Source organism: Streptomyces sp. A 4/2, assembly GCF_940670765.1.
Classification (GTDB): domain Bacteria; phylum Actinomycetota; class Actinomycetes; order Streptomycetales; family Streptomycetaceae; genus Streptomyces.
Genome location: NZ_CALNVW010000017.1, coordinates 114,386 through 332,769, shown reverse-complemented (window position 1 = coordinate 332,769; position 218,384 = coordinate 114,386). Strand labels below are relative to the sequence as shown.

201 protein-coding genes, 4 pseudogenes and 2 riboswitches (1 of these 207 cut by a window edge) are annotated in these 218,384 nt (G+C 70.0%); of the genes and pseudogenes, 120 read left to right on the top strand and 85 right to left on the bottom strand.

Translation table 11 applies throughout. The features are described from left to right. Window positions 1-98 precede the first annotated feature (98 nt). The 10 genes from NBY69_RS12405 (at window position 99) to NBY69_RS12360 (ending at window position 10,094) form a co-directional block, all read left to right on the top strand. Entirely contained in the window at window positions 99-707 is a 609-nt protein-coding gene (locus NBY69_RS12405; protein WP_250300858.1) for a CDP-alcohol phosphatidyltransferase family protein, read from the top strand. A 112-nt stretch (window positions 708-819) separates the two neighbouring features. Beyond that, window positions 820-3,315: a mannose-1-phosphate guanyltransferase gene (locus tag NBY69_RS12400; RefSeq protein ID WP_250300857.1), complete on the top strand. Its 2,496-nt coding sequence runs from the start codon at window positions 820-822 to the stop codon at window positions 3,313-3,315. Window positions 3,316-3,413: 98 nt separating this feature from the next. After that, window positions 3,414-4,337 (top strand): DUF881 domain-containing protein, encoded by a 924-nt coding sequence (locus NBY69_RS12395; protein WP_374211260.1) that lies wholly within the window; start codon window positions 3,414-3,416, stop codon window positions 4,335-4,337. After that, complete coding sequence (locus NBY69_RS12390) at window positions 4,334-4,666, top strand: small basic family protein (protein ID WP_164266945.1); 333 nt, start codon at window positions 4,334-4,336, stop codon at window positions 4,664-4,666. Before NBY69_RS12395 ends, NBY69_RS12390 begins: the two co-directional genes overlap by 4 nt. A gap of 5 nt (window positions 4,667-4,671) precedes the next feature. Further along, on the top strand, window positions 4,672-5,496 hold the full coding sequence (locus NBY69_RS12385) for a DUF881 domain-containing protein (protein WP_250300855.1): 825 nt from the start codon (window positions 4,672-4,674) through the stop codon (window positions 5,494-5,496). Between the two features lie 151 nt (window positions 5,497-5,647). Then, entirely contained in the window at window positions 5,648-6,514 is an 867-nt protein-coding gene (locus NBY69_RS12380) for an FHA domain-containing protein (protein WP_250300878.1), read from the top strand. Between the two features lie 17 nt (window positions 6,515-6,531). After that, on the top strand, window positions 6,532-7,275 hold the full coding sequence (locus tag NBY69_RS12375; RefSeq protein ID WP_250300854.1) for a MerR family transcriptional regulator: 744 nt from the start codon (window positions 6,532-6,534) through the stop codon (window positions 7,273-7,275). A 53-nt stretch (window positions 7,276-7,328) separates the two neighbouring features. After that, on the top strand, window positions 7,329-7,802 hold the full coding sequence (locus NBY69_RS12370; RefSeq protein ID WP_164266948.1) for a bifunctional nuclease family protein: 474 nt from the start codon (window positions 7,329-7,331) through the stop codon (window positions 7,800-7,802). Window positions 7,803-7,966: 164 nt separating this feature from the next. Further along, window positions 7,967-8,533: a MerR family transcriptional regulator gene (locus NBY69_RS12365; protein ID WP_250300853.1), complete on the top strand. Its 567-nt coding sequence runs from the start codon at window positions 7,967-7,969 to the stop codon at window positions 8,531-8,533. 76 nt (window positions 8,534-8,609) lie between these two features. After that, complete coding sequence (locus NBY69_RS12360; protein WP_250300852.1) at window positions 8,610-10,094, top strand: DNA polymerase IV; 1,485 nt, start codon at window positions 8,610-8,612, stop codon at window positions 10,092-10,094. Here the strand turns inward: NBY69_RS12360 and NBY69_RS12355 are convergent. Further along, a complete protein-coding gene (locus NBY69_RS12355; protein WP_250300851.1) occupies window positions 10,016-10,387 on the bottom strand; it encodes a PRC-barrel domain-containing protein in 372 nt (123 codons plus the stop codon). The two genes, NBY69_RS12360 and NBY69_RS12355, sit on opposite strands and share 79 nt — an antisense overlap. 132 nt (window positions 10,388-10,519) lie before the next feature. Next, window positions 10,520-10,619, top strand: a riboswitch (glycine riboswitch). A 186-nt stretch (window positions 10,620-10,805) separates the two neighbouring features. Between NBY69_RS12355 and gcvP the strand changes: the two genes are divergently transcribed. Then, window positions 10,806-13,691: an aminomethyl-transferring glycine dehydrogenase gene (gcvP, locus tag NBY69_RS12350; RefSeq protein ID WP_250300850.1), complete on the top strand. Its 2,886-nt coding sequence runs from the start codon at window positions 10,806-10,808 to the stop codon at window positions 13,689-13,691. A 130-nt stretch (window positions 13,692-13,821) separates the two neighbouring features. Here the strand turns inward: gcvP and NBY69_RS12345 are convergent, their stop codons facing one another. Together NBY69_RS12345 and NBY69_RS12340 are read right to left on the bottom strand one after the other, a co-directional pair. Further along, window positions 13,822-14,025, bottom strand: a complete 204-nt coding sequence (locus NBY69_RS12345) for a DUF5999 family protein (protein WP_284347922.1) — start codon at window positions 14,023-14,025, stop codon at window positions 13,822-13,824. A gap of 301 nt (window positions 14,026-14,326) precedes the next feature. Next, window positions 14,327-14,917 (bottom strand): hypothetical protein, encoded by a 591-nt coding sequence (locus NBY69_RS12340; RefSeq protein WP_250300848.1) that lies wholly within the window; start codon window positions 14,915-14,917, stop codon window positions 14,327-14,329. A gap of 505 nt (window positions 14,918-15,422) precedes the next feature. On the opposite strand from NBY69_RS12340, the gene NBY69_RS12335 reads away from it, so the two are divergent. Further along, window positions 15,423-16,946: a glutamate-cysteine ligase family protein gene (locus NBY69_RS12335; RefSeq protein WP_250300847.1), complete on the top strand. Its 1,524-nt coding sequence runs from the start codon at window positions 15,423-15,425 to the stop codon at window positions 16,944-16,946. A gap of 304 nt (window positions 16,947-17,250) precedes the next feature. Continuing rightward, a complete protein-coding gene (locus NBY69_RS12330; RefSeq protein ID WP_250300846.1) occupies window positions 17,251-18,030 on the top strand; it encodes a CPBP family intramembrane glutamic endopeptidase in 780 nt (259 codons plus the stop codon). Window positions 18,031-18,103: 73 nt separating this feature from the next. Here the strand turns inward: NBY69_RS12330 and NBY69_RS12325 are convergent, their stop codons facing one another. Continuing rightward, the gene (locus NBY69_RS12325) at window positions 18,104-18,931 is read right to left on the bottom strand and encodes a PhzF family phenazine biosynthesis protein (protein ID WP_250300845.1); all 828 of its coding nucleotides are present in this window, start codon (window positions 18,929-18,931) and stop codon (window positions 18,104-18,106) included. A gap of 104 nt (window positions 18,932-19,035) precedes the next feature. Further along, window positions 19,036-20,295 carry an MFS transporter gene (locus tag NBY69_RS12320; protein WP_250300844.1) on the bottom strand — a complete coding sequence of 420 codons (1,260 nt, stop codon included), beginning with the start codon at window positions 20,293-20,295 and terminating at the stop codon, window positions 19,036-19,038. 47 nt (window positions 20,296-20,342) lie between these two features. On the opposite strand from NBY69_RS12320, the gene NBY69_RS12315 reads away from it, so the two are divergent. Beyond that, a complete protein-coding gene (locus NBY69_RS12315; RefSeq protein WP_250300843.1) occupies window positions 20,343-20,738 on the top strand; it encodes a MerR family transcriptional regulator in 396 nt (131 codons plus the stop codon). Window positions 20,739-21,070: 332 nt separating this feature from the next. On the opposite strand, the gene NBY69_RS12310 is transcribed toward NBY69_RS12315, so the two are convergent. From NBY69_RS12310 to NBY69_RS12295, 4 genes and pseudogenes are all read right to left on the bottom strand, one after another. Next, on the bottom strand, window positions 21,071-21,634 hold the full coding sequence (locus NBY69_RS12310) for a DinB family protein (protein WP_250300842.1): 564 nt from the start codon (window positions 21,632-21,634) through the stop codon (window positions 21,071-21,073). A gap of 229 nt (window positions 21,635-21,863) precedes the next feature. Further along, window positions 21,864-22,679, bottom strand: coding sequence for a class I SAM-dependent methyltransferase (locus NBY69_RS12305; protein ID WP_250300877.1), 816 nt, complete (start codon window positions 22,677-22,679; stop codon window positions 21,864-21,866). An 865-nt stretch (window positions 22,680-23,544) separates the two neighbouring features. Further along, window positions 23,545-24,564 (bottom strand): ATP-binding protein, encoded by a 1,020-nt coding sequence (locus NBY69_RS12300; RefSeq protein WP_250300841.1) that lies wholly within the window; start codon window positions 24,562-24,564, stop codon window positions 23,545-23,547. Then, window positions 24,561-25,256, bottom strand: a pseudogene (locus NBY69_RS12295) (Mu transposase C-terminal domain-containing protein); the annotation flags it as partial. The pseudogene NBY69_RS12295 and the gene NBY69_RS12300, both read right to left, overlap by 4 nt. 122 nt (window positions 25,257-25,378) lie before the next feature. On the opposite strand from NBY69_RS12295, the gene NBY69_RS12290 reads away from it, so the two are divergent. The 6 genes from NBY69_RS12290 (at window position 25,379) to NBY69_RS12265 (ending at window position 31,551) form a co-directional block, all read left to right on the top strand. Beyond that, window positions 25,379-26,563, top strand: a complete 1,185-nt coding sequence (locus NBY69_RS12290) for a tyrosine-type recombinase/integrase (RefSeq protein ID WP_250300840.1) — start codon at window positions 25,379-25,381, stop codon at window positions 26,561-26,563. Further along, the gene (locus tag NBY69_RS12285; RefSeq protein WP_250300839.1) at window positions 26,560-29,157 is read left to right on the top strand and encodes a site-specific integrase; all 2,598 of its coding nucleotides are present in this window, start codon (window positions 26,560-26,562) and stop codon (window positions 29,155-29,157) included. The genes NBY69_RS12290 and NBY69_RS12285 overlap by 4 nt, the downstream gene beginning before the upstream one ends. Beyond that, window positions 29,154-29,735 carry a DUF6262 family protein gene (locus NBY69_RS12280; RefSeq protein WP_250300838.1) on the top strand — a complete coding sequence of 194 codons (582 nt, stop codon included), beginning with the start codon at window positions 29,154-29,156 and terminating at the stop codon, window positions 29,733-29,735. The genes NBY69_RS12285 and NBY69_RS12280 overlap by 4 nt, the downstream gene beginning before the upstream one ends. Window positions 29,736-29,802: 67 nt before the next feature. Further along, window positions 29,803-30,279 carry a hypothetical protein gene (locus NBY69_RS12275; RefSeq protein WP_250300837.1) on the top strand — a complete coding sequence of 159 codons (477 nt, stop codon included), beginning with the start codon at window positions 29,803-29,805 and terminating at the stop codon, window positions 30,277-30,279. Between the two features lie 72 nt (window positions 30,280-30,351). Further along, window positions 30,352-30,774, top strand: a complete 423-nt coding sequence (locus NBY69_RS12270) for a hypothetical protein (RefSeq protein ID WP_250300836.1) — start codon at window positions 30,352-30,354, stop codon at window positions 30,772-30,774. Window positions 30,775-31,050: 276 nt separating this feature from the next. Beyond that, a complete protein-coding gene (locus NBY69_RS12265; RefSeq protein WP_250300835.1) occupies window positions 31,051-31,551 on the top strand; it encodes a hypothetical protein in 501 nt (166 codons plus the stop codon). A gap of 81 nt (window positions 31,552-31,632) precedes the next feature. Here the strand turns inward: NBY69_RS12265 and NBY69_RS12260 are convergent, their stop codons facing one another. Continuing rightward, complete coding sequence (locus tag NBY69_RS12260; RefSeq protein ID WP_250300834.1) at window positions 31,633-33,048, bottom strand: hypothetical protein; 1,416 nt, start codon at window positions 33,046-33,048, stop codon at window positions 31,633-31,635. Then, window positions 33,036-33,746: a TnsA-like heteromeric transposase endonuclease subunit gene (locus tag NBY69_RS12255; protein WP_250300875.1), complete on the bottom strand. Its 711-nt coding sequence runs from the start codon at window positions 33,744-33,746 to the stop codon at window positions 33,036-33,038. Before NBY69_RS12255 ends, NBY69_RS12260 begins: the two co-directional genes overlap by 13 nt. 237 nt (window positions 33,747-33,983) lie before the next feature. Between NBY69_RS12255 and NBY69_RS12250 the strand changes: the two genes are divergently transcribed. After that, entirely contained in the window at window positions 33,984-34,571 is a 588-nt protein-coding gene (locus NBY69_RS12250; RefSeq protein ID WP_250300833.1) for a PadR family transcriptional regulator, read from the top strand. Between the two features lie 130 nt (window positions 34,572-34,701). On the opposite strand, the gene NBY69_RS12245 is transcribed toward NBY69_RS12250, so the two are convergent. Both NBY69_RS12245 and NBY69_RS12240 read right to left on the bottom strand, forming a co-directional pair. After that, the gene (locus NBY69_RS12245; RefSeq protein WP_250300832.1) at window positions 34,702-35,130 is read right to left on the bottom strand and encodes an SRPBCC family protein; all 429 of its coding nucleotides are present in this window, start codon (window positions 35,128-35,130) and stop codon (window positions 34,702-34,704) included. 78 nt (window positions 35,131-35,208) lie between these two features. Then, window positions 35,209-35,388, bottom strand: coding sequence for a hypothetical protein (locus NBY69_RS12240; protein WP_250300880.1), 180 nt, complete (start codon window positions 35,386-35,388; stop codon window positions 35,209-35,211). A 193-nt stretch (window positions 35,389-35,581) separates the two neighbouring features. Between NBY69_RS12240 and NBY69_RS12235 the strand changes: the two genes are divergently transcribed. The 3 genes from NBY69_RS12235 to NBY69_RS12225 all read left to right on the top strand — a co-directional run bounded on the left by NBY69_RS12235 (window position 35,582) and on the right by NBY69_RS12225 (window position 38,395). Then, a complete protein-coding gene (locus NBY69_RS12235) occupies window positions 35,582-36,139 on the top strand; it encodes a Clp protease N-terminal domain-containing protein (protein WP_374211263.1) in 558 nt (185 codons plus the stop codon). Window positions 36,140-36,238: 99 nt separating this feature from the next. Then, the gene (locus NBY69_RS12230; protein ID WP_250300830.1) at window positions 36,239-37,234 is read left to right on the top strand and encodes a DMT family transporter; all 996 of its coding nucleotides are present in this window, start codon (window positions 36,239-36,241) and stop codon (window positions 37,232-37,234) included. Between the two features lie 198 nt (window positions 37,235-37,432). Then, entirely contained in the window at window positions 37,433-38,395 is a 963-nt protein-coding gene (locus tag NBY69_RS12225) for a DMT family transporter (protein ID WP_250300829.1), read from the top strand. Between the two features lie 45 nt (window positions 38,396-38,440). Here the strand turns inward: NBY69_RS12225 and NBY69_RS12220 are convergent, their stop codons facing one another. After that, complete coding sequence (locus NBY69_RS12220) at window positions 38,441-39,097, bottom strand: pyridoxamine 5'-phosphate oxidase family protein (RefSeq protein WP_250300828.1); 657 nt, start codon at window positions 39,095-39,097, stop codon at window positions 38,441-38,443. Window positions 39,098-39,144: 47 nt separating this feature from the next. Here NBY69_RS12220 and NBY69_RS12215 point away from each other — a divergent pair, with 47 nt between their 5' ends. Beyond that, on the top strand, window positions 39,145-40,476 hold the full coding sequence (locus NBY69_RS12215; RefSeq protein WP_250300827.1) for an aminotransferase class I/II-fold pyridoxal phosphate-dependent enzyme: 1,332 nt from the start codon (window positions 39,145-39,147) through the stop codon (window positions 40,474-40,476). Here the strand turns inward: NBY69_RS12215 and NBY69_RS12210 are convergent. Next, window positions 40,467-41,441: a DMT family transporter gene (locus NBY69_RS12210; protein ID WP_250300826.1), complete on the bottom strand. Its 975-nt coding sequence runs from the start codon at window positions 41,439-41,441 to the stop codon at window positions 40,467-40,469. The two genes, NBY69_RS12215 and NBY69_RS12210, sit on opposite strands and share 10 nt — an antisense overlap. 74 nt (window positions 41,442-41,515) lie before the next feature. On the opposite strand from NBY69_RS12210, the gene NBY69_RS12205 reads away from it, so the two are divergent. Beyond that, window positions 41,516-42,430: a LysR family transcriptional regulator gene (locus NBY69_RS12205; protein WP_250300825.1), complete on the top strand. Its 915-nt coding sequence runs from the start codon at window positions 41,516-41,518 to the stop codon at window positions 42,428-42,430. Here NBY69_RS12205 and NBY69_RS12200 read toward each other — a convergent pair. Next, on the bottom strand, window positions 42,418-42,888 hold the full coding sequence (locus NBY69_RS12200; protein ID WP_250300824.1) for a pyridoxamine 5'-phosphate oxidase family protein: 471 nt from the start codon (window positions 42,886-42,888) through the stop codon (window positions 42,418-42,420). The two genes, NBY69_RS12205 and NBY69_RS12200, sit on opposite strands and share 13 nt — an antisense overlap. A 179-nt stretch (window positions 42,889-43,067) precedes the next feature. Here NBY69_RS12200 and NBY69_RS12195 point away from each other — a divergent pair, with 179 nt between their 5' ends. After that, entirely contained in the window at window positions 43,068-43,718 is a 651-nt protein-coding gene (locus NBY69_RS12195; protein WP_250300823.1) for a cysteine hydrolase, read from the top strand. 106 nt (window positions 43,719-43,824) lie between these two features. Here NBY69_RS12195 and NBY69_RS12190 read toward each other — a convergent pair whose 3' ends face one another. Further along, window positions 43,825-45,867, bottom strand: a complete 2,043-nt coding sequence (locus NBY69_RS12190; RefSeq protein WP_250300822.1) for a prolyl oligopeptidase family serine peptidase — start codon at window positions 45,865-45,867, stop codon at window positions 43,825-43,827. On the opposite strand from NBY69_RS12190, the gene NBY69_RS12185 reads away from it, so the two are divergent. Beyond that, window positions 45,866-46,171, top strand: a complete 306-nt coding sequence (locus tag NBY69_RS12185) for a hypothetical protein (RefSeq protein WP_250300821.1) — start codon at window positions 45,866-45,868, stop codon at window positions 46,169-46,171. The two genes, NBY69_RS12190 and NBY69_RS12185, sit on opposite strands and share 2 nt — an antisense overlap. A gap of 99 nt (window positions 46,172-46,270) precedes the next feature. Then, window positions 46,271-47,068: a hypothetical protein gene (locus NBY69_RS12180; RefSeq protein WP_250300820.1), complete on the top strand. Its 798-nt coding sequence runs from the start codon at window positions 46,271-46,273 to the stop codon at window positions 47,066-47,068. 6 nt (window positions 47,069-47,074) lie between these two features. Here the strand turns inward: NBY69_RS12180 and NBY69_RS12175 are convergent. Further along, a protein-coding gene (locus NBY69_RS12175) for an IS5 family transposase (RefSeq protein WP_374211262.1) occupies window positions 47,075-47,892 on the bottom strand; the annotation gives its coding sequence in 2 pieces (ribosomal slippage) (window positions 47,075-47,560 and window positions 47,563-47,892; 816 coding nt in all). A 172-nt stretch (window positions 47,893-48,064) separates the two neighbouring features. Here NBY69_RS12175 and NBY69_RS12170 point away from each other — a divergent pair. After that, window positions 48,065-48,721: a M15 family metallopeptidase gene (locus NBY69_RS12170; protein WP_250300819.1), complete on the top strand. Its 657-nt coding sequence runs from the start codon at window positions 48,065-48,067 to the stop codon at window positions 48,719-48,721. Window positions 48,722-48,850: 129 nt separating this feature from the next. Here NBY69_RS12170 and NBY69_RS12165 read toward each other — a convergent pair whose 3' ends face one another. Continuing rightward, window positions 48,851-49,810, bottom strand: coding sequence for a nitronate monooxygenase family protein (locus NBY69_RS12165; protein WP_250300818.1), 960 nt, complete (start codon window positions 49,808-49,810; stop codon window positions 48,851-48,853). 42 nt (window positions 49,811-49,852) lie between these two features. Next, window positions 49,853-50,713 carry a hypothetical protein gene (locus NBY69_RS12160; RefSeq protein ID WP_250300815.1) on the bottom strand — a complete coding sequence of 287 codons (861 nt, stop codon included), beginning with the start codon at window positions 50,711-50,713 and terminating at the stop codon, window positions 49,853-49,855. Window positions 50,714-51,008: 295 nt separating this feature from the next. Here NBY69_RS12160 and NBY69_RS12155 point away from each other — a divergent pair, with 295 nt between their 5' ends. The 4 genes from NBY69_RS12155 to NBY69_RS12140 all read left to right on the top strand — a co-directional run bounded on the left by NBY69_RS12155 (window position 51,009) and on the right by NBY69_RS12140 (window position 57,521). Continuing rightward, window positions 51,009-53,408: a histidine kinase gene (locus NBY69_RS12155; RefSeq protein WP_250300814.1), complete on the top strand. Its 2,400-nt coding sequence runs from the start codon at window positions 51,009-51,011 to the stop codon at window positions 53,406-53,408. Next, window positions 53,408-54,094 carry a response regulator transcription factor gene (locus tag NBY69_RS12150; RefSeq protein ID WP_250300812.1) on the top strand — a complete coding sequence of 229 codons (687 nt, stop codon included), beginning with the start codon at window positions 53,408-53,410 and terminating at the stop codon, window positions 54,092-54,094. Before NBY69_RS12155 ends, NBY69_RS12150 begins: the two co-directional genes overlap by 1 nt. 32 nt (window positions 54,095-54,126) lie before the next feature. Beyond that, on the top strand, window positions 54,127-54,414 hold the full coding sequence (locus NBY69_RS12145) for an SCO4225 family membrane protein (RefSeq protein ID WP_250300810.1): 288 nt from the start codon (window positions 54,127-54,129) through the stop codon (window positions 54,412-54,414). A gap of 272 nt (window positions 54,415-54,686) precedes the next feature. After that, window positions 54,687-57,521: a glycoside hydrolase family 3 C-terminal domain-containing protein gene (locus NBY69_RS12140; RefSeq protein ID WP_250300809.1), complete on the top strand. Its 2,835-nt coding sequence runs from the start codon at window positions 54,687-54,689 to the stop codon at window positions 57,519-57,521. Between the two features lie 180 nt (window positions 57,522-57,701). Here the strand turns inward: NBY69_RS12140 and NBY69_RS12135 are convergent, their stop codons facing one another. Together NBY69_RS12135 and NBY69_RS12130 are read right to left on the bottom strand one after the other, a co-directional pair. Then, entirely contained in the window at window positions 57,702-59,144 is a 1,443-nt protein-coding gene (locus tag NBY69_RS12135; RefSeq protein WP_374211259.1) for an aminopeptidase P family protein, read from the bottom strand. Between the two features lie 249 nt (window positions 59,145-59,393). Continuing rightward, window positions 59,394-60,443, bottom strand: coding sequence for a proline racemase family protein (locus NBY69_RS12130; RefSeq protein ID WP_250300808.1), 1,050 nt, complete (start codon window positions 60,441-60,443; stop codon window positions 59,394-59,396). Between the two features lie 315 nt (window positions 60,444-60,758). Between NBY69_RS12130 and NBY69_RS12125 the strand changes: the two genes are divergently transcribed. Then, entirely contained in the window at window positions 60,759-62,930 is a 2,172-nt protein-coding gene (locus NBY69_RS12125; RefSeq protein WP_250300807.1) for a M9 family metallopeptidase, read from the top strand. A 132-nt stretch (window positions 62,931-63,062) separates the two neighbouring features. Here the strand turns inward: NBY69_RS12125 and NBY69_RS12120 are convergent, their stop codons facing one another. Beyond that, window positions 63,063-64,022 (bottom strand): LysR family transcriptional regulator, encoded by a 960-nt coding sequence (locus tag NBY69_RS12120; protein ID WP_250300806.1) that lies wholly within the window; start codon window positions 64,020-64,022, stop codon window positions 63,063-63,065. A gap of 335 nt (window positions 64,023-64,357) precedes the next feature. Here NBY69_RS12120 and NBY69_RS12115 point away from each other — a divergent pair, with 335 nt between their 5' ends. From NBY69_RS12115 to NBY69_RS12055, 13 genes and pseudogenes are all read left to right on the top strand, one after another. Continuing rightward, window positions 64,358-64,534 carry a hypothetical protein gene (locus NBY69_RS12115; protein ID WP_250300805.1) on the top strand — a complete coding sequence of 59 codons (177 nt, stop codon included), beginning with the start codon at window positions 64,358-64,360 and terminating at the stop codon, window positions 64,532-64,534. Window positions 64,535-64,579: 45 nt separating this feature from the next. Next, a complete protein-coding gene (locus NBY69_RS12110; RefSeq protein ID WP_250300804.1) occupies window positions 64,580-65,485 on the top strand; it encodes a dihydrodipicolinate synthase family protein in 906 nt (301 codons plus the stop codon). Continuing rightward, a complete protein-coding gene (locus NBY69_RS12105; protein WP_250300802.1) occupies window positions 65,482-66,483 on the top strand; it encodes a proline racemase family protein in 1,002 nt (333 codons plus the stop codon). Before NBY69_RS12110 ends, NBY69_RS12105 begins: the two co-directional genes overlap by 4 nt. Further along, entirely contained in the window at window positions 66,480-67,160 is a 681-nt protein-coding gene (locus tag NBY69_RS12100; RefSeq protein WP_250300800.1) for a GntR family transcriptional regulator, read from the top strand. The genes NBY69_RS12105 and NBY69_RS12100 overlap by 4 nt, the downstream gene beginning before the upstream one ends. Continuing rightward, window positions 67,157-68,374 carry an FAD-binding oxidoreductase gene (locus tag NBY69_RS12095; RefSeq protein WP_250300799.1) on the top strand — a complete coding sequence of 406 codons (1,218 nt, stop codon included), beginning with the start codon at window positions 67,157-67,159 and terminating at the stop codon, window positions 68,372-68,374. The genes NBY69_RS12100 and NBY69_RS12095 overlap by 4 nt, the downstream gene beginning before the upstream one ends. Continuing rightward, window positions 68,371-68,595, top strand: a pseudogene (locus tag NBY69_RS12090) ((2Fe-2S)-binding protein); the annotation flags it as partial. The gene NBY69_RS12095 and the pseudogene NBY69_RS12090, both read left to right, overlap by 4 nt. A 139-nt stretch (window positions 68,596-68,734) precedes the next feature. Next, window positions 68,735-70,312 (top strand): NAD(P)/FAD-dependent oxidoreductase, encoded by a 1,578-nt coding sequence (locus tag NBY69_RS12085; RefSeq protein ID WP_250300797.1) that lies wholly within the window; start codon window positions 68,735-68,737, stop codon window positions 70,310-70,312. Between the two features lie 9 nt (window positions 70,313-70,321). Further along, window positions 70,322-71,170 (top strand): HipA family kinase, encoded by an 849-nt coding sequence (locus tag NBY69_RS12080; RefSeq protein ID WP_250300796.1) that lies wholly within the window; start codon window positions 70,322-70,324, stop codon window positions 71,168-71,170. Next, entirely contained in the window at window positions 71,167-71,550 is a 384-nt protein-coding gene (locus NBY69_RS12075) for a DUF3037 domain-containing protein (RefSeq protein ID WP_250300794.1), read from the top strand. The genes NBY69_RS12080 and NBY69_RS12075 overlap by 4 nt, the downstream gene beginning before the upstream one ends. 144 nt (window positions 71,551-71,694) lie before the next feature. Next, entirely contained in the window at window positions 71,695-72,456 is a 762-nt protein-coding gene (fabG, locus tag NBY69_RS12070) for a 3-oxoacyl-ACP reductase FabG (protein ID WP_250300792.1), read from the top strand. A gap of 17 nt (window positions 72,457-72,473) precedes the next feature. Next, a complete protein-coding gene (locus NBY69_RS12065) occupies window positions 72,474-73,229 on the top strand; it encodes an SDR family oxidoreductase (RefSeq protein ID WP_250300791.1) in 756 nt (251 codons plus the stop codon). Between the two features lie 150 nt (window positions 73,230-73,379). Then, window positions 73,380-74,063 carry a uracil-DNA glycosylase gene (locus NBY69_RS12060; RefSeq protein ID WP_250300790.1) on the top strand — a complete coding sequence of 228 codons (684 nt, stop codon included), beginning with the start codon at window positions 73,380-73,382 and terminating at the stop codon, window positions 74,061-74,063. A 166-nt stretch (window positions 74,064-74,229) separates the two neighbouring features. Then, window positions 74,230-74,667, top strand: coding sequence for a hypothetical protein (locus NBY69_RS12055; protein WP_250300872.1), 438 nt, complete (start codon window positions 74,230-74,232; stop codon window positions 74,665-74,667). A 26-nt stretch (window positions 74,668-74,693) separates the two neighbouring features. On the opposite strand, the gene NBY69_RS12050 is transcribed toward NBY69_RS12055, so the two are convergent. Both NBY69_RS12050 and NBY69_RS12045 read right to left on the bottom strand, forming a co-directional pair. Then, a complete protein-coding gene (locus NBY69_RS12050; RefSeq protein ID WP_250300788.1) occupies window positions 74,694-75,134 on the bottom strand; it encodes a hypothetical protein in 441 nt (146 codons plus the stop codon). Between the two features lie 92 nt (window positions 75,135-75,226). After that, on the bottom strand, window positions 75,227-75,739 hold the full coding sequence (locus tag NBY69_RS12045) for a DinB family protein (protein WP_250300786.1): 513 nt from the start codon (window positions 75,737-75,739) through the stop codon (window positions 75,227-75,229). Between the two features lie 165 nt (window positions 75,740-75,904). Here NBY69_RS12045 and NBY69_RS12040 point away from each other — a divergent pair, with 165 nt between their 5' ends. Then, on the top strand, window positions 75,905-76,810 hold the full coding sequence (locus NBY69_RS12040; protein WP_250300785.1) for a Gfo/Idh/MocA family protein: 906 nt from the start codon (window positions 75,905-75,907) through the stop codon (window positions 76,808-76,810). On the opposite strand, the gene lnt is transcribed toward NBY69_RS12040, so the two are convergent. Next, entirely contained in the window at window positions 76,734-78,305 is a 1,572-nt protein-coding gene (gene lnt, locus NBY69_RS12035; RefSeq protein ID WP_250300783.1) for an apolipoprotein N-acyltransferase, read from the bottom strand. The two genes, NBY69_RS12040 and lnt, sit on opposite strands and share 77 nt — an antisense overlap. A 96-nt stretch (window positions 78,306-78,401) precedes the next feature. Continuing rightward, the gene (locus NBY69_RS12030) at window positions 78,402-78,902 is read right to left on the bottom strand and encodes a nuclear transport factor 2 family protein (RefSeq protein ID WP_250300782.1); all 501 of its coding nucleotides are present in this window, start codon (window positions 78,900-78,902) and stop codon (window positions 78,402-78,404) included. Window positions 78,903-79,103: 201 nt separating this feature from the next. On the opposite strand from NBY69_RS12030, the gene NBY69_RS12025 reads away from it, so the two are divergent. The 5 genes from NBY69_RS12025 (at window position 79,104) to NBY69_RS12005 (ending at window position 89,338) form a co-directional block, all read left to right on the top strand. Beyond that, complete coding sequence (locus NBY69_RS12025; protein ID WP_250300780.1) at window positions 79,104-82,808, top strand: S8 family serine peptidase; 3,705 nt, start codon at window positions 79,104-79,106, stop codon at window positions 82,806-82,808. Between the two features lie 142 nt (window positions 82,809-82,950). After that, entirely contained in the window at window positions 82,951-84,831 is a 1,881-nt protein-coding gene (locus NBY69_RS12020) for a methylmalonyl-CoA mutase subunit beta (RefSeq protein ID WP_250300778.1), read from the top strand. After that, window positions 84,831-87,032: a methylmalonyl-CoA mutase gene (scpA, locus tag NBY69_RS12015; protein ID WP_250300777.1), complete on the top strand. Its 2,202-nt coding sequence runs from the start codon at window positions 84,831-84,833 to the stop codon at window positions 87,030-87,032. The genes NBY69_RS12020 and scpA overlap by 1 nt, the downstream gene beginning before the upstream one ends. Before the next feature lie 4 nt (window positions 87,033-87,036). After that, on the top strand, window positions 87,037-88,032 hold the full coding sequence (gene meaB, locus NBY69_RS12010; RefSeq protein ID WP_250300776.1) for a methylmalonyl Co-A mutase-associated GTPase MeaB: 996 nt from the start codon (window positions 87,037-87,039) through the stop codon (window positions 88,030-88,032). Between the two features lie 352 nt (window positions 88,033-88,384). Next, the gene (locus NBY69_RS12005; protein WP_250300774.1) at window positions 88,385-89,338 is read left to right on the top strand and encodes a slipin family protein; all 954 of its coding nucleotides are present in this window, start codon (window positions 88,385-88,387) and stop codon (window positions 89,336-89,338) included. Window positions 89,339-89,353: 15 nt separating this feature from the next. Here the strand turns inward: NBY69_RS12005 and NBY69_RS12000 are convergent, their stop codons facing one another. Both NBY69_RS12000 and NBY69_RS11995 read right to left on the bottom strand, forming a co-directional pair. Next, window positions 89,354-90,229 carry an undecaprenyl-diphosphate phosphatase gene (locus tag NBY69_RS12000; protein WP_250300772.1) on the bottom strand — a complete coding sequence of 292 codons (876 nt, stop codon included), beginning with the start codon at window positions 90,227-90,229 and terminating at the stop codon, window positions 89,354-89,356. Between the two features lie 172 nt (window positions 90,230-90,401). Further along, window positions 90,402-91,106, bottom strand: a complete 705-nt coding sequence (locus tag NBY69_RS11995) for a TVP38/TMEM64 family protein (RefSeq protein WP_250300771.1) — start codon at window positions 91,104-91,106, stop codon at window positions 90,402-90,404. 197 nt (window positions 91,107-91,303) lie between these two features. Between NBY69_RS11995 and NBY69_RS11990 the strand changes: the two genes are divergently transcribed. From NBY69_RS11990 to NBY69_RS11980, 3 genes are all read left to right on the top strand, one after another. Further along, window positions 91,304-91,474 (top strand): hypothetical protein, encoded by a 171-nt coding sequence (locus NBY69_RS11990; RefSeq protein ID WP_250300770.1) that lies wholly within the window; start codon window positions 91,304-91,306, stop codon window positions 91,472-91,474. Window positions 91,475-91,566: 92 nt separating this feature from the next. Next, window positions 91,567-92,751, top strand: a complete 1,185-nt coding sequence (tuf, locus tag NBY69_RS11985) for an elongation factor Tu (protein WP_250300768.1) — start codon at window positions 91,567-91,569, stop codon at window positions 92,749-92,751. Between the two features lie 74 nt (window positions 92,752-92,825). Next, entirely contained in the window at window positions 92,826-93,671 is an 846-nt protein-coding gene (locus NBY69_RS11980; RefSeq protein ID WP_250300767.1) for a spermidine synthase, read from the top strand. On the opposite strand, the gene NBY69_RS11975 is transcribed toward NBY69_RS11980, so the two are convergent. Then, window positions 93,633-94,964, bottom strand: a complete 1,332-nt coding sequence (locus NBY69_RS11975; RefSeq protein WP_250300765.1) for an MFS transporter — start codon at window positions 94,962-94,964, stop codon at window positions 93,633-93,635. The two genes, NBY69_RS11980 and NBY69_RS11975, sit on opposite strands and share 39 nt — an antisense overlap. Before the next feature lie 60 nt (window positions 94,965-95,024). Further along, window positions 95,025-96,068 (bottom strand): hypothetical protein, encoded by a 1,044-nt coding sequence (locus tag NBY69_RS11970; protein WP_250300764.1) that lies wholly within the window; start codon window positions 96,066-96,068, stop codon window positions 95,025-95,027. Between the two features lie 110 nt (window positions 96,069-96,178). On the opposite strand from NBY69_RS11970, the gene NBY69_RS11965 reads away from it, so the two are divergent. Then, window positions 96,179-96,616: a DUF4442 domain-containing protein gene (locus tag NBY69_RS11965; protein WP_250300871.1), complete on the top strand. Its 438-nt coding sequence runs from the start codon at window positions 96,179-96,181 to the stop codon at window positions 96,614-96,616. Between the two features lie 165 nt (window positions 96,617-96,781). Beyond that, complete coding sequence (locus NBY69_RS11960) at window positions 96,782-97,435, top strand: DedA family protein (RefSeq protein ID WP_250300762.1); 654 nt, start codon at window positions 96,782-96,784, stop codon at window positions 97,433-97,435. A gap of 6 nt (window positions 97,436-97,441) precedes the next feature. Here NBY69_RS11960 and crcB (NBY69_RS11955) read toward each other — a convergent pair whose 3' ends face one another. The 4 genes from crcB (NBY69_RS11955) to NBY69_RS11940 all read right to left on the bottom strand — a co-directional run bounded on the left by crcB (NBY69_RS11955) (window position 97,442) and on the right by NBY69_RS11940 (window position 99,421). Further along, window positions 97,442-97,816, bottom strand: a complete 375-nt coding sequence (crcB, locus tag NBY69_RS11955) for a fluoride efflux transporter CrcB (RefSeq protein ID WP_250300760.1) — start codon at window positions 97,814-97,816, stop codon at window positions 97,442-97,444. Then, entirely contained in the window at window positions 97,813-98,160 is a 348-nt protein-coding gene (locus tag NBY69_RS11950) for a DUF190 domain-containing protein (protein WP_250300759.1), read from the bottom strand. The genes crcB (NBY69_RS11955) and NBY69_RS11950 overlap by 4 nt, the downstream gene beginning before the upstream one ends. After that, on the bottom strand, window positions 98,157-98,648 hold the full coding sequence (gene crcB / locus NBY69_RS11945) for a fluoride efflux transporter CrcB (RefSeq protein WP_250300758.1): 492 nt from the start codon (window positions 98,646-98,648) through the stop codon (window positions 98,157-98,159). Before crcB (NBY69_RS11945) ends, NBY69_RS11950 begins: the two co-directional genes overlap by 4 nt. 242 nt (window positions 98,649-98,890) lie before the next feature. Beyond that, a complete protein-coding gene (locus tag NBY69_RS11940) occupies window positions 98,891-99,421 on the bottom strand; it encodes a gamma carbonic anhydrase family protein (RefSeq protein WP_250300756.1) in 531 nt (176 codons plus the stop codon). A gap of 122 nt (window positions 99,422-99,543) precedes the next feature. Between NBY69_RS11940 and NBY69_RS11935 the strand changes: the two genes are divergently transcribed. Both NBY69_RS11935 and NBY69_RS11930 read left to right on the top strand, forming a co-directional pair. Continuing rightward, the gene (locus NBY69_RS11935; protein ID WP_308409476.1) at window positions 99,544-100,266 is read left to right on the top strand and encodes an acyltransferase; all 723 of its coding nucleotides are present in this window, start codon (window positions 99,544-99,546) and stop codon (window positions 100,264-100,266) included. Window positions 100,267-100,362: 96 nt separating this feature from the next. Beyond that, window positions 100,363-100,917, top strand: a complete 555-nt coding sequence (locus tag NBY69_RS11930) for a YbaK/EbsC family protein (protein ID WP_250300752.1) — start codon at window positions 100,363-100,365, stop codon at window positions 100,915-100,917. Window positions 100,918-100,993: 76 nt separating this feature from the next. On the opposite strand, the gene NBY69_RS11925 is transcribed toward NBY69_RS11930, so the two are convergent. Beyond that, the gene (locus NBY69_RS11925) at window positions 100,994-101,410 is read right to left on the bottom strand and encodes a CoA-binding protein (RefSeq protein WP_250300751.1); all 417 of its coding nucleotides are present in this window, start codon (window positions 101,408-101,410) and stop codon (window positions 100,994-100,996) included. Window positions 101,411-101,468: 58 nt separating this feature from the next. Between NBY69_RS11925 and NBY69_RS11920 the strand changes: the two genes are divergently transcribed. The 4 genes from NBY69_RS11920 to NBY69_RS11905 all read left to right on the top strand — a co-directional run bounded on the left by NBY69_RS11920 (window position 101,469) and on the right by NBY69_RS11905 (window position 107,082). Continuing rightward, a complete protein-coding gene (locus NBY69_RS11920) occupies window positions 101,469-102,095 on the top strand; it encodes a YigZ family protein (RefSeq protein WP_250300750.1) in 627 nt (208 codons plus the stop codon). A gap of 139 nt (window positions 102,096-102,234) precedes the next feature. Then, on the top strand, window positions 102,235-103,401 hold the full coding sequence (locus tag NBY69_RS11915; RefSeq protein WP_250300749.1) for an exonuclease SbcCD subunit D: 1,167 nt from the start codon (window positions 102,235-102,237) through the stop codon (window positions 103,399-103,401). Next, on the top strand, window positions 103,398-106,409 hold the full coding sequence (locus NBY69_RS11910; RefSeq protein WP_250300748.1) for an AAA family ATPase: 3,012 nt from the start codon (window positions 103,398-103,400) through the stop codon (window positions 106,407-106,409). Before NBY69_RS11915 ends, NBY69_RS11910 begins: the two co-directional genes overlap by 4 nt. A gap of 115 nt (window positions 106,410-106,524) precedes the next feature. Further along, window positions 106,525-107,082: a GNAT family N-acetyltransferase gene (locus tag NBY69_RS11905; protein ID WP_250300747.1), complete on the top strand. Its 558-nt coding sequence runs from the start codon at window positions 106,525-106,527 to the stop codon at window positions 107,080-107,082. A 149-nt stretch (window positions 107,083-107,231) separates the two neighbouring features. Here the strand turns inward: NBY69_RS11905 and NBY69_RS11900 are convergent, their stop codons facing one another. Next, window positions 107,232-108,923, bottom strand: coding sequence for a DUF885 domain-containing protein (locus NBY69_RS11900; RefSeq protein WP_250300745.1), 1,692 nt, complete (start codon window positions 108,921-108,923; stop codon window positions 107,232-107,234). A 101-nt stretch (window positions 108,924-109,024) separates the two neighbouring features. Continuing rightward, the gene (locus NBY69_RS11895; RefSeq protein WP_250300743.1) at window positions 109,025-109,513 is read right to left on the bottom strand and encodes an Lrp/AsnC family transcriptional regulator; all 489 of its coding nucleotides are present in this window, start codon (window positions 109,511-109,513) and stop codon (window positions 109,025-109,027) included. A gap of 59 nt (window positions 109,514-109,572) precedes the next feature. Here NBY69_RS11895 and NBY69_RS11890 point away from each other — a divergent pair, with 59 nt between their 5' ends. Further along, window positions 109,573-110,787: a PLP-dependent aspartate aminotransferase family protein gene (locus NBY69_RS11890; RefSeq protein ID WP_250300742.1), complete on the top strand. Its 1,215-nt coding sequence runs from the start codon at window positions 109,573-109,575 to the stop codon at window positions 110,785-110,787. Here the strand turns inward: NBY69_RS11890 and NBY69_RS11885 are convergent. Continuing rightward, on the bottom strand, window positions 110,702-112,087 hold the full coding sequence (locus NBY69_RS11885; protein WP_250300741.1) for a GNAT family N-acetyltransferase: 1,386 nt from the start codon (window positions 112,085-112,087) through the stop codon (window positions 110,702-110,704). The genes NBY69_RS11890 and NBY69_RS11885 overlap by 86 nt on opposite strands. A gap of 369 nt (window positions 112,088-112,456) precedes the next feature. Further along, complete coding sequence (locus NBY69_RS11880) at window positions 112,457-113,287, bottom strand: alpha/beta fold hydrolase (RefSeq protein WP_250300740.1); 831 nt, start codon at window positions 113,285-113,287, stop codon at window positions 112,457-112,459. A 157-nt stretch (window positions 113,288-113,444) separates the two neighbouring features. Between NBY69_RS11880 and NBY69_RS11875 the strand changes: the two genes are divergently transcribed. Continuing rightward, complete coding sequence (locus NBY69_RS11875; protein ID WP_250300870.1) at window positions 113,445-114,329, top strand: RNA polymerase sigma-70 factor; 885 nt, start codon at window positions 113,445-113,447, stop codon at window positions 114,327-114,329. Window positions 114,330-114,636: 307 nt separating this feature from the next. Further along, complete coding sequence (locus NBY69_RS11870; RefSeq protein WP_250300738.1) at window positions 114,637-115,398, top strand: GntR family transcriptional regulator; 762 nt, start codon at window positions 114,637-114,639, stop codon at window positions 115,396-115,398. A gap of 37 nt (window positions 115,399-115,435) precedes the next feature. On the opposite strand, the gene NBY69_RS11865 is transcribed toward NBY69_RS11870, so the two are convergent. The 3 genes from NBY69_RS11865 to NBY69_RS11855 form a co-directional block, all read right to left on the bottom strand. Next, entirely contained in the window at window positions 115,436-116,593 is a 1,158-nt protein-coding gene (locus NBY69_RS11865) for an ROK family protein (protein WP_250300736.1), read from the bottom strand. 105 nt (window positions 116,594-116,698) lie between these two features. Continuing rightward, complete coding sequence (locus NBY69_RS11860) at window positions 116,699-117,349, bottom strand: response regulator transcription factor (protein WP_250300735.1); 651 nt, start codon at window positions 117,347-117,349, stop codon at window positions 116,699-116,701. A gap of 4 nt (window positions 117,350-117,353) precedes the next feature. Further along, window positions 117,354-118,478: a sensor histidine kinase gene (locus tag NBY69_RS11855; protein ID WP_250300734.1), complete on the bottom strand. Its 1,125-nt coding sequence runs from the start codon at window positions 118,476-118,478 to the stop codon at window positions 117,354-117,356. 108 nt (window positions 118,479-118,586) lie between these two features. On the opposite strand from NBY69_RS11855, the gene NBY69_RS11850 reads away from it, so the two are divergent. From NBY69_RS11850 to NBY69_RS11840, 3 genes are all read left to right on the top strand, one after another. Then, window positions 118,587-119,534: an ABC transporter ATP-binding protein gene (locus NBY69_RS11850; RefSeq protein ID WP_250300732.1), complete on the top strand. Its 948-nt coding sequence runs from the start codon at window positions 118,587-118,589 to the stop codon at window positions 119,532-119,534. A 75-nt stretch (window positions 119,535-119,609) separates the two neighbouring features. Further along, window positions 119,610-120,353 carry an ABC transporter permease gene (locus NBY69_RS11845; protein ID WP_250300731.1) on the top strand — a complete coding sequence of 248 codons (744 nt, stop codon included), beginning with the start codon at window positions 119,610-119,612 and terminating at the stop codon, window positions 120,351-120,353. 67 nt (window positions 120,354-120,420) lie between these two features. Continuing rightward, window positions 120,421-120,858, top strand: a complete 438-nt coding sequence (locus tag NBY69_RS11840; RefSeq protein ID WP_250300729.1) for a hypothetical protein — start codon at window positions 120,421-120,423, stop codon at window positions 120,856-120,858. Window positions 120,859-120,993: 135 nt separating this feature from the next. Here NBY69_RS11840 and mug read toward each other — a convergent pair whose 3' ends face one another. After that, complete coding sequence (mug, locus tag NBY69_RS11835) at window positions 120,994-121,542, bottom strand: G/U mismatch-specific DNA glycosylase (protein ID WP_250300728.1); 549 nt, start codon at window positions 121,540-121,542, stop codon at window positions 120,994-120,996. Between the two features lie 8 nt (window positions 121,543-121,550). Continuing rightward, the gene (gene purB / locus NBY69_RS11830) at window positions 121,551-122,984 is read right to left on the bottom strand and encodes an adenylosuccinate lyase (protein ID WP_250300727.1); all 1,434 of its coding nucleotides are present in this window, start codon (window positions 122,982-122,984) and stop codon (window positions 121,551-121,553) included. Between the two features lie 116 nt (window positions 122,985-123,100). Between purB and NBY69_RS11825 the strand changes: the two genes are divergently transcribed. Continuing rightward, window positions 123,101-123,733, top strand: a complete 633-nt coding sequence (locus NBY69_RS11825; RefSeq protein WP_250300726.1) for an alpha-ketoglutarate-dependent dioxygenase AlkB — start codon at window positions 123,101-123,103, stop codon at window positions 123,731-123,733. A 170-nt stretch (window positions 123,734-123,903) separates the two neighbouring features. Then, a complete protein-coding gene (locus tag NBY69_RS11820) occupies window positions 123,904-125,439 on the top strand; it encodes an ATP-dependent DNA ligase (protein ID WP_250300725.1) in 1,536 nt (511 codons plus the stop codon). 141 nt (window positions 125,440-125,580) lie between these two features. On the opposite strand, the gene NBY69_RS11815 is transcribed toward NBY69_RS11820, so the two are convergent. The 4 genes and pseudogenes from NBY69_RS11815 to NBY69_RS11800 form a co-directional block, all read right to left on the bottom strand. Next, a complete protein-coding gene (locus tag NBY69_RS11815) occupies window positions 125,581-126,423 on the bottom strand; it encodes an SGNH/GDSL hydrolase family protein (protein WP_250300724.1) in 843 nt (280 codons plus the stop codon). A 58-nt stretch (window positions 126,424-126,481) separates the two neighbouring features. Next, window positions 126,482-127,516: a hemolysin family protein gene (locus NBY69_RS11810; protein WP_250300722.1), complete on the bottom strand. Its 1,035-nt coding sequence runs from the start codon at window positions 127,514-127,516 to the stop codon at window positions 126,482-126,484. Then, window positions 127,513-128,847, bottom strand: coding sequence for a hemolysin family protein (locus NBY69_RS11805; protein WP_250300720.1), 1,335 nt, complete (start codon window positions 128,845-128,847; stop codon window positions 127,513-127,515). Before NBY69_RS11805 ends, NBY69_RS11810 begins: the two co-directional genes overlap by 4 nt. Window positions 128,848-129,024: 177 nt before the next feature. Further along, window positions 129,025-129,219: pseudogene (locus NBY69_RS11800) on the bottom strand (GNAT family N-acetyltransferase); the annotation flags it as partial. Between NBY69_RS11800 and NBY69_RS11795 the strand changes: the two are divergent. Then, window positions 129,220-129,837: an MBL fold metallo-hydrolase gene (locus tag NBY69_RS11795; protein ID WP_250300719.1), complete on the top strand. Its 618-nt coding sequence runs from the start codon at window positions 129,220-129,222 to the stop codon at window positions 129,835-129,837. Between the two features lie 78 nt (window positions 129,838-129,915). Here the strand turns inward: NBY69_RS11795 and NBY69_RS11790 are convergent, their stop codons facing one another. Continuing rightward, window positions 129,916-130,806, bottom strand: coding sequence for a TIGR03621 family F420-dependent LLM class oxidoreductase (locus NBY69_RS11790; protein WP_250300717.1), 891 nt, complete (start codon window positions 130,804-130,806; stop codon window positions 129,916-129,918). A gap of 154 nt (window positions 130,807-130,960) precedes the next feature. On the opposite strand from NBY69_RS11790, the gene NBY69_RS11785 reads away from it, so the two are divergent. After that, window positions 130,961-131,170, top strand: a complete 210-nt coding sequence (locus NBY69_RS11785) for an antitoxin (protein WP_250300715.1) — start codon at window positions 130,961-130,963, stop codon at window positions 131,168-131,170. Window positions 131,171-131,210: 40 nt separating this feature from the next. Continuing rightward, window positions 131,211-131,585, top strand: coding sequence for a fic family toxin-antitoxin system, toxin component (locus NBY69_RS11780; protein WP_250300713.1), 375 nt, complete (start codon window positions 131,211-131,213; stop codon window positions 131,583-131,585). 7 nt (window positions 131,586-131,592) lie between these two features. Here NBY69_RS11780 and NBY69_RS11775 read toward each other — a convergent pair whose 3' ends face one another. The 4 genes from NBY69_RS11775 to bioB all read right to left on the bottom strand — a co-directional run bounded on the left by NBY69_RS11775 (window position 131,593) and on the right by bioB (window position 135,435). Then, a complete protein-coding gene (locus NBY69_RS11775; RefSeq protein WP_250300712.1) occupies window positions 131,593-132,288 on the bottom strand; it encodes a class I SAM-dependent methyltransferase in 696 nt (231 codons plus the stop codon). A 112-nt stretch (window positions 132,289-132,400) separates the two neighbouring features. Continuing rightward, window positions 132,401-133,108, bottom strand: coding sequence for a dethiobiotin synthase (gene bioD / locus NBY69_RS11770; protein ID WP_250300711.1), 708 nt, complete (start codon window positions 133,106-133,108; stop codon window positions 132,401-132,403). 1 nt (window position 133,109) lies between these two features. Then, a complete protein-coding gene (locus NBY69_RS11765) occupies window positions 133,110-134,381 on the bottom strand; it encodes an adenosylmethionine--8-amino-7-oxononanoate transaminase (protein WP_250300710.1) in 1,272 nt (423 codons plus the stop codon). Continuing rightward, window positions 134,374-135,435: a biotin synthase BioB gene (gene bioB / locus NBY69_RS11760; RefSeq protein WP_250300709.1), complete on the bottom strand. Its 1,062-nt coding sequence runs from the start codon at window positions 135,433-135,435 to the stop codon at window positions 134,374-134,376. Before bioB ends, NBY69_RS11765 begins: the two co-directional genes overlap by 8 nt. 143 nt (window positions 135,436-135,578) lie before the next feature. Between bioB and NBY69_RS11755 the strand changes: the two genes are divergently transcribed. Beyond that, window positions 135,579-136,736, top strand: a complete 1,158-nt coding sequence (locus tag NBY69_RS11755) for an 8-amino-7-oxononanoate synthase (RefSeq protein ID WP_250300708.1) — start codon at window positions 135,579-135,581, stop codon at window positions 136,734-136,736. Window positions 136,737-137,003: 267 nt separating this feature from the next. Beyond that, window positions 137,004-137,435, top strand: coding sequence for an ATP-binding protein (locus NBY69_RS11750; RefSeq protein WP_250300707.1), 432 nt, complete (start codon window positions 137,004-137,006; stop codon window positions 137,433-137,435). Window positions 137,436-137,539: 104 nt separating this feature from the next. On the opposite strand, the gene NBY69_RS11745 is transcribed toward NBY69_RS11750, so the two are convergent. The 3 genes from NBY69_RS11745 to NBY69_RS11735 all read right to left on the bottom strand — a co-directional run bounded on the left by NBY69_RS11745 (window position 137,540) and on the right by NBY69_RS11735 (window position 139,499). Then, the gene (locus NBY69_RS11745) at window positions 137,540-138,013 is read right to left on the bottom strand and encodes a C40 family peptidase (RefSeq protein WP_250300705.1); all 474 of its coding nucleotides are present in this window, start codon (window positions 138,011-138,013) and stop codon (window positions 137,540-137,542) included. 3 nt (window positions 138,014-138,016) lie between these two features. Continuing rightward, window positions 138,017-138,235, bottom strand: a riboswitch (cyclic di-AMP (ydaO/yuaA leader). Window positions 138,236-138,550: 315 nt separating this feature from the next. Beyond that, window positions 138,551-138,859 carry a hypothetical protein gene (locus NBY69_RS11740; protein ID WP_250300703.1) on the bottom strand — a complete coding sequence of 103 codons (309 nt, stop codon included), beginning with the start codon at window positions 138,857-138,859 and terminating at the stop codon, window positions 138,551-138,553. Window positions 138,860-138,866: 7 nt separating this feature from the next. After that, on the bottom strand, window positions 138,867-139,499 hold the full coding sequence (locus NBY69_RS11735) for an ATP-dependent Clp protease proteolytic subunit (protein ID WP_250300702.1): 633 nt from the start codon (window positions 139,497-139,499) through the stop codon (window positions 138,867-138,869). Window positions 139,500-139,569: 70 nt separating this feature from the next. Here NBY69_RS11735 and NBY69_RS11730 point away from each other — a divergent pair, with 70 nt between their 5' ends. After that, window positions 139,570-139,839 (top strand): type II toxin-antitoxin system Phd/YefM family antitoxin, encoded by a 270-nt coding sequence (locus NBY69_RS11730; protein ID WP_250300700.1) that lies wholly within the window; start codon window positions 139,570-139,572, stop codon window positions 139,837-139,839. Window positions 139,840-140,114: 275 nt separating this feature from the next. After that, window positions 140,115-141,647, top strand: coding sequence for an alpha/beta hydrolase (locus NBY69_RS11725; RefSeq protein WP_250300869.1), 1,533 nt, complete (start codon window positions 140,115-140,117; stop codon window positions 141,645-141,647). An 85-nt stretch (window positions 141,648-141,732) separates the two neighbouring features. On the opposite strand, the gene NBY69_RS11720 is transcribed toward NBY69_RS11725, so the two are convergent. The 7 genes from NBY69_RS11720 to NBY69_RS11690 all read right to left on the bottom strand — a co-directional run bounded on the left by NBY69_RS11720 (window position 141,733) and on the right by NBY69_RS11690 (window position 148,083). Beyond that, window positions 141,733-142,767 carry an NAD(P)-dependent oxidoreductase gene (locus NBY69_RS11720; protein ID WP_250300698.1) on the bottom strand — a complete coding sequence of 345 codons (1,035 nt, stop codon included), beginning with the start codon at window positions 142,765-142,767 and terminating at the stop codon, window positions 141,733-141,735. A 79-nt stretch (window positions 142,768-142,846) separates the two neighbouring features. Beyond that, window positions 142,847-143,548, bottom strand: a complete 702-nt coding sequence (locus tag NBY69_RS11715) for a 1-acyl-sn-glycerol-3-phosphate acyltransferase (RefSeq protein WP_250300696.1) — start codon at window positions 143,546-143,548, stop codon at window positions 142,847-142,849. Between the two features lie 89 nt (window positions 143,549-143,637). Further along, on the bottom strand, window positions 143,638-143,799 hold the full coding sequence (locus NBY69_RS11710; RefSeq protein WP_250300694.1) for a hypothetical protein: 162 nt from the start codon (window positions 143,797-143,799) through the stop codon (window positions 143,638-143,640). Between the two features lie 55 nt (window positions 143,800-143,854). Continuing rightward, on the bottom strand, window positions 143,855-144,808 hold the full coding sequence (locus NBY69_RS11705; RefSeq protein WP_250300693.1) for a cytochrome c oxidase assembly protein: 954 nt from the start codon (window positions 144,806-144,808) through the stop codon (window positions 143,855-143,857). A gap of 123 nt (window positions 144,809-144,931) precedes the next feature. Next, on the bottom strand, window positions 144,932-145,957 hold the full coding sequence (locus NBY69_RS11700) for a 6-phosphofructokinase (RefSeq protein WP_250300692.1): 1,026 nt from the start codon (window positions 145,955-145,957) through the stop codon (window positions 144,932-144,934). 141 nt (window positions 145,958-146,098) lie between these two features. Next, window positions 146,099-146,827: a type 1 glutamine amidotransferase gene (locus NBY69_RS11695; RefSeq protein ID WP_250300691.1), complete on the bottom strand. Its 729-nt coding sequence runs from the start codon at window positions 146,825-146,827 to the stop codon at window positions 146,099-146,101. 17 nt (window positions 146,828-146,844) lie between these two features. Beyond that, on the bottom strand, window positions 146,845-148,083 hold the full coding sequence (locus NBY69_RS11690) for a MurT ligase domain-containing protein (RefSeq protein WP_250300690.1): 1,239 nt from the start codon (window positions 148,081-148,083) through the stop codon (window positions 146,845-146,847). Window positions 148,084-148,198: 115 nt separating this feature from the next. On the opposite strand from NBY69_RS11690, the gene def reads away from it, so the two are divergent. Then, window positions 148,199-148,729 carry a peptide deformylase gene (gene def, locus NBY69_RS11685; protein WP_250300688.1) on the top strand — a complete coding sequence of 177 codons (531 nt, stop codon included), beginning with the start codon at window positions 148,199-148,201 and terminating at the stop codon, window positions 148,727-148,729. Between the two features lie 32 nt (window positions 148,730-148,761). On the opposite strand, the gene NBY69_RS11680 is transcribed toward def, so the two are convergent. Next, window positions 148,762-149,412 (bottom strand): TetR family transcriptional regulator, encoded by a 651-nt coding sequence (locus NBY69_RS11680; protein WP_250300686.1) that lies wholly within the window; start codon window positions 149,410-149,412, stop codon window positions 148,762-148,764. A 164-nt stretch (window positions 149,413-149,576) separates the two neighbouring features. Here NBY69_RS11680 and NBY69_RS11675 point away from each other — a divergent pair, with 164 nt between their 5' ends. Further along, window positions 149,577-150,806, top strand: a complete 1,230-nt coding sequence (locus NBY69_RS11675) for an acyl-CoA dehydrogenase family protein (RefSeq protein WP_250300684.1) — start codon at window positions 149,577-149,579, stop codon at window positions 150,804-150,806. 53 nt (window positions 150,807-150,859) lie between these two features. On the opposite strand, the gene NBY69_RS11670 is transcribed toward NBY69_RS11675, so the two are convergent. Continuing rightward, window positions 150,860-151,348 carry a glutathione peroxidase gene (locus tag NBY69_RS11670; RefSeq protein WP_250300682.1) on the bottom strand — a complete coding sequence of 163 codons (489 nt, stop codon included), beginning with the start codon at window positions 151,346-151,348 and terminating at the stop codon, window positions 150,860-150,862. 331 nt (window positions 151,349-151,679) lie between these two features. Between NBY69_RS11670 and NBY69_RS11665 the strand changes: the two genes are divergently transcribed. Continuing rightward, the gene (locus NBY69_RS11665) at window positions 151,680-151,868 is read left to right on the top strand and encodes a hydrophobic protein (protein WP_250300680.1); all 189 of its coding nucleotides are present in this window, start codon (window positions 151,680-151,682) and stop codon (window positions 151,866-151,868) included. A gap of 43 nt (window positions 151,869-151,911) precedes the next feature. Here NBY69_RS11665 and NBY69_RS11660 read toward each other — a convergent pair whose 3' ends face one another. After that, window positions 151,912-152,784 (bottom strand): acyl-CoA thioesterase II, encoded by an 873-nt coding sequence (locus tag NBY69_RS11660; RefSeq protein WP_250300679.1) that lies wholly within the window; start codon window positions 152,782-152,784, stop codon window positions 151,912-151,914. Window positions 152,785-152,818: 34 nt separating this feature from the next. Beyond that, window positions 152,819-155,401, bottom strand: a complete 2,583-nt coding sequence (locus NBY69_RS11655; protein ID WP_250300678.1) for an RNA helicase — start codon at window positions 155,399-155,401, stop codon at window positions 152,819-152,821. 82 nt (window positions 155,402-155,483) lie between these two features. Between NBY69_RS11655 and NBY69_RS11650 the strand changes: the two genes are divergently transcribed. Further along, window positions 155,484-156,278 carry a metal-dependent hydrolase gene (locus tag NBY69_RS11650; RefSeq protein ID WP_250300677.1) on the top strand — a complete coding sequence of 265 codons (795 nt, stop codon included), beginning with the start codon at window positions 155,484-155,486 and terminating at the stop codon, window positions 156,276-156,278. 93 nt (window positions 156,279-156,371) lie between these two features. On the opposite strand, the gene NBY69_RS11645 is transcribed toward NBY69_RS11650, so the two are convergent. The 4 genes from NBY69_RS11645 to NBY69_RS11630 form a co-directional block, all read right to left on the bottom strand. Then, window positions 156,372-158,153 carry an ABC transporter ATP-binding protein gene (locus NBY69_RS11645; RefSeq protein WP_250300676.1) on the bottom strand — a complete coding sequence of 594 codons (1,782 nt, stop codon included), beginning with the start codon at window positions 158,151-158,153 and terminating at the stop codon, window positions 156,372-156,374. After that, window positions 158,150-160,000, bottom strand: a complete 1,851-nt coding sequence (locus tag NBY69_RS11640) for an ABC transporter ATP-binding protein (RefSeq protein WP_250300675.1) — start codon at window positions 159,998-160,000, stop codon at window positions 158,150-158,152. The genes NBY69_RS11645 and NBY69_RS11640 overlap by 4 nt, the downstream gene beginning before the upstream one ends. Window positions 160,001-160,114: 114 nt before the next feature. Next, window positions 160,115-163,063: an FAD-binding and (Fe-S)-binding domain-containing protein gene (locus NBY69_RS11635; protein ID WP_250300674.1), complete on the bottom strand. Its 2,949-nt coding sequence runs from the start codon at window positions 163,061-163,063 to the stop codon at window positions 160,115-160,117. Window positions 163,064-163,135: 72 nt separating this feature from the next. Then, a complete protein-coding gene (locus tag NBY69_RS11630; RefSeq protein ID WP_250300673.1) occupies window positions 163,136-163,591 on the bottom strand; it encodes a MarR family winged helix-turn-helix transcriptional regulator in 456 nt (151 codons plus the stop codon). Between the two features lie 175 nt (window positions 163,592-163,766). Between NBY69_RS11630 and NBY69_RS11625 the strand changes: the two genes are divergently transcribed. Further along, entirely contained in the window at window positions 163,767-165,569 is a 1,803-nt protein-coding gene (locus NBY69_RS11625) for an ABC transporter ATP-binding protein (protein ID WP_250300671.1), read from the top strand. Between the two features lie 327 nt (window positions 165,570-165,896). On the opposite strand, the gene NBY69_RS11620 is transcribed toward NBY69_RS11625, so the two are convergent. Then, window positions 165,897-166,979: an FAD-dependent oxidoreductase gene (locus tag NBY69_RS11620; protein WP_250300670.1), complete on the bottom strand. Its 1,083-nt coding sequence runs from the start codon at window positions 166,977-166,979 to the stop codon at window positions 165,897-165,899. Window positions 166,980-167,208: 229 nt separating this feature from the next. Here NBY69_RS11620 and NBY69_RS11615 point away from each other — a divergent pair, with 229 nt between their 5' ends. Continuing rightward, window positions 167,209-167,631 (top strand): secondary thiamine-phosphate synthase enzyme YjbQ, encoded by a 423-nt coding sequence (locus tag NBY69_RS11615; protein WP_250300668.1) that lies wholly within the window; start codon window positions 167,209-167,211, stop codon window positions 167,629-167,631. Window positions 167,632-168,018: 387 nt separating this feature from the next. On the opposite strand, the gene NBY69_RS11610 is transcribed toward NBY69_RS11615, so the two are convergent. Both NBY69_RS11610 and NBY69_RS11605 read right to left on the bottom strand, forming a co-directional pair. Beyond that, window positions 168,019-168,282 (bottom strand): RICIN domain-containing protein, encoded by a 264-nt coding sequence (locus NBY69_RS11610; RefSeq protein ID WP_250300879.1) that lies wholly within the window; start codon window positions 168,280-168,282, stop codon window positions 168,019-168,021. Between the two features lie 94 nt (window positions 168,283-168,376). Further along, window positions 168,377-168,490, bottom strand: a pseudogene (locus tag NBY69_RS11605) (IS5/IS1182 family transposase); the annotation flags it as partial. A gap of 174 nt (window positions 168,491-168,664) precedes the next feature. Between NBY69_RS11605 and NBY69_RS11600 the strand changes: the two are divergent. From NBY69_RS11600 to NBY69_RS11575, 6 genes are all read left to right on the top strand, one after another. After that, the gene (locus NBY69_RS11600) at window positions 168,665-169,270 is read left to right on the top strand and encodes a bifunctional 2-polyprenyl-6-hydroxyphenol methylase/3-demethylubiquinol 3-O-methyltransferase UbiG (protein ID WP_250300667.1); all 606 of its coding nucleotides are present in this window, start codon (window positions 168,665-168,667) and stop codon (window positions 169,268-169,270) included. A 584-nt stretch (window positions 169,271-169,854) separates the two neighbouring features. After that, a complete protein-coding gene (locus NBY69_RS11595) occupies window positions 169,855-170,658 on the top strand; it encodes a serine/threonine protein kinase (protein ID WP_250300665.1) in 804 nt (267 codons plus the stop codon). Window positions 170,659-170,752: 94 nt separating this feature from the next. Next, window positions 170,753-172,237 carry a serine/threonine-protein kinase gene (locus tag NBY69_RS11590; RefSeq protein WP_250300868.1) on the top strand — a complete coding sequence of 495 codons (1,485 nt, stop codon included), beginning with the start codon at window positions 170,753-170,755 and terminating at the stop codon, window positions 172,235-172,237. A gap of 386 nt (window positions 172,238-172,623) precedes the next feature. Further along, window positions 172,624-173,844 (top strand): DUF4185 domain-containing protein, encoded by a 1,221-nt coding sequence (locus NBY69_RS11585; protein WP_250300663.1) that lies wholly within the window; start codon window positions 172,624-172,626, stop codon window positions 173,842-173,844. Window positions 173,845-173,903: 59 nt separating this feature from the next. Beyond that, a complete protein-coding gene (locus NBY69_RS11580; protein ID WP_250300661.1) occupies window positions 173,904-174,896 on the top strand; it encodes an LGFP repeat-containing protein in 993 nt (330 codons plus the stop codon). A 70-nt stretch (window positions 174,897-174,966) separates the two neighbouring features. Beyond that, window positions 174,967-175,959, top strand: coding sequence for an alpha/beta hydrolase family protein (locus NBY69_RS11575; RefSeq protein ID WP_250300660.1), 993 nt, complete (start codon window positions 174,967-174,969; stop codon window positions 175,957-175,959). Between the two features lie 152 nt (window positions 175,960-176,111). On the opposite strand, the gene NBY69_RS11570 is transcribed toward NBY69_RS11575, so the two are convergent. After that, entirely contained in the window at window positions 176,112-177,638 is a 1,527-nt protein-coding gene (locus NBY69_RS11570) for a long-chain fatty acid--CoA ligase (protein WP_250300659.1), read from the bottom strand. 225 nt (window positions 177,639-177,863) lie between these two features. Here NBY69_RS11570 and NBY69_RS11565 point away from each other — a divergent pair, with 225 nt between their 5' ends. The 7 genes from NBY69_RS11565 (at window position 177,864) to NBY69_RS11535 (ending at window position 186,328) form a co-directional block, all read left to right on the top strand. Further along, window positions 177,864-178,895, top strand: a complete 1,032-nt coding sequence (locus tag NBY69_RS11565) for an AraC family transcriptional regulator (RefSeq protein ID WP_250300658.1) — start codon at window positions 177,864-177,866, stop codon at window positions 178,893-178,895. Window positions 178,896-179,216: 321 nt separating this feature from the next. Further along, window positions 179,217-180,275, top strand: coding sequence for a 3-keto-5-aminohexanoate cleavage protein (locus tag NBY69_RS11560; protein ID WP_250300656.1), 1,059 nt, complete (start codon window positions 179,217-179,219; stop codon window positions 180,273-180,275). 95 nt (window positions 180,276-180,370) lie between these two features. Beyond that, complete coding sequence (locus tag NBY69_RS11555; protein ID WP_250300653.1) at window positions 180,371-181,345, top strand: quinone oxidoreductase; 975 nt, start codon at window positions 180,371-180,373, stop codon at window positions 181,343-181,345. Between the two features lie 96 nt (window positions 181,346-181,441). Next, window positions 181,442-182,356, top strand: a complete 915-nt coding sequence (locus tag NBY69_RS11550) for a TauD/TfdA family dioxygenase (protein ID WP_250300651.1) — start codon at window positions 181,442-181,444, stop codon at window positions 182,354-182,356. Window positions 182,357-182,389: 33 nt separating this feature from the next. Then, complete coding sequence (locus NBY69_RS11545; RefSeq protein WP_250300650.1) at window positions 182,390-183,730, top strand: MFS transporter; 1,341 nt, start codon at window positions 182,390-182,392, stop codon at window positions 183,728-183,730. Then, window positions 183,727-184,305, top strand: a complete 579-nt coding sequence (locus NBY69_RS11540; protein ID WP_250300648.1) for an alpha/beta hydrolase — start codon at window positions 183,727-183,729, stop codon at window positions 184,303-184,305. Before NBY69_RS11545 ends, NBY69_RS11540 begins: the two co-directional genes overlap by 4 nt. A gap of 46 nt (window positions 184,306-184,351) precedes the next feature. Continuing rightward, window positions 184,352-186,328, top strand: coding sequence for an acetoacetate--CoA ligase (locus tag NBY69_RS11535; RefSeq protein WP_250300646.1), 1,977 nt, complete (start codon window positions 184,352-184,354; stop codon window positions 186,326-186,328). A gap of 98 nt (window positions 186,329-186,426) precedes the next feature. Here the strand turns inward: NBY69_RS11535 and NBY69_RS11530 are convergent, their stop codons facing one another. The 3 genes from NBY69_RS11530 to NBY69_RS11520 all read right to left on the bottom strand — a co-directional run bounded on the left by NBY69_RS11530 (window position 186,427) and on the right by NBY69_RS11520 (window position 188,570). Beyond that, complete coding sequence (locus tag NBY69_RS11530; protein ID WP_250300645.1) at window positions 186,427-187,185, bottom strand: class I SAM-dependent methyltransferase; 759 nt, start codon at window positions 187,183-187,185, stop codon at window positions 186,427-186,429. Between the two features lie 266 nt (window positions 187,186-187,451). Further along, window positions 187,452-188,027, bottom strand: a complete 576-nt coding sequence (locus NBY69_RS11525) for a hypothetical protein (protein WP_250300644.1) — start codon at window positions 188,025-188,027, stop codon at window positions 187,452-187,454. A 159-nt stretch (window positions 188,028-188,186) separates the two neighbouring features. Beyond that, window positions 188,187-188,570 (bottom strand): hypothetical protein, encoded by a 384-nt coding sequence (locus tag NBY69_RS11520; protein WP_250300642.1) that lies wholly within the window; start codon window positions 188,568-188,570, stop codon window positions 188,187-188,189. Between the two features lie 224 nt (window positions 188,571-188,794). On the opposite strand from NBY69_RS11520, the gene NBY69_RS11515 reads away from it, so the two are divergent. The 4 genes from NBY69_RS11515 (at window position 188,795) to NBY69_RS11500 (ending at window position 194,101) form a co-directional block, all read left to right on the top strand. After that, window positions 188,795-190,645 carry a WD40 repeat domain-containing protein gene (locus NBY69_RS11515; RefSeq protein WP_250300640.1) on the top strand — a complete coding sequence of 617 codons (1,851 nt, stop codon included), beginning with the start codon at window positions 188,795-188,797 and terminating at the stop codon, window positions 190,643-190,645. A gap of 161 nt (window positions 190,646-190,806) precedes the next feature. Further along, a complete protein-coding gene (locus tag NBY69_RS11510) occupies window positions 190,807-191,925 on the top strand; it encodes a hypothetical protein (RefSeq protein ID WP_250300867.1) in 1,119 nt (372 codons plus the stop codon). A 228-nt stretch (window positions 191,926-192,153) separates the two neighbouring features. Next, window positions 192,154-192,825: a GntR family transcriptional regulator gene (locus tag NBY69_RS11505; RefSeq protein ID WP_250300638.1), complete on the top strand. Its 672-nt coding sequence runs from the start codon at window positions 192,154-192,156 to the stop codon at window positions 192,823-192,825. 67 nt (window positions 192,826-192,892) lie between these two features. Continuing rightward, on the top strand, window positions 192,893-194,101 hold the full coding sequence (locus NBY69_RS11500; protein ID WP_250300636.1) for an amidohydrolase family protein: 1,209 nt from the start codon (window positions 192,893-192,895) through the stop codon (window positions 194,099-194,101). A 142-nt stretch (window positions 194,102-194,243) separates the two neighbouring features. Here NBY69_RS11500 and NBY69_RS11495 read toward each other — a convergent pair whose 3' ends face one another. Then, window positions 194,244-194,645: a DUF5997 family protein gene (locus NBY69_RS11495; protein WP_250300634.1), complete on the bottom strand. Its 402-nt coding sequence runs from the start codon at window positions 194,643-194,645 to the stop codon at window positions 194,244-194,246. 106 nt (window positions 194,646-194,751) lie between these two features. Here NBY69_RS11495 and NBY69_RS11490 point away from each other — a divergent pair, with 106 nt between their 5' ends. Together NBY69_RS11490 and NBY69_RS11485 are read left to right on the top strand one after the other, a co-directional pair. Next, window positions 194,752-195,519 carry a LysR family substrate-binding domain-containing protein gene (locus NBY69_RS11490; protein ID WP_250300633.1) on the top strand — a complete coding sequence of 256 codons (768 nt, stop codon included), beginning with the start codon at window positions 194,752-194,754 and terminating at the stop codon, window positions 195,517-195,519. 203 nt (window positions 195,520-195,722) lie between these two features. Next, on the top strand, window positions 195,723-196,634 hold the full coding sequence (locus NBY69_RS11485) for a DUF4157 domain-containing protein (RefSeq protein WP_250300631.1): 912 nt from the start codon (window positions 195,723-195,725) through the stop codon (window positions 196,632-196,634). A gap of 33 nt (window positions 196,635-196,667) precedes the next feature. Here NBY69_RS11485 and NBY69_RS11480 read toward each other — a convergent pair whose 3' ends face one another. After that, window positions 196,668-198,014: a hypothetical protein gene (locus NBY69_RS11480; RefSeq protein ID WP_250300629.1), complete on the bottom strand. Its 1,347-nt coding sequence runs from the start codon at window positions 198,012-198,014 to the stop codon at window positions 196,668-196,670. A gap of 211 nt (window positions 198,015-198,225) precedes the next feature. On the opposite strand from NBY69_RS11480, the gene NBY69_RS11475 reads away from it, so the two are divergent. The 6 genes from NBY69_RS11475 (at window position 198,226) to NBY69_RS11450 (ending at window position 206,306) form a co-directional block, all read left to right on the top strand. After that, window positions 198,226-198,852, top strand: coding sequence for a response regulator transcription factor (locus NBY69_RS11475; protein ID WP_250300628.1), 627 nt, complete (start codon window positions 198,226-198,228; stop codon window positions 198,850-198,852). Window positions 198,853-199,081: 229 nt separating this feature from the next. Beyond that, complete coding sequence (locus tag NBY69_RS11470) at window positions 199,082-201,187, top strand: VWA domain-containing protein (protein WP_308409475.1); 2,106 nt, start codon at window positions 199,082-199,084, stop codon at window positions 201,185-201,187. A gap of 59 nt (window positions 201,188-201,246) precedes the next feature. Further along, the gene (locus tag NBY69_RS11465; protein WP_250300627.1) at window positions 201,247-202,041 is read left to right on the top strand and encodes a DUF4255 domain-containing protein; all 795 of its coding nucleotides are present in this window, start codon (window positions 201,247-201,249) and stop codon (window positions 202,039-202,041) included. Beyond that, a complete protein-coding gene (locus NBY69_RS11460; RefSeq protein ID WP_250300626.1) occupies window positions 202,038-204,119 on the top strand; it encodes an ATP-binding protein in 2,082 nt (693 codons plus the stop codon). Before NBY69_RS11465 ends, NBY69_RS11460 begins: the two co-directional genes overlap by 4 nt. Window positions 204,120-204,228: 109 nt before the next feature. Continuing rightward, entirely contained in the window at window positions 204,229-205,044 is an 816-nt protein-coding gene (locus tag NBY69_RS11455; protein WP_250300625.1) for an alpha/beta fold hydrolase, read from the top strand. After that, window positions 205,041-206,306, top strand: coding sequence for a cytochrome P450 (locus NBY69_RS11450; RefSeq protein ID WP_250300624.1), 1,266 nt, complete (start codon window positions 205,041-205,043; stop codon window positions 206,304-206,306). Before NBY69_RS11455 ends, NBY69_RS11450 begins: the two co-directional genes overlap by 4 nt. Window positions 206,307-206,333: 27 nt before the next feature. Here the strand turns inward: NBY69_RS11450 and NBY69_RS11445 are convergent, their stop codons facing one another. Next, window positions 206,334-206,666: a hypothetical protein gene (locus NBY69_RS11445; protein WP_250300622.1), complete on the bottom strand. Its 333-nt coding sequence runs from the start codon at window positions 206,664-206,666 to the stop codon at window positions 206,334-206,336. A 179-nt stretch (window positions 206,667-206,845) separates the two neighbouring features. Between NBY69_RS11445 and NBY69_RS11440 the strand changes: the two genes are divergently transcribed. The 3 genes from NBY69_RS11440 (at window position 206,846) to NBY69_RS11430 (ending at window position 208,695) form a co-directional block, all read left to right on the top strand. Further along, window positions 206,846-207,715, top strand: coding sequence for a helix-turn-helix transcriptional regulator (locus tag NBY69_RS11440; RefSeq protein WP_250300620.1), 870 nt, complete (start codon window positions 206,846-206,848; stop codon window positions 207,713-207,715). Next, complete coding sequence (locus NBY69_RS11435; RefSeq protein WP_250300618.1) at window positions 207,712-207,951, top strand: DUF397 domain-containing protein; 240 nt, start codon at window positions 207,712-207,714, stop codon at window positions 207,949-207,951. The genes NBY69_RS11440 and NBY69_RS11435 overlap by 4 nt, the downstream gene beginning before the upstream one ends. Window positions 207,952-208,377: 426 nt before the next feature. After that, window positions 208,378-208,695 (top strand): transposase, encoded by a 318-nt coding sequence (locus tag NBY69_RS11430; protein ID WP_250300616.1) that lies wholly within the window; start codon window positions 208,378-208,380, stop codon window positions 208,693-208,695. A gap of 137 nt (window positions 208,696-208,832) precedes the next feature. On the opposite strand, the gene NBY69_RS11425 is transcribed toward NBY69_RS11430, so the two are convergent. Both NBY69_RS11425 and NBY69_RS11420 read right to left on the bottom strand, forming a co-directional pair. Beyond that, complete coding sequence (locus NBY69_RS11425) at window positions 208,833-209,525, bottom strand: hypothetical protein (RefSeq protein ID WP_250300615.1); 693 nt, start codon at window positions 209,523-209,525, stop codon at window positions 208,833-208,835. Window positions 209,526-209,556: 31 nt separating this feature from the next. After that, window positions 209,557-213,351 carry a hypothetical protein gene (locus NBY69_RS11420; protein WP_250300613.1) on the bottom strand — a complete coding sequence of 1,265 codons (3,795 nt, stop codon included), beginning with the start codon at window positions 213,349-213,351 and terminating at the stop codon, window positions 209,557-209,559. Window positions 213,352-213,582: 231 nt separating this feature from the next. Here NBY69_RS11420 and NBY69_RS11415 point away from each other — a divergent pair, with 231 nt between their 5' ends. The 4 genes from NBY69_RS11415 to NBY69_RS11400 all read left to right on the top strand — a co-directional run bounded on the left by NBY69_RS11415 (window position 213,583) and on the right by NBY69_RS11400 (window position 216,327). Beyond that, entirely contained in the window at window positions 213,583-215,139 is a 1,557-nt protein-coding gene (locus NBY69_RS11415) for a phage tail sheath subtilisin-like domain-containing protein (protein ID WP_250300611.1), read from the top strand. Window positions 215,140-215,285: 146 nt separating this feature from the next. Then, window positions 215,286-215,729 (top strand): phage tail protein, encoded by a 444-nt coding sequence (locus tag NBY69_RS11410; RefSeq protein WP_250300609.1) that lies wholly within the window; start codon window positions 215,286-215,288, stop codon window positions 215,727-215,729. Then, complete coding sequence (locus tag NBY69_RS11405) at window positions 215,729-216,187, top strand: hypothetical protein (protein WP_250300607.1); 459 nt, start codon at window positions 215,729-215,731, stop codon at window positions 216,185-216,187. The genes NBY69_RS11410 and NBY69_RS11405 overlap by 1 nt, the downstream gene beginning before the upstream one ends. Then, window positions 216,184-216,327 carry a DUF6760 family protein gene (locus NBY69_RS11400; RefSeq protein ID WP_250300606.1) on the top strand — a complete coding sequence of 48 codons (144 nt, stop codon included), beginning with the start codon at window positions 216,184-216,186 and terminating at the stop codon, window positions 216,325-216,327. The genes NBY69_RS11405 and NBY69_RS11400 overlap by 4 nt, the downstream gene beginning before the upstream one ends. A gap of 387 nt (window positions 216,328-216,714) precedes the next feature. Here NBY69_RS11400 and NBY69_RS11395 read toward each other — a convergent pair whose 3' ends face one another. Beyond that, the gene (locus NBY69_RS11395) at window positions 216,715-216,918 is read right to left on the bottom strand and encodes a hypothetical protein (RefSeq protein WP_266644256.1); all 204 of its coding nucleotides are present in this window, start codon (window positions 216,916-216,918) and stop codon (window positions 216,715-216,717) included. Window positions 216,919-217,552: 634 nt separating this feature from the next. Here NBY69_RS11395 and NBY69_RS11390 point away from each other — a divergent pair. Next, a complete protein-coding gene (locus tag NBY69_RS11390) occupies window positions 217,553-218,215 on the top strand; it encodes a hypothetical protein (protein ID WP_250300605.1) in 663 nt (220 codons plus the stop codon). Between the two features lie 133 nt (window positions 218,216-218,348). Continuing rightward, window positions 218,349-218,384, top strand: the 5' portion of a protein-coding gene (locus tag NBY69_RS11385; protein WP_250300604.1) for a phage tail protein. 405 nt of this gene lie beyond the right edge of the window; the window shows 36 of its 441 coding nt (coding positions 1-36); its start codon is at window positions 218,349-218,351; the stop codon falls past the right edge of the window.

The window sequence follows — 218,384 nt, the reverse complement described above, 5'->3', positions numbered from 1 at the left end:
CGCTGTTCCTTCAGCAGCCGACCCCTGTGCCCGGCCGGCCACGGCTGAGGGTAAGGTCAGGGGGCATCGTTCGTACGTTCCTCACAGGAGGCCCCCGGGTGGAGGTCCAGGAGACCCGTGTTCAGACGGACCGGGTACTCACCATCCCCAATATTCTCAGCATGGCTCGCCTGGTTGGCGTCCCCATCTTCCTGTGGCTGATTCTCCGTCCCGAGTTCGGTGGGCCCAAGAGCGATGGCTGGGCATTGTTGGTGCTCATGCTCAGTGGTGTGAGCGACTATCTCGACGGCAAGCTTGCCCGCCGGTGGAACCAGATCAGCAACCTGGGACGGCTGCTCGATCCAGCTGCGGACCGTCTCTTCATTCTCTCCACTCTGGTCGGCCTGACCTGGCGGGAGATCCTGCCGATTTGGTTGACGGCGGCACTATTGGCCCGTGAACTCATGCTGCTGGTCATGGTGGGAATCCTGCGCAGACACGGCTATCCGCCGCCCCAGGTGAACTTTCTGGGCAAGGCGGCTACGTTCAACTTGATGTATGCGTTCCCGTTGCTCTTGCTCAGCGACGGAAGCGGTTGGCTCAACACTCTTGCGTCTGTTTTCGGATGGGCGTTCGCAGGATGGGGTACAACACTCTATTGGTGGGCAGGAATCCTGTATGTGGTACAGGTCCGCCGGATCGTGAAGGCGGACGTAGCAGCCGATTGAACTCGTCGATGCGCGCCGTGCAGCGTGGCCGGACTGCGTATGACGCCCGAGTGTCCTCACCGGACGGGTGAAGTCGGCTGGACTGTCGTCTCTTCAAGGAGGGCGCCCCGACATGAAGGCCGTCGTGATGGCTGGCGGCGAAGGCACTCGCCTTCGCCCAATGACCTCAAGCATGCCCAAGCCGCTCCTGCCCGTGGTCAACCGACCGATCATGGAGCATGTGCTGCGTCTACTGAAGCGGCATGGGCTCAGCGAGACCGTCGTCACCGTGCAGTTCCTCGCCTCGCTCGTGAAGAACTACTTCGGCGACGGCGAGGAGCTCGGCATGGAGCTCACGTACGCCAACGAGGAGAAGCCCCTCGGCACCGCCGGAAGCGTCAAGAACGCCGAAGAGGCGCTGAAGGACGATACTTTTCTGGTCATCTCCGGTGACGCGCTGACCGACTTCGACCTGACGGATCTCATCAATTTCCACAAGGAGAAGGGCGCACTCGTCACGGTGTGCCTGACCCGCGTACCGAATCCGCTGGAATTCGGTATCACGATCGTCGACGAAGAGGGAAAGGTCGAGCGCTTCCTGGAGAAGCCGACCTGGGGGCAGGTCTTCTCGGACACGGTGAATACCGGCATCTATGTCATGGAGCCCGAGGTCTTCGACTATGTCGAGGCCGATGTGCCGGTCGACTGGTCGGGCGATGTCTTCCCTCAGCTGATGAAGGAGGGGAAGCGGGTCTACGGCTACATCGCCGAGGGCTACTGGGAGGACGTGGGCACGCACGAGAGCTACGTCAAGGCCCAGGCGGACGTGCTTGAGGGCAAGGTCGACGTGGACATCGACGGCTTCGAGATCTCTCCCGGGGTGTGGGTGGCCGAAGGGGCAGAGGTGCACCCCGACGCCGTGCTCAGAGGGCCGCTGTACATCGGCGACTACGCCAAGGTGGAAGCCGATGTGGAGATCCGGGAACACACCGTTGTGGGTTCCAACGTCGTCGTGAAGTCCGGCGCCTTTCTGCACAAAGCTGTTGTTCACGGGAACGTGTACATCGGGCAGCAGTGCAATCTTCGGGGCTGCGTGATCGGCAAGAACACCGACATCATGCGAGCGGCCCGCATCGAGGACGGCGCCGTGATCGGTGACGAGTGCCTCGTCGGCGAGGAATCCATCATCCAGGGGAATGTGCGGGTCTACCCGTTCAAGACCATCGAGGCGGGTGCGTTCGTCAACACCTCGGTCATCTGGGAATCCCGTGGCCAGGCGCACCTCTTCGGCGCCAGGGGAGTCTCGGGGATCCTCAACGTCGAGATCACGCCGGAACTCGCTGTGCGGCTCGCAGGCGCCTATGCCACCACGCTGAAGAAGGGCTCCACGGTCACCACGGCACGTGACCACTCGCGTGGTGCGCGCGCACTCAAGCGAGCGGTGATCTCCGCCCTTCAGGCTAGCGCGATCGAAGTGCGGGACCTGGAGAACGTGCCCCTGCCGGTGGCGAGGCAGCAGACCGCGCGCGGAAGTGCCGGCGGCATCATGATCCGTACGTCGCCCGGCGTCCCGGACTCCGTCGACATCATGTTCTTCGACGAGCGGGGCGCCGACCTCTCGCAGGGCGGACAGCGCAAGCTGGACCGGGTGTACGCCCGGCAGGAGTACCGCCGGGCGTTCCCCGGCGAGATCGGGGACCTGCACTTCCCGGCGAGCGTCTTCGATTCGTACACCGGCTCTCTGCTCCGTAACGTCGACACCACGGGGATCACCGAAGCGGGTCTCAAGGTCGTGGTCGACGCGTCCAACGGCAGCGCCGGGCTCGTGCTGCCCAGTCTGCTCGGTCGCCTAGGGGTGGACGCCCTTGTCATCAACCCCGGGCTCGACGAGTCCAGGCCCACCGAGACCGCGGACACCCGTAGATCGGGTCTTGTCCGGCTCGGCGAGATCGTGGCCTCGGCACGGGCCGCGTTCGGGGTGCGTTTCGACCCGGTGGGCGAAAGGCTGTCGCTCGTCGACGAGCGCGGGCGGATCGTCGAGGACGACCGTGCGCTCCTGGTCATGCTCGACCTCATCGCTGCCGAGCGGCGCAGCGGGCGGGTGGCCCTTCCCGTGACCACCACCCGGATTGCGGAACAGGTGGCCGCCTATCACGGGACCCAGGTGGAGTGGACCACCACTTCCCCCGACGACCTGACGCGGGTGGGCCGCGAGGAATCGACCATCTTCGGCGGCGACGGCCGCGGGGGTTTCATCATTCCCGAGTCCAGCAGCGTCTTCGACGGGGCGGCGGCATTCGTCCGGCTGATCGGGCTGGTCGCACGTACGCAGCTGACTCTGAGCCAGATCGACGCCCGGATCCCCCGCGCCCACGTGCTGCGGCGCGACCTGGCGACCCCGTGGGCCGTGAAGGGGCTGGTGATGCGTCGCGTGGTGGAGGCGGCGGCGGACCGTTCCGTGGACACGACCGATGGCGTACGGGTGGTCGAGCCCGACGGCCGCTGGGTCATGGTGCTGCCGGCCCCGGCCGAGGCTGTCACCCATCTGTGGGCCGAGGGGCCGGACGACGCGTCCGCTCAGGCATTGCTGGACGAGTGGTCGACGATCGTGGACGGCGGAGGCCAGTGAGGCTGTAGCGGGTGTGCCGGACGGCCTGACCCCGGGCTGTCCGGCACACTGACGGGCCCGTTGGGAACCACCTGCTGCGGCGTGCGACGATGTGCGGCATGCCGCAGCAGCCCCCCGTTCGGAGTGCGACCTCTCCGTCCCCGCGCCCCGACGCGTCGATGTCGCTGCTGACCAACGTGATGGACCACAGCCTCGACGACGGCTATGCGGAGGCGACCGCCCGCCGCAGGGCCGAGGGCGGTGCGGGGATGCCCCGTTCGCTGCGGGCCAAGCTGGGTCTCGCCGGCGGGCTGGTGCTTGCGGCGGTTGTCGTGACGGTCGGTGCGGCGCAGGCCCGGGTGACGGCGCCGGTGGTGGCGAAAGAACGCCAGGAGCTCATCGACCGTATCGAGTCCGAGACTTCGTCCGCGGACGCGGAGCAGAAGAAGGTGGACGGGCTCCGTGACGAGGTCGGCGCGCGGCAGCGCAAGGCGCTGCAGAAGCACGGCGGTGACCAGGGCGAACTGGTGGCGTTGCTCTCCGGCGCGACAGCGGTTCACGGGCCGGGCGTGAAGCTCGTGATCGACGATGCGAAAGGCACCGACCAGGGTGGCGGTGGCGGGCCGCGGGAGAGCACCGGCTTCTCCGACACGGGCCGGGTCCGCGACCGGGACATGCAGCAATTCATCAACGGGCTCTGGCAGTCCGGCGCCGAAGCGATCGCGATCAACGGGCAGCGGCTGACCGCCCTGTCGGCGATCCGTGCGGCAGGTGACGCCATACTGGTGGACAACAGACCGCTGGTGCCTCCGTACACGGTGCTGGCGGTGGGGGACAGGAAGCACTTGATCAGCAAATTCCAGGACAGCGCCGACGGACAGTACCTGAAGGTGCTGAAGGACAGCTACGGCATCCGCACCAGCATTTCCGGCCAGGACGACGTGCGCCTTCCTGCCGCCGCGAGCCTGATCGTACGCACAGCACAGCCGAAGGCCGCCGGCAAGGACCAGAGCGCGGCCGACACAGGGAAGGGCACATCGTGATCGCCGTACTTGGCCTCGTCGTCGGAGTCGTGGTCGGACTGTTGGTCAGGCCCGAAGTGCCGGCGATGGTCGAGCCCTATCTGCCGATTGCCGTCGTGGCGGCCCTCGATGCGGTCTTCGGTGGCCTGCGAGCCATGCTCGACGGGATCTTCGTCGACAAGGTCTTCGTGGTCTCCTTCCTGTCGAACGTCGTGGTCGCCGCGCTGATCGTCTTCCTCGGCGACAAGCTCGGCGTCGGGGCGCAACTGTCCACCGGTGTGGTGGTCGTGTTCGGCATCCGCATCTTCTCGAACGCGGCGGCCATTCGCCGGCACGTGTTCCGGGCGTGAGGCCGATGAGCAACGAACCGAACGAGGAGAACCCCGGGAAATCTCCTGAGGAGTTCCCCGAGCAGCCTGCCGGTGAGCAGGGGGCGGAGGAGACTCCGGGACCGCCCGAGGGCATGACCGGTCGTCGGCGAATGATGGCGGCGCTGTGGCCGCCACGCGTCACACGGGCTCAACTCATCGTCGCTGTACTGCTGTTCGTGCTCGGACTGGGTCTTGCCATCCAGGTCCGCTCGAACAGCGACAACAGCCCGCTCCGCGGCGCACGTCAGGAGGACCTGGTGCGCATCCTCGACGAGCTCGACAACCGCACTCAGCGTCTTGAGGACGAGAAGCAGCGTCTGCAGAGCCAGCGCTCCGAGTTGGAGAGCAGTTCGGACCAGGCCGAGGAGGCGCGCAAGCAGACGAGCGAGAAAGCACGTCAACTCGGCATCCTGGCAGGCACGGTGGCAGCACAGGGCCCGGGCATCACCCTCGTCATCAACGACCCGCACCGCACGGTCCAGGCGGACATGCTGCTCGACACGATCCAGGAGCTGCGTGCGGCCGGTGCCGAGGCGATCCAGATCAATGACGTCCGGGTCGTGGGGGATACATACTTCTCCGACGCGGGCGGCGCTGTCAGGGTGGACGGGAAGAAGGTCGTCGCCCCGTACAGCTTCAAGGTGATCGGTAAACCCGCGGATCTTGAGCCCGCGCTGAATATTCCGGGCGGCGTGGTGCAGACTCTGGAGAAGGAGCAGGCCACAGCCACTGTGACACCTGCTGAGAAGATCGTCGTGGACGCCTTGCGACCGGCGAAGCAGCCTGACTACGCTCGGTCCTCCTCGTAGTGGCACGGGGGAGCCTGAGGGCTGCGGGACAAGGGGATGAGGTTGCGGGGGGTCGGCGCACCAGAAGCGGGGTGCGTGGTGGAAACTGTCTGGGGGATACGGACGTTGTAAGGATGTCCGGTTCGGCAGGTGTGTTCATTGAGAGTTCGTCCTGCCCCACGGGCGGGTCTGTTTCAGTCAAGGGGAATCGCCCGTGAAGTTGTTTGGGAAGCTGTTCGGCAAGAGTGCACGTGAGGAAAACGCACGTCACCGCGCCCCACGCCATGTGGAGGGCGAGGACCAGGGCGTGGACCGCCCGCTGTTCCGTGACGAGGTGGGTCAGCCCGGCCGGGACAATTCGGGTGATCAGGGTGCGTCGTCTGTTGACCCTGCCGGTCAGGGGCGCATAGGTTTTGGTGAAGCGTCAACCTCAAGTGCGGGTCGAGGGTTTCCCTCGGATCCGTACGCAACCAATGCCCACGCGGGGCAGTCGCGGCAGGAGGATGCGTCCATGCCGGTGTGTACGAGGTGCGGCCACCAGAATGCCCAGGCCAGTCGGTTCTGCTCCAACTGCGGGGCGCCGCTGCGGGCCGGAGTGCCCGAGCGGCCCTCGGAGACCACTTCGACGATCTCCATCTCCGGACTTGAGGCGTACGAGGCGGAGGTGACGGGGCAGACCGCTTCGCCTTCGCTCTCGCCCGAGGCCCAGGCGGCCGTCGACGCTCTGCCGCCGGGTTCTGCGCTGCTGGTGGTGCGTCGCGGTCCGAATTCCGGTAGCCGCTTCCTGCTGGACGGTGAGCTGACCACAGCGGGCCGTCATCCGCAGAGCGACATCTTCCTCGACGACGTCACCGTCTCAAGGCGCCATGTGGAGTTCCGCAGGGGTGCCGACGGCGGTTTCACCGTCTCGGACGTCGGCAGCCTCAACGGCACGTACGTCAACCGTGAGCGCATCGACGCTGTCGCGCTGGCCAACGGTGACGAGGTGCAGATCGGCAAGTACCGGCTGGTCTTCTACGCGAGCCAGCGGGGCGTGTGACCCCTCAGGGAAGGTCCATGCTGCATTCATCGACAGGCGGTGCCGATCGGGGCACCGCCACCGAGAGCGACCGGCTGGTGAGTATCGGCACGGTACTCAATCTGCTCAGGGACGAGTTTCCCGAGGTCACGATCTCCAAGATTCGCTTCCTGGAGGCCGAGGGACTGGTCGAGCCGCAGCGCACGTCCTCCGGGTACCGGAAATTCGGTCCGGCGGACGTCGAGCGGCTCGCTCAGGTCCTGAGGATGCAGCGGGACCACTATCTGCCGCTGAGGGTCATCCGTGACCATCTCGACGCGCTGGGCCGTGGGGAGCAGATCCAGCTTCCCGCGCCCGGTGCCGCTCTGGCGCGCGCCGACGGGGCGCCGGACGACGGGTCCGGGGGTCCCACGGCCACCCGGGTGGGCCGCGACGAGCTGCTCGCTGCCGCCGGGATCGGGGCGGAGGACCTTGCCGAGTGGGAGTCGTACGGTTTGATCGCGCCGGTGCCCGAGGGCGGTTACGACGCCGAGGCCGTGAATGTGGCCAGGCTTGTGGCCGAACTGGGCCGTTTTGGTTTGGAGCCCCGTCATCTCCGGGCCATGAAGGCCGCGGCCGATCGTGAGTCCGGGCTGATCGAACAGGTCGTGGCCCCGCTCCGGCTGAACCGTAATCCGCAGACCAGAGTGCATGCGGAGACGACCACGAGAGAGCTCGCGGCGCTGACGGTACGGCTGCACGCGGCGCTGGTACAGACCTCTCTCGGGGTCCGGTTGTACTGATCATGGGGGAGCCCGACTACCCAAACCTGCCGGGCACGTCCTAGGGTTGCTGTGTGAACGAGCTCGACGTTGTGGGTGTCCGGGTGGAAATGCCCTCCAACCAACCGATCGTGCTCCTGCGTGAAGTGGGAGGCGACCGGTATCTCCCTATCTGGATCGGCCCTGGGGAAGCGACCGCGATCGCTTTCGCCCAGCAGGGCATGGCTCCAGCCAGGCCGCTGACTCATGACCTCTTCAAGGATGTCCTGGAGGCGGTCGGCCAGGAGCTCACCGAAGTGCGCATCACCGACCTGCGCGACGGGGTCTTCTTCGCGGAGCTGGTCTTCGCGAGCGGGGTCGAGGTGAGTGCCAGGCCGTCCGACGCCATAGCGCTCGCCCTGCGCACCGGGACTCCGATCTACGGCAGCGACGGGGTCCTCGACGATGCGGGAATCGCGATCCCCGACGAGCAGGAGGACGAGGTGGAGAAGTTCCGCGAATTCCTCGACCAGATCTCGCCGGAAGATTTCGGGACCAACAGCCAGTGAGGCTCGGCGGGGGTGCCCGCGCATTCGGCAAGCCTTTCCCCGAAGCGGGGCACGCGAAACCACTCTTAGGGTGATTATCACTCGGCGTGCCGAGTGTGGCGATCGTTGACGCACCTCAAGTGACTGCCTACCGTCGAGAGGGCAGGTCAAGGACGGAGGTCGGCGTGAGAAGCAGCGGCGACGGTACGGCGGCGGGCGGGACGTATCCGCTTCACGGCTCAGCAGCCGAACCCACGACCGACACCGTCGGCTACCGGGGGCCGACCGCATGCGCGGCGGCAGGTATCACCTACCGGCAACTCGACTACTGGGCGCGTACAGGGCTGGTCGAGCCGAGTGTGCGGCCGGCGCACGGGTCCGGCACCCAGCGGCTGTACAGCTTCCGGGATGTCGTCGTTCTCAAGATCGTGAAGCGGTTCCTGGACACAGGCGTCGCCCTTCAGAACATCCGCGCCGCAGTCCACCATCTCCGGGACCGCGGAGCCCTGGATCTCGACCGGGTGACGCTGATGAGCGACGGCGCGACGGTGTACGAGTGCACCTCGCCCGACGAGGTGGTGGGGCTGCTCCAGGGGGGCCAGGGGATCTTCGGTATCGCCGTCGGGGTCGTGTGGCGTGATGTGGAGAGCGCGCTCTCACAGCTGCACGGCGAGCGCGTCGACACCGGCGAGACCCTGATCGGGCACAACCCGGCCGACGAGCTGGCCAGACGGCGCAACCGGGCCGTCTGACCCCGCCCGGCGCCGCACGGACCGCTGTCAGCGGCGCACCGCCCGATTGTCAGTGCCGTGAGGCAGCATCGGTGGTGTGAGAGCCGCGCCCACCATCCTGCATCTGGACATGGATGCCTTCTTCGCCGCCGCGGAACAGGCGGCGAAGCCGAGCCTGCGCGGGAAACCGGTGGTGGTCGGCGGGCTGGGGCCCCGGGGCGTCGTCTCCACTGCTTCGTACGAGGCCAGGCGGTTCGGGGTGCACTCGGCGATGCCGATGGCGCAGGCGCGGCGGCTCTGCCCGAACGCCGCGTACCTCGTGCCTCGCTTCGCCCTGTACCGCGAGGTGAGCAACCAGGTCATGGAGCTGCTGGGGCAGCTCTCCCCGCTGGTGGAGCCGCTGAGCCTGGACGAGGCCTTCGTGGACCTGGAGGCGGGCGGGGTGGCCGATGACAGCAGGTCGGCGCTGCGTACCGGCGAGCAGCTGCGGAGAGACATCCTGGCGGGTACCGGGCTGAGTGGGTCGGTGGGCCTCGCCGGGTCCAAGATGCTGGCCAAGATCGGCTCCGAGCGGGCCAAACCGGACGGCCTGGTCCTGATCGAACCGGGCACGGAGCGGGAGCTGCTCGCACCGCTGACCGTGCGGACGCTGCCGGGCGTCGGTCCTGCCACCGGTGAGCATCTGCGGCGGGCCGGGATGACCACGGTGTCCCATCTGGCCGAGGCCGGTGAGGACGAGCTCGTACGTCTGCTGGGCAAGGCCCACGGCGGTTCCCTCTACCGCATGGCGATCGGGCACGACGACCGGCCGGTGGTCGCCGAGCGGGACACCAAGTCGGTCTCCGTGGAGGACACCTTCGATGTGGATCTGCACGACCGGGTGCGAGTGCGGCTGGAGGTGGTACGGCTGGCCGACCGGTGTGTGGAGCGGCTGCGGGCCGCCGGGCGGTCGGGCAGGACGGTCGTGCTGAAGGTCCGGCGGTACGACTTCTCCACCCTGACGCGTTCCGAGACCCTCCGGGGGCCCACGGACGACCCGGAGGTCGTGCGAGAGGCGGCGGGGCGGCTGCTGGAGTCGGTGGACACCACCGGCGGCGTCAGGCTGCTCGGTGTGGGCGTCACCGGTCTTGCGGACTTCACCCAGGAGGATCTCTTCGCGCAGGCCGCCACCGAGCGGGCTGCCGTGCTGGAGACGTCGGCGACCGACGAGAAGCAAGCGGCGGCGGGCGCGGACACCGTGGAGGTGCCCGGCGCCGGCCCGCAGCCGCCCCCCGAACGCCACTGGCTCGCCGGGCACGACGTCCACCACGGTGTGTACGGGGCCGGGTGGGTGCAGGGGAGCGGGGTGGGACGGGTGACGGTCCGGTTCGAGGAACCTGGTTCGACCGCGCCCGGCCGGGTGCGGACCTTCCGGATCGACGACCCCGAGTTGGAGCCGTCGGACCCGTTGCCGCTGGTGCCGGTCGTCCCGGACGGGGCGTCGGAGCCGACCGGCCAGGACCGTCAGTCGTCGCTCGCGAGCCGCCCGAAGTCCCGGTCCGGGGGAGGGGGCGCGGCGGGGGCCGAGACGTCCAGGCCGTAGTGGTGGTAGAGCTGGAGTTCCTGCTCCGGGGAGAGATGGCGGCCCACGCCGAAGTCCGGGGCGTCCTTGATCAGGGCGCGGTCGAAGGGCACCCGAAGGGTCTCCTGCACCATTTCGCTCGGCTCCAGCGGGACGAAGGCGTCACGGCTGAAGAGGCCGGTGCGTACGGCGGCCCACTCCGGTACCCCGGTGGCGTCGTCGAGGTAGACCTCGTCCACCGTGCCGATCTTGTTGCCATTGCGGTCGAACGCCTTGCGGCCGATCAGGCTGCGCGGATCGATGTCGGTCTGCACGGTCCCTCCAACTGATCGCAACGTCTCTCTGGTCACCGGGGAGGTGCTCACCCCTACAGAAGTGCAGATCCGGGGCTTCGGCCACTCGAACGCAGCGCGATCTATCTCGCTGGTAGGCTGGCCATTGGCTACTGACCCCGCGCGGGAGAGTCCTTCGGAGAAGTTCTTCCGAAGGCGCCGAAGGAGCAAATCCTCCCCGGAATCTCTCAGGCACACGTACCGCACGGACGAGGTCACTCTGGAAAGCAGGGCGGGCGCCGGGCGGGCACGTCCGGATCCCTTCCTCACCGACGGTGAAAGTCGGCACGTCGATCGACTGCCGGCGAAACTCTCAGGTTGAGATGACAGAGGGGGAGGCCGTCCGGGTACCCGTGCCGTGGTACCCCTCGCAGGTCGTATCGACCAGGAGGCCTCCGCCATGACCGCCCACCGCATTCCGCTCTCCCAGCTGGAGCGTGGCACCCCCTTCGAGCAGCGCCACATCGGGCCCGACGCCGGCGCCCAGGCCAAGATGCTCGCCCATGTCGGTTACGGCTCTCTGGACGAGCTCACGTCGGCCGCAGTGCCGGACGTGATCAAGAGTGCCGAGTCGCTGAACCTTCCGGAGGCACGTACCGAGGCCGAGGTGCTCGCCGAGCTGCGCTCGCTCGCCGACCGCAACCAGGTGCTCGCCCCGATGATCGGGCTCGGTTACTACGGCACCTTCACGCCCCCGGTGATCCTGCGCAACGTCATGGAGAACCCCGCCTGGTACACGGCGTACACGCCCTACCAGCCGGAGATCTCGCAGGGCCGTCTCGAAGCGCTCCTCAACTTCCAGACCGTCGTCGCCGACCTCACGGGTCTGCCGACCTCGGGCGCCTCGCTGCTCGACGAGGGCACCGCGGCAGCCGAGGCGATGTCGCTCGCGCGCCGCGTCGGCAAGGTCAAGCACGGTGTCTTCCTCGTCGACGCCGACGCGCTGCCACAGACCGTCGCGGTGATCAGGACACGCGCCGAACCGGCCGGTGTCGAGGTCGTCGTCGCCGATCTGAGTGACGGCATCCCGGCCGAGGTGGCCGAGCGCGGCGTCTTCGGCGTGCTCCTCCAGTACCCGGGCGCCTCCGGCCGGGTACAGAACATCGGGCCCGTCATCGAGCAGGCCCACGAGCTCGGCGCGATCGTCACCGTCGCCGCCGATCTGCTGGCGCTGACCCTGCTCACCTCGCCCGGTGAACTCGGCGCCGACATCGCGGTGGGCACCACCCAGCGTTTCGGTGTCCCGATGGGCTTCGGCGGTCCGCACGCCGGGTTCATGGCCGTACAGGACAAGTTCGCGCGCAGCCTGCCGGGGCGGCTGGTCGGTGTCTCGGTGGACGCCGACGGCAATAAGGCCTACCGCCTGGCACTCCAGACCCGTGAGCAGCACATCCGCCGCGAGAAGGCCACCAGCAACATCTGCACCGCACAGGTGCTCCTCGCGGTGATGGCCGGGATGTACGCGGTCTACCACGGCCCGGACGGCCTTCGCGAGATCGCCCGGCGCACCCACCGCTACGCGGCGATCCTCGCCGAGGGGCTTCGTGCCGCGGGCGTCGACGTCGTGCACGGCGCGTACTTCGACACCCTGACCGTACGGACCGGTGGGAAGTCCGACGAGGTCGTCGCCGCCGCCCGCGCGGCCGGCGTCAACCTGTACCGGGTCGACGCGGATCTGGTGTCCGTCTCCTGCGACGAGACCACGACCCGTACCCAACTGGCCGCCGTCTGGTCCGCCTTCGGCGTCGAGGGCGACATAGCGGCGCTCGACGAGCGGACCGCCGACGCGCTGCCGGACACCCTGCTGCGGCAGGACGCCGTCCTCACCCACCCGGTCTTCCACCAGCACCGTTCCGAGACCGCGATGCTGCGCTACCTGCGCAAGCTCGCGGACCGCGACTACGCGCTGGACCGGGGCATGATCCCGCTGGGCTCCTGCACCATGAAGCTGAACGCCACCACCGAGATGGAACCGGTGACCTGGCCCGAGTTCGGTGCGATCCACCCCTTCGCCCCGGTGGAGCAGGCGCAGGGCTACCTGACGCTCATCCACGAGCTGGAGGACCGGCTCGCCGAGGTCACCGGCTACGACAAGGTCTCGCTGCAGCCCAACGCCGGTTCGCAGGGTGAACTCGCCGGTCTGCTGGCCGTTCGCGCGTACCACCGGGCCAACGGCGACACCGGCCGTACCGTCTGCCTCATCCCGTCCTCCGCGCACGGCACCAACGCCGCCAGCGCCGTCATGGCCGGTATGAAGGTCGTGGTCGTCAAGACCCGCGAGGACGGCGACGTCGACGTCGACGACCTGCACGCCAAGATCGAGAAGTACGGCGACGAACTGTCCGTCCTGATGGTCACCTACCCGTCGACGCACGGCGTCTTCGAGGAGCACATCACCGACATCTGCGCGGCCGTGCACGACGCGGGCGGCCAGGTGTACGTGGACGGCGCCAACCTCAACGCGCTGGTCGGACTCGCCAAGCCCGGCAAATTCGGCTCGGACGTCTCGCACCTCAACCTGCACAAGACCTTCTGCATCCCGCACGGCGGCGGCGGCCCCGGCGTCGGCCCGGTCGGCGTACGGGCCCACCTGGCGCCGTACCTCCCCAACCACCCGCTCCAGGCGACCGCGGGCCCGGAGACGGGCGTGGGCCCGGTCTCGGCCGCACCGTGGGGCTCGGCCGGCATCCTGCCGATCTCGTGGGCGTACGTGCGCCTCATGGGCGGCGAGGGGCTGAAGCGCGCGACGCAGGTCGCCGTGCTGGCCGCCAACTACATCGCCAAGCGGCTGGAGCCGCACTACCCGGTGCTCTACACCGGCCCCGACGGGCTGGTGGCGCACGAGTGCATCGTCGATCTGCGCCCGCTGTCGAAGGCGACCGGGGTGAGCGTCGACGACATCGCCAAGCGCCTCATCGACTACGGCTTCCACGCGCCGACGATGTCGTTCCCGGTGGCGGGGACGCTGATGATCGAGCCGACCGAGAGCGAGGACCTCGCGGAACTCGACCGGTTCTGCGACACGATGATCGCGATCCGTGCCGAGATCGAGAAGGTGGCGTCCGGGGAGTGGGCGGCGGACGACAACCCGCTGTGCAACGCTCCGCACACGGCCGCCGCGCTCGGTGGTGAGTGGAACCACGCGTACAGCAGGGACGAGGCCGTGTTCCCGGCCGGGGTGTCGCCCGCCGACAAGTACTGGCCGCCGGTGCGCCGTATCGACGGAGCCTTCGGCGACCGTAACCTCGTGTGCTCGTGCCCGCCGCTGGACGAGTACGACAGCTGACGGACATGCATGAGGGCCGGTTCGGGGATGTCTCCCGGGCCGGCCCTTCGTCGTCTCCGGTGTGGCTTCGTCGCTTCTGACAGTCGTGCCTGCTCGGTCTCCCCGCGCGGACCGTGCCGCGCCCCGGAGCTCAGGCGGCCGTCGCCAGCCCCGCACCCAGTGGGCGGTGCGGGGCGATGATCTGCCCGTCCGGCAGCAGTTCGCCGGTGTCCTCGAAGACGAGGACGCCGTTGCACAACAGACTCCAGCCCTGCTCCGGGTGGTGCGCCACGAGGATCGCGGCCTCACGGTCGGCGGAGGTGGCTGACGGGCAGGATGGCTGGTGCTGGCACATGGATGCGTTCTTTCGCTGCGTTGTGGTGAGTGTCCTGCGGCTCGATGCGGATTTCATGGCCGCCCCCCGTATCAGTCGATCGGTCCCAGTGTTGCCCTACGGGCGTCGATCCGCAGGGATTTCGCGGCAGCACTTGCTACAGCTTGAGGACGCATCACCCGTGCGGACGGTTCAGGCCAACTCCGCTGACTTCTCGGGTGGTTCGGGGTGGCCGCACCGGGCTAGTCCGGATGGGGGAGGAACCAAGTCGCCCCGTGACCCGACGGGCGGTCACGGGGCGGGCCGACTGGCTCGGGCGGCGTCAGGCGGGAGAGCCCAGCAGCGGCGGAGACAGCCGCAGTGTCATCACCGGAAGCAGGTCGCTCGCCCGGTGCGGGCGGTGCGCGGCGATCCCGGGCGGTGCGGGTGCGAGGGGTACCAGCAGATCCGAAGGGGCGGGCATGGTGCCGGAGACCGAGGCGTCGGCGCCGGTGTCACTGTGCAGCCACAGGGTCAGCATGTAGAGCTCGGGCACGGACAGCAGCCTGGGCTGGAACGGGGTGTTCATCGCCTCGGCCTGACGCAGCGCGTTGCCGGTGGCGGAGATGTACGGACCCTCGAAGAAGTGCGAGAAGGTCCAGCCGTCCGCCGTCAGTTTGGTCTCCGCCGCGGCGACGGCACGATCACCGCTGTGGATCAGGAAGCGCCAGCCGGTGAGCCGGGTGCGTGGGGCTCCACCGTTCGGCATGATCTGGTCCAGTACGTGGACGGGCAGGGCCAGTTCGGGGGTCAGTGGACCCTGAGCGGTGCGAAGGGCCGGCATACGGGCCTCGCGGACGGCAGTGGGGGAACCGAGTGCCGCGAGGACGCTGCGCAGGGCCGGCGCGGGAGCCGGGGGGACATACAGCGGCATAAGTGATTGCCTCTCGCTTCGGAGACACGGTGGTGCGTGGGCGGTGCGGACGGCACTGTCAGCAATGCGGGGGTCAGAGGGGGGCCGTGGGGCTTGGAGGGTGTTGCACTCTCCGGGGGCCGGGGCGCCAACTCTCTGCCTCGTTCGCGGAGTTTATACGACACGTGTTCACAACATGTTTCGGCTAGCTGACACGAATATTGCGAACAAGTCGATATTCGGTCTTTCTCCTGCGGAGATTATCCCGATTTGCTGTGCGTGTAAGTCTCCGGCCTCGAAGCTCTCTGTGCGCGTGGTCGGCCGAAACGCGTCGGCGTCTTTCACCACTTCCACGGAGCCGGTAACTGCTTCAGGCGTCATGCCGAGCGAATGTGCCACGCGACACTTCTGGCCACCCTACTCGTCCTGGGCGCCGAGCGGGGAGTTACCGATCATTGAGTCTGGGCATTATCGACCGTGACGCCGCGGCTGCCGCCGTGACCGGCCACCCGGGAGGGGCACTTCGATGGGGGAAAAGGTCGAGGCAGACGGAGTGGATCCGTCCGGCCGCCAGCAGTACCGGAGGAAGCTCCAGCGGTGTCTGGAGGGACTGGGGAGGCTGTTGGAGGAGAAGAGGTTCGATCGCCCGAAAAATCTCATGGGACTGGAGATCGAACTCAATCTCGCGGGCGCCGACGGCATGCCGCGGATGATGAATGCGGAAGTTCTCGACCGAATCGCGAGCGGGGATTTCCAGACGGAACTCGGCATGTTCAATCTGGAAGTGAACATTGTCCCGCACCGGCTTGGCGGGCGGGTCTTCGACCGGCTGGCCGAGGAGCTCCGCACCGGTCTCGGGTACGCCCACAGAAAAGCCGCGGAAGTCGACGCGGGCATCGTGATGATCGGCATCCTGCCGACGCTCGCCCGACGGGATCTCGTCCCGGCGAACTTTTCGTCCGCCGACCGGTACATGCTCCTCAACGATCAGATGTGCGCCGCCCGCGGTGAGGATTTCGCCCTCGACATCGAGGGCGTGGAGCGGCTGACCTGCACCTCCGGGTCCATCGCCCCGGAAGCCGCCTGTACGTCGGTGCAGTTGCACCTCCAGGTCACCCCCGCGCGCTTCGCGGATGTGTGGAACGCGGCGCAGGCCATCACCCCGGTGCAGGTCGCGCTGGGCGCCAACTCGCCCTTCCTGTTCGGCAAGGAGCTCTGGCGGGAGTCGAGACCTCCGCTCTTCCTGCAGGCCACCGATGTCCGCCCCCCGGAGTTCCGGACCCAGGGCGTGCGGCCCCGTACCTGGTTCGGTGAGCGCTGGGTCGACTCGGCGTACGACCTCTTCGAGGAGAACCTCAGATACTTCCCGCCGCTGCTTCCGCTGTGCGACGAGGAGGACCCGCTCCAGGTGCTCGACGACGGCGGGGTGCCGCGGCTGCGGGAACTCGCACTGCACAACGGCACCGTCTACCGCTGGAACCGGCCGGTCTACGACGTGACCGACGGCGTACCCCATCTGCGGGTGGAGAACAGGGTGCTGCCCGCCGGGCCGACCGTCACCGATGTCATCGCCAACACGGCTTTCTACTACGGCCTGGTGCGGGCGCTCGCCGACGCACCGCGACCGGTGTGGAAGCGGTTGCCCTTCGAAGCCGCCGCGCGCAATTTCGATGCCGCGTGCCGGTACGGCATCGAGGCCGAGCTGGAATGGCCCCGGCAGGGGCGGGCGGGCGGCGTGGCGCGGCTGTCGGCCGTGCAACTCGTCAGGGACGAGCTGCTGCCGCTGGCCGCCGCGGGCCTCGATGCGTGGGGGATCGAGCCCGCCGACCGCGACCACTACCTCGGCGTCATCGAGGGGCGGTGCAGACGGCGGACGAACGGCGCCTCCTGGCAGGTCGACACCTACCACCGGGCGCGGGAGGCCGGACTGGAACGCGAGGCGGCCCTGGCAGCCACCACCCGGCGCTACATCGAGCTGATGGCCCTGGGCGACCCCGTGCATTCCTGGCCGGTCGGGATACCGGCGCACGCCTCCGCGCGCTTGAGGTGACGGGGCGGCGCACGGGGGGCTCCGATGCCGGTCACCGCAGCTACGGGGCCGGCGGCGATGCGGTGTGCCGGGACGGGGGCCGGGTTCCAGGTGTCACAGGTACATCGGGCAAGCTGTGACGTCCCATGCGGTGGTGCGCCTCTCATGAAGAGTGAACAGAAGACGGGCGCGCCATCGAATTGGCGCCCGCCCCCGGCCTGTCGCACACGATCTTCGTATCTGCTTTCGAGACCCTAGCGGCAGGGTGCCGGGGACAGGCGCGATTGGCCAACTGGAGGCAGGTGTGCAGGCGGAGGGCGTGCAGGTGGCTGATTCTCTTCCCACAGGAGGAGTGCCACAGCGGTTCTTGCGGTCCGAAACGGTGCTCGTGCTCGCACTCTCGCTCGGTGCGAGTGGCGTGTCGGCGCTGATCAGTTTTGTCGGAGCACTCACGAAACCGGGAGGACTCAAGCACCAGGCCGCCAACCTCAACGGCTCCTACGCGCCGGGGCGACCATGGCTCGATCTCGCCTGGCAGCTGTTCGGCATCGCGACGGCCCTGGTGCCGGTCGCCCTGGTGGTGCATCTGCTGCTGCGGGAGGGTTCGGGCCTGCGGGCCATCGGTTTCGACCGGAGCAGACCCTGGCCGGACCTCGGCCGTGGAGCGCTGGTCGCGGCGGGCATCGGGAGCCTGGGGCTGGCGTTCTACCTGGGGGCGCGGGCGACCGGGTTCAATCTGACGGTGGTGCCCGAATCGCTGCCCGATGTGTGGTGGAAGATTCCGGTGCTGATCCTCTCGGCGGTGCAGAACGCCGTACTGGAGGAAGTCATCGTCGTCGGGTACTTGCTGCGCAGACTGGGGCAGTTCGGGTGGAGTCCGATGGGCGCCCTGGTGGCGAGTGCGGTGCTGCGCGGCTCCTACCACCTCTATCAAGGGGTCGGTGGTTTCCTCGGGAACATGGCGATGGGCGTGGTGTTCGTCCTGCTGTACCGGCGATGGGGGCGGGTGGGGCCGCTGGTCGTGGCGCACTCGTTGCTCGACATCGGGGCCTTCGTCGGGTACGCGCTGCTCGCGGGCAAGGTCGGGTGGCTGCCCACCGGGTGAGCGCAGGGGGCTACGGGGGGCGTACGGCACCGCCGTGCGCCCCCTCCTTGTCGATGGGCCCGTCGGCTGCCGGTCAGGCGAGCAGCTCGCCGTCGATGACGGTCACCGCACCGCCGGTGAGCAGGGTGCGGTCGCCGCGTACCGAGGTGCGTACCAGGCCGGAGCGGGCCGAAGCCTGCAGTCCGGTGAGATCGTTCCGCCCGAGCCTGGCAGACCAGAACGGGGCCAGCGCGGTGTGGGCGCTTCCGGTCACCGGATCCTCGTCGATGCCGACGCCGGGGAAGAAGCAGCGCGAGACGTAGTCGTATCCGCGGGTGGGGTCCTCGGCCGCGGCGGTCGTGATGATGCCCCGCTCGGAGTGGGACACGAGCGCGGCGAGGTCCGGCGAGAGGGAGCGGACCGTCTGTTCGTCGGCGACCTCGACGAGCAGATCCCCGAGGTGCGGTCCGGTGTCCCGGACCGAGACCACCGGGGCACCCAGCGCCTCGGCCAGGCCGTCCGGTACCACTTCAGGGGTGAGCGGCGAGGTGGGGAAGTCCAGCGTGATGGCGCCGTCCTCCCGCGCCGTCGCCGAGAGCAGACCACAGCGCGCCGCGAAGCGCACCGTGCCCGGCACGGCGCCCGTGCCGCTCAGGACACCTGTGGTGTGCAGGACATGCGCGGTGGCCAGGGTGGCATGACCGCACATGTCGACCTCGGTGACCGGGGTGAACCAGCGCAGCGCCCAGTCGGCTTCGCCACCGGCGGGCAGGGGGTGGGCGAAGGCGGTCTCGGAGAGGTTCACCTCCGCCGCCACGTGTCGGAGCCAGCTGTCGTCCGGGAAGGAGCCGAGGAGCAGGACCCCGGCCGGGTTGCCGGTGAAGGGGTGATCGGTGAAGGCGTCGACGATTCGAATCCGCATGCCCCGACCGTAGGTGCGGGGAAACGCTTCGGACCAAGGCCAATTGCCGGGAAGTTGACTGATTTCGGCCCGCTGACGGCGTGAACCGCCTGAACCACCACCCGTCAGACCGGCCGCGGAGCTGGCCGCCGTCTTCCCCGCACGCGCGCTGCGGCGCCGGCGACGGCCAGCACCATGGTGGCGATTCCCGAAACGGCCAGCACCGTCCGGGGGCCCATGGCGGCGGTGAGAGGGCCGCCCAACGCGGTGCCCACCGGCGCGGCGGTGAGAAGGGCGGCGCTTCGGACAGCCAGGACCGTGGTCAGCAGAGCTGCCGGGGTGCGGTCCTGGAACAGGGTGAAGGACAGTGCGGTGAAGGGTCCGTAGACCACACCGCCCAGAGCGAAGCAGACGAGTGAGACACCCGCCGGAACACCCAGGCCGAACGGCACCAGCGTCAGGCCCCAACCGGCGACGATGCCCAGGGTGACCGGCCGGAGCGGGAATCTGCGCAGGGCGCCGGCAGACAGGGCACCGAGAACGGCACCCACTCCGAAGAGCGTCCAGTACAGCCCGAGGAGGCTCGCGCCGGAGTGAAGGTCTTCGGTGACGTGCAACGGGAGTGCGACCTCCACCGGTCCGTAGAGGAAGTTGAAGAACCACGTCAGGGCGAGAATCCCCAGAAGTTCCGGCTGCCCGCGCAGCAGGTTCAGCCCGGCCGCCGATCGGCCGGACCCGGTGGGCGCAGCCGTCGCTGTCGTCCCGGCCACGTTGCCCAGCCGGCCGACCTGCACGGCGAGGACGGTGAAGGACACGGCGTCGAGGCCGAGGATCCAGGCCGGGCTGACGGCTGTCGCCAGGAATCCGGCGAGCGCGGGTCCGATGATGACGGACGCGGAGGTGCACGAGCTGACCAGCGCGTTCGCGGGCAGCCGCTGATCCGGGGGAAGTATCCGGGCGATCAGGGAGTACTTTCCCGCGCTTCCCCAGGCATGCAGCACCGACGAACCGGCGAGGAGCACGAGGTACACCACCGGGTGCAGGACCCCCGTGGCCCAGGCCACGGGCACACAGCCGAGAAGTACCGCGCGAAGCCACGCGTCCGCGGCCAGCAGCCGCTGGGCGGGGAGTCGACGTAGCCAACGGCCGAAGAGCAGCGCTCCAGCGGCCCCGGGAAGGGCGTACGCGGCGACCGCAGCGCCGACGACCAGGCCGGACCGGCCAGGAGGCGCGATCAGAACGGCCAGCCACGCCACGGCGACCACGCTCATCCCGTCACCGAGGTCGGAGGCCGCCAGGGCCGGGAGGAGCCGACGGAACGGAGGATGAGTGAACAGCGGCCGATATGTCCGTGGCAGCAGCCGCGTTGCCGATGAGAGAGTCACCGCGTCAGACTGGTGGTTCAAGCGCGCTTGAAGTCAAGGGGGCACCAGTGCGGAAGCTGGGCATCGGGGACCTCGCACGGCGGGTCAGGATGCAGCCCTCGGCTTTGCGCTACTACGAGAGCGTCGGCCTGCTGACGCCCGCCGAGCGGGTCGGGGGCCGACGCGTCTATCCGGTCGGCACCGTGCGCCGGATCGCGCTGATCAAAATGGCGCAGCGAGCCGGTTTCACCCTGTCCGAGATCCGCCGGCTGCTGGACAGCGCCGCGGACCGTGGTGCCACCCGGCAATGGCGTGCTCTCGCCGAACGCAAGATCCCCGAGCTGGACCAGTTCATCGAGGACACCCAGGCTCTGCGGAACGCGGTCGCCGACTGCCTGGCCTGCGGGTGCATGAACTTCGACAACTGCGGACTCCTCTCCTCCGGTACGGCCGAGGACGACTGAGACCGACCTGGCCGCCCACCGTTCCGCGGCGGTCACACCAAGGTGGCCTCGGGCTTTCAGCGATCCGAACGCACCCAAGTCGGCCAAGAACCGTTGACCTGTGCCAGTGATCGCTGATCGATTGCCACTGAAGGATGATCAACGCTAGTCAGCGCTGTCGCCAGAAGGCATATCGGCGACGGCAGATGACGCTGTCCTGTCCCGAAGGAGAACGTAGGGAAGGCAGAACGGCGGTTGAAGATCGTGAGGCCTATCGGCGGCAGCAGCCATGGAGCGTCACGGACTCCACGTAAGTCTCCAGTCTCCGAAGCTCGATCGCCGGTTGCCGAAAGTCATATTCGGTGCGGTCCGGCTCCGTCCTGCCAGCGGTAGAGGTCGCGCAGCAGGGAGATCTCGGCGCCGTGATGGATCAGCTCCCTGTTGACGTGCAGGACCCTGTTCTCCATGGGAAACCGCTCGGGACCCACCGTGGGCGGATTGTCCAGGTCGGCGTCCGAGAGCTCGCGGACCCCCGCGTTCCATCTCCCGTACATCTCATCGAGCTGTTCCAGCGCCTCGTCAGCGGTCCCCGCGTAGGCGAATGTCCGGGAGTCGACGTCCTGGCCGCCGAAGTGCCATCCGACCCGATAGCCCAGGCACGAGACGATGATGTGCGCCAGCCGCCAGGCAATCGTGGTCACCGGTGCCGGCACCGGGGCAGGGGACGCGGAGTCCATCGTCCATTCCTCCGAGCCTTCCAGCATCGGTGCGGCCGACGTGCCACGTGGGCGGATGCTCAAGCAGCCGCGCACCGGCTCCCAGAAGTACTCCTCGTCAGTAAGACCGTCCAGCCGTGGCCGCAGGTTCTTGCGCCAGTACCAATCCAACTGCTCCGCGAGCCGCTCGCTTCTTGTCATTGCCGCACACTACAGACCCGTCGAGCAGAGTGATCGTCGCCGCCTGCGGTCATCCTCCACTGTCACGAACCCCGCAGACAGTCATCCCTGAATGGCACAGAAGTCAATCGATCGGCCTTCGCCGGCAATCGATGAACACCCATTGACACAGGTCACCGACCGTATGCGGTTGTCCTGTGACAGTGAACCTTGACCGATTGCCACTGAAGTTTGACCGCCTGGAGGCGCTTTACCAGCGGACCGCCGAGATCAGTCCGCCGGGCCGCTCCTCGCGCTGCGGCGGGGTGCTGATCGGGCGGCCGTAGGCGGCAGCGCGTTCGCGCAGGGTGTGGCTGCTGGCCTCCCAGCCGTGCCCGGCCAGCCAGCCCACCGGGTCGTCGGGCATCTCCGAGATCCACATGGACGCCGCCGATCCCGGCACGGCGTCCGCGCCGAAGCGCTCGATCACGCCGCGCGAGCCCAACGTCAGCCCCATCCGGCTGCCTGCTGCCGACTGCGCGCTGATCCGGGCCAGCAGCAGCTCCACCGCGTCCTCGGGCAGATAGATCAGCAGTCCTTCGGCGATCCACGCGGTCGGCGCGGCCGGGTCGTGCCCTGCGGCGGCCAGCGCGGCTGGCCAGTCCTCACGCAGATCCACCGCGACGGTGATCCGCCCGCAGCGTGCGACGGCCCGCTCCTGGCGCAGCACCGAAGCCTTGAAGTCCAGTGGCGCGGCGGTGTCGACCTCGAACAGCCGGGTGTCCTCGGGCCAGTCGATCCGGAAGGCCCGGCTGTCCATGCCAGCGCCGAGCAGCACGACCTGCCGGACCCCGGACGCGGAGGCCTGCTGCAACAGGTCGTCGAGGAACTTCGTCCTGATGACGATGGAGAACGCCACGGCCAGTCGACGGCGGCGCGCGGCCTCGTCATCGGGCAGCGGCGGCGAGGAGGGCCATAGGCCGCCGGCGGTGGCGAAGGCCTGTGCCAGTGGGTCGCGGAACAGCGCGTTCTCCCGCTCGGTCTCCAGCGCCCGCACCCGGGCCACCCCCACCGCCGTGGCCCACACTCCCGACGGCTGCACCCGTTTCTGCTCATCAGTCACCGCGCCAGCCTAGGCGGGGCCAGTTGGGCCTTCCGCTGCCGGTATGCCTTCTGGCGGCAGCGCTGTGAGCACGTCCGGCGTTGTTGCTGGCAGGGCCCTGCTGGTAGTGGTTCTCCGCAGGTCTCGCAGGGCCTCGTTGATGCCGTGGGGGCTGGTTCGGGTGGCTGGGGTGGTGGTGCGGGCTGTGGTGTCGGCGATGACACCGGCGGTGGAGAAGGTGGGTTCGCGGGAGGCTGCCTGAGCTGTTGGCGACGTGCTCGCTGGCGGCATCGGTCTGAGCATGTCCGGCGTGCTGCCGAGAACATCGGGCCGTCGCAGACGGGGCAGATGCGCGGTCCGGATGGATCAGCCGGGTCTGCTTCGGCCAACCACTTTTCTTCATGTTTGAGGTAGTTGGCCCGTCGGCAGGCGGATGAACACAGGCGATAACGCTGTCCGGGCTGGATCTTCATGCTCTTGCCGCACTCTCTGCAGGGGGCCTTCTGTACTGGAGCCCGAGGATGCCGTTTCCGGTATGCCTTTTCGCGGCAGGCCTGGGAACAGCGCAGGGCCTGGCGGCCGATGACGTCGGAGGGCGGTATCTCCGCGTCGCACTCCAGGCAGCGCCTCGTTTCCAGGGTGGCCACCAGCGTCTCCGGGGCGCGGCCGGTCGCGGCGGCCAGCCGTGTCCAGCTGGGAAGACCGAGATGTTCGGGCGGTTCGCAGAGGTAGGTCCGCAGGTAGCGGGGCGGAAGATGGTTGGCGTGTGCCAGGCGGACGATGAAGGACCGGATGCCTTCGCCGGACCGGGGCCGGACCTGGAAGGGCAGGACGCGGACGTTCTCGTGGGTCATCGGGAGGACCTGGGCCCGCGGAAGTGAGGCGATTCGGCGGCGACGTCCAGTGGGACGGCCTTCAGCCCGGCTTTGGTGATCTTCTCGGTGTCATTGAAAATCGCGTCGATCGCGGCTCCGCGGATCTGGTGGGAGAGGGCGCCGATCATGCCGCCGGTGCGGTCGTGCAGGTAGCGGTCCAGTCTCGCCAGGGTGCCGGGCCGGTGCCGCCGCAGGGCGAGGGTCTTCTCCATGGTGGCGACCAGGCCCCGCCACTCACTGTTGTAAGGGAAGGGGTGGGTGGGGATCAGGGTGAAACGGCCGGCGATCTGGGCCCCGCGGGTGCCGGTCAGCAGGCTGCCGTGCTCGATGTCGATGCCCGCGTAGATGAACGTCGCGGGGATCCGCTCGGAGAAGTACTTGAGGGTGTCGGCGACTTCGGCGCCGTGCTGGGTGGTGAGCGAGATGTTGTGGAGTTCGTCGACCAGGATCATGCCGGTGCGGGCGTCGGTGCAGACACCGACGACGGACTCGATGAGGTCGGTGATGTTCATGCGGGCCATCACCGGCAGCCCGAGGAAACGGGCGAACTCGGCCGCGATCATGCGAGGGGTCGCGGCGGGCGGGACGGTGATGTAGATGACCGGCTTGCGGTCGGTGGCGGTGGGGTGCCGGGCCCGGTCCAGCAGTTCGTGGGACAGACCGAGCTGGGTGATCGCGATGGTCTTCCCGGTGCCGGCGGGGCCGGAGACGATCAGGCCCCGGCGGGCACTGATCGCGTGCCGGTTCAGCACGACCAGGCGGCGTCCGGTGGCGACGGTGTGCCGGACGACGGAGGTGGCGACCACCAGAAGACGGCCGTGATGGTCAAGACGGGCCTCGTCGAAGGCCGCCTGGCCGGCCTCGCCCAGCGCGTCGTACTGAGCGTCGGTCAGCCGGGGCGGCGGACCCGGTGGCCCTTCGACGAAGCGGCGCCAGCCGTCGATCGTGGTCAAGTGCCGCTGGGAGTCCTGGGGCAGCGCGGACGATGCCGTCATGAGCGCTTCCAGGGGTCTTCCAGCGGGTCGAACAGTCCGAGCGGGATCACCTCGGCCACCGACTCCTCGCTCTCGTCCGCTTCGTCCTCTGGCTCCGCCTGAGCACCGGTAACGGATGCCGGGGTGAGCGGGCCTGCGGCTTTCGTGCGGGCCGCCACCCGCCGGTCGCGTTTGCCGGGCCCCGGTCCCTGCTCGGTCTGCGGGCCGCCGTGGGCTCGGGTGAGCAGGGCGGCGACCGCGTCGGCGATCTCCGCCTCGGTGGCGCGGGGTAGCTGGTGGCTGACGTGGTCCCAGGCCAGGTCGCCGAAGGGAATCGGTGCCCGGTTGAGGAACTTCCAGGTGGCCGGGACCCACTCGTTGTCACCGCGGTGGTTGCGTACCCAGATCCGGGAGACGTCGTAGGGGTCGCGGTGGACCTCCCAGAGGCCGCGTTTCGCCCGGACCCCGGAGTTCTGGCGGCGCATCGGCCCCAACGCCCGGCTGTCGTAGGTGCGGTTCTTGATCCGGATGCCGTAGTCGTTGACCACCCGCCATTCCGCGGGCAGGAGTTCGACGTAGTCGTCGCCGCTGAGTGCGACTGGGACGTAGCCGCAGGCCTCCACCAAGGCGGCGTACTTCTCGTTCGGCGTGAACAGCCGGCCCGGGTGGACCGGATCGCGCAGACCGTCGTGCTTGCGGTTCTGCCACTTCGCTTTACCGACCGTGAGTTGTGCTGCCCTTGATGTCCGTCTGGGCCTGTGACGTGGGCGTCATGGGCTCGTTTACCGACCGGGACCGGGACGTCTGTCATGTTCCGGAGTCGTACGGAGGACGAGTGGCACGACACGTCATCATCGGGGACTTGAGGGTCCAGCAGATCGAGCGGAAGGGCGGGCGGAGGTCCTGGACGATCCTCTGGCCCGAGGGCACGGTCCACGTTGAAGCAGACCGGTTCCTACGCCAGCACGACGGCTCCGGCACACAGCGGACCTACGCCTATCTGCTGGTGGACCATCTGCGCTGGCTGGAGCGCGAGTGCCTGGCGTTCAGCACGGTCCAACTGCGCGACCTGGAGCGGTACATGGGCATGGTCGGGGCCGAGGTCCGCATGCCGCTCGGGGAGCCGTGGCGAGTGGGCAAGTGCCCCTACGGCCGGTCCGCCCTGTCGGCGGCGGCCTCCTGCGTGAAGGGCTTCTACCTGCGCCAAGCCTCCCTCGGCGTCAACGTCGAGCTCGGGGAGAAGCTCGACGGCACTCGGCTGCCGTCGCGGGTGGACCGTCACCGCTCGCTCCTGGGGCACGTGAAGACGGCCATGCCCGCGAACCCGCTCGCGCCGAAGGGATCGCACCGCCGGCATCCGAAGATGCTGCCGGACGGGGCCCGCGAGCGACTGCTGGAGACCGTGAACTCGGCCCGGGACCGGCTGCTGGTGACCTGGCTGGCCGACGGCGGCCTGCGGATCGGCGAGCTCTGCGGGCTGCACCTGGTGGACCTGCACCTGCGCGAGAACGCGGCCTGCGGCGAGTGCCGCAGCCCTCACCTGCACGTCTGCCACCGGCCGGACAACCCGAACCGGGCCGAGGCGAAGACCAAGCACCCCTGGCGGATCGAGCACGGCACGGTGACCGGCGGGCTGATCAAGCGGGTCAGCCCGGCGATGGTGCACACCTACTTCGAGTACCTCACCGGCGGTGAGTATCCGCGCGGTGACGCCGGGCACGGGATGCTCCTGGTCCAGCTCCACGGCCCCGGCACCGGCCAGCCGTGGGCACCCGTCGGAGCCCGCCGGATGCTGGGCCGCGCCGGAAAGCGGGCTGGCCTGGGCCTGGTGAAACCCCATGCCTTCCGCCACAACTTCACCAGCGCGGTTCTCGACGCATCGGACGGCAACCTGCTGATCGCCCGCGACGCCGGCGGCTGGTCCTCGGCCGCCACGGTTGACGAGGTCTACGGTCACGTCGACATCCACGATCCCGCTTTCGACGCGGCCCTGCGCACGGTCTGGGGTGAGCCGAAGTGACCGTGACGACCCTGTTGCCGCAGCAGGGCACCCGCACCGGCCGGGACCGGCTGGAAGTCCTCACGGCGCTGATCAGCACCCCGTCGTTCGACCAGCTGTTCCGCCCCGACATCGTCAAGGTCCCGCCGAACCACCCGGTCTACCGGTGGAACTGCCTGACGGCGGAGTGCGAGAGGTCCACGATGGGGCACGGCGACCTGTGCTCAACCCACGAGATGCTCTGGCGCGAGCACCGCGACCGGGGAGGAACGCGAGCCGAGTTCCTCCGCACCGCGGCGCCCGTCGGCCTCGGGGATGGGGTCGAGCAACGCTCCTGCCAGATCTGCCCGGGACGGCCCTCCCGTCACCTCGCTCTGGAGCTCTGCCACTACCACGAGTTCCGTTGGTACAACCATCGCGGCCGCCGCGACGGCGACGCCGACTTCGACGACTGGCTCGTCGATGAGCACGCGCTGCCCGGCTTCGGCAGTTGCCGGGTCCAGGTCTGCCCGGAACTGGCGGACTCCCCGCTCGGGCTGTGTTTCCGGCACGAGCGCCGCTACGGCAGGGACGGCAGACCTGGTGGAGCGGCCCTGCCGTCGCAGTGGGGCAACCGCTACGGGCGCCGAGGGCTGGTCGCGCCGGTCAGCTACCAGGACGAGCACGCCTTCCAGCGCTGGTGCGCGACCGCCCCGGCCGTGCTCCGCCCCGCGCAGGTCAACCTCCGGGGCCTGCACCCGCTGCTGCGGGCCGAGATCAAGTGGGGCATGTTCGCCTACACCCAGAAGGCCCACGGCCGCTGGGAACTGGTCACCTGGCAGGGCCTGGCGAACTTCGCCCGCGAGCACGGCCTGCGTTCGCTGACAGACACGGGTCCCGAGGAGGAACGGCTTCTGCAGAAGGCGGTCAGCCGCGAGGCAGTCCACATTATCCGGGCCGTGACCGACTGGTTGCACCCCCTCTACGTGACGCCGATCGAGACGCGCGAACTCGGATACATCCTCACCGAGCACTTCGGACGGAAACTCACCGGCCGCTCGACCCACATGGACCTCACCGGCGTCTCCCAGCGATGGCTGCGCGACCTGATCTGGGACCACCTGGTCGCGATCCTGCGTTCTCCCAGCTGCCCGCGCAGTGGAGGCACCTTCGACGACATGCGCCGAGCCGGCCTGGAGCTGAGCACCTTCCTGGAACTCCAGGCTCCCGCCGGCGGCCACGACCCGCGGGCTCTGACGGCCGACCACATGCACCAGTTCGTCGCCGACCAGCGGCAACGCGAGCGGGACGGCCTCGTCTCGCTCGCGGCCAGAGGCGTCCACGGCAAGCCGTCGATCGTGACCGCCAACACCCGACAGCGCGTCTTCCATCGCACCAGGCGGCTCCTGCGCGGGGCACTGGAGTCGGGGGAGGCCGAACGCCTCGGCCTGGACCGGGCGTTCATCGCGGCCATGCCTGCCCCCGGGCGGATGATCAGCCGCTCTCGGCAGCCGTTCTCCGACGATGTCGCCCGCGCGCTCGCCGACGAGACCAACCTGAGCCGGCTCGCCGAGACCCACGATACGTTCGACCGCGGCCTGCGGGACGCCTGGGAGACCATCCTCGTCACCGGCCGCCGCTGCGGCGAGGTCCTCCAGCTCCGCCTGGACTGCCTCGGCCGCTACGGCGGACTGCCGATGCTCTGGCACGACCAGACCAAGGTGGGCAACTACGACCAGGCCCTGCGGATCCCCGAGCGCGTCCACCAGCTCCTGGGAGTCCGCCAGCAAAAGACCCTGACCCTGTTCGAGGCCCGGAACAACCGGCCGCCCACCGCCGAGGAACGCGCCCATATGGCGCTGTTCCCCACCAACATCCGCAACCGCGACGGACGCCGGCCGCTCAGCTATAAATGGTTCCATAAGGGCTTCAAGCCCTGGATCGACGACCTCGACATCGGCCGAGGGGTTCCCCACCAGGCCCGCCACTCGCTGGCGACCAGCCTGCTGCGGGCCGGCGCGACTTTGACCCACGTCCGCCGCTACCTCGGCCACGTCTCGGAGCGGATGGCCGAGCACTACATCCACCTGACCCAGTCCGACCTGGAGGATGTCCTGCAGCACCTCTGGGTCGCCGGCCCCGGCACCGCCAAGCCCGGCGAACTCCTCACCGAACCGGCGACCCCGCTCACCCGCGAGCAGGCCCAGGCCATCGCCGTCGACCTGTCCCGCCGCAGCACCCCGGCCGAGGGTGGCTTCTGCACCTTCCAGCCCGTCGTCGACGGCGACGCCTGCCCGTGGAACCTGGACTGCCACAACTGCGACAAGTTCGTGCTCTCCGGCGCCGACCTGCTCTACTGGCGACGCAAGCGCGAGCAGTGGCGGCTGCTGGCCGAAGGCGCCCCGGACGACACCACCGCCGACTACCTCCACCGCTACTTCGAGCCCACCGCCCGCGCCATCGACGGCCTGGAGAAAGCCCTCGCAGGACTGGGCCTCCTCGACGACGCCCTCGCCCTGGACCTGCGCAAACCCCAGGACTACTTCGAGCGGATCTGGTCCACCGCGTTCCGCGCGGCCGACCTCGCCGACGCCGGCTCGGAGGGCGCGGACGACATGGCAGGGCAGGTCGCATGAACACCAACACCGTCCCCCCGGACCGCACCGCCGCGGCTCTCGCCGCCCGGCACCGCAAGACACAGACCGCGCTCGGACGCGTCCATGAGGCCATCACCCGCCTCCGCCGGGAGAAGGCCCAGATCAGCGTCGCCGCTGTCGCCCGCCGCGCGGACGTCTCCCGCACCTTCCTCTACGACAACCGCGAGGCCAGAGCCGCTGTCGCCGCAGCACTGACCGAGGCCGGCGACCACCGCCACCGAAGCCTCGCCGAGCAGGAGGACCAGCGCGAGGCGACCTGGCGTGAACGCGCGCTGAACGCCGAGGAGGCCCTCAAGACCGCCCACGCCGAGATCCAGTCCCAGCGCACCCGAATCGGTGAACTCCTCGGCCAGGTCCGCGACTTGCAAGCCGAGTGGACAGAAGAGACCCTCCAGCGGATCACCACCGAGAACACCACCCTCAAGCAGCGCGTCCGCCAGCTCACCGCCGACAACCGCACTCTCGACGAACGCCTCAAGGCAGCCCGCTCCAACCTCCGCTTCCAGGACCGCCGCGTCGCCGACCTTGAAGCCCAGATCGCGGCTCCGGCGGGCTGATCCGACATGACCGGTGGCCGCCGCGCCCGTGGCGGGGCGGCCACCGCGGGTAGTGCAGACTGGGCCGATGCTGTTGACGTTCATCGCAGAGGTCGCGGACGAGCCCTTGGTCCTGGACCCGGGCAACCAGGCGACCGAGTCGCAGACCAACACCTGGCATCTCGGCACCGACGCCGAGGAGCGGGCGACGCTGTCCGTGGAGGAGGTGGCTGCCGCCTTCGAGAGCACAGCGAGGGCGTTGCGTGACCGCATTCGGGCCCTCGGTCTGCACGGGTCCGCCACCTTCTACGTCTGGCACGACGACCAAGCCGGACAACTGCGCTGTTCGACTTCCTCCCAACCCCCGGAATCGCTCCCGTTCGCTGGCAACTACGTGCTGACCGAGATGCTCGAACCGATCATCACCAGCTTCCTCGACGACAGTGACCCCGGCTCGGTACCGTGGACCGAACTCACGTCATTCGAGTCCGACGGCCAGGACCGGGCGGAAGCCGTGCCGCCGCCGTTCCCGGTCTGGACGCGTCCAATCGGACGCGATACATGAACAGCCCCCTCGGTCTCGAAGCCGGGGAAAGCCAGTAGCCGCACCAGCCGGGGTCATGCGAACATCCCCAGCATGGAGCCCCAGGACGACCCAGCGGCAGGCGAGGTACTGCACGGGCGCGGCTGGCGCAAGGCGTTCACCGTCACAGAGATGGTCGACCAGTGGGCCTCGCTCGTCGGGACCGTTGAGAACGGCTACGAGGATTTCATCGACGAGTACACCAACGACCTCTACAGCCGGAACTGGCTCCACGAGGCGTGGGTTCTCCTGCCCGGGCACGTGCTCGTGGCCTGGAACCAGCGGATCCAGGAACTCGACAACCGCTTCCGGGCCGCGACCGCCTTCGACGACGGCCAGGCACTGTCCCAGTTCCACTGGATCAGCCGTTTCGATCCCGACGACATGTGGTGGCGCCGCCACCCGCGGATTCTCGTCGGAGACCTCGGCCGCGCGCTCCGCTCAGCCGGAGCAATCGACGCGCCCTCAGACCCTTGACCAGCCTCGGAAGCTGGCACGCGCGGAGCCAGGCCAGCCCTTGTCGCAGGCGCGACTTATCGTGGCCGAGTGACGAAGTGGCTCCGCTGTTACTGGGATGAAGAAGGCATTTGGTTCTACTTCGAACTCGACGGCTGGGCTCTGTTCGACAACGCCCACCGCCACCGCGGGATGGCTCAGCCCGACTGATCAACGACACGCCTCCATGCTTTCCTCGCCCCACCTCACCCAAAGCCGTTGGACAGCCCATCGCCGCAGATGACAGGCTCCTGCCCCATGGAGCTACTCGACGTCCTAACGGAACTCGCCCAGTCGGGACGGCTGGGTCCGGTCTCGAACGGCGCCGCCTGGGACGAGGTCACTGCGGCCCTCGGTGAGCCCTTTGAAGTGGTCATCGGGAAGCGTCGATCGTGGCCGCGTCTGTTCGCCTACGGCGACCTTGAGCTGAGTGTCTGCCGCTGCCAGAAGATCATCCTGATCTGTCTCCAGACCTGGCGTGATGTCATCGATCTCCCCATCGGCCTGGTCGGCAGGGAGACATTCCCCGGCAAGATCAAGTACGCCGACGTGATCGAATCTCTCGACCGCACCGGTTGCGCCTGGCAGCCCTACACACCGCTGACCTTCGACAACCAGTGCTCGGTCCAGGCCACGGCCTCCGGCGTCGTCTTCGTCTTCGAAATCCCCGAAGGAGAAGACCCCGTCCTCAACATCGCAGGACCCCAGCCCCACCAGCACGACTGCCCCGCGAATACCGGAAACCCTGCGACACCGTGAGCATGCAGCCGACACACGAGACCACCCAGATGAGCTACGGAAACGGCCTCACCTGACCGTCGCGGACATGTAGTCTATGAATCACCGCAGGTCAGAGCCGGAACATGAGCTCCCGCGGTCGGTAAAGTGGTCGACGATCCACTCGTCCAGCAGCTCCTGCAACTCCAGCAGCGACCACACCCGTTCGCGTTCCAGGTGCCGGCCGCGGTGTTCGACGCTGCGGCCGGTGTAGGTGGGCAGGAACTGTGCGAACAGCGTGGCCACCGAGCCCAGCATCTTCTCGATATGCCCCTTCTCGAAGGGCGAGCACTGATGGGCCGGCTGCACTTCGATCTCCAAGAACCGGCAGGAGGAGATGAAGTTGCGGGAGAGGAAGGCCTTGCCGTGATCACAGACGATGACCTCCGGGACGATCACCGGCCGGGCCGCCGCATGGGCCAGACGCTCGTCCAGGGCCAGGAGCCTGCGGTGCGGCAACACCGAGCGGGACATCCTGAGCGCGTCCGCCCAGCCCGGCCGCATCAGTTCGGGAGTGACGGTGCGGGCCAGCAGCACGCTGGCATCCACGGCTTTCGTGGTCGGCCGCAGCACCGCCGCTGTCAGCGTCCTAGTGGCGACATCGATCATGGCGGTGAGCTCGACTCTGCCCGTGACGCCGTTGTCGAGCAGGACCAGCACATCCAGCGAGGTGGAGTCGATCTGCATGACCTCGCCCGGTGCGAACACGGGCAGTTCACCGTGCGGCGTCGTGGCCCCGTGGGCCCTGGACCTGCGGGTCACCGCCGAGCCGGACGTGTGAGTGCCCGAAGTCAGCTTCGCCAGCAGCCGGTAGAGCGTCCGCTGCGAGGGAAGCCCAACTCCCTGCCCACCAGGTGCTTCCTTGAGGATCTCGCCGGTCCGCCACAAAATGAACGTCCCCGTGCGGGTTGAGGCGTCCACCGCTTCCTTGATCGCCTGCCGCATCGCGGCCACCACCGCATCGTCGACCTCCCCGAACTCGGCCGTCCTGCGGACCGGCCGGTGATCGGCCAGGCCCAGCACCCCGCGTTCCTGGTAGCGACGCCGACGGTGGGCGACCGTACTGGCAGAGACCTTGTGACCAGCGGCAGTCAGCTCAGCGGCCTTTGCCCGCTGCCGGGCGGTCAAGGACCGCTCCGGCCCGTACTCAGGCCGGACCGCCGTACCGGGCTCCGCTCCGGGCGGCAGCCCGTGCAGCACCTCCAGGATGTGGCCCTCCCACCACAGAGCCCTCTCCACCTCCCGGGCGGGAAATGCCTCCAGCAGCGAGGCCGCCGGCAACGGCATCCGAACCGGGCTGTCCACGACCTTGAAATCGGCTGCCGCGAACAACTCGAGCAACGGCACGACCCGATACGGCTCTTCGCCCTCCGCCAGCGTCACCGCCTGGGCGGCAACGGCGAGCACTCCGCGGATCTGGCCCTCGAACCGCACCCGGTCACCGACCGCGACCCGACCCGGCCGCTTCATCCTGCCCATGCCGCCCGCCCTTCTGTCCAGACGAGGCTGTCCGCCCCCAGCACCGCGGACTCCAGGTCCGTGCCCAGCCGTCCGGACCACAGCAGATGAAACAGGACCGGCAGGACCTGCAGCCGATCGCCCACCCTGCCGGCTCCCGACCACAACGGCAGCGGCTCCTCGAAGACCTCCACCAGCGAGGCCGCCACCCCCTCCGGGCGTCCCGAGCGGGTCCGCCGGTAGCGGGCCAGCCAGCGCAAGTTCGCCATGAACACCGGCTCGGGCGTGCCCATCCACGCAAACTCCCAGCCCACCGCCTCACAGTCCCGACGCGTCGCCGCGAACGCCTCTCCGGTTCGTTCGTCCAGCCGGTCCGCGGACCGGACATCGACCACCCTGGCCCGCCCGTCAGCAAGGCGTACGAAGTGGTCAGGCGCATGGCGACGCAGTGCAGGACCGTCCTGCCAGTGCAACCAGAACGGCTGCGAGGCGATCCCGACAACCCTCGGATCACGGTCCAGCAAGATCAAACAGTCCCGCTCCAGCCACGACTCGTAGCCCACGTGACCGCTGGTCGTCGCCGCGAAGTACCAGCCCGGGAAGCTCTCCCCACCCTTCGCCCACCGGAACTCACGTACCGGCTGAACGCCCTCAAACCGCGTACTCCACAACTGGCCCAACGGCCCGCGACGACGCCCACCAGACTCAAGAAAGTCCAGCTCAAAGGCAGATAACGCCGGATCCCCGTACGCCTGAGCCGATGCCCCCACCACGCCTCCAACCTCAACGGTCAAAGTTCGGTGGCAGGAACGTACCGGTGGTCAAAGTTCAGTGGCAATCGAACGAGATTCGCTGTCACAGGACACGTATGCGGTTTCGAGTGCATTGCTAAAAGAACAGTTCCGATATATCGTTGACGCATCGCGACAGATCAACGATGGAAGGAAGTGAGCGCGATGCGTTCCCATGGACATGGAAACGGCGGCCCCGGCCATCAGGGTCGGGGTGACTTCGAAGGGCGTCGGGGGGCCTTCGGTCCGTTCGGCCCTCCGTTCGGCGGCCCTTTCGGCGGGCGCGGCGGCAGGGGCGGACCCAGGGGCAGGGCGCGCCGCGGTGACGTGCGTGCGTCGATCCTGGCTCTGCTCAAGGACCGGGCCATGCACGGCTACGAAATGATTCAGGAGATCGGCGAGCGCAGTGGCGGGGCCTGGCGCCCCAGTCCCGGTTCCGTCTATCCGACGCTTCAGCTGCTCGAGGACGAGGGGCTGATCACCAGCGAGAGCGAGGGCGGCAAGAAGCTGTTCACGCTCACCGGGTCCGGGCGCACGGCGGCCGACGAGGGGCCCGACGCCCCCTGGGAGGACGCGGCGGGGCGCGGTGGCGACTGGGAGACGATGAACGAGGTCCGGCAGGCCGGATTCGGTCTGATGGAGGCGTTCGGTCAGGTCTGGAGGACCGGTACGCCCGAGCAGCGCAAGAAGGCGATGGCCGTCATCGGGGAGTCCCGGAAGAAGCTCTATCTGATCCTGGCCGACGAGGACTGAATCGGCCGGCCCGGCCCTACCCGGCGGATGCCCGTACGGGGCCGGCTCGGCCCTACCCGGCAGATGCCGGTATGCAGGTGGCGCCCCACGGAGATCCGTGGGGCGCCACCTGCTGTGCGGGGTCGCGCGGTCAGGTGACCAGTCCGGCGAGCTTGCGCAGCGACTCGTGGAGCGCGGCGGTCGCCGAATCCTTGAGCTTGCCCGCCATCAGCGACACGGCCGCGCCGGTGAACTCTCCGTCGATGCGGACCAGGGTCGCGTCGCCGTCCGCCGTGAGCGAGTAGCGCATCGCGAGGTTGACGCCCATCGGTCCCTTGCCACGGGTGACCAGCAGCGCCGTGGTTTCCAGCTGGTCGACCGTCCAGTTCACCTCCGCGGGGAAGCCCATCAGTTTCATGTTCTCCTCGTAGGTGGCCCCGACCGCGAGCTCGGCCGGGCCGCCCTTGGGGAAGCTGGTGTGTGTGGCGTTCCACTCGCCGTACGAGCTGAAGTCGGTCAGCTGGGTCCACACCTTCTCGGCCGGTGCTTCGATCCGAGCCTCGGCGCTGACTTCGGCCATGCGACCACCCCTTCTCGTCGGGTTGCGATGTCGCGGAACGTAGCCGCTGGGCCGAGAACATTCAATACTGATGAAGCGTCAGATCTGCCAGATCTCGGCGGAATCGAACCAGTCGGAGGCCCGGGGGCGTGCGCTCTCGTCATGGCAGTGGAAAGCTGCCCAGAAGAGATCGCCGGGCAGCGCGTCGTGCGGGGCGTAGACCCGGTACACGTACTGCATTCCGTCCCTGGCGAGCAGCGCGACCATCCACAGGGGCAAGTTTCCTCCGTCTCGTGGTGGGCCTGGGGTCCTGTCGAAGTGAGACGGATTCGGGCGGGTCGTGGTTGCGAGGGGGAGCGTGGCAAGGCGGCGCGCACCTCTTTGGCGTGAAATCGCCATCTCATCCGTAAGGAGGATGGCTCGGGAGCCCGTGCCCAACTTCTGTCGGATGCCCAAATGCTTCCCGCCGGGGATGTTCCGCGCGGAGGAGTCTGGTGAGCTGGAAGATGTGCATAGCCCTACCCGGCCGGATGACCAGCCCGCCCCGTCCCGTGCCGACATCGAAGCCGGACTCACCGTGGAGCTGGCGACGGTCGTGGCAGGTGCACGTCGACGTGCGCTGCGGGACGGCGACCACCAGATCGATACGGCCCACCTGCTGCACTCGGTGATCGAAACGGATCCCGAGGTGCGGGCAGCCTTCGACGGCGGCCCGCAGGTTGCCAAGGTGCTGGGCTATCTCGTCCAGCGCAGCATTGGTTACGGGCTGCGCTGGCAGGGTTCGGTGGAGGACTCGGGTGCGGTTCCCGTGGTGGCCGAATCCGGTGTGGCGGGGTGGTCGCCCGCAGCGGTCGTGGCGATGGAGGGCGCACTGGAGCGCGCCGGGACGCGTGGGGACCGGCAGGTGAGCGGCCTTGATCTGCTGGCCGCGCTCGCGAGCGACCGGGACTGCCGTGCCGTCGAGGTGCTGGGCCGGGCAGGGGTGGACGCGGAGGTGCTGGCGGGGCGGCTCGGCAAGGGCGAAACCTGACGCCCACATCAAGGGCGAAACCTGACGTCCACATCAAGGGCGGAACCTGACAGGCGCATCGGTGGTGACGCTCCTGACCCCACCTGTCATGATGTGCCGATGCACGCGTCTCAGGGGAAGAGCGTCGGCCTGGGACTCGCCCTGGTGTCGGCCTTCGCATTCGGTGGGTCAGGTGTCGCGGCCAAGCCGCTGATCGAAGCGGGGCTCGACCCGCTGCACGTCGTGTGGCTGCGGGTGGCCGGGGCCGCCCTGGTGATGCTGCCTGTCGCCTGGCGCCGCCGGGATCTCGTACGGCGCAGGCCCGCGTTGCTCCTCGGGTTCGGGCTGTTCGCGGTCGCGGGTGTGCAGGCCTGCTACTTCGCCGCGCTCTCCCGCATCCCGGTGGGTGTCGCCCTGCTCATCGAATACCTTGCGCCCGCCCTCGTGCTGGGCTGGGTCAGGTTCGTCCAGCGCAGGCCGGTGACGCGTGCCGCGGCCGTCGGTGTGGTGCTCGCCGTCGGCGGTCTCGCCTGCGTCGTGGAGGTCTGGTCGGGGCTGAGTTTCGATGCCGTCGGGCTGTTGCTCGCCCTGGGGGCGGCCTGCTGCCAGGTCGGCTACTTCGTGCTGTCCGACCACGGCGGCGACGGCGAGAACCGGGTCGACCCGCTGGGTGTCATCGCCTACGGACTGCTCGTCGGCACCGCCCTGTTGACGGCGGTCGCCCGGCCGTGGCAGATGGACTGGTCGCTGCTCGCGGGCCGTGCGGACATGAACGGCACGGCGGTTCCCGCCTGGCTGCTGCTCGGCTGGATCGTGCTGATCGCCACCGTCGTCGCGTACGTCTTCGGGGTGGTCTCGGTGCGCAGGCTCTCCCCGCAGGTGGCGGGGGTGGTGGCCTGCCTGGAGGCGGTCATCGCGACCGTCCTCGCCTGGGTGCTGCTCGGCGAGCATCTCTCCGCGCCGCAGATCATCGGCGGGGCAGTGGTGCTGTTCGGCGCGTTCATCGCGCAGTCGTCCGCGCCGAAGGCGCCTTCGGGGCCGGTGGCCGGTGGATCTCCTGCGGGGACGACCGAGTTGCCCGTCGGACCGACGGCGTCCCGGACCGACCGGACGTAGAACTACCGGCCGGATCCAGTGGGTCGAAGAGCACTACACTGCCCGCATGCATCTCACCGTCCTTCCGCCCCCCGCCGCTTAGCGCGGGCGGCTGCACTCTCTGACGTAGACCGGGCTCGGGGTGTTCCCGAGCGGTTCGTCGCTGCCCGCGTGCGGAGTTCAGCGACCACCACCCCTGTCTTTCACGTGGAGAAGTACGTGACATCTCGGTCGAATGCTGCTCCCTGCCTGTCCGTCGGGCGGAGCCTCACCTATCTGACCATCGCCGGAGCGGCCTGGGGGACAGCCGGGGCGGCTGCCTCGCTGCTCTACCGGGCCAGCGATCTCGGACCCGTCTCCCTGACCTTCTGGCGCTGCGCGGGCGGGCTCGTGGTGCTGCTCGCCGTGCAGGCGCTGCGCCGCCCGCGCACGGTGACCGGGCCCGCCGAACCACGCGCACGCCTGGTCCTGCGCATCGCGGCCACCGGGACCGCGTTCACGCTCTTCCAGGCCGCCTACTTCGCGGCCGTCCAGGACACCGGACTCGCGGTGGCCACCGTCGTCACACTCGGCGCCGGGCCCGTGCTCATCGCCGTCGGCGCGCGGCTGACGATGGGGGAGCGGCTGGGGGCCGGCGGGATCATCGCCGTCGCGGGCGCGCTGGGCGGCCTCGTGGTGCTGGTCCTGGGCAGCGGAGGCGGGGCCGTGCGCCCGGCCGGTGTCGGCTGGGCCCTGCTCTCGGCCGCCGGATACGCGGTCATGACCCTGCTGACGCGCCGCCTCGGCCGGGACGGCGGCGGTGACCCGCTGTCGACGACCACCTGGTCACTCGCGGTCGGCACGCTCTGCCTGCTGCCGCTCGCCGTGGTCGAGGGGCTGCTGCCGCACACCGTCGAACTGGGCACGGTGGCCGGGCTGCTGGCGTACGTGGCGGTCGTCCCCACGGCTCTCGCCTACGCCCTCTACTTCGCGGGGGCCGCCGTGGTCCGGTCGGCCACCGTCTCGGTGATCATGCTCATCGAGCCGGTGAGCGCGGCGGTGATCGCCGTCTCGCTGCTGGGTGAGCCGCTCACGGCGGCCACCGTGTCCGGCACCCTGCTGCTGCTCGCCGCGGTCGCCGGACTCGCGTACGGGGAGATGCGGGCGGCGTCCCTGGCCCGCCGTCAGTCGTTCCCGGTCTGACGGCATTCCCGAGGAGCGCCCGCGGCTGCGGGAGCGCCCGCGTTCCTACCTGAGGTACCCGGGCAGTGCGACGGCCGGGTCGAGGTCTCCGGACGGGACGGGCGCGCCGTAGCCGCGGGCCAGCGGCACCACGCCCGCCCAGTGCGGCAGCGAGAGGTCCGCGGGCTCGTCGTTGGGGTCGCCGGTGCGGATCTTGACCGAGACCTCGTCGAGGTCGAGGCGGACCACGGCGGTCGCGGCGAGTTCCTTCGCGTCGGCCGGGCGTGAGTCGGCGGAGCGGCCGGGGACGACGTGGTCGACGATCGTGTCGAGCGCGGTGCGCTGCTCCTCCGGGTCGGTGACCTGGTAGGCCGTGCCGTGGACCACCACGGAGCGGTAGTTGATCGAGTGGTGGAAGGCGGAGCGCGCCAGTACCAGACCGTCGACATGGGTGACGGTCAGACAGACGGCGAGGCCCGGGTCGGGCGCCCCGGCCGCCCGCAGCGGGCGCGACCCGGTCGAACCGTGGATGTACAGGCGCTCGTCCCGCCGCGCGTACAGCGTGGGCAGTACGACGGGAGCGCCGTCGCGGATGAAGCCGAGGTGGCAGACGTAGCCCTCGTCGAGTACGGAGTGCACCAGTTCGCGGTCGTACGAGGCGCGCTCCCGCGAACGGGTGGGGACGGTGCGCTCGGTGGACCGGTAGGAGGAAAGCTCCGGCATGACGTTCTCCCTTGCGTTCTTTATTGCACTAGTGCATAGTTGGCTTTGTGCTAGGAGAATATGGGATCGAAGGTCACCGTGCAATGGACATTGCCGCGAGCGTGGAGCGCGCGATCGGTGCCGGTGTGCTCGCTCCGGGCCAACCACTGCCCCCGCTCCGGGAGTTGGCGACCGATCTCGGGGTGAACCCGAACACCGTCGCCTCGGCGTACCGGCTGCTGCGCGACCGCGGGGTGATCGAGACGGCAGGGCGCCGGGGCAGCCGGGTGCGCCCCCGGCCCGCCAGTACGGCGCGTGAATCGATCCGGATCGAGATCCCCGCCGGGGTGCGGGACGTCGCGGCGGGCAATCCCGACCGGGCTCTGCTCCCCCCGCTCGCCCCGGCCCTGGCGGCAGCGGCGGCGCGCAGCGACCAGGAGCCCGTGCTGTACGGACAGGAGGCCGTCGAGCCGGAGCTGGCACGGCTCGCCCGTGCCGCGTTCGTCGCCGACGGGGTGCCGGACGGCCCGGTCGCCGTACTCTCCGGGTCGCTCGACGCGATCGAGCGCGTCCTGGCCACCCGTCTCAAGCCGGGTGACGCCGTCGCCATCGAGGACCCGGGCTGGGGCGCCCTGCTGGATCTGGTCCCGGCGCTGGGGCTGCGCGCCGTTCCGATGGCCCTCGACGACGACGGCCCACTGCCCGAGGAGGCGGAACGCGCGCTGCGGGAGGGTGCCCGCGCGATCGTGGTCACCGCCCGCGCGCAGAATCCGACGGGTGCCGCAGTCGGCGCCGCCCGTGCGCGGCAGCTCCGCGCCGTCCTCCGGGACCACCCGGAAGTGCTGCTCATCGAGGACGACCACGGCCACGGCATCGTGGACCTGCCGCTGCATCCGCTGGCGGGCTGCACGGACAACTGGGCGTTCGTGCGGTCGACTTCCAAGGCCTACGGTCCCGACCTGCGGCTCGCCGTACTGACCGCGGACCCCGTCACCGTGGACCGGGTGCGGGGCCGCCAGCGGCTCGGCCCGGGGTGGGTCAGCAGGCTGTTGCAGTACGCGGTCGTGCAGCTGTGGACGTCGGGGGCGGTCGATGTCGCCGAGGTCTCCCGGGCGTACGGGCTGCGCAGGGACGCGCTCGTACGGGCGCTGCGCGAGCGGGGCGTCGCGGCGCACGGCCGCAGCGGGATGAATGTGTGGGTGCCGGTACCCGACGAGACCGGGGCGGTGGCCCGGCTGCTGCACGCGGGCTGGGCCGTCGCCCCCGGGGCGCGCTTCCGGATGGCCGCGCCTCCCGGAGTGCGTCTCACGGTTTCCACGCTGACTCCGGACGACATCGGCCCGGCCGCCGACGCCGTCGCGTCAGCGGCCGGGACCGCACCCGGCAGGCGTTACGACTGATCCGTGGTGGCGGCTCGGCCGGGCCTGCGCGGGCGGCTCTGGGTGAGTGCCGCTCCCGCGACGACGACTAGGGCGCCGACCGGCGTGTTCCAGCTGAGGCTCTCGCCGAGCAGTGCCGCGCCGGCCGCCGTGGCGATCACCGGGATGAAGTAGGTGACCATCTGGGCGGTCGTCGGGCCGACTTCGGCCACCAGGCCGTACTGCAGCAGCAGGGCGACACCCGTGCCGAGCGCCCCGAGCGCCGCCACCGCGAGCAGGGGAGCCACCGGGAACGATCTCGGCACCGACGTGAACAGCGGGGTGACCACGGCCAGTTGGGCGGTCGCGACGAAGAGCTGGGAGCCGGTGACCGCGAGGTTGGAGCTTCCCGTACCGGCCAGCGTGCGCCGTACGTAGATCCAGCCGATCGGGTAGCAGAGCGAGGCCAGCAGGGCCATCGCGGTGCCCCGGAGATCCAGTCCGGAGAAGCCCTGCCAGACGCCCAGCACGGTCAGCACGCCGAGGAACCCGAGGCCGAGCCCGGCGACCCGGCGCCGGGTGGGACGGTCCTCGGAGAGCGCGACCAGGGACAGTGCCATCCCCCAGAGCGGCGAGGTGGCGTTGCAGATCCCGGCGAGCGTCGAGGGGGCGGTCTGCTCCGCGTAGGCGAAGAGCGAGAACGGTGCGGCGTTGAGCAGGAACGCGGCCACACCGAGATGCGCCCAGGTGCGCGCGCCGCGGGGCAGCCGTTCGCGCTTGACGACGATGGCCGCGGCGAGCACGGCCGTGCCGAAGAACAGCCGGCCGAAGGTGACCTGGAACGGGGCGTAGCCGTGGGTGCCCACCTTGATCAGCAGGAAGCTGAATCCCCAGATGAGCGAGAGCGCGGCGAAGCGGACGCGCCAGTCGACGGCGGGGCGGCGCGTGCCGGAGGGCGGTGCGATGACCGGCGCTGACACGGTCCTGGGCGGAGTCGCGATGCTCATGCGCACCACTCTGGCGCGATCAATTTCTTAGCACAAGCGAGACTGTGTGGAGTGATTCGATTAGCATTGCTTACATGTTGAATCTGGAGCGTTTGCGTACTCTCGATGCCGTGGCCCGGCACGGCTCGGTGAGCGGGGCGGCCGACGGGCTGCACGTGACCACGTCTGCGGTCTCCCAGCAACTGGCCAAGCTGGAGCGGGAGGCCGGGCAGCCGCTGCTCGCCAAGAACGGCCGGGGGGTGCGGCTCACCGACGCGGGGCGGCTCCTGGCCGACCACGCCGCGCGGATCCTGTCCCAGGTGGAGCTCGCCCAGTCCGATCTGGAGGCACAGCGCGGCCGGGTCGTGGGGGAGCTGCGGATCTCCGCCTTCCCCACGGCCGCCCGGGGCCTCCTCCCCGCCGTGCTCACCGCGCTCCGCGACCGGCACCCGCAACTGACCGTCTGCTCGCAGGAGCTGGAGGGTGAGGACGGGGTGCGCGGTGTGGTGCGCGGGGATCTCGACGTGGCCGTGGTCCTCGACTGGTACAACAAACCGACGCCGATGCCCGAGGGGATGGCGAAGCGCGACCTCTTCGACGACATCGCCGACCTCGCGGTCCCCGCCCGCCATCCGCTGGCCGGCTCGGCGGTGGTGGACCTGGAGGAGTTCGCGCAGGACGAGTGGATCACCTGGCCGGAGGGTGAGTTCTGCCGTGAATGGCTGATGCTCACCCTGGGCGGCAAGGGGTTCGAGCCGAAGATCTCCCATGTCGCGGGTGAGCACCCCACCCAGCTGGCGCTGATCGAGGCGGGCCTCGGCGTCGGCGTGGCGCCGAGGCTCGGGCGCGGCCCGTTGCCCGAGGGGGTGCGCGCCGTTCCCGTACGGGACGCGCTGCGGCGGCACGTGTACGCGGTCTGGCGCGCCGACGCCGACCGCAGGCCGTCCATCAGGGCGGCGGTGGACGCGCTGTACGAGGCCGGACAGGCGCTGGGCGGTCAGCCGAGCTGAGTGAGCTTGCGGAAGTCCCAGGAGACGACGGCGTCCGGGGTCAGCCGCAGCCAGGCGTGCCTTCCGTCGTACGGCATGACGTCCATGCCGAAGTTCTTCCGCGCGAACAGGGGCTCCGGGGCTTCGAGTTCGGAGCACTGCTCGCCCGTGCGGGGTGCCTCGCCGACGAAGACGGCGGTGCCCGAGAGCTCCACGCCGCGCAGTTCGCCGTACTCCTCGCCGTCGTCGACGACGACGGCCAGACGCGGATCGGCCGACAGCTGTGACCAGCGGCGGCTGCGGGTCAGGGAGTACAGCCAGAGCGACGTGCCGTCCCAGAGGAACCAGAGCGCGCCGATGTGCGGCCGTCCGTCGGCCGAGACGGTGGCCACCCGGCAGGTGCGCTGCTCGGCGAGGAAGGTGTCGCGCTCCGCGTCCGTCATCATGATCCGGCGGCCTCTGCGCTGTGCGACGGTCATGGGCGTCTCCTCCGCGTGCCCGGTGCCTGTCCGGCGTCCGAGTCCGGCGCCGGCGTGCCCGGGGTGCTTGTGTCTGACGGTGTGTCAGGAATCATGGAGTCTCTTCCCTCATGACGCAATGGGGGTTAGCCTCACGCGCCCCGGCCCGGTGGGCGGCCGTCACGAGAGACGAGGGACCCATGCCGTCGTTGGAACAGCTCGCGCAGCAGCTCGATCCCGACACGGCGGTACTGCTCACCGTCGAGTGCCAGGAGGGCGTCGTCGGCCGGGACAGCGCGCTGCCCGAACTGGCCGAGGAGGCAAGGGCGTCGGGAGCCCTGGCGAACGTCGCCCGGCTGGTCGCCCGCGCACACGAGACCGGTGTGCAGGTGATGCACGCGGTGGCGGAGCGGCGTCCCGACGGGCGCGGCGCCAACCGCAACGCCCGCCTCTTCAAGGCGGCCGGACGCCTGCCCGTCCAGCAGCACACGGGCACGAAGGCGGTCCGCGTCGCCGAGCCCGTGGCGGTGGCGGACGAGGACCTCGTCGTACGACGGCTGCACGGCCTGTCGCCGCTCGCCGGTACGGACGTCGACGCGCTGCTGCGGAATCTGGGCTGCCGCACGCTGATCGTCACCGGCGTCTCGGCGAATGTGGCCATCCCCAACGCGGTGTTCGACGCGGTCAATCTCGGTTACACGGTGGTCGTGCCCGCGGACGCCATCGCGGGGGTGCCCGCCGACTACACCCCCGCGATGATCCGCAATACGCTCGCGCTCGTCGCCACGGTCACCTCGACCGAGGACGTACTGGCGAGCTGGAAACAGGCCGGGCCCGCGCCGCGAACCTGACCGCGACCTTGGCGTCCGTCCGCACGGCGCCCGCGACCTTGGCGTTCGTCCGCACGGCGCCCGCGACCTTGGCGTTCGTCCGCGCGGCACCCGCCACCTCTGGTGCTCAGATCTTCAACGACCGCTTGAAGAAGTCGAGTTCCAGCAGCAGGAGCTTGTCCGCCACCCCTTCCCCGGTCACCAGGTGCCCCGTGGGCAGCGGGAGCACGGTGTGCGGCCGGCCGGCGGCGAGCAGCGCGGCGGACAGCCGGAGGGTGTGGGCCGGGGCCACGTTGTCGTCGGCCAGCCCGTGCACCAGCATCAGGGGCCGGGTCAGCCGGTGGGCGTGGGGGAGCAGGGAGGAGCGCTCGTACCCTTCGGGCCGGACGTCCGGATGGCCGAGGTACCGCTCCTCCCAGTACGTGTCGTACAGCCGTCGGTCGACGGGCGGTGCTCCCGCGACCGCCGCGTGGAACACATCGGGCCGGTGCAGCACGGCGCCCGCGGCCAGGTACCCGCTGAACGACCAGCCCCGGATGGCCACTCGCCCCAGGTCCAGCGCGTCGTACCGCTCCGCAGCCGCGTGCAGCGCGTCGATCTGGTCCTCCAGCACGGGCCCCAGCCGGTCCCCGACGATGCCCCGCTCCCACGCGACACCGCGCCCGGGGGTGCCGCGCCCGTCCGTGGCCAGTACGGCGAAGCCCTGCTCCGCGAACCACTGGCCCACGGCGGTGTACCAGGCGCGCGCCCTGGTCACGACCTGCATGCCGGGTCCGGCGTACGGGAAGAGCAGGACCGGCAGCCTGCCGCCCGGCGCGTACCAGGACGGCAGGTGCAGACGGCTGCGCAACTCGCGCTTGCCGAGGGCGAGATGGAAGGGCTGCGGGGTGACCAGTGGCTCCTCGGTGAGGACGCCGATCCGTCCGGACGGCTGCCCGCCGTGCAACACGGTCACGGTCTGGCCGTCCTCCGTCCTGCTGTCGAGGACGACGGTGTCCCCGCCGACGGCGGCCGTGTGCACGCCCGGTCCCTCACTCAGCCTCACGAAGCCCGGCTCGCGGGAGGGGTCGTAGCACCAGACATGGACCTCCGTAGGGTCCTCGCTCGCTGTGAACCAGACCTGTGCCCCCACCGTGCCCAGCACCTCGCGGACCTGCAGCCCCGCCGGGCTGACGACGCTCCCGATCCGGATCGCCCGGGTATCACCGCACACCTGGGGCAGTACCGGCACCCCGGCGGCGGTGTGCCGGGGCGCGCCCGGCGGGCACGTCACCCAGGCCTCGTCGGTCTGCCGGGCCAGCACGTCGAGGTCGCCGGTCGCGGGTGCGACGGCGACGATCCACAGGGTGCGCTGGTCGCGGGTCTGCAGGCTGACGACCGGGCCGGCGCTCTCCCAGTCCGCGGTGACGACGTACTCGAAGGCGGGAGCGTTCCACGCGCCGGGCACGTCGGCCTCGGGCGCCGCACGCGGCAGCCGGACGGGAGTGTGTTCTCCCGCCACCGTGGTCAGCAGCAGCGTGGTCTCGGCGTTGGGGGTGCCGGCCGCCGGGTAGCGGATGCAGCGGGGCGGCTCCTGCGGGTTCGCGGCATCGGCGATGTACCGGCGCTGCACCATCGAGGCGTCGACGCGGGCGACGAGCAGCGCATCGCTGTCCGGTGACCACCAGTACCCGCGCGACCGGCCGATGGAAGCCACGGCGGCGTAGTCGGGAAGTCCGTACGTCACATCGGGGCACTCGGGGGCGGCGAGGAGCCGGTCGCCGGTCCCGTCGGTCCCCACGACCCGCAGGGCGCCGCCGGTGACGTAGGCGATCAGGGTTCCGTCCGGGGAGGGCCGGGGAGCGGTCGCCGGGCCCGCGGTGGGGATGCGGCGGGGTGCGCCGCCGCCGGTGTGCACCGTCCACAACTCACCGCCGAGTACGTAGGCCACGACCCGGACCTCCAGGTCCGCCGCGTACGAGGTCACGCCCGGGGACGGCGCGGCCGGTTCGGCGAGCGGGCGTTCCTGTCCGTTCTCGTACAGCCAGAGCAGGTTGCGCGGGTCGGAGCCGGAGGCGGAACGCACGAACAGCACGCGCTCGCCGTCCGGGGAGACGGTGAAGTCCCTGGGAACACCCAGGGTGAAGCGGCGGGTTCTGGCGAACTGACGGGGAAATCCGTTGCGGTCCATGGGCTCCGTGTTTCTGTTGTCGTGGTTCCTGCCGCTGATCGCCGTCGAGTGCGGGCGGCGCTGCTGCGGGCATGGGAAGACGGTCGTCGGCGTACTGGTTCCAGGCGTCGACGACCTGTTGCGGGATCTGTTGCGGGTGGAACTGCGCGCGGCGAAGGCCCGTTACGGGAGACTGTCCGGATCGCCGGATCGCCGGATCGCCGGATCGCCGGATCGGCGGATCGCCGGATCGGCCGACAGGGCCGCGCGTGACCGCGTCACGAGGCGGTCCGTGCCGCGCACCGGGCCAGGAAAGGTGGGGTGATGCGGCGTTTCGAGCCCCGACATCTTAGCCTCGATCCACCGATCCGTGCCTTGTGGATAACGTCTCGGAAAACGAAGAAGTGCCTTGTGACCTGCGATGATGGGAGTTCTTCAGGCTTCCAGCACGCACAATCAGCAAGGCACTTCCGAGATGCAAGTTTCCCACACGCGGGCGGCGGTCTCCGCTGCCTTCGATGACGCGAACCTGATCGCGCATGCCGGGCTGGTTCCGGTGATGCGGCTGGCCGAGCGGTGCGGTCTGCCCCGGCTGGTGAGGGAGAAGGTGAGGCTGACCGGGACGAAGAACGGCGCGGGTGCCTCGGCGGACGCCAAGGTCACCAGCATCGTGGGCGGCATGGCCGCAGGGGTCGAGGCATCATGCCCGCGATCGCCAGACGCGGAGCCCGGCATGGCACAGGACCGTGGGCCTACCGCTGGGCTGTGGAACGGAACGGTCGTATCGCACCGCAAACGCCCTCGTCAGCCTTTGTCGGCGGGCGAGGAGGCCGACAACACCGCATACCGCAAGGGGCGTGCCCGTGTGGAGCATGCAACCGGCCGGATGAAGGGTTTGAGCGTCGGCTTGCGGAACCCTTCCGTGGTGGGCCACGTCTTCTCTGCTGAAGATCATGGTCGTAGGAGAGGATGCAAGGTGAGTGACCGCGAGCGGGGCCAGGACACCGAACCCGCGCCCACCGGAGACGCTCCCTGGTGGGCAGGGCTCGGGCCGACCGGAGGAGTGGTCCTCATCGTGAGTGGGATAGGGCTGCTGCTGTGGCTGATCCTGGGCGGAGGCACGGCTGACGACGACTGGTCCCACTACTACGGGGCCAGCAAAATCCTGGCCATCGGATGCGTCATTGCCGGCACGACACTCCTGGCTCGCCGCCGCGGCTAAGAGGTCCTAACAAAGGCGTTGGACGTGGCGGTGGGTGATGAGGCAGGTGGCGAGGCCGAGGAAGGCTTCGTGGATATCGTCGCGTCGTTCCCAGCGGATGCGGAGGCCTCTGAAGCCGTGGAACCAGGCAATGGTGCGCTCGACGACCCAGCGGTGAACGCCCAGGCCGGAGCCGTGTGGGACTCCACGGCGGGCGATCACCGGTTTGATGCCCAGGGCCCGGACCAGGCGGCGGTACTTGTCGTGGTCGTAGCCGCGGTCGCCGAGCAGGGTGTCAGGCCGTCGGCGGGGTCGTCCGACGAGTCCCGGGACCGATGGGATCTTCGCGAGCAGGGGTATCAGCTGGGTGACGTCGTTGCGGTTCCCGCCGGTCAGGGACACCGCGAGTGGGATGCCCTGACCATCGACGAGGATGTGATGCTTGCTGCCCGGCCGTGCGCGATCGACCGGGCTGGGACCGCTTTTGGGCCCCGCCGCGCGGCCCTCACATGGAAGGAGTCGATCACCGCCCGGGACCAGTCGAGCTGTTTCGCCGCTCGGAGCCTGGCCAGCAACACGACGTGGAGCCGGTCCCAGACTCCGGCCTCGTTCCATGCGGCAAGCCGCCGCCAGCACGTCATGCCCGAACCGAAGCCCAGCTCCTGAGGTAGGTACTCCCACTGGATCCCGGTATGCAGCACGAACAGGATCCCGCACAGCGCCTGCCGGTCCGGCACCCTCGGCCGCCCGGCCACCAGCTTCGGTCCCGACTCCGGTAACAACGGCTCGACCAGCGACCACAGTTCATCCGAAACGATCCACGGACGCGACTCCCTCTTCCCCACGAACAGACCAACGAGCAACCAGGCCGACAGTCACACCATCGAAGACTTCTGTTAGGACCTCTTAGCGGGAGAACGGGGGCTGGGTCCATGGTTCGCAAGGACGCACGGGCCCTGGTCACCACGGCGTACGGATTCCGGTCACCAGGGCCTGCGCCCGCGAGATGATCGCGTCATGACCGAGATCGTTCTGATGTCCGACCCGAAGGTCGCGGCCGTGCCCGTTCAGGAGTGCGGCGAACGGCTCATGGATGTGCGCCGGGGCAGCCAACTGCTGGTCGACGAGCGGAAGTGGCAGGACTCCGCGGGTGCCTTCGCCCACCTTCGGGAAGGGGTACTCGACCGGCTCCTCGCAGCACAGGCACAACTGCCCGGGGGACTACGACTGCTGTACGTCGAGGGGTATCGCCCGCCGGCCCTCCAACGCCGCTACTTCGACGAGTACGCGGCCGGACTCCGTGCCGACCACCCGGAATGGGCCGCCGAACAGGTCCACTCGATGGCCAGCCGGTACGTGTCCCCTCCCGGTGTCGCACCGCACAGCGCGGGCGCGGCCGTCGACCTGACGCTCGCCGATGCCGACGGCCGTGAACTCGACCTGGGCACCCGCATGAACGCGACCCCCGAGGAGAGCGCGGGCGCCTGCTACACCCGGGCCGAGAACATCAGCGACGGGGCCCGCTCCCACCGGGCAGTCCTGAGTACCGCGCTCACCGCTGCCGGCCTGGTCAACTACCCCACGGAGTGGTGGCACTGGTCGTACGGAGACCGCTACTGGGCTCTCGGTACCGGAGCGGCAGCCGCGCACTACGGGCCGGTGGAACTCACGTGACCGCTGGGTTGATTAGGCACCCGCACGGATGCCGTTGCCACCGGGACGGCGTGACGACATGGCCGGAACCTGTGATCAGTACGGCAGTCGGTCGCTCAGGTCTGCCGTACCGGCAGTAGGCCGCTCCGGTCAGGACCGACCGGCACGGGCAAGCGCGTCGGCGGCCTGAGCAGCCAGCGCGGCGACAAGTTCGGCTGCGGGTGGCAGATCGGTGACGAGGTCGACCGCCTCGCCCGCCCATACCGGCAACCGGGGCACATCGCCCCGTGCCACATCAGCGCGATAGTCCCGCTGGGCGTCGGCGGACGCCGCGAGTTCCGCCTCGCGTCCCCGCCACCGGTCGAGGTAGGGATGACCGAGGGTGCGGGACGTGTACGCCGACGGCCATGCGGAGCTCCGGGCGATGTCGAGGACGCTGCTGCGCTCGGTGTCCTGCCCGCGCCCCTGGACGATCGCCTCGGCGGTCGACGGGGCGACCAGGGCCTCGGCCGTGGCCTGGAAGCGGGTGCCGATGAGCGCCCCGGCCGCGCCGAGAGCCAGCGCGGCGGCCACGCCGCGGCCGTCGGCGATCCCCCCGGCCGCAAGCACCGGCACCGGCCCCGCCAGATCCACCACGACGGGGACGAACGGCAGCGTGGACCGCCCGTGCCGGGCGCCGTGCCCACCGCTCTCGGTGCCCTGCGCCACGACGACATCGGCGCCCAGGTCCAGCGCCTGCCGGGCCTCCTCCAGATCGGTGACCTGAACGATCACCGCCGCACCGGCCGCACGGATACGTTCGGCGAACGGGCCGGGATCGCCGAAGGACAGCATCACCGCCCCGGGGCCGTACTCCAGCGCCTGCTCGACCCCACGGACATCGGCCGCCCAGCTCAGGAACCCGACACCCCACGGCCTCCCGGCGCGCGCCACGATCGGCAACTCGCGGGCCAGCCAGTCCCGTTCGCCGCCTCCGGCGCCCAGCAGCCCGAACCCGCCGCCGAGGGAGACAGCCGCCGCCAGTGCGCCCCCGGCCGATCCGCCCATCGGCGCCGACGCGATCGGGTGCCGCACACCGAACAACCTCGTGAATGCTGTCGACAGTGTCATGCCCTCACCCATCCTCCGTACCGGAACGCGTACACCTCGTCGTCACCGTCCGCCTGCCGTCGTCGCGGTGGAGCCCGCACCGGGGGTCGCGGAGGCGGACGACGGCGAGTAGCTCGGATGGAGCGAGGAGGACAGCGGAGCCAGCGAGCCACACATCGGGGTCGGGAAGGCGGGCTCGCGGCGCTGGACGTCCTGGCAGCCTCCGGCGGCGCCTTCGGCGATCGGCACCCAGCCGGAGCTCTCGGCCCTGAAGAACCAGCGGTCGCCCAGCCGGGACGAGCAGCCGGATCCTTCGGCCTCGCCGCAGACCGGTCCGGTGCGCCAGGAGAACGTGAGCACCAGCCACCTCCCGCGGCAGTCCTCCGCGTCCCGGTACGTGTGTGCGGGCGCGTCGACCGCGATCAGCGCCTGGTCGTAGGAGGCGGCGGTGCAGCCGGTGGCAGGCGGCGTGCACCCCAACTGGCCGCACAGCCGCAGCGCAGGAGGCGTGGCACCGTCCGCGGTGAAGGTCACGTCGTTGTCGACGATCAGCTTGCGGTCGCCCAGCGGGCCGGGCAGCGTGACCCGCGTCGTGGCGGCGCGTTCCTTCGTACAGCCGGAGCGTCTGTCCGACGCAGGCGAGGAGAAGGTGATCTGCACCCACACCGTGTTCGGCACGGAGTCGGTGACCACCGCCTTGAGGTCCCGCTCGCACGCGGGAGCGCCGCTGGGCACCGTGGTGTCGAGGATCAAGGTGCGCCGGTCGTCGGTGAGGCGGGCCCCGGTGACCGCGGACGGCTGCGCGGTGGTCCACGGGAACCCGGACGCCGCGTTCGACGGTGACGCCGCTCCCGCCCGGCCGGCCACTTCCGTCCCGCACGCGCCGAGGACCAGCACAGCCACGGCGCACAGCACAGCGGCCACTGCCGCTCTGTGCGTTCTGCCTGATGTCACGAGCGCTCAATCCCCCTGTACCGCACCGACGTCGACCGGGCCAATATAGATCCGGCCCCTCGGTGGGGAGGCCGGAACCAGCTGCCCCTGTCCGGGATCCGGGGAGGCGTGGCGCAGGCGTTCCCACCGGGTCCGCGGCCCCAGGGCCCTGCCGGTCCTCGTCCCACCGGACGACCACTGTCTCGAACCGGAGATAGAGACCGGTGCGACCGGTTCCGCCCTGAGCAGCTGCCGCTGGGTTCGTCCGCGCCCATAGCCTTGATCTGTGAAGCGAGACGACGACCGGCTCCTGCCGGTCCTGCTGCTGTGCGCCCAGGCCGCCGTGTGGCCCGGCGCGGCCCTGGTGCGTGGGGCGACCCCGCCCCCGTCGGCCCTTCTGATGGCGCTGCTGGTCGGCGGGACGGTCACGGCCGCGCTCGCCGTCCGCCGGGCCCGGCCGGTGGTGACCCTCGTGCTGGTTGCCGCCGCCTGCGCGCTGGGCGCGGGACCGCTGCCTGTAGGCGCGATGGCGGTACTGGGAACAGCCGGGGTCGGGCTCGCCCTGTTCGCCGTGGCGACCGGGCGCGACACGTTCACCGCCCTGCTGTGCGTCACGGCTCTCGCCCTGTGGCAGCTCGTGCACGGCCTGAGCCTGCACGGTCTCAGCGACCGCGACGGGCTCGACCTCGTCCTCACCGCCCTTCTGTACACGGTCGCGTGCGGCACCGGCCTCCTGGTGCGACGGTCCCGGCACACCCGGCGGACGGCGGAGCTTCGCCTGAAGCGGGCCGAGACCGAGCGCCACCGCCTGCCGGTGGCCGAACGGCGCCGGATGGAGCGCGAACTGCACGACGTCAGTGCCCACCACCTCACCGCCGTGATCGTCTCCGCGGGAGCCGCGCTCGAGCTGCGTGACCGGCGTCCCGAACTCACCGACGAGGCCCTGGCGTTCGCCGTCGGGACGGGACGTACGGTCACCAGCGCGCTCGGTGCGGTACGTGCGCCGGCGCCCTCGCAGGACGAATCCGCCTCGCCGCAGGAGCGGTTGCGGGAGCTGGTCGACGGCTTCGGCCGACTGGTCCGGCTGGCCGACTGCGCGATCGGTCCACTGCCGGACAGCGCCGTCGCGGAAGCGGCGTACGGCATCGTGCGTGAGGCGCTGACCAACGTGGCCCGCCACGCCCCGGGCGCCCGTACGAAGGTGGTGTGCCGGTACGGCGACACCCGCACGGACATCACGGTCACCAACGCGCCCCCGCCCGCGGGTTCGACGGCGCACGGCGCGGGTCTCGGCAGCGGACGGGGACAGGGGTTCCTGCGGTCCCGGGCCCGGGAGGCGGGCGGCACGCTGAGCAGCGGACCCACGGCGGACGGCGGCTGGGAGGTACGCGCCGTTCTCCCCGGGCGGACCGCGGCCCCGGTGGAGAGGGCCGCGTCGTCCACGTACCGCCTGGCCCAGGTCGTCGCCGCCGTCGGCCTGTGCGCGCAGCCCCTGCTGCCGACTCTGGTCGTCCACTCCCAGGAACCGTCGAGCGGATGGCAGGTACCGGCGGGCGTGCTGTTCGCGCTGCTCGCCGCCGCCCAGGCGGTCACCCTGCTGTGGCTGCGCCGGGCGCCGCGCGCCGCTCGAGGAGCCCTGCTCGTCCTGGCCCTGCTCTGGCCGGTCGCGATGAGTGCGTGCCACTACGGTGGCCCGGTCCTGCTGCCGCCCGCCCTGGGCGCCCTCGCCACCTGCGCGGCCCTCGCCGCGGACGCGTCCCGAGCGCGCCCGTCCCGGGCGCTTCCCCTCCTGGCCGTGGTCGTACATGCGACCGCCGCCACCGCTGCCGTACTGGACCGCGGCACGACGGTTCCGTTCTGGGAAGTCGTCGCGGGTACGACCGCCGGGGCCGTTCTGGCCGTCGGCGCGGCTCACCTGGGTGGGATCGTGCGCGGGCGCCGGGAGCGGGCAGCCCGGGGCGCGTACGAGCAGCGCACCGCCGCCTGGACCGAGGCGGCCGTCCGGGACGCGTGGGCCGAACGGCGCCGTATCGCCGCGGGTCTGGAGACCACCGTGCTGTCCCGCACCGCCGAGATGGTCGCGGAGGCCGAGGCGGGCCGCCTCGAAGCGACCGCCGACCGCGCCCGCGCGGCCCTGACCGCGATGCGCGCCCTGCTCGACACCGCCCGCGACGGGGGAGAAGGCGGCACAGCGACCGAGCTGCGTCCCACGCCCACCCTCCAGGCGCTCGACCTGCTCGTACACCAGACCCGCGCGACCGGCCGCGACGTCGAGATCCGGCTCACCTCCCGGGTGCCGGACCGCCTGCCCGCCGCCGTCGACCTGACTGCCTACTACGCCGCCGAGACGCTGCTCGCGGTCGGTGGTGACGCCCCTGCGGTGATCGAGATCGACACGGAGGACGCTGCGTTGAAGCTCACGGCCACCGGTGTGCCACCGGCCGCGCACCCCGCTGTACGGGAACGGCTGGCGGCACGGGTCGCCGCACTCGGCGGCACGCTCATCACCGAATCCACCGAATCCACCGAATCCACCGAATCCACCGAATCCACCGAATCCACCGAATCCACCGCATCCACGGCATCTACCGAATCCACCGGACCACCCGGAACGGCCCGCCTCCTGCTGCCACTCGGCGCCGACGTCGCGTCGGCCCGGGAGCAGGAAGACAAGGAGCGGGACTGATGGGCCTGAGGGTTCTGGTCGTCGACGACCAGGGCATCGTGCGCGCGGGGTTCGCCGCCGTGATCGACGCCGAGGACGACATGACGGTGGTCGGCGAGGCCGCCGACGGCGCCGACGCGGTGCGCCTCGCCGAGGAGTTGGCACCCGACGTCGTCGTGATGGACGTCCGCATGCCCGAACTCGACGGGATCGCCGCCACCCGGATCATCACCGGCAAGGAGAACGCACCGCGCGTCCTCGTACTGACCACCTTCGACCTTGACGCCTACGTCTTCGACGCGCTGAGCGCCGGCGCCTCCGGCTTCCTGCTCAAGGACGTGCACGCAGCCGAACTCCTGCACGGCATCCGGGTGGTGGCGGACGGCGAGAGCGTGCTCGCCCCGTCCGCGACCCGCCGCCTCATCGGCCACTACGCGTCCGGCGCGCCCACCGGCCACCGCCCGGTGAGCGGCCCGCGGGAACTGGAGACCCTGACCGCCCGCGAACGCTACGTACTCGGCCTGATCGCCGCCGGACTCAACAACGCGGAGATCGGCGAGGAACTCGGCATCACCGTCGGCACCGTCAAGTCCCACGTCAACGCGCTGCTGCGCAAACTCGGCCTCCGCGACCGGGTACAGGCCACGATCCTCGCCTACGACCTGGGCCTCGCCCACCCCAACCACCCCGGCACGCACACCGCGTGACGCGCCCTCCCGCAACCGAAGGACCCGCTTCCGTGACCACCTTCCCGCGCCGCCTGCGCCACCTCCTCGGTGCCCCCGCCGCCCTCGCCTACCTCGCGCTCTGCGCCGCACTGCTGGTGTGGGCGCTCGTGGTGACCGGCATCGACGATTCCGGCGAGTCCATGGCCGGTGTCGTCCCGATCCTCGCCACCGCGCCCTTCAGCCTTGTCTTCCTCGGACTGCCGGACCACGCGGCGTCGTTCGTCGTCGCTGTCGCCCTCGGAGCGCTGCTCAACGGCGGTGTCATCGGCTGGTGCGCGCGCGCCCTGCGCAGGCGGTGACGGGCTCGACGGAGAAGCGGGCCACCCGCATGCGGCACTCCAGCCGACTCCTTGACCACCGATGAGCGCGCCCGTATTTTGTCATGGCAGTGTACAAATCCGCCCTTGGTCCACCTGTACCGGCGTTGTGCGCATACCGCGGAGTTCCAGATCCCACGCCCCTGTTCGTGCACGGGAGTTGATCCACCGTGGTGGCGGGCCTGATCCGCGAAGCCAGGACGACAGCGCCCTCGGCGCCCGGTGCCTCATCAGCCCCGTGACGAAGGAGTCAGATGAAACAGCGCAGCGCCCCGCGACGGCGAGTCCTCCTCGCCGTGCTGTCGTCGATGGTGTGCGTGACCAGCCTGGCCGGTTTCTCAAGACCGGCAGCAACTGCCCCCAGGCCGGTCTACCTGGACACCCACTACTCCTTCGAGGCCCGCGCGGCCGACCTCGTGTCGCGGATGAACTTCGGGGAGAAGGCGGATCAGTTGAATACCAACACCGCGCCGGCGATCCCGCGTCTGGGGGTGCAGGACTACACCTACTGGAGCGAGGGCGCGCACGGGATCAACTACATGGGCGCCGGGTTCAACAACCCCGCGGGCTCGGACCATCCCCCCGCGACGGCCTTCCCCGCGGGCATCGCGGCGACGATGACCTGGGACAAGGACCTGATGTACCAGGAGACCACCGCGATCTCCGACGAGGTCCGCGGGTATCTCGACAAGAGCCTCTTCGGCGTCGCCCCCAACAATATCGGCGGGTCGAAGACCGACTACGGTTCGCTGACGTTCTGGGCGCCGACGGTCAACATGGACCGGGACCCGCGCTGGGGCCGCAACGACGAGGGCTTCGGCGAGGACCCCTACCTGGTGGCGCAGATGGCTGGGGCATTCGTCAACGGGTATCAGGGCAACACGGAGACCGGGCAGTCCGCGAACGGCTATCTGAAGGTCGCCGCCACCGCGAAGCACTTCGCGCTCAACAACGTCGAGGACATGCGCAAGGCCGCCAACTCGGCGGCCACCGATGCCGACATCCGCGACTACTACACCGCGCAGTTCAAGAGCCTGATCGGGAACTCCCACGTCGCGGGTCTGATGACCTCCTACAACGCGGTCAACGGCACTCCGGCGGTGGCGAACACCTACACGGCCAACCAGATCGCGCAGCGCACCTACGGATTCTCCGGCTACACCACCGGAGACTGCGGCGCGGTGGCCACCGTCTACGACCTGCCCACCGCCGACTCCGCTGTCGCCGGACACAACTGGGCGCCGCCGGGCTGGACGACCGACGGCCTGGGGGACAACTCCACCTGGACGAACACCAGTACCGGGGCCAAGATCTCGGCGCAGGCCGGAGCCGAGGCGTACGCGCTGCGTGCGGGCTCCTACCTGAACTGCTACGGCTTCGAGAACTCGGCGGCCAACCTGCGAGCGGCCATCGACGCCGGGATCCTCAGCGAAGGCGTCATCGACACCGCACTGACCCGGACCTTCACCATGCGCATGTCGACCGGTGAATTCGACCCGGCGAGCAGTGTCCCCTACACCTCGGCCACCAAGGCGAACATCGAGAGCCCGGAGCACCAGGCGCTCGCGGAGAAGGTGGCGGCCAACGACCTGGTGCTGCTGAAGAACGACCATGTCGCCGGATCCTCGAAGCCGCTGCTGCCGGCCGATCCGGCAAAGTTGAACAACGTCGTGATCCTGGGCGACATGGCCGACAAGATGACCTACGGCGACTACTGGAATGTTCCGACCCATCAGACCAATGCGGTACAGGGTCTGACCAAGGCGATCAAGGCGGCGAATCCGCACGCGAACATTCTGTTCGACGCGGCCGGCACCTCCAGCACCGCCACCTCGCCGGCCACGCTGAGCGCCTCGACGCGGGCCGCGATCAGGAACGCCGACCTGGTGGTGCCGTTCGTCGGCATGAACACGGACAACGCGGGCGAGAACCATGACCTCACGTCCCTGGCCATGCCGGGTAACTACACCTCGCTGATCAACCAGGTGTCGGCGTTGGGCAATCCGCGGACGGCGCTGGCGATCCAGTCCGCCGGTCCGGTGAAGATCGACGATGTGCAGGGGAAGTTCCCGGCGATCCTGTTCAGCGGCTACAACGGCCAGGCCCAGGGCACGGCCCTGGCCGACGTGATGTTCGGCAAGCAGAACCCGTCGGGCCACCTGGACTTCACCTGGTACAAGGACGAGTCCCAACTGCCCGCCATGGACAACTACGGGCTGGACCCGGCGGCGACCGGCGGGCTCGGGCGCACCTACCAGTACTTCACCGGCACCCCGACCTACCCGTTCGGCTACGGCCTCAGCTACACCGACTTCGCCTACTCGCCGGCCACGGTCGACAAGAGGTCCGTCACGGCCGACGGCACGGTCGATGTGCGTTTCACGGTGCGCAACAAGGGCTCCGTGCCCGGCGCGGCCGTGGCGCAGCTGTACGCGGCGACTCCGCATGTCACCGCCCCCGCCGGAGCGACCGCCGTGCCGCTGCCGGCCAAGCGCCTGGCCGGGTTCCGGAAGACGCGGGTGCTGGCCCCCGGCGAAAGGCAGCAGATCACGCTGCCCGTGAAGATCGCGGACCTGGCGTTCTGGGACTCCACGGCGATGAAGTCGGTGGTCTACGACGGGACTTACCAGTTCCAGGTCGGGACCAGCGCGTCGCACATCACCTCATCGGCCGACGTCTCCGTCACCGGGGCTCTCACCCCCGAGGTGCAGCACGTCACGGTGCAGCCCGAGGCGGTGAACTTCACGGCGGGTGACACGATCGATCTGGCCGGAAAGAATCAGTGGATCAAGGACGACACCGACCCGGCGCAGCAGCTGGACCGGAACATGTCCGTGACGGCGGACGGTGTGGTGGAGGCGGCGAACAGCGATGGGTCGTTCGTGGACCGGTCGAAGGCGAAGGTGCGTTACTCCACCAGTGATGCGTCGGTGGCGACGGTGAACCACAACGGTCTGGTGACCACGGTCGGTTCAGGCGTCGCGACGATCCGGGTCACGGTGAACGGGGTGACGGGGTCAGCGGCGATCACGGTCCACCATCCGCCGGCGGCTACCGGTTCGACAGCCGGAGCCGGTTCTCCGAGGTGACGACGGCCTGCACGGTGACCGTCCCGGCGGACGTGGAGCCCGGCACCTACGCACGCTCCGGAAGGCCGGCACAACTCGACGAACTCGGCTGCCGGGAAGCGCCCGGATGACGGAACTCGGCGCTCTCGCAGGCGCGCTGAGTGCCCGTCATGGGGGCTCGACCGGAATCCCCGAAGGGCATCAGCGGGCGGCGGTCACCCACGCCTCGACGTCGTCGGCGGCACGCGGCAGCCCCGACGACAGGCAGACGGCGCCGTCCGCGGTGATGAGGAAGTCGTCCTCGATCCGCACGCCGATGCCGCGCAGGTGGGCGGGGATCGTCAGGTCGTCGGGCTGGAAGTACAGGCCGGGCTCGACGGTCAGGACGTGGCCCGGCTCCAGGACACCCTGCAGGTAGGCGCTGTTGCGGGCGTCGGCGCAGTCGTGGCAGTCCAGGCCCAGCATGTGCCCGGTGCCGCAGACGGTGTAGCGGCCGTACAGGGACCGGTCGTGGGGGCCGGCGCCGCCCGGGCGCAGGCCCCAGGCGTCCAGGCCCTCGGCGATGACGCGCGCCGCGGCGTCGTGGAAGTCGCCGAACCGTGCGCCGGGCCGCAGCGCGGCGATGCCCGCCGACTGGGCCGCGTACACCAGGTCGTACACCTGCCGCTGCGTATCGGTGAAGCGCCCGCCGACCGGCAGGGTACGGGTCACGTCACCGGTGTAGCAGGTGTCGGTCTCCACGCCGGCGTCCAGCAGGAGGAGTTCGCCGTCGCGGACAGGACCGTCGTTGCGCATCCAGTGCAGGACGCACGCGTGCGCGCCGGCCGCCGCGATCGTCTCGAAGCCGAGGCCGTAACCCTCCAGCCGGGCCCGCCGGTTGAACGTGCCCTCGATCCAGCGCTCGCCGCGCGCGAGCCGCATCGCGGTGGGCAGTTCGCCCGCCACGTCGTGGAAGGCGGCCACGGTGTGATCCACGGCCGCGCGCATCTGCTCGACCTCCCACTCGTCCTTGACCAGCCGCAACTCCGAGAGGTATGCGAGGAGTTCGGACTCGGCCCCGGCGGCCGGCGGCGCCGCCGCGTCGACCACCGGGTCCTGGCCGCGCACCACCCGGGTCGGCACGTCCGGGGCGAGGGCGCGTGCGAGGTCGTCGCGGGGGAGAGCCGTGAGGCCCAGGGCGTCGGAGGTCTCCGCCAGGGTGCGGCGCCGGCCGGTCCAGAACTCGCCGTAGCGGCGGTCGCGGTAGAACTCGGTGCCGTTCGGCCCGCCGTCGCGCGGGGAGCGCGGCCGGGTGAACACCATGGCGTCGTGGCCGGTGCCCGTCGGCTCCAGGACGAGGACGCTGTCCGGGGCGACGCCGGCGCCCTCGTCCGCGGTGAGGTGGAGGTACGCGGAGTGCGGACGGAAGGTGTAGTCGAAGTCGTTGCTCCGGACCTTGAGGCCGCCGGCCGGGACCACGATTCGCTCCCCAGGGAAGCGTGCGGACAACAGCGTGCGACGTCTGGCCGCGTACGCCGCTCCGGGCAGTACCGGCACCGCGGGAGCCGCCTCGGCCCACCCTCGTGTGAAGCACTCCGCCAGCGTTGGCGGCGCCGCGCGGTCGTGGCTCGCGCCCTCACGCGGCTGTATGTCGTCTCGCGCCACCGTGTGCTCCGTCCGTCGGGAACCCTGTGCGGCGACAGTACTATTTCACATGGTACGGAAACAGGGGTGTCGCACAGGGGATGTCACTCCGCCCGCGCCGCCTGCCGGTACGCCTCTCCCCGCCGGTACATCTCTCCCCGCTGGTACGCCACGACGGCGACCACCAGGTCTGCCCTAGCCCGTCCCGGCCGGTCCGGGCGGCGGCGACCGGCCCCAGGGCGAAGACCCGCTCCACATCGAGGAGTTCGGTCATCGCAGCACGAATCCGGGCAGGAGCGCGTCGCGCGGATCGACGGTGAAGCGGCATGTGCCGACCGCGTGTGCGGTGCCCGTCACCGCCGTGACGACCGCCGGGATCCCGTGGACCGCGGTCTGCTCGGTGATCCGGGCGTGGAACACCGAGCCCACCACGGACTCGTGCCGCAACTCGTCGCCCCGGCGCAGCTGTCCGGCGTCGGCCAGGACCGCGATCCTGGCCGACGTGCCGGAACCGCACGGGGACCGGTCGACCTGGCCGTCCGCGAACACCGTGATGTTGCGCTGCTGCACCAGCCGACTGCCGTCGGCCCGCAGTTCGGTGGGCCCGGTCTCCTCGGTGAAGATGGTCCCGTAGATCCCGGACAGCCGCGGGTCGAGAGGGTGCTCGGCGGCGCGGGCGGCGTTCAGCGTGTCGCGGATCTCCCGCCCGGCGGCGGTGAGTTGGGCGACGTCCTGCGGCCGGACGCGCAGCCCGACGGACGCGGCCGGTACCACCGCGTACATCGCGCCGCCGAACGCGATGTCGACGGTGACCTTCCCGCGGGAGGTCGGCACGTCGACGCCGTGCGCGTGGACGTAGGCGGGCACGTTGGTGAACGTGACGTCCTGGACCTGCCCCTTTCTGGTCCGGACGCGCGCCGTGACGCGCCCGGACGGGACGTCGATCACGACGTCGGTCAGGCCGTCGGCAGGTGCCGGGACCCGGCCCGAGGCGACGGCCCATGCGCCCAGGGCGATCGTTCCGTGCCCGCACGCCGTGGAGAACCCGTCGTTGTGCCAGAAGAGGACACCGAGGTGGGCGCCGGCGTCGTCGGGCGGAACCAGGAATCCGCCGTACATGCCCGCGTGGCCGCGCGGTTCGCCGCACAGCAGCGCCCGGACCCACTGCACGTCCTCACTTCGCGTCGCGACGACCCTGCGCTCGGCAACGGTCGGTCCCTCACCCGTCACCTCGGCCGGGCCGTCCACGACGATCCGGAACGGTTCGCCGCCGGTGTGCCAGTCGATCGTCTCGATCGGCTGAGTCCTCGTCATCCGCATCTCACTTCCAGGTAGACGTCGACACCCTGCGCGTCGGTGTTATGGGGCAACTGGAAACAGTGCTGGGTCCCGGAGTATTGCCCACGACGTCACCCAGTGCAATGTTACATACCGCCGCCCGCTTCCTCGGGTGGCTTCCCCTTCATTCCCCCCACTGGAGATGCGATGCACTGTCGACCAATCCTGCCCAGGGTTCTGGCCGCCGCTCTGGCGGCCGGAGGGCTCGTTGCCGGCCTGATGAGCACTCAGGCAGCCGCGGTGACCAGCAGCACGGGGCATGCCTCGCCACCGGCCGTGTCGGTACCCTCGGCGGCCGTGCGGGCTGCCCAACAGCACGGGAAAGTCACGCCGACCGGAGCCGAGACCGGTCAGTCGCAAGCCGTCGCCACCAGCGCCAAGCCGTTACCCGCGAAACTGCGCGGGGCGCCGGCCGGCCTGGGTTCGGCCAAGCCGTCCAAGCCGCACCTGTCCGCACACGCGGCACGCAACGCGGCGGGTGCCGCCCGGTCTTCCGCCGTCACGTCGTGCACCACGTCGGACTTCTCGGGCCGGTCCGGCAGCGACCTGGTGTCGTACATCAAGACGGTGGACTGGAGCTCCTGCATCAACCCGCTGTTCAACCTGACGGGTTCGGACGCGCACGCCGTGTTCAACCAGTCCCAGATGCTCGCGGTGGCGAACGGCGTCGCCGACGCGGCAGGCTCCTACACCGGTGACGACTCCGGCGGTCTGTACGAGCTGATGTACTTCATGCGGGCCGGCTACTACGTGCAGTACGGCGACCCCCAGGACGTCGGCACGTACGACTCCACGCTCCGCAGCGCCATCGAGAACGGGTTCAACGCGCTGTTCGCCAGCAGTCACGCGAACGACGTCAGCGCGGGCAACGGCAGTGTGCTGGAGCAGGCGTTCGTCCTCACCGACAGCGCCCAGGTGCAGGGGGACTACCTGGACGTCTACGGCCGCTACCTCAACGCCTACACCAGCAGTTCGTGGGACGCCGTCCCGGAGATGGACCGGGCGCTGAACGCGATCTACACCCCGCTGTGGCGCGGCCCGTCGCTGTCGGACTTCGTCACCGCGATCACCGCGAAACCTGCTATTGCCGACACGCTCTACAACTTCACCCTCAACCACCGCGACCTGCTCGGCGGGGACAACGACGTCCTCGACTCGAACGCAGGCAACGACCTGGGCAACCTGATCCAGATACCCGCCCTGCAGAGCAAGATCCGCCCGCTCATCAAGGGTCTGCTGGACGGCTCGTCCATCACCGGTGCCACGGACAACCTGTGGGTGCACGTCGCCTACCGGGCCACCGTCGGGGACCCCGACCAGTGCTCCTACTACGGCGTCTGCGACCTGACGAAGCAGCTCACCTCGGCCGCGCTGCCGATCAACAACGCCTGCAGCAACTTCACCATCATGGCGCAGGCGCTGACGGCGAAGGAGCAGACCGACGTCTGCACGAGCCTGTCGAACGAGGTTGCGTTCTACCAGAATCAAGTCAAGACCACCACGCCCATCCCCGGTGAGTACTTCAACCTGAAGATGGTCATCTTCGGGAGCAGGACCGACTACACGACCTACTCGTGGGCGATCTTCGGCAACGACACCAACAACGGTGGCGAGACGCTGACCGGCACGCCGACCGACCCCGGCAACATCGCCTACTCCATCCTCTACCAGTGGCCGACCGACAACGGGTTCACGGCCAACGCGTGGAACCTCAACCATGAGTTCGCGCACGTCCAGCAGTCCATCTACGACATGAAGGGCGACTTCGGCACCCAGATCACCGTCCCGGACGTCTGGTGGATCGAGGGTCAGGCGGAGTACGTCTCCTACTCCTACCGCAACCTCACCGACGACGGCGCGCTGACCGAGGCCGCCAAGCACACCTACAAGCTCAGCCAGCTCTTCCAGAACACCTACGCCATCGACGACGAGACCCGCACCTACCCGTGGGGTTACCTGGCCGTCCGGTACATGACCGAGAAGCACCCGGACCAGATCCAGGCCATGCTGGCCAAGATGCGGACCGGGGACTACCAGGGTGCCTACGCCGTCTACAACAACATCGGCACCAGCTACGACGCCGATTTCGACGCCTGGCTCGACACCCTGGGCGGTGGCAGCGGCGGCGGCGGCTCGGCCACGGCCTGCACCGACACCAACACGCAGGTGATGGGTCAGAACTGCTTCCGGTCGAACCAGTCCCGGGTCGCCGGTGACACCGACTACCTGTGGGTGTGGCTGCCGGCAGGCACCACCACGCTGAAGGTCACCACCAGCGGCGGCAGCGGCAATGCCGACCTCTACTACGACCCGACGACATGGGCCGGCCCGTCCACCTTCACCGAGAAGTCCACCAACTCCGACAACACCGAGAGCATCACCGTCAACAACACCGAGGCGGGTTACCGGTACATCAGCCTGTACGCGGTGACCGACTTCAGCGGAGTGACCGTCACCACGTCGTTCTGATCCCCACCTGAACGACACCGCTGAAATGACCCGAGGCCGTGGCCCGGTCGACTCCGGTCGGCCTGGCCACGGCCTCGGCGCGTGCCGATGGCGTACGGCCCCGCGAGCCCGGCGTGCTCCACACGAGAAGCCCTAGCTCCGCCGGGCCCCGTAATGCCGGGCGGCCCACGCCCGGAAGTGCGGTGCCCGGGCGATGAGTTCCTCGTAGGCGGCCAGGGCCGCGCCGAAGAGCGTCTCCGTGACCTCGTCGGACACCCGCTCCCGGTGCCACACCAGTACATAGCGGCACCACAGCGGTGTGCCGGTCAGCGGCTTGACGACCACACCCGGGTTCGGCTTGCACGTCGCCTGGACGAGGGAGATCCCCAGCCCGTCGGCGATCATCCGCTGCAACTGGTCCCGGTCACCGAGGTACTCGTGCACGGTGGCGGGTCTGAAGCCGGCCGCCTGGAAGGCGTCGTAGCAGACACCGGGCCAGCCCGCACCGTCGTCGGGTGTCATGAACCATGCGTCCCCGGCCAGATCGAGCAGCGGCACGTCCAGTTGGCCGCTCGCCGGGTGGGCGGCGGGCAGGGCCACGAAGCTGGGCTCGGTGACGATGCAGCGGTGCGCCACGGCTTCCGAATGCCCCAGATCCCGTCCGGGATAGTCGACCGCGACGGCGACGTCCAGCTTGTCGTCCTCGAGCAGCCCGATGATCTCGGCCGAGGAGTACACGCTGCTCACCTGCGTGGTCAGCGCCGGCAGGACGGTGCGCGCCCGCTGCAGGAGCCCCGGCAGGATGGGCGTGTTCGTCGCGGCTACCCGCAGCACCCGACCGGTCTCGCGGCGTTCCGCGGTGGACCGGCGCCCGATCGCGTTCGCCAGCGCCACCACCTCGCGGGCCTGCACCACCACCTCGACCCCGAAGCGCGTCGGTGTCACCCCCGCACTGCCCCGGACGAAGAGGTCCTCGCCCATGAGCCGCTCGATGCGCTTCAGCTGGCTGCTGACCGAGGGCTGTGAGCACCCCAGGACGGTGGCCGTCCGGCCGAGGCTCATCGTGTCGGCGATCGTGCACAGAATCCGCAGGTGTCGGAGTTCGAGTTCCATCAGTACCCGTCCCAGTTCTCTCAGGGTCTCTCAGGAGTGTGCCAACTTTACTTCTGATCTTTGCTTTTTGGGCTCTGGTGCAGGCCGGAGATCTTGGCAGCGGACTCGGGCCCGCACCGCGCGGTGAAGTAGTCCCGGACCAGCGGGACAAGGGTCGGCTTCGCGGACTGGTCGGCCTTCGCCGAACCCGCCTTCGCCTACCCGCCTTCGCCGAACCAGGCTTCGTAGTCCCGGACTTCGCGGGCGCGGTCGGCATCAAGATCTGCGAAGGGACGGCGGCCCCCGATGAGTTGGCGTCCCGCTTCACGTTCACCCGGCAGAAATCCAGGCTCGGGATGGGCGTGGAGGCCGTCGGCCGCGCCGCCATGGAGGTGATCGCGCACGGGCCGGACCTCCGGAGCCTGCTGCCGGTCCCGGTGCACGAGGTGGTGCCCGACTCCGGTCAGCAGCACGGCCGTTACCCGATTCTGCGGCATCGTCCATCACTTCGGTTCCAGGTCTATGCCGTGTGACATTGCATTGGTACCTTCGTTCCACCACCAGTTAAGGAGCTGAGCATGACCAACTCCGCGAGGCCCTGGCACGGAGTCCACGTCGCCACGCCCCTCCCGTTCCGCGATGATCTGTCGGTCGACTACGACGCCTTCGCCGAGCACGTCCGCTTCCTGGCCGCCGGCGGCTGTGACGGCGTGACGCCCAACGGCTCGTTGGGCGAGTACCAGACGCTGACCGTCGAGGAGCGTGCCCGCGTCGTCGAGACCGCAGTCCAGGCCGCCCCCGACGGCTTCGGCGTGATGCCCGGCGTGGCCGCGTACGGTGCCTTCGAGGCCCGCCGCTGGGCCGAGCAGGCCGCCGAGGCCGGCGCCACCTCGCTGCTGCTGCTGCCGCCCAACGCCTACCGGGCGGAGCGGGCGGCGGTCGTGGAGCACTACCGCGAGGTCGCCAAGGTCGGGCTGCCGGTCGTGGCCTACAACAACCCGATCGACACCAAGGTCGACCTCACCCCCGAACTGCTCGCCGAGCTCTTCCAGGAGGGCACGATCGTCGGCGTCAAGGAGTTCACCGGAGACGTCCGCCGGGCCTACCAGATCGGTGAGCTGGCGCCGGGCCTCGACCTCCTCGTCGGCGCCGACGACGTACTGCTCGAACTCGGCATGGCGGGTGCCGTCGGCTGGATCGCCGGCTACCCGAACATGATCCCGCGCAGCACCGTCGAGCTGTACCGGCTGGCCACCTCCGGCGACCCGGCCGACCTGGCCCGCGCGCTGCCCGTCTACCGCGACCTGCACCCGCTGCTGCGCTGGGACTCCAAGACCGAGTTCGTGCAGTCCATCAAGCTGTCGATGGACATCGCCGGGCTCAAGGGCGGCGCCTGCCGGCCGCCGCGGCTGCCGCTGTCGCCCGAGTGGACCGCCCGGATCACCGCCGACACCGAGGCAGTCCTCGCCAAGGGATACAAGTGAGGTCCCGCCGCACCTTCCACGCCGTCGACTCGCACACCGAGGGCATGCCCACCCGGGTCGTCGTCGGCGGTGTGGGAACCATGCCCGGCGCCACGATGGCCGAGCGCAGGCGCTGGTTCATGGAGAACAGCGACGACGTCCGCACACTGCTGATGTACGAGCCGCGCGGACACGGTGCGATGAGCGGCGCGATCCTGCAGCCGCCGACGCACCCGGACGCCGACTTCGGCGTGCTGTTCATCGAGGTGTCCGGTCTGCTGCCGATGTGCGGCCACGGTGCGATCGGCGTGGCCACCGTCCTGGTCGAGACCGGGATGGTGCAGGTCACCGAGCCGGTCACCACCATCCGGCTGGACACCCCCGCCGGACTCGTCGTCGCCTCGGTGGCGGTCGAGGACGGCGCGGCCACCTCCGTCACCCTCGCCAACGTGCCGTCCTACGCCCACGCACTGGACGCCGGCGTCGAGGTGCCCGGGTACGGTGAGGTGCGTTACGACCTCGCCTTCGGCGGCAACTTCTACGCGATCGTCGAACTCGCCGATCTCGGGCTGCCGTTCGACCGGTCCCGGGCCGGCGACCTGCTGTCCGCGGGACTGGCGGTGATGGACGCCGTGAACGCCGCGGATCCGCCCGTCCACCCCGAGCGCGACGACATCGTCGGCTGCCACCACGTCTACCTCAAGGCACCCGGGTCGACCGCCCAGCTGTCGCGGCACGCCATGGCCATCCACCCGGGGTGGTTCGACCGCTCGCCGTGCGGCACCGGCACCAGTGCGCGGATGGCGCAGCTCCACGCCCGCGGTGAACTCGCCGTCGGGCAGGAGTTCGTGAACGAGTCCTTCATCGGCACCCGGTTCACCGGACGCCTTCTCGGCGAGACCACCGTGGGGCCGCACGCCGCGGTGCTGCCCTCCATCACCGGCCGCGCCTGGGTCACCGGGACCTCGCAGTTCCAGCTCGACCCGAGCGACCCCTTCCCTGCGGGGTTCCTGCTGTGAACGTGCCCTCCACCTCCCACCTGCAGAGCCTGGGCCAGCGGCAGACGCTGCGCGAGCGGGTCCGGGACGCGCTGCGGGCCGCGATCATCTCCGGCGAGCTGGAACCGGGCGTGGTCTACTCCGCGCCCACCCTCGGCGCGAGGTTCGGCGTCTCGCCCACGCCGGTCAGGGAGGCCATGCTCGACCTGGCCAAGGAGGGCCTGGTCGTCGCCCAGCCCAACAAGGGCTTCCGGATCACCGAGGTCTCGGATCAGGACCTGGACAACCTCGCCGCGGTGCGCCTGCTCATCGAGCCGCCGACGGTGCGCGCCTGCGTGCCCGTCATCCCGGAGGAGGACTTCCCGACCCTGCGGGCACTGGCGCAGGCCATCGTGGACGCGGTCGAACGCGGTGACCTGGTCGGCTACGTAGGGGCGGACCACGTCTTCCACCTGACCCTGCTCGGCTACAGCGGCAACCGGCAGCTGGTGGACGTCGTGTCCGAACTGCGCACCCAGACCCGGCTGCTGGGCCTGGCCCCACTGCTGCACAGCGGCCGACTGGGCCACTCGGCAGCCGAGCACCACGAGCTGATGGACCTCATCGAGCGCCGTGACGCGCAGGCCGCCGAGAAACTGATGCATCGTCATATCGGCCATGTCCGCGGCCTGTGGGCGAGCGGCCCGGAGGAGTCGTGAGCACGGCGCTGCGCGGCGTCGGCCCGGGGCCCGCGGGCGGCGGGAGCGCGGACCTGGTGATCATCGGCGCGGGCGTCGTCGGTGCGGCAGCCGCGTACTTCGCGGCGCTCGCCGGCCGGCGGGTGGTCGTCGTCGAGCGCGGCGCCATCGCCGGCGGCACGTCCAGCGCGGGGGAGGGCAACCTGCTGGTGTCCGACAAGGAGCCCGGTCCCGAACTCGACCTCGCGCTGTACTCGCAGGCCGTCTGGCGGGAGGACCTCGCCGAGCACGCCGGCCGCTGGGAGTTCGAGTCCAAGGGCGGCCTCGTCGTCGCCGCGACCGCGCAAAGTTTCGCCGCACTGCGGGAGTTGAGCGTCCACCAGCGCGCGAGCGGGGTCGAGGTCCAGGACGTCGGCCAGGACCGGCTGCACGACTACGAGCCGCACCTGGCGAAGGACCTGGCCGGGGCCGCGTTCTACCCGCAGGACGCGCAGGTGCAGCCGATGCTGGTGGTCGCCCACCTGCTGCGCCTCGCCCGGGACAGCGGCGCGCACGTGCACACCGGCACCGAGGTGACCGGCTTCCTGCGCAGCGGGGACCGGGTCACCGGGGTCCGCACCAGCGCGGGCGACATCCCCGCCGCCGCCGTGCTCAACGCGGCGGGCACCTGGGCCGGCGAGGTCGCGGCCCTGGCCCGGGTGTCCGTCCCGGTCCACCCCCGGCGGGGCTTCGTGCTCGTCACCGAACCCATGCCGCCGCGCACCGTCCGGCACAAGGTGTACGCCGCCGAGTACGTCGGCGACGTCGCCAGCTCCGACGCGGCCCTGCAGACCTCGCCGGTGGTGGAGGGCACCGACAGCGGAACGATCCTCATCGGCGCCTCCCGCGAGCGGGTCGGCTTCGACCGCACGGTGTCCGTGCAGGCGATCAGCATGCTCGCGGCCAAGGCCGTCGCGTTGTTCCCGATGCTGCGGCAGGTGCGGCTGATGCGCACCTACCACGGCTTCCGCCCGTACTGCCCCGACCACCTGCCCGTCATCGGCCCCGATCCGCGGGCCCCCGGCCTCTGGCACGCCTGCGGTCACGAGGGCGCCGGCATCGGACTGGCCGCCGGCACCGGCAAGTTGATCGCCCAGGCCATGACCGGCGAGCAGCCGGGCCTCGACCTGGCGCCGTTCGCCCCCGACCGCTTCCCCGACCGGCACGAGGATCTTGCCGAGGGAGTCTCCCCATGACCTACCGGATGACCTTCCGCGGCACCGGAGTCCCCGCCGAGCCCGGCCAGAGCGTCGCCGCGGCCCTGGTCGCCGCCGGGATCACCGAGTGGCGCACCACCCGCAGACAGGGCCTGCCGCGCGGACTGTTCTGCGGCATCGGCGTCTGCTTCGACTGCCTGATCACCATCGACGGCGCGCGCGCCGAGCGCGCCTGCCTGGTCCCCGCGGCCGACGGCATGCGGCTGGGGGACGCGTGGGAGAGCGGCGGCGCGGCGGAGCCAGGGGACGTGCCGGAGGGCGACGGCGATCCGGAGTCCGGCGGCGCGCAGGACACCCGCGACGACGGCCGTGCCGCCCAGCACACCGAGGAGGACAGCGATGGCACACACGCATGACGTGATCGTGGTCGGGGCCGGGCCGGCCGGACTCGCGGCAGCCGTCGAGGCGGCGGAGGCGGGGCTCGACGCGGTCCTGGTGGACGCTGCCGGGCAGCCCGGCGGCCAGTTCTGGCGGCACTTCGACGAGGACCACGCTCGCCCGGAGGACCACCGCAGCCACCACGGCCTGCCCACCTTCACCGGCCTGCGCGACCGGCTGTACGCCCTGAGCGCCGCCGGGCGCGTCCGCTACCTGCCCGGCCACCAGGTGTGGCTCGCCACCCGGGGCAGCGACGGGACGTTCGCCCTACGCGTCACGCCCACCGTGCCGGACCGGAACGCAGACCCCGACGGCCCCGCCGCCGATCCCGTCGAGGCCCGCGCGCTGATCCTGTGCCCCGGCGGATACGACCGCCAACTGCCCGTGCCCGGCTGGGAGCTGCCCGGCGCCATGGCCGTCGGCGGCGTCCAGGCACTGCTCAAGGGCCACCGCACGCTCGCCGGCCGGCGCATCGTGGTCGGCGGCACCGGCCCCTTCCTGCTGCCGGTGGCCGCCGGGCTCGCGCGCGCCGGCGCGCAGGTCGCCGCGGTCGTCGAGGCCAACGCCACGCTCGGCTGGCTGCGCGACCCGGTCGGCACGGTCTCCGCCCCCGGCAAGGGAGTCGAGGCCGCGCAGTACGCCGCGGTGCTCGCCCGGCACCGCATCCCGTACCGGACCAGGACCGTCGTCCGCGCGATCCTCGGCGACGGCAAGGTCGAGGCCGCGCGGATCGCGAAGGTGGACCGCCAGGGCCGGCCGGCCGGACCCGAACGGGAGATCGCCGCCGACATGGTGGCCCTCGGCTGGGGGTTCACCCCCTCGCTCGAACTCCCGCTCATGCTCGGCGCGGCGACCCGGCAGGACCTCGACGGCTCGCTCGTCGTGACGGTCGACGCGCTGCAGCGCAGCAGCGTCGACGGCGTGTACGTGGCCGGCGAGGCCACCGGCGTGGGCGGCGCCGCCCTGTCCGTCAGCGAGGGGCGGCTGAGCGCCCTCGCGCTGGCCGCCTCGCTCGGCCGCGGGCGGTCCGGTACGACGGCAGGTTCGGGTACGGCCCCGGGCTCCGGCAAGGCAGCAGGTCCCGTGGCCGGTATCCGCCGCCTCCAGGGCCGCATCCGGCGGGCGCGGCGGTTCGCCGCCGCCATGCACCGCACCTACCCCGTGCCGGCCGCCTGGCCGCGGTGGCTGTCGGACTCGACCGTGGTGTGCCGCTGCGAGGAGGCCACCTACGGCGACCTGCGCCATGCCCACGACGACCTGGGCGCGACCGACGCGCGCACCCTGAAGATGCTGGCGCGGCCGGGTATGGGCTGGTGCCAGGGCAGGATCTGCGGATACGCGACCGCGGGCATCGCGGCCTGCCTCGGTGGCCGCACGGTCACCGCGGACGACCTGCGCCCGCTCTCCGGCCGTACCCCCGCGGTCCCGGTGCGCCTCGGCGAACTCGCGGCCCTCGCCGAGGCCGTGACGGCCGGACAGGCCGACGGGGAACCCCGGCCGGACGACGGTCCGTGGATCGCTGGGGAGCAACCTGTATAGCCTGGGAAAATGCTTAAAGAAGTCATTGCGACCCGCTATGTCACGCCTCTCCGGGAGGGTGGGTCGCTGCCCGGGATCGTCGAGGCGGACGACCTGGGCACGTACGTCATGAAGTTCACCGGCGCGGGACAGGGCCGCAAGACCCTCGTCGCCGAGGTCATCTGCGGTCAGCTGGGCCGCAGGCTCGGCCTGCGCGTCCCCGAACTGGTGCAGATGCAGCTCGATCCCGTCATCGGGCTCTCCGAGCCGGACCAGGAGGTCCAGGAACTGCTGAAGGCGAGCGGCGGACTGAACCTCGGAATGGACTACCTGCCCGGATCGCTCGGCTTCGACCCGCTCGCCTACCAGGTGGGCCCGCGGGAAGCCGGGCGGATCGTCTGGTTCGACGCTGTGATCAACAACGTCGACCGTTCCTGGCGCAATCCGAACATGCTGGTCTGGCACGGTGATCTCTGGCTCATCGACCACGGTGCCACCATGATCTGGCACCACAACTGGCCGTCCGCGAAGAACTACGGTTCCAAGGCGTACGACGCGTCCGACCACGTCCTGGCGTCCTTCGCTCCCGATGTCGCCACCGCAGCCGCCGACCTCGCGCCCCTGGTCACCGAGGAACTCCTCACCGAGGTCGCAGCCGACGTCCCCGACGCCTGGCTGGCCGACGAGGCCGGGTTCGACACCACCGACGCGCTGCGCCGGGCCTATGTGGAGGTACTGCTGGAGCGGGCCGCGACCGTCCACACCCGGATCACCCTCGGGCCGCCGACCGCGACCGCACCGTCCCGCGCGCCCGGCTGGCTGAGCGAGCGCCTCGCCCCGCAGCCCCGGTCGGCGCGGCAGGAGGGCGACGCCCGATGAGCGAACGTGATGTCTTCGAGTACGCACTGGTGCGGGTCATGCCGCGGGTCGACCGCGGTGAGGTGTTCAACGCGGGAGTGCTCGTCTACTGCCGTGCCAAGTCCTACGTGGCGGCCCGAACACACCTGGACGAGGCGAAACTGAGGATGCTCGACCCGCGGGCGGACGTCGTCGGAGTCCGGGCGGCGCTGCGCGCGGTCGAGGGTGTCTGTGACGGCGGGGACGCCGCAGGGCAGGCGGCGCCGGACGATGCGGGACGGCGTTTCCGCTGGCTGATCGCCCCGCGCTCGACGGTCGTACAGCCCGGCCCCGTACACACCGGGCTGACCGCGGATCCGGCTGCGGAGGTGGAGCGGCTCCTCGACCTGCTGGTGCGCTGAGAGGGTGGCACCCGGTGTGACGTTCACCGGTGATCCCGTGTGCCGTTGACACCGGGTGCCAGGCCTTCTAGCGTCTCGTGCGGTGAGGTACTAAGCGGTTGCTCAGCGATCGAGGACCGCGATCCGAGGGCGAGGAGAGCCACCATGTCCACCACCGAGCAGCGTGTTGCCATCGTGACCGGGGCGGCGCGCGGCATTGGCGCGGCCACCGCCGTACGTCTGGCGGCCGAGGGCCGCGCCGTCGCCGTACTCGACCTCGACGAGGCGGCCTGCAAGGACACCGTCGAGAAGATCACCTCCGCCGGCGGCAAGGCCATCGCCGTGAGCTGCGACGTCTCCGACAGCGCGCAGGTCGAAACCGCGGTGGCGCGGGTCGTCGCCGAGCTCGGCGCCCCGACGATCCTCGTCAACAACGCCGGTGTACTGCGCGACAACCTGCTCTTCAAGATGAGCGAGTCCGACTGGGACCTGGTCATGAACGTGCACCTCAAGGGTGCCTTCCTGATGGCCAAGGCGGTCCAGAAGCACATGGTGGACGCCAAGTTCGGCCGGATCGTCAGCCTGTCCTCCAGCTCCGCGCTGGGCAACCGCGGCCAGGCGAACTACTCCGCGGTCAAGGCCGGTCTCCAGGGCTTCACCAAGACGCTCGCCAAGGAGCTCGGCAAGTTCGGCGTCACCGCCAACGCCGTGGCGCCGGGCTTCATCGTCACCGAGATGACCGCACAGACCGCCGCGCGGGTCGGCATGGGCTTCGAGGAGTTCCAGGCAGCCGCGGCCACCCAGATCCCGGTTCAGCGCGTCGGCCGGCCCGAGGACATCGCCAACGCCATCGCCTTCTTCACGGGTGACGACGCGGGCTTCGTCTCCGGCCAGGTCATGTACGTCGCCGGCGGACCGCTCAACTGAACAGGGAATCAACAGACATGACTGCACAGGACAGCGGGAAGGTCGCGCTGGTCACCGGCGCGAGCCGCGGGATCGGATACGGAATCGCCGAGGCGTTCGTCGCGCGCGGCGACCGTGTCTGCATCACCGGGCGCAACGAGGACGCGCTCAACGCGGCGGTGGAGAAGCTCGGCGCCGACCGGGTGATCGGCGTCCCCGGCAAGGCGCACGACGAGGCACACCAGGCGGTGGCCGTCGAGCGCGTGATGGCGGCGTTCGGGCGGGTCGACTTCCTGGTCAACAACGCCGGTACGAACCCGGTGTTCGGCCCGATGGCCGAGCTCGACCTGAACGTCGCCCGCAAGGTGTACGAGACCAACGTCATCTCGGCGCTGGGCTTCGCACAGCAGACCTGGAAGGCCTGGCAGAAGGAGAACGGCGGCGCGATCGTGAACATCGCGTCGGTCGCCGGTGTCTCCGCGTCGCCGTTCATCGGCGCGTACGGCATGAGCAAGGCGGCCATGGTCAATCTGACCCTCCAGCTGGCCCACGAGTTCGCTCCGACGGTACGGGTCAATGCCATCGCACCCGCCGTGGTGAAGACCAAATTCGCCGAGGCGCTGTACGAGGGCCGCGAGGCGGAGGCGGCTGCCGCCTATCCGATGGGCAGGCTGGGGGTGCCCGCGGACATCGGGGGCGCCGCCGCGTTCCTGACGTCCGACCAGGCGGGCTGGGTCACCGGCCAGACGCTGGTCGTCGACGGCGGCATCTTCCTGAACGCGGGCGTCGGCTGAGCCACCCGCTGTCCAGTGACGACGGCAACTGGCAACGGCCCACTCACAACGACCCACTGACAGCGGCCCCGGGCAACCGCCCGGGGCCGCTGTCAGTGGTCACCGGTAGGTTCTGTGACGAGAACGGATCGCACACCGGAGGTTGTTGAAGTGACCGGAACCGACATGCTGCCCGAGTCCTGGAGCGGCGTCCTCGGCGATGAGCTGCAGAAGCCCTATTTCAAGGAGCTCACCGAATTCGTCGAGGAGGAGCGGGCAAAGGGGCCGGTCTACCCGCCGCGCGAGGAAGTCTTCGCGGCCCTGGACGCCACACCGTACGACCGGGTGAAGGTCCTCGTTCTCGGGCAGGACCCGTACCACGGCGAGGGCCAGGGCCACGGCCTCTGCTTCTCCGTGCGTCCCGGCGTCCGGACCCCGCCCTCCCTGCGGAACATCTACAAGGAGATGAAGGAGGAGCTCGGCCACCCGGTCCCGGACAACGGCTATCTGATGCCGTGGGCCGAACAGGGCGTGCTGCTGCTCAACGCGGTGCTCACGGTGCGCGCCTCGGAGGCCAACTCGCACAAGGGCAAGGGCTGGGAGAAGTTCACCGATGCGGTGATCCGCGCGGTGGCCGCACGTCCGGACCCCGCGGTCTTCGTCCTCTGGGGAAACTACGCACAGAAGAAGCTGCCGCTGATCGACGAGGAGCGGCACGTGGTGGTGAAGGGCGCACACCCCTCACCGCTCTCCGCGAAGAAGTTCTTCGGTTCGAGGCCGTTCACCCAGATCAACGAGGCTGTCGCCGCACAGGGACACCAGCCCATCGACTGGCGCATCCCCGACCTGGGCTGACCGGGATCGCCGGTGGCTGCGGCGAGGCGCCGTGCCGGGCGTCCCGGGCCCGGCAAAGATCAACCGGACAGGTCCGGACGCCTCGGCGCAGGGGGCGAACCGGACACGAGGGCTACGGGAGGCAGCGGTGACGGAGTCGCAGCAGGAGACGTCGGGGGACGCCGTCATGTCCAGGATCGGCCAGGTGATCATGCTGCTCCACGGTGGTGACCGGGAGGAGGCCCGTAACCGGTTCGCCGGCCTGTGGACGGAGATCGGCGAGTCCGGGGACGCACTGCACCGCTGCACTCTCGCGCACTACATGGCGGACACCCAGGACGACCCGGAGGACGAACTGTTCTGGGACCTGCGGGCGCTGGCCGCGGCCGACGCTCTGGACGACGAACGGGTCGGCCGCCACGACTCCGCTGTCGCCGTCCGTGGTTTCTATCCCTCGCTGCACCTCAACATCGCGGCCGACTACCTGAAACTGGGCCGCAAGGAAGCGGCGCGCACCCACCTGCGCCGCGCGCGGTCCGCGACCGGGGCACTGGCCGACGACGGATACGGGAACGGTGTCCGCGCGGCGGTCGACCGGCTGGAATGGCGGCTGGGGGAGGAGTGAGCGGGCGGGTGTCGCTGCCTGCAGGGTCAATGTCCGTACGTCTGACGGCAGATGCGGGCCTGCGGGCTGTCGGACGGCCAGCCCCCGTAGCTCCGGCCGAGTGCGCAGACATCCACGGCGTGGCCGGGCGCGGGGGCCGCTCGCTTCGGTGGTGACTTCGGGGCCGGTCCGGCGGTGTGCCGGATCCGGGGCGGCGGCAGCGGTGCCGGAGCGCGCCCGGCCGGTGCCGGTGCGTACCGCTTGGCGGGAGGGCCGGACCGGTGGCTCGGCGACGGGGCCGGGGGCACGGACTCCAGCGTCTCGACAGCCGGGCCCTGCACGATCTGCGGGGTGACGTCCTGCCGCGTGTGGCGGGCGGCCGGCGGGGACGGCTGGGGCGCGGGCCCCGCAGGGACGGACACACAGCCGGAGACGGCCGAGACCGCCGCCCCCAGCAGGGCCATGGTGGTGATCCTCGTTCGGTGCACGCCCCAACTCTGCTTGCCCGGCCAGCGGTTCGGGCGAGCAGCGGGAAGTTTGGCCCACACGGGTGACGCCCGGGACTTGCCGGTGACGCCCGCTACTCGCCGGTGACGCCGTCGATCCGCTCACGGATGAGGTCGGCATGGCCGTTGTGGCGGGCGTACTCCTCGATCATGTGGGTGTAGATCCAGCGCAGGTTGAAATGCCCGCCCCTGCGGGACTCTCCCACCGAGAGCTCGTCCAGCGAGCGGCCCTTCGCGAGCTCCCGGGCGTATGCGATCTCGGCCTGCCAGGTGGTGAACGCCTCGTCCCAGGTGTCCGCCGCGGTGAGATGGAACTCCCCGTCCGGGTCCTCGTCGCTGAAGTAGAGCGGGGGCGTGTCCTCACCGGCCAGCACCTCGCGGAACCAGCCGCGTTCCACCTCGACCATATGCCGTACGAGGCCGAGCAGGGACAGCTCGGAGGGCGGCACCGCGGCTGTGCGCAGCTGCTCGTCGGTCAGCCCGGCGCACTTCATGGCCAGCGTCTCCCGGTGGTAGTCCAGCCAGCCTTCCAGCATGGGGCGTTCATCGGCGGTGATGGAGGGTTCCGTGCGTGCAGGGTTCGTCATGGAAGGCACCCTCACACGGGAACACCGGCGCCGCCAGGCATTATCGGAACAGCATCCCGCAGCGCCCCGGCGAGGACCTGCGGGAGTGGGCAGTTCCACCAGCTCCCCTATGCTGACCAGGCACAGCACCAGGAAGCGACAGCGGCAAAGCGTGAGGGAGACCCTGTGAAGGTCGGCTGTATCGGGCTCGGGGACATCGCACAGAAGGCCTATCTGCCGGTGCTGACCACCCGGCCGGGAATCGAACTGCATCTCCAGACCAGGACCCCGGCCACTCTCGACCGGGTCGCGGCGACGTTCCACATCCCCGCCGACCGCTGCCACACCGATCTGGACGCGCTGCTCGCCCAGGGGCTGGACGCGGCGTTCGTGCACGCGCCGACCGCCGTGCACCCGGAGATCGTGTCCCGGCTGCTGGAAGCGGGCGTGGCCACCTACGTCGACAAGCCGCTCGCCTACGAACTCGCCGCATCGCAGCAGCTGGTGCGCCTCGCGGACGACCGGCAGGTGAGCCTGGCCGTCGGCTTCAACCGCCGACTGGCGCCGGGGTACGCCGAGTGCGCCGAGCTTCCGCGCGATCTGATCCTGATGCAGAAGAACCGCGTCGGCCTCCCCGAGGACCCGCGCACGCTCGTCCTCGACGACTTCATCCATGTCGTCGACACCCTGCGCTTCCTGGCGCCCGGCCCGGTCGAGCACGTGGACGTACGGGCCCGGATCCGCGAAGGCCTGATGCACCATGTGGTGCTGCACCTCTCGGGCGACGGCTTCTCGGCGATCGGCACGATGAACCGGCTGAACGGCTCCACCGAGGAGATCCTCGAGGTCTCCGGCCGCGACACGAAGCGTCAGGTCGTCAATCTCGCCGATGTCGTGGACCACCAGGGGCAGCCGAGCCTGCGCCGCCGTGGCGACTGGGTTCCGGTGGCCCGCCAGCGTGGCATCGAGCAGTCCGTGCTGGGCTTCCTCGAAGCGGTGGCCGCGGGCAAGCTGCTCAGTGCCCAGGACGCCCTGCTGACCCACGAACTGTGTGAGCGTGTGGTGCTGCGGGCTCTGGAGCAGGCCGCCTGATCGAGCGCACGCCCTCGAACGCGCACAGCACGGCGAGGACGGCGAGCGCCCCGTGCACCGGCCAGTCGCCGAACCTGACGTACAGCGTGGTGCCGTGGGCCAGCGGGATGTCGTACACCTCCGACGCGCTGCGGTCGGTACCCAGCCAGGAGCCGACCCGGCGGCCGTCGGGCCCGTACACCGCGCTCACCCCGGTGAGCGTGGCGTGCACCATCGGCCGCCCGCTCTCGGCTGCCCGCAGCGCGGCCAGCGAAGCGTGCTGCTCGGGAGCCCAGCTGTGCTGGAAGGACGAGGTCGACGACTGGTCCACCAGCAGTTGGGTGCCGTCCCGGGTCAGCTGCCGGCTCATGTCGGGGAACGCCGACTCGAAGCAGATCAGCGGACCCAGCCGGAGCCCGTCGGGCAGCGTCATCACCACCTGGTGGGTGCCGCGCTCCCGGTCCTCGCCCGCGGCCCTGCCCACCGAGGTGGCCCAGCCGAGCAGCGAACGGGCCGGGATGTACTCGCCGAACGGGACCAGCCGCATCTTGTCGTAGCGGTCGCCGGTGGGTCCCGCCGGGCCGACAAGTACTGAACTCTTGTAGATGCCCGGAGTGCCGGACCGCTGGGCATCCACGTTGACCAGGATGTCCGCGCCGGTCTCCCGGGAGAGCTTCGCGACCCTGGAGGCCAGGTCCGGGCGCGCGGTGAGGTCGTGGACGACGCTGCTCTCGCCCCACACCACCAGGTCGGCGCCTCGGCCCGCGAGCTGACGGGTGAGGGTCTCACTGCGGGTGAACCGTGCGCCGACGCTCCCGGTAACCCCTGGCTGCACGACCGCGACCCGGGTCCGTCCGCTGTCCTGCGGGCGCGGCGCCCACACCCACACGGCCCCGGTGACGACCGCGCAGGCCACCACCCCGGCCGCCGCGGTGCTCCGCGCGGACTCCGCCACGAGCAGCCCCACCGCTCCGGTGTTGACCGCCACGACCAGCAGGCTCACCAGCCAGACACCGCCCACCGACGCCAGCCGCAGGGCCGGTGCCACCTGCCACTGGCTGGAGCCGAGCAGTCCCCAGGGGCCGCCCAGCCCCTGCCAGGATCTGACCAGCTCGACCATCAGCCAGCCCGAGGGGACGACGACCAGGGACGCCGCGACACGCGAGGCGCTCGCCGTCACGCTGAGCATCCAGCGGACCAGCCATCCCCAGGGCGCCCACAACAACCCCAGCAGCGCGGCCAGCACCACGATGAACACGTTCAGGCTCGGAATCAGCCAGTGGTGCACGGAGATCATGAAGCCGGTGCCGCCGAGCCAGCCGTCCAGTGCCGCCCGCCGCGCGGTGGGCGCCGCGCGCACCAGCAGCATCCAGGGCACCAGCGCCACATACGCGAACCACCACAGGGACGGCGCCGGAAAAGCGAGCGCGGGCAGCGCCCCGGCCAGCAGCGCGGCGGCCCCACGCCACCACGGCGACAGAAGGAGCTGTCGCAGCCGCCCGAGCGGAATCCGCATCCGCGCCTCCTCGTGCTCGCTCCCCGTACACGGTCCTTCCCACAGTGTGAGGGCGTGGGGTGATTTCGGACAGTGGGCCGGTCCGGGCCGGTCGTGTCAGGCGCCGCCCGCGACGGGTCCCCGGGCTCCTGGGGCGCTCCGCCACTTCTCCTGGACGAGGACCGTGCGCAGCCGCCAGCCCTCGTCCGTACGCACCAGGCTGAAGGTGTACCGGCCACCGGACATGAAGTTCGGCTCCGTCGAACCGCCGGCAGCACCGTCCTGCGGGGACCGCAGGCGCATCGGGTTCACGTAGTCGGCCTGCAGCTCCGCCCGGTCTCCCGGATAGCCGCCCAGGTCCTGGATGTGCAGCCGTCGGTTGACGATCAGATGCTGACGCACCGGGAACAGCCGCATCATCTCCGCGAGCCACTCGGCGACCTCGGTGACAGGCCCTTCCACTCCGCCGGCCGTGCGGTAGTCGGCCCTGCCGTCCGGGGCGAACAGGGCGCGGTAGTCCGCCCATGCCCCGTCGTCCACGGCCACCGCGTAGCCGGTGACGAGTTCGTCGATGTCGAGCCGGTCCATCACGGTGGCGAGTTCCACGCGCTGCGTCATCGGCTCAGTCTCCGGCAGCGGCTGCCCGGGGCCAAGGGGTGCGCCGAAACGATCATCAACTCCCCTGTGTTCGCTGGCAGTTAGCCGCCATGTCGCCTATCCGCCAGCTCATTCGCCCCACGGCACGATGCTCTGCACCGAGACTCTTCGCAGCGCTCGGGACCACCCCCGTTTTCCCGGGCCGACGGAGAGAGGGGCACCATGACCAGAGCACTTGCGTGGCGAAGAGCAAGGTGGCTGTCCGCCGGACTCACGCTCGTACTGCTCCCGGCAGGTCAGGCACTCGCGGCGGGCGGGACGGGCAAGACCCCCGCCTCGGCGCACGGAGCGTCGGTCACCGCACACGCGACACACACCGTCACGCTGATCACCGGTGACAAGGTGACGGTCACCGACCTCGGCAGCGGCCACAGCACCGTGTCGGTGGAGCGTCCGAAGGGCGCCACCGGAGCGATCCGCACCCAGACGTCCGGCGGGCGGGTCAGCGTGCTGCCCGACGAGGCGCTGCCGTACCTCACGTCGGGAGCCCTGGACAAGCGGCTGTTCGACGTCACCGGGCTCATCGAGCAGGGGCTCGGCGGCCCGAAGGCCGACGGCCTGCCCCTGATCGTGACGTACGGCAAGGGCGCCCGCAGCGCCGCACCGCGCGGCGCCGAGACCGTCCGCGCCCTGCCGAGTGTGGGAGGCGCCGCCGTGAAGGCCTCCTCCTCCGGCACCTTCTGGAAGACGCTCACCGACTCCCGTACCCGGCAGGCCGGTTCGTTCGCGGACGGTGTCGCGAAGGTGTGGCTGGACGGCAAGGTCAAGGCCGACATGGCCGAGAGCAACGCCCAGATCGGCACCCCCGCGGCCTGGGAGGCCGGACTCACCGGCAAGGGCGTCAAGGTCGCCGTCCTCGATACCGGCATGGACGGCGAGCACCCCGACCTCAAGGGCCGGGTGAGCGAGAGCAAGTCGTTCATCGAGGGCGCGGAGGTCACCGACCGCCACGGCCACGGCACGCACACCCTGTCCACCGTCGGCGGCAGCGGCGCGGCCTCCGACGGCAAGGAGAAGGGTGTCGCCCCCGAGGCCGATCTCGCCGTCGGCAAGGTGCTCTCGGACCAGGGCGAAGGCTCCGATTCGCAGATCATCGCGGGCATGGAGTGGGCCGCCAAGGACATTCACGCCAAGGTCATCAGCATGAGCCTGGGCTCCCAGGAGGCCAGCGACGGCACCGACCCGATGGCGGAGGCGGTGAACACCCTCTCCAAGGACACCGGCGCGCTGTTCGTGATCGCCGCGGGAAACACCGGAACCCCCTCGTCCATAGGCTCGCCCGGCGCCGCCGACTCCGCGCTGACCATCGGTGCGGTGGACTCCGCCGACAAGGCCGCCTACTTCACCAGCCAGGGTCCCCGCCTCGGTGACAACGCGCTCAAGCCCGATCTCTCGGCGCCCGGCGTGGACATCCTCGCCGCCCGCTCGCAGTACTCCCCGGGGACCGGTTCGTACGTCAGGATGAGCGGCACGTCGATGGCGACCCCGCACGTCGCCGGAGTCGCCGCGCTGCTCGCCCAGAAGCACCCCGACTGGACCGGGCAGCAGCTCAAGGACGCCCTGATGTCGACGTCCAAGACGCTCCCCGACTCGGTGTACGCACTGGGCGCGGGTCGGGTCGACGTCCCCGCCGCCACGACCGCGAGCATCACCGCGACCGGCAGCGCCGACCTCGGCTTCTACTCCTGGCCGTACGAGGACAACAAGCCCGTCACCCGCACCCTCACCTACACCAACTCCTCCGACGCACCGGTGACGTTGACGCTCGCCGCTGACGGAGCGGCTGCCGGGGTCGCCAAGCTCGCCGACACGAGCCTGACCGTACCCGCGCACTCCACCGCGCAGACCACGGTCACCGGCGACGGCGCGAAGGCCCCCGTGGGCAACACCTCCGGGCAGATCACCGCGAGCGTCGGCGGCAAGACCGTCGCCCACACCGCGTTCGGTCTGGTCAAGGAGGAGGAGCGCCACAGCCTCACCGTCCACGTCAAGGACCGGGACGGCGCCCCGACCGCCGCGTACCTCGCCGTCCAGAAGCTCGCCGAGGGGGTCGACCCCGAATCCGCGAGGGTCGACGACTCCGGCACCGTCACCCTGCGGCTGACGCCCGGCACGTACGACCTGGAGTCCTTCCTCGACGTGCGCGGCGCCGGCGGCAAGGACTCCCTGGGGATCGGCTACCTCGGCAGCCCCGAGATCGTGCTCGACCGCGACCGCGAGATCACCCTGGACGGGCGCAAGCTCCGCCAGGTCAAGGCAGAGGTGCCCCAGCGCACCCAGACCCGCCAGCTGGTGTTGGAGACCAACCGCAAGGCGAACGGGGCCGACTTCACCGAAGCGATCCAGGTGCCGATCAAGTACGACAGCATCTTCGCCGCGCCCACCGGGAAGGTCGGCACGGGCTCCTTCGAGTACCGCACCGTCTGGCGCCTCGGAAAGCCGCAGCTGGAAGCGGTCGCGGGCGGCAAGCGCCTCAGCGACACCGTGGTGCAGGTCGGTACGACCCTGGTCGAAGGCCGTCACAAGGTCGCCGTCGCGGACCTCGGAACGGGGACCGCAGCGGAGTACGAGGGCAAGAACGTCCGGGGCAAGGCCGTGCTCGTGCACGCCACCGCCGGTGTCACTCCCCAGCAACTCGTAGGCGCCGCGCAGAAGGCGGGCGCACAGTCGCTGTTCGTCACCGACGACGCACCGGGCCGCCTCAGCGCCTGGTTCGGCGCCGCGGACGGCACGACCGTCCCCTTCCAGGTGGCATCCGTCAACCAGGCCGACGGCGCTCTGCTGGCCGCCACCGCGCGGAAGAACGGCAAGGTCGAACTCACCGGCACCCGCTACACGCCGTACGTCTACGACCTCTCCGAAGGCCACTCCGGCGGGATCCCGGACAGGGACCTGACGTACCAGCCCGGCAAGCGCGACCTCGCCACGCTGAACACCACGTTCTACGCCCCGAAGGCCGTGGACGGCGGCGACTTCCGCTACTCGCTCACCGATACCTTCCCCATGGGGCTGGGTTTCCTGGAGAAGAACGCCTTCCCCGGGAAGCGCACCGACTACGTCAGCACGGGCAAGGGCCAGCTCTGGCACGAGTCGGTCACCGCGGGTCCGCTCTCGATCGAGGAGCGCAGCGGGCTGGTCACCTACAAGGGCGGTACCCGCTCGGCGCTCGACTGGTTCAAGCCGGTACTGCACCCCTGGCTCGGCACCGGACTCGGCTGGGGCCAGCAGCGCGCGGGCAACAACCTGCAGTTCAACACCCCCGGCTGGGGCGACTCCGGCCCCGACCACACCGGATTCGGCGACGTGTGGAACGACACCTCGTTGATCCAGACCACCGATGTGTACGCCAACGGGGTCCTGCTCGGCCACAAGATGGGCTCGGGCAACAACGTCTGGAACGTCGACCCGGCCGAGACCACCTACAAGGTGGTCACCGACCTCAGGCGCGACCCCGACACCTGGGTGCTCGCCACCGAGGGCCACGCCGAGTGGACCTTCCGGTCCGCCGAGACCGCGGCCGACCACTACACCTACCTGCCGCTGCTCAACCTGGGCTTCGACGTGGACACCGACATCGCCGGTAACGTCCGCGCCGGGCAGAAGCTCCCGATCGGGATCAGCGCCGAGTACGTCAAGGGAGCGGTCGGCACCGGGAAGATCAAGTCCGGGACGCTGGAGGTCTCCTACACCATGGGCAAGACCTGGCAGCCCGTCGCGCTGGACGGCGCGCACGGCACGACGGCGTCCTGGAAGGGCACGCTGTCCGTACCGAAGGACGCGGACTACGTCTCGCTCCGCGCCTCCGCCACCGATGACAAGGGCGGCTCCGTGAAGCAGGAGATCATCCGCGCGGTGGGGGTGAAGTAGGCGGGGGTGAAGTAGCCCACGGTTTCGGACCCGGGAGCCCGGTACGGCACCAGCCGTACCGGGCTCCCGCACGACCGAGAGAGGCCAACGTCACAGTGGTTCGGCCAACCGCCCCTTCGGCGCCCTGGCCTAGCATCTGACCATGACGGTCCTGCCCGACAACGGGCTCCCCCTGGCCGCCGAATTCCCGCGTGCGACCCATGAGCAGTGGCAGAGCCTTGTGGAAGGCGTGCTGCGCAAATCGGGTAAGGATGTCTCGGGTTCGGCGGCGGAAGCAGCGCTCTCCACCACGCTGGACGACGGGCTGGTCGTCCAGCCCCTGTACACGGCGGCGGACGGCGGCGGCGATCACGGATTCCCGGGCTTCGCCCCCTTCACCCGGGGCAGCGTGCCGGCCGGCGGCGCCACCGGTGGCTGGGACGTCAGACAGCGGCACAGCAGGCCCGACCCGGCGCGTACCAACGAGGCCGTGCTCGCGGACCTGGAGAACGGTGTCGCCTCGGTATGGCTCGCCGCCGGCGCGGCCGGTGTGCCGGTGTCCGGACTGGGCCGCGCCCTCGAAGGCGTCTATCTCGACCTCGCCGCGGTGGCCCTCGACGCGGGCGCCGAATTCCACGACGCGGCGACGGAGTTGCTCCGCCTCTACGAGGAGCGGGGAGTGGCCCCCGAGGCCGCGCTCGGCAGCCTCGGCGCGGACCCTCTGGGACTCGCCGCCCGCACCGGCCGGTACGACGCACTCGCCGGGCACACGGCGCAGGCCACCGAACTGGCGCAGCTGTGCCACCGTCACCACCCCGGCCTGCGGGCGCTCGTGGTGGACGCGCTGCCGTACCACGAGGCCGGTGCGTCGGCCGCCCAGGAGCTCGGCTGCTCGCTGGCCACCGGCGTGGCGTACCTGCGTGACCTGACCGGAGCGGGGCTGGACGTCGCCGCTGCCTGCGGCCAGCTGGAGTTCCGTTACGCGGCCACCGCCGATCAGTTCCTGACGATCGCGAAGCTGCGCGCGGCCCGCCGGCTCTGGGCGCGGGTCGCCGAGGCCGCCGGAGATCCGGCCGCGGGGGCGCAGCGCCAGCACGCGGTGACCTCGTCGGTGATGATGGCGCGGCGCGACCCCTGGGTGAACATGCTGCGTACGACGATCGCCTGCCTGGCGGCCGGGACGGGCGGGGCGGACGCGGTGACCGTGCTGCCCTTCGACCACGCACTCGGACTGCCGGACGACTTCGCCCGCCGTATCGCACGCAACACCTCGACGATCCTGGTCGAGGAGTCCCATCTGGCACGGGTGATCGACCCGGCGGGCGGCTCCTGGTACGTGGAGCGGCTGACCGACGAACTGGCCCGGGCGGCCTGGGACTGGTTCCAGGAGATCGAACGCGCCGGAGGCCAGGAGGCAGCCCTGCGGTCCGGACTGATCGGGGAACGGCTGGCCACCACCTGGGAGCGGCGCAGCGCGAAACTCGCCGCGCGGCGTGAACCCGTCACCGGCGTCAGCGAGTTCCCGCAGCTCGCGGAGCGCACCGTCGTACGGGACGAGGCGCCTGCCGCCCCGCACGGCGGTCTGCCCAGGGTGCACCGCGACGACGCCTTCGAGGCGCTCCGCTCGCGTTCGGACGCCCATCTGGCCGCGACCGGCGCCCGGCCCCGGGTGTTCCTGGCGGCGCTGGGCCCGGCCGCCGCACACACCGCCCGCGTCACCTTCGCCGCCAACCTCTTCCAGGCGGGCGGGGTCGAACCCGTCCACGACCCGGTGACCGTGGACCCGGACACGGTGGCCGCGGCATTCGCCGCCTCCGGCGCGACCACGGCCTGCATCTGTTCCAGCGACGCGCTCTACGCCGAGCAGGCCGGGCCCACGGCGGGCGCGCTGAGAGCGGCGGGCGCACGCCGGGTCTTCCTGGCCGGACGCCCCGGGGAACACGAGGACGCCTGGCGGGAGTCGGGCGTCGACGAGTTCGTCTTCGCCGGAGGCGACGTGGTCACCGTCCTGACCTCCGTCCTCGACCGTATGGGAGTGGCGTAATGCAGATCCCGGACTTCTCACAGATCGAGCTGGGGCCCGGTACCCCCGACGGGACCGCCGACGAGCAGTGGCGGGCCGCCGTCAAGGAGAGCACCGGCCGCAGCGTCGACGAGCTGGTGTGGCAGACCCCCGAGGGCATCCCGGTCAAGCCGCTCTACACCGGCCAGGACACGGAGGGTCTCGACTTCCTCGACACACACCCCGGCATCGCCCCGTATCTCCGCGGGCCCTACCCGACGATGTACGTCAACCAGCCCTGGACGATCCGTCAGTACGCCGGATTCTCCACCGCCGAGGAGTCCAACGCCTTCTACCGGCGCAATCTCGCGGCCGGTCAGAAGGGGCTCTCGGTCGCCTTCGACCTGCCCACCCACCGCGGTTACGACAGCGACCACCCGCGGGTGACCGGTGACGTCGGCATGGCGGGCGTCGCGATCGACTCGATCTACGACATGCGGCAGCTCTTCGACGGCATCCCGCTGGACCGGATGACGGTGTCGATGACGATGAACGGCGCGGTGCTGCCCGTGCTGGCCCTGTACATCGTCGCGGCCGAGGAACAGGGTGTGCCGCCGGAGAAGCTCGCCGGGACCATCCAGAACGACATCCTCAAAGAGTTCATGGTCCGCAACACCTACATCTATCCGCCGAAGCCCTCCATGCGGATCATCTCCGACATCTTCGCGTACACCTCGCAGAAGATGCCCCGCTACAACTCCATCTCCATCTCCGGCTACCACATCCAGGAAGCGGGCGCGACGGCCGACCTGGAGCTGGCCTACACGCTGGCCGACGGTGTGGAGTACCTGCGGGCGGGCATCGCCGCCGGGCTCGATGTGGACGCCTTCGCCCCCCGGCTCTCCTTCTTCTGGGCGATCGGCATGAACTTCTTCATGGAGATCGCGAAGATGCGGGCGGCCCGGCTGCTCTGGGCCAGACTGGTCAAGCAGTTCGACCCGAAGAACGCCAAGTCCCTCTCGCTGCGCACCCATTCACAGACCTCCGGCTGGTCGCTCACCGCGCAGGACGTGTTCAACAACGTGACGCGCACCTGCGTCGAGGCGATGGCCGCCACCCAGGGCCACACCCAGTCGCTGCACACCAACGCCCTCGACGAGGCGCTGGCCCTGCCGACCGACTTCTCCGCCCGTATCGCCCGCAACACCCAGCTGCTGCTCCAGCAGGAGTCCGGGACCTGCCGGGTGATCGACCCGTGGGGCGGCAGCGCGTACGTCGAGAAGCTGACCCATGACCTCGCGGAGCGTGCCTGGCAGCACATCGAGGAGGTCGAGGCGGCCGGCGGCATGGCCCAGGCCATCGACGCCGGAATCCCCAAACTCCGGGTGGAGGAGGCCGCCGCCCGCACCCAGGCCCGGATCGACTCGGGCCGTCAGCCGGTCATCGGCGTCAACAAGTACCGGGTGGAGACCGACGAGGAGATCGACGTACTCAAGGTCGACAACTCCTCGGTGCGCACCCAGCAGATCGCCAAACTGAACCGGCTGCGCGAGGAGCGCGACGAGGCGGCCTGCCAGGAGGCGCTGCGCGCGCTGACCACGGCGGCCGGACGGGATCCGGGCCCCGGCCTGGAGGGCAACCTGCTGGCTCTCGCGGTCGACGCGGCGCGGGCCATGGCCACCGTCGGCGAGATCTCCGACGCCCTGGAGAAGGTCTACGGGCGGCACGCCGGGCAGATCCGTACCATCTCCGGGGTGTACCGGACCGAGGCAGGGGAGTCGCCTTCCGTGGAGCGCACCCGCTCGCTGGTGGAGTCCTTCGAGGAGGCGGAGGGGCGCCGTCCGCGCATCCTCGTCGCCAAGATGGGCCAGGACGGCCACGACCGGGGCCAGAAGGTGATCGCCACCGCCTTCGCCGACCTGGGCTTCGACGTCGACGTGGGCCCGCTGTTCCAGACCCCGGCGGAGGTGGCGAGGCAGGCGGTCGAGGCGGATGTGCACATCGTCGGGGTCTCCTCGCTGGCCGCGGGGCATCTGACGCTGGTGCCCGCGCTGCGTGAGCAGCTGGCGGCCGAGGGACGTGAGGACATCATGATCGTGGTCGGTGGGGTCATCCCGCCGCAGGACGTCCCGACCCTGCACGAAGCCGGGGCCGCCGCGGTCTTCCCGCCGGGGACGGTCATCCCGGACGCCGCGTACGACCTGGTGGTCCGGCTCGCGTCCGCGCTCGGCCACGAGCTCTGAGCCGATGCCGCCGGTGATCGACATCGACAGTTACGTCAAGGGCGTCCTTGACGGGAAGCGTGCCTTCATCGCGCGGGCCATCACCCTGGTGGAGTCCACCAGGGCAGATCACCGCGCGCTCGCCCAGTCGCTGCTGACGGAGCTGCTGCCGCACTCCGGAACGGCCCGCCGGATCGGGATCAGCGGGGTGCCGGGGGTCGGGAAGTCGACGTTCATCGACGCCTTCGGCACCCTGCTCACCGGCCTGGGCCACCGTGTCGCGGTGCTCGCCGTGGACCCCTCGTCCAGCAGGACCGGCGGCTCCATCCTGGGGGACAAGACCCGGATGGAGCGGCTGGCCGTCGACCCGGCGGCCTTCGTCAGGCCCTCGCCGACCTCGGGCACGCTCGGCGGCGTGGCCAGGGCGACCCGGGAGGCCATGGTCGTGGTGGAAGCGGCCGGGTACGACGTCGTCCTGGTGGAGACCGTCGGGGTCGGCCAGTCGGAGACCGCCGTGGCGAACATGGTGGACTCCTTCCTGCTGCTCTCGCTGGCCCGCACGGGTGATCAGCTGCAGGGCATCAAGAAGGGCGTCCTGGAGCTCGCCGATCTCATCGCGGTGAACAAGGCGGACGGCCCGCACGAACGCGACGCACGCGCCGCGGCCCGTGAACTCGCGGGCGCGCTGCGGCTGATGAACACGGCCGACCCCGCCTGGACCCCACCTGTCCTCAGTTGCAGCGCCCGGGAATCCCTCGGCCTCGACACGGTCTGGGAGCGGCTGGAGCAGCACCGTGCGGTCCTCGACTCGTCCGGCAGGCTGGCCGCCAAACGGCGCGAGCAGCAGGTCGACTGGGCGTGGACGATGGTGCGCGAGGGGCTGCTCAAGCAGTTGCGCGACCATCCGGAGGTACGCAGGACCGCGCCGCTGGTCGAACAGGAGCTGCGCGACGGGACGTTGACCCCGACGCTCGCGGCGGAGCGGATCCTCGGCGCGTTCCGGGAGACGCCGCAGCCCTGATGCCGCGACGCCGCAGCCCTGACGTCGCGATGCCGGGCCGGTACGGAGATCCGCACCGGCCCGGCATCCTGCCCCAGCCGTTCGGCGGGGATCGCCTCACGCTCCTTGCGCGGCGGGCGGGCCACTTGCGCACGTTCGGTATCCCTGGTGCGACGGCCGACCCGCCCTCGTCATCACCGTACGCATCCACAGCGCACGGAGGGTGACAGGCCATCCGGCTCGCGGGCGCGTCCGCCGGGCATACGCCTCGTGACCGTCGCTGCGAACGGCCCCTTTCCCGGGCGGATCGGCGGCGCCGCAATTTGGGGCATATCGTGGGTTGCATGGACGACTCAGGCAATAGGGGGTCGTAATGGTGACAGTGCTCTTGACAGTGATAGTCGTGATCCTCTGTGTGGCCGTGGTCTACGGGCTGTCGGCGGCCAGGGTCATCAAGCAGTACGAGCGGGGTGTGGTCTTCCGGTTCGGCCGGCTCCGTGAAGCCGAGCGACTGCCGGGATTCACCACGGTCATTCCGGGTGTGGACCGGCTGCGCAAAGTGAACCTCCAGATCGTGACGATGCCTGTGCCTGCGCAGGAGGGCATCACCCGGGACAACGTGACCGTCCGGGTCGACGCCGTCGTCTACTTCAAGGTGGTCAACGCGGCCAGCGCGCTCATCGCGGTCGAGGACTACCGGTTCGCGGTCTCCCAGATGGCACAGACCTCGCTGCGTTCGATCATCGGTAAGAGCGATCTGGACGACCTGCTGTCCAACCGGGAGAAGCTCAATCAGGGACTTGAGCTGATGATCGACAGTCCGGCGATCGGCTGGGGTGTGCAGATCGACCGGGTCGAGATCAAGGACGTGTCGCTGCCGGAGACGATGAAGCGGTCGATGGCGCGGCAGGCCGAGGCCGACCGTGAGCGGCGGGCCCGGGTGATCAACGCGGACGCCGAGCTCCAGGCATCGAAGAAACTGGCCCAGGCGGCCGAGGCGATGTCCGAGCACCCCGCGGCCCTCCAGCTGCGTCTGCTGCAGACGGTGGTGGAGGTGGCGTCCGAGAAGAACTCGACGCTGGTCCTGCCGTTCCCGGTGGAGCTGCTGCGCTTCCTCGAACGGGCCCAGCGGTTCCCGCAGATGCCGCAGGGACCGGCTCCCGCGACGACGGCCCCTGAACCCGAGGTGGCTGCCGCCGATACCAACGAGGCGGTGGAATCCGTTGATCCCGTGCCGGAGATCGACCCGGGGACAGCGGCTACGGACACCGGGAGTGATGCGGATCCGGACCCGGGGGCAGGGCGCGGGACGGGCGGCACCCCGTAGTCGTCCGCCCGGCGCTCAACCGCCCGCCGGGCCCGCGTCCGGGCTGAGCGCTCCGGTGCCGACGAGGACGAACAGAGCGACGCCGAGCAGGACCCGGTAGACCACGAACGGCATGAAGCTCTTGGACGAGATGAACTTCATGAACCACGCGATGACCGCGTAACCGACGGCGAAGGCGACGACCGTCGCCAGTAGCGTGGGCCCCCAGGCCACCTGACCGCTGCTGCCCGCATCCTTCAACTCGAAGGCCCCCGAGGCCAGGACGGCCGGGATCGCCAGCAGGAACGAGTAACGGGCCGCGGCCTCCCGGGTGTAGCCCATCAGCAGCCCGCCGCTGATCGTCGCGCCCGACCGGGAGACGCCGGGGACCAGGGCCATCGCCTGGCAGAGGCCGTAGACGAGACCGTCCTTGACGCTCATCTCCTGGAGCGACTTGCGCTGCTTCCCCGCACGGTGTCTGCCGCCGCTCTCGTCGCGGGCGGCCAGCCGGTCGGCCGCACCGAGCACGACACCCATCGCGATCAGGGTGCAGGCGATGACGCGCAGATCACGGAACGAGGTGTCGATCTGGTCCTTCAGCAGGATGCCCAGTACCCCGATGGGTATCGTCCCGACGATCACGAGCCAGCCCGTCCGCGCGTCCTGGTCGCCGCGCAGCGAGCGGTCGGTGAGCGAACGGAACCAGGCGGAGACGATCCGGGCGATGTCCCGGCGGAAATAGATGATCACCGCCGCCTCGGTGCCGATCTGGGTGATGGCCGTGAAGGCCGCCCCGGCATCGGGCCAGCCGGCGAAGGCCGAGGTCAGCCGCAGGTGGGCGCTGGACGACACGGGGAGGAACTCGGTCAGCCCCTGCACGAATCCGAGGACGAACGATTCGAACCAAGACATGGGTGTGGGCCGTCCAAGGGATCAAGGGGCTGGTGCGCAGGGGGAACGTAACGTCCGAAGGTGTACGACCGGTGACGCGAGTGCGTACGGTCGGCCAATGCCCCTGGGGCGGTTCCGGCTCCCTTGCCGGTGATGCCCCGGCCCGCCGTATCTCCTGCGGACCGCGGCGCTCTCAACGACCGCGCAGCCGGTGGCGTTTACGCCAGGCGAGCCATGCGGCGCCCACCCCCGACACCACGATGAAGCCTGTCGACACGAGGAAGGCGGGTGAGGTGGGGGACGCCGCCTCGCTGCCCGCCACCACGTAGGCGGCCGTGTTCGGGACCGACCCCAGCGCGGTGGCCACCAGGAACGGCAGCCACCCCATCCGGGACACCGCCGCACAGTAGTTGGCAGCCGCGAACGGCACCCCGGGGAAGAGCCGGAGCGCGAGCATCGAGCGGAATCCGTGCCGGCTCAACTGGCCGTCCGCCGCCGTCAGCCAGCGCCCGCGCAGCAGCGGACGGAGCGCGCCCTGCCCCAGCACCCGGCCGAGACCGAACGAGACGCCCGCCCCGAGCACCGTCCCGGCGACCGCGGCGGCCAGCCCGACCTGACTGCTGAACAGCGCACCCGCCGCGAGATTGAGCAGCGGACGCGGCACGAAGGCGGCGGTGCAGGCGCCGTACGCCACCGAGAACAGGACGACCGCCGTGACACCGCTGAGCTGCGGAGGCCAGCCGTCGGCGAGCAGCCGCTGCGGCTGGAACAGCAGCATCAGGGTCGCGGCGGCCAGCAGAACCACCACGAGCAGGGAGAGCCGGGACCAGGGCGAGACGAGTGCTCTGACACAGCGCGCGGTCAGGCCGGCGTCGGTTCGGGCAGCGGGCTCCAGCATCCCGGGAGACTAACCGACCCGCGCATGTGATCGCCGTGAGGTGCGCCGCACGGCACCGGACCGCCGGCTCGTGTGCGTGCGCCTGCCCGCGTTTTCCCGCGCGGACCTCGGGGCTTCCACGGGTTCCGGAACCCGTGAACTTCCGTACGGGGAAAACCAGTCGACGCGCCCCGGGTGCTGCGGGCAGGATCAACCGCATGTTCCGGTACGCCTTCCTCCTCGCGCCGTCCGCAGTCGCGGACCCGCCGAAGGCTGCCGGTTTCCCCGATCTCACGGCAGCAGCCGCAACCGCAGCAACCGCAGCAGCCGCAACCGCAGCGGCCGTGCCCGCCGCTGCCGAGGCGCCCTTCGGCGGCGCCCGAAGCTGACCCTTCCCGGATCGTCCGGCGGACCCCGCAGGGGGAGGGTCGGCCAGACCAGGGGGGTCCCGCCACGCTTCGACATCCTGAGGAAGAAAGCCATGCCCAAGACGGCATACGTGCGCACCAAGCCCCACCTCAACATCGGCACCATGGGCCACGTCGACCACGGAAAGACGACCCTGACCGCCGCCATCACCAAGGTCCTCAGCGACCGCGCGGGCAGCAGTACCTCCTTCGTCTCCTTCGACCGCATCGACCGGGCCCCGGAGGAGGCGCAGCGCGGCATCACCATCAACATCGCGCACGTGGAGTACGAGACGGACACCCGTCACTACGCCCACGTGGACATGCCGGGCCACGCGGACTACGTCAAGAACATGGTCACCGGCGCGGCGCAGCTGGACGGCGCGATCCTCGTCGTCTCCGCGCTCGACGGGATCATGCCGCAGACCGCCGAGCACGTCCTGCTCGCCCGTCAGGTCGGCGTCGACCACATCGTCGTCGCGCTGAACAAGGCGGACGCGGGCGACGAGGAGCTGACCGACCTGGTCGAGCTGGAGGTCCGGGAACTGCTCTCCGCGCACGGGTACGGCGGGGACGCGGCCCCCGTCGTCCGGGTGTCGGGGCTCAAGGCGCTGGACGGCGACCCGCGCTGGACGGCGTCGATCGAGGCGCTCCTCGACGCGGTGGACACCTATGTGCCGATGCCGGTCCGGTACACCGACGCGCCGTTCCTGCTCCCGGTGGAGAACGTCCTGACCATCACCGGTCGCGGCACCGTCGTGACCGGCGCCGTCGAGCGCGGCACGGTACGCGTCGGCGACCGGGTACAGGTGCTGGGCGCCGACCTGGACGGGGGCGGCACCGTCGTCACCGGCCTGGAGACGTTCGGCAAGCCGATGACGGAGGCCGAGGCGGGCGACAACGTGGCGCTGCTGCTGCGCGGTGTGCCCCGGGACGCGGTGCGCCGCGGCCACGTGGTGGCGGCGCCCGACAGCGTCACCCCGCGCCGCCGCTTCACCGCGCAGGTGTACGTGCTGTCGGCGGGGGAGGGCGGCCGTACCACCCCGGTGTCGACCGGGTACCGGCCGCAGTTCTACATCCGTACCGCGGACGTGGTCGGCGATGTCGACCTGGGGGACACGGCCGTCGCCCGCCCCGGTGACACGGTCACCATGACCGTCGAGCTGGGCCGTGACGTACCGCTGGAGACCGGCCTCGGCTTCGCGATCCGCGAGGGCGGGCGCACGGTCGGCGCGGGGACCGTGACCTCGGTCCTCTGAGGGCCCGGAGCCCGCCTCCCGGACCACCGGGAGGCGGGCTCCGCCCGGCGGTACCGGGACGGCACAATGGGACGGTGAACGAGTCGATACCGGTGATCCGGGACGTGGACCAGGGCACCGCCAGGCTGCTGCCCGACATCGACCGGGCCAGGGCCTGGCTGCTCACGGTCGACGGCGCGCCCCAGTCCTACGTGGACCTCGACGATCCGACGTATCTGGAGTTCGAGTACGCCCGCAGGCTGGGCCATGTCGTGGACTGCGCCGCCGACGAGGGCGACCCGCTCGACGTCGTCCACCTCGGCGGCGGGGCGCTCACCCTGCCCCGTTACGTGGCGGCCCTGCGCCCCGGATCGCGGCAGCAGGTGGTGGAGGCGGACCGCGGGCTGCTCGCGCTCGTCGCCGAACAACTGCCGCTGCCCGCCGGGGCGGGGATCACGGTGCACGCCGGGGACGCGCGGGCCTGGCTCGACAGCGTGCCGACGGCCTCCGTGGACGTCCTGATCGCGGACGTGTTCGGCGGCTCACGGGTCCCCGCACACCTCACGTCCGTCGAGTACGCCCGGTCGGCGGCGCGGGTCCTGCGCACCGGCGGTGTCTACGCGGCGAACCTCGCCGACGGCGCCCCCTTCACCTTCCTCCGTGCCCAACTGGCCACCTTCTCGGCGGTGTTCGAGGAGGTCGCGCTCGTCGCGGAGCCGTCCGTGCTGCGTGGCCGACGCTTCGGCAACGCGATTCTGGTCGCCTCGCACACCGGGATCGACACCACCGGACTGGCCCGTCGTACGGCGTCGGACAGCTTTCCCGCCCGGGTCGAGCACGGTGCCGCGCTGACCCGGTTCATGGGCGGGGCGGAACCCGTCACCGACGCGGTGGCGGTCGCCTCACCCGAGCCGCCCGGCGGGACCTTCGGCATCGGCTGACCCCAGCGCCTCCACCGGCCCCGCAGGAGCGGCCACGGTCCGGTCCGCGGTCGCCGTGGCGGGCCTGCGCCGCAGATTCCGTACGTCGGGCACACAGAGCACCGCGGCCGTCAGCAGGACAACCAGCCCCGCGCAGCCCCACAGCGAGGCCGTCCGCCCGAAGGCGTTCTCCGCGGGGCCCGCCAGCGCGGTCGCCAGCGGCAGCATCGCGAGGGAGCCGAGCCAGTCGTAGGCCGAGACCCGGGAGAACTTCTCCTCAGGGATCTCCTGGTGCAGCGCCGTCATCCAGGAGACGCCGAACGTCTCGACCAGGACGCCGCTGAAGAACATCACGCCCACCAGCGCGCCGAACGGCACCGGCACCGCGAGGGCCGCCGAGGGCAGAGCCAGCGAGAAGACGCAGAGCGTGCCGGTGAGCAGCAGCCTGCGCGGTTTCCAGCGGATCATGATCAGCGCACCGCCGACCGTGCCCGCCCCGAAAGCGGCCAGGGCCAGTCCCCACGGGCCCGGCCCGCCCAGCGAGTCCCGCGCGACCAGCGGGCCGTAGACCGCCTCCGCCGCGCCGATGACGGCGTTGACCACGGCGAACTGCAGGACGATGCTCCACAGCCAGGGACGTCCGATGAACTCCTGCCAGCCCTCCCGGAGATCCGCGAGCATCCCGCCGCCCGGCTCGCGCGGCGGTATGTGGCTGACGTCCAGGAAGGCCCGCAGGGATCCGGCCACCGCGAAGGCGGCAGCGTCGACGGCGAGCACCCAGCCGGGGCCGACGGCGGCGATCAGGGCTCCACCGAGCGCGGCGCCGCCGATGCCGGACCCGTTCATCGCCATCCGGTACAGCGCGAAGGCCCGCCCGGCCTCCTCGCCGTCGACGCTGGACAGCAGCATCCCCTCGGAGGCCGGTGAGAAGAACGCCTGCCCCGTACCGCAGAGCGCGGAGAGCAGCATCATCTGCCAGAGCTGCGGGTGGCCGGTCAGGACGAGTACGGCGAAGGCCGCCTGGGAGACACAGTTCAGGGCGTTGGCCGCCACCATCACCCGGTGCCGCGGCAGCCGGTCGGCGAGCGCGCCGCCGATCAGCAGGAAGAGGACGAGCGGCAGCGTACGCGCGGCGGCGACCAGCCCCACGTCACCGCTGTCGCCGCCGGATTCCAGGACCGCGAACGCGGCGGCGATCAGGGCGCCGTTGCTGCCCAGACTCGTCACTACCGCGGACGCGGTCAGCAGGCTGTAGTTGCGTCCGGCCCATGCCGGGCGCCGGATTCGCCGGGAGGCGGCGGCAGGAGACGTCACTCCGGGACTATCGCTGCTGCCGCCCCTCCGTGCCAAACCGATTCTGCGGCGGGATCCGGGTCAGGAACTGGAACCGGCGCTGGGACTGGCGTTGGAGCCGGTGGGCTCGCCGGCCAGCCGGACCGTGCTGAGGATCTTGTCGATCGTCGCCTGGGGAAGTGCGCCCGGGACGCCCGTGCTGTTGTAGAGGGAGAACGCCACGAAGTCGTCGGCCGAGTTCTTGAAGCCGAAGGTGATGGCCTGGCCGTCGGTGGTGCACTTGGACTTCTTCGGCACCCCGGTCGCCCAGGCGCGGGCGAGACTGCCCGTGATCCCGGACTTGGTGGTGTACGGCTTCGACTTGGAGGTCTTCACCAGCTTCTTGTTCGGCTGCGTGTAGGCGCCGTAGACCCACCAGGGCACCTGGTTCTCGGCGACCTGCTGGGTGTCCTTGGCGCCGTCGGCACCCTTGGTGCCCGCGCCGCCGAGCCCGGTGTCCTCGGTGTAGCCGTTCTTGTCCGCGTCGTCCGTGCACCACTTGGACTTGTAGAACGCGGGCGCCGAGTGGCCGATGAGGGTCTTGCCCTTGGCGTCCTCGAAACCGCTGAAGGTACCGGAGGTCGCGACCTCCCAGTCCGGTGGGACGTCGAAGGCCGTTCCCCACTTCGGGTTGACGACGACCTTCCACCCCGCGATGAGCGGCTTGACCTCGCCGCCCGCGCGCGGGTTGGCGGTGGGCGAGCTGTCCTTGCCCTGGTCCCCGGTCGAAGCGGACGGAGACGTCTTTCCGGCCTGGGCCGTGTCGCTCTTGTCGCCGTCGTCCTTGAGCACGACCACCCCGGTGACCACCGCGGCGGCGACGACAGCCGTCGCGGCGACGATCGCGACGACCGTCGTCTTCTTCTTGTCGTTCCCGGGCGGCCGGGGCGCGCCGGGCGGCGAGCCCACCGCGTACTGCGGCACCGTCGGCTGCTGGTACGGATTGGGCTGCTGATACCCCTGCGGAGCCCCCGGCTGGGGCTGCTGGTAAGGGTTCGGCTGCTGGTATCCCGGCTGCTGATAGGGATTCGGGTTCTGGTCCTGCGGGTTCTGCTCGCCCCCGGGCGGCTGCTGTCCTGGCCACATGGCGAGTAACCATAGAGGGGACACGGGCCCCTCGCTACGGCCGCCCCCGCCCGGGGATGGCCAAGCTGTCCTACTCGTGGGTAACATCGCATTTCATGAGCGCAGATCAGATGTCCGTCGGTGAGATGCTCGCCGCCACCGTCCCCATGGCCAGGACCCTCCACCTGGAGTTCGTCGAGACCACGCCGGAGCGGGCAGTCGTCCGGCTGCCGGACCAGCCCGACTTCCACAACCACGTCGGCGGACCGCACGCGGGGGCGATGTTCACGCTCGCCGAGTCCGCGAGCGGTGCGATCGTCATCGCCGCGTTCGGCGACCAGCTGACCCGCGCCGTGCCGCTCGCCGTGCGGGCCGAGATCGACTACAAGAAGCTCGCCATGGGCGCGGTGACCGCGACAGCGACGCTGGGGCGGCCGGTGGCGGACGTCGTCGCCGAGCTGGACGCGGGGGAGCGCCCCGAGTTCCCGGTGCGGATCACGGTGCAGCGGGCGGACGAGGCGGTGACCGGCGAGATGACGGTCGTCTGGACGCTGCGGCCCAACTCCTGAACGTAAGGGCCCCGTACCTGTGTGAAGAGCGCGTAAGGCACCCCGTACCCCGGGGTGCCTTTCCGCTCCCCTCGGCCGCCGCCGGTGAGCAGGTAGGCTTTCCAACAGGCGGCACGGGGGAGTGCGGCCGTCGGAAACGGGCACTTCGAAGGGCAGGGGCCGGCGTTGCATATCCAGGAGTGGCTGGACACCGTTCCGGCGGTCAGCGTCTATCTCCTGGTGGCGGTTGTCATCGGGGTGGAGAGCCTCGGGATTCCGCTACCGGGTGAGATCGTTCTCGTCAGCGCCGCCCTGCTGTCCTCGCAGCAGGGCCATATCGACCCGTTGGTGCTCGGCGCGTGCGCCTCGGCGGGGGCGGTCGTCGGTGACTCGATCGGCTACGCGATCGGACGCAAGGGCGGACGCCCGCTGCTCGCCTGGCTCGGCCTCAAATTCCCCAAACACTTCAGCGGGCCGAACATCGGCATGGCGGAGCGGTCGTTCGAGAAGTGGGGCATGTGGGCGGTCTTCTTCGGCCGCTTCATCGCGCTGCTGCGGATCTTCGCCGGGCCGCTCGCCGGTGTGCTGCACATGCCGTACTGGAAGTTCCTCACCGCCAACATGCTCGGCGGCATCCTGTGGGCGGGCGGCACCACCGCGGCGGTGTACTACGTGGGCGTCGTCGCCGAGTCGTGGTTCAAGAACTTCTCCTACGCCGGGCTGGCGGTCGCCGCACTCATCGGGGTCGGTTCGATGCTCGTCATCAGGAACCGCGCGAAGAAGGCGCACGCGAAGGCCGAGGCGGCTGTGGACACACCGGAGTCCGTGCCCGCCGACTGAGCGGGCTCACGCCCAGAGCGCGTGGGCGGCGGCCACCCCCGCGTAGGCGGCACCGAGCCCGGTGACCACGCCGGCGACGACATTGGCCGTGGCGTAGAACTTCGCCCCGTCCTCAGCCAGCCGCAGCGTCTCGTAGCTGAACGTCGAGTACGTGGAGAGCGCCCCGCAGAACCCCGTGCCGACCAGCAGTTGCACCGACGAGGACGCGGCTCCCGCGCTCACCGCACCTGTCATCACGCCGAGCACCAGGCAGCCCATGACATTGACGAGGAAAGTGCCCCAGGGGAAGACGCTGTCGTGCCTGGTCTGCACGGTCCGGTCGGTCAGATACCGCAGGGGGGCACCGACCATCGCCCCGACCACCACCAGCAGCCAGTTCACTGCTCCACCTCGCGGGCCGTGTACCGGACCACCTCACAGGCGTCGAGGGTCACCAGGCCCTCGGTGACCAGCTCGTCCAGCTGTGGCAGGAACGCCCGGACCTTCTCCTCGGTGTCCACGATCACGATCGCCACCGGCAGGTCCTCGCTGAGCGACAGCAGCCGCTGGGTGTGGATCAGCGACGAGGCGCCGAATCCCTCGATGCCCCGGAAGACGCTCGCGCCCCCCAGACCCGCGCGGTGCGCGCGGTGCACGATCTCCGAGTACACCGGCTTGTGGTGCCAGAGGTCGGATTCCCCGATGAAGATCGTCGCCCGCAGGGCGCTGCCCGTCAGCCCGGTCATGACTGCCTCCACGCGATTGCGCGGCGGGTCAGCCACACCGCGCTCCACACCGCCGCGAGAGCCGCGAGCAGCGTCAGTCCCAGATACGCCACACCTGTACGGGCATGGCCGCCCTCCAGCAGCCGCCGGATGTCCACCGCGTAGGTGGAGAACGTGGTGAATCCGCCGAGCACCCCGGTACCGAAGAACGGCCGCACCAGCCGGTGCGCCGCCCAGACGTCGCTGATCACCACCATGAACACGCCGATGACCGCGCACCCCACGACGTTCACCACCAGGGTGGTCCAGGGGAACCCGGCGGGGGCCGTGGGCCAGATCAGGGCCGCCCCGTAACGGGCGGACGCCCCGATCGCACCGCCGACGGACACCACCGCCAGTACCGGCCAGGTATCACGTGTGATCTCGTGCCGCCGTGCCGGTGGGGAAGGCAGGGGACCGGGGGCCGGCTCGTCGGGCTGGTCCACCGTAGGGGGCTGCTGTGCGCCCATGGACATATCTCTCCTACTCACAGGGCTCCCGCACGCGGGAGCGATCCATCGCAAGTAGGGACCGTTGGCGGCCTCGTGCGCCGCGGTTCGGGTCCGGCGGGCCCCACCGCCGTGCATCCGCCGCAGTGGCGGACGCACCATCAAGGCTAGCGTCAGGTGACCGGCCGCCGCCAACCGGCCCGCTCGTGCGCCCCCCGGTCCCGGCGTGCCCGCTTCGGGCCGTTGCTTCCGTACGAACCGTCTCAGCCGGCGTGCGCCTCGCGATGGGCCTTCGCCAGGTCGACGTACACCGCCGCGTTCAGCCTGATGCCCTCGCGCTCCTCCTCGGTCAGCTCGCGCCGGACCTTGGCCGGTACACCGGCGACCAGCGAACCCGGCGGCACCCGCATTCCCTGCGGAACCAGCGCCTGGGCGGCGATCAGTGAACCCGCCCCGATGTGCGCGCCGTTGAGGACCGTGGCGCCCATGCCGACGAGTACGTCGTCCTCGACGGTGCAGCCGTGCAGTACGGCGTTGTGGCCGACCGACACCCGCTCGCCGACCGTGACGGGGAACCCCACGTCGACATGGACCGTGGCGTTGTCCTGGATGTTGCTGCCGGCGCCCAGGACGATCGGGCCGCCGTCGGCGCGCAGCACCGTGTGGTACCAGACGCTCGATCCGGCGGCCAGTGTCACCTCGCCGAGCACGACAGAGGTCGGCGCCGTGAAGGCCTCCGGGTCGATGACCGGCTCCTTGCCGCCGACGCCGCTGATCAGGGCCTGCTCCGCCATGGCTGTCTCCTGGTTCCCGTGCTCGGTGTGGTCGCGCGCCACCGGCACCGTAAGCGACGTTGGGTGGAAGATCACAGCCCACCCCACTGATCGGCGCTCGGCGGGCTGAGTACGGTGTGGGGGTGGCCCGGAACAGAAACACGTTCTCATCGCTGACCTCCCGTGCGCTGCACGCCGGATGGCACTGGGTCCAGCGGGCGGGCGCGGTGACGGCGGAGCGGCCGGGCCGGCTGCGCTTCAGGAGCATAGGCACCGGGACCCGGCTCGCCTTTCCGCAGGGCGCCGTCTTCGGCGAGCCCTGGATCGAACTCGGCGACCACTGCATCATCGGTGAACAGGTCACCCTCACCGCCGGGATGATGCCCGATCTGGATCTCGGACCCGATCCGATCCTGACCCTCGGCAACGGGGTCGTGCTGGGGCGTGGCAGCCATGTGATCGCCGATACGAAGGTCACCATCGGCTCGGACACCTACTGCGGCCCGTACGTCTACATCACGTCCACGAACCACAGTTACGACGATCCGCACGAGCCCGTCGGCAAGCAGTGGCCGCGCATGGAGCCGGTCGAGATCGGGCCGGGCTGCTGGCTCGGAACGGGCGCGGTCGTCCTGCCCGGAGCCAGGCTCGGCCGCAACGTGGTGGTGGCCGCCGGTGCGGTCGTACGCGGCGAGGTGCCCGACCACGCGGTGGTGGCCGGGGCGCCCGCGCGGATCGTGCGGAGCTGGGACGCGGAGAAGGGCTGGCAGCCTCCGCTGCGCACACCCGCACCCGTACCGATCCCGGAAGGTGTGACGCCGGAACAGTTGCTGGCCCTCGCCGACCTCGAACCCGACACGTCCTGAGAACCGCGCCGAGGCCATCGGCCGACTGCTCGACGGCGGTCAACTTCCTGAAGGGCCGCCCGACATCACCCGCGCCGGTTCAGTAGCGTGACAGGCATGCGTGCTCCCATCGGAACATTCGACGTCGTCCACCCCGCCCCGGACTGTCTGGACCTGCTCACCGCACCCGTCGCGGACGCGGTGCGGAACTGGCAGGGGGACGTACCCGCCCAGGACCTGATCTATGTGGACAGCGATCCGGAGATCGCCGACACCGATGCCTTCGTGGCGCACTACGGGCCCGAACTCCTCGACGTCTCGGCGAACTGCGTCGTGGTCGCGGGCAAGCGCGGCGGCGAGGTCTCGCTCGCCGCGTGTCTGGTGCTCTCGCACACCCGCCTCGACGTCAACGGCGCCGTGCGCAAGCAACTCGGCGCCCGCAAGGCGTCCTTCGCACCGGTGGAGACGGCCACCGGCGAGACCGGCATGGAGTACGGCGGGATCACACCGATCGGGCTTCCCGGTGCCTGGCCCCTGCTCGTGGACTCCGCAGTGGTGGACCGGGAATGGGTCCTGATCGGCAGCGGCCGGCGCCGGGGCAAGCTGATCGTGCCCGGCAAGGCCTTCGCCGGACTGCCGGGTGCGGTCGTCCTCGACGGACTGGGCGGCTGACGGCGAGGACGGCCGGAAGCGGGGGCGGAACGAGCCGAGCAGGGGCACGGCGCATCGGGACCAGGGCGGGCCCGGATCAGGGCAGAGCCGGTATCTCGATCGCCGGGCAACGGTCCATGACCATGTCGAGACCCGCGGCGGTGGACCGCTCGTACGCCTTCTCGTCGATCACCCCGAGCTGGAACCAGACGGCCTTGGCCCCGATGGCAACAGCCTGGTCGGCCACCTCCCCGGCCAGCTCGCTGTTGACGAAGACATCGACGACATCGACCGGGAACGGGATGTCCCGCAGCGAGGCGTACCCCGGCTCGCCGTGGACCGTCTCCGCCTTGGGGTGGACGGGCACGATCTGCTTGCCGAAGCGCTGGAGCACCCCGGCCACACCGTACGCCGCCCGGTGCTGGTTGTTCGACAGGCCCACCACCGCCCAGGTGTCACCCGCCGAGGTCAGGATCCTGCGGATGGTTTCCGTGTCTGCGTGGTCTGCGTGCATACCCGGTCAACGGCCCACCCGCGGAGACTGTTCCCGCCGGGCCGCATAGGCTGGCCGGATGCAGGAGCAGTACCGGACGGTCGCCCGTGAGGGCGTGCACGAGACCGAGATCAACCGATCGCGCTTCATCTGCGCGCTCGCGCCCGCCGCGAGCGAGGGGGAGGCGCAGGCCTTCGTCGCTCGCATCCGCAAGGAACACCCCACGGCCACCCACAACTGCTTCGCGTACGTCATCGGCGCCGACGCGTCCGTCCAGAAGGCGAGCGACGACGGCGAGCCCGGTGGCACCGCGGGAGTGCCGATGCTCCAGATGCTGATGCGACGCGAGATCCGGTACGCGGTCGCGGTCGTCACCCGCTACTACGGCGGGGTGAAGCTGGGAGCGGGCGGGCTGATCAGGGCGTACGGAGGAGCGGTCGGCGAGGCCCTGGACGAGCTGGGCAGCCTCGTCCGGCAGCGCTTCCGGCTGGTCACCGTCACCGTCGACCACCAGCGGGCGGGCAAGCTGGAGAACGATCTGCGGGCGACCGGCCGGGCGGTGCGCGAGGTGCGGTACGCGGAAGCGGTGACCATCGAGATCGCGCTGCCGGACACGGACGTCGAGAACTTCCGGGCCTGGCTCGCGGACAGCACGGCGGGGTCGGCGGAGCTGGAACTCGGCGACGAGGCGTACGGGGACGTGTGACGGGCCCGTGGTCCGACGGGCCGGCGGATCCGGCGGGCGGACCCGTCCACGCCGGGTGGTCAGGCAGCGCGGCCGGATCCGACCGGACGGACGGAGTGACCGCATGCACTGTCAGACCCCCCGGATAACCTCGGGCAACATGAGGCTGCTGCACACATCGGACTGGCACCTGGGCCGGTCCTTCCACCGGGTCGGGCTCCTCGACGCCCAGGCCGCGTACTTCGATCACCTGCTGGCGACGGTGCGTGAGCACGGGGTGGACGCCGTCCTGGTGGCCGGGGACGTCTACGACCGGGCGGTGCCGCCGCTCGCCGCCGTCGAGCTGTTCGACCGGGCGCTGCACCGGCTCGCCGAGGCGGGCGTACCGACGGTCATGATCTCGGGGAACCACGACTCCGCACGCAGGCTCGGGGTCGGCGCGGGCCTCATCGGGCGGGCGGGGATACATCTGCGGACCGATCCGGCGGGCTGTGCCACCCCGGTGATCCTCTCCGACGCGCACGGCGATGTCGCGCTGTACGGGCTGCCGTACCTCGAACCAGCCCTGGTACGTGATGAGTTGAAAGCGGCGAAGACAGGGCACGAGGCCGTGCTCGCCGCCGCGATGGGCCGGGTGCGGGCCGATCTCGCGCAGCGCGCGTCCGGCACCCGCTCCGTGGTCCTCGCCCATGCGTTCGTCGCCGGAGGCGAGCCCAGCGACAGCGAGCGGGACATCACCGTCGGCGGGGTGGCCGCCGTACCGGCCGGAGTCTTCGACGGCGTGGACTACGTGGCGCTCGGCCATCTGCACGGCAGCCAGACGCTCTCCGAGCGGATCCGCTATTCGGGCTCCCCCCTCGCGTACTCCTTCTCCGAGGTCGCGCACCGCAAGACGATGTGGCTGGTCGATCTGGGGCCCGCCGGGGAGATCACCGCGGAGCGGATCGACTGCCCCGTCCCCAGGGGGATCGCCAGGATCCGGGGCACGCTGGCGGACCTGCTGGCGGACCCGGCGCTGGAGCGGCACGAGGACTCCTGGGTCGAGGCGACCCTGACCGACCCGGTGCGGCCGGACGAGCCCATGACCAGGCTGGCCGGGCGCTTCCCGCACACGCTCAGCTTGCTGTTCGACCCCGACCGGGGCGTGGAGGACCCGCTCGTCTCGTACGCGCGGCGCCTCGAAGGCCGTACCGACCAGCAGATCGCGGAGGACTTCGTGGCGCACGTACGGGGCGGGGCCGGGCCCGACGAGGCGGAGCGGGGCGTGCTGTCGGGCGCCATCGACGACGTGCGGGTGGACGACGGTGTGAGCGAGGTGGCGCGATGAGGCTGCACTCCCTGCGTATCACCGCCTTCGGCCCCTTCGGCTCCACGCAGGAGGTGGACTTCGACGCGCTCTCCGCCGCCGGGATCTTCCTCCTCCACGGGCCCACCGGAGCGGGCAAGACCTCCGTCCTCGACGCTGTCTGCTACGCGCTGTACGGCGCGGTGCCCGGTGCCAGACAGACCCCCGGTGCCGGCCTGCGCAGCGATCACGCGCCCGTCGGCGAACCGACCGAGGTCTCCCTCGAACTGACCATCGGCGGACGTCGGTTGGAGATCACCCGGCTGCCCGCGCAGCCGCGCCCCAAGAAACGCGGCACCGGGCTCGTCATGGAGAAGGCCCAGAGCAGGCTGCGCGAGTACGACCCGCGGAGCGGCGACTGGCGGGCCCTGAGCCGGTCCCACCAGGAGATCGGCGAGGAGATCACCCAACTCGTCGGCATGAGCCGGGAGCAGTTCTGCCAGGTGGTCCTGCTGCCCCAGGGCGACTTCGCCCGGTTCCTGCGCGCCGACGCGGAGGCGCGCGGCAAACTGCTGGGCCGGCTCTTCGACACCCGCCGTTTCGCGGCAGTCGAGGAACGGCTCGCCGTCCTGCGCAGGGCGGCCGAGGCGCAGGTGCTCGCCGGTGACGAACGGCTGCTGACCCTCGCCCACCGGATGGCGGAGGCTGCGGGCCCCGCCGCAGGGGACTGGCCGCCGCCCGGCGACCGGCCCGGCGAACCAGGCCTCGCGGAGTCCGTCCTGGTGTGGGCCGCGGTCGCCCGCAGCGGAGCCCGGGAGCGTCTGGACATCGCACGGTCGGCCGTGTCGGCAGCGGAGAACAGACAAGCCGCTGCCCGGCTCGCCCTGGAAGCCGAACGAGAACTCGCCAGGCTCCAGGAGCGGTTCGAGCAGACCCGTCGGCGCGCCGAGGCGCTGGCGGGATGCCGGACCGAGCGTGAAGCGGCGCGCGACCGGCTGGACCGGGCACGGCGCGCCGAACGGATCGCCGACCCGCTGGCCCAGCGCGACGGGGCCGCGGAGCACCATCGTGCCGCGGCCCGCGCCTGGGAGGCCTTCACACAGAGGCTCCCCGATGAACTCGCGGGCGCGGGCGCCGAGCAGCTCTCCGCGCACGAGCGCAAGCTCCGGCAGGAACTGGGCGGCCTCGAGGCCGCCAGACGGGCCGAGCGACGCAGCGCCGACATCACCGCGGAGCGTGCGGGGCTGGACCGGCAGGCCCGTGCCGACGACGAACTGATCCAGGAATCAGCCGGCTGGCTGGCCGGCTGGGAGGCCGTGAGCCGCCGCTGCCAGGACCGGATCGACGCGGCCCAGGAAGCGGCGACCCGTGCCGAGCAGCTGGCCGGACAGCTCGAACCGGCCCGTCTGAGGCTGGAGGCCGCGCGCACCCGCGACCGGCTCACGGACGAATCGGCGGCGGCCGGCCGACGGCTCGACGCCGCCCGCGAGCACGCGAACGCCGCACGCGAGACCTGGCTCGACCTCCGTGAGCGCCGACTGCGCGGCATCGCGGCCGAGCTGGCCGCCGGGCTGCGCGACGGCGAGTCCTGCGCGGTATGCGGCGCCACCGAACACCCGATGCCCGCACGGGCCGGTACGGGGCATGTGGACCGTGCCGCGGAGGAAGCAGCGTACGAGACGCACACCCGTGCCGATCAGGACCGGGCCGCGGCCGAGCGCGCGCTCGGCACCGTCCGGGAGACGATCGCCGAGGCGCGCGCCGGATCCGGCAGCGCCTCCGTCGGCGAACTCGAAGAGCTCGTGGGTGAGTTGCGCCGCGAGCACACCAGGGCCCATCAGATCGCGGCAGACACCCACGCCGCACGGGAAGCTCGCAGCCGGGCCGAGCGCGAGCACGGCGAACGGATCACGGCGCAGCAGCAGGCCGAACGCAGAGTCGCCGCCCGGACGTCCCGGCGAGAGGCCCTGGAGGCCGAACAGGACTTGCTGGAGAAGGAGTTGGCGCTGGCGCGCGGTGCGGCAGGCAGTGTCGCCGAACACGCCGCGCTGCTGGAGCGCCGGGTGCTGTTCCTGGACCGGGCCGCCGAGGCGGTGCGCGCTGTCGACGCCACCGCCCAGCGGCTGAAGGAGGCCGACGGCCGACTCGCCGAGGCCGCTTTCCGCGCCGGGTTCGACACCCCGCAGGCAGCGGTGGCCGAGTTGGCGGACGACGCGGAGCACCGCGAACTGCAGCAGCGGCTCGACGCATGGCAGGCCGAGGAAGCCGCAGTCGCCGACCGGCTGGCCGAGCAGGACGCGGCCGACGCGGCCACCCGTCCACCGGCTGCTCCGGAGGCCGCCCTGACCGCGTTGGCGACAGCGGAACACGCGCTGCGGGACGCGGCTTCGGCGCTCGACGCGGCCGGTGAGCGCCGCACCGCGCTGGTACGCCTCTCGCAACAGGCATCCGTCGAACGGGACCGGCTCGGACCGCTCCGGTCGGAGTACGAGAGGGTGGCGCGACTCGCCACCCTCACCGCAGGCACCGCCGCTGACAACGAACGCAAGATGCGTCTGGAGTCGTACGTCCTGGCGGCCCGTCTGGAGCAGGTGGCCGCCGCCGCCACGGCCCGGTTGCACCTCATGTCCTCGGGCCGCTACACCCTGGTGCACTCCGACGCCAGAGACGGCGGGCGGGGCAGATCAGGACTCGGCCTGCACGTGGTCGATTCCTGGACCGGGAGGGAGCGCGACACGGCGACCCTCTCCGGCGGCGAGACGTTCTTCGTCTCCCTGGCCCTGGCGCTGGGGCTCGCCGATGTGGTCACCGACGAAGCGGGGGGCATGCGGCTCGACACGCTCTTCATCGACGAGGGCTTCGGAAGCCTGGACGACCAGACGCTGGACGAGGTCCTCGATGTGCTGGACTCGCTGCGCGAACGGGACCGCAGCGTCGGCATCGTGAGCCATGTCGCCGATCTGCGCCGGCGGATCCCGACCCAGCTGGAGATCGTCAAGGAGCGCCACGGGTCGGCGGTTCGGCACCGCACGGCAGGAGCCGACGGCTGAGGAGCCGGCCGCCCGAAGACAGCCCGGCCGAGCCACCGCCAGGCAGGAGCGGCTTCATTTCTCCCGCTCACCGGTTTTCCTGGACACGGATACCCGGGCTTGGTCGGATAGCGGGATGACATCGTTCTGGAAAGGCAAGCGGGTACGCCTGCGCGGCATCGAACCCGACGACTGGACCGCGTTCATGCGCTTCGCCGAGGACGAGGAGCGGCTGGGTGACGTACTGCACCCTCCCCGGTCCGCGGAGAACTACCGTGTCCGGGCCAAGGAACAGGCCGCCGCCAAGCCCGGCGACGACTGCTTCCAGCTGGTGATCGAAGCCGTCGACACCGGGGCCGTCGTCGGTGTCATCGGCTCCCACCACGCCGACCGCCGTGCGGGCCGGTTCGAGTACGGCGTCACGATCGGCGCGGACCACCGACGTAAGGGGTACGCGGCGGAAGCCGCCCGGCTGCTGATGCGCTTCATGTTCGCCGAGCAGCGCTTTCACAAGTGCGAAGCACACGTCTTCGCGTGCAACGAGGCGTCGTTGGAGCTCCAGCGCCGACTCGGTCTCGTAGAGGACGGGCGCCTCCGCGATCACGCGTTCCTCGACGGTCGGCACCACGACGTCGTGGTGATGAGCATGCTCGCCGACGAGTTCGCCCAGCGGCACCCGGCGGGCGAACGCTGATCCCGGTCTTCCTCGACACGCAGACCCACCAGGGAAGACGGCCGGTGCGTGACCACCGCCCCTTCGGTGTCGCCGGGAGAGTCCGCAGCGTCCCGGCAGCCGGGCCCACGCCACTCGCGTGAGCCCGGCCGCTGTCCGCAGCTGAGCGGCTACAGCTTCGAGAGTTCGTCGACCAGGTCGTCGAGGCCCAGCGACCCCTGCGACAGCGCCGCCATGTGCCAGGCCTTCGCATCGAAGGAATCGCCGTGCGCCTTACGGGCGTTCTCCCGGCCGAGCAGCCACGCACGCTCGCCCAGCTTGTACCCGATGGCCTGGCCGGGCATCGACAGATAGCGGACGAGCTCGCTCTCCACGAAGTCCGCCGGTCGCCCGCTGTGGTTGCCGAAGAACTCCTGGGCCAGCTCCGGTGTCCACCGCTCGCCCGGGTGGAAGGGCGAGTCCGCCGGAATTTCCAGCTCCAGGTGCATGCCGATGTCCACGATCACCCGACAGGCACGCATCATCTGCGCGTCCAGGTACCCGAGCCTGCGCTCCGCGTCCGGCAGGAATCCCAGCTCGTCCATGAGGCGTTCGGCATAGAGCGCCCAGCCCTCGGCGTTGGCGCTGACCAAGCCGACGCTCGCCTGATAGCGGGAGAGCTGGTCCGCGACATGCACCCACTGCGCCAGCTGGAGGTGATGACCGGGCACGCCCTCGTGGTACCAGGTCGAGACCAGGTCGTACACCGGGAAGCGGGTCTCGCCCATGGTGGGCAGCCAGGTGCGCCCCGGGCGGGAGAAGTCCTCCGAGGGCGACGTGTAGTACGGGGCTGCGGCGCCGCCGGGCGGGGCGATGCGGGATTCCACCCGCTTCACCCGGTCGGCGAGTTCGAAGTGGGTGCCGTCCAGCGCGTCCATGGCTTCCGTCATCAGCCCCTGGAGCCACTTCTGCACTTCGTCCACGCCCTCGATGTGCGTGCCGTGCTCATCGAGATGGGCGAGTGCCTCCCACGGCCCGGCGCCGGGCAGGATCTTCTCGGCCTCGGTCTTCATCTCGGCGAGCAGCCGATGGTATTCGGACCAGCCGTACGCGTACGCCTCGTCGAGATCGAGGTCGGTGCCGTTGTAGTAGCGCGACCAGCGGGCGTACCGCTCACGGCCCACGGTGTCCGGTGCGTCCTCGACGGCGGGCGCGTACACATCGCGCATCCAGTCCCGCAGCTCCGCCACGGCAGCGGTCGCCGCGCCCGCAGCGGTGTCCAGTTCCTCGCGCAGCGCCTGCGGGCCGGCAGCCGCGAACACCTCGAACCAACCGCTGCCGGCGGAGCCGTCGCCCGCCCACTCCGCGAGCTGGCCGACGAAGGTCTCGGTGGGGCGCGGACCGCCGAGCAGCCCCCGCTCAAGGCCCAGCGCCAGAGATTCCCGGTAGCCGCCGAGCGCGGCGGGGACGCCGTCCAGCCGCTTCACGACGGCGGCCCAGTCCGCGTCCGTCTCGGTCGGTGTCACGGTGAACACCTCGCGCACGGAATGCGCCGGGGACTGGATGTTACTGACGACGCGCAGCGCCTCATCGGCTTCGTGCACGGCGAGTTCGGCGTTGAGCCGCTCGCGCAGCAGCCTTCCGCAGCGCCGTTCGGCGTCGCTGTCGCCTCCCGGCCTGCGCTCCGCCTCGTCGAGTGCGGCCAGTGTCGTCCGGGCGAGCCCGGCGAGGGCGGCCTGTCCGGCCGGGGAGAAGTCCGGGAGGCGGCTGGAGCTCTCGCTCACGCCGAGATAGGTGCCGGTGATCGGGTCGAGTGCGATCAGGTCGTCGACATAGGCGTCGGCGACCTGGCGGGGCAGTGGGCGGTCGGAAGTCTGTGACATGGGGACATCCTGGTACGTCGGAGAGATCGGCGCCAACACTCTTCGACACCGGACTGCTCCCACCGGGACCACGAGTTCCCGGCCTCCCGAACCACAGCGGCCTATGCCCCGGTTCCTCGCGCAGGTGGCAACAGCGGGCCGCAGTCCCACTGCTGGAAGATCAGCCGGGTCTCGACCCGGGCGACTTCGCGGCGCGCGGTGAATTCGTCCAGCACCAGACGTTGCAGGTCGGCGGTGTCCGCCACCGCTACGTGCACGAGGTAGTCGTCGGGACCCGCCAGATGGAAGAGGGCCAGTGACTCGGGCAGGACCCGGATGCGCTCCACGAACGGCCCCACCAGTTCCCGCCGGTGCGGCCGTACCTGGACCGAGAGCAGTGCTTGCAGCCCCCGGCCGAGCTTTGCCGGGTCGAGTCTGAGCTGCTGGCCGAGTATCACCCCGGAGCGGCGCAGCCGCGCCACCCGGTCGAGACAGGTCGACGCGGCCACGCCGACCTCGGCCGCCAGTTCGCGGTAGGTCGTCCGGGCATCGTTCTGCAGCAGGCTGAGCAGATGCAGATCCACCGGGTCGAGTACGACAGATTCGGCCATCCGGCGAACGTAACACGGGATCTTTCCCGCATCCCCTTACGGGTGTTCAGAGTCCAGCCATGGAATCCGATGCCTCGGCCACACCCAGGGCCCTCGCCACCGAAGCCGTGCACGCCGGACGCGAAGACCTCGCCGGCCTCGGTCTGCACGCGGTACCCATCGATCTCTCGACCACCTACCCCTCCTACGACAGCAGGCGCGAGGCGGCGCGCATCGACGAGTTCGCCGTCACCGGCGCCCGCCCGGACGGCCCGCCGGTCTACGCCCGGCTCGACAACCCGACCACGGCCCGGTTCGAGACGGCACTCGCCCGGCTGGAAGGCACCGGGAGCGCCGTGGCGTTCGCCAGCGGCATGGCCGCGCTCACCGCGGTCCTGCTCGCACGGGCGAGCCAGGGGCTGCGTCATGTGGTGGCCGTCCGCCCGTTGTACGGATGCAGCGACCACCTCCTCACCGCGGGACTGCTCGGCACCGAGGTGACCTGGACGGACCCGGCAGGTGTCGCCGACGCGATAGGGCCCGGAACCGGTCTGGTGATGGTCGAGACACCGGCCAATCCGACGCTCGCGGAGATCGACATCCGGGCGCTCGCCCACTCCTGCGGATCGGTGCCGCTACTCGTCGACAGTACGTTCGCCACGCCTGTGCTGCAGCGGCCGGCGGAACACGGCGCGCGGATCGTCCTGCACAGTGCCACGAAGTATCTCGGCGGCCACGGTGACGTGCTGGCCGGAGTGGTGGCCTGCGACGAGGAGTTCGCGCGGACGCTGCGCAGGATCCGGTTCGCGACGGGCGGCGTACTGCATCCGCTGGCCGGGTATCTGCTGCTGCGCGGACTCTCGACGCTGTCGGTCCGGATGAAGGCAGCGGCGGCCGGCGCGGCGGACCTGGCCGGCCGGCTGGCGGCCGATCCGCGGGTGGCACGCGTGCACTACCCGAAGCTGGGCGGCGCGATGGTCGCCTTCGAGGTGCACGGAGATCCGCACCAAGTGATCGCCGGTGTACGGCTGATCACCCCAGCTGTCAGCCTCGGGAGCGTCGACAGTCTCATTCAGCACCCGGCCTCCATCAGCCACCGCATCGTGGCCGAGGAGGACAGGCGTTCCGTGGGTGTGAGCGAACAGCTGTTGCGGCTGTCCGTCGGTCTTGAGGACGTCGACGACCTGTGGCGGGACCTGGACGGTGCGCTCAGCAACCACTCTGTTCGCTCTGCCCGTAAGGGAGTTCATGCGGAAGACGCGAGCGGTCGGGTGTCGCCGCAAGCCGTGCGGTGATCACCAGCGTGCCGTCGTCGATCTGGTAGTCGATCGGCAGCCCGAGACCGCGCATGGCCGCCACCATCCCGGTATTGGCGGCCTGCGTGACGGCGTACACGCTTTCGCAGCCCGTTTCGTCCGCCATCGCCATCAGCCGGCCGAGCAGTTCGGAGCCGATGCCCCGGCGCTGCCAGTCGTCCTCGACGAGCAGGGCGACCTCGGTCTCGTCGCCGTCCCGGAGAAGGTGGCCCAGGGCGACGATGCGCCCCGAAGCGGTCTGCACGGCGAGGGTGCGGCCGAAGCGGGGGCTCAGCAGGTGGTCGAGGTAGCGGTCGGCGTCGCCCACCGGGCCGTGGTAGCGCAGACCGAGGGTCCGCTCGGTGCACCGGTCGTGCATCGCGCGGGCCGCCTGCACGTCGTCAGGACCGGCCCTGCGCACGGTGATCTCATTGCCCTCGGGCAGTGTGAACACGTCCCGGCTGTGGGGCATCCGTGAGCCGAGCCGGGCGTCGAGCTCGATGAGTGCGCGAGCCCGCGCGAACTCCGTGGGGGTGAACGGGAGATACTGCCGCTCGACGATGATGGCTCCGCCTGACGGGTCGCGCAGCCGCATCACGGTCTCCTGGAGCGCGCCGTCCATGGGGGTCGGATCGTCGGCTGGTGTGCCGTCGGCCGGGGCGGGCAGCGACCGGATCGTGCAGCGGCCCAGCAACTTCCTCAGGGCCAGGGGAAGTTCGGCGGTGTCGAGCGCGGTACGGGTGGCGAGTCCGAGAACCCGGGTCGGGGTGTCGACGAGGTCGTGGGCGTCCGCGCGCTCGATCCATGTGTGGTTCCCGCCCGCCGAGGCGATCTCGTGGCCCAAATGCTGGGCCTGGAACGTGACCGGCGCGCGCAACAGGAACTCGTCGACCGTGCCGTCGGCGAGAGGGTGGGTCTGGAGCGTCAGGATGTCCACCCGGTGACGGGCCAGCGCGGTGCACAGGGCAGCGAGGCTACCCGGCTCGTCCCGCACGGTCGTGCGCATGCGCCACAGGGCGGTCTCCGGCCGGACCATCTCGTCCTCGCGCGGCGTATCAGCTGCGGCGGCGGGCGGCGGGGCGTGGCTGTGCCGCTGCGCCCACCAGAGGTGGAAGGCGGCCGTACCGGAGAGGGCCACGGCGGCGGCGACGAGCAGAAAGGGGCCGTCGGGTCCGTGCGCGACCAGATCGGCGACGACGTCGGCCAGGGCGACAGCGGTGAACAGGGCAGCCAGTTCGATGAGATCCCGGCGCCAGCGGTGCGGATGGCGGACACTCTTCGCGGAAGTCGTATCAGTCATGGCGTCACTGTGACTCAGCGGTGTTGCGCGATCACGAACACTCTGTGACTGATGGGTTAAGTGTGGTTTTGGTTGGTTAAGGCCCATTTTCCGCCAGGCGCGGCGCAGCGCGCGAGATTCCATGCGCCATGGTGATGAAACTGCCATTGAACGTACCCCCTCACCCCAAGTGAACCGATCCCGGCATCAATTGGTTCCTGCCGGCAGCCGGACACCGTGCTCGATCTCTGGCGGTACTCGGATGCGCATCCGAGTACCAGCCGTACGACGCCGTCGCGAGGGTGGACGGTTCCCCGGCCGGACGGCGGCGACCGGAGCGGGGTGACGTGTGGAACGCGGCCGAACGCGTGGCCGGATGTCGGGGTGGGCTCAGCGGCTGGTGTCCAGGATGACGCGGGCCACCAGTGCGGGATCGTCATTCATCGGAACGTGGCCGCAGCCGGGCAGTCGCACCAGCCGGGCGGCGGGCATGGTGTGCCTGGCGCGGATCCCCTGGCGGCGCAGCAGCAGCCGGTCCCTGGTGCCCCAGGCAACCGTGACGGGCACCTTGTTCACCTCGGAGGTGAACAGGACGTCCCGTCCGGCCGCGAGGGTTTCGGCGAACCCCGTCGCGGTGCGCAGTGCCAGGGTCTCCGCCACGACGGCCTCCGGTGAACGGCGGCCGGGCCGTGCGTAGATGGTGCCGGTGAGGGCCGCCCGCCCGGCCGCCGAGCGGGAGAGCCGTTCGATGACGGGGAGCGGCAGGATCCTCGCCCCGTGCCGCATCGCGGTCAGCGTCGAGAAGGCGTAGCGCCGCTCGCCCTGCGTCCAGAACCCGGCAGGCGACAGCGCGGTGACCGACCGGACGAGATTCCGGTTCCCGAGCTCCAGCGCGAGCAGCCCGCCGAGGGAGTTCCCGGCGACATGCGGCCGCTCGATCCCGAGCGCCCCGCACATGGCCCGGAGCACGGGCACCACGGAGGCGAGGTCGTACGGCACGCCGTCGGGCAGCGCGGGCGAAGCGCCGAAACCGGGCAGGTCCACGGCGATCACCTCGCGCTCGGCGGCCAGAATGTGCCGCACGGGGTCCCAGGCCTGCCGGTGGTGGCCGATGCCGTGCAGCAGCAGGAGTGGATCGCCGCCCCCTGTGCGCTCGTACGCGATCGATACGGGGCGGTGACCCGCGGGGGTGTCGACCGTAAAGGTGACCTGGGCGGTCATGCTCTGCTCCCTCTGGTCGGGGGCTCCCCGATGACAGGGAGGAGAATCTTAGACACTGCGTCAGTAACAATTACCCTCCGGTAGCTTGCACTTCAAGAGGGCGGCGTCGGACGGGTACCTCCTGGACAGCCTCCGATCGGTCGGCTGGGATGGGGGAGTGGCGACCGACACCGTGACGGAACTCTTCGAACAGCACCGCTCCGTACTGACCGGAGTGGCGTACCGCATGCTCGGCCGGGTGGCCGATGCCGAGGACATCGTGCAGGAGGCATGGCTGCGCTGGTCTGCGGAGGACCGCGAGGAGGTACGCGAACCGCGTGCGTTTCTCGTGACGATCACTACCCGGCTGGCCATCGACCGGCTCCGGCACGTGAAGTCGCGCCGCGAGGCGTACGTAGGGCCTTGGCTGCCCGAGCCGCTCGCCACCGAGTACGGCGACATGGTGACGGATACGGCCGAACGGGCGGTTCTGGCGGAGTCCGTCTCGTTCGCCGTCCTTGTGGTGCTCGAATCGCTCTCGCCGCTGGAGCGTGCGGTGTTCGTGCTGCGGGAGGCCTTCGGGTTTCCGTACGGGGAGATCGCGGCCGTACTCGACCGCGGTGAGGCCGCCGTACGTCAGCTCGCCGGTCGGGCCAGGCGTCACGTGGAGGAACGGAAGCCGCGCTACGACGTCGATCCGGTCGAACGGCGTGACCTGACGGAACGGTTCCTGGCCGCGGCGGCGGGCGGGGACCTGGAGCAGTTGCTCTCGCTCCTCGCCCCCGATGTGCGGCTGGTGGGCGACAGCGGAGGCAAGTCCAAGGCGCCGCTGCGGGTCATCGAAACCGCGGACAAGGTGGGTCGATTCATCCTCGGCACCGCCGCCAAGGGGCTCGCGGGCGCCGAGTTGCGCTTCAGGGAGCTCAACAGCGCTCCTGCGCTCGTGGTGTACATCGAGGGCAAGGTGGACTCGGTGTTCCAGGTGGAGGTCGCTGACGGCCGCATCGCAAAGATATACATCGTGCGCAACCCGGACAAACTCGCCCTGCTTGCCGAGAAGTAACCCCTTGTTCCAGGACGGTTCCGCCTTCAAGAGAACCCCTGACCCCGCGCGCAGAGCCGCGCAAGCAGAGCCCCGCGAGCCGAGCCCCGCGAGCCGATCCGGCCGCGGGGCTCCGTGCTGTGCGGGACCCCATCGAGAACATCCCGTGAACGCTCTGCGGCAGGACCCGGCTTCGCTCCGTAACGGGGCGAGGATTGGTCTTGACCAAGGAGAGGCGCCGTCCTACTCTCGCAGGGATAGTGCAGGAACCTTTAATAAATAAGGGCACAGAAAAGCCGCCGGGTTACGGCGATTGCGGAGGATCAGGGTGGGGACCACGCAGCTGGAGTCGGTGCCGGAGCCGAAGTACTGGCATCTCAAGACCGTTCTCAGTGACGCACTGGACTCGGATTTCGCCGTGGGGGAGATCCTTCCGAACGAGCGTGAACTGGCTGCCCGTTTCGGGGTCGCCCGAGCCACGCTGCGCCAGGCGCTGGAACAGCTGGAGCTGGAAGGCCGACTGCAGCGCCGCCGCGGAGTGGGCACCACGGTCGCCCCGCCGCGCGTGGGCGTCGACGTGTCGACCTCGCAGCAGACCTGGCCCGGAGCGTCCGACGACGCCTGGGAACCCGTCGGGTGCGGGGGCACTGTGCCACCGGCCGCGGTGGCCCGGATGCTCGACGTGGAGAGCGACGACGAGGTCCACACGGTACGCAGGATCCGGGTGACACACGGCCAGTCCGTCGCCACGGAACTGCTCTACGTCCCGACCGCGTCCGTGCCCGGACTGTCGGCCATCGACGTGCCGTCGGGCCCTGCGCGTGCCCGTGGGGTGCTGCGCGAGCTCCAGCACCTCAGCCTGGAGGGGCAGGACCGCGCGGTCGAACTCGGCTCGGCCCGTGCCGAGGACGCGAAAGAGCTCGACCGGTTGCCGGGGGCACCCGTGCTCGTCGTGACCACCCGATACCTCGCCGGGGGCAGGACCCTCGCGGTATCGGTGGCCACCTACCGGGCGGACACCTGCCGGCTGACCTTCGGTGATTCGGGCGACCTGGAGATCAGCGACCAGCTGCCGGAAAAGGCCTGCTGACCCCTGATACGCGCTCACGCGCGGCCCGCCACCGACTTCAGCGGCGGGCCGTCACCGTGCTCTCCACCGCGAACAGTTGCTCCTCCACGTGGTCGAGCGCGAGCCGCAGCGCACCTGTCGCCACCGCGGCCTCGCCGAGCAGGGAGAGCGCGACCTGTGGCGGGCGCAGGCAGTAGCGCGCCAACTCGCCGCGCAGCGGCTCCAGTACGCCGTCGAGCCCGGCAGCCCAGCCCCCGATCACGACCAGTTCCGGATCGAGCGCCAGAACCAGCGCTGCCACATCGTGCACCAACCGCTGGATGAACCGCTCGACGGCGGCCCGGGCCCGTGCGTCGCCCTCCTTGGCATGGGCGAAGACCTCGGCCACAGCGAGCTCGTCCAGCGGATGCAGCGGCTCGTCCGTGGTGGAGAGCAGTTTCTCCGGTGTGACATCGCGGCCCAGCAGATGCAGTGCGCCGATCTCACCGGCTGCACCGCCGAAGCCGCGGTGCAGCCGTCCGCCGATCAGCGATCCCGCACCGGGGCTGAGCCCGGCGAGCACGAAGACGATGTCGTCGGATTCGGTCGCCACGCCCTTCCAGTGCTCGGCGACCGCAGCGGCGTTGGCGTCGTTCTCGACAAGCACCGGGCAACGGAACGAGCGTCGGAGCCGCTCGCCGAGCGCGAGTCCCGTCCACTCGGGAAGCGCGGTGCCCAGCCGTACGGTGCCGTCGGCCTCCACGATGCCGGGGCTGCCGACGCCGACCGCGCGCAGACTGCTGCGTGCCACTCCGGTCCGGCGCAGCACATCGGCGACCGTGGCGCGGACCCGCTCCAGCCGTTCGTCGGCGGATGCTGTCTCCGACACCTCACGGGAACCCGCGCCGAGGATCCGGCCGTCGAGGCCGGAGAGCAGTGCGGCTACCCGGTGCGGCCCGATCTCGATGCCGAGCAGGTGGCCGGCCTCGGCACGGAACCGGAACCGTCGGGCGGGGCGCCCCTGCCGACGGGTCTCACCCTCCTCGGGTGCGTCCTCGACGACCAGTCCGGCCACTATGAGACCTTCGATCACGCCCTCGACCGTCGGCCTGGACAGCCCGGTGATGCGGGTGAGATCGGTCAAGGTCGGGAACACCGCGCCACGTAGTGCGTGGAGCACCACGGACGAGTTGATCCGCCGCAGCAACGAGGGATCCCCGCCGGTCAGCTGCCCCAACGTGTGTCCTCCCAGCTCAGCTCGTGCTTGTGTCTGCCGGATGGTACCGGGTGACCGGGCGGGCGGCGAGTGGAGCCGGTCGCGGGCCCCGGGCCGGCCCCCGGATCAGGCGGGAGCGACGAATCCGGATTCGTACGCGGCGATGACCGCCTGGGTGCGGTCCCTGGCTCCCAACTTGGCCAGCACGGCGCTGACGTGGGACTTCACGGTCTCGGCCCCGATCACGAGCTGGGCGGCGATCTCCGCGTTCGACAGACCGCGGGCCATCAGCCGCAGCACCGCGGCCTCCCGTTCCGTCAGCGCGGCCCGGTCCAGGACTTCGCGGGCCGCGCTGTTGCCGTACTCCGCGGCGAGCGAACGGACCGCGGCCGGGAACAACAAGGATTCGCCCTCGGAGATCAACCGCACCGCGTGGACGATCTCGGCCGGACGGGCCCGCTTGAGCAGAAAACCATCGGCGCCCGCGCGCAGCGCCTCGTAGACGTACTCGTCGTTCTCGAAGGTCGTCACGACGAGGATCTTCGGTGGCGGTTGTGCGGACCGCAGCACCGCCCGGGTGGCCGCGATGCCGTCCAGCAAAGGCATCCGCACGTCCATCGCCACCACATCGGGCCGCAGCTGCCGCACCAGCGGCACCACGGCTGCGCCGTCCGCTGCCTCGCCGACCACTTCGATGTCTGGCTGGGCCTCCAGGACCGCGCGCAGTCCGGCGCGTACGAGAGGTTCGTCGTCGACAAGGAGCACGGTGATCGGCACCCGGTCAGCCTAGGCCGTCCAGCGGCAACTGCGCATACACCCTCCAATCACCCTCGTGGGGACCGGTCTCCGCCGTCCCGCCCAGCAGAGCCGCACGCTCCCGGATACCGCGCAGTCCGCTGCCGCCGGGCGAGCGGCCTGCGGCGCCACTCAGCGGATTGGTCACCTCCAGGTCGAGCAGACCGGCCACCACGGCGATCCGTACGCGCACCGGAACGGGGCCCGAGTGACGCAGCACATTGGTGAGTGCCTCCTGGAGGATGCGGTACCCCTCCCGGGAGATGGGGCCGGGCACCAGCTCCACCGGACCGCTCACCTCGGCCTCCACCTTCGCCCCTGAGGTGCGCGCGGACTCCAGCAGCCGGTCCGCCTCGCTGAGGGACGGACGCTGCCCCACCGGTGTGCCCGACTCCCGGAGAATGAGCAGTACGCGCTCCAGATCGTCGAGTGCTTCCCGCCCGGTCTCCTCGATCGCGGCCAGCGCCCGATCGGTGAACGCCGGGTCCTTCACGGCCCGCGCCGCGCCGGCCTGCACCACAGCCACCGTCAGGGCATGACCGATGGAGTCGTGCAGCTCGCGCGCGATGCGGTTGCGTTCGAGCAGTTGCTCGGTGCGCTCCTCCAGTACGGTCAGCCGCTGGGCCGCCGACGGCCCGAGCAGCCGACGTCCGACCACGGTGATCAGCGCCCCGGATGTGATGACGCTGAAGGGAATCGCGGCTGCCACCAGGGGGACGAGCAGCGCGGACCACCAGGAAGCGACGGCGAGCAGCCTGGGTATCAGCAGGGCCAGCTGCGCAGGCAGGAGCAGCGCCGGGACACTGAACAGCAGCCGTGCCTCCAGCCACAGCACCGTGCGCCAGCGGTCGGCCCATGTCAGGGACGATGCCACGGCGATCGAGGCATCGGGGCGCCCCCGCTCGTGCGGGGTCAACAGCAGCTGGGCCTGTATCCCTTCCTCCAGTCTGACCGCCGGGACGAGCCCGACCGGAATGACCAGGAGGGCGGGTACGTAGAAGTCGCGCATGTCGATGAACAGCCACACGGCGACAAACGCGAGCGGGACGCACATGTGCAGCCATCGCGTGTAGGTGACCGGGCGCAGTATCGGCCGGAGCAGGCGGAACATGCCGATATCGTGCCAGCCCCACCGGTGCGGGCGGCTCCCCCGCACGGGGGATCCGAACTCCCCGCACGGGGGACGCGGCAGGCGTGGGCCGGCCGTCACGCTGAAGACATGACCAGCATCGATGTCCAGGAACTCACCAAGGAGTACGGGACCACCCGCGCTGTGGACCGGCTCACCTTCAGTGTCAGGCCCGGCCGGGTCACCGGCTTCCTGGGCCCCAACGGCGCCGGCAAGTCCACGACGATGCGGCTGCTGCTGGGCCTGGACCGTCCGACTTCCGGTACGGCCACGATCGGTGGGCGGAAGTACACGACTGCCGCTCAGCCGCTGGGACTTGCGGGGGCGCTGCTCGACGCGAACGCCGCGCACGGAGCTCGCACGGCCCGCGACCATCTGCTTGCTCTCGCTGTCAGCAATCGCATATCTGCCCGCCGGGTGGGCGCGGTCCTGGAAGAGGCGGGCATCGCGAGTGTCGCGGACCACCGCATCAGGACGTTCTCGCTCGGCATGCGGCAACGACTCGGAATAGCCGCCGCCCTGCTCGGGGAACCGTCGGTACTGCTGCTGGACGAGCCGTCGAACGGGCTGGATCCCGAAGGAATCATCTGGATCCGTGAGCTGATGCGGCGTCTCGCCCAAGAGGGCAGAACGGTTCTGGTCTCCAGCCATCTGATGAACGAGACCGCCTCGTTCGCCGATCATCTGGTGGTCCTGGGCAGGGGCAAGCTGCTGGCCGACACCCCGACACGGACGTTCATCGACTCACGCATCCGGCCGCGAGTGCGATTGCGGACCCCGGATGCGGACCGTCTGCGCGCTCTTCTGCTGAGGGAGGGGTTCGCTCTTGTCGAGTGCGAGGACGGTCGCCTGGTGGTCGAGGGAGCGCGCGTCGAGGACATCGGTCCCGTTGCCGCGGCAGAGGGCATCGCGCTGCTGGAACTCACCACGGAGGAAGCCACGTTGGAGCAGGCCTATCTCGACCTCACAGCGGACCTGACGCAATTTGCGGCCCGCCGCACCACTGCGAAGCCGATGGGAGCCGCCACCCCTCCCTGACCCCGCTGTCAGCCTCGAACTCGAACTTCACCTCGTACATGGATGCATGCGCGTACGGCCCAGGAGGTATGAGACATGTCTTTTCCCGCGGTTCTCCACTCGGAGTGGATCAAGATCCGCTCGGTGCGTTCACTCGGAGGTGCGCTGCTGTCAGTGTTTCTGGCCACTGTGGCTTTCTCCCTGCTCGGCAGTGCCACCGTGGGGCACGAGAATGCGGGCAAGCCAGATTTCGACCCCGTGCTCACCTCGTTCTTCGGCCTCAACTTCGGTCAGATCGCCGCTATTTGTTTCGGTGCGACAGTTGTTGCGGGCGAGTACCGAAACGGTGGTGTCCGTCTTGCCCTCACCGCGGTCCCGCGCAGAGGCCTGTACTACGCGGCGAAGTTGACCGTGATCGGGGCTCTTGTCCTCGCGGTCGGTCTGATCACCAGCCTCACCTGCTTCCTCGTCGGCCAACTGCTGATCGGCAGAGCGGGTATCGGCATCGGTGACCCCGGTGGGCTGCGGTCCGTTGTGGGCTGTGCGTTCTATCTGGCTCTCATAGCGCTGTTCGCCGCAGGCCTGGCAGCTGTCCTGCGGAGCGGGCTCGCCGTCATGGGGATACTCATCCCGTTCGTTCTTCTGGTCTCCTTCGTGATCGGAGATGTGTCCCGGAGTGCGAGCCTCGCCGACTTCCTGCCGGACCGGGCAGGCCAACAGGCCCTGCTCCAGAATCCTTCAGGTCAGCTGGGTCCCTGGAGCGGACTCGCTGTGATGGCCGGTTGGGTGGCAGCCGCCGTCGGGGCGGGCTGGGCGGCGCTGAGCCGCCGTGACGCCTGAACGGAGGTCACGGGCGAAGGAGGCGCTACGTGAGCCAACTGTCAGTGGTACCAGGTTTACTGACGTGATGACCACCGCCCAGTACCTTGCCGCCATCGACCTGTTGCGTGCCCGTCCGTTTCCACCTCGGCACGGCAGATCGGAGACGGGCACCAGCGGGCCCGGGTACCACGTGGTGGCGCTGTGCACGAGTGAGGACTTCTGGGACGACGACGGCACCCGTCGCCCGGAAGTGGAGGACCAGTACGAAGCGGAGTGCGAGTCACTGGCCATCGCACTCGATGAACGCTGGGGCGCGTCGCAGATGTTCAGCCTCTGGAGTGTGCTGAGCCGGCAAACGGAGGGGGAAGACATCCCCGAACCCTGGAGCGAGCTGTGCGGCACCACGCCGTACCTCCATCTCTGGAAGGTGGAGGAGCGATGGGTTGCTCTCGGCGTCGGCCAGTGGGACCAGGAGCTGCAATTTCAGTTGATCGCTACGGTCACCGAGATCGATCCGCCCTGAGATGTGGTCGAGATGGGCGGAACCGATCGGTACGTGGCAAGAGAGGGCCGGCGGAAGACAGCAGGCAGGAGACGGCAAGCAAGGGACAACGGGCGAGCGGCACGGGAGTGACAGCGGAGCGACCCGTCACCTGGTTCAGGACCCGGCCTCGCTCTCCACGGCCGTACGCAACCGGCCGTACTCCTCCGCCATGGTCTGCGCGGTCCAGTGGGCGTTGAGTCCACTGGGGTTGGGCAGGGCCCAGATCCGGGTGGAACCGATCGTCCGTGTCTGCGGTCCGATCCGGGCCTTGAGGTCGCCGAAAGCCGTGCGGTATGCGGTGACACCCACGACGGCGAGCCACCGCGGTCGCAGCTTCTGCACCTTCGCAGTCAGAGCCCGCCCGCCCTCGCGGTACTCGTCGGCGCTCAGTTCATCGGCCCGAGCCGAGGCCCGTGCCACCACGTTCGTGATGCCGAGGCCGTACGTCAGCAGCTCCCGCTGCTCGGAGGGGGCCAGCAGGCGGGGAGTGAAGCCCGACAGGTGGAGTACCGGCCAGAAGCGGTTGCCGGGCCGGGCGAAGTGGTGGCCCGTCGCAGCCGTCATGAGCCCGGGGTTGATGCCGCAGAAGAGCACACTCAAGCCCTCCGCGACCACATCGGGAACGAGGCGGTCGCGGGCGGCTTCGAGTTCTTCGGGCTTCATGCCGATGATCAGAGGATCGAGCCCGGCGTGTAGGCGGCGGCTTCCGGGTGCTGCTTGGTGATCTCCTCGATCCGGGAGATCACCGCGCTCACCTGCGCGCCCGCCGCGCCGGTGAAGGAGAGCTTGTCGGCCATCAGCGCGTCCAGCTGAGCGCGGTCGAGCGGCATCCGCTCGTCGGCCGCCAGTTTGTCCAGCAGCTCGTTGCGCTCGGCTCCCTGCTCACGCATCGCGAGCGCGGAGGCGACCGCGTGCTCCTTGATGACCTCGTGCGCCGCTTCCCGGCCGACTCCGGCCCGTACCGCGGCCATCAGCACCTTCGTGGTGGCGAGGAACGGCAGGTAGCGGTCCAGCTCGCGGGCGACGACGGCGGGGAACGCGCCGAATTCGTCGAGCACCGTCAGGAACGTCTCCAGCAGGCCGTCGAACGCGAAGAAGGCATCGGGCAGAGCGACCCTGCGTACGACCGAGCACGAGACGTCGCCCTCGTTCCACTGGTCACCGGCCAGCTCACCGGTCATCGAGGCGTAGCCGCGGAGAATCACCATCAGGCCGTTGACGCGCTCGCAGGAGCGGGTGTTCATCTTGTGCGGCATCGCGGACGAGCCGACCTGCCCCGGCTTGAAACCTTCGGTGACGAGCTCGTGCCCGGCCATCAGCCGGATGGTCTTCGCCAGCGAGGACGGAGCACCGGCCAACTGCACCAGCGCGGTCACCACGTCGTAGTCGAGCGAACGAGGGTAGACCTGGCCGACCGAGGTGAAGGCGTGAGCGAAGCCGAGGTGCCCCGCGATCCGCTGTTCGAGATCGGCCAGCTTGGACTCGTCCCCGCCTAGCAGGTCGAGCATGTCCTGGGCGGTACCGACCGGGCCCTTGATCCCGCGCAGCGGGTAGCGGCCCAACAGGTCCTCCAGGCGCCCGTAAGCCACCAGGAGCTCGTCCGCCGTCGTCGCGAACCGCTTGCCCAGCGTCGTCGCCTGCGCGGCCACGTTGTGTGAACGCCCGGCCATCACCAGCTCGGCCTGTTCACCGGCCAGCTTGCCGAGGCGTGCGAGCACGGCCACTGTCCGGTCGCGCATCAGCTCCAGCGAGAGCCGGATCTGAAGCTGCTCGACGTTCTCGGTGAGGTCCCGCGACGTCATGCCCTTGTGGACCTGCTCATGGCCGGCGAGGGCGTTGAACTCCTCGATGCGTGCCTTGACGTCGTGCCGGGTGACTTTCTCCCGCTCGGCGATCGAGGCCAGATCGACCTGGTCGAGCACCCGCTCGTAGTCGGCGACGGCCGCATCGGGCACCTCGATCCCGAGGTCCTTCTGGGCACGCAGCACGGCGAGCCACAGCTGGCGCTCCAGCTTCACCTTCTGCTCGGGGGACCAGAGGACGGCGAGCTCCGTGGAGGCGTAGCGGCCGGCCAGGACGTTGGGGATGCGAGGCTTTGCAGTCACGTGAAGTGATTCTACTGGCGGTTTCTGCAGGCCAGCGCCCCGGTGCTCTTTGTGGCTTGCTACGAGTGGAATCATCCGTCATGGCATACGAACAAGTGTTCGCTTAGGATGAGTGTATGGCTGTCCACCTGCAGAGTTCCCTGTTCGACCAGGACGACGCGATCACCCTTCGCCCGCTGGACGGGCTGCGCCGCTGCGACCTGGGACGGGGCGCCTGGATCGATGTGCTGCCCCAGTGGCTCGTCGGCGCGGACGCGCTCTTCGATGTGCTGGCTCGCGACGTCGAATGGCGCGCCGAGCGGCGCGTCATGTACGAGCGGGTGGTGGAGGTGCCGCGGCTGCTGTCGTTCTTCGCCGCGCACGCCCCGTTGCCGCACCCGAGTCTCGACGAGGCGCGCGCGGCGCTCGGCGCGCACTACGCGGAGGAGCTCGGTGAACCGTTCACCACGGCCGGACTGTGTTTCTACCGGGACGGGCGGGACGGTGTCGCCTGGCACGGGGACACCATCGGCAGGGGCGGCAGCCAGGACACCATGGTGGCGATCCTCTCGCTGGGAGCGCCCCGGAATCTGGTGTTGCGGCCACGGGGAGGTGGCGGCCCCGAAAGCGTGAGGACGCCGCTCGGACACGGCGACCTCATCGTGATGGGCGGCAGCTGCCAGCGCACCTGGGAGCACGCGATTCTGAAGACGGCGCGACCGGTGGGGCCGCGTATCAGTGTGCAGTTCCGTCCGCACGGTGTCCTCTGACCGGAAGCCGACGCAGCCGACATAGCCCACGCAGCCGACGAAGTCCATGAAGCCGATGAAGTCCCCGGAACGCACCGGGAGCATCGCAATGTGGCGGAACGGACCGGGACACCCGCGCGGAAAACGGGTACGGATCGGCCACCGTCGAGCGACCACCCGGAGTCCCAGCCGTGCTGCTTCATGAACTCGCCGAAACCTCTCGTGCCGTGGGCGCGGAAGCGGCCAGAAACGCGAAGATCTCTCTGCTGGCGGACTACCTGCGGGGTCTGGCACCGGAGGTACTGCCTGTGGCGGTCGCGCTGCTCTCCGGCGAATCCCGGCGCATGAGGATCGGTGTGGGACCGGCCGCCCTGCGGGAGCTGCCGCAGCCCGCACCCGCACCGTCCCTGGGTGTGGTGGAGACGCAGGACGCGCTGACCGCGCTCGCTGCCGTGCACGGCCCCGGCTCGCAGGGCGAACGGCGGAGGCTGCTGGCGGAACTGTTCGGCAGGGCCACCGCGCAGGAGCAGGCCTTTCTCGGTGCCGTTCTCGTCGGTGAGTTGCGGCAGGGGGCGCTCGACGCCGTAGTGGCGGACGCGGTGGCGAAGGCCGCCGGAGTCGCCTCGGCGGATGTGCGCCGGGCGCTGATGTTCCGCGGTTCCGCGCGCGCCGTTGCCGAAGCGGCCATGTCGGGCGGGAAGGAAGCCCTGCGGGCGTTCGGCCTGGAGATCGGGCGGCCGGTGCGGCCGATGCTCGCCGCGGCGGCCCCCGATGTGGCCACGGCCCTGGACCGGATCAGCCCCGCCGCCCTGGAGTGGAAGCTGGACGGTATCCGGGTGCAAGTGCACAGGAACGGCGACGACGTGTCGGTGTTCACCCGGAGCCTGGACGACATCACGTCCCGTGTCCCCGAAGTGGTCGAGGCGGCAGCGGGGCTGGCGGTGCGGTCCGCCGTGCTCGACGGCGAGGCCGTCGCCGTGGGGCCTGACGGGCGTCCCCTCCCCTTCCAGGTAACGGCGGCGCGCGCCGCCTCGCGGCAGGACCCGGAGGGGCTCAGGGCCGAGGTGCCGCTGCACGTCTACTTCTTCGACCTGCTGCACCGCGACGGCAAGGACCTGATCGATCTGCCCGCGCGAACCCGCTGGGACACGCTCACCGGCCTGGTACCCGCGGAACTGCGCGTTCCGCGCATCGTGACCGAGGACGCCGCCGACGCCGAGCGCTTCTTCGACGCGGCTCTGGCGCACGGCCAGGAGGGAGTGGTGGTGAAGGCCCCCGACGCGCCGTACGCGGCCGGGCGGCGCGGAGCCGGGTGGATCAAGGTCAAACCGCGGCACACCCTGGACCTGGTGGTCACCGCGGCCGAGTGGGGCCACGGCAGGCGCCGGGGCCGGCTGAGCAACCTTCACCTGGCGGCGCGCGGCGAGAAATCGGATCCCGCACCATGGGTGATGCTCGGCAAGACCTTCAAGGGACTCACCGACGAACTGCTCACCTGGCAGACCCGGGAACTGCTGGACCGCGAGGAGAGTCGCGACGCATACGTCGTACATGTCCGGCCCGAACTGGTGGTGGAGGTCGCGTTCGACGGACTCCAGCGGAGTCCGCGCTACCCGGCCGGTCTGGCCCTGCGGTTCGCCCGCGTACTCCGCTACCGGCCGGACAAGAGCCCGGCCGAGGCCGACACCCTCGCCACGGTCCGGGCTCTGGCCCCCGACTCCCTGTGAGCCCCGCACCGCCGGACCGGGGCCTGGCCGGCCGATCTCTACCGGGCCCGGGACCGACAGCACCGACCGGATGGACAACACGGACAGTACCGGCCGAACCGACAGCACCGGTCGGACCGACAGCACCTGCCGGACGAGGCCCTACGGTGCCTCGTCGAGACAGTGCCACCCGGTGACTGGACCGGGGTCGTCCGCGTTCACCGGAGTGATCCAGAACGCCTTCCCCCGCTCGGGGCTGAACTGCGCACCCGTGCGCCCGTCACCGGACGACCGCCCGGTCAGGCGGCGGCCGATCCACGGCAGCAGGTGCTCGCGCGCGAACCGCGCATCGCTGACCCGCCGCGAAGCCCAGGAAGCAGGAACCGGCGGAGGCAGCAGTGCCTGCCAGTCGTCCTCCGCCTCCAGCCCCAGGGCCTGCCACACCGCCTCCGCGACCCGGCGGTGCCCCTCTGCCGTCAGATGCAGCCGGTCGACGCCCCACAGCCGCGGGTCCCCGAGCACCGGAGCGCCGTACAGATCGACCGTCAGTGCGCCGTACTCCGCGGCCAGCTTGTCGATGAAGGTGAACAGCTCCTCCATGCGCGGCCGGAAGCGTTCCATCACCGGGCCGTTGCGGCCGGGACTGCGCATCAGCACCAGTTGCCCGCACACGGGCGCCAGCCGTCCGACGGCCTCCTCCAGCCGTCCCCGCACCATGCCCATGTCGCACTTGGGGCGCAGCGCGTCGTTGAGACCGCCGACGAGCGTCACGACGTCGGGCCGTAGGGCCGCCGCGGCGGCGGTCTGCTCGTCGGCGATCTGGCCGATGAGCTTTCCGCGTACGGCGAGATTCGCGTAACGGAACCCGGAGGTCCGGGTGGCCAGGCGCGCGGCGAGCAGGTCCGCCCAGCCGCGGTACGAACCGTCGGGAAGGCCGTCCGACATTCCCTCGGTGAAGGAGTCGCCGACCGCGACCAGACTGGTGTAAGGGGCATTCGGTTTCATGGCGGGGAGATCGTATCGCGGTGGTGCGGCACCCGACCCGTCCCGGACCGGCCTTCCCTCAACCGCCGGGTCCAGCCGGTGCGGTCGGCGGCCCGACCAGTTCCCGCAGGACGTCCTCCATCGTCACCAGGCCGGTGAGCGTGCCGTCGTCGCCCATCACGGCGGCCAGGTGCGTACGGCTGCGGCGCATCGCGGTCAGTACGTCGTCGAGCGGGCTGGAGGCCCGCACCCGGGCGATCGCCCGCATCGCGGCGACCGTGAACGGAAGGTCGCGCGGCAGGGCGTCCAGCGCGTCCTTGACATGCAGATAGCCCAGGATCCGCCGGTCGTCGTCCACCACGGGAAAGCGCGAGAAACCGGACTCGGACGACAGCTGCTCCAGCTTCTCCGGGGTCGTCCCGAGGCGCGCGTACACCACCTGCTCCAGCGGCACGATCACGTCGCGCACCGGCCTGCGGCCCAGTTCCAGTGCGTCGTGCAGCCGCTCACCGGCCCGGTGGTCGAGCAGGCCCGCAGCCGACGCGTCGGTGACCAGACGGGCCAGTTCGTCATCCGTGAAGGTCGCGGCGACCTCGCTCTTCGCCTCGACGTGCAACAGCTTGAGCAGCGCGTTGGCGAAAGAGTTGATGGCGAAGATCACCGGTCGCAGCGCACGCGCCAGCGTCACCAGCGGCGGCCCGAGCAGCAACGCGGTACGGACCGGCCCGGCCAGGGCGATGTTCTTCGGGACCATCTCGCCGAAGAGCATGTGCAGATACGTCGCCACGGTGAGCGCGATGACGAAGGAGATGGGGTGGATCAGCCCCTCCGGCATCCCGACACCGTGGAACAGCGGCTCCAGGAGATGAGCGATGGCCGGTTCGGCGACCACGCCGAGCACCAGCGTGCAGAGCGTGATGCCCAACTGCGCCGCCGCCATCAGCGCCGACAGATGCTCCAGCCCCCAGAGCACGCTCCGAGCCCGCCGGTCGCCCTCTTCCGCGGCGGGTTCGATCTGGCTGCGCCGTACCGAGATCAGCGCGAATTCCCCGCCCACGAAGAAGGCGTTGACGACCAGCGTCAACAGGCCGATGAACAACTGCAGAGCGGTCATCGGTCCGCCTCCTCTTCCTCACTGCCGGGAACCGGCGCGTGCAGCAGCAGACGTGCGGCGCGCCGCCCCGTCGCGTCCACCACGTCGATCCGCCAGCCACCCAGCTCGATGGTGTCGCCCTCGGCCGGGATGCGCCCCAGCACGGTGGCGACCAGACCGGCGAGCGTCTCGTACGGCCCTTCCGGGGCCCGCAGGCCGATGGACTCCAGCTGATCGGTGCGCGCGGCCCCGTCGACCGAGTAGACCGGCCTGCCCTCCGCGTCCTCACCGGCGCCCGCGAGATCGGGTGTCTCGTGCGGATCGTGCTCGTCGCGTACTTCCCCGACGACCTCTTCGACGATGTCCTCCAGGGTCACGACGCCCGCGGTGCCCCCGTACTCGTCGATCACCACGGCCATGGTGCGCTTGCCGTACATCCGGTCGAGCAGCCGGTCCACCGTGAGCGTCTCCGGTACGAGCAGTGGCTCGCGCAGCAGCTGGGAGACGGGGTACCGGTTCCTGCGCTCCGCGGAAAGGGCCAGTACGTCCTTGATGTCGACGACGCCCACGATCTGGTCGAGGCCGCCGCGGTAGACGGGAAAGCGGGAGAGGCCGGTCGCCCTCGTGGCGTTCGCGACGTCCTCGGCCGTCGCCTGCAGATCGAGCGCCATCACCTGGACCCGCGGGGTCATCACGTTCTCGGCGGTCAGGTCCGCCAGGTTGAGCGTGCGGACGAACAGTTCGGCGGTGTCCGCCTCCAGGGCGCCCGCCTTCGCCGAGTGCCGGGCCAGCGCGACCAGCTCCTGCGGGGAGCGGGCGGAGGCCAGCTCCTCCGCCGGTTCCATGCCGAGTCTGCGCAGCAGCCGGTTGGCCGTGTTGTTGAGGTGGCTGATCAGTGGGCGGAAGACGGCACTGAAGTACCGCTGCGGGGTCGCCACCACCTTGGCCACGGCCAGCGGTGAGGAGATCGCCCAGTTCTTGGGTACCAGTTCGCCGACGACCATCAGGAAGACGGTGGAGAGTGCGGTGCCGATGACCAGGCCCACGGAGGAGGCCGCGCCGGAGGAGAGACCGAGCGATTCGACCGGCCCGCGGATCAGCTTCCCGATCGAAGGCTCGGCGAGCATGCCGATGACCAGATTGGTGACCGTGATGCCGAGCTGCGCGCCGGAGAGCTGAAAGGTGAGCCCGCGCACGGCCCGCAGCGCGCTCGCGGCGCCCCGCTCACCTCGGTCCACGGCCTGTTCGAGCTCGCTGCGCTCGACCGTCGTCAGCGAGAACTCCGCCGCGACGAAGGCTCCGCAGGCCAGGGAGAGCAGCAGCGCCACGATGAGCAGGAGCGCTTCGGTCATCGTTTCACCTCCGTCCCATGATCGGCCAGGGAGTGGAGGAACGCGCGGTGTCGGCTACTGGGAGGCTCGCCCATGGGCGGACGCTCACACCTTTCGGTCGGTGACGCAGGGAACAGCCATAGTAAAGGACCGGCAAAGCAATGGCCCGGCCGTGAGCTTCACCCCGTCGCGAGGCGGCTACAACGGCTTCACCCAGCGTCGCCAGTGGTCCTCGCGAGGGTAGCCAGCCGCCGCCCACGCCCGCTGCGCCGGCTCGTTGGCCTCCAGCACCATGGCGTCGGCCCGGCGCCCGCCGAGGCCGATGAAGCGCTGCTCCGCCGATGCGGTCAAAGCGGCGGCGCCACCCTCGGCCGCGCGCGTACGCTCAGCAGGATGCGACTCACCAAGTACACGCACTCCTGTGTCCGGTTGGAGCATCCGGAGGGCGGGACACTGGTCATCGACCCCGGCATCTGGAGCGAGCCGCGGGCACTGCGCGGCGCCGACGCGATTCTGGTGACGCACGAACATGTCGACCACGTCGATGTGCTGCGGCTCAAAGGCCTGGGAGCGCCGGTGTACGCGCCCAGGGGCGCGGACTTCGGCGGTCTTCTGGACGTCATCGAGGTGACTCCGGGCGAGGAGTTCACCGCGGCCGGTTTCCACCTCACGGCCCACGGCGGCCGGCACGCCCGGATCTACGGTGAACTCCCTGACTGCGCCAACCTCGGCTACCTCGTCGACCGGAGCCTCTACCATCCCGGCGACTCCCTCCACGTACCCGACCGGCCGGTGGAGACGCTGCTCGTGCCTCTGCAGGCGTCGTGGATGCGGACTTCCGAGGCGATCGACTTCGTCCGCGAGGTCGGGCCGCGGCGCGCCTACGGCATCCATGACGCCCAGCTCAACGAGCGGGGCCTGCACAGCGTCAACGGCTGGCTGGAGGAGGAAGCGGGCGGGTGCTACAGCTGGCTGCCGCCGGGCACACGCTCCCCCTGCTCTCCGGCGTGACCGCCGGATCCGGGCTGCCCGGACCTCCCCCTCGCCCCCTCGGGCCTGCCGCACGGCCGCCCCGATTCCGCACAGCGGTCAGCTCCCCGCCAGTTCCTCGATCACCGGGCCGAACGCCTCCATGCAGGGGTCGAGCACGGTGATGTACGAGAAGCCGTAGCGCTCGCGCTGCTCACGGAGCTGGTCGGCCATCTGCCCGACCGTGCCGATGAGGAACACCGGAAGCCCGAGTACCTGATCCTCGGTCAGGTACGGGAAGGCCGGGACCTTGTCCCGCACCGCGGCGCGGCGGTCGTCCGTGACGATCACGGACTGGATGTGCAGATTCAGCTCCGCGGGCCTCCGCCGCCCGGCCGCCAGGCCCTGGTAGACGGCCACCCGCTCCTCCAGCTGACCGGCGGTGAGGAGCTCCAGCGCACCGTCCGCAGCCCCCGTCGCCGTGCGCGCGCCGGTGAACGCCGCGATGTCGGCGTGCTCCGCCGTCAGCCGCAGCATCCGGTCGCCGTTCCCGCCGAGCAGCAGCGGCGGCCCGGGGCGCTGCGCGGGCCGCGGCAGGTGCTCCTCGTCGGCCAGCAGCCGCTCCAGTTCCTGGACGGTGCGCCGGAGGTGGTCCACCCGGCCACCGGGCGAGCGCCACTCCACCTCGGCCTGCTCGTGCTCGCTCCGTACGTACCCGGTGCCGAGCCCCACCTCCAGGCGCCCGTCCGTCAACGCGTCGGTCGTGGCGATCTCACGGGCGAGGAGTGCGGGGGTCCAGAAGGCGGCGTTCAGCACGAAGGTGCCGACCCGGGGACGGCGGGTCGCCGCCGCAGCCGCCAGCACAGCGGGGAACGGCGCGGGCATCCCCAGATGGTCCGCGACGAGCAGGACGTCGTAACCGAGATCCTCGGCCCGACGGCACCGACGCCGCCACTCGGTGCCACCCGCGGGGGTGACCATGTTGACTCCGAAACGGAACGGCCTTGCCATGAGGGCTCCTCGTCCAGTTGTCCAGGGTGGTCCGGTGCCGCACATCATGGCCGCGAGCCGCACCGGCAGGCGCGCGGTTTCGCGCAGAGCGAGACGGCGGGACCGGTGGAGCCTCCTCTTGCCGGTGCTAGCACCCGCGCGCTAGCTTGACGGGGTGGCCAAGACCCAGTTGAACGTACGCGTGGACGAGGCAACCGCCGAAGCGGCGCGAGAGCGTGCGCTCCAGCGCGGGATGAGCGTGAACCGCTACATCGAGGAGCTGGTCAATCAGGACGCGGGCGAAGTGGGACACACCTTTGTCGAGGCAGCCGCCGACTTCATGAAGCAGTACGAGTCGGTGTTCGCCGAGGAGTTCGCCACGTGACAGCGGGCAGGACCGACAACGACCCTGGCAGGGGCAGCCGTTGAACCTCCGGATCGATCTGGCCTGGCTGCTCATGGTCGCCGAGCACAAGACACCGGGCGACCCGCCGGTCACCGACTGGGGCGCGCTCGTGGCAGCGGTCAGTAGGCACGAGGCGGAGGTCTTCGGCGTCCCTGTGTACAGCGACCCGCACAGCCGTGCCGCCGCACTGCTCCAACTGCTGCTCCATGTACCGGCGTTGGAGCATTCGAATGCGATGTTCGCGTCCGCCGTCGCCTACGGGTACCTCGTCGCCTGCGGACTGAAGGTCGTCACCTCGCCCGAACAGGTACGAGACCTGGCCCGGCTCGTCAAACAGGACAAGGCCGATGTCCGGGCGATCGCCGACGAACTGCGGCAGTGGAGCCTTCTCTGAACCCCGCTCACCCGGCGCCGTCGGCCGTCCCCGAAGGACCCGGCCGCCGTGCCACTCCCAGAACACAGGGCGACGTGGGGACCTGGAGACCGCTCTCCGGGATGGTCAGCCGCCGGTACTCGCCCAGCTCGAAGCCCGCAGCCCGGATCGCCGCCGGCGTGTCCCGCGCCGTGTGACAGCCACCGAAGAGCAGCGGCCAGACCGTACGGTCCAGAGCCCGCTGCGTCGTGGTCATCGCCCGCCCCCGGCCCAGCCCGTGCTCGAAGAACCGCAGCTCGCCGCCGGGCCGCAGTACCCGCCTGATCTCGGCGAGCGCCTGCGGTACGTCCCGCACGCTGCACAGCACCAGCGACGCCACGGCCGCGTCGAACATCTCCCCCTCCACCGGGAGGGCCTCGGCCGTCCCCGGCATCACGTCCACCGGAGTCCTGGCGCGCATCGCCGACCGGACCGCCAACTGCCGCAGGGAGCGCTCCGGTTCGACGGCCACCACCTCGGTGACGGCGGCCGGGTAGTGGGTGAAGTTGAGCCCGTTCCCGGCGCCGATCTCGATCACCCGCCCGGAGAGACCCGAGAGCAGTTCCGCGCGGTGGGCGGCGACCCCTCCCTTGACGTCGGCGCTGACACTGAACCGGGCGTAGAAACGTGCGAAGAGCGGATGGTGCACGTCGTCCCGGGACGTCCTGCTGCTGCGCAACGGCATTGCGGTCCTCTCCGGCGAAGGTGATGGCGATGGCGAAGGTGATGGCGATGGCGATGGTGGGCGTTGGTGAAGGGGTGCGGGGGCACGGTGATTGTCCCCCCGACCACCCGGTTCATTCCCCGTGCGCGGCGGAGAACCCGGAGGACCGGACGCCGCCGAGCCGTGGTGCGAGCCAGCCCGGGGCCCTGTCACGGAAGTCGCCCGGCGTGAGCCGGCCCGCCCCTGCCGGGACCACGCCGAGCAGCGGAGCCCCCGCCGCCTCCGGCAGGTCCAGGAGATTGCACCGGGCGTCCAGGCCGGGATCGGCGGGCCAGCTGCCGATCACCACCCCCGGGCACTCCAGCCCCCGGTTCCGCAGGGCCTCGGCGGTCAGTGCGGTGGCATTGAGGGTGCCGAGCCCGGCGGGTGCCACGATCAGGACCGGCGCCCCCATCAGCACGGCCGCGTCGGCGAGCGTGCCGCCCGTGTCATCGAACCGTACGAGCAGTCCGCCCGCGCCCTCGACCAGCACCAGATCGTGCTCCGTGGCCAGTTTCCGTGCCGCGTCCGCCACGTCCCGCGGATCCACCGGGACCGCTGCGGCCCGGCGCGCGGCCGTCGCGGGCGCCAACGGGTCCGGGTACCGGGCGAGTTCGACGGCGGTCACCGGCCCGGCCAGCCGTGCGACCTCGGCCACGTCGCCGTGCTCACCCGGCTCAAGACCGGTCTGCGCGGGCTTGAGCACGGCGACCGACCTGCCCCGGGCGGCAGCCGCCACCGCGGCGGTCACCACCGTCTTGCCGATCTCCGTACCCGTTCCCGTCACGACGAGAATCGTCATGTCATCCCTCCCGCGCCACAGCGCACACCGCACGGCAGATCCGTGCCAGGTCCTGGTCCCCGGTGATGTACGGCGGCATGGTGTAGACGAGATCGCGGAACGGCCGCAGCCACACGCCCTCGCGCACCGCCGCCCGCGTCGCCGCTGCCATGTCCACCTCGTGGTCCAGTTGTACGACGCCGATCCCGCCGAGCACGCGTACGTCCCGTACGCCGGGCAGCGAGGCCGCCTCCGCGAGGCCGTCCCGCAGGCCCGACTCCAGCCGCCCGATCTCCCGCTCCCAGTCCTGGCCGAGCAGCAGATCGATCGAGGCACAGGCCACCGCGGCAGCAAGCGGATTGCCCATGAACGTCGGGCCGTGGGCCAGTACCGGCACCTCGCCCCGGGCGATGCCTTCGGCCACCCGGGGAGTGCAGAGCGTCGCCGCCATCGTCAGATAGCCACCGGTCAGGGCCTTGCCCACGCACATCACGTCCGGTGCGACCCCGGCGTGACCGGCGGCGAACAGCTTGCCCGTACGGCCGAACCCGGTGGCGATCTCGTCGAACACCAACAGCACGTCGTGCGCGTCGCACGCCTCGCGGAGCACCCGCAGATACGCCGGGGAGTGGAACCGCATTCCGCCCGCCCCCTGCACCACCGGCTCCACGATCACCGCGGCCAGCTCGTCGGCGTGGCGTGCCACCAGCTCGTGGAGATGGTCGGCGTACGTCTGCTCGTACTCCGCCGGCGGCGCGTCGGCGAAGACCTGACGCGGCAGCACCCCCGACCACAGCTCGTGCATCCCGCCCTCGGGGTCGCACACCGACATGGGCTGCCAGGTGTCCCCGTGGTAACCGCCCCGCCAGGTCAGCAGCCGCTGCTTGGCCGGGCGGCCGACCGAACGCCAGTACTGCAGACACATCTTCACCGCGACCTCGACGGACACCGAGCCCGAGTCCGAGAGGAAGACGTGCTGGAGCGGCTCGGGCGTGATCTCCACCAGTTTCGCCGCGAGCCGCACGGCGGGCTCATGGGTGAGCCCGCCGAACATCACATGACTCATCCGGTCCAGCTGGCCACGGGCGGCCTCGTCGAGCACCGGATGGCTGTACCCGTGGATCGCCGACCACCAGGACGACATGCCGTCGACGAGGTCTCCCGCCCCGGCGACGCGCAGCCGGACACCGGACGCGGACTCGACGAGCAGCGGCTCCTGCCGACCGGGCATCGGACCGTAGGGGTGCCAGACATGGCGCCGGTCGAGGTCGAGGATCTCCCTGGTGTCAGGCATTGGGCGCGAGATCTGTCCCGGCACCCCGGCGCCGGACCGACACCAGGCCCTCACGGTGTTCGGGCAGCGTGGTGGTCTCCGCGCCCTCCACCTCGAAACCGGCGTCCGCGATCATGTCCAGGTCGGCCCGGCCCGCCTGTCCCTCGCTGGTCAGATAGTCCCCGAGGAAGATCGAGTTGACCAGGTGCAGAGCCAGTGGCTGCAACGAGCGCAGATGCACCTCGCGCCCGCCGGCCAGCCGCACCTCCGCGTCGGGGCAGATGAACCGTGTCATCGCCAGGATGCGCAGACAGCGCTGCGGCGTGAGGTGCCAGTCCCCGGCCAGCGGGGTCCCCTCCATGGGGATCAGGAAGTTCACCGGCACCGAGTCCGGGTCCAGTTCGCGCAGCGCGAAGACCACGTCCACCAGATCGGCATCGCTCTCGCCCATCCCGGCGATCAGCCCGGAGCAGGCCGAGAGCCCGGCGGCCTGCGCCTGTTGGACGGTCTCCACCCGGTCGGAGAAGTCGTGGGTGGTGCAGATGTCCGCGTAGGTCGCCTCCGAGGTGTTGAGGTTGTGGTTGTACGCGTCGGCGCCGGCCGCCCGCAGCCGCTCGGCCTGGCCGTCCTTCAACAGGCCGAGACAGGCGCACACCTCGATGTCCTCGTGCTGTCCCTTGATCGCCTCGATGGTCTCCGAGACCCTGTCCACGTCACGGTCGGTCGGCCCGCGGCCACTGGCGACCAGACAGACCCGCTTCGCCCCGCCGGCCACCCCGGCAGCCGCTGCCCGCGACGCCTCGTCGGGCTTCAGCCAGGTGTACTTGAGGATCTCGGCCTTGGAGCCGAGCCGCTGCGAGCAGTACGAACAGTCCTCCGGGCAGAGTCCGGACTTCAGATTGACCAGATAGTTGAGTTTCACCCGTCGCCCGAACCATTGACGGCGTACCCTTCCGGCCGCCGCCACCACATCCAGCAGTTCGTCGTCGGACGTCGCCAGTACGGCGAGCGCCTCTTCACGGGTCGGCAGTTCGCGCCGCAGCCCCTTGTCCACCAGCGTGTTCAACAGGTCCATAGCGCTGATCCTGGACCACGGCCCGGCCTCCGTCCAAGGAGGAACCGGACAACACCGCTGCCTTGTCGTGTGTGTATTGCCACACCATGCACCCGCACCACCCCGGCTAGGGTCTGTTAACTGCCTACAAAAAGGGACCGATCATGCCCTCAGCCACTCCACGAGCGCCCTTCGAGTGGACCGACGCCGCCGCCCGCGGGCGCGCGGCGGCCGGGCTGGTGCGCACACTCCGTCCGCGTACCGCCGAACCCGATCTGCTGGATCTGGCGAGCAACGACTATCTCGGACTGACCCGCAGACCGGAGATCACCGGGGCCGCCGCAGCGGCGGCCCGCCGGTGGGGCGCGGGCGCCACCGGATCACGGCTGGTCACGGGCTCCACCGTGCTGCACGCCGAACTGGAGCGCGAGCTGGCGGAGTTCTGCGGCTTCGAGGCCGCGCTGGTCTTCTCGTCGGGTTACGCGGCCAACATCGCCGCGCTCACCGCGCTCACCGACCGGGGCTCCCTCATCGTCTCGGACGCGGACAACCATGCCTCGATCGTGGACGGTTGCCGGCTCTCCAGGGCGCAGACGGCCGTCGTCCCGCATGCCGACCCGGAGGCCGTGGACAAAGCGCTGGACGCCCACGACGGCCGCGCGCTCGCCGTGACCGACTCGGTCTTCTCGGTCGACGGCGACGCGGCGCCGCTGACCGAACTGGCCGCCGTCTGCCGCAGATACGGAGCGGCCCTGGTCGTCGACGACGCGCACGGCCTCGGTGTGCTCGGTGACGGCGGACGGGGCGCGCTGCGGGCGGCGGGGCTCGCGGGCGACGGCGACGTGGTCGCCACAGTGACCTTGTCGAAGTCCCTCGGCAGCCAGGGCGGTGCGGTACTGGGGCCCGCCCGGGTCATCGACCATCTCGTCAACACGGCCCGTACGTTCATCTTCGACACGGGACTGGCGCCGGCGTCGGCGGGGGCCGCACTGGCGAGTCTGCGGCTGTTGCGGAGCGACCCCCAACTGGCCGACCGGGTCCGTACGGTGGCCCGCACCCTGCACGGACGTCTCACCGCGGCGGGGCTGAGCGCCGTACAGCCGCAGGCCGCTGTCGTCTCCGTACTCGCCCCGTCGCCGGACCAGGCGCTGCGCTGGGCGGCCGACTGCCGTGACGCGGGCCTCGTCGTGGGCTGTTTCCGGCCGCCTTCGGTGCCCGACGGAATCTCCCGGCTCAGGCTCACGGCCCGCGCGGATCTCACGGAACGGCAGATCGAGGCGGCGGTGGGCACGATTCTGCGGACCGCGCCGACCGGACGATAGGGGGACCGGCCGGGACGCGAAGTCGACAAAGCCGACTCGACCCCCGAAATGCGGTCTCCCGTCGCAGAGTTCATCACTTTGAGCGACAGATATATGCGCATCTTGGTGGATCGCCGGTGTTCCGGTCACTTTGAGTGGCAGGCTGGCACGAAGCGCCGTCCGCAGCCGCCCGCAGCCGCCCGTGCCCGGCTGTGACCGGCTGTGACCGTCCTCGAAGCGCATCCGTACGAGTCGGAACCGGCACCGGCGGGAAAGGGGCAGGCCGTCATGGCAGACCACCAGGAAGCAACCGTCACCCTGCCGAGCGAGGCCGCTTCGGTTCCGGCGGCCAGGACGTTCGTGGCCCGAGCACTGGCCGAGTGGGGGCTTCCGGCGGACGCCGACCTTGCGGACACGGTCCGGCTGATCGTCTCGGAACTGGCGACCAACGCGGTTCAGCACACGTTCGGTCAGTCACCGGTCTTCACGGTCCAGGTCGTGCTGGAACGGGACGAACGGCTGTGCGTCGGCGTGACAGACAGTCACCCGCGGTGGCCTCAGCGCCTGCCTGCGGCCGTGCAGCAGGACAACGGCCGGGGGATGGTCATCATCCGCTGGCTGGCGGTCGAGAACGGCGGGCGGCTCTTCGTCACTCCGACGAAGGACGGCGGCAAGACCGTATGGATCGCGCTGCCCTGGACGGCAGCCGTCCAGGGCTGAACTGCCGCGATACGCACCGGGGCCGGGGGCGACCGGCTCCGGTGCACGTGCCGGGTGCGGCGTCAGGTCACGCTGACCGGTCCGCCGGAGAGTGACGAGTGACCTCAGCCCACGCGGCCGTACCAGACGCTGTGGGTCCAGATCTTCTCCAGCCTGACCACGGATCCGGTCTTGGGCGAGTGCCAGATCTTGCCGTTGCCGGCGTAGATGCCGACGTGGTAGACGCTCCGGCCGTAGTGGAAGAACACCAGGTCCCCGCGCTGTCTGCCGGAGGCCGAGATGTGGCGCACGTTGTTGTACTGCCCCTGAGCCGTGCGCGGCAGCTTCTTGCCGGCCTTCTTGAACGAGTAGAGCGTCAGCCCCGAGCAGTCGAACCGTGAGGGCCCGGACGCTCCCCACTGGTAGGGCGAACCCCGCTTCGAGGCCGCGATCTGCACGGCTCTGACGCCGTGTGCCGCGGCCTGGGCCTCGGATGCGGCGCCCGGCGCCAGCGAGGTCCCCGCGACTGCGACAAGCGTGAAGGCCGATGCGGTTCCGACCCGGGTGAGCAGTGACGGGACGTGAATCTGCGCAGTCATGCGCAACCCTTCGTCAAACCGCCTGTGAAGGATGACCTGTCGGGTTCGGGCCGGCGAAGTTGCCCGGCCGCCGTGCGGGGTGACCGACTGATCAAGTCGGCCTTCCCGCCAAGCGGCTTCACCCCGAGGAGCGACAACGCTGTCGCCCCGGACTGCTTGGGTCCTCCACTCCTGCCGATCCACTCGTGTCGACCAGACATCCGGGTACGGCGGCAGGACTCGGCGTCCGCCCGGACCGCCCCGCCGTGGTGGCGGGGGCTTGTCGTCACCCGGATCTTCACTCACGACGCGCCGGATTTCTGGCTGACCGCGCCGAATTGTGAGGCTCCTCACCAATGGCCTGTTCGAGTGGACAGCTGGGCTGCGGTACTGGTCGTCGAGAGGTGTCCGCCGCCCTCACCAGGGCGGGAGCGCGGGGCCGGGACAGGCATACGGGCGCTGTGCGCAAGTCGGGACAGCCGATCGACCTACATGCGTCTAAGCCTTCCGGCGGACCCCCATCGGTGTACGAGCGACCGCCGAAAGGAGGGCGAAGGGTCAGCCGGCGGTGGCCCGGGGCACGGTGACGCGCCCGGTCCTGCGCTCGCCGTCCAGAACCAGCAGTGCGCGGACCAGAGTTTCGGCGTGCAGACGGCTTTCGCCGCGCTGGTGCATCAGCGTCAGGGCGTCCCGCAGGGCAACGGCACGGCCGGCGAGCGCCTGCGCCGCGCGGAGCGCGCTGTAGGTGTCACCCCCGTGTGCCGGATTGATGCGCCCCAACTGATCGACCACCTCGAGATAGTTGTCGATGAGCCGGCCCTCGGCGCGGGTGAGTGCGGGCAGCGGTGGCAACTCGGGCGGCAGCACGGGCGATTCACCTGCCGGGCCCGGCGGCGGACTGCTTACGGCTGTCCAGCACCTGGTCCACCAGTCCGTACTCCCGGGCTCGGGCCGCGTCGAACACCTGGTCCCGCTCGATGTCGGCCGCGATCCGGTCCGCGGACTGCCCGGTGTGACGTGCCAGCAGGTCCGCCACCACCGTTCGCACCCTGAGCAACTCGCGGGCGTGGATGTCCAGATCGGACAGCTGACCCTGCACCGGTTCGTCGAAGGCGGGCTGTTGCACGACGACCCGCGCCCCCGGCAGCGCCGTGCGTTTACCGGGGGCGCCCGCGGCCAGCAGTACGGCCGCCGTCGACGCCGCCTGCCCCAGGCAGAACGTCGCGATGTCACAGGAAACGGCCTGCATCGTGTCGTAGAGCGCGGTCATCGCGTCGACCGGGCCGCCGGGGGAGTTGATGTACAGCGAGATGTCCTGGTCGGGGGAGTCGTACTCCAGATACAGGAACTGCGCGATCGCATCGTTGACCGCGGTGTCGTCGACAGCGGTCCCCAGGAAGACGATGCGTTCCCCGAGCAGTTTGGAGTACGGGTCGAGGGTGCGGCTCCCGGAACTGGTGCGTTCGGTGAACTCAGGGAGGACGTGGCGGGCGGAAGGCCGGTGCATGGCATACCTCTCCTCGGATGACGCCTCTGTAAAAAATGTACAGGACGTACAGGCCGTTATGATGGGGAGCATGGCCTATGAGATTCCGGTGACGCAAGCCCGGGCAGAGCTCGCCGAGCTGATCAACCGTGTCGTCTACGGCGGGGAGCGGGTGGTGGTGACGCGGCACGGCAAGCCGCTCGTGGCCCTGGTCTCCGCCGCTGACCTGGAGCGACTCGAAAGCATGCGGGAGGCGGCCGAGGAACAGGTGACCAGTGCGGTGTCCTCGGTCCACCCGGTCACGTCCGCTCCCGGCGAACGCGGGCGCTTCGGGATCGCGGCGGAACACCGAGAGCGGTGATCGAGAACCGCCGGAAGGCCGGGTGCCGCAGCGGGAGTGCTCCGGTTCCGCCCCGCTGCACCGCTCACCGGGACAGGAGACTCCGCATTTCGGGTTGGTAAAGAAACGCCCATGTGGCCTGTTGTCAGGAACGGTTCACAGGCAAAGATCCCCCGTATGTACTGGAGAGCGCCGCGGCGAGCGGTGCTTCACTCAGGGGGAGGTACCACGTGAGACGTACCGCAGTGCTCGGCTCGGCCGGCGCTCTGGCCGCGGCGACTCTCATAGCGGGCGCCATGGCGGCTCCGTCGGCGATCGCCGACGGGCGAGGCCACGGCAGCCGGCACGGAAACCACGGCAGCTCCGAGGCGCACGGCGCCGCGGTCGCCGCCGCGCGTGCGGCGAGCGCAGGCATCGACTGGCAGGACTGTCCGGCGGACTGGGCACTCGCGAAACCCATCCAGTGCGGTTGGGTCACCGTCCCGGTCGACTACGCCAAGCCCGACGGGAAGCAGATCAAGCTCGCCGTCGACCGCGCGACGAGCACCGGAACCAAGTCCGAGCGACAGGGCTCCCTCGTCTACAACCCCGGCGGCCCCGGTGGTTCGGGCATGCGCTTCCCCACCAGGATCACCAACAAGAGCGCACTCTGGGCCAACACCGCCAAGGCGTACGACTACGTGGGCTTCGACCCGCGGGGGGTGGGCCACTCGGCGCCGATCTCCTGCATCGACCCGCAGGCGTACGTCAGTGCCCCGAAGGCCGATCCCGTACCGGACAGCGAGGCCGACAAGCGGGCCCAGCGCAAGCTCGCGGCGGAGTACGCCGACGGCTGCAAGGCGCGCAGCGGCGCGATGCTGCCGTACATGACCACGCCGAACACCGCACGGGACCTGGATGTCATCCGTGCCGCGCTCGGCGAGAAGAAGCTCAACTACCTGGGCGTCTCCTACGGCACCTACCTCGGCGCGGTGTACGGGACGCTCTTCCCCGACCATGTCCGCCGGATGATCGTCGACAGTGTGGTCGACCCCGAGCAGTCCAACATCTGGTACGAGGCCAACCTCAACCAGGACGTGGCGTTCCAGGGCCGCTGGAACGACTGGCAGACCTGGGTCGCCAAGAACGACGCCACCTTCCACATCGGGCGTACCGCGGCCGAGGTCGAGCAGCAGTGGCTGAAGCTGCGGGCCGAGGCGAAGAAGCACCCGATCGGCGGAGTCGTCGGCCCCAGCGAACTGCTCGGCTACTTCCAGAACGCCCCGTACTACGACTCCTCGTGGGTACCGGTCGCCAAGGTCTGGAGCCAGTACCGGGCAGGTGACACGCAGGCCCTGGTCGACGCGGCGGGCCCCGACATGTCCGACGTCGCGGGCAACATCTCCGCGGAGAACGGCACCGCCGTCTACACCGCGGTCGAGTGCGCCGATGCCAAGTGGCCGACCAGCTGGCAGAAGTGGGACCGGGACAACACCCGGCTCAACAAGGACTATCCCTTCCTCACCTGGTCCAACGCCTGGATGAACCTGCCGTGTGCCACCTGGCCCGCCAAGCAGCAGACCCCGGTGGACGTCCACACGGGCAAGGGACTCCCGCCGGTCCTGATCGTGCAGTCCACGCGTGACGCGGCCACCCCGTTCCAGGGCGCTGTCGACCTGCACCAGCGATTCAAGGGTTCGCGTCTGATCATCGAGAAGGACGCGGGTTCGCACGGTGTGACCGGGCTCGTCAACCCGTGCATCAACTCCCGGGTGGACAGCTATCTGCTCACCGGCAGCACCGACCGCCACGATGTGACGTGCGCCCCGCACGCCACGCCGCAGCCGTAAGGCCGCACGTCCCACCGGGAGGGGGGTCGCCGGAGTCGTTCCGGCGGCCCCCCTCGCGGGTGTTCGCGTCAGGTCGTGGCACCGGTCAGGCCCTGCTGAGCCAGGCGTCCTCCGCCGCGTAGTCGAAGAGGTCGCCGTGCGGGTCGTACGTCCTCGCCAGGGTGGGGAAGGCCTCCCGCCAGTCCCGGCCGTGGAGCTGCGCGGTGAGCCACTCCACCGTCGCGGGCAGCGACTCCGCGTACCCGGTCACCGGGCGGTAGCCCAGCTCGCGTTCGGCCGCCGACATGTCGTACACGACGGGGCGGTCCACGCCCCAGGGCGTGTTGCCGACCGGGGCGGGCCCCTCGATCAGGACCAGTTCGCTCCGCACCCCGACGGCCTCGTCGATCGCCGTACTGATCTCCGCGACGGTCGGCGCCTGCGGATCCGCGCCGTTGAGGACGCGCGCCCCCGGTCGCAGCGCCGCCAGCCGGATCAGCTCCGCGAGGTTGGAGACGTGCGCCGGATGGAAGCGGCTCCGGCCGCCGTGGGCCAGGATCCGCACCGGACGCTTGTCCAGCGCGCGCTTCACGAAGAACAGCTCACGCGGGGAACGGCAGTGCGGGCCGTGGATCGCGCCCGCCCGCACCAGCGTCACCGGCAGCGTCCCGGCCGCTGCCAGCAGCCCCTGTTCCAGGGCGGTCTTGCGGGTGCCGTACGTCTGCGGGCCCGGCGCCAGGGTCCGCTGGTCCTCCGGGATCGGCACCGGGTAGCGCGGCTCGCCGTCCGGATCACCCATGGTGTCGAAACTGCGGCCCTCGGCGTCCTCGTACACCGCGCCGCTGGATATCACCACCGCCGAGCCGATCCGGTCCGCGAGGCCGGTCAGCTGCCGGGCGTGGGCATGGCCGTACGCGACCATGTCGACCAGTACGTCGCAGCCGTCACCGAGCGCGGTGGCCAGCTCCCCCTCGGCGTCGCGGTCGACGCGCACCGAACGCACCTCCCCGGGCCAGCTCGCGTCGCGGTCCGCCCCGCGTGCGGCCGCCCGGACCTCCCAGCCGTCCGACACCAGCGCGCGCACCGCCGCGCGCCCGATCTGCCCGGTGGCCCCGAGTACGAAAACACTTCCTCTGCTCATGCGGCCGACGCTACGGCGCACCCGCCCGGCGGCACCAGAGGAATCTGCCCAGGGCCGAGCCGGACCGTCCGACCGGTCGTCAGCGCAGCCTTCGCGGGAACTTCTTCGCGTGTGCGGCCTTCACGTCCGCGGCGTACGCGTCGACGTACTCCTGGCCCGAGAGCCCGAGGATCGCGTACATGATCTCGTCGGTGACCGCGCGCAGCGCTGCCTTCTCGTTCTCCAGGCCCGCGTAGCGGCTGAAGTCCAGCGGTTCGCCGAAGCGGATCGTCACCCGCTTGATCTTCGGCATCCGCTGTCCGGGCGGCTGGATCTCGAAGGTGCCGACCATCGCGCACGGCACCACCGGGACCCCGCCCCGGACGGCCATCACGGCGACTCCCACCTTGCCCTTGTACAGCCTGCCGTCGTGCGACCGGGTCCCCTCCGGGTAGATCCCGAGCAGCTCACCCCTGCTGAGCACGCCGAGCCCTTCGCGGACCGCGGCCCTGCCCGCTTCCCTGCCGGACCGGTCCACCGGGATCTGTCCCACGCTGCGGAAGAACGCGGCGGTCAGCCGGCCCTTGAGCCCGGGACCGGTGAAGTACTCCTGTTTCGCGAGGAAGGTGATGCGCCGTTTGAGGACGACCGGCATCAGGAAGTGGTCGGAGAACGAGAGGTGGTTGCCCGCAACGATGGCGGCGCCGTCCCTCGGGATGTGGTCGAGCCCCTCGATCCTGGGCCGGAACAGCAGGCGCAGCAGAGGTCTCAGAACGGCGTACTTCAACAGGTAGTAGAACATCGCGGCCTGCCTCCCGTGAACCCCCGGCGCCGACGCACAGTAGACGCCGGCCGGCCTCGTGCGATAGCCGACGGACCGAAACCGGCAGCTCAGCGGCTGCCACGCGACGCGATCATCCCGAGGGTCACCAGCCCCAGCACCACCCAGCCGAACCACAGCCAGCCGTTGCTCCCGAGCACCGCCGAGTAGCCCGTCACCGTGACCAGGGCTCCTACGGTGATGACACCCATCGTCTTCGTGGAACCGGGCATGGCCCCTCCTTCTGGAGATGGAGTGGCCATCGTCGCCCGAGGAGGGCCTCCTCCGCTACTGCCCGCGGGTACCCAGTGACGCGAGGTAGGCGTTGTACGCGGCCAGCTCCTGGTCGCCGTTGCGGTCCTCCGCCCGGTCGGAGCGCCGGGCGATCCGCTGTTCCGAGCTGTACCACTGGAAGACCAGGGCGATCAGCACCAGCACCGACGGGATCTCGCTGAAGGCCCAGGCGATCCCGCCCGCGGCCTCCTGGTCGCTGAGCGCGTCGATCCCCAGCGACACCGGCGGATGCTTGTACACCTGCACCATCGGCTCGGTCCCCATCATCAGCGCGATGCCGAAGAACGCGTGGAAGGGCATTCCCGCGAAGAGCTCCAGCATCCGCATGATGTAGCCGGGCCGGTGCGGTCCCGGGTCCACGCCCATGATCGGCCAGAAGAAGACCAGGCCGACGAAGAGGAAGTGCACCATCATCGCGATGTGCCCGGTCTTCGACCCCATCAGGGTGTCGAACAGCGGGGTGAAGTACAGGCCGTAGAGGCTGGCGATGAACAGCGGGATGGTGAACGCCGGATGCGTGATGACACGCATGTACCGGCTCTGCAGCAGGGCGAGCAGCAGCTCCCTCGGCCCCTTGCGGTTGCCCCGGCCCGCGACCGGCAGCGCCCGAAGCGCCAGGGTCACGGGTGCGCCGAGCAGCAACAGGATGGGCGAGAGCATGCTGATGATCATGTGCTGCACCATGTGCACGCTGAACATGACCATGCCGTAGTCGTTCAGCTTGGTGCACATCGTCACCCCGACGGTCAGCACGCCGACGACGAAGAGTGCGATCCGGTGGACCGGCCAGCTGTCGCCGCGTCGGCGCAGCCGCACGACGCCCCAGCCGTACAGGGCGAGCCCCACCAGACAGCTGATCAGGAAGAACGGGTCCGCGGAGAACTCCAGCCCCCGTCCCAGCGTGAACGGCGGCAGATCCATGGTCATGCCGTGCCCGCTGTGGTCCATCCGCTCACTCCTGATTCGTGCCCGATGTCCGCACCAGCGTAGAACTGCCCCCGGCCGCAGTTGCGACCGGGGGCAGTTCGTACCGTATCGGGCGAATGTGAAGCCCTGGTCCGGCCGGTGGACTCAGAGAACGCACTCGGCCTCGGCGTACCGCTCGGCCGGGACGGTCTTGAGGGTCTCCACCGCCTGCGCCAGCGGCACCAGGTTGATCTCCGTGCCGTGCAGCGCGGTCAGCATGCCGAACGCGCCGCGGTGCGCGGCCTCGACCGCGTGCCAGCCGAAACGGGTCGCGAGGACCCGGTCGTACGCGGTCGGGGTGCCGCCGCGCTGCACGTGGCCCAGTATCACCGGGCGGGCCTCCTTGCCGAGGCGCTCCTCCAGCTCGATGGAGAGCTGCCTGGCCACCCCGGCGAAGCGCTCGTGTCCGTACACGTCCTTGGCCCCGACGTCGAAGCTCATCGAGCCCTCGCGCGGCTTGGCACCCTCGGCGACCACGACGATCGCGAACTTCTTGCCCGCCGAGAAGCGCCTGCCGACCACTTCCGTCAGCTCGTCCATGTCGAAGGGACGCTCGGGAACGACGATCGCGTGGGCCCCGGCGGCCATGCCCGAATGCAGGGCGATCCAGCCGGTGTGCCGCCCCATGACCTCGACGATCAGCACCCGCTGGTGCGATTCGGCGGTGGTCTTGAGCCGGTCCAGTGCCTCGGTCGCGACTCCGACGGCCGTGTCGAAGCCGAAGGTGACATCGGTCGACGCGATGTCGTTGTCGATGGTCTTCGGTACGCCGACGATCGGCAGCCCCGCCTCGGAGAGCAGGTTCGCCGCCTTCAGCGTGCCCTCGCCGCCTATCGGGATGATCGCGTCCAGGCCGAGATCGGCCACATGACCCCTGGCGCGCTCCACGCCGTCCCGCAGATGCGCGGGCTGCACCCGGGAGGAGCCGAGGATCGTACCGCCCCGGGCCAGGATGCCGCCCACCGCGTCGAGGTCGAGCTTGCGGTAGTCACATTCGAGGAGGCCCTTCCACCCGTCGTGGAAGCCGATGACCTCGTCGCCGTGGTCGACGACGGCGCGGTGAACGACCGAGCGGATGACGGCATTCAGGCCGGGGCAGTCCCCGCCGGAGGTGAGCACACCAATTCGCATTGCCCGACTTACCTTTGCAACGTGGGCCTCTGACCGGACCACGTCGTCCGGGCTGGATCCCCGTCACCCTACCGGCGGAGGGCGACGGGGACATACCAGGCGTCCGACTGCTGGACGCCGCTCAGATGTACGTGAGAAGCCTCATGCGGGCTGGGTCGCGGCGGCGATGCGCTCGGCGCGCAGGGCCTCGTACCAGCGGTCGTCCGTCGGCGGCAGCGCGTTGACGTCGAGGGCCAGTTTCAGCAGCAGGTCGGCGATCAGCGGGTTGCGGGCCAGCACCGGGCCGTGCATGTACGTACCGAACACGGTGTCGTTGTACGCGCCCTCGGTGCCGTCGCCGGTGCCGTTGCCCCGGCCGAGCTGCACCCGGGCGAACGGCCGGGCGGTCGGACCGAGATGGGTGATGCCCTGGTGGTTCTCGAAGCCGGTCAGCTGCGGCAGTCCGAGCCTCGGGTCGATGTCGGCGTACACGTCGCCGACGCAGCGGTCGCCCTCGCCGCGGGTGGAGATGACGTCCAGCAGACCGAGACCCGGCTCCCGCTCACCGAGGTCGTTGATGAACTCGTGACCGAGGATCTGGTACCCGGCGCAGACCGAGAAGATGATCGCGCCGTTGGAGGCCGCCCGGCTGAGGCCGCCGTCGCGGCGCAGCCGCTCGGAGGCCAGCCGCTGCGGCCGGTCCTCGCCGCCGCCGATCAGATAGATGTCGCCGGAGGTCGGTACCGGCTGGTCGCTGCGTACGTCGATACGCGTCACGTCGAGGCCGCGCTGGCGGGCCCGGCGCTCCACCACCAGGGCATTGCCCTGGTCCCCGTACGTGCTCAGCAGGTCCGGGTAGACCCACACCAGGCGCAGGCTGTTGTCGCTCATCATCGTTTCCTCTGCGGTCAGTTGCCGACGCGGCGGCGCACGTCCTGGAACGCGGTGTAGTTGGCGATCAGTTCGATCCGGCCGGGGGGCGCGGACTGGACCGCCTCGTCGACGCTCTCGCAGACCCTGAACTGGAGGCCGGCCACTTCCAGGCGCACCGCGAGGTCCAGCTTGCGGTCACCGATCACCAGGATCGGGTGCCCGGCCAGCCGGGTGTAGTCCACGTCCCACAGCCAGGAGGTGTCCGTGCCGTCGGCGCCACGGGCGTTGACGCCGAGGATGACCGGGGTCGGCGGCGGGTCGATCAGTGAGAACGTTTCGAGCCAGCCCGCGGGGTTCTTGGCGAGCAGCAGACGCAGCTCGCGGTCGAGGAACGACACCACGTCGTACCGGCCCGCGACGGCCTGCACCGAGTACATCCGCTCCAGAGCGACCTGGGGCGGCACGCCGAAGGTCGCGGCGACGGCCGCCGACGTGGTCGCGTTCGCCTTGTTGGCCCGGCCGGGCAGCTGGAGATGGATCGGCCAGGCCGACCCGTGCGGGTCCAGGACGTAGTCGCCGGAGAGCGCCCAACTGGGCGCGGGGCGACGGAATCCGCAGTCGCCGCAGTACCAGGAGTCGTTCGGCCACTGGAGTACGCCACCGCAGGACGGGCACGACCAGGCATCGTCCTTCCACTCCTGGCCCGCCGCCACCCACACCACCGTGGGGGAGGAGGAAGCGGCCCAGACGACCAGCGGGTCGTCCGCGTTGGCGATGACGACGGCCTGCGTGCCGGCCAGTCCCTCGCGCCAGCGCTCGGCCAGCATGCGGGTCTCGCCCGCCCGGTCGAGCTGGTCGCGGGAGAGGTTCAACAGCGCGATCGCCTTGGGCGTCGTGTCGCGTGCGACCCCGGCGAGGTACTTCTCGTCGACCTCGATCACGCCGTAGCGCGCGTCCGACCCGCCGGCCAGCGCGGAGGTGATGCCCGCGGGCATGTTGGCGCCCAGGGCGTTCGACACGACCGGACCGCTGGCCCGCAGCGCCTCGGCGATGAGCCGGGTCGTCGTCGTCTTGCCGTTCGTCGCCGAGACCAGGATCACGTCCAGATGCTGGGCGAGACGTCCCAGCAGATCGGGGTCGAGCCTCAGCGCGACCTTGCCGCCGATGACCGATCCGCTGCCGCGTCCCGCGGCGCGCGATACCGCTGCCGCGGCCCTGCCTGCCGTCACGGCCAGTTTGGCCCGCGGCGACAGCGGCTCCGTGTTGCCGTCCATCGTCCTAGATCCTCCTTGCATCGGCGCGGGGCTCAGCCTATCGAGATCCGGCCGCGTGCCCGACCTCGGCACCACCGGGGCAGTGCGGTGTCCGGTGGAACGTACGCTTGCCGCCATGCGAAACCGCCCGATCCCCGGCAGTTCCGGACGCGTGAGGCCGATGAGTCTGTTCGGCGACCCCGTACTGCACGCGCCGTGCGAGACCGTGACCGATTTCGACCCGTCGCTCCACCGGCTCGTCGAGGACATGTTCGCCACGATGTACGCGGCGCAGGGCGTCGGCCTCGCGGCGAACCAGGTCGGCGTCGGACTCCGGGTGTTCGTGTACGACTGCCCCGACGACGAAGAGGTACGTCACCTCGGGCACCTGGTCAACCCGCGACTGGTCGAGGCGGACGGGGTCACCGTACGCGGCGCCGAGGGGTGTCTGTCGCTGCCGGGTGTCGAGGCGGGCACCCCGCGCTTCGACACCGCCGTGGTCGAGGGCTTCTCGGTGACCGGCGATCCGGTCCGGGTGAGCGGCACCGGGTTCTTCGCCCGGTGCCTCCAGCACGAGTGCGACCACCTCGACGGCACGGTGTACACGGACCGGCTGTCCGCCCGGCGCCGGAACAAGGCGCTGCGGGCGGCGGGCAAGGCCTCGTAGACCAGCTCGTACACGGGCCGTCGCGCCTCGCCTCAGAACCCCGGACCGCCCGGACGGTCCGCCGCGAGCGCGAGCCTGCCCCAGAGCAGGTCGGCCAGGCTGCTCACCAACTGCGCGCGGGGACAGGGGCGTTCGCCCAGCCACCAGTCGCCCGCCGCGTGCATCATGCCGACGATCCCATGGCCCCACACCCGGGCGAGCTGTGCGCTGTCCGGGCCGAGGTCGACGCGTTCGGCGATCACTTTGGCGAGCTCCTCGCCGAGCCTGCGCAGCAGCGGCGCCGAGTGCAGTCCCACGTCGAAGGGCTGCTCGGGCTGCTGGGACTCGTCCGCCGGATGCATCAGGAAGCGGTAGACCTGAGGACGGGCCTCGATCGCCGCGAGATACGTGTCCAGCGTCGCCTCGACGCGCGCGCGGCGTTCGGCCGGGGCGTCGAGCGCCGCCCGGAGCGCGTCGAGCAGTGCGTCGGTGTGGCGCTTGGCGAGGGCGCGGTAGAGCCCGCCCTTGTCGCCGAAGTGCCGGTAGAGGATGGGCTTGGTGATGCCGGCCTCGGCCGCGATGGCGTTCATGGACGCCTTCGGGCCGTCCCTGAGCACGACCCGGTCGGCGGCTTCCAGCAACTCCCTGCGACGGGTTTCCGCCGAACGCTGCTGCGTGGCCTGTGCGGCCTGTGTGGTGCCCATGGTGTCTCTCCCCGCCCGTACGTTTCGTGCCCCCGCGGAAACGTAACACCCCGCCCCATATGGGGGCCGATCGAGCCGGGAGGAGGTTGACAGGTGCTACTTGTCGGTAACAGACTGCGGTTACCGCAAGTAACATACTGATCGACCGCAGCGCTGGAGGGGACATGGCCGAGTTCACGCTCGAACTCAACGATGACCAGAAGCAGGTACGCGACTGGATCCACGGGTTCGCCGCGGACGTCATCCGCCCTGCTGCCGCAGAGTGGGACGAGCGTGAAGAGACGCCTTGGCCGGTGATCCAGGAGGCTGCCAAGGTCGGAATCTACTCGCTCGACTTCTACGCCCAGCAGTTCTTCGACCCCACCGGCCTCGGCATCCCGATGGCCATGGAGGAGCTCTTCTGGGGCGACGCGGGCATCGCGCTGTCGATCGTCGGCACGGGCCTGGCTGCCGTGGGCGTGCTCGCCAACGGCAACGAGGAACAGATCGGCACCTGGATCCCGCAGATGTACGGCGACGCCGACGACGTCAAGGTCGCCGCCTTCTGCTCCTCGGAGCCCGACGCCGGATCCGACGTCGCCGCGATGCGTACCCGCGCGGTGTACGACGAGGCGAAGGACGAGTGGGTGCTCAACGGCACCAAGACCTGGGCGACCAACGGCGGTATAGCCAACGTCCATGTCGTGGTCGCCGTCGTCGACCCCGAACTCGGCTCCAAGGGCCACGCGTCCTTCATCGTGCCGCCGCGCACCCCCGGCCTCTCACAGGGCCAGAAGTTCAAGAAGCACGGCATCCGCGCCTCGCACACCGCCGAGGTCGTGCTGGAGGACGTCCGCGTCCCCGGACACTGTCTGCTCGGCGGCAAGGACAAGCTCGACGAGCGCCTGGCCCGCGCCCGTGAGCGCGCCAGGCAGGGGGGTGGCGAGCGCGTGAAGAACGCCGCGATGGCCACCTTCGAGGCCTCCCGCCCCGCGGTGGGCGCCATGGCGGTCGGCACCGCGCGTGCCGCGTACGAGGTCGCCCTCGACTACGCCAAGACCCGCAGCCAGTTCGGCCGCCCGATCATCGACAACCAGGGCGTCGCCTTCCAACTCGCCGACATGCGGACCCAGATCGACGCCGCACGGCTGCTGGTCTGGCGCGCCTCCTGGATGGCAGCGGCGAACAAGCCGTTCACCTCGGCCGAGGGATCCATGTCCAAGCTGTACGCCAGCGAGACCGCCAAGAAGGTCACCGCCCAGGCCATCCAGATCCTCGGGGGCAACGGATTCACCCGCGAGTACCCGGTGGAGCGCATGCACCGGGACGCGGCGATCTACACCATCTTCGAGGGCACCAGCGAGATCCAGCGGCTGGTGATCGCCCGGACCCTGTCCGGCATGCCCATCCGCTGACCGCGGCAGGCCGGCGGGGGAAGCGGTCACCGCACCCCCCGCCCGCCGTCGGTTCAGGCCGGCAGCTGGCCCTCGATCAGGGCGACGACCACCGGCGCCTCGGGCTCGGTGCGCGGGCGGATACGGGCAACGACGTCACCCGCCGGGGAGATCAGGAACTTCTCGAAGTTCCACTGGACGTCCCCGGCCGTGGCCTCGTCGTCGGACGCCCGAGTCAGCTCCACGTACAGCGGGTGCCGCTGCTCGCCGTTGACGTCGGTCTTCTCCAGCATCGGGAACGTCACGCCGTAGTTCGCCGAGCAGAAACTCCCGATCTCCTCCGCGCTGCCCGGCTCCTGGCCCCCGAACTGGTTGCAGGGCACGCCGAGCACGGTGAACCCCCGGTCCGCGTACTGCTTCTGCAGGCGCTCCAGCCCGGTGTACTGCGGGGTCAGACCGCACTGGGACGCGACGTTCACCACCAGCACCGCCATGCCCCGGTACTCCGCCAGGGAGGTGGGATCGCCGGTCAGGGTGCGCAGCGGGATGTCGTAGAGGCTCATGGAAGGCTCCTGGTCCTGGGTCGGTGTCGGTACGGATACCGCCGGTCCACGGCCGGGCGCTTCACCCGGCCACTGACCTACAGGCTTCAGTATCGCGATGAACGACCGCTCGGAGATCAGTACCGGCCGATCTGGCAGGACGGCCTCCGGGACCGGCAGAGCGGCCGTGGGTGTGCCCGGGGCGACAACGCGTACGGTCGGCATCCGGCCCCTGCTGCGCCCCTGCCGCGGCCCAGGCAGGGCCCGGGAGCGCGGAGTAAAATCGGAGGTGCCTGATCATCGGCGCGCGTATGCGCGGCCTCGGGCAATGACGGCTTGGAGGCTGATCGCCATGGGGCCGCTTCTGATCGTTTTCCTGATCCTGGTTGTCGCGCTGGGGCTGAGCTTCCTCATTCACGCGCTCTGGTGGATCGTCATCGTCATCTTCGTGCTGTGGATCCTGGGGCTCGTCATCCGGCCCGCACGCCGTCGGAACCGGACCGATGAACAGCGGGAGAACGAGCGTTGGTACCACTGGTAGCAGGTTGCTACCACTACGGTGCGGCCCCGAGAGCGGACCGTCTTCATTCGCCGAGCCTGCGGAACAGTCCTTCCTGGACGACCGAGACCAGCAGGTTCCCCGCCCGGTCGAAGATGCGCCCGCGCGCAAGTCCCCGGCCACCGGTCGCGATGGGCGACTCCTGGTCGTAGAGGAACCACTCGTCGGCACGGAACGGCCGGTGGAACCACATGGCGTGATCGAGTGAGGCCATGTCGTAACCACGCGGTCCCCACAGCGGTTCGACGGGGATACGGACCGCGTCGAGCAGCGTCATGTCGCTGGCGTAGGTGAGGGCACAGGTGTGGACGAGCGGGTCGTCACCGAGCGGGCCGACCGCCCGCATCCACACCGCGCTCCGCGGGTCCGCGCCCTCGATCTCCTCGGGGGTCCAGCGAAGCGGGTCCGCGTACCGGATCTCGAACGGCTGCCTGCGCGCCATCCGTTCCAGGGCCTCGGGCAGCGCGCCCAGGTGTGCCCTGATCTCCTCGCTGACCGTCGGCAGCGACTCCGGGTCGGGGACCTCACGGGCCGGTGGCAGCTGGTGCTCGAAGCTGCCCTCCTCTGGCCGGTGGAAGGACGCCGTCAGGTTGAAGATGGTGCGGCCCTGCTGGACGGCGGTCACCCGGCGCGTGGTGAAGGAGCGGCCGTCCCTGACCCGTTCGACCTGGTAGACGATCGGGACCCCGGGCCTGCCGGGGCGCAGGAAGTACGCGTGCAGCGAGTGGACCGGACGTTCTCCGTCGGTGGTCCGGCCCGCCGCCACCAGCGCCTGTCCGGCGACCTGTCCGCCGAAGACCCGTTGCAGGGACTCGTGCGGGCTGCGTCCGCGGAAGATGTCGACCTCGATCTGCTCCAGGTCCAGCAGGTCGATGAGCCGCTCGCTCGGGTTCGTCATACGCTCTTCTCCCAGTTCGCAGTGGGTGCCGGGGTCACAGCTGGCCCACGGCGGTCACCCGGACGACCGCACGGCCCTCCTCGTCGGAGGCCGCGAGGTCCACCTCCGCGCTGATGCCCCAGTCGTGGTCGCCGTTCGGGTCGGCGAAGATCTGCCGGACGCGCCACATCCCGCGTGCGGTGTTCTCCTCGTCCGCCTCGATGATCAGCAGCTTGGGGCCGCGGGCGTCGGGACCGGTACCCAGATCGTCGTACTCGTCCCAGTAGGCGTCCATCGCCTCGCCCCAGGCGTCCTCGTCCCAGCCCGCGTCGCCGTCCAGCTCGCCGAGCGCGGCCACATTGTCCAGGGCGGCCAGTTCCACCCGGCGGAACATCGCGTTGCGCACCAGCACCCGGAAGGCGCGGGCGTTGGCGGTGACCGGCTTGACCTGGTCGGCGCGCTCCTCGGCCTGCTCGGCCGTCTCCACCTCGGGGTTGGCGAGCTGCTCCCACTCGTCGAGCAGACTGGAGTCCACCTGACGCACCAGCTCGCCCAGCCAGGCGATGAGGTCCTGAAGGTCCTCGGACTTCAGATCGTCCGGAATGGTGTGATCGAGGGCCTTGTACGCGCCCGCGAGGTACCGCAGCACGATCCCTTCGGTGCGCGCGAGTTCGTAGTGCGACGTGAACTCGGTGAAGGTCATGGCGCGTTCGTACATGTCGCGGATGACGGACTTCGGCGAGACCGGGTGGTCACCGACCCACGGGTGGCTCGTGCGGTAGACGTTGTACGCGTGCACCAGGAGCTCTTCGAGCGGCTTCGGGTACGTGACCTCCTGGAGCCGCTCCATCCGCTCCTCGTACTCCATGCCGTCGGCCTTCATCTGGCCGATCGCCTCACCGCGTGCCTTGTTCTGCTGCGCCGCCAGGATCTGCCGCGGGTCGTCCAGCGTCGACTCGACCACGGAGACCATGTCCAGGGCGTACGAGGGGGACTCGGCGTCCAGCAGGTCGAACGAGGCCAGCGCGAAGGTGGACAGCGGCTGGTTGAGCGCGAAGTCCTGCTGGAGATCCACGGTCAGCCGGATGGTGCGGCCCTCGGCGTCCGGGGTGTCCAGCTGCTCCACCACACCGCCGTCGAGCAGTGAACGGTAGATCGCGATGGCACGGCGGATGTGCCGCAGCTGGGCCTTGCGCGGCTCGTGGTTGTCCTCCAGCAGGTGACGCATCGCCTTGAAGGCATTGCCGGGCCGCGCGATCACCGAGAGCAGCATGGTGTGGGTGACCCGGAAACGGGAGGTCAGCGGCTCGGGATCGGAGGCGATCAGCTTCTCGAAGGTGGTGTCGCTCCACGCGATGAACCCCTCGGGGGCCTTCTTGCGGACCACCTTGCGGCGCTTCTTCGGGTCGTCGCCCGCCTTGGCGAGCGCCTTCTCGTTCTCGACGACGTGCTCGGGGGCCTGGGCGACGACGAAGCCCGCGGTGTCGAATCCGGCCCGGCCCGCCCGGCCCGCGATCTGGTGGAACTCCCGGGCGCGGAGCGTACGGACGCGCGTCCCGTCGTACTTCGTCAGCGCGGTGAACAGCACCGTACGGATGGGCACGTTGACCCCGACACCCAGCGTGTCCGTACCGCAGATGACCTTCAACAGACCGGCCTGCGCCAGCTTTTCGACCAGGCGGCGGTACTTGGGGAGCATCCCCGCGTGGTGGACGCCGATGCCGTGGCGTACGTAACGCGAGAGGTTCTGGCCGAACTTGGTGGTGAAGCGGAAGCTGCCGATCAGCTCGGCGATCTTGTCCTTCTCCTCGCGCGTGCACATGTTGATGCTCATGAGCGACTGCGCCCGCTCGACGGCGGCGGCCTGCGTGAAGTGCACGATGTAGACCGGCGACTGCTTGGTCTCCAGCAGCTCGGTCAGGGTCTCGGTGATCGGCGTCAGGCGGTACTCGTACGACAGCGGGACCGGGCGGCTCGCGGACCTGACGACCGAGGTGGGCAGGCCGGTGCGACGGGTCAGGTCCTCCTCGAAGCGGGCGACGTCACCGAGGGTCGCCGACATCAGGATGAACTGCGCCTGCGGCAGCTCCAGGATCGGGATCTGCCACGCCCAGCCGCGGTCCGGCTCCGCGTAGAAGTGGAACTCGTCCATCACGACCTGGCCGATGTCGGCGTACTTGCCGTCGCGCAGCGCGATCGAGGCCAGCACCTCCGCCGTGCAGCAGATGACCGGGGCGTCGGCGTTCACCGACGCGTCACCGGTGAGCATGCCGACGTTCTCGGTGCCGAAGAGCTTGCACAGGTCGAAGAACTTCTCCGAGACCAGCGCCTTGATCGGAGCGGTGTAGAAAGTGACCTTGTCCTGAGCCAGCGCGGTGAAGTGCGCACCCGCCGCGACCAGGCTCTTTCCCGATCCGGTGGGCGTCGAGAGGATCACGTTGGCCCCGGACACCACCTCGATCAGCGCCTCCTCCTGAGCCGGATAGAGCGTGATGCCCTGATCCTCCGCCCACGACGAGAAAGCCTCGAAGAGAGCATCGGGGTCGGCGGTCGGGGGGAGCTGATCGATAAGGGTCACACCCCCATCTTGCCTGCCTTCACCCTCCAGGGGGGAACCGGCTGCCGGTATGAAGATCATGAGCGATACGCTTCCCTCTCGACCGAACCACGCCTGAACCTCAACTGGGCTTCAGCACAACGGAAAACGGGGCGGAACGACCATGATGGGACCGGCACACTCGCTGTCAGGAGCGGCGGCCTGGCTGGGGGTGGGGGCGGCGGCCTCGGCGTACGGACATCCGATGCCGTGGCCGGTCATCGTCGTCGGCGCGCTGATCAGCGCGGGCGCCGCGCTCGCCCCGGACCTGGACCACAAGGCCGCGACGATCTCGCGGGCCTTCGGGCCGGTGTCGCACGCGCTGTGCGACATCGTCGACTCGATCGCCACCGTCGTCTACCGGGCGACCCGCGGCAAGAAGGACCCCCGCCGGGAGGGCGGTCACCGCACGCTGACCCACACCTGGCTCTGGGCGGTGCTGCTGGGTACGGGAGCCTCGGCCGCGGCGATCTACGGCGGACGGTGGGCCGTCCTCGGCATCCTCTTCGTCCATGTGGTGCTCGCCATCGAGGGTCTGCTCTGGCGGGCGGCGCGCGGCTCCAGCAGCGCCGTTCTGGTGTGGCTGCTGGGCGCGGCCGGCGCCTGGATCCTGGCCGAGGTGCTGGACCAGCCGGGCATGGGCTCGGACTGGTTCTTCACCGCCCCCGGCCACGAGTACATGTGGCTGGGCCTGCCGATCGTGCTGGGCGCGCTCATGCACGACCTGGGGGACGCGCTGACGGTGTCGGGCTGCCCGATCCTCTGGCCGATCCCGATCGGGCGCAGGCACTGGTACCCGATAGGGCCGCCGAAGATGATGCGGTTCCGGGCCGGGAGCTGGGTGGAGCTGAAGGTGCTCATGCCGGTGTTCATGGTGCTGGGCGGCGTGGGCTGCGTGGCAGCGCTCGGGATCTTGTAGCCGTGCGGGGGCCGGTCGGCCCCCGCACCGGACGAGCGTGCCCCGCCCGCGACCGGTCCCGGCACCGCGGGCGGGGAACAGCGGGCCCGCCCGCTATCCGTGCCAGGACCTCCACAACGCCGCGTACGCGCCGTCCGCGGTCACCAGCTCCTCGTGGCTGCCCAGCTCACTGATCCGCCCCTGCTCCACCACCGCGATCACATCCGCGTCGTGCGCGGTGTGCAGCCGGTGGGCGATCGCCACGACCGTACGGCCGTCGAGCACCCGCGCGAGCGACCGCTCCAGATGGCGGGCCGCACGCGGGTCGAGCAACGAGGTCGCCTCGTCGAGCACCAGCGTGTGCGGATCCGCGAGGACCAGCCGGGCCAGCGCGATCTGCTGGGCCTGGGCCGGGGTGAGGGCCAGGCCGCCCGAACCGACCTCGGTGTCCAGCTCCTTCTCCAGGGCGCGCGCCCATCCGTCGGCGTCGACCGCGCCGAGCGCCGCCCACAGCTGGGCGTCGTCCGCGCCGGTCCGGGCCAGCAGCAGGTTGTCGCGCAGCGAGCCCACGAAGACGTGGTGCTCCTGGTTGACCAGGGCGACGTGTTCCCTCACCCGTTCGGTCGGCATCCGGGACAGCTCGGCGCCGCCGAGCGTGATCTCGCCGGTACGCGGCGCGTAGATCCCGGCGAGCAGCCGGCCGAGCGTCGACTTGCCCGCGCCCGACGGGCCGACCAGCGCCATCCGGGTGCCGGGCGGTACGTCGAGCGACACCCGGTGCAGGACGTCGACGCCCTCGCGGTAGCCGAAGTGCACGTCGTCGGCGCGCACCACGCGCCCGTCGGGACCGATCCGTTCGTCTCCGGCGTCCGGTTCGATCTCCCGTACGCCGACGAGCCGGGCCAGCGACACCTGGGCGACCTGGAGCTCGTCGTACCAGCGCAGGATGAGACCGACCGGGTCCACCATCATCTGGGCGAGCAGCGCACCTGTGGTGAGCTGCCCGACGGTCATCCACCTCTGGAGCACGAAGACCCCACCGAGCATCAGCACCGCGCCGAGGATCGTCACATAGGTGACGTTGATGACCGGGAAGAGCACCGACCGCAGCCAGAGCGTGTACCGCTCCCACGCGGTCCACTCCTTCACCCGCTGCTCGGACAGCGCCACCCGGCGCGGGCCGAGGCGGTGCGCCTCGATGGTCCGCCCCGCGTCCACCGTCTCGGCGAGCATCGCGGCGACCGCCGCGTATCCGGCAGCCTCCGAACGGTAGGCGGACGGGGCCCGCCGGAAGTACCAGCGGCAGCCGACGATCAGCACCGGCAGCGCCACCAGGACCGCGAGCGCCAGCGGCGGCGCCGTGACGGTGAGCGCGCCGATCAGCAGACCGGCCCACACCACCCCGATCGCCAGCTGGGGCACGGCCTCCCGCATCGCGTTCGCGAGCCGGTCGATGTCGGTGGTGATACGGGAGAGCAGATCACCGGTACCGGCCCGCTCCAGGACACCCGGCGGCAGCGCCACCGACCGTACGAGGAAGTCCTCGCGCAGATCGGCCAGCATCTGTTCGCCGAGCATCGCGCCGCGCAAACCCATCAGCCGTACGAAGACGGTCTGGACGACGAGTGCGATGCTGAAGATCACCGCGACACGCGCCAGATGGAGGTCGTGCGTGTCCCTGGAGAGGTCCTCGACCAGCCCGCCCAGCAGGTAGGGGCCGACCAGCGAGGCGATCACGGCGATCGCATTGGCGCCGATGAGCACAGCGAACGCCCGCCGGTGACGGCCCAGCAGCTCGCGGACGTAGGTCCGGACGGTGGTGGGCGTACCGACGGGCAGGGTGGCCGCCGTCTCCGGTGCCGCCGGGTCGTGGGCGGGCCGGGCCACGCCGATCATGCCGACTCCTCGATGTCCGCGAAGGCTTGCACGGTGTCTTCGGTGTTGCTGGTGCTCTTGGCGCTCATGGTGCTCTCGGTGTGTTCGGTGTCGTCGGCCTCGCGGGTGACGACCGCGCGGTAGAGCGGTTCGGCGCCCAGCAGTTCGCGGTGCGTGCCGACCGCGGCGACCGTGCCCTCGTGCACGAACACCACCCGGTCCGCCTGGTCGAGCAGCAGCGGTGACGAGGCGAAGACCACCGTCGTACGCCCGCCGCGCAGCTGCTTCACGCCCTGCGCGACCCGGGCCTCGGTGTGTGAGTCGACGGCCGAGGTCGGTTCGTCGAGCACCAGCGCCTCCGGGTCGGTCACCAGCGAGCGGGCCAGGGCGAGGCGCTGCCGCTGCCCGCCGGACAGCGACCTGCCGCGCTCGGTGATCCGCGTCCGCATGGGGTCCCCGCCCGGCTCCACGGACGCCTGGGCGAGAGCCTGCAGAACATCCCCGCACTGAGCCGCGGCCAGCGCGTCGTCGGCCGTCACCTTGCCGGACGACGGCACATCGAGCAGCTCCCGCAAGGTGCCCGACAGCAGTACCGGGTCCTTGTCCTGCACCAGGACAGCCGTACGGGCGGTGTCCAGTGGCAGCTCGTCGAGGGCGACCCCGCCGAGCAGCACCGAAGGAGGCCGCTGCGCCTCTTCCTCGGCCGCGGGATGCCCGCCGAGGCGTTCGGCCAGTGCGCCGGCCGCGTCCGGGTCCCCGCACACCACAGCGGTGAAGTCACCGCCGGTCGCCAGCAGTCCGGTCGCCGGGTCGTAGAGATCCCCGCTCGGAACACCGCCCGCCGTGCCCTCGTACGCGCGGGTGTCGTACGTGGTGCGCTCCAGCGCCAGCACCCGTGCCGCCCGCTTGGCCGAGGGCCGGGAGAAGGAGTACGCCATGGCGATCTCCTGGAAGTGCCGCAGCGGGAAGAGCAGCAGGGTCACCGCGCTGTACACGGTGACGAGCTGACCGACCTCGATGCGTCCGTCGGCGGCGAGCTTCGCGCCGTAACAGACCACCCCGATCAGCAGCAGTCCGGGCAGCAGCACCTGGATTCCCGAGATCAGCGCCCACATCCGGGCACTGCGCACGGCCGCCCTGCGCACCTCCTGGGAGGCACTCCGGTAGCGGCCGAGGAACAGTTCCTCGCCGCCGATGCCGCGCAGTACGCGCAGACCCGCGACGGTGTCCGAGGCCAGCTCGGTCGCCCGCCCGGCCTTCTCGCGCTGCACGTCGGCCCGCGCGGTGGCGGTGGAGAGCAACGGCAGTACGGCCAGGGCCAGTACGGGCATCGCGAGCGCCACCACCACACCCAGCGACGGCAGGTAGAGGACCAGCCCGACGCAGATGATGACCAGCGCCGTCGCCGCGGCGGCGAAGCGGGAGAGCGCCTCGACGAACCAGCCGATCTTCTCGACGTCGCCCGTGGACACCGCGACGACCTCGCCCGCCGCGACCCGGCGGGTCAGCGCCGACCCGAGTTCGGCGGTCTTCCGCGCGAGGAGTTGCTGGACCCGGGCCGCCGCGGTGATCCAGTTGGTGACGGCGGTCCGGTGCAGCATGGTGTCGCCCACCGCGATCACGGCGCCGAGCAGCAGAATCAGCCCGCCGGAGAGGGCGAGACGACCACCCGAGCGGTCGACCACGGCCTGCACGGCGAAGCCGACGGCCAGCGGCAGCCCGGCGATCCCGCACTGGTGGAGCAGCCCCCAGCCGAGCGACTTGAACTGGCCGACCAGCTGATTGCGTCCGAGCCAGTAGAGGAAACGGGGCCCGGACCGTACGTCGGGATCACCCGGATCCGGATAAGGAAGATCTCGAATCTGCATGACGCCCCATGAATCGGTGGTTGGCTCAAACCGTGCAAGGTTCGCGCTTCAGCACTGTTCAGGGCAATCGAATTTCCCGCGCGGACGGCCGCCCGGATGGATCCCGGGCGCGGTTCAGCTGCGCCGGAGGTACGCCGGGCCGGGGCGGGTGGCCCGCTCCAGCTCCAGCAGGACGGAGTAGTAACTGCGGCCCGTCGCATGGTCCATGCCGACCTCGCACATCCGGTTCGCCGAGAGATGGGCGTCGAAATCCCTCGCCTTGACCTCGGCGGCCTCGCGGGCGGTCGCCGACTCGGTGAGTTCCTTGTGGAGCATCCCGCGGTCCCCGGCGAACGCGCAGCACCCGACGTCGTCCGGCACGACGACCTCCTCGGCGCACGCCTCGGCGACCGCCCGCAACTCGGCCTCGTCGCCGAGGTGCTGCATCGAACAGGTGGGGTGCAGGACGGCCGAACCGGCCTTGCGCAGCACCGTGAGCCGGGGGAGGAGTTCGTCGGCGGCCCAGACGACCGAGTCGACGATCTTCAACTCGCGGTGCAGTTCCCGGTTGTCGTCGCTGAGGTAGGGCACCACCTCGTGGGCGATGCCCAGTGTGCAGGAGGAGGCGTCGACGATCAGCGGGTACTTGCCCCCACCGGTCCAGCCCCAGGCGGCCTCGACGATGCGATTGGCCATCAGGGTGTTGCCCTCGTCGTACCCCTTGGAGTGCCAGATCGTCGCGCAGCAGGTCCCCGCGACGTCCTCGGGGATCCACACCGGCTGCCCGGCCCGCTCGGCGAGGGCCACGACGGCCTGGGGGAGCGACGGCCCGCGGAAATCGGCCGGTCCGCCGAAGATCCGGTTGACGCACGCCGGGTAGTAGACCGCGGTCGCGCCCTTGCGCGAGGTGCGCGGGAGCCTACGGGCGGCGGCGCCAGGAATCTCCGGCAGCCACTCGGGCACCAGGTCCGGGCGCACCGCCTTGCGGGCGAGGCCGGTGACCGACTCCAGCAGCCGGTCACTGATCCGGTCCGCGGCGCCCACCGCGAGCCGGGCCGCGGCCTCGACCGCCTTGAAGTTCTTGGCGGTCAGCGCGGCGATCCGCTCCTCGCGCGGGGTGTGCCGCCGGTGGCGGAAGTCCTTCATCAGCGCGCCCGTGTCGATGCCGACCGGACAGGCCAGCTTGCAGGTGGAGTCGCCCGCGCAGGTGTCCACCGCGTCGTACCCGTACGCGTCCAGCAGCCCGTTCTCGACCGGGGAGCCGGGGGACTGGCGCATCATCTCCCGGCGCAGCACGATCCGTTGGCGCGGAGTGGTGGTCACGTCGTGGCTGGGGCAGGTCGGTTCGCAGAAGCCGCACTCGATACAGGGGTCCGCGATCAGCTCGACCTCGGGAATGGTCTTGAGACCGCGCAGATGGGCCTCGGGGTCCCGGTCGAGGACGATGCGCGGCGCGAGCACCCCGTCGGGGTCGATGACCTGCTTGATGCGCCACATCAGCTCGGTCGCCTTCGGGCCCCATTCGAGCTCCAGGAACGGTGCGATGTTGCGGCCCGTGGCGTGCTCGGCCTTGAGGGAGCCGTCGAAACGCTCGACCGTCAGCCGGCAGAAGTCGTCCATGAACGCGGCGTAGCGCGCCACGTCCGCGGGCAGCGCAGCGTCGAAGGCCAGCAGGAAGTGCAGATTGCCGTGCGCGGCGTGACCGGCCACGGCGGCCTCGAAACCGTGCCGGGTCTGCAATTCGACGAGCGCCGTACAGGCGTCGGCGAGCTTCGACGGCGGGACGGCGAAGTCCTCGGTGATCAGCGTCGTACCGGACGGGCGGGCGCCGCCCACCGCGGTGACGAATGCCTTGCGGGCCTTCCAGTAGCCGGCGATGACCTTGGGGTCACGGGTGAACTCATTGGTCACCGACGCGACGGGCGCGACCAGTTCGAGCCCCGCGACGGCCTCGGCCGCCACCCGCTCGTACGCCTCCCGGCCCGCTTCGTCGGGCGCCCGGAACTCGACGAGCAGCGCCGTCGTCTCCTTGGGCAGCCCGGCCCAGTCGGCGGGCACGCCCTCGACGCTCACCGAGGCGCGCAGCGTATTGCCGTCCATCAGCTCGACGGCCATGGCACCGGCCTCGTTGAACAGCGGGACGGCCGCCGCCGCGGCACGCAGGGTCGGGAAGAAGAGCAGCGCGGTGGACAGCTTGCGGTCCAGCGGCAGGGTGTCGAAGACGACCTCGGAGATGAAGCCGAAGGTGCCCTCGGAGCCGACCATCAGCCCGCGCAGGATCTCGACCGGCGTCGCGCCGTCCAGGAAGGCGTCCAGCCGGTACCCGTTGGTGTTCTTGATCTCGTACTTGGCACGGATGCGGGCGGTGAGCTCCGGGTCCGCCTCGATCTCGGCCTTGATCGCGAGCAGCCCCGCGCACAGCTCGGGCTCGGCCGCCGCGAGGTCCTCGTCGGCGGAGGGGGCCGCCGTGTCGACGACGGTGCCGCCCGGCAGGACGAAGGTCAGCGAGGCCAGCGTGCGGTACGAGTTGCGGGTGGTGCCCGCGGTCATGCCCGACGCGTTGTTGGCGACGACGCCCCCGAGGGTGCAGGCGATCGCACTGGCCGGGTCGGGGCCGAGGATCCGGCCGTGCCGGGCGAGCGTGGCGTTGGCCCGCACCACGGTGGTGCCCGGCCGGATCCGGGCCCGTGCCCCGTCGTCCAGGACCTCGATGCCCGACCAGTGGCGGCGTACGTCGACGAGGATGTCCTCGCCCTGGGCCTGCCCGTTGAGCGAGGTGCCGGCGGCCCGGAACACCACTTCGTGGCCCGTGCCGTGCGCGTACGAGAGGACGGACGCGATGTCGTCGACGTCCTCCGCGATCACCACGACCCGGGGGACGAAGCGGTAGGGGCTCGCATCGGAGGCGTAGCGCACGAGGTCGGAGACCTTCGACAGCACCTTCTCCGCACCGAGCAGCGCGACCAGCTCACCGCGCAGCGGTTCCGGCGTCCCGGCCGCGCCCGCGTCGGGCACCCGGTCGGGTGACGGCGTTCCGCCCGTACGCGGACGGAGTGCGCCGGGCTTCGGCTCCAGCAGCGGCATCTGGCAGTTCCCCTCGTGCAACTTTCGGACAGGAAAAATCTGGGACAGAGCAGAGACGGACGGTGCGGCGGTTCAGCGGTGGTGGCCGGGCGGGCCGTCCATGAGTGTGGACAACAGCTCCCCGAGCACCTCGCGCTGCTCCGCGGAGAGTGGCGCAAGGATCTCCTCCGCGGCGCCTCGGCGCGCGGCGCGCAGGGCGCGCAGGGTGGCCCGCCCGCTGTCGGTGAGCTCGATCCGTACCACGCGGCGGTTGGTCGGATCGGGCACGCGGCGGACGCTGCCGCTCTCCTCCAGGGCATCGACGAGGCTGGTCACGGCGCGGGGCACCACCTCCAGCCGCTGGGCGAGATCGGCCATGCGCGGCGGCTCGGCGCAGTGCGAGACGGTGCGCAGCAGCCGGGACTGGGCGGGGGTGATACCGACCGGCTCCAGATGGTGCTTGTGGATCCGGTGCAGTCTCCGGGTCAGCCGGAGGAGCTGCTCGGCCAGCAGGCCGTCGGTGTCGGGTGCACCAGCAGGTGATGACATGCCGGGAACAATATCAGGACCTTGTACATTGTGAGCATAGGTAACAGTGAGCTATGCTCGCAAAGTCCTGCCCCGGCCCGGCCGTCGCACTGCCTGTGACGCCCCTCCGCCGCTGATGTCCGCTTCTCGCGACGCCCGGTGCTGTCGTTTCCTCAGCTGTCTGCCGAAGGAGCCCATGAAACCCGATCGCCCCGACTGGACGCCTCCACCCCGTGACGCCGGGCAGCCGCCCGCCGAACTGCGGCGCATCGTCCGGCTCTTCCGCCCCTACCGCGCACGCCTGGCGCTCGTCGGACTGCTCGTCTGCGCGTCGTCGCTGGTCTCGGTCGCTTCGCCGTTCATGCTGCGCGAAATCCTCGACACCGCGATCCCGCAGAACCGCACCGGGCTGCTGAGCCTGCTCGCCCTGGGCATGATCGTCACGGCCGTGGTCAACAGCGTCTTCGGAGTCCTCCAGACCCTGATCTCGACCACGGTCGGCCAGCGCGTCATGCACGACCTGCGCACCGCCGTCTACACCCAGCTCCAGCGCATGCCGCTCGCCTTCTTCACCAGGACGCGCACCGGTGAGGTCCAGTCCCGTATCGCCAACGACATCGGCGGCATGCAGGCGACCGTCACCTCCACCGCGACCTCCCTGGTCTCCAACCTCACCGCTGTGATCGCCACGGTGGTCGCGATGCTCGCCCTCGACTGGCGGCTGACGATCGTCTCGATGCTGCTGCTCCCGGTGTTCGTCTGGATCAGCCGCAGGGTCGGCCGCGAGCGCAAGAGGATCACGACGCAACGGCAGAAGCAGATGGCGGTGATGGCCGCCACGGTCACCGAGTCGCTGTCCGTCAGCGGCATTCTGCTCGGCCGCACCATGGGCCGCGCGGACTCCCTCACCAAGAGCTTCACCGAGGAGTCCGAGCAGCTGGTCGACCTCGAAGTGCGCTCCAGCATGGCGGGACGCTGGCGGATGTCGACGATCGGCATCGTCATGGCCGCCATGCCGGCCGTCATCTACTGGGCGGCCGGCCTGGCGCTCCAGGAGGGCGGCCCCCAGGTCTCGATCGGCACGCTCGTCGCTTTCGTCTCGCTCCAGCAGGGCCTCTTCCGGCCGGCCGTGAGCCTGCTGTCGACGGGTGTGGACATGCAGACCTCGCTCGCCCTCTTCCAGCGGATATTCGAGTACCTGGATCTGCCGGTGGACATCACCGAGCCCGAACACCCGGTCCGACTGGACAAGGTCCGCGGCGAAGTGCGCTTCCAGGACGTCGACTTCGGATACGACGAGAAGAGCGGCCCCACCCTGGCCGCCATCGACATCGAGGTGCCCGCGGGTGGCAGCCTCGCGGTCGTCGGACCCACGGGCTCGGGCAAGTCCACGCTCAGCTATCTGGTGCCGCGGCTGTACGACGTGACGGGCGGCCGGGTCACCCTCGACGGCGTCGACGTGCGCGAGCTCGACTTCGCCACGCTGGCCCGTGCCGTGGGCGTCGTCTCCCAGGAGACGTACCTCTTCCACGCGTCGGTCGCCGACAACCTGCGCTTCGCCAAACCGGACGCCACCGACGCGGAACTCGAAGAGGCCGCCCGGACGGCGCAGATCCACGACCACATCGCTTCGCTGCCCGACGGGTACGAGACCCTGGTCGGCGAGCGTGGCTACCGGTTCTCCGGTGGGGAGAAGCAGCGTCTGGCCATCGCCCGTACGATCCTGCGCGATCCGCCGGTGCTGATCCTCGACGAGGCGACCAGCGCCCTGGACACCCGCACCGAACACGCCGTCCAGCAGGCCATCGACGGACTCTCCGCGGGCCGCACCACCATCACCATCGCGCACCGGCTCTCCACGGTCAGGGATGCCGACCAGATCGTGGTGCTGGACGCCGGGCAGGTCGCCGAGCGGGGCACGCACGGGGAACTGCTCCGCCTCGACGGCCGGTACGCCGCGCTGGTCCGCAGGGACAGTGAGCTGGCACCGGCCGTGTGACGGCCCGGTGAAACACGACAGCGCCGCCGCTCCCGTGGGACGGGAAGCGACGGCGCCGGTCAGGACGGGTGTCAGACGAGCCAGCCCACGAAGTGGACGATGCCGGCGAGCAGGTTGGTGAGGAAGTTCATGATGGTGCGTTCTCCTAGTACATGGTTTCGTGCAGTGGGACTGCGCCTGCGAGATCTGCAGCTCGTCGCTTGCGCTCAGTAAGCATGTTGCTTCGTGGGGTAGTTGAGCAACCAAATCCCGTACGACCACACGTTCCAGCGAACACCCGATCCCCTGTTCGTGTGTTCGTAGCACTGAATGAAGAAACCATGGGTGTCAGACCGGCGCCGGTACGCGCTCCAACAGCCGCCCGATGTCGCGGACGGCGGCCCGGCCGGCCCGGTTGGCGCCGATCGTGGAAGCCGAAGGGCCGTATCCGACCAGGTGGATCCGCTCGTCACGCGCGGCGCGGGTGCCCTCCATGCGGATGCCGCCGCCCGGCTCACGGAGCTTCAACGGCGACAGGTGATCTATCGCGGCCCGGAAACCGGTGGCCCAGAGAATGCGGTCCGCGGCCACCGTGCGTCCGTCGTCCCAGGCCACCCCGTCCGGTGTGATCCGGTCGAACATCGGAAGGCGGTCGAGTACGCCCTCGGCGCGCGCGGCCCGGATCGCGTCGTTCACCGGCAGCCCGGTCACGGCCACGACACTCTGCGGGGGAAGCCCCTCCCGTACCCGTTCCTCGACCCTCGCGACGGCGGCGCGCCCCTGCTCCGCGTCGAACGGACCCTCCCGGAAGACCGGGGGCCGCCGGGTCACCCAGGTCGTCGCCTCGGCGACCTCGGCGATCTCCATCAGATGCTGGGTTCCGGACGCGCCGCCGCCCACCACGACCACCCGCCGGCCGGTGAACTCCTGCGGACCGCGGTACCCGGACGTGTGCAACTGCCTGCCGAGGAAGGTCTCCTGGCCGGGATACCGCGGCCAGAACGGCCGGTCCCAGGTGCCCGTGGCGTTGACCACCGCCCGTGTCGACCAGACCCCCTGCGACGTCTCCACGCGCAGTCGTCCGGCAGCGCCCTCGCGGACGGCTGCGACCTCGACCGGCCGGCGCACCCGCAGCTCGAAGGCGTCCTCGTACGCCGCGAAGTAGTCACCCACCACCTCGGACGACGGCCGGCTCCCGTCGGCGTCCGTCAGCTCCATGCCGGGCAGGGAGTGCATTCCGTGCACCTTGCCGTACGTCAGTCCGGGCCACCGGAACTGCCAGGCGCCGCCCGGTCGCGGGGCGTGATCCAGTACGACGAAGTCACGGTCGGGCACCAGGCCCGCCCGCCGCAGATGGTAGGCGACGGACAGCCCGGCCTGCCCCGCGCCGATGACCACCACGTCCACGTCGCGTACCCGGAAGTCGTTCACGTTTCACCTAACGGCGCGGGGTCCCGGTATCTTCCCGCTCTGCGCTCTGCGCTCTGCGCTCTGCGCTCAGCACTGTGGCGCTCAGCGGTGGTCACCGGTGAACAGCAGCGGAGCGCCACAGGGTGCGGGAACGTCTCACCACACGGACGCGCGATCCCACTCCTGGAGAGGGAAGACCTGGAGAGGGAAGACCTGGAGAGGGAAGACCTGGGGAGGGAGGATGGGAGCCATGTCCGAAACCTTCGCCACACACGTCCTGCACATCGAGACCGGCAGCACCGAGACCGTCACCGACCTGACGGAGAACTGCGAGCAGTTCCTGCGGGAGACCGCGGCGGGCCGCGACGGCCTGCTGAACATCTTCGTCCCGCACGCGACGGCTGGGATCGCCGTCATCGAGACCGGAGCGGGCAGCGACGACGACCTCCTCGCCGCCCTGCACGGCCTGCTGCCCGCCGACGACCGCTGGCAGCACCGGCACGGCAGCCGCGGTCACGGCAGGGACCATGTGCTGCCCGCGTTCGTTGCGCCGCACGCGACGCTGCCGGTGATCGGCGGGAGGCTGGAACTCGGGACGTGGCAGTCCGTGTGCCTGGTGGACACGAACATCGACAATCCCGACCGGCAGGTGCGGCTGAGCTTCCTGGGCTGACCAGGACCACTCCCAGGGGCCGTGCCGCCTGCTGCGTCCCTATGACGGATGCCGCAAAAGTCTGCTCGGAGCGCGATGGCTGTCGCGCATGAAGCGGGCTGCGCCATCCCTCGAACGCCAGCGGGAGAACGTGCTCGCTACCGCCGCGTCCGTGGGCGCGCACATCATCGGCTGGGCTCGACGACTGGGAGTTCTCAGGCGCCACGGACCCCGTCACGCGTCCGAAGCTGGGCCTCTGGCTCCGCGATGAGAGGGGGCCCTTACGGCGGCCTTGTCGCGGCCGCGAGACCCCGGCCGCCCGCCGGGGCCGAGTTCCGCCGTCGTCGGTCGCGCTTGGGCCCGGCCCGCCCTCTGCGCCTTCATGCGGAGGGCGGGCGGTGGATCACCTCAGAGTGTGTCCTTGACCTTGATGTAGCCGCGCTGGACTACGAACTTCTGGTTGGTATTGGTGGAGCCGCACTGGTAGAGGATGACGCTGTCACCGTTGTTGCGGGTGTTGCCGACGTCCAGAAACATTCCGGATTTACGGGGCGTCTCGACGTTCAGAGTGCCGTCGTTGATCGTGTACTCGGTCCCGTTGTGGGGATCTTTGTACTTGAAGCTGCCGTTGTCCTTCGGGAGGGTCACCCCGGAGGGCGCCGAGGCGTTCACGGTGACCTGCGGATCGACTTGGCCAGCGCGTTCCGCAAGCCGCCGCGCACCATTGGGGACAGCAGCCTCGCTTCCCGACATCGCAATCGCAGGCCCGGATGTGGGGAATCTTGTCCAGCAGCGGCATGAGCTGGGTGACGTAGTGTCGGTTTCCGCTGGTCAGAGAGACGGCGAGTGGGGTTCCGTACCGGCCGACGATGTTGTGGTGTGTCGTTGGGGCAAGGGAGACCCGGCCTTGTTGCTCCGCCAATGCCCGGCGGCACGGGTGCCCCAGTCGGCAACTGCGGTCAGGGTGATGGTCGAACGAGGTTGCTGCTCTGCTCGGGTGTAGCACTGGGAGTTGGTTCCTTGGGCGAGATCGGGCGCCCCTATAGTTGACCTTATGAGTCGCTGGGCGGATTTGACCGGGAATGCGTCCGGGGAGCACTATGCCGCACGATTCGCGGCCCTGGCCCGTAGTGGCAAGAACGTGCACGGTGAGGCGCGGTTCTGCGCAGCTCTCGTGCCTGTGGGGGCGCGGGTGCTGGACGCCGGGTGCGGTACCGGACGCGTCATGATCCGGCTCGCGGAACTCGGCTATGACTGTGTCGGGGTGGATCTTGACGCGTCGATGCTGGCAGTGGCGCGGAAGCAGTCGCCTGGCCTGCCCTGGTTCCAGCTCGATCTGGCCGAGTTCGAGCCGACCCTGCTCGGCATTGCAGGAGGCTTCGACCTTATCGTTGCTGCGGGCAATATCTTCCCGTTGCTCGCCCCCGGCACCGAGACCACGGTGGTTGAGCACCTGTCCGCGGCACTGTGTCCGGGCGGCCTGCTGGTCGCCGGCTTCGGTCTGGACGAAGCCCACCTGCCGGTGCCGCCCAGCCTCACGCTGTCGGACTACGACGACTGGTGCTCCGGGGCCGGCCTTACCCTCGTCGACCGGTTCGCCACCTGGGATGCCGACCCTTACGACGGCGGCGGTTATGCCGTCAGCGTCCACCGTCGGTGAGGGCGTACTGGACGTCTTGACTGCAGAGCCCACCAGGCGGGCTGGGGACCACTGTGCGCCGTGGGTAACTCCCTGGAGGTAACCAGTTGTTGGTTTTCATTCCTCGGATGGTGCAGGGCGGCACTTGGGAATAGCCAGGTCGCCGAAAGGCTGAGTTGCCTCAACGGAGTTTGGTGGGAAAGAACACCGACGACCCCTACCGTCAGGTGCGGTTGAGCTTTCCGGGATGCCGGGGTCCACCGAAGCGGGTGACTGTCCACGACGCTCACGACGTGGCGCGACCGACGGAGGTGCATCGATGACCGGTGAGAACGTGTCCGAGGCCGAGTCCGATCAGGTGGCTGAGCCGCAGTCGGCGAGGACCGTGGACGGTCAGCTCATCGACAGGTCGGTGCAGCCGTTCGCAGCCCGTCGTTAGCCCCAACTCCACTGGAATCACCGCTCGTTCGGCAGATCCGTGACACGTGCGGTGAAGGCGAGTACCACACGTACAGAATCTGCCGGAATCAAGCGGGAGACCCCCGCACCGTATGGGTAGCTCTGGTCTGTGCGGCAACTGCCGACGTGTGGGGGAGGACGGGGCGATGAGCGGCATTGTGATTCATCTTCCGCGGGGGAGCGGTGATGTCGGAGGGCGGCCGGGTGACGCGGTGACGTTGCGGCTCGGGCCGGGGGAAGTTGCGCGGTTCGGGCGGGGATCGGCGACGGTCCCGGTCGAACTCCGTCTCGTCGACGCGGCGATCTCCCGGCTGGCCGGTGAGATCCGGGTGACCGACGACCACTGGCAGTTGAGCAACTACAGCGCGACCCACAGCTATCTGGTGGAGAATCCGGAGGGCGCGGGTGAGTACCTGAGGGTGCCGCCTCGACGGGCCGGGGCGCCCATCCCGTTCGAGTTCTCCCGGGTCGTCCTGCCGGCCCTCCGCGACACCACGGTCGCCTTCCACGTGTTCGCCCCCGACCATGTCTACCTCGACCCCGACGGCACCGGTGATCCGAGTGGAAGCCGTACGGTCATGGCGTACTCGCTGGACGAGTCGGCCGCCTACTTCCTGGTACTCGTCGCGCTCTGCGAGCCGCGACTGCGGGACGAATCACCGGTCGCGGTGCCGACCACCCCCCAGATCGTCGAGCGGCTCAGGGACCACGCCGCCTGTGCCCGGCTGACCGCCCGTGCGGTCAGTTCGCACATCGACTATCTCGCCGAGGAGAAGTTACGGATCAGCGCCCCGGCCGAGGACGATCCGGGTAAAGGGGCGCGCCGCAACGGCAAGCGGGAGACGATCGTCGGTGTCACGCTGCGGTTCGGGCTCGTGCGGGAGGAGCATCTCGCGCTTCTGCCGCCCCGGAGCGGGACGGCCGTGGGGAAGCGGCCGAAGGCGGAATGACGTGGCAACCGGGGGAGGACAAGTGGTGTACGCCGGCACGGAAGGTGCACCGGAGAGAGCGGTGAACACGGCCGACGCACGGGGGAGCGACCACATGGACGTGCTGCCGCGCGGTTTCCGGCTCGGTGACTGGGAGGTCGTCGAGCTGATCGGGACGGGCGGCTGGTCCACGGTCTACGCGGGCCGGCCCGCCCACGCCGGCACGGGCGATCAGGACACCGGTCCGGGCGCGGAACCCGTCGCGCTCAAGGTGCTGCCGACCGCCGGGCTCACACCGCGCCAGGCCCGCGAGGTGGCCGAGGCGGCCGGCCGTGAGCTCGAACTCGGCCGCCGGGCCAGCCATCCCCGGCTGATCCGCCTGCTGGACTCCCTCGTACTCACCGAACCGGAACACCCCTCCCTGGACGGCGCGATCGTGCTCGTCATGGAGCGCGCCGACTGCAGCCTGCGGGATCTGCTCGCGACCGGAACGAGCGAGGCGGAGGGCGCGCGGATCATCGGCGAGGTCTGCGAGGGTCTCGCCTATCTGCACCGCGGCGGCTGGGTGCACGGGGACCTCAAACCGGACAACGTGCTGGTGGGACCAGACGGTTCGGCCAGACTCTCGGACTTCGGGCTCGCCACGGAGCTGACCGGCACCCACGGGTACGCGCCTCCGATGGGCACGCTCGACTACCTTCCGCCGGAGCGGTGGAAGAGCCGGCTCGGCGTAGACGGTGTGCGGGTCCGGCCGAGCGCCGACGTGTGGGCCCTGGGCATCGTGATCCACGAGGTGTTCGCGTCCGGCGCCTCGCCGTTTCCCGGTGCCACTCCGGCGGCGCGCAGTGCCGCGGCACAGGAGTACGCGGACGGGCGCGCCCCGTTACGCATGGACAACGCGGTGCCGCCGTTCTGGCGTGCGCTGGCCGCCGACTGTCTGGCCCCGACCCACGCCGCCCGTACGGTGCACACCGCCGAGAGCCTGCTGACGCGCATCACCGCATGGCGGGCCGCTGGGACGGAGGCCGCCGGAACAGAGGCCGCTGGGAGTTCCGGGAGTTCGGGGAACTCAGCGCGGTCCTTCGCCGGTCCCGGCGTCGCCGACCGTCCCGCCGCACGTTCGACGGCCCGTGGACGAGGACGCATCCGCGGAGCGCTCGTGGTGGTCGCGGTGTGTGCGCCGGTCTGGGCCTGCGCGGTGCGTGACGATGCGGCCGGCCGGCTCGCCGGATCCGGCCGGCCCGTCGGCCGGATCCGGGTGTTCAACGCCGAGGAGCGCTGCCAGGACCGAACGGACCGGCGCCTCGTGTGCAGTCTCGGCCTTGCGATCGATCCCTTGCGGCCCTACACCCCCGACAACGTCGTACCGGTACGGGTGTGGGACGGCGACATCCTCGCTGTCGACTGCCAACTGTCCGACGGGACGATCATCGTCGACGAGGAGGGCACGCCGTCGACCCACTGGTACCGGGTCCGTCTCCCGTCGGGTTCCGCACGCTCCACGGCGTGGCTGCCCGCCGTACGCACCAGGGACCGGCCGGCGGTTCCCCGGTGCCTGAGTCCCACGGCTCACCGGCAGTCGGAGGCTCCCACTCCCTGAGGGCACCTCCGCGCCGGGCCGACCTGGCCGCCGCCGATGCGGAGGAGCGCGACCGCGCGGTGCCGCTGTTCACCGGTCGGCACGGCTCGCGCACCAAGTCGTTAGCGGACAGGGGGACGCGCTGTCACTCCGGATCGTTCCGGGTGCCCTGCTCCGGGTCCCTGTCACTACCGTGCGGGTCGTGCCGGTCCACGGACGGGGACGACCCGGTCCGAGGAGGGTTCCATGACATCTGATCTGCTCGCAGGCCCCGCGTCCTTCAGCGGCAAGCGGATCTACTGGCTCTCCGTCGGTCAACTCGCCCCGCTCGTACCGCCGAAGGGCAACTCCAACTCGGCCTGACCTCGTACGACAACTCCACACCCTCACCCTCAGAGAGGTTCACGATGTCCGTCGAACCGAGACCGCAGGACCAACCGCTCACCCGCCGACTGACACTCAAGGCGGGTGTGGGGCTCGTTCTCGGGGCGGGGCTGGCCGCCGCCCCCTTGCCCGCCGCTGCGGCGACCGGGAGCACGCCGAAACCGCGTACCGGCCCGCGCGTCCTCGCAAGCGGCGCCTCCCTGTGCGACCAGCCCGGTGACTCGGCGAGCGCCCAGGGCCTGGGCTCCGGCGACCTCGCGATCCCCTACTACCGGGAGCACGACGGCTCGTGGGGCTATGTCTTCGGCGACTCGTGGACCGGCATTCAGCAGACCGGCGACTACATGGGCTCGCCGATCATGCTGAACCAGGATGGTTTCGACGCCTCGGGACAGACCCCGATCTCGTTCACCTGGGCGATGCCCAGCGGCGGAGGGGCACGGCAGCTCTTCGACTACACCCCTCAGCAGGACAACGGCCACGGCTGGGAATTCAGCCGCATCCCCAACGACTGCGTGGAGTTCGGCGGCCGTACCTACCTCCAGTACACGTCCGTGAACACCTGGACCCCCGGTGCCGGCCGTGACGGTTCCCTGATGTCCGGCGTCGCCTACTCCGACGACTACGGGGTCACCTGGACCGACTACCCGTACCACTGGGCCGGTGACGAGCAGGGAACCAACCAGTCCATGTACGGCATGTGGTCGTTCGCGGGCATCGACCCCGACGGCTGGCTGTACATCTTCTCCAAGCGCTGGAACGGCAGCCACCGCAACACCGCCGACGGCGGTGCGATCCAGCTGTTCCGTATCCAGCCGAGCGACTTCCGCGACGGAAATTTCGGAGCACAGCAGAACTGGGCGTACGTGGGCAACAGTTGGCAGTGGACCACGGATGCGGCGCCCTCGGCGATCCTCACCGGCAACAACATCGGTGAGTTCTCCGTGAAACGGATCGGATCCACGTACTGCATGAGCTACTTCGACGTGGACGACTACTCGATCTGCACCCGCACCGCGTCCCGCCCCGACGCGGTGTGGTCCGCGCCCACCCCGCAGATCGTCGGCAACAACACGGTCCCGCCCAGTCATTGGGGCAGGCCTCAGGTGCCCACCCTGTACGGCGGTTACATCCACCCCGGCAGCGCGAGCGCCACCTCCCTGACGCTGATCGTCTCCCAGTGGAACGGCCAGAAGGGCTCCCCTCCGTACTGGGCGCTCCAGTTCGACGGGGTGAACCCGTGACGGGCTTCGTGGGTGGCGTCCGGCGGGACAGCGCCGCCGTTCGGCGTGCGGGATGTGTGATGGCGGTGCTGTTGCTCATGGCGGTCGTGACCGCGCTGAGCGGCCGGCCCGCGTGGGCGCGGGAGACGAACCCCGTGCCCGGACCTCTCGGGAACCGGGCGCCCGCCGCGGTGTTCTGCGACGTCCCGGCCGACCGGGACATCGCCGTCACGCGCAAGGTCTACGAGGTGGGCCAGCGCATGAACGTGTCCGACAAGGTGATGCTGGCCGGCTTCGAGACGGGCTGGGTCGAGTCCCACATGAACAACCTGAACTGCGGGGACCGGGACTCACTCGGTGTCTTCCAGCAGCGGCCCTCACAGGGCTGGGGCACGGCTGAACAGATCCTCGACGTCGACTACGCGGCGGGCAAGTTCTTCGAAGTGGCCCAGCAGATGGAGCCCGGTATGGAGGGCAGCACCGCCGGGCAGCTCGCCCAGGCCGTGCAGCGCTCCGCCTATCCGGACCGGTACGACGAGGCGGAGGGCACCGCCCGGCAGCAGCGGGACGAGGCGTTCCAGCCGTACGGCACGATCGGGGCGAAGTACGCCGACCTGGGCGGCCCGGGTGGCATCCTCGGGCCGCCGATCCGCGCCGAGGCGGACGCCTCCCTCGGCGGGCGTTTCCAGCAGTTCCAGAACGGCATCATCCTCTGGCACCCGGACGTGGCCTACGCGGTCCACGGGGACATCCTGACCGAGTTCTGGGCGACGGACGCGGAGCGCAGCTGGGGCTTCCCGACGATGGACGAGGCGGAGGCCGCGCAGGCGCCCGACGGTACCCGGGGCCGCTACCAGTTCTTCGAACACGGCCTGTTCCTGTGGTCGCCGCAGACCGGTGCGCACATCGTCCACGGCGCGATCTACGACGCGTTCCACGCCGCGGGCCACGAGGGCGCTCTCGGCTACCCCGTCGCCGACGAGGTGGACGAGGGCAACGGCAGGGCCCAGCAGTTCCAGAAGGTCACGATCCACTGGAACGCCGACCGGGGCACCTGGATCACCGACAACTGACGGATCAGCCATAAGTGCCGGACCGTCACCAACTGTCAGCAATCCCGTCAGTCATGCGAATCAGGAGATCATGTTGAGCGAGCACCGGCCCACGCGCAGGAGTGTTCTCAAGGCCGTCGGCGGCGCGTCCGCGGCGCTGGCAGTCGGGGGCGCGGGCGTCCTCGCGTCCGCGTCGTCGGCCGCCGCGGCCGACGACGGCTTCGGGCTGCACATCGTCGAGCACAACGAGAGCGACCCCCGCATGTGGTACTACCGGTTCCAGACCGCCGAGATCGGCTGGAACCCCGGCGTCAACGTCCTGCTCCCCGACGACTACCACACCAGCGGTCGCACCTACCCCGTCCTGTACCTGCTCCACGGCGGCCTCCAGGACTTCATCACCTTCGACAGCCCGCCCCAGAACATCCGCGACTGGACGGCCGGCAAGCCGCTCATCGTCGTGATGCCCGACGGTGGCCACGCGGGCTGGTACTCCAACCCGGTCAGCTCCAACGCCGGCCCCCGCAACTGGGAGGCCTTCCACATGAACCAGCTGCTCCCGTGGGTCGAGGCGAACTTCCGGACGTACGCCGAGTACGACGGCCGTGCCGTGTCGGGGTTCTCGATGGGCGGCTTCGGGGCTCTGAAGTACGCGGCGAAGTACTACGGAACCTTCGCCTCGGTGAGCGCCCACTCCGGGCCGGCCAGTCTGCGCCGCGACGGCGGTCTGGTCGTCCACTGGGCCAACGTGTCCTCCGCGGCCTCGGACCTGGGCGGTGGCACGGTCTACGGCGCGCCGCTGTGGGACGAGGCCAGGGTCAGCGCCGACAACCCGGTGGAGCGCATCGAGAGCTACCGGAACAAGCGGGTCTTCCTGGTCGCCGGCACCAGCCCCGACCCGACCAACCCGTTCGACTCGTTCAACGAGACCCAAGTGCTCGCCGGGCAGCGGGAATTCCGCGGCCTCCTCGACAACGCGGGCATCCCGTACGAGGCACACGAGGAGCCCGGCGGACACATCATTCGCGAAGCCATGGTCCGTCTGGACATCGACGGCATCGTCGGCCGTCTCCGTAAGGCGTAGCCGAGGCGGTCCGGCAGGCCGGGTGCGCGACGCCGGTGTCGGCGTGCCCGGTGCCTGCCCTTCAGCCGGGGAACGTCGGCCCGTCCTGGCCGAGCGGGACGTGGCGACGGCCCTGGACCGTGATCCGGCCGTCGCCACGACTCACGCGCCACTCACCCGCTGTCCCCTGCGGAACCCTCCAGATCCTCGACCGTGATCTCACGCTTGAGGATCTTGCCCGTAGCCCCCTTGGGGAGTTCGTCGGTGAACGTCACGATCCTGGGGTACTTGTAGGCGGCCACCCGCTCACGGACGAAGTCACGGATCTGGTCCGCCGTGGCCCCGCTGCCCTCCCGCCGGACGACGACGGCGGCCACCTCCTCGCCGTGCAGGTCGTGCGGCACACCGACGACCGCGGCCTCGGCCACGGCGGGGTGCTCGTACAGCACCTCCTCGACCTCCCGCGGGTAGACGTTGTACCCGCCGCGGATGATGAGGTCCTTCCGACGGTCGACGATGAAGTAGAAGCCGTCCTCGTCGACGCGTGCGAGGTCGCCGCTGCGGAACCACCCGTCGTGCAGGGCCCCGGCGGTCGCCTCCGGCCGGTTCCAGTAGCCCTTCATGACGTTCTCGCCGCGGATCGCGATCTCACCGACCTCGCCGGGACGCACCGGCGCGCCCTCCGCCGACACGAGGGTCATCTCGACGCCGCGGACGGGCAGCCCGATCGACCCTGCCTTGCGAGGCCGGTCCGGATGGTTGAACGAGGTCACCGGGGAGGTCTCGGACAGCCCGTACCCCTCCAGCACGATGACGTCGAAGTTCTGCTCGAACGCGTGCAGGATCTCGACGGGCAGCGCCGAGCCGCCGGACACGGCCAGCCGCAGCCGGGAGAGACCGGAGGCGTCGAAGGCGTCGGAGGTCTCGGTCCGGAGCAGGGCGGTGTACATGGTGGGCACGCCGAGGAAGACGGTGACCCGGTCCCGGTGCATGATCTCCAGCGCCCGGCGCGGATCGAACCGTGGCAGCAGGGTGAGTGCCGCCCCCGCCGAGATCGCGGCGTTGAGGGCGCAGGTCTGTCCGAACGCGTGGAACAGGGGGAGTCCGCCGAAGAGCACGTCGTCCGGCCCCAACGTCAGCAGCGTCTCGACCGTGGTGACCGTGTTGCTGATCAGATTGCCGTGCGTGAGCTCGGCGCCCTTCGGGGTGCCGGTCGTGCCGGAGGTGTAAAGGATCACCGCTGTGTCGCTCGGCGCCCGGTCGCCGACCCCGGGCTCCGGGGACACGGCCCGCAGCGCGGCATCGAACGCCGCCGAGCCCGTGACCAGGCACTCGGCCCCGGTCTCCGCCGCGGCCCGGGTGGCTTCCCCCGCCGACATCGGAGACGTCACCACCGTCCGTGCACCGGAGTCGCGGAGCACGAACGCGATCTCCCGTGCCTTGAGCAGCGGATTCATCGGCACCACGACGGCCCCGGCGCGGAGGACGCCGTAGTACGCGACCGGGAAGGAAGTGATGTTGGGCATCGCCAGGGCGACCCGATCGCCCGGCCGGACTCCGTCGGCGTGGAGCAGCGCCGCCATCCGGGCGCTCGCGTCGTCCAGTTCCGCGTACGTCAGAACGGTTTCGGACTCGCGTACGGCGACTCGGCCGCCGTGCTGCCGGGCGGCGTGCACCAGGAATGTGGCCAGGTTGGTCATGCCGTTGCCTCCTCGGGTCGGAGCAGCCGGCGCGTCTGCCACGGGCCCGGCACCGGATGCCCTGCCCGTGGTCGAACGCCGCATCCTCTGTCAGGGTGCCCCGCGCGGTCGCCGGCCGTCCGCGGTGCACCTGCGGAGCCACCACGGTAGGTCGCGCGGCATCCGGGTGCTTGACGTGGCGGGACAGGCTACTTACCTTTCGGGGACACCGCGGTGAGGAGTGCGATGAGACCGCTTGTCCGCAGCGCGGCACTCAACGGCTATGTGGAGTTGAGCCGTTCGCTGGCCATCGACCCGCAGCCGCTCATGCAGCGTGTGGGGTTGGACGCCGCCGCCCTCACCGTGCAGGACCGGTGGATCTCCGGCGTTGCGGTGGCCCGCCTGCTGGAAGTCTCGGCGGCCGACTCCGGCCATGAGGACTTCGGCCTGCGGATGTCCGAGTTCCGGCGTCTGGGCAGTCTCGGCCCCATCAGCCTCGCCCTCCGTGAGGAACCGGACGTACGCAGTGTGCTGGAGCTGCTGCTGCGCCATGAGCACATGTACAACGCGGCACTCCATGCCCGGCTCTCCGAGCGGGAGGACCTGGCCACCCTGAAGGTGGCACTCGACTTCGGGGAGGCGGTGGAGGCCCGGCAGGCCACCGAGCTGGCCGTGGGCGCGTTCCACCTGGTGCTGCGCATGTTCCTGGGCCCCCAGTGGCTGCCACTCTCCGTGTACTTCGCCCATGGGGCGCCGGCGGACCGCGGCACGCATCGGCGGATTTTCGGCCCGACGGTGCAGTTCGACCAGGAATTCGACGGAATCATCTTCTCGGCGAGTGATCTCGACCTGCCCAACACGGCGTCCGATCCGCTGCTCAGGAACTATGCCCGGCAGTACGTCGAGACCGTCGCGGTTCCGAGGGACACCGACACCGTGGACCGGGTGCGCGAGCTGATCGAGGTCCTGCTGCCGACCGGGCGGTGCTCGGTGGACCGGGTCGCGCGCAGCCTGGGCGTGGACCGGCGCAGCGTGCACCGGCGCCTCGCGAGCACCGGCGACACCTTCTCCTCGCTCCTCAATTCGACGCGCGTGCGGATGGCCGAGCAGTTCGTGGCGAACCCGAGCCGCTCTCTCACCGAGGTCTCCGATCTGCTCGGCTTCTCCACGGCCAGTGCCTTCTCCCGTTGGTTCCGGGAGCAGTTCGGGTGCAGCCCGAGGGAGTGGCGTGGCCGGGCGACGACCGGCTCCGACCTCACGAGGACCGACCCCCACTGACCGCCCCTCCGGGCGCTCACTCACCGCTGCGGTGCCTCGCAGCAGGCTGCCGTGGGTCCGTCACCGCACCGTCGCGGGAGAGTCCCCAAACGGCAAGTTCCCCGTCCCACAGGGTTAAGCGCGCGCGTTCATCGGCTCCTACCTTGGGGTTCACCGCAACGTAGCCGCGTTCCGCGAGGGCGGCCCGCAGGTACTCCCGATCCGAGCCGTCTGTGCACGGCAGGGTCGTCACGGCCTCACCCCGTCCTCGCCATCAGGCTCGTGCCACCCCGCGTACCAGACGCAGGTGGGGGCCGACCCAACCGACGAAGGAGACGGACCGTGCACTTCCACGACGACTCGCTCTATCCCGAGAACCAGGAACCGCTGGTCATCCAGGCGGCGCCCTACGGACCCGAGTGGCTGCCCGGTGACGCCGACGACATCCCCCTCACCATGGACGAGCACGTCCAGGCCGCCGTCGACTGCTACGACGCCGGCGCCACCGTGCTGCACATCCACGTGCGCGAGCTCGACGGCCACGGCTCCAAGCGGATGTCCATGTTCAACGAGCTGATCGGCCGGCTGCGCGAGGCCGTGCCGGACATGGTCCTGCAGATCGGCGGATCGATCTCCTTCGCCCCCGAGGGCGAGGGCGACGAGGCGAAGTGGCTCAGCTACGACACCCGCCACCTGCTGGCCGATCTCGACCCCAGGCCCGACCAGGTGACGATCGCCATCAACACCAGCCAGATGAACATCGTCGAGATCATGACGGACGACGACCTCCAGGGAACGTCGATCGCGAACCCGGCGATGTACAAGGCGTACCGGGACATGGTCGTCGAGGCCGGACCGGACTTCTACCTGGAACACCTGAAACGGCTCCGCGCGAACGGCATCCAGCCGCACTTCCAACTCGCCACCCTGGCCCAGCTGGAGACCGTGGAGCGGCTGATCAGGGCCGGGATCCACACCGGCCCGCTGGTCCTCAACTACGTGGCGATCGGCGGCGGATTCGCCGGCCGGCACCCCGCCGACCTGATCGAGTTCATCCGTCGCACCCCGGACGGCGCCGTCCTCACGATCGAGAGCTCCATGCGCGCCGTGGCGCCGATGAACGCGATCGGGATCGCGCTCGGCGCTCACGTACGGGTCGGCAACGAGGACAACCTCTGGAGCCGCAAGGGCGTGCCCATGAGTTCGGTCGCCCAGGTGGAGCAGATGGTCAGGATTTCGGAGAGCCTCGGCCGTCCCGTCGCGACCGGGCTCGAAGCCAGGAAGATCTACCGGCTCGGCGAGTACTTCACGGACACCGACGAGACCCTCGCGCAGCTCGGCATGGTGCCGAACCGGCGCCCCGGGCAGCGCGGCTTCATGCTGCGCAACCCCAAGAACTGACCCGCGCCCGCCCCACGCACCACGGCGGTGCCCGCGGAGTACCCACTCGGGCTCCCGCGGGCACCGCCGCCCCGAAGACAGCAAGGGAGTTCCCCGTGGCACACACCATCCGCTTCCACGAGACCGGCGGCCCCGAGGTACTGCGCTGGGAGGAGGCCACCGTCGGGGACCCCGGTCCCGGCGAGGTACGGATTCGCCACGAAGCGGTGGGGCTGAACTTTGCCGACATCTACTTCCGCACCGGGCTCTACCCGGCTCCGCTGCCCGCCGGACTCGGCGTGGAGGCCGCAGGCGTGATCGAGGCGGTCGGCGCGGACGTGTCCGGCTTCGCCGAGGGGGACCGTGTGACCTACACCGGCAGCCCGCTCGGGGCCTACAGCACCGAACGGATCATGCCTCCGGACTCGCTGATCAAGCTGCCGGACGAGATCGGCTTCGAGACCGCTGCCGCGATGACCATGCGTGGCCTCACCTCCTCGTACCTGCTGCGCAGGATCTACCCGCTGAAGCCCGGCGACACGGTGCTGCTGCATGCGGCGGCGGGCGGCGTCGGGCTCATCGTCTGCCAGTGGGCCGAACTGCTGGGCCTCACGGTGATCGGCACGGTATCCACCGAGGAGAAGGCGGAGGTCGCCCGCGCCCACGGCTGCGACCACATCGTGTACTACCGGCGGGAGAACGTGGCCGAGCGGGTGCGCGAACTGACCGGCGGCGCCGGTGTACCGGTGGTGTTCGACAGCGTCGGGGCGACCACCTACGCCGATTCGCTGGCGTCCCTGCGGCGGCGCGGCCTGCTGGTGTGCTTCGGTACCGCCTCGGGGCCCGTACCTCCGATCGACGCCGCCCAACTGGCCCTCCATGGATCGGCCTTCGTGACCCGCCCGGCCCTGGCCGACTACATCGCCGATCCGGCGGAGCGCGCCGAACTGGCCGGCGAACTGTTCGGACATGTCGCCGCCGGACGCATCAAGATCGAGATCAATCAGCGCTACGCCCTCGAGGACGCGTCCCAGGCACACCGGGACCTGGCGAGCGGCCGGACGACAGGATCCTCCGTCTTCGTCCTCTGACCCTTCCCGTTCCGACCCTCCCCGGAGCACGGCCCAGGCGCCTTCCGGCGTCGCTGAACACCGCACGGATCACGAGCCCGCACAGGAGGTACCACCATGACCCAGATCAGCAAGCCCCGCCCGGCCGCCCCGGCACTCGTCCGGCCGGAAGTCCGTCACTCGATCAAGGCCGAGCCTCTGACCTGCACCATCGGGGCCGAGCTGTCCGGCGTGAACCTGGCCGACGCCGCGCACGACGACGATCTGTTCGCCGAGATCCGGGCACTGCTCCTGGAGCACAAGGTGCTGTTCCTGCGGGGGCAGGACATCACCCGTGCCGAACATGTCGCCTTCGCCACCCGGTTCGGCCCGCTGGAGGACCATCCGGTGGCCGGCAGCGATCCCGAGCACCCCGGGCTGGTCCGTATCTACAAGGACCTGGACAGTGCGCCCGATCACTACGAGAACGCGCTGCACACCGACGCGACCTGGCGGGAGAACCCGCCGATGGGTGCCGTACTGCGCTGTGTGGAGTCACCGCCGGTGGGTGGGGACACCGTCTGGATCAACATGGCCGAGGCGTACCGCAGGCTGCCCGACCACATCAAGACGCAGATCCGGGGTCTGCGGGCCCGGCACAGTATCGAGGCGTCGTTCGGCGCGGTGATGCCCGAGGAGCGGCGCCACGCCCTGAAGGCCCGGTACCCCGACGCCGAGCACCCGGTGGTGCGGACCCATCCGGAGACCGGCGAGGAGATCCTTTTCGTCAACAGTTTCACCACGCATCTCACCAACTACCACACGCCGCAGAACGTGCGCTTCGGCATCGACTACGCGCCGGGGGCGAGCAACCTGCTGACCTATCTGCTCAGCCAGGCATCGGTGCCCGAGTACCAGGTCCGCTGGCGCTGGCAGCCGAACAGCTTCGCCATCTGGGACAACCGCTCCACGCAGCACTACGCCGTCCAGGACTACTGGCCGGCCGTCCGCAAGATGGAGCGCTGCGGAATCGTCGGAGACCGGCCTCTCTGAAGAAGCGGACCAGGATCAGAAGAGGTGGTACCGATGAGTCTTCCCACCACTGCGGATCCGGCGCCCGGCACCGGCTCTCCCGCACCGGCTGTCTCCCGGCGCTACGCCTGGACCGTCTTCGCCCTGAGTTTCGGACTGCTGCTGTCCGACTACATGTCGCGCCAGGTACTCAATGCCGTCTTTCCGCTGTTGAAGGCGGACTGGGGTCTCACCGACGCGAAGCTGGGATCGCTCAGCGGCATCGTGGCGCTGGCGGTCGGCGTGCTGACCTTCCCGATGTCCCTCCTGGCGGACCGCTGGGGCCGGGTGCGCAGCCTGGTACTCGCCGCGGTGGCGTGGAGTGTGGCCACCCTCGCCTGCGCGGTGGCGGCCGGTTACGGGCAGATGTTCCTCGGCCGGCTGTTCGTCGGCATCGGCGAGGCCGCGTACGGCAGCGTCGGCATCGCGCTCGTCCTCAGCGTCTTCCCGGCCCGCCTCCGGGCCACCCTCTCCGGTGCGTTCATGGGGGGCGGCTCGTTCGGTTCGGTCCTGGGTGTGGCGCTCAGCGGCGTGATCGCCCAACACTTCGGCTGGCGCTGGGCGTTCGGCATCATGGGGTTCTTCGGACTCGCTCTGGCCACGACGTTCGCCGTAGTGGTCACCGAGAAGCGGCTCGACCCACGGCGCGATGCCACCGGCGACCGCCGCGAGGAACGTGCCAAGGCCCCGCTGCGGGACCTCCTGGCGCAGCTCTTCTCCTCGGTCTCGGTGGTCAGTGCCTATGTCGGCAGCGGCCTCCAACTGTTCCTCCCCGGGGCGCTGCTGGCCTGGCTGCCCAGTTTTTTCAACCGCTACTACCACATGCCCACCGCCGAAGCGGGCGTCGTTGCCGCCCTGTTCGCGCTCCTCATCGGGATCGGCATGATCCTCGGAGGCGTCGTCGCCGACCGGGCAGGCCGGACCCTCGCTATCCGTAAGTGGACCACGGCGATCATCTGCAGCCTCCTCTCCCTCGTCCTCCTGTCGGCCGCCTTCGGCGCACCGACCGGACCGGCACAGATGGTTCTGCTGGCGGCCGGGGCCCTGGTGTCGGGAGCGACGGCCGGACCGGCCGCCGCGATGGTGGCCAACCTGACCCCCGGCGCCATCTCCGGTACGGCCTTCGGCACCCTCACACTGGCGAACAGTCTGCTCGGGCTGGCCCCGGGATCCGCGGTGACCGGCATGGCCGCGGACCACGTCGGCCTGCTCGGCGCGCTGCGGCTGATGCCGCTGATCGCGATGGCCGCCGCGCTGGCTTTCGCCGTCGGACGCAGGCACTACGACCGCGACATCCTCCGACTGGCCGCACGTGCCACCCCTGCGGCCACCCGAACAAAGGCAGTGACCACATGAACACCCGCACCGGGGCCACGATCGTGGTCGTACCAGGACTGCGCGACCACGTCCCCGACCACTGGCAGACCATCCTGGCCGAACGGCTCACCGCAGCCGGGCGCACGGTGCGCACCGTCGCACCCCTGACGGAAAATCAACTCAGCTGCGCGGCAAGGGTCGCAGCACTGGAATCGGTGGTCGCGGCAGTTCCCGGACCGGTGGTGCTGGTCTCCCACAGCGCCGGGGTGATGACCACCGTGCACTGGGCGCGCAGCAGCAGCCGTCCGGTCGTGGGCGCCCTGCTGGCGACCCCTCCGGACTTCGACACACCGCTGCCGGAGGGATATCCGACCCCCGAAACGCTCCACGGCAACGGCTGGACGCCCACCCCGCGGACCGCCCTGCCGTTCCCCAGCGTCGTCGCGGCGAGCAGTGACGACCCGCTGGGCAAGGCGGTGCGCATCGCCCGGCTCGCCGAGTGCTGGGGCAGCCGTCTCGTGCAGCTCGGCGAGGTCGGGCACCTCAACCCCGGCTCGGGCTACGGACCGTGGCCGCGGGCCGAGGAACTCGTACGCGAGATCGAACAGGGCTGACGCCCCACGGAACACCCCACCTCAGCCACCTCTCAAGGGAGCGACGATGCATCACGACACCGAACTGCTGTGGTCCCCGGTCCGGGCCGAGGCCTCCAACGTCGCCGACTTCATGCGCTGGCTGGACAGCACCCGGGGACTGCGGTTCGCCGACTACGCGGCACTGTGGCGGTGGAGCACCACCGACGTCCCCGGGTTCTGGTCCGCGGTGTGGGACTACTACGGCCTGGACGCCCGTTCCCCTCATGACGAGGTACTCGCGGACGCGTCGATGCCCGGTGCCTCCTGGTTCCCGGGCACACGTCTGAACTTCGCCGAACGATGCTTCGCCCACGCCTCCGACGAGCGGCCGGCGCTCGTCAGCCTGCACGAGGGCGGTGCACCCGCGGAGACCTCCTGGGCGCAGTTGCGACGCGAGGTCGCCGCGTTGACGGCCTCGTTGCGCAGGCTGGGAGTGGGGCCCGGCGACACGGTCGCCGGATACCTGCCGAACACTCCGCACGCCGTGATCGGGGTCCTGGCGACCGCGGCGGTGGGCGCGGTGTGGACCGTGTGCTCGCCCGACTTCGGTACGCCCAGTGTGCTGGCGCGGCTGCGGCAGGCCCGCCCGACGGTCCTGCTGGCCGTGGACGGCTACCGCCACGGCGGCAAGGAGTACGACCGGCTCCCCGCGGTCGAGGAGATCACGGCCGGGCTGCCCACGCTGCGGCATCTGGTGGCCGTCGGCCACCTGCGGCCGTCCTCGGCCGAGTCCCGCTGGACGGCGCGCGACGACGTGGCACAGCACTCCTGGTCCACCCTGCTCGATCAGGACGTCCCACTGGTCTTCGCCGATGTTCCCTTCGGCCACCCGCTGTGGACCCTGTGGTCCTCGGGCACCACCGGGCTTCCCAAGGGCATCGTGCAGAGCCACGGGGGCATCGTCGTCGAACTGCTCAAGGCGCTCGGTCTGGGCGCCGACCTGCGCGCCGACGACCGCTACTTCTTCCACACCTCGACCAGTTGGATGGTCTGGAACTTCATGGTCGCGGGCCTGCTGCACGGCTCGACCATCGTCCTCTACGACGGCAGCCCCACCCACCCGGACGTCAACGGGGTCTGGCGGGTCGCCGAACAGACCCGTGCGAGCGTGGTCGGCGTGGGGGCGGCCTATCTGATCTCGGGCGAGAAGGCCGACGCCCACCCGGCGGCCGAGGCCGACCTGAGCGCGCTGCGCACCGTCCTCCAGACCGGTTCGTCGCTGCCTCCGAGCACCTGGCGCTGGGCCCAGGACCGTCTCGGCCCCGACGTCTGGCTGCAGTCGATCTGCGGGGGCACCGACATCTGCTCGGTACTCGCCGGCGGCAGCGCGCTGCTTCCGGTACGGGTCGGCCGCATCCAGTGCCCGGCCCTCGGCGTCGCCCTGGCCGCCTGGGACCCCTCGGGCCGGCCGGTCGTCGGTGAGCAGGGCGAGCTGGTGGTGACTGAACCGCTGCCGTCGATGCCTCTGCACTTCGTCGACGACCCGGACGGCTCGCGCTACCGGGGGAGTTACTTCGACATGTACCCGGGTGTCTGGCGGCACGGTGACTGGGTCACGGTCGACCGGGATCTGACCGTAGTGGTGGCGGGCCGTTCGGACTCGACGCTCAACCGCATGGGCGTCCGGATGGGCTCGGCCGACATCTACGCCGTCGTGGAGCAGCTGCCCGAGGTGGCCGACAGCCTGGTGATCGGGGCGGAGATGCCGGACGGCCGGTACTTCATGCCGTTGTTCGTGGTCCTCGGGGACGGTGCGACGCTCGACGACGGTCTCCGCGCACTGATCACCGGGGCGATCCGCGGTGAGCTCTCCCCCCGCCATGTGCCGGACGCCATCACCGAGGTGCCGGCGTTGCCGCGTACCCTGACGGGCAAGCGGCTGGAGGTTCCGGTCAAGCGGATCATCCAGGGCGCCGACGTCGATGAGGTGAGCAGCGCCGGTGCCATCACCCACCCCGAGATGCTGAGTTGGTTCGCCGCCTTCGCCGCCTCGTCCAGGTAGACACGGCCCGCTGTCGAACACGGCCGAACGGTGCGCCCCTGTGAACTCCGGCTTCCGGAACCGCTGTTGACCCAGCGGACCCGGGACCCGGTCACGTCTTATGCCCGGTCGGCGGTGACGGCCCATACCGGCAGGAGCAGCCGGTTCTGTTCGTCAGCGGGCAAGCCGCCCACGAATTCCCGCCCGCCCGGGACGTTCAGCACGTCCACGATCTGGTAAAGGATGTCCCGATCGAATCTCGTGGACACCGTATAGGTGGTCTGTTCCAGCTTGTTGATCGCCCAGCCCGCACCGGCGAAGGTGCTGCGCACATCCTCCGCGGAACAGCGGTTGGGCGCCGCGATTTCCTTGGGCAGCAGGTCCGAGAAGCAGATCACGTGCAACGTTGCGCCTGGCGTGCTGACGCGATGCAACGTGGCGAGATACCGCTTTCGCTCTTCCGGGTCCAAGCCGTGGTAGAGGGCGCTGTCGATCACGGTGTCGAAGCGGGCATCCGCGTCGAGCCCCTCAAGGGTGATGGCGTCGGAGACGACGAACTGCACGTCGAGACCGAGCGGTGCCGTCCGCTCAACAGCGAGCCTGATGGCATTGGGTGATGCGTCGACAGCAGTGACCCGGTGCCCTCGCCCTGCGAGGAACCGCGCGTTCTCGCCCAGGCCGCATCCGAGGTCGAGTACTTCGCCCCGGAACCCACCGGCCTGCTCGATCTCGACGAGAGCCGGCTGAGGACCTCCGATGTCCCAGGGGATGATGTCACCGCAGATCTCTCGCAGTGGCGAGTCAGGGCTGAAGAGCGCGTCACCGTCGTAATTGGAATCGAATTGAATGCCGGTCAGATGTGAGACTTTTTCAGGCATGTTTCTTCTCCCGGATCCCTTGTCACTTGGAGCTCTGGGTGGCGTCGACATGGGGAGGACCACGTGGATTGCCTCCAGGATCGGGAAGATCGCTGGACGTGGCCTCGCCTGGGGGAAATCTGATGTTCTCCCATCGTGCCGTGTGTGACGTGGATACGGAACTCCTCGAAATGGTGAAGCCCGCTCTCCAGGGCGTTCTTCTGGTGTGGGTACAGAGGTTCATGCTGCACAAAGAGACGTCAGCTGCCTGGTGGGGTTGCCGTGAATCAGTAGGTGCCGGGGAGCAGCCCCCCGGCATGGCGGCTGAGGCTCTCGCGGGCGTGGCGGCCGGTGATCTTGGCCAGCTCGTGCCAGAGCGGCACGGCGGTGAGATAGAGGCCGAGGGCCGAGATGATGCCGAGCGATACGTCGACGCTGACCCGGCCCTGCTTGGCCCAGTAGACGTCCTGGAGATCCAGCAGCAGCGCGAACTCGTCGGCGATCAGGGCCGCCCCCGCCCCGTAGGCGGACGCCACCACCGGATGGCCGACGTACTGGGCGTCTCCCCGGACCGCGACCAGACCGACACCCGACATCGCCGCGATACCCAGGTTGTAGTGGTGCAGATGCGTGCCGCCCATCGAGACGTTCCCCAGGGGCAGCCACCCTCCGCGGATGCCGTGGGTGATCACCCGCACCGTGCCGAACGTGGCCCCGAACGAGAGCCACGCCGCGAACAGCGAACGCTGGGTCGGGGTGGAGCGCTGCCTCAGCGTGACTCTCCAGCGCTCGGTCAGGCGTGGCCTCCGCTGCGCGCGGCCCCCGGGCCCGTACGCCTGTGCGTTGTTCCCGCCGCCCGACATGACGTCTCCGCTCCGCGCTACGCTTCCGCACGCTGTCTTCCACGCTACGTCCAGGGGCGAGGGGCCGCCGCCCGGGACGCCCGCGGCGCTGCGAGCTGTGCGGTGTCGCAGGGGGCACCGTGGGAGGCGGACGAGCTCTGCAGGCTGCCGACCGCCGCGCTATCCCGTCAGGACGATGCTGGTGACCTCGTGGACGCGGCCCCGGTTCACCGGGTCTCCCACCGCCACCCGCCAGGTTCCCGGACCGGGCAGGTCGAGTTCGGTGCCGTAGCGGCCGTCGCCGCGGTTGCGTAGATGCGTGCGTACGGCGACCGCGCCGGTCTCCTCATCGGTCGCGGTGGCCGCCAGCGTGAGCCTGTCGTCGTCCGCGATCACCGCGACGGGGCACACGCCGATGTCGGCGATGTCGGGGATCCGGACCGACAACTCCTGCCGGCCGTCGAGGAACTGCCGGGGATCGCGGGACGTGAGGACGGCCTCCACCTGGTTGAGCAGCGCCTTCTCGTTCTGCAGCGCGCCGTGCTTCTGGGCGAAGTGGCGCACGGTGGAGTCGTCGGTGAGCTGGGCGGGGAAGCAGGAGAACCGGGGGACGGTGCCGTCGCCGGTGTGGTCGGTCCCGTCGACGTCCTGCCGCAGTTCGAGTCCCGCCGCCGTGACCCGCGCGGACTGGTGGGTGGGTTGGCGGTAGCCGCCGAAGACGTGCAGGGCGTACCGGCCGCCCGGCGCGGCGTCCAGTTCGCGGTGGAGGAGCAGGGCGTCCTCGGCATGTGTGGGACCTCGCCGACGGCTCGCCGGTCACGGTGCTCCGGGCCCACAGCGATGTCGTCCTGTCCCTGACGGCCGTCGACGGACCGACACCACTGCTGGTCTCCGCGGGAAAGGACCGTGTACTGCGGGTGTGGAGCCCCGACTACTGGAGCCACACCGTCCTGCGCGGCCACCTGGCCCCGGTGGCGGCGCTGGCCGCGGGCCGGCTGCCCGACGGACGCCGCTTCCTGCTGTCGGCCGGGGCGGACTGTCTCCTGCGCCGGTGGGACCTGCCTCCGTCCGGCGGCCCGGCGACGCCCGCGGGAGTGATGTACGGCCACACCGGCCCGGTGCACGCGCTCGCCGTGGCGCGGATGTCAGGGACCGGCCGGTGCCTGGCCGTCTCGGGCGGCGACGACGGGACCGTACGGATCTGGGACCCCGAGCGGCTGAGTACGTACCGCGTCGTCCCCGGACGGATCAGGAGCATCAGAGCACTCGCACCGTTCACTCCCGGCGACCGCACCCTGGTCGCGGTGGCCGGTCAGGGGTCACGCATCGCCGTCGTCGATCCGGCCGCCGGTACCGTGGTGCGTCTGCTCAACAGCCGCGTGTCCGCGCCGACGGATCCGGAAGGCACCCGAGCGGGTACGGGCAACCAGGTCGTCCTCTCCCTACGGGAGCCCGCGTCGCCGGGCCGCTCGGAGCCACAACCGGGCGCCGGGGCGTACGCGCTCGCCCCGCTCACCTCGGGGAACGGCACCCCGCTGTTCGCATCGGCGGGCTGGGACGGCGCCGTACGTCTCTGGGACGCGAACAGCGGCGGCTCACCGGACCAGCCCGACTACGACCGGCACCGCGCCCGGCTGATCTCCGCTCTCCCGCATCCTCCGGAAGAACTGCCCTGGGCGCTCGCCGTCGTGGGTGTCGAGGGCGGTGCGTGGCTCACGGACGCCCAGGGCCGGAGGCACGCGCCGCTGTGGCCGGGGCACCGCACGGTGCGGCATCTGGCCACCCTGCTCCTCCCGGACGGCAGGTCGGTCGTGGCGCTGGTGGAGGAGGACTCCTCCGCCGTCCGGCTGCTCGACGCCGCGACGCAGGAGGAGGTCACGGTGCTCGCACCGGCGGACGAGGACCGGGGCACCACCGGACCGGTGACGTCGCTCACCGCGTTCACCGAACCGGGCCGGATCGCTGTCCTGTACGTGCGCTACGAGAAGTCGGCACCGCTGGCCTTCGCGTGGCATCGGCCCACCGGTCATGTGCGGATCGAGGGTGCCTTCGCGCCCGGACAGTACCTGGCGGAGGTGCCGTTCGGGAACGGGCAGGGCCAGTGGCTGGTGGCGGCGGTCGACTTCCAGGGGAATGTCGAGGTGCACGGGGCAGCCGAGGACGGCACCGAAGTCTGGCCGGTGGGCGCCACCTGGGCACCCGTGGTCACGCGCATGCGACCGGTGGCCCTGCGCATGCCGTCGGGGGAGTGGGCTCTCGCCGTCGCCACTCACGGGCCGTCCCCCGAACCGGGGGCCCCACCGGTCTTCCCGTACGTTCCCCAGCACGTCCTGGAACTCTGGGACCTGAGCGAAACACCCGCTGAAATGAAACGTCTGACGCTGCGGCACACGGGAGACGCCGTCCTGCGCTGGGCGCGTCTGGAGCACCACGACCAGGACCTGCTCGTGGCGGTCTGCGCCGACAACCACCTGCGGGTCTGGAACCCGGACAGGCCCGATCGCGACCCGGTGACCGTCCCGCTGCCGGGCCCGGCCACGGGGCTCACCACCGTCGGGCCCGACACGGTGTACGTCCTGATCGACGAACACTGGCTCGCCTTCCGGCTGCTGGGGCTCGGTCCGCTGCTCACCCGGTGACGGGCCAGACGGAACCCCATCTACGGAACCCCGGAGCGCCGTTGCCGCTCTTACTCGTCGTCCACCAGGGGATCAGGAGCGGTCGGTGAGGGGAAGACGAGTCGGTGCGTGAAGCGAGCGCGGTACGGAGCGCCACCGATTACGGCTCGGACACCGGTCGGGTGGCGCGGCTCCCGATCCGCCGGCACCACGCCCTGCTGATCGGCTGGACCGTCCTCTGGTTCTTCCTCGTGGAGCCGTCCGGCGGTGTCTCGTGGCACTACCTGCGCCAGGGCGAGCAGTTGCTCTTCAACGCGGGACCGGGCGGCGGCCTCTCGCTCTACGCGCACCACCCGGAGCTGCAGATCGGACCCGTCAGCCTGCTGGCGGCCGGACTCTTCGCGCCCTTCCCCGACCACGTGGGGGAGTTGCTGGCCGAGGCGACGATGTCCGGCCTCGGCCTGGTGATGCTCGTCCTGGTCGGCAGGACCGCGGCCTGGGACCACCGCGGTACCGGAACCAACCACCGCCGGTTGCAGCAACGCATCCTCGTGGCCGGTCTGGCCTTCATCCCCATGTGGATCGAGGTCTCCGTCCGGTTCGGACATCTCGACGACGTCCTCGCGCTCCTCTTCACCACCCTCGCGGTCCACGCACTGGCCAGGAACAAACCCGCTGCCGTCGGCATCTTCCTTGCCCTGGCGGTCGACTCCAAGCCCTGGGCGATCGGCTTCCTCCCGCTGCTCCTGGCACTGCCGCGCCCCGTCTGGAAACGCGCCCTGCTCTGGCTGGCCGGGCTCGTCGCGATCGCCTGGCTGCCCTTCTACCTGGGCGATCTGGGGTCCCTCGCGGCAGCGAAGTTCACCATCCCCAACCAGCAGGCCTCCTCGCTGCGCTGGCTGGGCGTGTCCGACCCGGCCACGCCCTGGTGGGACCGCCCGGCGCAGCTCGCGATCGGTCTCGGGCTGGGCACGCTCGCCGTGTGGCGCGGACGCTGGCCGGCGGTGGTACTGCTCGGCGCCAACGCCCGCATCCTGCTCGACCCCAGCGTGTACACGTACTACTCCGCCTCGATCCTGCTCGGCACCGTGCTCTGGGACGCGGTCGGCCAGCGGCGCCTGGTGCCCTGGTGGAGCTGGATAGCCCTGGCCCTTCTGTACGGCGGCACGCTGCTCATCCCCTCCGACTCCGCGCGGGGTCTGGTGCGGCTGGCCTTCGTCGTGCTGTCGACGGCGTACGTCCTGCTCTGGCCCACCAGACGTTCCCGGCGGCGGGGTGCGCACCGGGGGACCGGACCCTGAGCGGCGGAGCAGGACACTTCGCGGTGCAGGCGCGGTACCAGTTGGTATACCCGAAGCGGTTCGGGTCTTCAGATGCGCTCTCAACTCATGGATGTACACGGATATATCGGTCACGTGCGATGACTGTGATCATGCTTGGTATGCCAAATGTTAGTGTCGTCTCGCACTCCGCACCCCTGCCGCGCCGGTCATGCCCTCGCTGCCGGTCGCGCCCTCCGAGGAGACGCCATGACGAACGATTCGCCCGGGACCGGCGCATCCCATGTGGAGCACGCCGAGCGCACGATCCGCGCGCGCATCCTCTCGGGCGAGTACGCGCCCGGTGAACGCCTGCGCGAGCGTGAGTTGTCGGAGGGGTTGGGGTACTCCCGCATCCCGGTCCGTGAGGCCTTGACCCGCCTCACCTCGGAGGGGCTGGTCGAGCTCTCGCCGCGGCGCGGTGCGTCCGTGCGGCGGCTGTCCCTCCGCGACGTGGCCGAACTGTTCGACCTGCGCCTCAGCCTGGAGGTCTTCGCGGCCCGCAAGGCCGCGGAACAGTGCGCCGCCGGACAGCGGGGCGGACGGCTGCGTGAGCTCATGGCCATCGCCGAGGCCGCCACCGGGCGGGGCGACCTGCGCGAGATCCCCGAGGCCAACACCGCACTGCACGCGGAGATCGTCGCGATGACCGGGAACCGTCTGCTGCAGACGGCCCTTCAGCCGTCGCTCGGCCTGGTGCAGTGGCTGTTCACCCTCACCGGAGGGCGGGATCCGCGCGTCCAGTGCGCCGAGCACCAGGAGATCTGCGCCGCCATCCACGCGGGCAAGCCCGACCTGGCCTCCGCCCTCTCCTACGTACACATCGAGAGAGGGCGCGAACCTTCCCTGGAGACCCTCGCAGAGGTGCTCCCGGCCGACTGACCGCCGTCGGGATGCGACTGCGTCCCCTCGCGCGGGATACGAACGATGCGAAATCTGGAGAAAACCCATGCTGATCACGAACGTACGTCCCTGGGGCGGAGAGCCCTGCGACATCGAGATCCGGGACGGTGTGATAGCCGCGCTCACCGCCCACGCCGCGGACCGGCAGGCGCCCGCCGACAGCGTGGCGGGCCGGGGTCGGCTCGCCCTGCCGTCCTTCTCCGACGTTCACTGCCACCTCGACTCGACCCGTATCGGCCTGCCGTTCCGCCCCCACACGGGCGGCCCCGGTGTCTGGGGCATGACGATGAACGACCGTGCCCACTGGCGGGAGGACGAGTGGGGCGTGGCCGAGCGGGCCACCCACACCCTGGGACGCATGATCGAGCGCGGCACGACACGGGTCCGCAGTTACGCGCAGATCGACGCGGACTGCGGACTGGAGCGCTTCGAGGGCGTCCTCGCGGCCAAGGAGGCGCACGCCGACCGGTGCGAGGTCGAGATCATGGCCTTCCCGCAGGCCGGGCTGCTCAAGGAGAAGGGCGTGCCCGAGCTGATGGACCAGGCCCTGTCGTCGGGAGCAGCCGTCGTCGGCGGCATCGACCCGTGCACCCTGGACCGGGACCCGGTACGCCACCTGGACATCCTCTTCGACCTCGCCGAGCGCCACCAGGCACCCATCGACGTCCACCTCCACGAGCCCGGCCCGCTGGGCGTGTTCAGCGTCGACCTCATCCTGGAACGGGTCCGCGCGCTGGACATGGCCGGCCAGGTGACGCTGTCCCACGCCTACGACCTGGGGAGCGTCGACGAGGCGACCACGCGGCGGCTCATCGAGGAGTTCGCCGAGCTGGACATCGCGATGGCCACGGTCGCTCCTGCCCAGCACCACGCGCTGCCGCTGGCCGACCTGACGGCTGCGGGGGTCCGGGTCGGCCTGGGAGAGGACGGCCAGCGAGACTTCTGGTCGCCCTACGGCAACGCGGACATGCTGGACCGCACCTGGCAGCTCGCCTTCACCAACCGCTACCGGGCCGACGAACTGATCGAGCACTGCATGGCCGTCGCCAGCCGCGGTGGCGCCTCGATCCTCGACGGGAACCTGCCACGGCTGGCATCCGTCGCCGACCGCCCCGGTCTCGCCGTGGGTGACCGTGCGGACCTGCTGCTCCTCGACGGCGAGACGGTGACGTCGGCGGTCATGGACCGCAGCGCCGACCGTACGGTCCTGCACGCGGGCCGGGTTGTCGCCGACGCTCTGCAGCTCGTCGGCTGACGCGGCGGCCCGCTTCTGCGGCCGTCACGTCCGGCTCCGTACTCCGGAGCAGCGTGGCGGCAGCCGGAACGGGGCGGGACCAGGGAACGCGAGCGGGATGCGGGACCAGGGAACGCGGGTGGGACCAGAAACGCCCGTGGGATCAGGAACGCGGGCCGGACTGAGTGCCTCGTTCCGCGTTCTTCTCCTTGACGCGTACGGCTTCCTTGCGGACCTCGGCCTGAGTGGCGCGCTCACGCTCCAGCCACTCGGGGCGGTCCGACTTCAGCGCCTCGATCTGCTCGGTGGTGAGGGCGTCCGTGACTCCGCCCCGGGCGAGACCCGAGATGGAGACGCCCAGCTTCGCCGCGACCACCGGCCGGGGGTGCGGGCCGCTGCGGCGCAGCTCCACCAGCCACTCGGGCGGGTCGGTCTGCAGCGCGTTCAGTTCGCTGCGCGAAACGACACCCTCCTGGAACTCGGCGGGGGTGGCTTCGAGGTACACACCCAGCTTCTTCGCCGCGGTAGCGGGCTTCATCGTCTGGGTGGTCTGGTGCGACGTCATGGTGTCAAGAGTAACGAGCGTGTGCGACGCCTCCGACCACGCCTGCGACCGCGCCTGCGACCACGCCCGCGACCGCGCCTCCGATCACGACCGGTAACCTGGCCGGGTGACAGGCTCGGAAGTACCCCCTTCGTTCCGGCTCGCCTATGTCCCAGGCGTGACACCCACCAAGTGGGTGCGGATCTGGAACGAGCGGCTGCCCGACGTCCCGCTGACCCTCGTCGCGGTGTCCGCCGCCGAAGCATCCGACGTGTTGCGGGCCGGCGGCGCCGACGCCGGGTTCGTACGGCTGCCCATCGACCGGACGGACCTCAGCGCGATCCCTCTGTACACGGAGACCACCGTGGTCGTGATCCCGAAGGATCACGTCATGGCGGCCGTCGCCGAGGTGACCGCCGAGGAGCTGGCCGACGACATCGTGCTGCACCCCCTCGACGACACCCTCGAATGGGAGAACCGGCCGGGGCTGCCCGCGTTCGAGCGCCCGGCCACCACGGAGGACGCCGTCGAACTGGTGGCAGCGGGAGTGGGGTTGCTCGTCGTCCCGCAGTCGCTCGCCCGCCTGTACCACCGCAAGGACCTCACGTACCGGCCCGTTCCGGACGCTCCGGAGTCGCGCGTCGCGCTGTCGTGGCCGGAGGACGAGACCACCGACCGGGTGGAGGACTTCATCGGCATCGTCCGCGGGAGGACCGTCAACAGCACTCGCGGGCGTGCCCCGGCCCCCGCCCCGGCCCAGCCGAAGCGCAAGCGGCCCGACAAGGGCGGCGCGCAGGGCAAGCCCGCAGCGGGAAAGTCCACCGGCAAGGGTGCGCGGAGCGGCTCCGGTGGCGCCCAGGGCGGCAAGCGGGGCAAGCCGCGTCGCCGGCCGTGACCAGGCGGCCCGGACGGCCTGCCGTCCGGGTGCCGATGGCGTGACGTCCGGGGGGCCGGACCGTACGGACCGGCTGCCCGAACGGGCAGCTGCGGCTGCCCCGGGCGGGTGAGGGACGTGCTGGACGGGGCAGCGTCCCTGCGGCGAAGGTGGAGGATCGAGGCCACGTGTGGCGGCGCCTTCGACCGGCGCGGTCAGGGGAGATGACGATGAGCGTGCACGATCACCCGCACGAGCAGGACCACGATCCGGTACACGACCACGACCACGGGCAGGCGCACGACCGGGGCCAGGAGCACGGCCGCCACGAGTACGACGAGGCGTCCGCCCCGGCCGGAGGTGTCGATGCCCAGGAGAGCCCGGCGGACACCTCGCGGCTCTACCGGGCGGCCGTCTCCCATCGCGCCGATGTGGTCGGAACAGCCGGAATGGGCGTCCTGCAGCGGTCCGTCGGCAACAGTGCCGTCGGGGCGATGGTCCAGCGCAGCAGGGACCGGGAGGCCGAAGGTCCGGAGACCGAGGCCGAGCAGGCCGGGGCGGACCGGCGTTCCCCCGTGCACGATGTCATCTCCTCCGGAGGGGCGCCGCTGGACACCGATACCCGGGCCGATCTGGAGGGACGGATGGGCGCCGACTTCTCCGACGTACGGGTGCACACCGACTCCGCGGCCCACGAATCGGCGAAGGGCGTCGGCGCACACGCGTACACGGTCGGCAACAACGTGGTCTTCCAGCGGGATGCCTACGATCCGTCCTCGCCGCAGGGCCGTACGACGCTGGCGCACGAGCTGACCCATGTGGTCCAGCAGCGCAACGGGCCGGTGGAAGGCACGGAGGCACCCGGCGGGATCCGGGTGAGCGACCCTTCCGACCGGTACGAGCGGGAGGCCGTGGCGAACGCGGACCGGGTGCTGTCGGAGCCCGCCCCGGCCGCCGACCCGGCTCCTGCCGCCGCAGCCCCGGCTGCCGCCTCCGTCCCCGCGGTGCAGCGCGCGGAATCCGAGGACGAGGACGAGCAACCAGCCGATGTGCAGGGCTCGTTCGTCCAGCGAGCGGAGGCTGAAGGCGCGGGAGAAGAGAAGGAGAAGGAAGAAGAGGAGTCCCCGTCGGCGTGAGCCCCCATCGGCGTGAGCGCCCGGCGCGGCCGGTCAGCTCTTGGGCTGCATCGTTCCACCGAGGAGCAGGGACTCGGCGCACCGTGAGGGTGTCGGTGCGTTCACCGGCTTGCCCACCTTGCGGCAGTCCACGGTCATGGTGACCTTGCCGCCCGGGGTCACCAGGATCGGGGTGACGAAGTGGTAGTCGGAGTCCCGGAAGTTCTCCAGTGCGAGGCGCAGCACCGGTGAGTCCTGGCCGGACGACACCGTGATCGTTCCGGCGTCGCCCTGCGGGTTCTGGACCACGATGTCGGTCAGCCGGAAGGTGTGCGTGTCCGGCACCTGCAACGCCGTCGCGGTGGTCGAGCCGCCTCCCACCGCGTCCCTGACCTGCACGTGTGCGCTGGTCGGGGCGGCGGCCGACGCGGCATCGGCCGCCGATGACGGGCTCGGCCCGGGGCCGCCCGTCCCGTTCGATCCCGCGCTCGCCCCCTGCTTTCCGCCGCTACTGGACGCCGTGTCGCCACCCGTACTGTCACCCGCGCTGTCGCCGCCGGAAGCGGCGCCCGGCTTCTTGCTCTCCTCGGCAGCCGCAGACGCGACGGCCTCGGGCGTGATGGCCTCCCGGGCCGCCGACTTCACGGCCGGTCTCAGCAACCCGTACCAGATACCGCCCGCCGCGAGGATCAGCACGACCGCGACGGCGATCGCCCGCGGCAGCCAGCGCGGGAGGATCGCCTCCTGCTGGTAGGAGCCGTCGACGACCACCGGTTCGAGCGGCTCCTGACCCTCCAGGACGGCGGCCGTGGCCGTCGTCTGGAACGGGTGAGTGAGGGGTGTCCCGCGCCACATCCGCTTCGTCGGCTTGACCCGCAACGTGCCGAACTCGGCCTTGCCTGGACCGATCCGCAGCTCCGGCTCGGTGAACGTGATGCGCGCGCGCTCCGTACCGGACCGGGCACCGAGCCGCACGGTGACGGGAACATTGCCCCGGTTGTCCACGGCGAACTGGTGCGTGCCGCGTCGGGAGCCGTGCGAAGCGCGCGGCACCAGCTCGCCCGTCAGATCGGTGAAGGGCAGGACGGTCACCCGTCCCTCGGGCACCACCGCTTCGCCCGGTTCGCTCGTCGGCACCACCCGGATGCCGAACGCGCTCTCGCCCGCAAGGACGGACGAGTCACGCGGCGGGCGGAACCTCACCTCCACGGTCCCCGAATTGCCCGGGTACAAGGACAGGCTCTGCGGTTCCACGGCTGCCCAGGCAGCACACGAGCCGACCATCTCGAAGCGGTATTCCTCCACGGTGGAACCGGAGTTGAGCACCTGCAGGGGAACGACCGCCTCCTCGCCGGGAGTGGCGGTGACGATCGACGCGTCGAGGCTTGCCGTGAGACTCATAGCCGCAACGTAGGAGCGGAGGCGACCCACGACATCGGCCGCGAAGGAATACTTTCAGGCAGATTCGCTGCCCGTTACGACATTCTAGTTTCCTTGTCAGTACACCCGGGCATCGTTTGACCGCCTCATGACCCATGAGACACACATATGCAGCCGTGAAGTCAGCGCAATGTGTGGCGCGTTCCGGCTGTTGCCCAGGGGGAGCCTTGCTATGGAGCGCACCAACGTCGCCTTACGTGCACAGGATCCGATCTCTCAAGCCGGTGTGGCCAGTCAGCTGCGTGCACGACCCGAGGTCAGCCTGACCGAGTGGACCGAGGGCGAGCCCTCGCCCCAGGTCGCCGTCGTGGTCGTGGATGCGATCGACGAGGAGGTGTTGCGGATGCTGCGTCACATCCAGCGCACCAGCACCGCCCGAACTGTCCTGGTCACGACCGACATCGACGAACAGAAACTGGTCAGTGCCGCAGAGTGCGGCGTAGCCGGAGTGGTCCGCCGCGCCGAGGCGACCCCGGATCATCTGGTACAGGTCATCGCGACCGTGGCGCGCGGCGAGGGACACCTCCCCTCCGACCTGCTCGGGCGGCTGCTGGAGGAGGTGGGCCGGCTCCAGGGGCAGGTACTGGGGCCGCGCGGACTGCACTTCACCGGGCTCGCGGCCCGTGAGATCGACGTGCTGCGGCTGGTCGCCGAGGGCTACGACACCGCGGACATCGCCACGAAGTTGGCTTATTCCGAGCGCACGATAAAGAACGTCCTGCACTCGGTCATGACCCGTCTGCAACTGCGCAACCGGTCGCACGCCGTGGCCTACGTCATGCGGCAGGGGCTCATCTGACGTACCCGGTCCCGCTGTTGGGGAGTGCCGGGAGTGCGGGGGCATGTGCCCGTGCGCCCCCGGCGCTGCCCCAAAGGGCAGTTGAGGCTTCCCGTCTCTGTGGTTCGCGGCGCGCTGTGCGATCGCGGCCGGTGCGGGACCGTGCGGACAGGCGAACCGACGGGCCGGTGTGCTGCCGGTACGCCGGTCGGCTCGCCGGACCGTTCGGCGGGGTACGGGGGAGGCTTCGGTGCGAGGGATCCAGCGGTTACGGCACGTCCCACGGTTCGGCCCGGTGCGGCGGGCGGAACCCCCACCGGTCACGGGCTGGAACAGGATCCGGCGTACCGTCGGCGCCCTCCGCTTCCCGGCGCTCGCCCTGCTGCTCCTGACCATCGGGCTCGGCCCGGGTGCCGGTTCACCGGCCCTGGCCGTGGACGTACCACCGGAGCCCTGGGTCACCCCGGCGACGGTCCACGAGGCGGTCGATCCGGGCGGGTCCATCGCCGTCGACAAGCAGGTACGGACGCCGACGATCCCGCCCAAGCCGGACGTGGTCCTGCTCGTCGACGGCACGGCGAGCATGGGGGACGCGATCAAGAGTGTCCGGGACGACCTGCCTGCGATCACCGACAAGATCCTGGCCGGTCAGCCGGACTCGCGCTTCGCCGTGGCCACGTTCGGGGACCAGGTCGGCGACGTCAACGCGGGTTTCAGGGTGCTGACAGGACTGACCGACGACCTCTCGAAGGTGCAGGACGGTGTCAACGGGCTGAAGACCGATCTGGGCGGTAAGAGCAAAGGCCCGTCCGAGGACTGGATCAACGGGCTCTGGCAGATAGCGAACGGAGCAGGGGGCCAGACCGTCTTCCGCGACGGCGCCAGCCCGGTCGTCGTGCTGGTGAGTGACGCGTCCAGCCATTCTCCCAGCAACGGTCACACCATCGACGACACGATCTACGCACTACAGGACAAGGGCGTCCGGGTGATCGGCGTCGATGTCGTCAACCAAAGCACCATCGGGGACGGCCTGGACGGTAACGGCGACGCCGGTGACCCCAACTACGTCGAGGATCCGCCCACCGTCCCGGGGCAGGCCACCCGCATCATCAAAGCCACCAACGGCCGAATGCTGGAGGGCATCGACAGCGACAAGGTCGCCGAAGCCATCGCCGACGGCTTCAGTGACTTGCCGACGACCGTCGGACACCGCCTCGACAACTGCGACCCGCATCTGAACGTGGCTCTCGACCCGCCCACCGCCTCCGTCACCAGCGGGGACACCGCACACTTCGCCGAGACCATCGACGTCGCGGCGGACGCCCCCCAGGGCACCACGCTGACCTGTACCGTCCAGTTCCTGCTCGGTACGCAGGCACCCGGAACGCAGAGCGTCGGCCCGGCAGCGGTCGGCGACCCGGACTTCCAGCAGAAGATCAGCATCGATGTGAACGACGTCAGTGCGCCCGTGGTGACCGTGGACAACCGCACGGTCAGAGCCACCGGCGACAACGGCGCCCGTATCAACTACACCGCGACCGCCCAGGACGCCGAGGACGGCGCGCTCCCCGTCAGTTGCACGCCCGCGTCGGGTTCGCTGTTCCCGGTCGGCGTGACCACGGTCACCTGCACGGCCACGGACGCGGCCGGTAACACCGGTACGGCCACCGCCCGGTTCGAGGTGGAGAAGCGGCCCGTACCGCCGTCCGCGGACGTGGCGGTGAAGGTTGCTGTCTCACCGGACCGTACATACACGACCCGCCCTGCGACAGCGCGCTACACCGTGACCAACGCGGGCCCCGACACGGCCACCGGCGTGGTCATCGGCTCCACCTGGCCGAACACCTCTGCCGCCAAGGACCGTTCACTGATCGCGCAGACCCGGTGCACGGCGAGCAGACCGTGCACCGTCCCGGCCGGTGGCCGCATCGAGGTGACGCAGACGGCGACCTACCGTGCGGCGATCACCGGCGTCGTCCGGGCCGAGGTGAGCGGCACCCTGCCCGACAAGCGCTCGGTCGACAACAGGGCCCAGGACGGGCTGCGCGTCCTGAAGCCCTCGCTCACCGTCACCCCGCAGGTCGCCAAGCCCGGCCAGGTGGTGGTGGCCCGGGGGAAGGACTACCCGCCGGGCGAGAGCGTACGACTCACCTGGGACGTCGGGATCACGGCGGCCACCAGCGGTGTGGCGGCCGGCCGGGACGGCACCTTCGAGGCGCAGGTCCTGGTCCTGCGCAAGGACCGGCTGGGCCCGAGGGAGCTCCGCGCGGACGCCTCACGTCTCGAACGGCTGAAGAAGCCGGTCCTGGTGGTCCAACGCAACACCGAACCACCGGACTTCGCGGGCCGCGAGTAACCACACGCCCCCCCACGTACATCTGCACATTCCGTACCTCACTATCCGGGAGTGATCAGGTGATCCACGAGGTCGACGACGTGCTGCGGGCCCTGATCCGGGCCGAGGTGCTCGAAGGGGGCCAGATCGCAGTGGTCTTCGACGCCCCCACCAGGGAGTGGGCCGCCAAGGTCAACGCTCCGATGGTCAACCTCTACCTCTACGACATCCGGGAGGACGTACGGCGGCGTGAGCGGGGCCTGCACAACGAGTACGACGAGCGCGGCACGATCGTCGCCCGCCGCCGCCCGCCCCGCTTCTTCAAACTGTCGTACCTGATCACCGCGTGGACCAAGCGCCCGGAGGACGAACACCGGCTGCTCTCCTCGCTGTTGGCCTGCCTCCTGCAGCACGAGGCGCTGCCACCGGAGCGGCTGGCCGGATCCCTGGCGGAGATCGGGGCCTCCGTACCGATGTCGATCGCGCTGCCGCCCCCGGAGGACCGGTCCTTCGCCGACGTGTGGAGCGCGCTGGGCGGTGAGCTGAAACCCTCGCTGGACCTGGTGATCAGCGTGCCGGTGACGGCCTCGCCCTCGTACGGTGCGGGCCCGCCGGTACGGGACGAAGGACTCCAGGCGCGGTTCGGGGAGCTTCCGGTGCCGCCGGAGCGGCGGATGCGGTCGTTACCGGGGCACCAGGGACTACCGGTGTACGGGAGCCGGCCCGGACGTCCGGAGCGGGAGGCCGTGTCACCTTCGCCGGAGACAGGCAGGGACCGTCGTAGCGGCCTCTCCTTGCGTATCACCGAGAACCGCCGTGCCGAGGACCGTCGCTCGGGCCGCACGCCGAGAAGTCAGGAGGACAGCACCGAATGACCACCCCGGCCACCTCGGCCAGCCCGGCCGTTCCCGCCGCCTCCGGCAATCCCAGCCTGCGCCATCTCCTCGCCCGAGCCCTCCTCGTGGAGCAACGCATCCGACGCGCCGTGGAGGCCAGGGAGCTCACGGACCCGTCCCCGGACGACGAGTTCCGTGGCCTGTATCTGACCGCCGAGACGATCACCCGGCTACTGGACGACGACACGTCCCGCGCGTACCCCACACCGGTCCAGGAAGAGCCGCCGGATTCCGACGACGGCTCCCGACTGGCAGCCCTGACGAGGGAGTTCGGACTCACCGCACTCGACACGGAGATCCTTCTCATCGCACTCGTACCGGACCTGGACGACCGCTTCGAAGCGTTCTACGGGTACCTCAACGACGACGTCACCCGTCGCCGCCCGTCCATCGGCCTGGCTCTTGGCCTCTGCGGTCGCGCCCCCTCCGACCACGCCGCCCGTGCCCGCCTGGGCGCCCAAGCCTCGCTGCGCGCAGGCCGGTTGCTGCTGTCCGAGGAGCTGGACCGCCCCTACCTGGGCCGTTCCCTGCGCGTCCCCGACCGGGTCACCGCCCACCTCCTGGGCGACGACACCCCGGACCCCCGGCTGGCCGGACTGCTGGCCGACTGGCATGCGGTGGCCGGGGTCGGCGATCCGGCGCCACTCGCCCGGGTCCTCGACCGAGGCGTCCCACTCGCCTATCTCCAGGAGGACCAGGGAGGCGCGGGCACAGCACTGGCGGCGTCCGCGCTCACCCTCGCGGGCCGCGAGGTCCTGGGCCTGGACCTGTCCCGGCTCGCGGAGGATCCGTCCCCCACCGACGCGGTACGCACCCTGGTCCGCGAGGCGCGGCTCACGCACGCCGGTGTCATCTGCGCCCCGCTCGACGCGGTGTCCCGGGAACACCCGCACCTCCTCCGGCTGCTCACCGACACCCCGGTCCCGACGATCCTGGTGGGCCGGGCCCCCTGGGACGCGTCGTGGTCGGTGACCCCGCCCCTGCTCCTGCACGCTCCCCGGGTGGAGCCGACGGCGCGCGCGGCCCTGTGGACCGACGCCTACGCCCGCCGTGCCGAGACCCCGGTGCCGGACGCCATCGACGTGGACCGGCTGCTCGCCCCTTTCCTGCTCACTCCGGAACAGCTCATCGGGGCCGCGCGCGGGGCCGCCCAGACGGCCCAACTGGACGGCGGACCCCTGACGCCCGACCACGTACGCCACGGGGCCCGCGCCCAGAACGCGGCAGGCCTGGACCGGCTGGCCCGCCGTATCGAACCGACGGTCACCTGGAACGATCTGGTCCTGCCCCCGGACACCCACAGCCAACTCCGTGAACTCACCGCCCGCGCCCGCCACCGCGACCGGGTCCTGGGGGAGTGGGGCATGCGGCCGGGAGGCGGCCGGGGCCGCGGTGTATCGGCGCTCTTCGCAGGCGACTCCGGCACCGGCAAGACGATGTCGGCGGAGGTGATCGCCGCAGACCTCGGCCTGGACCTCTACACGGTGGACCTGGCCACGGTGATCGACAAATACGTGGGCGAGACCGAGAAGAACCTGGAACGTATCTTCTCCGAAGCGGCAGGCGTGAACGGGGTCCTGCTCTTCGACGAGGCGGACGCGATCTTCGGCAAACGCTCGGACGTGAAGGACGCCCACGACCGCTACGCGAACGTCGAGAGCGCGTACCTCCTCCAGCGCATGGAGTCCTTCGACGGCCTGGCCATCCTCGCCACCAACCTCCGCGCCAACCTGGACGACGCCTTCACCCGCCGCCTCGACCTCGTCATCGACTTCCCGGTCCCGGACCCGGAGCAACGCCTCACCCTCTGGGAGCGCTGCCTGGGCCCGGTACTCCCGCGCGGTACGGACCTGGACCTTGCGTTCTGCGCGGACAATTTCGAGCTGGCGGGCGGCAATATCCGCTCGATCGCGGTGACAGCCGCGTACTTGGCGGCGGACACGGACGAGCCGGTGACCATGGCGACGCTGATCCACGCGATCCAGCGGGAGTACCAGAAGCTGGGGCGGCTGACGCTGGCGTCGGAGTTCGGCCCGTATCTGGGATGGGTGACGTGACGCCGGAGGTTCCCCCACGCGCACTTGCGCGGGCCCCGGGTTGCCGCCACCGTGGGCGGGGCCGGGCCGGTGACAGACCCGCCCGATCCGTACGGCGACAGGAGCCGACGTGACCTCACTGACCCTGCCCCACGCGCTGCACGGCAACGGCCCGCACAAGGTGATCGCGGTCCACGGCTGGCTCGCCGACCGGTCCGCGTACGACCCGGTGCTGGCGGATCTCGACCTCGGCTCGTTCCAGTACGCACTGGTGGACCTACGGGGTTACGGGGAGGCCAGGGACGCGGAGGGCACCTTCACCACGGCCGAAGGGGCCGCCGACGTGATCGCGCTGGCCGACCACCTCGGCTGGGACCGGTTCTCGCTGATCGGCCACTCGATGGGCGGCTCCGTCGCGCAGCGAACCGTGGCCGCCGCACCGCACCGGATACGGCGGATCGTCGGGGTCTCACCCGTCCCCGCGTCAGGCCTGCCCCTCCCGCCCGACCAGTGGGAACTCTTCGCCGCGGCGGCGCACACCCCGCAGAACCGCCGCACGATCCTCGACACCACCACCGGAGGCCGGCGCCCGGCGGGCTGGCTGGACCGGATGGTGCGCCGCTCGGTCGACCGGAGCGACGCGAAGGCGTTCCGGACCTGGCTGGATTCCTGGGCGGGCGAGGACTTCCACGACCAGATCGAAGGTTCACCCGTGCCCGCCCTCGCCGTCGCGGGCGCGCTGGACCCGGCCCTGTCGGCGGAGTTGCAGCGCGCCACCTGGATGCGCTGGTTCCCGCGCGCCGAACTGGTCGAGCTGCCTTCGTGCGGCCACTACGCGATGGACGAGGCTCCGCTCGACCTGATCCGTACGGTGGAGGACTTCCTACGAGCCGATGCCGAGGACGAGGACGACGCCGACGCTGAGGACGACGGGGCGAAGGCATGAACGACGTTCCCGTACCGGACGTGTTCGACCCGAGGCAGTACGCCCGCGGCATCCCCCACGACCGCTACCGCCACCTGCGCGACCACCACCCCGTCGCCTGGCAGGAGGAGCCGGAGGTACTCGGCTGGCCGGCGGGCCCCGGCTTCTGGGCGGTCACCCGGCACGAGGACGCCGTCCGGGTCCTGAAGGACTTCTCGACGTACTCCTCGCACCTGGGCGCCACCCAGATCCGCGACCCGGACCCCGAGGATCTGCCGTTCATCCGCCGCATGGTGCTCAACCAGGACCCACCGCACCACCGGCGCCTGCGCACCCTCGTCAGCCGCGCCTTCACCCCGAAGCGCGTCGACCGCTTCGAGACAGCCGTCCGCGAACGCGCCCGCTCCCTCCTCACCCGGGCGCTCGCCGAGGCACAGGCCACCGACGGCACCTGCGACCTCGTCACCCAGGTCACCGACGACTACGCCCTGCTCAACCTCACCGACCTGCTGGGCGTACCGGACACCGACCGGCGCCTCCTCCTCCACTGGACCCAACGCGTCATCGGCTACCAGGACCCGGACGAGGCCGGCACACCGGTACTGGGCCCGGACGGCAAGCCGGTCAACCCACGCTCCCCGGCGGCCCTCCGCGACATGTTCGACTACGTACACGAACTGGCGGCCCACAAGCGCCGCCATCCCGGCGACGACGTGATGACAGCCCTGGCCACGGACCCCGAACTCACCGCTCCAGAGCTGGAGATGTTCTTCTTCATCCTGGTGGTCGCAGGCAACGACACGGTACGCAGCGCGGCCCCCGGCGGCCTGCACCTCCTGGCCCAACACCCTGAGGCGTACAGCCGCCTGCGCAACGGCGAGGTCCAACTCCCCACCGCCATCGACGAACTCCTCCGCCGCCACCCACCGGTCCTCACCATCCGCCGCACCGCGACGCAGGACACGGACCTGGCGGGCACGCGTGTCCGCAGTGGCGACAAGGTGGTGGTCTTCCACGCCTCGGCCAACCACGACGAACGCGTCTTCCGCGACCCGTTCGCCCTGGACCTTTCCCGGTCCCCGAACCCACACATCTCGTTCGGAGACGGCCCCCATGTCTGCCTGGGCGCGCACTTCGCCCGCTTGGAACTACGGGTTCTGTACGAGGAGGCGTGCCGCATTCTTCCGCCGGGTCCACTCCAACTCGCGGGCCCGCCGAGCCGCTTGGTGTCGAACTTCATCAACGGTCTGAAGTCGTTGCCGGTCCGGGCGGCTGAGCTTTGACGGTCCGGCCAGCGGTCCCGTATCGCCTCAGCTGAGCCCTTCCGGCCAGATCAACCGAGCGCGGGTCCTGCTTCCACCACTGAAGAATCGAAGAGCCGAGCCAGGCGTACGGGCGCTGAGGCGCGAGACACCGTTGACGGAGACGACATCGGCTCGATCTTCGAACGCCAGCCCCCAGGCTGCCACGGCGCCATCCTCGCAATCTCCGAGTTCTTGTACGACAGCGAACATGCGCGGCGCGGACTCTCGCACGATGTCGTGCAGCAGCGACTCGAACTCCTGCCTGCCAAGCAGCCCCAACTCCTGCGAATCTGCGTTGTCCTCGCGGGGCTCATCAACGTGGTGCGACTTCTCATTCATGGTGTACCTCCACGGGTTGGCGATACTGTTGAGTCTAAATTTTTATTCAACAGAACGCAGTCGCTCAATCGGGTGATGCTCAACTGCTCTCTTGCGAAGCTGATTTCCTGTTGGGCAAGCAGGTACCTCGCCCAGACGCGCGTCCAGTGCCCGCGTCACGTGTGTCAAGGAGAAGTGCAGTGACCGAGACATCCAGCCCCACGGTGTGGCGACGTTGGCTCGCATTCGAGCTGGTCCGTCTGCGGAAGCAGGCAGGGCTCGACCAGAAGGAGGTAGCCAAGGCGCTGCGCTGCACCGTCGCGAAGGTTTCGTACTACGAGACGTCCGAACGTCCCGTGGTCTTGCGGGACTTGGACGAAGTCCTGCTCCCGCTCTACGGCGTTCCGAAGGAGCGTTGGGACGACTACCTCCGAGCTGCCAGGAACGCCCGCCGCAAGGGCTGGTGGGAGGGGGAGGGCGGGGCCCCGATGCCGAGTTGGTTTTCCCTGTTCATCGGCTTGGAACAAGGGGCATCGCAAGTTCGGGCGTACGAGAGCGAGGCCATCCCGGGGCTCCTCCAGACCAGGGCGTACACCGACGCCATCACGCGACGGGGCACCGCCGAGCGGGAACGGGACGAAGTGGAGCGTCTCACCGACCTACGCATGACGCGGCAGTCCGCGCTGATTCGGGAATCCGCCCCGCTGCGACTCTGGACGGTGCTCAACGAAGCGGTCCTGCGCCGAGTCGTCGGTAGCCCGGCGATCATGAGGGACCAACTTCTCCACCTTGCCGAGATGAATCGCCATCCCAAGATCACCGTGCAGGTACTCCCGTACGAGCACGGGGCTCACCCTGGCATGGCGGCAGGCCCGTTCCAGATCCTCGGCTTCCCGTGGCCGGCCGACCCCGGCGTGGCGTATGTGGAGCATCGGGCGGGCGCTTGTTACCTCGAACGCACCCACGAGATCGAGGCGCATACTGTGGCCTTCGAACACCTCGTCGCACTGGCGCTGAGTCCGGAGGACTCAGTGGCGATGGTGCGAGAAGTCGCGAAGGAATACGTGTGAACGACATAGAACAGCCTCGGTCGTACGACGAGTTGAACGCACTGGTGTGGCGGAAGTCCACCTTCAGCGGCGATCAGGGGGCCTGCGTGGAGGTCGCGCCCTTGCCAGATGGTCGCATAGCCGTACGTAACAGCAATCACCCCGATGCGGGAGCCGTGCATTTCACCGTTGTAGAGATGGACGCCTGGATTAAGGGCGCGAAGGCGGGGGAGTTCGACTACCTCGTCGGTGAGTAGCCAGCCACCAGACCTGCTGAGCGTGCCGGACAGCGATCGGGGCTGCCTCCTGCGCTGGAACCAAGGTGTCATTGGATACCAGGATCCGGACGAGGCCATCACATCGGTACTGGGCCCGGGACGGTATGCCGGTCAACACGCGGCCTCTGGTGTCACTGCGCGACATGTTCGACTACGCGTACGAGTTGGTGGCGCACAAGCGCCAATTCCCAGACGACGACGTGGTGACGACCCTGGCCACGGAAACCGAACTGACAGCGCCGGAACCGGAGACGTATGTCTTCCTGCTGGTGGGCGCCGAAACCGACACGGAACGACAGTGCAGCACCCGGCGGTTTGCACCTCTTGGCGGGAGTTTCCGCGTGCACCGGGGCCGCAAGGGCGAACCCAAGGCCTTCCACCTGGCAGGACTACCGCGACCCCATCGTGCGGGCACACAACCAGCTCAAAGGCCCCATCGTCCTGGTCTGGGACAACCTGCACACCCATCTCATGCCGCAGATGAAGGAATTCATCGCCGCGAACGAGGACTGGCTGACCGTCTTCCACTTCCCGCCCGACGCACCTGACCTCAACCCGCAGGAAGGCATCTGGTCCCTGGTGAAGCGAACGATCGGCAACCTCGCCGCCGCGAACCTCGACCAGCTCGCCGCCGCCGTGAAGCGCAGCCTCAAGCAGACCCAGAACCGATCACACCTCATCGACGGCTGCCTCATAGGAACCGGCCTGACCCTGACCAGCTGACACGATCAAGCAGACATCGTAAATTCAAGTTCAGTAACAGCTTGACCAAGGAGATAGGGGCACCCTCTGCCGCATTGGTGCCATCATCCAGGCCGTCCACACGCTTTTGAACTGCAACTATTCAGGATGAAAGAGGTTCAGTGTGAGGTCTTTATTGATAGGCGATCGAGGAGAGGTCCGTAATCGACATCAGGGAACTCGATCTGTAGGAAGTCAAGTAATTTCTTTATGTGGGTTGCGATGTAGATATTGCCCGGTTCTGTCAGAGATATGTCCGAGAAGAGATACTGCCAATAGTGTCCACCTTTGGTGATTCGGACATTGTCAAGGTAAGAGCAGTAGCTAATATGTAGCTTGTACGGCCCTCGGGTATTGTCGTAGAACCAAAGCTCCGGCGTCACGCCGAATGGCATCATCCGCAGGCTTCCCAGGGTGCCGGACCCGCTTTGGGAGTGGGTGTCGAAAATCCGGAATCGAGAAAATAGGTCCTGCTGTTCGGGGCTCCATTCGCTGCGGTTGTGCCATGGCGGTGGACCCATTCGTATACTCTCAGATAGGTGGAGAAGGTTGAATTCGCCACCTATCTCCGATTCTGGATCGGATGCTTGCCAGTGAGCTCCGACATCTCGGAATCGCATAAAACAGTTCTGCATCTCCTCGGGGAGGACGGTGTAGCCCTGAGATGCAAGCTGCTCGAACACCTTTTGAGCGTCTCCGGCTCGCTTGAGGAGATCACCTTGATTACTGGAAAGTACTGTCACTGCTGGGGATGCAATGAGATCTTCTGTTATCTGAACGAACCTCTGCTCGATAGTGCTCAGCTCTGTCACAGTTGCCCCTCTCGCGGGGATTTCGAAGTGTTCAGGGAATGGTAATCTCTCCAAGTCGAATGACAGATTTAAGTAGGTCGAGCATCACGGGTAGACCGGCCCATGGGATAGGTTTTGACTGGTCCCATGCCTCCAGCCGGTCTTCCAGGTCGGTGACCGAGTCGTAAGGTTTCTGTATTCCTTGGGCATTTTTTCGAAGTAAAACAACCTGACGTGCGAAATAAAGGTATTCCTCCCCGCCCATGCGGTCTGCGATTCTCGCTTCTCCGGCCGTGTTGAGGCTGATGGTCTGGACAGCTGTATTTGGCGGGGGATTTTGAGGGTCTGAATATGATCCCGAAGGGGTATGTCTGCGTATCCATTGGCTGCCGTCACTGTCGTAAGTTCCCCAGGAGACATCTATGAGACTCGGGAAGCCCTCATATCGTGCTCCGTGGCCGAACTCGACCTTGACTTGATACCAGATCGCTGGGTTCTTTGGATGTTCATTCGAGTACGCGAGGAATGAATGAGCAGGCTCCTCGACTTTTGTTAAGAAGTCCGGATTGTTTACGCTCTGGCGTGCCGGCACAAGATTTGAGTCGGTCGCCATCCCCCCTAGTCGACCGGGAAGGAGGTGCATCTTCAGCCAGTATTCCTGCGGGCCTTGAAGTTTTCTGGCGTCGACGTAACGCCAGCCCTTCAGCGTGAACCCCTTGTTCGCTGTGGAGACCTGGCCTTCGGGAGGTGGCCACGCTATGTAATGGGCGGTAAAATTCGTAGCCAGAACACTGTTTCGGAACGGTGGGAGTACGGGAGGAGGAAGCGGTGGCAACGGCTTCTTTTGGAGGGCCAGGAGTTCGGCCAGCCGCTCAAATTTGAGTACCAACTCATCAAAGCGAGCCTGCATGTTGGGATGACTGGCTGCGACAGACCTCTTCGTTGGTAGCGCCTGCTCCGCACGCATTACTTCGTTGTGCTGGCTGAGTGCGTCGCTGTGCGCAGATTCCTGTGTCGTTCTTTCGGATGAAGAAACGCTTGGAAGGGAGTCTTTCCAGCGTAACAGGTAATCGGTTATCGAAACTGGCGTGCTGTGGACCATCAGCTCCCTGCGACTTCCTACTTCTTTGAAGAGGAGCGTATGGCTTCCAAAATCTGCCGTGCGGAATCTTCTCTTTGGGAGGGTGTAAAAGAATGGCTTCTTGTCTTTTGCTTTACTGGTGTCGGCGCCGGTGCGATCGGGGTGATTCGGTCTTGAATTCCGCGCGTCACCTTTGTCGTCATTCCTGCCCTTTCTGTCTTTCGCTCTGGCCCAGAGAGCCTTCCCTTTCTTTGCGATGAGGTCGACGATTTTGTCGATGGCCCTGTTGACGGGCCGGGCCACCGCATGGAAGACGCTCTTGACCTTGCTGGCAAGGCCGCCGATCCCCAAGAGTGAAGCCAGGAACCCGATCAGCACCGGGACGCTCGCCGCCAGCGCCGCCTCCACCATCTTCGGAACCCCGGCCGAGCCGCCGTTCGCGATGGAAATGACCGCGTCCAGAATGGAGTTGACGAACTCCACCAGTTGCGCGCCCTGGTTCACGACAAAGGAGACGATGTCGATGATTCCCTTGACCGCGCGGACGAATGCCGAGGCAGGGTTGAGCAGGGAGACGATCCAGGTGATGCCCGCGATCAGGACCGTGGGGATCAGGTAGCTGGTGAGTTTGCTGAGGATGGTCGACTTGAGGTCGCCGGCCTCGGCGGCGATTTCCTTTACCGCGCCTGCCGGGCCTTCTCGTACGAGGTTCTGGGCGACCGGCACGGACTGTTCCACCGCGCTCATGGCCTGGTCGGGAACGCCCTTGCGGGTGACTCGGGCTCGGATGTTCGCCCAGGTCAGGCCCAGTAGCGAGGCGATGATCTGGATGATTCCCTTGATGTCGAACTTCTGGGGGAGTTCCAGGCCCGCTTGGACCGCGGTGCCCAGCAGCCAGGACACGACGCCCGATTTGAGGTGTTCGGCGATATTGGTGATGAAGAGCTGGAGCCCGGCTCCTACCGCCCGCACGAGGTTGCCCAGGAACCCGATCGGGTCCTTGATGATCTTCATGATCGCGGAGGCGGCCTTGGCGAGGATGCCCAGGAGCAGGTTCTTCAGGTCGTTGATCGTCTTGATGACGCCGACGATCGCGTCCTTCGCCTTGTCGACCAGGCCCTTGTTGGCGTCCTGGAGTTTCTTGATGTCCTCGTCGATCTTCTTCAGGGCCGCTGTGTACTTCGTCGCCAGGTCCTGGACCAGTTGCTTCGACTTGTCGTTGACCTCGGTTTCCAGGTCGTCGAACTTTCCGGCGAAGTCCTTCGCTGATTCCTCGCCGAACTTCCGTAGGTCGGCGGGGAGTTTGTCGACCTCGGCCTTCAACTCGTTCCGGCCCTTGGCGATGCGGGCCTTCGCCTTGCCCAGTTCCGTACCGATGAGGTCGGCGACGGACGAGATGACGCCCTGCATGCGGGAGACGTAGAGCTTCCGGGACTCCTGGTAGAGGCTGTTGGCCTCCTTCGGCATCCCCATGAGCTTGTCCTTGGCCCACTTGAGACCACCGGACATCCCGGAGTACCGCTTGTGCTTGTACGCGTTCATCCGGCGCTTCTGGTCCGTGGTGAACGCGTCCCGGGCGGCCTTCTCGCCCGCCGTGAATTTCTCGTCCACCTGCTTGTCCAGGCCGGAGAGGATCTTCTCGACGTCGCTCTTCGTGGCGTCGAATACCTTCTGGAGCTTCGAGGTGACCTGGGCGCGCTTCTGCTCGTCCTGCGACTTCGCCGTGCCCTTCCCGGCGTCGACCTTCTTCCCCGCACCGGTACGGGTGGCCGTCAGGGCATTCATGGCCTGGGCGCCGGAGGAAGCGGCGCCCGCCTTCGCCTTGGAGAGCTGCTGGTTCTCCGCAGCCCTGCCCTGCGCGGGGGCCTTCGCGGAGTGGGCCTCGGCTGACTTCTTCGCCGACAGGGCCTGGTTGAACTCCGGTTCGTTGCCCTTGGCCAGTTGGCCCTCGGTGACCTGGGCGTCCGACATTTCCTTGTCGTTCGCCTCGGGGCCGCCCGAGAAGTCGGTGACGGCCGCGGGCTGTTTCTCAGGGATCGCGGCGGCGGCGTCCGGGGCGCCCGGGTTCGCCGGTGGGTGGTCGGGGGTCATCGGGGTGACCGGCTTGTCCTTGGCCGCCGCGGTGTCCGGCGGGGCCTTGGTGGCGGTGTCGATGTCCTTCGCCGAGGACGTCTTGCCGTCGGTGACCTTGCCGTCCACCTCGGACTTGATCTTGTCGGCCTTGCCCGACTTGGAGAACTTGTCGGCCTCGTCGAGGTTCTTCGGGGCCTGCGCGTCGATGGCCTTGTTCACCGCGTCGATGAACGCCTGCTTGTTGAACTCGCCCGGTTTCGCCGCGTTCATCTTCTCGGCGTTGGCCGCCTTGCCCTGGGCTTCCTTGTCGTCCGGGGGAGCGACCGCCGCGTCCTGGGCCGACTTGGATTCGCCTGCGGCGGGCGGGTGTTGGGAGACCCTCTGCTTCTTCGCGGTGACATCCGCGTTGACCGCGCGCAGCCCCGGCGCCTGTTCGGCCGGGGTGATCACCACGGGGGCCGGTCCGGTTCCGCCGGCCGCCGAGGGCGCTTTGGTGAGGCGCTGCGCGACCACCATCCGGGCCACCGTTGCGTTCCCCAACCGGCCCTGGAGACGCTGTGCGGTGCGCGGGTCGAGCCTGCGGGCGTGCGGTGCGGTGGGTGAAGGGGTGCGCTCGGGAGCGGACGACTCCGTCGAGCGGGACAGGCTGGTGCGGGTGGCGTCGGCGCGTTCCTTCCCCGAAGTCGCCTTCATCCGCACTCCCGGTCACCGTTCCCGGACAGGACTGCCAGCGTGGGCGGCGGCGACGGACCGTACGGAGTGCGCGTGCACCAGACGGCGGGGCAACTCTGAGCGGTACGGGTGGGTCAACTGGGTTGCCTCTTAGGGCAGTTGCCCGTGCGCGCGAGGCGGCCTCGCATCCGTTCCCGGTACATCGGTCCCGCAGTGAGAATCACCGTGTTCCCCGGTCAAGGAGAGACTCATATGCCGTCGTACCTGTCCCCGGGCGTCTACGTCGAAGAGATCGAGTCCGGATCCCGGCCGATCGAAGGGGTGGGCACCTCGGTTGCCGCCTTCGTCGGCTTTGCCCAGCAGGGGCCGTTCGACGAGCCGACCCTGATCACGAACTGGAGCCAGTTCGTGAGCCGCTTCGGCGATTTCGTCGGCGGAACGTACCTCGCGACCTCCGTGTACGGCTTCTTCGCCAATGGTGGCGGCACCTGCTACGTCGTACGCATCGGTGACGGTTCGGAGCCGGTGGAGGGTGGCGAAGAAGCCGGAGACGGTGCGCCGGGGCAGCTGCCCGCCGGCTCGGAGACGCAGCTCGGCCCGTACGCCGTGAAGCCACGTGCCGGAGTGACCGGTCAGATCACCGTCGAGGTGGCCGACGACGAGGGCGACGATCCGCCGTCCGACGTCTTCCAGCTGATCGTCAAGAGGGACGGCCAGGTGGCGGAGACATATCCGTCCGTCACCACCAAGCGCAGCAAGGACAACGTCGCCACCCGGGTCAACGCCAAGTCGGAGCTCGTCGAGATGCGGGAGCCCGGACGCGGTGCGGCGCCCGCCAGGCCCGGGACACAGTCGGTCGAGTTGGCCCCGGCGGCTCCCGCGGCCGGTGCGCCCGGCGTGCTGACGCCGGAGGTGTACGTCGGCGACGCGGACCGCCGGACCGGCCTGAGCGGTCTGGAAGCGGTCGACGAGGTCACGATGGTCGTCGTTCCCGACCTGATGAGCGCGTACGAACGCGGGCTGCTGGACCTGGAGTCGGTGATCGCCGTACAGCAGGGACTCATCAGCCACTGCGAGCTGATGGGCGACCGGATCGCCATCCTCGACCCGCCCCCGGCGCTCAGCCCGCAGCAGGTCAGGGCCTGGCGCACGGACCGGGCCAACTTCGACTCGAAGTACGCGACGCTCTACTACCCCTGGATCAGCGTCGCCGACCCGTCGTCGGGGCGCGCCTCCCTCGTACCGCCGAGCGGTCACGTCGCCGGGCTGTGGGCGCGCAGTGACGACTCGCGAGGCGTGCACAAGGCGCCGGCGAACGAAGTCGTGCGCGGGGCGGTCGCGTTGCAGACCCAGCTGACCAAGGGCGAGCACGATCTGCTCAACCCGATCGGACTGAACTGCATTCGTTCGTTCCCGGGCCGCGGTATCAGGGTTTGGGGAGCGCGGACGCTCGCCTCCGATCCCGCTTGGCGGTACCTGAACGTGCGGCGCCTCTTCAATTACCTGGAGGAGTCGATTCTCTCCGGCACGCAGTGGGTCGTGTTCGAGCCGAACGACGACGCGCTGTGGGCCCGGATCCGCCGTACGGTCTCCGCGTTCCTGGTCAATGAATGGCGCAGGGGCGCGCTGTTCGGGCTCACCCCGGACGAGGCGTTCTACGTGAAGTGCGACCGGGAGACCAACCCGGTGGAGAGCATCGACGCCGGGCAGGTCATCTGCGAGGTGGGCGTGGCGCCCGTCAAACCGGCCGAGTTCGTGGTGTTCCGGCTGTCGCAGCTGACCGGTGGCATCGGAGGGATCGACGAGTGACCCGTGCCGCCCCGGCTCCGTGAACCGGCTGCTACCCGTCCCGCCCGTGAACCGCCCCGCCCGCGAACCGGCCCAGTGCCAGCGCCACTGCCTGTGTGACTGCCTGTGTTCCGGTCAATTCCTGAGCATGGCGTAAGGAGTCTGTTGTGCCACTTCCCGATCTCGACAGTTCCGTCGGGCATTCCTTCGGTCTGGAATTCGACAGCGTCGTCATCAAGCAGATCACCGAGGTCAGTGGTCTGAAGATGGAACAGGACGTCATCGAACTGAAGCAGAACACCGCCGACGGCAAGTACGCCATCAAGAAGCTGCCGGGCCGTCCCAAGGCCGGTGAGGTCACGGTGACGCGCGGCCTCACCGAGGACAACAGCTTCGAGCGCTGGATCAAGGACTCCCGCTTCGGGCGGATGACGGACGCCCGTCGCAACGGCGCGGTCATCGTCTACGACTACGAAGGCGTCGCGATCAAGCGCTACAAGCTCATCAACGCCTGGCCCAAATCCCTGGAGATCGGCACGCTCAAGGCGGGCGACACCTCGGTGCTGACGGAGAAGCTCGCGCTCACCTACGAGAGCATGGAACTCGACTGATGCGACGCGCGGCACAATTCCCGGCAGGGCCGATCGACCAGCAGACACCGGACGAGGGTGCGGCCGTACCGGCTCGCTCCCGCGACACGCTGCGGACCGAGTTCACCTTCGAGCTGCCACGCGGCTACCTCGACGATTCCGGCACCCTGCACCGCACCGGCGCCATGCGCCTCGCGACCGCACGCGATGAACTCGTGCCGCTGCGGGACGACCGCGTACGGGAGAACTCGGCCTATCTGTCCGTGGTGCTGATCTCCCGGGTCGTCACCCGGATCGGCACCCTCGATGACATCCACCCGGGCATCATCGAGGACCTCTTCGCCTCCGACCTGGCCTTTCTTCAGGACTTCTACCGGCGGATCAACGCCGAGGGGCACACCCGTGCCGCCGTGACCTGCCCGTCCTGTTCGGAGGAGTTCGCGGTGGATCTCGCCGGTGGCCGCCTGGGGGAATCGTGACGTACGCGGCCGACCTGCTCTACGAGGAGGTCGCGTACCTCGCCTACCACTTCCACTGGCCGCTGGACGATCTGCTGGATATGGAGCACCCGGAACGCTTGAGATTCGTCGCGCAGGTGGCCCGCCTCAACGGGCAGTAGCGGCAGCGATGGCAGTAACGGCAGCAACGCAGGGGAGGAGGGGGAGACCATGGGACTGCTGTCCTGGCTGCGCGGGGACGACCGGCGTACACGTGCGGATTCGGATCCGGGTACCGGTGCGGTTACCGGCGCGGGCGCGCAGGTGTCCGATGCTCCCGCAGATCGCCGTGACCGTTCCGACCGGGTGGATCTGCGTGAACTTGCCCCGGTGCAGCGGACGTTGGGTGATCAGGACCTGCTGATCGACCCCACCGGATTCCAGGGCGGGCTCACCACCCGGCAGGACACCGCACTCGGCAGGCCCCTCGGACATCTGGTCAGCCCGGAGGCGCCCGGGGGGCTCGTGCACGGGGTTTCCGTCCCTGGCCCGCCCGTGGCGCCGACGGCTCAGCGGGCGGTCGAGATGCCACTGCGGGCGGGGGCGGTGTCCCGTACCGCGCCTGTTCCCGTGCAGCGTTCCTCCGGCGGGCACGCGGCGTACGGGGACGGAACGCCGGCCATGACCTCGGCGGGGCCTTCGACGGTGTCGGAGCTGCCTGTGCGGCACTTGGTGGGTGAGCAGCCGGTCGGGGAAGCGGCGCCGGACGTCATGTCCGCGGAGTCCGCGCGGGAGCCGGAGCGACCGTTGCTGTCCGGGACCGTTCAGCGGTCGGTCGCGGCTCCTGAGGGGAATCCGCTGCCCGGCGGACCCAGGCGTACGCCCGGACTCGGGGCGCCTCTGTCCGCACTCCCTCCGACGGCACAGCGGCAGGCTGCCGCATCTCTCCCGGGTACGGACCGGCCGGGCGGCGCGGAGGGACCTGCTGGGGAGGTGCCTGTTAGGGAGGGAGCCGACGCGGGGGACGAACCTTCCGAAGCCGCCGTACCGTTCGCGTCCGAGAGTGTCCCGGCCGAGCCCACCGCCCCTTTGCTCGGTGAGGACCCGCTGGTCTCTCGCCCAGCTCCGCCGGTTCCGCCACGGGAGGCGGGAGACGGAACCGACGGCGGCGCCCAGGCTTTGCGTGATCCGGTGCAGCGCACCACCTCCGCACCCGGTAGCGAGCAGTTCTCGCTCTCCCCGCTGTCTCCGCCTACCGGCCCGGTGGCGCCCCTGCTAGGCGACCGCCCGCTGCCCCTGCATGCGGTGGAAGGGGCGGAGGCGGGCCGGGAGTCAACTGCCGCAGTGCAGCGATCGGCTACGGCGGCCGGGGCGGCTGCCCGGACCGGCGCGCCCTCGGCTGCTCCCGTGCCCCCGACCGTGCCCGTGCGCTGGACGCACGGCGACCCCGAGTCGACCGGAGCCGCCGTCCAGCGCACCGTGGTACCCGCAGCCGACGCCTTACCCTCCAGACCACCCGGCCCGGTCCCGGCTGCCTCGTCCTCGACGTCTCGGGCCTCACTCGCCGCCGTACAGCGGAGCACTGGAGCCGGTGGCCCTCCGGTACCCCGTTCCCTGGCGGGCACCGGAGGGCAGCGCGCGAGTTCAGGTCCTGCTCACGGACTCGCCGACGCGGGTTCCTACCCGGTCGCCGCCGGGGTCGCCCAGCGGCTGTCCGACGGCAGCGTGGTGTTCGGTTCCCCGTCTCCGCCGGGCCGGTCCCGCCCGGTGGTGCAGCGCGAGGAGGAGACCAGCGAACCGCCGCCCCCGGAACCGGATCAGGTACCGGAACCGGAGCCCGAACCCGTCGACGATGCGGGAGGCGATGTGGGGTCCGATGCGGGAGGGGCCGGGCCCACGGGTTCCGCCGCCTCCGTACAGACACACCAGGAGGGCCAAGGGCAGGCAGGTGCGCCACCGGTCACCGACGAACTCGTACGCGCCCTGTACCCCCCGCTCAGCCGGCTCTTCAGAGCGGACCTGCGGCAGGAGCGCGAACGCGCCGGGTTCCTCATCGACACCAGGCACTGAACGAACACACCACACCAGGCACTGAAACCGGCACGAGGCACTGAACCAACACCAGGCACCGCACCATCACCAGGCACCGACGCAACACCAGGCACCGAGCCGTGGAGCAGCGAGAGATTGAGAGGTACGTGCCATGCCCGCCACCCCACAGGACATCGACCCCGCCGTC

Coding starts and splice junctions, on each gene's coding strand:
- NBY69_RS11725 (WP_250300869.1), top strand. CDS start 140,115: ATGGCGGCTCCGTCGGCGATCGCCGACGGGCGAGGCCACGGCAGCCGG.
- NBY69_RS11545 (WP_250300650.1), top strand. CDS start 182,390: ATGAGTCTTCCCACCACTGCGGATCCGGCGCCCGGCACCGGCTCTCCC.
- NBY69_RS11920 (WP_250300750.1), top strand. CDS start 101,469: ATGCAGGAGCAGTACCGGACGGTCGCCCGTGAGGGCGTGCACGAGACC.
- NBY69_RS11910 (WP_250300748.1), top strand. CDS start 103,398: ATGAGGCTGCACTCCCTGCGTATCACCGCCTTCGGCCCCTTCGGCTCC.
- NBY69_RS12085 (WP_250300797.1), top strand. CDS start 68,735: ATGGCACACACGCATGACGTGATCGTGGTCGGGGCCGGGCCGGCCGGA.
- NBY69_RS11485 (WP_250300631.1), top strand. CDS start 195,723: ATGACGATGAGCGTGCACGATCACCCGCACGAGCAGGACCACGATCCG.
- NBY69_RS11720 (WP_250300698.1), bottom strand. CDS start 142,767: ATGAGCAGAGGAAGTGTTTTCGTACTCGGGGCCACCGGGCAGATCGGG.
- NBY69_RS11565 (WP_250300658.1), top strand. CDS start 177,864: ATGAGACCGCTTGTCCGCAGCGCGGCACTCAACGGCTATGTGGAGTTG.
- NBY69_RS11630 (WP_250300673.1), bottom strand. CDS start 163,591: ATGTCATCACCTGCTGGTGCACCCGACACCGACGGCCTGCTGGCCGAG.
- NBY69_RS11680 (WP_250300686.1), bottom strand. CDS start 149,412: ATGGGCACCACACAGGCCGCACAGGCCACGCAGCAGCGTTCGGCGGAA.
- NBY69_RS11775 (WP_250300712.1), bottom strand. CDS start 132,288: ATGCCGTTGCGCAGCAGCAGGACGTCCCGGGACGACGTGCACCATCCG.
- NBY69_RS12265 (WP_250300835.1), top strand. CDS start 31,051: ATGGAGCTACTCGACGTCCTAACGGAACTCGCCCAGTCGGGACGGCTG.
- NBY69_RS12115 (WP_250300805.1), top strand. CDS start 64,358: ATGGGCGTGGAGGCCGTCGGCCGCGCCGCCATGGAGGTGATCGCGCAC.
- def (WP_250300688.1), top strand. CDS start 148,199: ATGCGAAACCGCCCGATCCCCGGCAGTTCCGGACGCGTGAGGCCGATG.
- NBY69_RS12195 (WP_250300823.1), top strand. CDS start 43,068: ATGCCGTCGTTGGAACAGCTCGCGCAGCAGCTCGATCCCGACACGGCG.
- NBY69_RS11450 (WP_250300624.1), top strand. CDS start 205,041: ATGAACGACGTTCCCGTACCGGACGTGTTCGACCCGAGGCAGTACGCC.
- NBY69_RS12280 (WP_250300838.1), top strand. CDS start 29,154: ATGAACACCAACACCGTCCCCCCGGACCGCACCGCCGCGGCTCTCGCC.
- NBY69_RS11750 (WP_250300707.1), top strand. CDS start 137,004: ATGGCAGACCACCAGGAAGCAACCGTCACCCTGCCGAGCGAGGCCGCT.
- fabG (WP_250300792.1), top strand. CDS start 71,695: ATGTCCACCACCGAGCAGCGTGTTGCCATCGTGACCGGGGCGGCGCGC.
- NBY69_RS12275 (WP_250300837.1), top strand. CDS start 29,803: ATGCTGTTGACGTTCATCGCAGAGGTCGCGGACGAGCCCTTGGTCCTG.
- NBY69_RS12375 (WP_250300854.1), top strand. CDS start 6,532: ATGCTGCATTCATCGACAGGCGGTGCCGATCGGGGCACCGCCACCGAG.
- NBY69_RS11995 (WP_250300771.1), bottom strand. CDS start 91,106: ATGCTGGAGCCCGCTGCCCGAACCGACGCCGGCCTGACCGCGCGCTGT.
- NBY69_RS11530 (WP_250300645.1), bottom strand. CDS start 187,185: ATGCCTGAAAAAGTCTCACATCTGACCGGCATTCAATTCGATTCCAAT.
- NBY69_RS12020 (WP_250300778.1), top strand. CDS start 82,951: ATGACGGTCCTGCCCGACAACGGGCTCCCCCTGGCCGCCGAATTCCCG.
- NBY69_RS11645 (WP_250300676.1), bottom strand. CDS start 158,153: ATGATCGGCGTGGCCCGGCCCGCCCACGACCCGGCGGCACCGGAGACG.
- NBY69_RS11825 (WP_250300726.1), top strand. CDS start 123,101: ATGGCTGTCCACCTGCAGAGTTCCCTGTTCGACCAGGACGACGCGATC.
- NBY69_RS11855 (WP_250300734.1), bottom strand. CDS start 118,478: ATGTTCCGCCTGCTCCGGCCGATACTGCGCCCGGTCACCTACACGCGA.
- NBY69_RS11940 (WP_250300756.1), bottom strand. CDS start 99,421: ATGGCGGAGCAGGCCCTGATCAGCGGCGTCGGCGGCAAGGAGCCGGTC.
- NBY69_RS11695 (WP_250300691.1), bottom strand. CDS start 146,827: ATGAGCGACAACAGCCTGCGCCTGGTGTGGGTCTACCCGGACCTGCTG.
- NBY69_RS11705 (WP_250300693.1), bottom strand. CDS start 144,808: ATGGACCACAGCGGGCACGGCATGACCATGGATCTGCCGCCGTTCACG.
- bioD (WP_250300711.1), bottom strand. CDS start 133,108: ATGACGATTCTCGTCGTGACGGGAACGGGTACGGAGATCGGCAAGACG.
- NBY69_RS12310 (WP_250300842.1), bottom strand. CDS start 21,634: ATGACAAGAAGCGAGCGGCTCGCGGAGCAGTTGGATTGGTACTGGCGC.
- NBY69_RS11710 (WP_250300694.1), bottom strand. CDS start 143,799: ATGCCCGGTTCCACGAAGACGATGGGTGTCATCACCGTAGGAGCCCTG.
- NBY69_RS11480 (WP_250300629.1), bottom strand. CDS start 198,014: ATGAGTCTCACGGCAAGCCTCGACGCGTCGATCGTCACCGCCACTCCC.
- NBY69_RS12250 (WP_250300833.1), top strand. CDS start 33,984: ATGCGTTCCCATGGACATGGAAACGGCGGCCCCGGCCATCAGGGTCGG.
- NBY69_RS11990 (WP_250300770.1), top strand. CDS start 91,304: ATGTTCCGGTACGCCTTCCTCCTCGCGCCGTCCGCAGTCGCGGACCCG.
- NBY69_RS11925 (WP_250300751.1), bottom strand. CDS start 101,410: ATGCACGCAGACCACGCAGACACGGAAACCATCCGCAGGATCCTGACC.
- NBY69_RS11950 (WP_250300759.1), bottom strand. CDS start 98,160: ATGACCGGGCTGACGGGCAGCGCCCTGCGGGCGACGATCTTCATCGGG.
- NBY69_RS12185 (WP_250300821.1), top strand. CDS start 45,866: ATGGGCTCCGTGTTTCTGTTGTCGTGGTTCCTGCCGCTGATCGCCGTC.
- NBY69_RS11790 (WP_250300717.1), bottom strand. CDS start 130,806: ATGGCAAGGCCGTTCCGTTTCGGAGTCAACATGGTCACCCCCGCGGGT.
- scpA (WP_250300777.1), top strand. CDS start 84,831: ATGCAGATCCCGGACTTCTCACAGATCGAGCTGGGGCCCGGTACCCCC.
- NBY69_RS11635 (WP_250300674.1), bottom strand. CDS start 163,063: ATGCCGCTGCTGGAGCCGAAGCCCGGCGCACTCCGTCCGCGTACGGGC.
- NBY69_RS11535 (WP_250300646.1), top strand. CDS start 184,352: ATGCATCACGACACCGAACTGCTGTGGTCCCCGGTCCGGGCCGAGGCC.
- bioB (WP_250300709.1), bottom strand. CDS start 135,435: ATGGACCTGTTGAACACGCTGGTGGACAAGGGGCTGCGGCGCGAACTG.
- NBY69_RS11625 (WP_250300671.1), top strand. CDS start 163,767: ATGAAACCCGATCGCCCCGACTGGACGCCTCCACCCCGTGACGCCGGG.
- NBY69_RS12150 (WP_250300812.1), top strand. CDS start 53,408: ATGGGCCTGAGGGTTCTGGTCGTCGACGACCAGGGCATCGTGCGCGCG.
- NBY69_RS11735 (WP_250300702.1), bottom strand. CDS start 139,499: ATGCACCGGCCTTCCGCCCGCCACGTCCTCCCTGAGTTCACCGAACGC.
- NBY69_RS12130 (WP_250300808.1), bottom strand. CDS start 60,443: ATGCGGATGACGAGGACTCAGCCGATCGAGACGATCGACTGGCACACC.
- NBY69_RS11805 (WP_250300720.1), bottom strand. CDS start 128,847: ATGACCGAAGCGCTCCTGCTCATCGTGGCGCTGCTGCTCTCCCTGGCC.
- NBY69_RS11580 (WP_250300661.1), top strand. CDS start 173,904: ATGGCGGTGCTGTTGCTCATGGCGGTCGTGACCGCGCTGAGCGGCCGG.
- NBY69_RS12245 (WP_250300832.1), bottom strand. CDS start 35,130: ATGGCCGAAGTCAGCGCCGAGGCTCGGATCGAAGCACCGGCCGAGAAG.
- NBY69_RS12345 (WP_284347922.1), bottom strand. CDS start 14,025: ATGTGCCAGCACCAGCCATCCTGCCCGTCAGCCACCTCCGCCGACCGT.
- NBY69_RS12075 (WP_250300794.1), top strand. CDS start 71,167: ATGAGCGAACGTGATGTCTTCGAGTACGCACTGGTGCGGGTCATGCCG.
- NBY69_RS11965 (WP_250300871.1), top strand. CDS start 96,179: ATGTCCGTCGGTGAGATGCTCGCCGCCACCGTCCCCATGGCCAGGACC.
- NBY69_RS12205 (WP_250300825.1), top strand. CDS start 41,516: ATGTTGAATCTGGAGCGTTTGCGTACTCTCGATGCCGTGGCCCGGCAC.
- NBY69_RS11475 (WP_250300628.1), top strand. CDS start 198,226: ATGGAGCGCACCAACGTCGCCTTACGTGCACAGGATCCGATCTCTCAA.
- NBY69_RS11540 (WP_250300648.1), top strand. CDS start 183,727: ATGAACACCCGCACCGGGGCCACGATCGTGGTCGTACCAGGACTGCGC.
- NBY69_RS11715 (WP_250300696.1), bottom strand. CDS start 143,548: ATGTTCTACTACCTGTTGAAGTACGCCGTTCTGAGACCTCTGCTGCGC.
- NBY69_RS11810 (WP_250300722.1), bottom strand. CDS start 127,516: ATGACCGCTCTGCAGTTGTTCATCGGCCTGTTGACGCTGGTCGTCAAC.
- NBY69_RS11670 (WP_250300682.1), bottom strand. CDS start 151,348: ATGAGCCTCTACGACATCCCGCTGCGCACCCTGACCGGCGATCCCACC.
- NBY69_RS12395 (WP_374211260.1), top strand. CDS start 3,414: ATGCCGCAGCAGCCCCCCGTTCGGAGTGCGACCTCTCCGTCCCCGCGC.
- NBY69_RS12270 (WP_250300836.1), top strand. CDS start 30,352: ATGGAGCCCCAGGACGACCCAGCGGCAGGCGAGGTACTGCACGGGCGC.
- NBY69_RS11840 (WP_250300729.1), top strand. CDS start 120,421: ATGACCACCGCCCAGTACCTTGCCGCCATCGACCTGTTGCGTGCCCGT.
- NBY69_RS11930 (WP_250300752.1), top strand. CDS start 100,363: ATGCGTGCTCCCATCGGAACATTCGACGTCGTCCACCCCGCCCCGGAC.
- NBY69_RS11590 (WP_250300868.1), top strand. CDS start 170,753: ATGGACGTGCTGCCGCGCGGTTTCCGGCTCGGTGACTGGGAGGTCGTC.
- NBY69_RS11585 (WP_250300663.1), top strand. CDS start 172,624: ATGTCCGTCGAACCGAGACCGCAGGACCAACCGCTCACCCGCCGACTG.
- NBY69_RS11655 (WP_250300678.1), bottom strand. CDS start 155,401: ATGATCTTCATACCGGCAGCCGGTTCCCCCCTGGAGGGTGAAGGCAGG.
- NBY69_RS11885 (WP_250300741.1), bottom strand. CDS start 112,087: ATGACTGATACGACTTCCGCGAAGAGTGTCCGCCATCCGCACCGCTGG.
- NBY69_RS11420 (WP_250300613.1), bottom strand. CDS start 213,351: ATGAAGGCGACTTCGGGGAAGGAACGCGCCGACGCCACCCGCACCAGC.
- NBY69_RS11575 (WP_250300660.1), top strand. CDS start 174,967: ATGTTGAGCGAGCACCGGCCCACGCGCAGGAGTGTTCTCAAGGCCGTC.
- NBY69_RS12210 (WP_250300826.1), bottom strand. CDS start 41,441: ATGAGCATCGCGACTCCGCCCAGGACCGTGTCAGCGCCGGTCATCGCA.
- NBY69_RS11900 (WP_250300745.1), bottom strand. CDS start 108,923: ATGTCACAGACTTCCGACCGCCCACTGCCCCGCCAGGTCGCCGACGCC.
- NBY69_RS11755 (WP_250300708.1), top strand. CDS start 135,579: ATGCCCTCAGCCACTCCACGAGCGCCCTTCGAGTGGACCGACGCCGCC.
- NBY69_RS12300 (WP_250300841.1), bottom strand. CDS start 24,564: ATGACGGCATCGTCCGCGCTGCCCCAGGACTCCCAGCGGCACTTGACC.
- NBY69_RS11890 (WP_250300742.1), top strand. CDS start 109,573: ATGGAATCCGATGCCTCGGCCACACCCAGGGCCCTCGCCACCGAAGCC.
- crcB (WP_250300758.1), bottom strand. CDS start 98,648: ATGGGCGCACAGCAGCCCCCTACGGTGGACCAGCCCGACGAGCCGGCC.
- NBY69_RS12110 (WP_250300804.1), top strand. CDS start 64,580: ATGACCAACTCCGCGAGGCCCTGGCACGGAGTCCACGTCGCCACGCCC.
- NBY69_RS12170 (WP_250300819.1), top strand. CDS start 48,065: ATGACCGAGATCGTTCTGATGTCCGACCCGAAGGTCGCGGCCGTGCCC.
- NBY69_RS12260 (WP_250300834.1), bottom strand. CDS start 33,048: ATGGGCAGGATGAAGCGGCCGGGTCGGGTCGCGGTCGGTGACCGGGTG.
- NBY69_RS12045 (WP_250300786.1), bottom strand. CDS start 75,739: ATGACGAACCCTGCACGCACGGAACCCTCCATCACCGCCGATGAACGC.
- NBY69_RS11505 (WP_250300638.1), top strand. CDS start 192,154: ATGACGAACGATTCGCCCGGGACCGGCGCATCCCATGTGGAGCACGCC.
- NBY69_RS11845 (WP_250300731.1), top strand. CDS start 119,610: ATGTCTTTTCCCGCGGTTCTCCACTCGGAGTGGATCAAGATCCGCTCG.
- mug (WP_250300728.1), bottom strand. CDS start 121,542: ATGAAGCCCGAAGAACTCGAAGCCGCCCGCGACCGCCTCGTTCCCGAT.
- NBY69_RS11405 (WP_250300607.1), top strand. CDS start 215,729: ATGCGACGCGCGGCACAATTCCCGGCAGGGCCGATCGACCAGCAGACA.
- NBY69_RS11850 (WP_250300732.1), top strand. CDS start 118,587: ATGACCAGCATCGATGTCCAGGAACTCACCAAGGAGTACGGGACCACC.
- NBY69_RS12005 (WP_250300774.1), top strand. CDS start 88,385: ATGGTGACAGTGCTCTTGACAGTGATAGTCGTGATCCTCTGTGTGGCC.
- NBY69_RS12065 (WP_250300791.1), top strand. CDS start 72,474: ATGACTGCACAGGACAGCGGGAAGGTCGCGCTGGTCACCGGCGCGAGC.
- meaB (WP_250300776.1), top strand. CDS start 87,037: ATGCCGCCGGTGATCGACATCGACAGTTACGTCAAGGGCGTCCTTGAC.
- NBY69_RS11905 (WP_250300747.1), top strand. CDS start 106,525: ATGACATCGTTCTGGAAAGGCAAGCGGGTACGCCTGCGCGGCATCGAA.
- NBY69_RS12165 (WP_250300818.1), bottom strand. CDS start 49,810: ATGACACTGTCGACAGCATTCACGAGGTTGTTCGGTGTGCGGCACCCG.
- lnt (WP_250300783.1), bottom strand. CDS start 78,305: ATGCGGATTCCGCTCGGGCGGCTGCGACAGCTCCTTCTGTCGCCGTGG.
- NBY69_RS11495 (WP_250300634.1), bottom strand. CDS start 194,645: ATGACGTCGCACCAGACCACCCAGACGATGAAGCCCGCTACCGCGGCG.
- NBY69_RS11895 (WP_250300743.1), bottom strand. CDS start 109,513: ATGGCCGAATCTGTCGTACTCGACCCGGTGGATCTGCATCTGCTCAGC.
- NBY69_RS11660 (WP_250300679.1), bottom strand. CDS start 152,784: ATGACGAACCCGAGCGAGCGGCTCATCGACCTGCTGGACCTGGAGCAG.
- NBY69_RS12080 (WP_250300796.1), top strand. CDS start 70,322: ATGCTTAAAGAAGTCATTGCGACCCGCTATGTCACGCCTCTCCGGGAG.
- NBY69_RS11700 (WP_250300692.1), bottom strand. CDS start 145,957: ATGCGAATTGGTGTGCTCACCTCCGGCGGGGACTGCCCCGGCCTGAAT.
- NBY69_RS11730 (WP_250300700.1), top strand. CDS start 139,570: ATGGCCTATGAGATTCCGGTGACGCAAGCCCGGGCAGAGCTCGCCGAG.
- NBY69_RS11970 (WP_250300764.1), bottom strand. CDS start 96,068: ATGTGGCCAGGACAGCAGCCGCCCGGGGGCGAGCAGAACCCGCAGGAC.
- NBY69_RS11525 (WP_250300644.1), bottom strand. CDS start 188,027: ATGTCGGGCGGCGGGAACAACGCACAGGCGTACGGGCCCGGGGGCCGC.
- NBY69_RS11415 (WP_250300611.1), top strand. CDS start 213,583: ATGCCGTCGTACCTGTCCCCGGGCGTCTACGTCGAAGAGATCGAGTCC.
- NBY69_RS11640 (WP_250300675.1), bottom strand. CDS start 160,000: ATGCAGATTCGAGATCTTCCTTATCCGGATCCGGGTGATCCCGACGTA.
- NBY69_RS11600 (WP_250300667.1), top strand. CDS start 168,665: ATGAGTCGCTGGGCGGATTTGACCGGGAATGCGTCCGGGGAGCACTAT.
- NBY69_RS11650 (WP_250300677.1), top strand. CDS start 155,484: ATGATGGGACCGGCACACTCGCTGTCAGGAGCGGCGGCCTGGCTGGGG.
- NBY69_RS11915 (WP_250300749.1), top strand. CDS start 102,235: ATGAGGCTGCTGCACACATCGGACTGGCACCTGGGCCGGTCCTTCCAC.
- NBY69_RS11815 (WP_250300724.1), bottom strand. CDS start 126,423: ATGAAACCGAATGCCCCTTACACCAGTCTGGTCGCGGTCGGCGACTCC.
- NBY69_RS12000 (WP_250300772.1), bottom strand. CDS start 90,229: ATGTCTTGGTTCGAATCGTTCGTCCTCGGATTCGTGCAGGGGCTGACC.
- NBY69_RS11615 (WP_250300668.1), top strand. CDS start 167,209: ATGTCCGAAACCTTCGCCACACACGTCCTGCACATCGAGACCGGCAGC.
- NBY69_RS12220 (WP_250300828.1), bottom strand. CDS start 39,097: ATGCCGGAGCTTTCCTCCTACCGGTCCACCGAGCGCACCGTCCCCACC.
- NBY69_RS12030 (WP_250300782.1), bottom strand. CDS start 78,902: ATGACGCAGCGCGTGGAACTCGCCACCGTGATGGACCGGCTCGACATC.
- NBY69_RS12335 (WP_250300847.1), top strand. CDS start 15,423: ATGGGGGAAAAGGTCGAGGCAGACGGAGTGGATCCGTCCGGCCGCCAG.
- NBY69_RS11550 (WP_250300651.1), top strand. CDS start 181,442: ATGACCCAGATCAGCAAGCCCCGCCCGGCCGCCCCGGCACTCGTCCGG.
- NBY69_RS12025 (WP_250300780.1), top strand. CDS start 79,104: ATGACCAGAGCACTTGCGTGGCGAAGAGCAAGGTGGCTGTCCGCCGGA.
- NBY69_RS12325 (WP_250300845.1), bottom strand. CDS start 18,931: ATGCGGATTCGAATCGTCGACGCCTTCACCGATCACCCCTTCACCGGC.
- NBY69_RS11570 (WP_250300659.1), bottom strand. CDS start 177,638: ATGACCAACCTGGCCACATTCCTGGTGCACGCCGCCCGGCAGCACGGC.
- NBY69_RS11745 (WP_250300705.1), bottom strand. CDS start 138,013: ATGACTGCGCAGATTCACGTCCCGTCACTGCTCACCCGGGTCGGAACC.
- NBY69_RS11500 (WP_250300636.1), top strand. CDS start 192,893: ATGCTGATCACGAACGTACGTCCCTGGGGCGGAGAGCCCTGCGACATC.
- NBY69_RS12180 (WP_250300820.1), top strand. CDS start 46,271: ATGGGAGTTCTTCAGGCTTCCAGCACGCACAATCAGCAAGGCACTTCC.
- NBY69_RS11665 (WP_250300680.1), top strand. CDS start 151,680: ATGGGGCCGCTTCTGATCGTTTTCCTGATCCTGGTTGTCGCGCTGGGG.
- NBY69_RS11765 (WP_250300710.1), bottom strand. CDS start 134,381: ATGCCTGACACCAGGGAGATCCTCGACCTCGACCGGCGCCATGTCTGG.
- NBY69_RS11395 (WP_266644256.1), bottom strand. CDS start 216,918: ATGACGTCCGGCGCCGCTTCCCCGACCGGCTGCTCACCCACCAAGTGC.
- NBY69_RS11445 (WP_250300622.1), bottom strand. CDS start 206,666: ATGAATGAGAAGTCGCACCACGTTGATGAGCCCCGCGAGGACAACGCA.
- NBY69_RS12340 (WP_250300848.1), bottom strand. CDS start 14,917: ATGCCGCTGTATGTCCCCCCGGCTCCCGCGCCGGCCCTGCGCAGCGTC.
- NBY69_RS11690 (WP_250300690.1), bottom strand. CDS start 148,083: ATGGACGGCAACACGGAGCCGCTGTCGCCGCGGGCCAAACTGGCCGTG.
- NBY69_RS12200 (WP_250300824.1), bottom strand. CDS start 42,888: ATGACCGTCGCACAGCGCAGAGGCCGCCGGATCATGATGACGGACGCG.
- NBY69_RS12235 (WP_374211263.1), top strand. CDS start 35,582: ATGTTCCGCGCGGAGGAGTCTGGTGAGCTGGAAGATGTGCATAGCCCT.
- NBY69_RS12230 (WP_250300830.1), top strand. CDS start 36,239: ATGCACGCGTCTCAGGGGAAGAGCGTCGGCCTGGGACTCGCCCTGGTG.
- NBY69_RS11675 (WP_250300684.1), top strand. CDS start 149,577: ATGGCCGAGTTCACGCTCGAACTCAACGATGACCAGAAGCAGGTACGC.
- NBY69_RS11880 (WP_250300740.1), bottom strand. CDS start 113,287: ATGACCGCCCAGGTCACCTTTACGGTCGACACCCCCGCGGGTCACCGC.
- NBY69_RS11795 (WP_250300719.1), top strand. CDS start 129,220: ATGCGACTCACCAAGTACACGCACTCCTGTGTCCGGTTGGAGCATCCG.
- NBY69_RS12055 (WP_250300872.1), top strand. CDS start 74,230: ATGTCCAGGATCGGCCAGGTGATCATGCTGCTCCACGGTGGTGACCGG.
- gcvP (WP_250300850.1), top strand. CDS start 10,806: ATGACCGCCCACCGCATTCCGCTCTCCCAGCTGGAGCGTGGCACCCCC.
- NBY69_RS12120 (WP_250300806.1), bottom strand. CDS start 64,022: ATGGAACTCGAACTCCGACACCTGCGGATTCTGTGCACGATCGCCGAC.
- NBY69_RS11460 (WP_250300626.1), top strand. CDS start 202,038: ATGACCACCCCGGCCACCTCGGCCAGCCCGGCCGTTCCCGCCGCCTCC.
- NBY69_RS12385 (WP_250300855.1), top strand. CDS start 4,672: ATGAGCAACGAACCGAACGAGGAGAACCCCGGGAAATCTCCTGAGGAG.
- NBY69_RS12400 (WP_250300857.1), top strand. CDS start 820: ATGAAGGCCGTCGTGATGGCTGGCGGCGAAGGCACTCGCCTTCGCCCA.
- NBY69_RS12140 (WP_250300809.1), top strand. CDS start 54,687: ATGAAACAGCGCAGCGCCCCGCGACGGCGAGTCCTCCTCGCCGTGCTG.
- tuf (WP_250300768.1), top strand. CDS start 91,567: ATGCCCAAGACGGCATACGTGCGCACCAAGCCCCACCTCAACATCGGC.
- NBY69_RS12190 (WP_250300822.1), bottom strand. CDS start 45,867: ATGGACCGCAACGGATTTCCCCGTCAGTTCGCCAGAACCCGCCGCTTC.
- NBY69_RS11595 (WP_250300665.1), top strand. CDS start 169,855: ATGAGCGGCATTGTGATTCATCTTCCGCGGGGGAGCGGTGATGTCGGA.